The 230,686-nt window shown below is 34.1% G+C and carries 220 protein-coding genes, 9 pseudogenes and 4 other annotated features (1 of these 233 running past the window's edge); of the genes and pseudogenes, 60 read left to right on the top strand and 169 right to left on the bottom strand.

The window, feature by feature from the left end:
* The first annotated feature begins 21 nt into the window (after positions 1–21).
* Positions 22–501 (top strand): hypothetical protein, encoded by a 480-nt coding sequence (locus tag AC3EMB_RS10860; protein WP_088023232.1) that lies wholly within the window; start codon positions 22–24, stop codon positions 499–501.
* Between the two features lie 107 nt (positions 502–608).
* On the opposite strand, the gene AC3EMB_RS10855 is transcribed toward AC3EMB_RS10860, so the two are convergent.
* Positions 609–2,120 carry a M36 family metallopeptidase gene (locus AC3EMB_RS10855; protein ID WP_000482274.1) on the bottom strand — a complete coding sequence of 504 codons (1,512 nt, stop codon included), beginning with the start codon at positions 2,118–2,120 and terminating at the stop codon, positions 609–611.
* Positions 2,121–2,451: 331 nt separating this feature from the next.
* Here AC3EMB_RS10855 and AC3EMB_RS10850 point away from each other — a divergent pair, with 331 nt between their 5' ends.
* Entirely contained in the window at positions 2,452–3,036 is a 585-nt protein-coding gene (locus tag AC3EMB_RS10850) for a TetR/AcrR family transcriptional regulator (protein WP_023521810.1), read from the top strand.
* A 1-nt stretch (position 3,037) separates the two neighbouring features.
* The gene (locus AC3EMB_RS10845; RefSeq protein WP_488517677.1) at positions 3,038–4,123 is read left to right on the top strand and encodes a DUF418 domain-containing protein; all 1,086 of its coding nucleotides are present in this window, start codon (positions 3,038–3,040) and stop codon (positions 4,121–4,123) included.
* A gap of 52 nt (positions 4,124–4,175) precedes the next feature.
* On the opposite strand, the gene ileS is transcribed toward AC3EMB_RS10845, so the two are convergent.
* The 14 genes from ileS to AC3EMB_RS10775 all read right to left on the bottom strand — a co-directional run bounded on the left by ileS (position 4,176) and on the right by AC3EMB_RS10775 (position 23,360).
* Positions 4,176–7,277, bottom strand: coding sequence for an isoleucine--tRNA ligase (gene ileS, locus AC3EMB_RS10840; RefSeq protein WP_488517676.1), 3,102 nt, complete (start codon positions 7,275–7,277; stop codon positions 4,176–4,178).
* 54 nt (positions 7,278–7,331) lie between these two features.
* Positions 7,332–7,572, bottom strand: a binding site (T-box leader).
* Between the two features lie 73 nt (positions 7,573–7,645).
* The gene (locus tag AC3EMB_RS10835; RefSeq protein ID WP_488517675.1) at positions 7,646–11,848 is read right to left on the bottom strand and encodes a tetratricopeptide repeat protein; all 4,203 of its coding nucleotides are present in this window, start codon (positions 11,846–11,848) and stop codon (positions 7,646–7,648) included.
* 307 nt (positions 11,849–12,155) lie between these two features.
* Positions 12,156–13,034 carry a class I SAM-dependent methyltransferase gene (locus AC3EMB_RS10830; RefSeq protein ID WP_053564639.1) on the bottom strand — a complete coding sequence of 293 codons (879 nt, stop codon included), beginning with the start codon at positions 13,032–13,034 and terminating at the stop codon, positions 12,156–12,158.
* A 175-nt stretch (positions 13,035–13,209) separates the two neighbouring features.
* Entirely contained in the window at positions 13,210–14,898 is a 1,689-nt protein-coding gene (gene argS, locus AC3EMB_RS10825; protein WP_053564640.1) for an arginine--tRNA ligase, read from the bottom strand.
* Positions 14,899–14,943: 45 nt separating this feature from the next.
* Positions 14,944–15,158, bottom strand: a binding site (T-box leader).
* Between the two features lie 40 nt (positions 15,159–15,198).
* A complete protein-coding gene (locus tag AC3EMB_RS10820; protein ID WP_053564641.1) occupies positions 15,199–15,975 on the bottom strand; it encodes a class I SAM-dependent methyltransferase in 777 nt (258 codons plus the stop codon).
* A 49-nt stretch (positions 15,976–16,024) separates the two neighbouring features.
* Positions 16,025–16,459, bottom strand: coding sequence for a BrxA/BrxB family bacilliredoxin (locus AC3EMB_RS10815; protein ID WP_000063706.1), 435 nt, complete (start codon positions 16,457–16,459; stop codon positions 16,025–16,027).
* A gap of 83 nt (positions 16,460–16,542) precedes the next feature.
* A complete protein-coding gene (locus AC3EMB_RS10810; protein ID WP_000634891.1) occupies positions 16,543–16,926 on the bottom strand; it encodes a thiol-disulfide oxidoreductase DCC family protein in 384 nt (127 codons plus the stop codon).
* A gap of 3 nt (positions 16,927–16,929) precedes the next feature.
* The gene (locus AC3EMB_RS10805; protein ID WP_000692587.1) at positions 16,930–18,057 is read right to left on the bottom strand and encodes a conserved virulence factor C family protein; all 1,128 of its coding nucleotides are present in this window, start codon (positions 18,055–18,057) and stop codon (positions 16,930–16,932) included.
* Between the two features lie 294 nt (positions 18,058–18,351).
* Positions 18,352–18,825: an Imm26 family immunity protein gene (locus tag AC3EMB_RS10800; protein ID WP_000026686.1), complete on the bottom strand. Its 474-nt coding sequence runs from the start codon at positions 18,823–18,825 to the stop codon at positions 18,352–18,354.
* Between the two features lie 331 nt (positions 18,826–19,156).
* Positions 19,157–19,492, bottom strand: coding sequence for a single-stranded DNA-binding protein (locus tag AC3EMB_RS10795; RefSeq protein WP_000982013.1), 336 nt, complete (start codon positions 19,490–19,492; stop codon positions 19,157–19,159).
* Positions 19,493–19,653: 161 nt separating this feature from the next.
* Positions 19,654–19,908 carry a DUF4318 domain-containing protein gene (locus AC3EMB_RS10790; protein ID WP_053564643.1) on the bottom strand — a complete coding sequence of 85 codons (255 nt, stop codon included), beginning with the start codon at positions 19,906–19,908 and terminating at the stop codon, positions 19,654–19,656.
* Positions 19,909–20,013: 105 nt separating this feature from the next.
* Positions 20,014–20,745, bottom strand: coding sequence for a Bax inhibitor-1/YccA family protein (locus tag AC3EMB_RS10785; protein ID WP_001260655.1), 732 nt, complete (start codon positions 20,743–20,745; stop codon positions 20,014–20,016).
* Between the two features lie 75 nt (positions 20,746–20,820).
* Positions 20,821–22,716 (bottom strand): ABC-F family ATP-binding cassette domain-containing protein, encoded by a 1,896-nt coding sequence (locus AC3EMB_RS10780; protein ID WP_000783191.1) that lies wholly within the window; start codon positions 22,714–22,716, stop codon positions 20,821–20,823.
* On the bottom strand, positions 22,713–23,360 hold the full coding sequence (locus tag AC3EMB_RS10775; protein WP_000165961.1) for an HD domain-containing protein: 648 nt from the start codon (positions 23,358–23,360) through the stop codon (positions 22,713–22,715). Before AC3EMB_RS10775 ends, AC3EMB_RS10780 begins: the two co-directional genes overlap by 4 nt.
* Before the next feature lie 109 nt (positions 23,361–23,469).
* Between AC3EMB_RS10775 and AC3EMB_RS10770 the strand changes: the two genes are divergently transcribed.
* The 3 genes from AC3EMB_RS10770 (at position 23,470) to AC3EMB_RS10760 (ending at position 26,822) form a co-directional block, all read left to right on the top strand.
* On the top strand, positions 23,470–24,294 hold the full coding sequence (locus tag AC3EMB_RS10770; RefSeq protein WP_366988503.1) for a hypothetical protein: 825 nt from the start codon (positions 23,470–23,472) through the stop codon (positions 24,292–24,294).
* Between the two features lie 670 nt (positions 24,295–24,964).
* Complete coding sequence (locus AC3EMB_RS10765) at positions 24,965–26,455, top strand: WXG100 family type VII secretion target (protein WP_488517674.1); 1,491 nt, start codon at positions 24,965–24,967, stop codon at positions 26,453–26,455.
* Between the two features lie 25 nt (positions 26,456–26,480).
* Entirely contained in the window at positions 26,481–26,822 is a 342-nt protein-coding gene (locus AC3EMB_RS10760) for a hypothetical protein (RefSeq protein ID WP_053564647.1), read from the top strand.
* Positions 26,823–26,880: 58 nt separating this feature from the next.
* On the opposite strand, the pseudogene AC3EMB_RS10755 reads toward AC3EMB_RS10760, so the two are convergent.
* Positions 26,881–27,625: pseudogene (locus AC3EMB_RS10755) on the bottom strand (N-acetylmuramoyl-L-alanine amidase); the annotation flags it as partial.
* Here AC3EMB_RS10755 and AC3EMB_RS10750 point away from each other — a divergent pair.
* The 4 genes and pseudogenes from AC3EMB_RS10750 to AC3EMB_RS10735 form a co-directional block, all read left to right on the top strand.
* Positions 27,626–28,090 (top strand): annotated as a pseudogene (locus AC3EMB_RS10750) (site-specific integrase); the annotation flags it as partial.
* A 548-nt stretch (positions 28,091–28,638) separates the two neighbouring features.
* A pseudogene (locus tag AC3EMB_RS10745) lies at positions 28,639–28,946 on the top strand (WXG100 family type VII secretion target); the annotation flags it as partial.
* Positions 28,926–29,066, top strand: a complete 141-nt coding sequence (locus AC3EMB_RS10740; protein WP_234410008.1) for an RNase A-like domain-containing protein — start codon at positions 28,926–28,928, stop codon at positions 29,064–29,066. The pseudogene AC3EMB_RS10745 and the gene AC3EMB_RS10740, both read left to right, overlap by 21 nt.
* Before the next feature lie 17 nt (positions 29,067–29,083).
* Positions 29,084–29,368 carry a contact-dependent growth inhibition system immunity protein gene (locus AC3EMB_RS10735; RefSeq protein WP_423098829.1) on the top strand — a complete coding sequence of 95 codons (285 nt, stop codon included), beginning with the start codon at positions 29,084–29,086 and terminating at the stop codon, positions 29,366–29,368.
* Positions 29,369–29,634: 266 nt separating this feature from the next.
* On the opposite strand, the gene AC3EMB_RS10730 is transcribed toward AC3EMB_RS10735, so the two are convergent.
* Positions 29,635–29,910 (bottom strand): stage V sporulation protein S, encoded by a 276-nt coding sequence (locus AC3EMB_RS10730; protein WP_000427801.1) that lies wholly within the window; start codon positions 29,908–29,910, stop codon positions 29,635–29,637.
* Positions 29,911–30,525: 615 nt separating this feature from the next.
* Here AC3EMB_RS10730 and AC3EMB_RS10725 point away from each other — a divergent pair.
* The gene (locus tag AC3EMB_RS10725; RefSeq protein ID WP_053564648.1) at positions 30,526–31,074 is read left to right on the top strand and encodes a hypothetical protein; all 549 of its coding nucleotides are present in this window, start codon (positions 30,526–30,528) and stop codon (positions 31,072–31,074) included.
* A 154-nt stretch (positions 31,075–31,228) separates the two neighbouring features.
* Here AC3EMB_RS10725 and AC3EMB_RS10720 read toward each other — a convergent pair whose 3' ends face one another.
* Entirely contained in the window at positions 31,229–32,830 is a 1,602-nt protein-coding gene (locus tag AC3EMB_RS10720) for an esterase/lipase family protein (RefSeq protein ID WP_254488661.1), read from the bottom strand.
* Positions 32,831–33,383: 553 nt separating this feature from the next.
* On the opposite strand from AC3EMB_RS10720, the gene AC3EMB_RS10715 reads away from it, so the two are divergent.
* Positions 33,384–34,223 carry an arylamine N-acetyltransferase family protein gene (locus AC3EMB_RS10715; protein WP_053564650.1) on the top strand — a complete coding sequence of 280 codons (840 nt, stop codon included), beginning with the start codon at positions 33,384–33,386 and terminating at the stop codon, positions 34,221–34,223.
* Positions 34,224–34,319: 96 nt separating this feature from the next.
* Here AC3EMB_RS10715 and AC3EMB_RS10710 read toward each other — a convergent pair whose 3' ends face one another.
* Both AC3EMB_RS10710 and exsG read right to left on the bottom strand, forming a co-directional pair.
* Positions 34,320–34,529 (bottom strand): hypothetical protein, encoded by a 210-nt coding sequence (locus AC3EMB_RS10710; RefSeq protein WP_000824206.1) that lies wholly within the window; start codon positions 34,527–34,529, stop codon positions 34,320–34,322.
* 217 nt (positions 34,530–34,746) lie between these two features.
* Positions 34,747–34,899: an exosporium protein ExsG gene (gene exsG / locus AC3EMB_RS10705; protein WP_000395679.1), complete on the bottom strand. Its 153-nt coding sequence runs from the start codon at positions 34,897–34,899 to the stop codon at positions 34,747–34,749.
* A 208-nt stretch (positions 34,900–35,107) separates the two neighbouring features.
* On the opposite strand from exsG, the gene AC3EMB_RS10700 reads away from it, so the two are divergent.
* Positions 35,108–35,998 (top strand): excalibur calcium-binding domain-containing protein, encoded by an 891-nt coding sequence (locus AC3EMB_RS10700; protein ID WP_366986587.1) that lies wholly within the window; start codon positions 35,108–35,110, stop codon positions 35,996–35,998.
* A 217-nt stretch (positions 35,999–36,215) separates the two neighbouring features.
* On the opposite strand, the gene AC3EMB_RS10695 is transcribed toward AC3EMB_RS10700, so the two are convergent.
* Positions 36,216–36,638, bottom strand: coding sequence for a SpoIIAA family protein (locus AC3EMB_RS10695; protein ID WP_098126262.1), 423 nt, complete (start codon positions 36,636–36,638; stop codon positions 36,216–36,218).
* Between the two features lie 226 nt (positions 36,639–36,864).
* On the opposite strand from AC3EMB_RS10695, the gene AC3EMB_RS10690 reads away from it, so the two are divergent.
* From AC3EMB_RS10690 to AC3EMB_RS10680, 3 genes are read left to right on the top strand one after another with little or no spacing between them, the layout of a single operon-like run.
* Positions 36,865–37,827, top strand: coding sequence for an AAA family ATPase (locus AC3EMB_RS10690; RefSeq protein ID WP_001135799.1), 963 nt, complete (start codon positions 36,865–36,867; stop codon positions 37,825–37,827).
* A complete protein-coding gene (locus AC3EMB_RS10685; protein ID WP_098678267.1) occupies positions 37,827–39,041 on the top strand; it encodes a DUF58 domain-containing protein in 1,215 nt (404 codons plus the stop codon). Before AC3EMB_RS10690 ends, AC3EMB_RS10685 begins: the two co-directional genes overlap by 1 nt.
* Positions 39,038–41,266: a transglutaminase TgpA family protein gene (locus AC3EMB_RS10680; RefSeq protein ID WP_197241099.1), complete on the top strand. Its 2,229-nt coding sequence runs from the start codon at positions 39,038–39,040 to the stop codon at positions 41,264–41,266. Before AC3EMB_RS10685 ends, AC3EMB_RS10680 begins: the two co-directional genes overlap by 4 nt.
* Before the next feature lie 83 nt (positions 41,267–41,349).
* On the opposite strand, the gene bsaA is transcribed toward AC3EMB_RS10680, so the two are convergent.
* The gene (gene bsaA, locus AC3EMB_RS10675; protein WP_000219434.1) at positions 41,350–41,832 is read right to left on the bottom strand and encodes a glutathione peroxidase; all 483 of its coding nucleotides are present in this window, start codon (positions 41,830–41,832) and stop codon (positions 41,350–41,352) included.
* Between the two features lie 224 nt (positions 41,833–42,056).
* Here bsaA and AC3EMB_RS10670 point away from each other — a divergent pair, with 224 nt between their 5' ends.
* From AC3EMB_RS10670 to AC3EMB_RS10660, 3 genes are all read left to right on the top strand, one after another.
* The gene (locus AC3EMB_RS10670) at positions 42,057–42,266 is read left to right on the top strand and encodes a DUF3925 domain-containing protein (protein ID WP_043938462.1); all 210 of its coding nucleotides are present in this window, start codon (positions 42,057–42,059) and stop codon (positions 42,264–42,266) included.
* A 95-nt stretch (positions 42,267–42,361) separates the two neighbouring features.
* Complete coding sequence (locus AC3EMB_RS10665; RefSeq protein WP_053564662.1) at positions 42,362–43,333, top strand: MBL fold metallo-hydrolase; 972 nt, start codon at positions 42,362–42,364, stop codon at positions 43,331–43,333.
* 85 nt (positions 43,334–43,418) lie between these two features.
* Positions 43,419–43,853: a hypothetical protein gene (locus AC3EMB_RS10660; RefSeq protein ID WP_001174535.1), complete on the top strand. Its 435-nt coding sequence runs from the start codon at positions 43,419–43,421 to the stop codon at positions 43,851–43,853.
* A 57-nt stretch (positions 43,854–43,910) separates the two neighbouring features.
* Here AC3EMB_RS10660 and AC3EMB_RS10655 read toward each other — a convergent pair whose 3' ends face one another.
* Both AC3EMB_RS10655 and AC3EMB_RS10650 read right to left on the bottom strand, forming a co-directional pair.
* On the bottom strand, positions 43,911–44,591 hold the full coding sequence (locus AC3EMB_RS10655; RefSeq protein ID WP_000050703.1) for a DUF3600 domain-containing protein: 681 nt from the start codon (positions 44,589–44,591) through the stop codon (positions 43,911–43,913).
* Positions 44,588–45,165 (bottom strand): annotated as a pseudogene (locus tag AC3EMB_RS10650) (sigma-70 family RNA polymerase sigma factor). The gene AC3EMB_RS10655 and the pseudogene AC3EMB_RS10650 overlap by 4 nt, the downstream one beginning before the upstream one ends.
* Before the next feature lie 208 nt (positions 45,166–45,373).
* Between AC3EMB_RS10650 and AC3EMB_RS10645 the strand changes: the two are divergent.
* Both AC3EMB_RS10645 and AC3EMB_RS10640 read left to right on the top strand, forming a co-directional pair.
* The gene (locus tag AC3EMB_RS10645) at positions 45,374–46,360 is read left to right on the top strand and encodes a quinone oxidoreductase family protein (protein ID WP_000644636.1); all 987 of its coding nucleotides are present in this window, start codon (positions 45,374–45,376) and stop codon (positions 46,358–46,360) included.
* A gap of 29 nt (positions 46,361–46,389) precedes the next feature.
* Positions 46,390–47,028 (top strand): hypothetical protein, encoded by a 639-nt coding sequence (locus AC3EMB_RS10640; RefSeq protein WP_053564665.1) that lies wholly within the window; start codon positions 46,390–46,392, stop codon positions 47,026–47,028.
* A 44-nt stretch (positions 47,029–47,072) separates the two neighbouring features.
* Here the strand turns inward: AC3EMB_RS10640 and AC3EMB_RS10635 are convergent, their stop codons facing one another.
* From AC3EMB_RS10635 to AC3EMB_RS10610, 6 genes are all read right to left on the bottom strand, one after another.
* A complete protein-coding gene (locus AC3EMB_RS10635; protein ID WP_000581475.1) occupies positions 47,073–47,456 on the bottom strand; it encodes a VOC family protein in 384 nt (127 codons plus the stop codon).
* Positions 47,457–47,512: 56 nt separating this feature from the next.
* Positions 47,513–48,322, bottom strand: coding sequence for a sugar phosphate isomerase/epimerase family protein (locus AC3EMB_RS10630; protein WP_069355476.1), 810 nt, complete (start codon positions 48,320–48,322; stop codon positions 47,513–47,515).
* Between the two features lie 188 nt (positions 48,323–48,510).
* Entirely contained in the window at positions 48,511–49,680 is a 1,170-nt protein-coding gene (locus tag AC3EMB_RS10625) for a DEAD/DEAH box helicase (RefSeq protein ID WP_000588597.1), read from the bottom strand.
* Positions 49,681–49,699: 19 nt separating this feature from the next.
* Positions 49,700–50,227: a hypothetical protein gene (locus AC3EMB_RS10620; RefSeq protein ID WP_000460216.1), complete on the bottom strand. Its 528-nt coding sequence runs from the start codon at positions 50,225–50,227 to the stop codon at positions 49,700–49,702.
* A 90-nt stretch (positions 50,228–50,317) separates the two neighbouring features.
* Positions 50,318–52,006 (bottom strand): formate--tetrahydrofolate ligase, encoded by a 1,689-nt coding sequence (locus AC3EMB_RS10615; RefSeq protein WP_014482011.1) that lies wholly within the window; start codon positions 52,004–52,006, stop codon positions 50,318–50,320.
* A gap of 94 nt (positions 52,007–52,100) precedes the next feature.
* Positions 52,101–52,781, bottom strand: coding sequence for a class I SAM-dependent methyltransferase (locus AC3EMB_RS10610; protein ID WP_000206577.1), 681 nt, complete (start codon positions 52,779–52,781; stop codon positions 52,101–52,103).
* A gap of 335 nt (positions 52,782–53,116) precedes the next feature.
* On the opposite strand from AC3EMB_RS10610, the gene AC3EMB_RS10605 reads away from it, so the two are divergent.
* Positions 53,117–53,455, top strand: a complete 339-nt coding sequence (locus AC3EMB_RS10605) for a hypothetical protein (RefSeq protein WP_001253201.1) — start codon at positions 53,117–53,119, stop codon at positions 53,453–53,455.
* A gap of 29 nt (positions 53,456–53,484) precedes the next feature.
* On the opposite strand, the gene AC3EMB_RS10600 is transcribed toward AC3EMB_RS10605, so the two are convergent.
* From AC3EMB_RS10600 to ytfJ, 4 genes are all read right to left on the bottom strand, one after another.
* The gene (locus tag AC3EMB_RS10600) at positions 53,485–53,697 is read right to left on the bottom strand and encodes a hypothetical protein (RefSeq protein WP_000798747.1); all 213 of its coding nucleotides are present in this window, start codon (positions 53,695–53,697) and stop codon (positions 53,485–53,487) included.
* A 69-nt stretch (positions 53,698–53,766) separates the two neighbouring features.
* Positions 53,767–54,087 (bottom strand): hypothetical protein, encoded by a 321-nt coding sequence (locus tag AC3EMB_RS10595; protein ID WP_000761184.1) that lies wholly within the window; start codon positions 54,085–54,087, stop codon positions 53,767–53,769.
* Positions 54,088–54,138: 51 nt separating this feature from the next.
* The gene (locus AC3EMB_RS10590) at positions 54,139–54,915 is read right to left on the bottom strand and encodes an oxalate:formate antiporter (RefSeq protein ID WP_000014087.1); all 777 of its coding nucleotides are present in this window, start codon (positions 54,913–54,915) and stop codon (positions 54,139–54,141) included.
* A 160-nt stretch (positions 54,916–55,075) separates the two neighbouring features.
* Positions 55,076–55,501, bottom strand: coding sequence for a GerW family sporulation protein (gene ytfJ / locus AC3EMB_RS10585; RefSeq protein ID WP_000349991.1), 426 nt, complete (start codon positions 55,499–55,501; stop codon positions 55,076–55,078).
* A 132-nt stretch (positions 55,502–55,633) separates the two neighbouring features.
* On the opposite strand from ytfJ, the gene AC3EMB_RS10580 reads away from it, so the two are divergent.
* Complete coding sequence (locus AC3EMB_RS10580; protein ID WP_000984746.1) at positions 55,634–56,419, top strand: GNAT family N-acetyltransferase; 786 nt, start codon at positions 55,634–55,636, stop codon at positions 56,417–56,419.
* A 25-nt stretch (positions 56,420–56,444) separates the two neighbouring features.
* Here AC3EMB_RS10580 and AC3EMB_RS10575 read toward each other — a convergent pair whose 3' ends face one another.
* From AC3EMB_RS10575 to AC3EMB_RS10550, 6 genes and pseudogenes are all read right to left on the bottom strand, one after another.
* Positions 56,445–57,326 (bottom strand): phosphotransferase family protein, encoded by an 882-nt coding sequence (locus AC3EMB_RS10575; RefSeq protein WP_098127110.1) that lies wholly within the window; start codon positions 57,324–57,326, stop codon positions 56,445–56,447.
* A 33-nt stretch (positions 57,327–57,359) separates the two neighbouring features.
* Positions 57,360–57,788: a GNAT family N-acetyltransferase gene (locus AC3EMB_RS10570; RefSeq protein ID WP_098678262.1), complete on the bottom strand. Its 429-nt coding sequence runs from the start codon at positions 57,786–57,788 to the stop codon at positions 57,360–57,362.
* 3 nt (positions 57,789–57,791) lie between these two features.
* Positions 57,792–58,157, bottom strand: coding sequence for a cupin (locus AC3EMB_RS10565; RefSeq protein ID WP_053564670.1), 366 nt, complete (start codon positions 58,155–58,157; stop codon positions 57,792–57,794).
* Between the two features lie 12 nt (positions 58,158–58,169).
* Complete coding sequence (locus AC3EMB_RS10560) at positions 58,170–58,655, bottom strand: GNAT family N-acetyltransferase (RefSeq protein ID WP_000222825.1); 486 nt, start codon at positions 58,653–58,655, stop codon at positions 58,170–58,172.
* Positions 58,652–59,212, bottom strand: a pseudogene (locus AC3EMB_RS10555) (2'-5' RNA ligase family protein). The gene AC3EMB_RS10560 and the pseudogene AC3EMB_RS10555 overlap by 4 nt, the downstream one beginning before the upstream one ends.
* Positions 59,213–59,218: 6 nt before the next feature.
* Positions 59,219–59,785: a GNAT family N-acetyltransferase gene (locus AC3EMB_RS10550; RefSeq protein ID WP_001181849.1), complete on the bottom strand. Its 567-nt coding sequence runs from the start codon at positions 59,783–59,785 to the stop codon at positions 59,219–59,221.
* Positions 59,786–59,921: 136 nt separating this feature from the next.
* On the opposite strand from AC3EMB_RS10550, the pseudogene AC3EMB_RS10545 reads away from it, so the two are divergent.
* Positions 59,922–60,559 (top strand): annotated as a pseudogene (locus tag AC3EMB_RS10545) (DUF1648 domain-containing protein).
* Between the two features lie 53 nt (positions 60,560–60,612).
* On the opposite strand, the gene AC3EMB_RS10540 reads toward AC3EMB_RS10545, so the two are convergent.
* Both AC3EMB_RS10540 and AC3EMB_RS10535 read right to left on the bottom strand, forming a co-directional pair.
* Complete coding sequence (locus AC3EMB_RS10540; RefSeq protein WP_053564674.1) at positions 60,613–61,716, bottom strand: metallophosphoesterase; 1,104 nt, start codon at positions 61,714–61,716, stop codon at positions 60,613–60,615.
* A 173-nt stretch (positions 61,717–61,889) separates the two neighbouring features.
* Positions 61,890–62,312, bottom strand: coding sequence for a GNAT family N-acetyltransferase (locus tag AC3EMB_RS10535; RefSeq protein ID WP_001101119.1), 423 nt, complete (start codon positions 62,310–62,312; stop codon positions 61,890–61,892).
* Between the two features lie 129 nt (positions 62,313–62,441).
* Here AC3EMB_RS10535 and pdxR point away from each other — a divergent pair, with 129 nt between their 5' ends.
* Entirely contained in the window at positions 62,442–63,857 is a 1,416-nt protein-coding gene (gene pdxR / locus AC3EMB_RS10530) for a MocR-like pyridoxine biosynthesis transcription factor PdxR (RefSeq protein WP_078400799.1), read from the top strand.
* Positions 63,858–63,946: 89 nt separating this feature from the next.
* Here pdxR and AC3EMB_RS10525 read toward each other — a convergent pair whose 3' ends face one another.
* Together AC3EMB_RS10525 and AC3EMB_RS10520 are read right to left on the bottom strand one after the other, a co-directional pair.
* Positions 63,947–64,792 carry a YitT family protein gene (locus AC3EMB_RS10525; protein ID WP_000755126.1) on the bottom strand — a complete coding sequence of 282 codons (846 nt, stop codon included), beginning with the start codon at positions 64,790–64,792 and terminating at the stop codon, positions 63,947–63,949.
* Between the two features lie 171 nt (positions 64,793–64,963).
* On the bottom strand, positions 64,964–66,172 hold the full coding sequence (locus AC3EMB_RS10520) for a macrolide family glycosyltransferase (protein WP_098678260.1): 1,209 nt from the start codon (positions 66,170–66,172) through the stop codon (positions 64,964–64,966).
* Positions 66,173–66,572: 400 nt separating this feature from the next.
* Between AC3EMB_RS10520 and AC3EMB_RS10515 the strand changes: the two are divergent.
* The 3 genes and pseudogenes from AC3EMB_RS10515 to AC3EMB_RS10505 all read left to right on the top strand — a co-directional run bounded on the left by AC3EMB_RS10515 (position 66,573) and on the right by AC3EMB_RS10505 (position 69,067).
* Positions 66,573–67,450 (top strand): annotated as a pseudogene (locus AC3EMB_RS10515) (aminoglycoside phosphotransferase family protein).
* 23 nt (positions 67,451–67,473) lie between these two features.
* Positions 67,474–68,361: a GNAT family N-acetyltransferase gene (locus AC3EMB_RS10510; protein WP_043935483.1), complete on the top strand. Its 888-nt coding sequence runs from the start codon at positions 67,474–67,476 to the stop codon at positions 68,359–68,361.
* Complete coding sequence (locus tag AC3EMB_RS10505) at positions 68,354–69,067, top strand: class I SAM-dependent methyltransferase (protein ID WP_488517673.1); 714 nt, start codon at positions 68,354–68,356, stop codon at positions 69,065–69,067. The genes AC3EMB_RS10510 and AC3EMB_RS10505 overlap by 8 nt, the downstream gene beginning before the upstream one ends.
* Before the next feature lie 20 nt (positions 69,068–69,087).
* On the opposite strand, the gene alr is transcribed toward AC3EMB_RS10505, so the two are convergent.
* Positions 69,088–70,263, bottom strand: coding sequence for an alanine racemase (alr, locus tag AC3EMB_RS10500; protein WP_002093966.1), 1,176 nt, complete (start codon positions 70,261–70,263; stop codon positions 69,088–69,090).
* 171 nt (positions 70,264–70,434) lie between these two features.
* On the opposite strand from alr, the gene AC3EMB_RS10495 reads away from it, so the two are divergent.
* A complete protein-coding gene (locus AC3EMB_RS10495) occupies positions 70,435–70,896 on the top strand; it encodes a DinB family protein (RefSeq protein WP_000498006.1) in 462 nt (153 codons plus the stop codon).
* A gap of 8 nt (positions 70,897–70,904) precedes the next feature.
* Here AC3EMB_RS10495 and AC3EMB_RS10490 read toward each other — a convergent pair whose 3' ends face one another.
* From AC3EMB_RS10490 to AC3EMB_RS10460, 7 genes are all read right to left on the bottom strand, one after another.
* Positions 70,905–72,086, bottom strand: coding sequence for an MFS transporter (locus AC3EMB_RS10490; RefSeq protein WP_023521758.1), 1,182 nt, complete (start codon positions 72,084–72,086; stop codon positions 70,905–70,907).
* A gap of 196 nt (positions 72,087–72,282) precedes the next feature.
* Positions 72,283–72,828, bottom strand: a complete 546-nt coding sequence (locus AC3EMB_RS10485) for a MarR family winged helix-turn-helix transcriptional regulator (protein WP_000378333.1) — start codon at positions 72,826–72,828, stop codon at positions 72,283–72,285.
* Positions 72,829–72,976: 148 nt separating this feature from the next.
* Entirely contained in the window at positions 72,977–73,753 is a 777-nt protein-coding gene (locus tag AC3EMB_RS10480; RefSeq protein ID WP_454500443.1) for a Cof-type HAD-IIB family hydrolase, read from the bottom strand.
* A gap of 6 nt (positions 73,754–73,759) precedes the next feature.
* Complete coding sequence (locus AC3EMB_RS10475; RefSeq protein ID WP_001166442.1) at positions 73,760–74,350, bottom strand: histidine phosphatase family protein; 591 nt, start codon at positions 74,348–74,350, stop codon at positions 73,760–73,762.
* Between the two features lie 90 nt (positions 74,351–74,440).
* Positions 74,441–75,646 carry a stage II sporulation protein P gene (gene spoIIP / locus AC3EMB_RS10470; RefSeq protein WP_307838012.1) on the bottom strand — a complete coding sequence of 402 codons (1,206 nt, stop codon included), beginning with the start codon at positions 75,644–75,646 and terminating at the stop codon, positions 74,441–74,443.
* A gap of 20 nt (positions 75,647–75,666) precedes the next feature.
* Positions 75,667–76,635, bottom strand: a complete 969-nt coding sequence (locus tag AC3EMB_RS10465) for an SPFH domain-containing protein (protein WP_000226254.1) — start codon at positions 76,633–76,635, stop codon at positions 75,667–75,669.
* 2 nt (positions 76,636–76,637) lie between these two features.
* Positions 76,638–77,066 (bottom strand): NfeD family protein, encoded by a 429-nt coding sequence (locus AC3EMB_RS10460; RefSeq protein ID WP_000741974.1) that lies wholly within the window; start codon positions 77,064–77,066, stop codon positions 76,638–76,640.
* A gap of 273 nt (positions 77,067–77,339) precedes the next feature.
* On the opposite strand from AC3EMB_RS10460, the gene AC3EMB_RS10455 reads away from it, so the two are divergent.
* A complete protein-coding gene (locus tag AC3EMB_RS10455; RefSeq protein ID WP_423098799.1) occupies positions 77,340–78,557 on the top strand; it encodes an MFS transporter in 1,218 nt (405 codons plus the stop codon).
* 50 nt (positions 78,558–78,607) lie between these two features.
* Here AC3EMB_RS10455 and AC3EMB_RS10450 read toward each other — a convergent pair whose 3' ends face one another.
* From AC3EMB_RS10450 to spoIIP (AC3EMB_RS10430), 5 genes are all read right to left on the bottom strand, one after another.
* Positions 78,608–80,083 (bottom strand): amidase family protein, encoded by a 1,476-nt coding sequence (locus tag AC3EMB_RS10450; RefSeq protein ID WP_088023984.1) that lies wholly within the window; start codon positions 80,081–80,083, stop codon positions 78,608–78,610.
* Positions 80,084–80,263: 180 nt separating this feature from the next.
* Positions 80,264–80,710 (bottom strand): NUDIX hydrolase, encoded by a 447-nt coding sequence (locus AC3EMB_RS10445; RefSeq protein WP_016512975.1) that lies wholly within the window; start codon positions 80,708–80,710, stop codon positions 80,264–80,266.
* Positions 80,711–80,733: 23 nt separating this feature from the next.
* Positions 80,734–81,474 (bottom strand): M15 family metallopeptidase, encoded by a 741-nt coding sequence (locus AC3EMB_RS10440; RefSeq protein ID WP_000747650.1) that lies wholly within the window; start codon positions 81,472–81,474, stop codon positions 80,734–80,736.
* Positions 81,475–81,485: 11 nt separating this feature from the next.
* A complete protein-coding gene (locus AC3EMB_RS10435) occupies positions 81,486–81,983 on the bottom strand; it encodes a GNAT family N-acetyltransferase (RefSeq protein WP_002093964.1) in 498 nt (165 codons plus the stop codon).
* A 268-nt stretch (positions 81,984–82,251) separates the two neighbouring features.
* Positions 82,252–83,406 (bottom strand): stage II sporulation protein P, encoded by a 1,155-nt coding sequence (gene spoIIP, locus AC3EMB_RS10430; RefSeq protein WP_001079283.1) that lies wholly within the window; start codon positions 83,404–83,406, stop codon positions 82,252–82,254.
* Between the two features lie 88 nt (positions 83,407–83,494).
* Between spoIIP (AC3EMB_RS10430) and AC3EMB_RS10425 the strand changes: the two genes are divergently transcribed.
* Both AC3EMB_RS10425 and AC3EMB_RS10420 read left to right on the top strand, forming a co-directional pair.
* A complete protein-coding gene (locus AC3EMB_RS10425) occupies positions 83,495–83,791 on the top strand; it encodes a hypothetical protein (RefSeq protein WP_000770728.1) in 297 nt (98 codons plus the stop codon).
* Between the two features lie 4 nt (positions 83,792–83,795).
* A complete protein-coding gene (locus AC3EMB_RS10420) occupies positions 83,796–84,101 on the top strand; it encodes a permease (protein WP_071730037.1) in 306 nt (101 codons plus the stop codon).
* On the opposite strand, the gene AC3EMB_RS10415 is transcribed toward AC3EMB_RS10420, so the two are convergent.
* The 6 genes from AC3EMB_RS10415 to AC3EMB_RS10390 form a co-directional block, all read right to left on the bottom strand.
* Positions 84,074–84,640, bottom strand: coding sequence for a DUF1572 domain-containing protein (locus AC3EMB_RS10415; RefSeq protein WP_071730034.1), 567 nt, complete (start codon positions 84,638–84,640; stop codon positions 84,074–84,076). The two genes, AC3EMB_RS10420 and AC3EMB_RS10415, sit on opposite strands and share 28 nt — an antisense overlap.
* On the bottom strand, positions 84,621–84,950 hold the full coding sequence (csaA, locus tag AC3EMB_RS10410) for a chaperone CsaA (RefSeq protein ID WP_488517672.1): 330 nt from the start codon (positions 84,948–84,950) through the stop codon (positions 84,621–84,623). The genes AC3EMB_RS10415 and csaA overlap by 20 nt, the downstream gene beginning before the upstream one ends.
* A 65-nt stretch (positions 84,951–85,015) precedes the next feature.
* Entirely contained in the window at positions 85,016–86,353 is a 1,338-nt protein-coding gene (gene brnQ4 / locus AC3EMB_RS10405) for a branched-chain amino acid transport system II carrier protein BrnQ4 (protein ID WP_396530541.1), read from the bottom strand.
* 455 nt (positions 86,354–86,808) lie between these two features.
* Positions 86,809–87,456, bottom strand: a complete 648-nt coding sequence (cbpA, locus tag AC3EMB_RS10400; protein WP_001220528.1) for a cyclic di-AMP binding protein CbpA — start codon at positions 87,454–87,456, stop codon at positions 86,809–86,811.
* Positions 87,457–87,632: 176 nt separating this feature from the next.
* A complete protein-coding gene (locus AC3EMB_RS10395; protein ID WP_003270331.1) occupies positions 87,633–88,277 on the bottom strand; it encodes an HXXEE domain-containing protein in 645 nt (214 codons plus the stop codon).
* Positions 88,278–88,285: 8 nt separating this feature from the next.
* The gene (locus AC3EMB_RS10390) at positions 88,286–88,873 is read right to left on the bottom strand and encodes a TetR/AcrR family transcriptional regulator (protein WP_053564684.1); all 588 of its coding nucleotides are present in this window, start codon (positions 88,871–88,873) and stop codon (positions 88,286–88,288) included.
* A gap of 346 nt (positions 88,874–89,219) precedes the next feature.
* Here AC3EMB_RS10390 and AC3EMB_RS10385 point away from each other — a divergent pair, with 346 nt between their 5' ends.
* The 3 genes from AC3EMB_RS10385 (at position 89,220) to AC3EMB_RS10375 (ending at position 92,088) form a co-directional block, all read left to right on the top strand.
* Entirely contained in the window at positions 89,220–90,089 is an 870-nt protein-coding gene (locus AC3EMB_RS10385; RefSeq protein ID WP_000055272.1) for a hypothetical protein, read from the top strand.
* Positions 90,090–90,296: 207 nt separating this feature from the next.
* The gene (locus tag AC3EMB_RS10380) at positions 90,297–91,604 is read left to right on the top strand and encodes a hemolysin family protein (protein WP_488517671.1); all 1,308 of its coding nucleotides are present in this window, start codon (positions 90,297–90,299) and stop codon (positions 91,602–91,604) included.
* Position 91,605: 1 nt separating this feature from the next.
* Entirely contained in the window at positions 91,606–92,088 is a 483-nt protein-coding gene (locus AC3EMB_RS10375; RefSeq protein WP_053564685.1) for a DUF456 domain-containing protein, read from the top strand.
* 24 nt (positions 92,089–92,112) lie between these two features.
* Here the strand turns inward: AC3EMB_RS10375 and AC3EMB_RS10370 are convergent, their stop codons facing one another.
* The 4 genes from AC3EMB_RS10370 to cls form a co-directional block, all read right to left on the bottom strand.
* Complete coding sequence (locus tag AC3EMB_RS10370) at positions 92,113–92,736, bottom strand: NAD(P)-dependent oxidoreductase (protein ID WP_053564686.1); 624 nt, start codon at positions 92,734–92,736, stop codon at positions 92,113–92,115.
* A 101-nt stretch (positions 92,737–92,837) separates the two neighbouring features.
* Positions 92,838–93,017: a hypothetical protein gene (locus AC3EMB_RS10365; RefSeq protein WP_001045960.1), complete on the bottom strand. Its 180-nt coding sequence runs from the start codon at positions 93,015–93,017 to the stop codon at positions 92,838–92,840.
* Between the two features lie 225 nt (positions 93,018–93,242).
* Positions 93,243–93,701: a spore coat protein gene (locus tag AC3EMB_RS10360; protein WP_000340543.1), complete on the bottom strand. Its 459-nt coding sequence runs from the start codon at positions 93,699–93,701 to the stop codon at positions 93,243–93,245.
* A 31-nt stretch (positions 93,702–93,732) separates the two neighbouring features.
* Positions 93,733–94,917, bottom strand: a complete 1,185-nt coding sequence (gene cls, locus AC3EMB_RS10355) for a cardiolipin synthase (protein WP_142947183.1) — start codon at positions 94,915–94,917, stop codon at positions 93,733–93,735.
* 160 nt (positions 94,918–95,077) lie between these two features.
* Between cls and AC3EMB_RS10350 the strand changes: the two genes are divergently transcribed.
* A complete protein-coding gene (locus AC3EMB_RS10350) occupies positions 95,078–95,164 on the top strand; it encodes a YjcZ family sporulation protein (protein ID WP_000505094.1) in 87 nt (28 codons plus the stop codon).
* Positions 95,165–95,290: 126 nt separating this feature from the next.
* Here the strand turns inward: AC3EMB_RS10350 and AC3EMB_RS10345 are convergent, their stop codons facing one another.
* From AC3EMB_RS10345 to cotH, 8 genes are all read right to left on the bottom strand, one after another.
* Positions 95,291–95,797 carry an acyl-CoA thioesterase gene (locus AC3EMB_RS10345; RefSeq protein ID WP_053564687.1) on the bottom strand — a complete coding sequence of 169 codons (507 nt, stop codon included), beginning with the start codon at positions 95,795–95,797 and terminating at the stop codon, positions 95,291–95,293.
* Between the two features lie 119 nt (positions 95,798–95,916).
* Positions 95,917–96,786, bottom strand: coding sequence for a TIGR03943 family putative permease subunit (locus AC3EMB_RS10340; protein ID WP_000488059.1), 870 nt, complete (start codon positions 96,784–96,786; stop codon positions 95,917–95,919).
* A 3-nt stretch (positions 96,787–96,789) separates the two neighbouring features.
* Complete coding sequence (locus tag AC3EMB_RS10335) at positions 96,790–97,686, bottom strand: permease (RefSeq protein ID WP_000418716.1); 897 nt, start codon at positions 97,684–97,686, stop codon at positions 96,790–96,792.
* Positions 97,687–97,884: 198 nt separating this feature from the next.
* Complete coding sequence (locus AC3EMB_RS10330) at positions 97,885–98,826, bottom strand: magnesium transporter CorA family protein (protein WP_000932389.1); 942 nt, start codon at positions 98,824–98,826, stop codon at positions 97,885–97,887.
* A gap of 333 nt (positions 98,827–99,159) precedes the next feature.
* A complete protein-coding gene (locus AC3EMB_RS10325) occupies positions 99,160–100,539 on the bottom strand; it encodes a putative polysaccharide biosynthesis protein (protein WP_000678842.1) in 1,380 nt (459 codons plus the stop codon).
* 97 nt (positions 100,540–100,636) lie between these two features.
* A complete protein-coding gene (gene uptA, locus AC3EMB_RS10320) occupies positions 100,637–101,239 on the bottom strand; it encodes an undecaprenyl phosphate transporter UptA (protein WP_000880691.1) in 603 nt (200 codons plus the stop codon).
* A gap of 104 nt (positions 101,240–101,343) precedes the next feature.
* Complete coding sequence (locus tag AC3EMB_RS10315) at positions 101,344–101,961, bottom strand: NUDIX hydrolase N-terminal domain-containing protein (protein WP_000153584.1); 618 nt, start codon at positions 101,959–101,961, stop codon at positions 101,344–101,346.
* A gap of 104 nt (positions 101,962–102,065) precedes the next feature.
* The gene (cotH, locus tag AC3EMB_RS10310) at positions 102,066–103,142 is read right to left on the bottom strand and encodes a spore coat protein CotH (protein WP_000937999.1); all 1,077 of its coding nucleotides are present in this window, start codon (positions 103,140–103,142) and stop codon (positions 102,066–102,068) included.
* Positions 103,143–103,323: 181 nt separating this feature from the next.
* Between cotH and exsB the strand changes: the two genes are divergently transcribed.
* A complete protein-coding gene (gene exsB / locus AC3EMB_RS10305) occupies positions 103,324–103,902 on the top strand; it encodes an exosporium protein ExsB (protein ID WP_053564689.1) in 579 nt (192 codons plus the stop codon).
* Positions 103,903–103,945: 43 nt separating this feature from the next.
* Here the strand turns inward: exsB and AC3EMB_RS10300 are convergent, their stop codons facing one another.
* From AC3EMB_RS10300 to AC3EMB_RS10275, 6 genes are all read right to left on the bottom strand, one after another.
* A complete protein-coding gene (locus tag AC3EMB_RS10300; RefSeq protein ID WP_071730024.1) occupies positions 103,946–104,557 on the bottom strand; it encodes a phosphoserine phosphatase 1 in 612 nt (203 codons plus the stop codon).
* A gap of 13 nt (positions 104,558–104,570) precedes the next feature.
* Entirely contained in the window at positions 104,571–105,116 is a 546-nt protein-coding gene (locus tag AC3EMB_RS10295) for a short-chain dehydrogenase (protein WP_488517670.1), read from the bottom strand.
* Between the two features lie 13 nt (positions 105,117–105,129).
* Positions 105,130–105,546: a FosBx1 family fosfomycin resistance bacillithiol transferase gene (gene fosB / locus AC3EMB_RS10290; protein ID WP_088025242.1), complete on the bottom strand. Its 417-nt coding sequence runs from the start codon at positions 105,544–105,546 to the stop codon at positions 105,130–105,132.
* A 59-nt stretch (positions 105,547–105,605) separates the two neighbouring features.
* Complete coding sequence (locus AC3EMB_RS10285) at positions 105,606–107,267, bottom strand: peptide ABC transporter substrate-binding protein (protein WP_000824276.1); 1,662 nt, start codon at positions 107,265–107,267, stop codon at positions 105,606–105,608.
* Between the two features lie 138 nt (positions 107,268–107,405).
* Positions 107,406–108,356: a DUF2628 domain-containing protein gene (locus AC3EMB_RS10280; protein ID WP_488517669.1), complete on the bottom strand. Its 951-nt coding sequence runs from the start codon at positions 108,354–108,356 to the stop codon at positions 107,406–107,408.
* 7 nt (positions 108,357–108,363) lie between these two features.
* Entirely contained in the window at positions 108,364–108,816 is a 453-nt protein-coding gene (locus tag AC3EMB_RS10275; protein ID WP_000283912.1) for a methylated-DNA--[protein]-cysteine S-methyltransferase, read from the bottom strand.
* A gap of 133 nt (positions 108,817–108,949) precedes the next feature.
* Here AC3EMB_RS10275 and namA point away from each other — a divergent pair, with 133 nt between their 5' ends.
* Complete coding sequence (namA, locus tag AC3EMB_RS10270) at positions 108,950–109,987, top strand: NADPH dehydrogenase NamA (protein WP_095691043.1); 1,038 nt, start codon at positions 108,950–108,952, stop codon at positions 109,985–109,987.
* A 29-nt stretch (positions 109,988–110,016) separates the two neighbouring features.
* On the opposite strand, the gene AC3EMB_RS10265 is transcribed toward namA, so the two are convergent.
* Entirely contained in the window at positions 110,017–110,676 is a 660-nt protein-coding gene (locus AC3EMB_RS10265; RefSeq protein WP_001042736.1) for an oxidoreductase, read from the bottom strand.
* 115 nt (positions 110,677–110,791) lie between these two features.
* Complete coding sequence (locus AC3EMB_RS10260; RefSeq protein ID WP_000540932.1) at positions 110,792–110,941, bottom strand: hypothetical protein; 150 nt, start codon at positions 110,939–110,941, stop codon at positions 110,792–110,794.
* A 265-nt stretch (positions 110,942–111,206) separates the two neighbouring features.
* On the opposite strand from AC3EMB_RS10260, the gene AC3EMB_RS10255 reads away from it, so the two are divergent.
* Complete coding sequence (locus tag AC3EMB_RS10255) at positions 111,207–112,157, top strand: metal ABC transporter substrate-binding protein (protein WP_001126154.1); 951 nt, start codon at positions 111,207–111,209, stop codon at positions 112,155–112,157.
* 138 nt (positions 112,158–112,295) lie between these two features.
* A complete protein-coding gene (locus tag AC3EMB_RS10250) occupies positions 112,296–112,766 on the top strand; it encodes a GNAT family N-acetyltransferase (RefSeq protein ID WP_001048677.1) in 471 nt (156 codons plus the stop codon).
* Positions 112,767–112,878: 112 nt separating this feature from the next.
* On the opposite strand, the gene AC3EMB_RS10245 is transcribed toward AC3EMB_RS10250, so the two are convergent.
* Both AC3EMB_RS10245 and AC3EMB_RS10240 read right to left on the bottom strand, forming a co-directional pair.
* Positions 112,879–113,829, bottom strand: coding sequence for a CobW family GTP-binding protein (locus AC3EMB_RS10245; protein ID WP_053564697.1), 951 nt, complete (start codon positions 113,827–113,829; stop codon positions 112,879–112,881).
* A gap of 97 nt (positions 113,830–113,926) precedes the next feature.
* Complete coding sequence (locus tag AC3EMB_RS10240) at positions 113,927–115,393, bottom strand: RNA-guided endonuclease InsQ/TnpB family protein (protein WP_043935049.1); 1,467 nt, start codon at positions 115,391–115,393, stop codon at positions 113,927–113,929.
* 261 nt (positions 115,394–115,654) lie between these two features.
* Here AC3EMB_RS10240 and AC3EMB_RS10235 point away from each other — a divergent pair, with 261 nt between their 5' ends.
* On the top strand, positions 115,655–116,557 hold the full coding sequence (locus AC3EMB_RS10235) for an aldo/keto reductase (RefSeq protein WP_423098770.1): 903 nt from the start codon (positions 115,655–115,657) through the stop codon (positions 116,555–116,557).
* 24 nt (positions 116,558–116,581) lie between these two features.
* Here the strand turns inward: AC3EMB_RS10235 and AC3EMB_RS10230 are convergent, their stop codons facing one another.
* Together AC3EMB_RS10230 and AC3EMB_RS10225 are read right to left on the bottom strand one after the other, a co-directional pair.
* The gene (locus tag AC3EMB_RS10230; protein ID WP_088025267.1) at positions 116,582–117,166 is read right to left on the bottom strand and encodes a GNAT family N-acetyltransferase; all 585 of its coding nucleotides are present in this window, start codon (positions 117,164–117,166) and stop codon (positions 116,582–116,584) included.
* An 84-nt stretch (positions 117,167–117,250) separates the two neighbouring features.
* The gene (locus tag AC3EMB_RS10225; RefSeq protein WP_454500451.1) at positions 117,251–118,714 is read right to left on the bottom strand and encodes a flavin monoamine oxidase family protein; all 1,464 of its coding nucleotides are present in this window, start codon (positions 118,712–118,714) and stop codon (positions 117,251–117,253) included.
* 178 nt (positions 118,715–118,892) lie between these two features.
* On the opposite strand from AC3EMB_RS10225, the gene AC3EMB_RS10220 reads away from it, so the two are divergent.
* Positions 118,893–119,084, top strand: coding sequence for a DUF3896 family protein (locus tag AC3EMB_RS10220; protein ID WP_000683364.1), 192 nt, complete (start codon positions 118,893–118,895; stop codon positions 119,082–119,084).
* Between the two features lie 104 nt (positions 119,085–119,188).
* Positions 119,189–120,190, top strand: coding sequence for an LLM class flavin-dependent oxidoreductase (locus AC3EMB_RS10215; RefSeq protein WP_088025268.1), 1,002 nt, complete (start codon positions 119,189–119,191; stop codon positions 120,188–120,190).
* Positions 120,191–120,234: 44 nt separating this feature from the next.
* On the opposite strand, the gene AC3EMB_RS10210 is transcribed toward AC3EMB_RS10215, so the two are convergent.
* From AC3EMB_RS10210 to AC3EMB_RS10200, 3 genes are all read right to left on the bottom strand, one after another.
* Positions 120,235–121,179 carry an alpha/beta hydrolase gene (locus tag AC3EMB_RS10210; protein WP_366987587.1) on the bottom strand — a complete coding sequence of 315 codons (945 nt, stop codon included), beginning with the start codon at positions 121,177–121,179 and terminating at the stop codon, positions 120,235–120,237.
* A 226-nt stretch (positions 121,180–121,405) separates the two neighbouring features.
* Positions 121,406–121,861, bottom strand: a complete 456-nt coding sequence (locus tag AC3EMB_RS10205; RefSeq protein WP_000488209.1) for a DUF3939 domain-containing protein — start codon at positions 121,859–121,861, stop codon at positions 121,406–121,408.
* 105 nt (positions 121,862–121,966) lie between these two features.
* Positions 121,967–122,410: a Dps family protein gene (locus AC3EMB_RS10200; RefSeq protein WP_000105199.1), complete on the bottom strand. Its 444-nt coding sequence runs from the start codon at positions 122,408–122,410 to the stop codon at positions 121,967–121,969.
* A 241-nt stretch (positions 122,411–122,651) separates the two neighbouring features.
* On the opposite strand from AC3EMB_RS10200, the gene AC3EMB_RS10195 reads away from it, so the two are divergent.
* Positions 122,652–123,692: a YkvI family membrane protein gene (locus AC3EMB_RS10195; RefSeq protein ID WP_053564703.1), complete on the top strand. Its 1,041-nt coding sequence runs from the start codon at positions 122,652–122,654 to the stop codon at positions 123,690–123,692.
* A 34-nt stretch (positions 123,693–123,726) separates the two neighbouring features.
* On the opposite strand, the gene AC3EMB_RS10190 is transcribed toward AC3EMB_RS10195, so the two are convergent.
* From AC3EMB_RS10190 to AC3EMB_RS10170, 5 genes are all read right to left on the bottom strand, one after another.
* Positions 123,727–124,092: a DUF3979 family protein gene (locus tag AC3EMB_RS10190; protein ID WP_000965063.1), complete on the bottom strand. Its 366-nt coding sequence runs from the start codon at positions 124,090–124,092 to the stop codon at positions 123,727–123,729.
* A 322-nt stretch (positions 124,093–124,414) separates the two neighbouring features.
* On the bottom strand, positions 124,415–124,720 hold the full coding sequence (locus AC3EMB_RS10185) for a hypothetical protein (RefSeq protein WP_000539571.1): 306 nt from the start codon (positions 124,718–124,720) through the stop codon (positions 124,415–124,417).
* 197 nt (positions 124,721–124,917) lie between these two features.
* Positions 124,918–126,900, bottom strand: coding sequence for a HAMP domain-containing methyl-accepting chemotaxis protein (locus AC3EMB_RS10180; protein WP_023521739.1), 1,983 nt, complete (start codon positions 126,898–126,900; stop codon positions 124,918–124,920).
* Between the two features lie 201 nt (positions 126,901–127,101).
* Entirely contained in the window at positions 127,102–128,151 is a 1,050-nt protein-coding gene (gene rsgA / locus AC3EMB_RS10175; RefSeq protein WP_069355450.1) for a ribosome small subunit-dependent GTPase A, read from the bottom strand.
* Between the two features lie 182 nt (positions 128,152–128,333).
* Positions 128,334–128,861 (bottom strand): DinB family protein, encoded by a 528-nt coding sequence (locus AC3EMB_RS10170; RefSeq protein ID WP_069355449.1) that lies wholly within the window; start codon positions 128,859–128,861, stop codon positions 128,334–128,336.
* A 196-nt stretch (positions 128,862–129,057) separates the two neighbouring features.
* Between AC3EMB_RS10170 and AC3EMB_RS10165 the strand changes: the two genes are divergently transcribed.
* Positions 129,058–129,405: a DUF4257 domain-containing protein gene (locus AC3EMB_RS10165; protein ID WP_000426321.1), complete on the top strand. Its 348-nt coding sequence runs from the start codon at positions 129,058–129,060 to the stop codon at positions 129,403–129,405.
* 84 nt (positions 129,406–129,489) lie between these two features.
* Positions 129,490–129,714, top strand: a complete 225-nt coding sequence (locus tag AC3EMB_RS10160; protein WP_000162602.1) for a hypothetical protein — start codon at positions 129,490–129,492, stop codon at positions 129,712–129,714.
* Positions 129,715–130,008: 294 nt separating this feature from the next.
* Here AC3EMB_RS10160 and AC3EMB_RS10155 read toward each other — a convergent pair whose 3' ends face one another.
* Positions 130,009–131,184 (bottom strand): MFS transporter, encoded by a 1,176-nt coding sequence (locus AC3EMB_RS10155; protein WP_061661205.1) that lies wholly within the window; start codon positions 131,182–131,184, stop codon positions 130,009–130,011.
* Positions 131,185–131,231: 47 nt separating this feature from the next.
* Positions 131,232–132,167: an aldo/keto reductase gene (locus AC3EMB_RS10150; protein WP_053564707.1), complete on the bottom strand. Its 936-nt coding sequence runs from the start codon at positions 132,165–132,167 to the stop codon at positions 131,232–131,234.
* A gap of 106 nt (positions 132,168–132,273) precedes the next feature.
* Here AC3EMB_RS10150 and AC3EMB_RS10145 point away from each other — a divergent pair, with 106 nt between their 5' ends.
* Positions 132,274–132,582 carry an ArsR/SmtB family transcription factor gene (locus tag AC3EMB_RS10145; protein ID WP_053564708.1) on the top strand — a complete coding sequence of 103 codons (309 nt, stop codon included), beginning with the start codon at positions 132,274–132,276 and terminating at the stop codon, positions 132,580–132,582.
* Between the two features lie 39 nt (positions 132,583–132,621).
* Here AC3EMB_RS10145 and AC3EMB_RS10140 read toward each other — a convergent pair whose 3' ends face one another.
* The 3 genes from AC3EMB_RS10140 to AC3EMB_RS10130 all read right to left on the bottom strand — a co-directional run bounded on the left by AC3EMB_RS10140 (position 132,622) and on the right by AC3EMB_RS10130 (position 136,128).
* Positions 132,622–133,569, bottom strand: coding sequence for a serine protease (locus AC3EMB_RS10140; protein WP_053564709.1), 948 nt, complete (start codon positions 133,567–133,569; stop codon positions 132,622–132,624).
* A gap of 275 nt (positions 133,570–133,844) precedes the next feature.
* Positions 133,845–134,132 (bottom strand): AbrB/MazE/SpoVT family DNA-binding domain-containing protein, encoded by a 288-nt coding sequence (locus tag AC3EMB_RS10135; RefSeq protein WP_000648324.1) that lies wholly within the window; start codon positions 134,130–134,132, stop codon positions 133,845–133,847.
* Positions 134,133–134,247: 115 nt separating this feature from the next.
* Complete coding sequence (locus AC3EMB_RS10130; protein ID WP_075719450.1) at positions 134,248–136,128, bottom strand: FtsX-like permease family protein; 1,881 nt, start codon at positions 136,126–136,128, stop codon at positions 134,248–134,250.
* A gap of 274 nt (positions 136,129–136,402) precedes the next feature.
* Between AC3EMB_RS10130 and nadE the strand changes: the two genes are divergently transcribed.
* Complete coding sequence (gene nadE / locus AC3EMB_RS10125; protein ID WP_088025274.1) at positions 136,403–137,221, top strand: NAD(+) synthase; 819 nt, start codon at positions 136,403–136,405, stop codon at positions 137,219–137,221.
* Positions 137,222–137,265: 44 nt separating this feature from the next.
* On the opposite strand, the gene AC3EMB_RS10120 is transcribed toward nadE, so the two are convergent.
* The 4 genes from AC3EMB_RS10120 to AC3EMB_RS10105 all read right to left on the bottom strand — a co-directional run bounded on the left by AC3EMB_RS10120 (position 137,266) and on the right by AC3EMB_RS10105 (position 140,127).
* A complete protein-coding gene (locus tag AC3EMB_RS10120; protein ID WP_000024996.1) occupies positions 137,266–137,727 on the bottom strand; it encodes an NUDIX hydrolase in 462 nt (153 codons plus the stop codon).
* 31 nt (positions 137,728–137,758) lie between these two features.
* The gene (locus AC3EMB_RS10115; RefSeq protein WP_001048104.1) at positions 137,759–137,956 is read right to left on the bottom strand and encodes a DUF4083 domain-containing protein; all 198 of its coding nucleotides are present in this window, start codon (positions 137,954–137,956) and stop codon (positions 137,759–137,761) included.
* A 107-nt stretch (positions 137,957–138,063) separates the two neighbouring features.
* On the bottom strand, positions 138,064–139,224 hold the full coding sequence (locus AC3EMB_RS10110; protein ID WP_000520865.1) for a transglutaminase domain-containing protein: 1,161 nt from the start codon (positions 139,222–139,224) through the stop codon (positions 138,064–138,066).
* Between the two features lie 150 nt (positions 139,225–139,374).
* Positions 139,375–140,127: a YwqG family protein gene (locus AC3EMB_RS10105; RefSeq protein WP_001034838.1), complete on the bottom strand. Its 753-nt coding sequence runs from the start codon at positions 140,125–140,127 to the stop codon at positions 139,375–139,377.
* Between the two features lie 223 nt (positions 140,128–140,350).
* On the opposite strand from AC3EMB_RS10105, the gene AC3EMB_RS10100 reads away from it, so the two are divergent.
* A complete protein-coding gene (locus AC3EMB_RS10100; protein WP_000540425.1) occupies positions 140,351–140,497 on the top strand; it encodes a YjcZ family sporulation protein in 147 nt (48 codons plus the stop codon).
* A gap of 87 nt (positions 140,498–140,584) precedes the next feature.
* Positions 140,585–141,550: a patatin-like phospholipase family protein gene (locus AC3EMB_RS10095; RefSeq protein WP_000686789.1), complete on the top strand. Its 966-nt coding sequence runs from the start codon at positions 140,585–140,587 to the stop codon at positions 141,548–141,550.
* A 113-nt stretch (positions 141,551–141,663) separates the two neighbouring features.
* Here the strand turns inward: AC3EMB_RS10095 and AC3EMB_RS10090 are convergent, their stop codons facing one another.
* The gene (locus AC3EMB_RS10090; RefSeq protein ID WP_000816389.1) at positions 141,664–141,831 is read right to left on the bottom strand and encodes a DUF3933 family protein; all 168 of its coding nucleotides are present in this window, start codon (positions 141,829–141,831) and stop codon (positions 141,664–141,666) included.
* Between the two features lie 12 nt (positions 141,832–141,843).
* Positions 141,844–143,286: an aminotransferase-like domain-containing protein gene (locus AC3EMB_RS10085; protein WP_454500456.1), complete on the bottom strand. Its 1,443-nt coding sequence runs from the start codon at positions 143,284–143,286 to the stop codon at positions 141,844–141,846.
* Positions 143,287–143,404: 118 nt separating this feature from the next.
* On the opposite strand from AC3EMB_RS10085, the gene AC3EMB_RS10080 reads away from it, so the two are divergent.
* Positions 143,405–144,019 carry a LysE/ArgO family amino acid transporter gene (locus tag AC3EMB_RS10080; protein ID WP_001287303.1) on the top strand — a complete coding sequence of 205 codons (615 nt, stop codon included), beginning with the start codon at positions 143,405–143,407 and terminating at the stop codon, positions 144,017–144,019.
* A gap of 53 nt (positions 144,020–144,072) precedes the next feature.
* Here the strand turns inward: AC3EMB_RS10080 and bcbE are convergent, their stop codons facing one another.
* The 19 genes from bcbE to AC3EMB_RS09985 form a co-directional block, all read right to left on the bottom strand.
* Positions 144,073–145,302: a bacillibactin exporter BcbE gene (gene bcbE / locus AC3EMB_RS10075; RefSeq protein WP_488517777.1), complete on the bottom strand. Its 1,230-nt coding sequence runs from the start codon at positions 145,300–145,302 to the stop codon at positions 144,073–144,075.
* 236 nt (positions 145,303–145,538) lie between these two features.
* The gene (locus AC3EMB_RS10070) at positions 145,539–145,745 is read right to left on the bottom strand and encodes an alpha/beta-type small acid-soluble spore protein (RefSeq protein ID WP_000113545.1); all 207 of its coding nucleotides are present in this window, start codon (positions 145,743–145,745) and stop codon (positions 145,539–145,541) included.
* Between the two features lie 123 nt (positions 145,746–145,868).
* Positions 145,869–146,711, bottom strand: a complete 843-nt coding sequence (locus tag AC3EMB_RS10065) for a sugar phosphate isomerase/epimerase family protein (RefSeq protein WP_000877670.1) — start codon at positions 146,709–146,711, stop codon at positions 145,869–145,871.
* A 37-nt stretch (positions 146,712–146,748) separates the two neighbouring features.
* On the bottom strand, positions 146,749–147,732 hold the full coding sequence (locus AC3EMB_RS10060; RefSeq protein WP_141241087.1) for a DUF6005 family protein: 984 nt from the start codon (positions 147,730–147,732) through the stop codon (positions 146,749–146,751).
* A gap of 23 nt (positions 147,733–147,755) precedes the next feature.
* Positions 147,756–148,031, bottom strand: coding sequence for a petrobactin biosynthesis protein AsbD (gene asbD, locus AC3EMB_RS10055; protein ID WP_001250560.1), 276 nt, complete (start codon positions 148,029–148,031; stop codon positions 147,756–147,758).
* Positions 148,028–149,266, bottom strand: a complete 1,239-nt coding sequence (locus AC3EMB_RS10050) for an AMP-binding protein (protein WP_095691050.1) — start codon at positions 149,264–149,266, stop codon at positions 148,028–148,030. Before AC3EMB_RS10050 ends, asbD begins: the two co-directional genes overlap by 4 nt.
* The gene (locus AC3EMB_RS10045) at positions 149,253–151,091 is read right to left on the bottom strand and encodes an IucA/IucC family protein (protein WP_488517668.1); all 1,839 of its coding nucleotides are present in this window, start codon (positions 151,089–151,091) and stop codon (positions 149,253–149,255) included. Before AC3EMB_RS10045 ends, AC3EMB_RS10050 begins: the two co-directional genes overlap by 14 nt.
* 60 nt (positions 151,092–151,151) lie before the next feature.
* Positions 151,152–152,960, bottom strand: coding sequence for an IucA/IucC family protein (locus AC3EMB_RS10040; protein WP_488517667.1), 1,809 nt, complete (start codon positions 152,958–152,960; stop codon positions 151,152–151,154).
* Between the two features lie 315 nt (positions 152,961–153,275).
* Positions 153,276–153,818, bottom strand: a complete 543-nt coding sequence (locus AC3EMB_RS10035) for a GNAT family N-acetyltransferase (RefSeq protein WP_053564715.1) — start codon at positions 153,816–153,818, stop codon at positions 153,276–153,278.
* 92 nt (positions 153,819–153,910) lie between these two features.
* Positions 153,911–154,591 carry an MgtC/SapB family protein gene (locus AC3EMB_RS10030; RefSeq protein WP_000119510.1) on the bottom strand — a complete coding sequence of 227 codons (681 nt, stop codon included), beginning with the start codon at positions 154,589–154,591 and terminating at the stop codon, positions 153,911–153,913.
* 159 nt (positions 154,592–154,750) lie between these two features.
* Positions 154,751–155,407, bottom strand: a complete 657-nt coding sequence (locus AC3EMB_RS10025) for a YkyA family protein (RefSeq protein ID WP_423117782.1) — start codon at positions 155,405–155,407, stop codon at positions 154,751–154,753.
* Positions 155,408–155,421: 14 nt separating this feature from the next.
* Positions 155,422–156,243, bottom strand: a complete 822-nt coding sequence (locus AC3EMB_RS10020) for a peptidoglycan-N-acetylglucosamine deacetylase (protein WP_000409482.1) — start codon at positions 156,241–156,243, stop codon at positions 155,422–155,424.
* Between the two features lie 576 nt (positions 156,244–156,819).
* The gene (locus AC3EMB_RS10015) at positions 156,820–157,821 is read right to left on the bottom strand and encodes an LCP family protein (RefSeq protein WP_002093954.1); all 1,002 of its coding nucleotides are present in this window, start codon (positions 157,819–157,821) and stop codon (positions 156,820–156,822) included.
* A gap of 320 nt (positions 157,822–158,141) precedes the next feature.
* Positions 158,142–160,445, bottom strand: coding sequence for a glycoside hydrolase (locus AC3EMB_RS10010; RefSeq protein ID WP_161114599.1), 2,304 nt, complete (start codon positions 160,443–160,445; stop codon positions 158,142–158,144).
* Between the two features lie 207 nt (positions 160,446–160,652).
* On the bottom strand, positions 160,653–160,862 hold the full coding sequence (locus tag AC3EMB_RS10005) for a DUF6366 family protein (protein ID WP_088025281.1): 210 nt from the start codon (positions 160,860–160,862) through the stop codon (positions 160,653–160,655).
* A 133-nt stretch (positions 160,863–160,995) separates the two neighbouring features.
* Positions 160,996–161,889: a homoserine kinase gene (thrB, locus tag AC3EMB_RS10000; RefSeq protein ID WP_000612682.1), complete on the bottom strand. Its 894-nt coding sequence runs from the start codon at positions 161,887–161,889 to the stop codon at positions 160,996–160,998.
* On the bottom strand, positions 161,886–162,944 hold the full coding sequence (gene thrC, locus AC3EMB_RS09995) for a threonine synthase (protein ID WP_053564718.1): 1,059 nt from the start codon (positions 162,942–162,944) through the stop codon (positions 161,886–161,888). The genes thrB and thrC overlap by 4 nt, the downstream gene beginning before the upstream one ends.
* Positions 162,937–164,232, bottom strand: coding sequence for a homoserine dehydrogenase (locus AC3EMB_RS09990; protein ID WP_488517666.1), 1,296 nt, complete (start codon positions 164,230–164,232; stop codon positions 162,937–162,939). The genes thrC and AC3EMB_RS09990 overlap by 8 nt, the downstream gene beginning before the upstream one ends.
* Before the next feature lie 154 nt (positions 164,233–164,386).
* Positions 164,387–164,618 (bottom strand) — a binding site (T-box leader).
* Between the two features lie 117 nt (positions 164,619–164,735).
* Positions 164,736–164,967: a binding site (T-box leader), on the bottom strand.
* A 232-nt stretch (positions 164,968–165,199) separates the two neighbouring features.
* Positions 165,200–165,838, bottom strand: a complete 639-nt coding sequence (locus AC3EMB_RS09985; protein WP_053564719.1) for a pyridoxamine 5'-phosphate oxidase family protein — start codon at positions 165,836–165,838, stop codon at positions 165,200–165,202.
* 81 nt (positions 165,839–165,919) lie between these two features.
* Between AC3EMB_RS09985 and AC3EMB_RS09980 the strand changes: the two genes are divergently transcribed.
* Entirely contained in the window at positions 165,920–166,525 is a 606-nt protein-coding gene (locus AC3EMB_RS09980) for an NUDIX hydrolase (RefSeq protein WP_053564720.1), read from the top strand.
* Positions 166,526–166,576: 51 nt separating this feature from the next.
* Here AC3EMB_RS09980 and AC3EMB_RS09975 read toward each other — a convergent pair whose 3' ends face one another.
* The 5 genes from AC3EMB_RS09975 to AC3EMB_RS09955 form a co-directional block, all read right to left on the bottom strand.
* The gene (locus AC3EMB_RS09975; protein ID WP_140155565.1) at positions 166,577–166,915 is read right to left on the bottom strand and encodes an SdpI family protein; all 339 of its coding nucleotides are present in this window, start codon (positions 166,913–166,915) and stop codon (positions 166,577–166,579) included.
* A gap of 70 nt (positions 166,916–166,985) precedes the next feature.
* Positions 166,986–167,813, bottom strand: coding sequence for a peptidoglycan-N-acetylglucosamine deacetylase (locus tag AC3EMB_RS09970; protein WP_488517665.1), 828 nt, complete (start codon positions 167,811–167,813; stop codon positions 166,986–166,988).
* A 118-nt stretch (positions 167,814–167,931) separates the two neighbouring features.
* On the bottom strand, positions 167,932–168,804 hold the full coding sequence (locus AC3EMB_RS09965; RefSeq protein ID WP_001258527.1) for an aminoglycoside 6-adenylyltransferase: 873 nt from the start codon (positions 168,802–168,804) through the stop codon (positions 167,932–167,934).
* 133 nt (positions 168,805–168,937) lie between these two features.
* Positions 168,938–169,609 (bottom strand): O-methyltransferase, encoded by a 672-nt coding sequence (locus AC3EMB_RS09960; protein ID WP_488517664.1) that lies wholly within the window; start codon positions 169,607–169,609, stop codon positions 168,938–168,940.
* A gap of 147 nt (positions 169,610–169,756) precedes the next feature.
* Positions 169,757–170,476, bottom strand: coding sequence for a 3-ketoacyl-ACP reductase (locus AC3EMB_RS09955; RefSeq protein ID WP_000818985.1), 720 nt, complete (start codon positions 170,474–170,476; stop codon positions 169,757–169,759).
* Between the two features lie 196 nt (positions 170,477–170,672).
* Between AC3EMB_RS09955 and AC3EMB_RS09950 the strand changes: the two are divergent.
* Positions 170,673–170,741: pseudogene (locus AC3EMB_RS09950) on the top strand (DUF3139 domain-containing protein); the annotation flags it as partial.
* 24 nt (positions 170,742–170,765) lie between these two features.
* On the opposite strand, the gene hitS reads toward AC3EMB_RS09950, so the two are convergent.
* The 3 genes from hitS to AC3EMB_RS09935 are packed head-to-tail and all read right to left on the bottom strand — an operon-like array spanning position 170,766 to position 174,314.
* Positions 170,766–171,839, bottom strand: coding sequence for an envelope stress sensor histidine kinase HitS (gene hitS, locus AC3EMB_RS09945; RefSeq protein WP_053564724.1), 1,074 nt, complete (start codon positions 171,837–171,839; stop codon positions 170,766–170,768).
* The gene (gene hitR / locus AC3EMB_RS09940; protein WP_488517663.1) at positions 171,836–172,513 is read right to left on the bottom strand and encodes an envelope stress response regulator transcription factor HitR; all 678 of its coding nucleotides are present in this window, start codon (positions 172,511–172,513) and stop codon (positions 171,836–171,838) included. The genes hitS and hitR overlap by 4 nt, the downstream gene beginning before the upstream one ends.
* A 40-nt stretch (positions 172,514–172,553) precedes the next feature.
* A complete protein-coding gene (locus AC3EMB_RS09935; RefSeq protein WP_053564725.1) occupies positions 172,554–174,314 on the bottom strand; it encodes an ABC transporter ATP-binding protein in 1,761 nt (586 codons plus the stop codon).
* A gap of 240 nt (positions 174,315–174,554) precedes the next feature.
* Here AC3EMB_RS09935 and AC3EMB_RS09930 point away from each other — a divergent pair, with 240 nt between their 5' ends.
* Positions 174,555–175,319, top strand: a complete 765-nt coding sequence (locus AC3EMB_RS09930) for an alpha/beta fold hydrolase (protein ID WP_023521720.1) — start codon at positions 174,555–174,557, stop codon at positions 175,317–175,319.
* A 99-nt stretch (positions 175,320–175,418) separates the two neighbouring features.
* Here the strand turns inward: AC3EMB_RS09930 and entFM are convergent, their stop codons facing one another.
* A complete protein-coding gene (gene entFM / locus AC3EMB_RS09925) occupies positions 175,419–176,687 on the bottom strand; it encodes an enterotoxin EntFM (RefSeq protein ID WP_488517662.1) in 1,269 nt (422 codons plus the stop codon).
* Between the two features lie 686 nt (positions 176,688–177,373).
* On the opposite strand from entFM, the gene AC3EMB_RS09920 reads away from it, so the two are divergent.
* Positions 177,374–177,544, top strand: a complete 171-nt coding sequence (locus AC3EMB_RS09920) for a DNA mismatch repair protein MutT (protein ID WP_488517661.1) — start codon at positions 177,374–177,376, stop codon at positions 177,542–177,544.
* A gap of 46 nt (positions 177,545–177,590) precedes the next feature.
* Here the strand turns inward: AC3EMB_RS09920 and AC3EMB_RS09915 are convergent, their stop codons facing one another.
* Entirely contained in the window at positions 177,591–178,193 is a 603-nt protein-coding gene (locus tag AC3EMB_RS09915; RefSeq protein WP_002093949.1) for a nitroreductase family protein, read from the bottom strand.
* A 242-nt stretch (positions 178,194–178,435) separates the two neighbouring features.
* A complete protein-coding gene (locus AC3EMB_RS09910; RefSeq protein WP_001080881.1) occupies positions 178,436–179,389 on the bottom strand; it encodes a D-alanyl-D-alanine carboxypeptidase family protein in 954 nt (317 codons plus the stop codon).
* A gap of 206 nt (positions 179,390–179,595) precedes the next feature.
* Between AC3EMB_RS09910 and AC3EMB_RS09905 the strand changes: the two genes are divergently transcribed.
* Together AC3EMB_RS09905 and AC3EMB_RS09900 are read left to right on the top strand one after the other, a co-directional pair.
* Positions 179,596–180,597 carry a S66 family peptidase gene (locus AC3EMB_RS09905; protein ID WP_197233768.1) on the top strand — a complete coding sequence of 334 codons (1,002 nt, stop codon included), beginning with the start codon at positions 179,596–179,598 and terminating at the stop codon, positions 180,595–180,597.
* A pseudogene (locus AC3EMB_RS09900) lies at positions 180,594–180,824 on the top strand (hypothetical protein); the annotation flags it as partial. The gene AC3EMB_RS09905 and the pseudogene AC3EMB_RS09900, both read left to right, overlap by 4 nt.
* 101 nt (positions 180,825–180,925) lie before the next feature.
* Here AC3EMB_RS09900 and AC3EMB_RS09895 read toward each other — a convergent pair.
* The 15 genes from AC3EMB_RS09895 to AC3EMB_RS09825 all read right to left on the bottom strand — a co-directional run bounded on the left by AC3EMB_RS09895 (position 180,926) and on the right by AC3EMB_RS09825 (position 197,065).
* The gene (locus tag AC3EMB_RS09895; protein ID WP_000695203.1) at positions 180,926–181,372 is read right to left on the bottom strand and encodes a DUF6376 family protein; all 447 of its coding nucleotides are present in this window, start codon (positions 181,370–181,372) and stop codon (positions 180,926–180,928) included.
* 90 nt (positions 181,373–181,462) lie between these two features.
* On the bottom strand, positions 181,463–181,684 hold the full coding sequence (locus tag AC3EMB_RS09890; RefSeq protein ID WP_000459099.1) for a hypothetical protein: 222 nt from the start codon (positions 181,682–181,684) through the stop codon (positions 181,463–181,465).
* A gap of 184 nt (positions 181,685–181,868) precedes the next feature.
* A complete protein-coding gene (locus AC3EMB_RS09885) occupies positions 181,869–182,435 on the bottom strand; it encodes an acyltransferase (RefSeq protein ID WP_001084185.1) in 567 nt (188 codons plus the stop codon).
* Positions 182,428–183,558, bottom strand: coding sequence for a DegT/DnrJ/EryC1/StrS aminotransferase family protein (locus AC3EMB_RS09880; protein ID WP_488517660.1), 1,131 nt, complete (start codon positions 183,556–183,558; stop codon positions 182,428–182,430). The genes AC3EMB_RS09885 and AC3EMB_RS09880 overlap by 8 nt, the downstream gene beginning before the upstream one ends.
* A 19-nt stretch (positions 183,559–183,577) precedes the next feature.
* The gene (locus AC3EMB_RS09875) at positions 183,578–186,139 is read right to left on the bottom strand and encodes a glycosyltransferase (RefSeq protein WP_088025292.1); all 2,562 of its coding nucleotides are present in this window, start codon (positions 186,137–186,139) and stop codon (positions 183,578–183,580) included.
* A gap of 107 nt (positions 186,140–186,246) precedes the next feature.
* A complete protein-coding gene (locus AC3EMB_RS09870) occupies positions 186,247–187,395 on the bottom strand; it encodes a hypothetical protein (RefSeq protein WP_197233765.1) in 1,149 nt (382 codons plus the stop codon).
* Between the two features lie 132 nt (positions 187,396–187,527).
* Positions 187,528–189,252 (bottom strand): thiol reductant ABC exporter subunit CydC, encoded by a 1,725-nt coding sequence (cydC, locus tag AC3EMB_RS09865; RefSeq protein ID WP_488517659.1) that lies wholly within the window; start codon positions 189,250–189,252, stop codon positions 187,528–187,530.
* On the bottom strand, positions 189,249–190,970 hold the full coding sequence (cydD, locus tag AC3EMB_RS09860) for a thiol reductant ABC exporter subunit CydD (protein ID WP_053564736.1): 1,722 nt from the start codon (positions 190,968–190,970) through the stop codon (positions 189,249–189,251). Before cydD ends, cydC begins: the two co-directional genes overlap by 4 nt.
* Positions 190,970–191,986, bottom strand: a complete 1,017-nt coding sequence (cydB, locus tag AC3EMB_RS09855; protein WP_000950083.1) for a cytochrome d ubiquinol oxidase subunit II — start codon at positions 191,984–191,986, stop codon at positions 190,970–190,972. Before cydB ends, cydD begins: the two co-directional genes overlap by 1 nt.
* Positions 191,973–193,376 carry a cytochrome ubiquinol oxidase subunit I gene (gene cydA / locus AC3EMB_RS09850; protein ID WP_000448869.1) on the bottom strand — a complete coding sequence of 468 codons (1,404 nt, stop codon included), beginning with the start codon at positions 193,374–193,376 and terminating at the stop codon, positions 191,973–191,975. The genes cydB and cydA overlap by 14 nt, the downstream gene beginning before the upstream one ends.
* A gap of 592 nt (positions 193,377–193,968) precedes the next feature.
* Complete coding sequence (locus AC3EMB_RS09845) at positions 193,969–195,024, bottom strand: LLM class flavin-dependent oxidoreductase (RefSeq protein ID WP_000417549.1); 1,056 nt, start codon at positions 195,022–195,024, stop codon at positions 193,969–193,971.
* 120 nt (positions 195,025–195,144) lie between these two features.
* Complete coding sequence (locus AC3EMB_RS09840; protein WP_001205523.1) at positions 195,145–195,588, bottom strand: MarR family winged helix-turn-helix transcriptional regulator; 444 nt, start codon at positions 195,586–195,588, stop codon at positions 195,145–195,147.
* Positions 195,589–195,741: 153 nt separating this feature from the next.
* Positions 195,742–196,065 (bottom strand): carboxymuconolactone decarboxylase family protein, encoded by a 324-nt coding sequence (locus AC3EMB_RS09835; protein WP_075719618.1) that lies wholly within the window; start codon positions 196,063–196,065, stop codon positions 195,742–195,744.
* A complete protein-coding gene (locus AC3EMB_RS09830; protein WP_078400347.1) occupies positions 196,055–196,474 on the bottom strand; it encodes a tautomerase family protein in 420 nt (139 codons plus the stop codon). The genes AC3EMB_RS09835 and AC3EMB_RS09830 overlap by 11 nt, the downstream gene beginning before the upstream one ends.
* 42 nt (positions 196,475–196,516) lie before the next feature.
* Positions 196,517–197,065: a DUF4865 family protein gene (locus tag AC3EMB_RS09825; protein ID WP_075719614.1), complete on the bottom strand. Its 549-nt coding sequence runs from the start codon at positions 197,063–197,065 to the stop codon at positions 196,517–196,519.
* Between the two features lie 120 nt (positions 197,066–197,185).
* Between AC3EMB_RS09825 and AC3EMB_RS09820 the strand changes: the two genes are divergently transcribed.
* A complete protein-coding gene (locus AC3EMB_RS09820; protein WP_000404994.1) occupies positions 197,186–197,974 on the top strand; it encodes a LysR family transcriptional regulator in 789 nt (262 codons plus the stop codon).
* A 93-nt stretch (positions 197,975–198,067) separates the two neighbouring features.
* On the opposite strand, the gene AC3EMB_RS09815 is transcribed toward AC3EMB_RS09820, so the two are convergent.
* From AC3EMB_RS09815 to AC3EMB_RS09785, 7 genes are all read right to left on the bottom strand, one after another.
* Positions 198,068–199,021, bottom strand: a complete 954-nt coding sequence (locus AC3EMB_RS09815; RefSeq protein WP_002083259.1) for a branched-chain amino acid ABC transporter permease — start codon at positions 199,019–199,021, stop codon at positions 198,068–198,070.
* Positions 199,022–199,070: 49 nt separating this feature from the next.
* Entirely contained in the window at positions 199,071–199,931 is an 861-nt protein-coding gene (locus AC3EMB_RS09810; protein ID WP_000382788.1) for a branched-chain amino acid ABC transporter permease, read from the bottom strand.
* A 21-nt stretch (positions 199,932–199,952) separates the two neighbouring features.
* Positions 199,953–200,654 (bottom strand): ABC transporter ATP-binding protein, encoded by a 702-nt coding sequence (locus tag AC3EMB_RS09805; protein ID WP_001196696.1) that lies wholly within the window; start codon positions 200,652–200,654, stop codon positions 199,953–199,955.
* Entirely contained in the window at positions 200,632–201,405 is a 774-nt protein-coding gene (locus AC3EMB_RS09800; protein ID WP_061664145.1) for an ABC transporter ATP-binding protein, read from the bottom strand. The genes AC3EMB_RS09805 and AC3EMB_RS09800 overlap by 23 nt, the downstream gene beginning before the upstream one ends.
* An 88-nt stretch (positions 201,406–201,493) precedes the next feature.
* Positions 201,494–202,711: a substrate-binding domain-containing protein gene (locus AC3EMB_RS09795; protein ID WP_000062000.1), complete on the bottom strand. Its 1,218-nt coding sequence runs from the start codon at positions 202,709–202,711 to the stop codon at positions 201,494–201,496.
* A 262-nt stretch (positions 202,712–202,973) separates the two neighbouring features.
* On the bottom strand, positions 202,974–203,897 hold the full coding sequence (locus AC3EMB_RS09790) for a CobW family GTP-binding protein (RefSeq protein WP_001044939.1): 924 nt from the start codon (positions 203,895–203,897) through the stop codon (positions 202,974–202,976).
* Positions 203,898–204,003: 106 nt separating this feature from the next.
* Entirely contained in the window at positions 204,004–205,440 is a 1,437-nt protein-coding gene (locus AC3EMB_RS09785) for a flavin monoamine oxidase family protein (RefSeq protein WP_095691063.1), read from the bottom strand.
* A 200-nt stretch (positions 205,441–205,640) separates the two neighbouring features.
* Between AC3EMB_RS09785 and AC3EMB_RS09780 the strand changes: the two genes are divergently transcribed.
* A complete protein-coding gene (locus AC3EMB_RS09780) occupies positions 205,641–206,585 on the top strand; it encodes an L-lactate dehydrogenase (protein WP_000715322.1) in 945 nt (314 codons plus the stop codon).
* An 87-nt stretch (positions 206,586–206,672) separates the two neighbouring features.
* Here AC3EMB_RS09780 and AC3EMB_RS09775 read toward each other — a convergent pair whose 3' ends face one another.
* The 7 genes from AC3EMB_RS09775 to AC3EMB_RS09745 all read right to left on the bottom strand — a co-directional run bounded on the left by AC3EMB_RS09775 (position 206,673) and on the right by AC3EMB_RS09745 (position 212,651).
* A complete protein-coding gene (locus AC3EMB_RS09775) occupies positions 206,673–207,686 on the bottom strand; it encodes an AI-2E family transporter (protein WP_095691064.1) in 1,014 nt (337 codons plus the stop codon).
* 182 nt (positions 207,687–207,868) lie between these two features.
* Positions 207,869–209,479 (bottom strand): amidase family protein, encoded by a 1,611-nt coding sequence (locus AC3EMB_RS09770; protein WP_488517658.1) that lies wholly within the window; start codon positions 209,477–209,479, stop codon positions 207,869–207,871.
* Positions 209,480–209,590: 111 nt separating this feature from the next.
* Positions 209,591–209,722, bottom strand: coding sequence for a hypothetical protein (locus AC3EMB_RS09765; protein WP_000997344.1), 132 nt, complete (start codon positions 209,720–209,722; stop codon positions 209,591–209,593).
* A 126-nt stretch (positions 209,723–209,848) separates the two neighbouring features.
* Positions 209,849–210,451, bottom strand: coding sequence for a nitroreductase family protein (locus AC3EMB_RS09760; RefSeq protein WP_001277021.1), 603 nt, complete (start codon positions 210,449–210,451; stop codon positions 209,849–209,851).
* A gap of 57 nt (positions 210,452–210,508) precedes the next feature.
* Complete coding sequence (locus AC3EMB_RS09755; RefSeq protein WP_000216673.1) at positions 210,509–211,159, bottom strand: DsbA family oxidoreductase; 651 nt, start codon at positions 211,157–211,159, stop codon at positions 210,509–210,511.
* 70 nt (positions 211,160–211,229) lie between these two features.
* Positions 211,230–211,661 carry an Rrf2 family transcriptional regulator gene (locus tag AC3EMB_RS09750; RefSeq protein WP_000704073.1) on the bottom strand — a complete coding sequence of 144 codons (432 nt, stop codon included), beginning with the start codon at positions 211,659–211,661 and terminating at the stop codon, positions 211,230–211,232.
* Between the two features lie 120 nt (positions 211,662–211,781).
* Positions 211,782–212,651, bottom strand: a complete 870-nt coding sequence (locus tag AC3EMB_RS09745) for a LysR family transcriptional regulator (protein WP_488517657.1) — start codon at positions 212,649–212,651, stop codon at positions 211,782–211,784.
* 97 nt (positions 212,652–212,748) lie between these two features.
* Between AC3EMB_RS09745 and AC3EMB_RS09740 the strand changes: the two genes are divergently transcribed.
* The gene (locus AC3EMB_RS09740) at positions 212,749–213,654 is read left to right on the top strand and encodes a DMT family transporter (RefSeq protein WP_488517656.1); all 906 of its coding nucleotides are present in this window, start codon (positions 212,749–212,751) and stop codon (positions 213,652–213,654) included.
* Between the two features lie 42 nt (positions 213,655–213,696).
* Here AC3EMB_RS09740 and AC3EMB_RS09735 read toward each other — a convergent pair whose 3' ends face one another.
* The 4 genes from AC3EMB_RS09735 to AC3EMB_RS09720 form a co-directional block, all read right to left on the bottom strand.
* Complete coding sequence (locus tag AC3EMB_RS09735; protein WP_488517655.1) at positions 213,697–214,317, bottom strand: YcnI family copper-binding membrane protein; 621 nt, start codon at positions 214,315–214,317, stop codon at positions 213,697–213,699.
* A gap of 89 nt (positions 214,318–214,406) precedes the next feature.
* On the bottom strand, positions 214,407–216,056 hold the full coding sequence (locus AC3EMB_RS09730; protein ID WP_140155564.1) for a copper resistance CopC/CopD family protein: 1,650 nt from the start codon (positions 216,054–216,056) through the stop codon (positions 214,407–214,409).
* A gap of 801 nt (positions 216,057–216,857) precedes the next feature.
* Complete coding sequence (locus tag AC3EMB_RS09725; protein WP_488517776.1) at positions 216,858–229,097, bottom strand: amino acid adenylation domain-containing protein; 12,240 nt, start codon at positions 229,095–229,097, stop codon at positions 216,858–216,860.
* On the bottom strand, positions 229,081–230,686 hold the 3' portion of the coding sequence (locus AC3EMB_RS09720) for a cyclic peptide export ABC transporter (RefSeq protein ID WP_088025304.1). It continues 1,562 nt past the right edge of the window; only the last 1,606 of its 3,168 coding nucleotides appear in the window; the start codon falls outside the window, past its right edge; the stop codon is at positions 229,081–229,083. Before AC3EMB_RS09720 ends, AC3EMB_RS09725 begins: the two co-directional genes overlap by 17 nt.

Here is a 230,686-nt window from a genome sequence, read left to right as displayed (position 1 = left end):
ATTTTATAGCGAGGTGTGTATATGCAAAAAGCAATTAGTTTCTTTCTCCTATTGTTTTGCCTAATTGTAGTAAACGAAACATACGCCTATTCACCAAAATCTTTACCAATCTCCCAAAACTCTGATCAATGGCAAGTGAATATTGATAAACCGAAAAAAACAAACAAGAATATGCTTCAAGCTAAAAAAGCTGAATTTCAAACATATCATTTTTCAGTAAAGAATGTTGGGAATAGTGAGGTATATAACGTAAACGTCGAAGTATTCCGCAACGAACCAAATAAGAAAACGAAATATGAACTCTTTTCCCTAAAGGAAAGTCGTTTAGCAAGTGGAAAAACTGGATTTGAACACGCTAATTTACCTGTTGCTACAAAAGCAGATGAAGTTGATGTTATTATTACATGGCAAGAGCACCCATTCCGATCGATGCGAAATGGTCAAAAAGTTGAATCTAGAAAATTTAAAGAGCATTTTGTTTTTAAAGAAGCTAAAAAGTAAATGGGATACGGATATATTCACACTATCATTGATATAGCTTTATTTACTAGTACCAGTTCGTAAGCAAATTAAAAAGTCGTGGCTTATAAATGCCACGACTTTTTATATTAATTCGTACTAATGCCTCTCGCTGCCCAAATGCGATCGATATCAGCAGCATGTTGTCCGCCATATAAAAGAGCATCCGCTTGCTTAATCGCTTTCGCTCCATCACTGAATTTAGAGTTTGGTGTTAATGACCAGTGTGATTGTAAAATGATTTTTGTTGCTACATCACGGCCAAAAGCTTGTGCCATTTCGTATTGACCTTGAGCCCAAATTTCACCATCATCATGCACTTCATTCGTTATATCTTTCGGATATACTTTATTCGTATCTAATCGGCGTAAGCATGTTGGATCTGAACTAGAATAAGCTGTCGCATCCCATTCTCCAACACATGCTTTACCATATCCAGTAGTCGATACTGCATCTTCATATGTAGCACCTAAGAAGTCGCCAAATCCTTCTCCCATCGCTCCACCTTCTGCTGAACTACCAAAGCCAGGAACTTGGTTATCTTGAATCGAATGCCCATATTCATGTGCGATAATTCCAGCATCTTCTGCATCATCAACACCACCAGTACCGAAAGTTAAAGCTTTTGTTGATGGAGAATAGAATGAGTTATCATCAGTTGTACCATTAACATTCACTTTTATCGAACGGTTATTAATATTTTTAAAACCTAGACTTTGAATGTATCGTTGCAATGTGTCGATATGATAGTACGACATAACATCTTCAAAGCTATCATTTGCGCGTGTATAGTTAAATTGTAAATTCGTAGATTTTGTTTTCGCTTTTGAAGAAATCGTTACATATTCTCCAATTAAAAATCCTGTTCCATCTAAACCTTTTAACGTAACAGTTTTCAGTTGATTCGTTAGAGCTGTTGAATCTGCATCGTTATTATCTTTTAAGCCTACTTTACTACCGCTAGATACGACTGGGTTAGGTAAAAATACTTTTCCTGACCCTTCAGCTTTTCGGTTTATATCAACCTTTTTAATTAACTTTCCATTTTCTGCATCAATAAATGTTTCCCATGCACCAAATGGATTATTAGAATGGACTACAACTTTATATACTGGACGAGCAATTCCTTCTTCAACAATATATCCGAACTCTTTATCTGTAGGAGCCCATAAATTTTGCTCACTTGCTTCTCCAACATACGCCATTGATTTTTGTATTGCATCTTTTTCACTAATTTTTGTCGTTACTTCCTTCACACCTGTAACAGGCTGATAATCAGAAACAGCGAGTACTCCCTTTCCCTCTCCGTTAAGCGTAACTGTTATTTGTTTTGAAAATACAGGTGCACCATTAACAACTTGTTGGAACCTAACATATGAAGCTACTGACGTTTCTGTTGTAGAAATATATTGCAAGTCTGAAAGGTCTGTTTTCAATCCATACTGCGCAGCATTTTCTTTTAAATATTCAGTTGCTTTTTTCTGTGGCGAATAAGCTTCTAACTTTACTTGCTGTTGTTTTTCCAATGCCGAAACCGTAGAAATCGTCCCCATTACTAACGGTACAGTCATTGCCATTGCCACCATTTTTTTATTAAACATAGAACCACTCCCCCTAATAAAGTAGCTCAACCTTATCCCATTACCACTCGGCAATCATTCCCCACAAAATGGGGGGATAAAAATTGAATCTACGAGTAATTCTCTATGGACACTTCTATTACCTTTCCATTTAGGGTAAGTGAAATTTTCTCAATATTTATGTGTAAAGTGAACACAATATTTTAGAAATATATTTCTAAAGCAATTCCTTAACTCTTAAACTTTTTAAATGACTTTGTAAAAAACAGGCCACTTTTTTACCTAACGGTAGGTTGAAAAAAATATTAATGAATGATACGATTTATATAACCTTTTTTTAGGAGGCTTTATTATGGGCAAAAGTGAAGAAACACTCTCTTCAATTATGGAAGCAAGCTATCGACTGTTTGCCGGACATGGTATTACCAAAACGACTTATTCAATGATTGCTGAAGAAGTCGGAATTGCTAAACCGTCCATTTATTATTACTTTAAATCTAAAGATGCATTAATCGAATGTATTTTCACAGAATTATGTGCTGCGATGCAGTTTTCTTCCTTCTTCCATACAGAAGAGTTTACGAAAGGAAATTTTATTGACAAATGCATTGAAATTGGATTCAAAATAATTGATGAACAGCAGAACGATCCTTATTTTAATCGTGTGTTGCAAGAATATGTATTACTATCTTCAAGAAATGATATGTACAAAGATCGATTACTAACTGTGCAAACAGAATATTTACAAGGATTTGAATCCCTCCTTACAAAAGCAAATGAGCTTCAATTGATTGAAAATAAAAATCTAGTTTCAAAAGCTCATATGTTAGCATTAGTGCTTGATAATGTCGGGAATTTTATGATGTTACATGTGGATATAGATTATAGACAAATATGGATGGAAGCTGTAAACAGTATTTTTGAAAGAAGGGATTGAATTGAATACTAAAAAACGAATTATCGGCTTAGACTTTGCTAGAGCTTTGGCGATGTTTGGTATGCTGCTTGTTAATTTTATGGTGATAACAGGTGCAGAAGGAAATGGTCCCCCATTTTTAATAACTTTCATGTCACTTTTTGAAGGTAGAGCTTCTGCCTTGTTTGTTATACTTGCTGGAATTGGCATATCTTTAATGACTAGATCATCTGTTGCTAGCAATGAAAAAATAAAAATTTCTAATAGCCGAAAAATCACCTGGAAACGGGCACTATTCTTATTTATTTTAGGATTACTTTTATACGTAATGGAGTGGACTGGGGATATATTACACTACTACGGTGCTTACCTTTTCGTTGCTGCATTACTCATTACAGTCCGAAAAAAAGCATTACTCTTGTTATCTATTATTATCCTACTCTTGGCACAATCTCTTCAGCTTACTTTCAATACTTTCGAAGGTTGGGGAGGCCCTACTCCATTTATAAACTATGTAGACTTCTGGACAGTTAACGGTTTTCTTCGCAATTTATTCTTTAATGGTTATCACCCTTTTTTCCCTTGGTTTTCGTTCTTCTTAATCGGTATGATAATTGGCAGATTAGATCTTCATAATAAAAAGATTAGAGATAGGTTGCTCTTGCTCGGTATTACATTCACCATACTGATAGAACTTTTATCAAAGGGGCTCACGCATTACTTCATTCCACACATTGGCAAAGAAGCTGCTACATTTTTGTTTAATACAGGACCCATTTTACCAAATATATTATATATTTTATCTGCTACAGGATCCGCTATTGCTATATTAATACTTTGCCTCTATATCACTGAAAAATATGAAAATAATTGGTTTGTTACTTCCATTATACAAACAGGTCAATTAACATTAACTCATTATGTAAGTCATGTATTTATCGGTATTGGAGCATTAATTCTATTCAATAGAATGGAACATCAAACACTACTTTTCGTTTTATTATTTGCTACTATATTTTTCATTTTCAGTATTTTGTTTAGCGTATTATGGAGAAAGAAATTTTCTAAAGGACCTATCGAATGGATTATGAGGAAATTAACTAGTTAATTTACCTCCATACGAAAAAGGAAGTTGGAATCATTCCAACTTCCTTTTTTCTTTAATTAGCTGCACTTAATTTAATTCTAAGTTTTGTTTCACCTAAAGTAAGTTCATCGTCTTCGTTCGTTAAGTGACCAAATGTAAATTGTTTAACGAGTAAATTTTCTTCCAATAAATCTTTATTGTTCGTTAACGTTCGTTGTAGTTCTTCTTCTGTATCGAGAATAACATCGACTCGTAAATTAACTGGTAAATTCAACTGTTTACGATATTCTTGAACCGCACGAATGAATTCACGCGCTACTCCTTCTTGTAACAATTCTTCCGTTACATTCGTATCTAACATAACTGTATATTGTCCGTTAGTCGTATTAGAAAATCCTGATTTTGCAACTTTTTCAACTAACACATCTTCAGCAGTTACAACTACTTCTTCTCCTGGTGTTGCTTCGTAAACTGCTCTTTCTGTTGATACAAAGTTTTGTACTTCTTCTTGTGATAATTGTTTTAGCCAACCATTCACTGCATTCACATTTTTACCGAATTTCGGCCCCGCTGTTTTAAAATTGAGCTTCAATTGATATGATGTGTATTTTGTTTCATCAAGTTCAACATGGAACGCTTTTACATTTAACTCATCCATAACGATATCACGATAAGATTCCCAATCCATATCATTCTCGTTATGCTCAAGTAATACAAGTTCTGCTAGCGGCTGTTTTACTTTTAAAGAATGCTGATTACGGTTACTTCTTCCAAGTTCAACAACTTGTAAAACAGCATCCATTTCCGCTTCTAATTTCGGCTGAAGTAGTGATTCATTTACAACTGGATAATCAGCTAAATGAACGCTACTTCCTTCTAAATTAAGATGAATGTCTTCCGCGACAAACGGTGTGAATGGTGCAATTAATTTACTAATTGTTACAAGTACTTCATGAAGTGTCTCATACGCAGCAGCTTTTTCAGCGTTCATACCAGATTCCCAGAAACGATTACGTGAGCGTCTTACATACCAGTTACTCACTTCATCTACAAGTGCTGCAATTTCACGAGCTGCATTCGTAAATTGATAATCATCAAGTGCTGTTCTCACTTTTTTCGTTGTACTATGCAATCTTGATAATACCCATTCGTCTAATTTCGTACGCTTTACATCATACGTTTCTTTCGGGTTATACTCATCTAAATTCGCATATAAAACGTAGAAGCTATACACATTGACTAATGTATCTACAAATTTAGATTTCGCTTCCAGTACGGTTCTTTCAGAAAAACGCTTCGCATTCCACGGAGCACTATCAACAAGTAAAGCCCATCTTAGCGCATCTGCACCAAACTTATCTACTAAATCAACTGGATCTAGTGCATTCCCTTTACTTTTAGACATTTTCTGCCCTTCTTCATCTAAAACATGCCCTAGTGATAACACTCGTTTATACGGTACTTTTCCTGTATATAGTGCTGATACTGCTAATAAACTATAAAACCAGCCGCGTGTTTGATCAATTCCTTCTGCAATAACATCCGCTGGAAACTGCTCTTCAAATAACTCTTTATTTTCAAATGGGTAATGATATTGTGCAAATGGCATAGAACCACTATCAAACCAAACATCAATCACTTCTGGTGTACGATTCATTGTGCCTCCGCATTTTTCGCAGCGGACTTGCACTTCATCTACATAAGGCTTATGCAATTCTAAATCTTCCGGTGTTTCTTTCGTACTATGCTTTCTTAATTCGGCAATGCTTTTCGGCGCAAACTGATGATCACAACTTTCACATTCCCATACGTTTAATGGCGTTCCCCAATATCTATTTCGGCTAATATTCCAGTCCACCATATTTTCTAAAAACTTACCAAATCGTCCATGTTTCATATGATCCGGATACCAAGTAACTGAATCATTATTTTGTAAAAATGTATCTTTAATTGCAGTTGTTCGGATTAACCAACTTTCTCCTGCATAATAAAGTAGTGGTGAATCACAACGCCAGCAATGTGGGTAGCTATGTTCATATTTTTCTTTATGATATAGTAAACCTTCTTTCGCTAAATAACGAACGATATCCACATCACAATCTTTTACAAATTTACCTTTCAAAAATGGTACCGCTTCTGTATACTCACCTTTTTCATCTACAACGTGCAAGAATGACAATCCTTCACTTTGAACAACTCTATAATCGTCCTCTCCATATGCTGGAGCAATATGAACAAGTCCTGTACCACTATCTGCCGTTACAAACTCTGCTGCGATAACGCGGTAACCATTTGTGACTTCTTTCATCGGAAATGGCGCTGTATAAGATGTGTTTAATAATTCTTCGCCTTTATGAACAGATAATACTTCATAGTTTTCTTTTAATACTTCTTGTACACGTTCTTTCGCAACAATGTATACATGACCTTCTTGTTTTGCTTTAACATATTCCATATTTGGATGTACAGCAAGCGCAACATTTGCTGGAAGTGTCCAAGGCGTTGTTGTCCAGCCTAAGAAATACTCATTTTCACTATCTTTCACTTTAAACTTCACTGTTGCACTTAAATCTTTTACTGTTTTATACCCTTGTGCAACCTCATGTGAGCTCAATGAGGTTTGGCAGCTTGGGCAGTATGGTGAAACTCTATGTCCTTTATATAACAATCCTTTTTCATGGATCGTCCCCAAAATATGCCATACACTTTCGATATATGGATTCTCTAAAGTTACATATGGATCATCCATATCTACCCAATAACCAATACTTTCAGTGAATTCACGCCACTGCTTTTCATATGTGAAAACACTCTCTTTACACTTTTGAATAAATGGTTCAATACCATATTCTTCGATCTCATGTTTACCAGAAATACCAAGTTGCTTCTCAACACCTAGTTCTACAGGTAAACCGTGTGTATCCCATCCTGCTTTTCTTACTACTTTATAACCAGCCATCGTTTTATATCTTGCTACTAAATCTTTAATTGCCCGACCAAGTGCATGGCCGACGTGTGGTAAACCGTTCGCCGTTGGTGGTCCTTCATAAAACACAAACGATTGCGCGCCTTCTCGATTCTGAATTGATTGTTCAAAAATGCTTTGTTCGTTCCACTGCTTACGAATACGTGTTTCTCTCCCTACAGCTGACTCTTTTACATCTACTTTCTTCATCTACAATCACTCCTTTGAATGTTTTAAAAGCACACAAAAAACCCGCCCCTATGAAGTAGGGACGGGTTTACCCGCGTTACCACCCTAATTCTATTAGCTTTTTCACTAATAGCGCTTAGCAACGTACTATCATACGTGTTCTTTGTAACGGTAGACATCCGTCCGGGCTTACTCACTTTCAGCCTCGGCTCCTCGGAGATGATTTTCAAATAACGTCTGCCCACCGGCTTTCAGCAATATACCGGCTCTCTGGAGAACAGTTCACTATTTTACTCTTTCTCGTCTTCAGATTTGTATACTTTATTAAAAGTTATTTTATGCCATTTGACAACTAATTGTCAACTAATTCAAAATATATTCTTATACAATTACTTTTCAAATTCTCGCAATGCTGCTAAATTTTCATCATCCTCAATAAGTTCAGCAAAGAATCCCGATTCATCCTCACGAAGGACAATTTCAAGCTCTTCCTTCGCCTCTTCATTTCTATTTAACTGTGCTAAATAACAAGCACGATCATATCTTGCTAACAAATCATTTGCATCCATTGTTAATACTTCATTTGCTATTTTTTCTGCCTTTAGTGTTTGGCCGGCACCATGATATGAAGACGCTAAAGAAAGGAGAATTGCTGTTTCATTTGGATGATGTATAGAAGCATTTTCTAATACATGAATTGCCTCTTCAAACCTTTCTTGACTTTGATACATTTCTCCTAAAGCAAGAAATGCTCTACTTACGAACGGTGTTTGCTCCGTTAATTGTAAGGTAATCTTTTCTGCTTTTCTTTCTTCCCCTGCTTTAAAGAATACTTGTGCTTGCAGAAGAAGAGTATCATAATCATCTGGTAGTTCTCGAACCATTTGCTTCGTTAATTCCAAAGCATCTCTTAACATATCTTCTTCCTCGCACTCAACGAAAAGATTTACAAGTTGCTTCGCTACTTCATAATCCCATCTATTTTCTAGTGACGTGTGCAGAATCTCTATTGCTTCTTTATTCATCTCTACATTCTCATAAAATAGCGCAAATCGCTGTGCTGCCATACTATTTTTCGGATTTAGCTTTAAAGAGATTTCATATAAATCAATTATCATAGTAACCATTGAAATTTCTTTGGCACGATTTTTCATACGATAAAAAGCTCTCGTAATGATAGATCGTTTTGGTTGTTCATGCAGCTGGCGTTCAATCCATATTTCCGTAACCGCAGCTGCAGCATACATGAATGCTGCACTTCTTTCTGCTTTTTTCACCTTTAACGTATGAAGAAAATCTCGTATGTTAGACAATTTTTTATGCTGCTCTACTGCTTTTACATAAACATCAAATATACGTTCATTATCAAAATCTTTTTGTATTACTTTCATTGCAACTTCAATTGCTTTTACATTTCTTTTTTTCACTAATACTTTTGCATAATGATATAGAACTTCTATATGCTCACCATCTAATTGTAGCGCGTATTCAATCTGTGCTTGTTCTTTATCTATTTCATTCATCGCTCCGTACACATATGCAATCGCATCTAAACGCCATATTTCAGGTACTTCTTCCTCTAATTGTTCTAGTTCAGTCAGCAATTCTTCCTGAAGATTCATATCTACTGAAAGCTGTGCCAAATATTCCATATTAATATGCAACGGCTCTTCCTTCATCGCCTGAACCATATGACTTTGTTCTTTAGAACGGTTTTCTTCTTTTTCGTATATTTCCGCAAGCTGTAAATGTACACCTACGAAATTCCCATCAAGCTCTAAACATGTTTCATACGCTTGTTTTGCTTCCGTCAATTGCCCTAATGCCATAAGTGTTTCACCAATTCGGTAATACGGTAATGCCGTTTCCTTTTGTTCTATCGCCTTATTATATCTTTTCATCGCTTGGCCGTACTGTCCAATAGATTCATATAAAATACCTGCATAACAACCGTACTCACTTACTTCATTACTTTCTTTGTGTAACGTTCTTAAAAACGCTATACCTCGTTGTACAAATTCCGTTCCTTTAATTCGATTCACATATTCATCTAACGCACTTGCTACATTATAATCACTTTTCTTTATACCATTTTCTAACTTAGATAGCGCTACTTTAAACCCTTCTTCATTTCCACCAAGTTCAATTTCAGCATCCCATAAAACCATTCCTGCATTCATGAGGAAATCTTGGCTCTTTTCAATTTGCTTCTCAAGACCAAGAATGTATTCTTTTGCTTCCTTGTATTGTTCTCTTGCCATATACACTTGTGTAAGTCCGAAGTGAGAATAAACATCCTCATCGTTTTCTTCTAAAGCACGCTTATACAATACTTCTGCTTCTTCCAAGCTATCATTTTGAAAATGATAGTCACCTAATTTTACGTAAAGAGGTGCTTTATCATCACAATTCTCAATACCGTTTAATAAAATTTCTTTCGTACTTTCCTCATCCTTCAAATCAGATTCGTATATTTCCGAAAGTTTCGTATAAATGTAAGGTGCATTACTATCCAAATGAATCGCTACTTTAAGCCCTTTTATTGCTAAATATAATTTTCCTAGTTGATGTGCACATCTCGCTCGTTCATACCATACATGTGCTTCATATTTATACTCTTTTAACAAGTCATTAAAGATTTCATATGCTTCTTCATATCTTTCTAAATCTATTAATATTAAACCGTGATTCGTTAAAGTGAACCTTTCAGGACTGCGCTCTAACGCAACTTGAGAGTATTGCAATGCTTTTTCAGATTGATCAATATACATATAGGATAAAGCGAGAAAACTCCAAGCAATAGGCTGATCTGCGTCTAATTGTAACGATGAACGAAAGCTTGAAATCGCTTCTATATAACTTTCCTGCTCAAAAGCATATCTTCCATTTATCAAATGATATAATGCACGATTATTTTTCTTCTCAACGCTTGTCAGCATTTGCTCCGCTTTCTCTACTTCCTGAAGACGAATAAAACACTGTGCACCATGCAATTTAACAAAGTCCGAGTTCGGAAACTTTTCCATTAACTTATCGATACAATATAAAATAAATTCTTTATCTACTTCAACATCTAAGTGCTTTATCGTATATAGCCACGTATTTGGATTATCGCTCGTTTCTTTTAAAAATTGTACTAAGTTACTAATTCCCTCTTTGTCATGTTCATCTAAATGATCCGTAAGAGAAAAAATAGATTTAAAATAACGATTTTCTTCCTCACTTAGAAACGCTAGTTGCGCCTTCTTTTCTTTCGGAACAAACGTGATTGCTAAACAGCCTGTATAACGATATTTTTCTTGTAATTTACTATATTCTACAAGAACTGGTTCTATAAAGTTTGGATCTTGAACATAGAAAGCTTGCAATGTATCATCATATCCAGATAGAACTTGTACGTGTGAAGCATGCTCAATATCTATACTTAATAAAACAGGAATTCCTTCATCAATCAGTCTCTTATAATTCTCTTCATTCCCTTTAAAATAACGATATTCATAACCTAATTCTTCTAAATAAGAAACAGTATCTGAAAACTTCGATCCTGTCATATCAAAAATAAACTCTGCTATTTCATCTTGTGTACGTGTCTCTCCCCATATACGCAACATCATCTCTAAACTTGTCGGAACACAATAATTATCCTTTTGTACAATAGGAACTATCGGCAAGTGAACCTTTTTTCCATCCGGATTTTTTTCTAAATTATGATATAAAGATTCTTTTAAACTCTTTTCTTCTTTTAATAGCTTTTGTAAATCTGCAAATTTATTCATTTTGTACAGCGCTTCTGCACGTAAATGTACAAAGTAAGTGTTATAAGCATGATATGGCAGCTGAGTATTTATGTTATCTATTACCGCTAACATCTCTTCATATTGCTCTAAATCTAATAAATACTTTACCTTCTCAAAATGAAAATATGGTACTTGTGGGAACTTTACAATCGCATCATTAATTAACTGTATCGCACGTTTTTGTTCTCCTTTATTTGCATACAATTGTGATAATAAATAGGTAGATAACTCTTCACAATCTTCATGCTGCATGCCAGCAATAAATTGTTCTTCCGCTTTCTCCCATTCGCCTGTATGCATATAAACGTAGCCCCATTTATCAAACACTACGCGCGTACTATACTCCTCTGCTTTTTGCATATACATTAGCACTTCTTCATTTCTTTTCATTTCTAAAAGACATCGTACTAATGTAAAATATGTTTTCGCTAAAAAATCTGCATCCATTTCTTCTTTACTTAACTCTTCTAAAGAAGATTTTAACAACTGCTCTGCTTCAAGAATTTTCCGCTCATCAATTAACTCATCACAATATAAAGAGAGCGTTCTCATATTTGGGAATTTTTTATAAGCGTAGCGAATGAGGAATGAACTGTATTGGTGCATAAGCCCTTCATCAGTAAGGCGAATTAATATGTCAAACTCCTTATGCGAAGGAATATTAGCAAGCCAATTCTTCACATAGGATAAAGTATTCGTTTCTTTTATATATGCAATTTCATTATTTATTTCCTGTAATCCATCTACAAATCTCTTGTCTTTTAAACAAGTTTCTAACTGCTTAAAATCTAGCATGCATTCACCTCGAATTTATATTTATACTGCTACTTGCTTAGATTTTACACACCATATAGTATGTATTCAACTAAAATCTCTTATAATGGATGGTATTAATTAATATTATTCAAATTTATAACAAAATATAGTAAAAATGATTGTTTTTCTCCGTATTTTGTTTAATTATATGGAATAACGTAACATGCGGTTTTAATCTTGTAGAAGCTGAAATTAGTACATAAAATTATATCAGCGATAATTCAAATATATCGGCGATTTTCAAATTATATCGACATTAAACGACGATCCTTATATATCATGACTTTTAACATACTATGTCACCAAATGTAATTTTCATATTCGGAGCGTATACTAAAGAAGAATGCACATGAAATATTTTAAAAAATCGTAGTTCAGCTTCATATTGAGCTAGCGCATCATCATATGTTAATCCTCTAGCCATTAAACGTTCTACAAATTGTTGCTTATCACCCGGATCACCTGCAATCCCCTCTTCTTTTAATGATTGATACAAATCGTTTTTATCATTGTGATGCATATTTGAATCTAAAAAGTTCACTTTATCGCTTACTCTACATTCAATATTTTTCACACCTAATTCACTTAAATATATCGGTATTTTCATACCAATATTTCCATCTTTTCCACTCCTCTGCGTGTCACTTTCAAATAAATTCTGCAAAATGCCTAGCTGGATAATTTCCGATTGGTTCTCTCCATCCAAAGTGTATGAAGACATATTTGATATCCAATGTGGTTCAAAACAGATTATTTTCCCGCCACTTTTAACTGAATGAATCATTTTTTGTAGCATCGTTTTTGGTGAACTCATATGTAATAAGAAGGCATGACAAATTGCTATATCGTATGTATCGTTCAATTCAATTTCTATAGCATCTCCCTCCAGAAATTCTGACTCGTACGGAAGTGAACGAAACAACTCTCTCGCTTCAGCTAATAATGTTTCTCCACTATCAATGCCTGTATACTTTGATCCTTCTGGAAGTAAAGGCATTAATAATAAGCCTAAATAACCATATCCACAACCATAATCAACAACATGGACTGGCTCAGAAATCTTCCAAACTGAATTCACTAGAAAACTTACATAATCGCTATTGTAATATAAATCTCTCGTATTTTTTAAATACGCTAGTTTACTGTTCCAATCGTATGTTTCCAACCTCTAACGCCTCCTTTTATATACACCCCTTACAATTCTCCATTTAACAAAACATTCCTACATTTTTAACAATTACCCAAGAAATTGGTTTTAATAAGGTGAGATTACTGCTTACATGACTCCTATACCAAATAAAAAGGCATACATATCTGTAATGATACATACACCTTTTATGCTACATCTCCTCAGGAGCCTCCACCCCAAGTAAACGTAATCCTTCTTTTAATACAACCGTCACAGCATAAACCAATGCGAGTCTGCTGTCTTTTTCTTCACTCTCTTCTAATATACGAACATTACCGTAATATTTATTGAACGATTGTGCTACATCTAATACATATTTCGAAATAATCGATGGCTCATTTTTATTGAAAGCTGCTTCAATTACTTGTGGGAATTTGTTTAGTAATTTTACGACACTCCAGCTATGATCGTCTTTTAAAGCAAACGTACATGTTTCAAATTCTACACTTTCTTTTCTTAAAATAGAGCAAGCACGTGCATGTGTGTACTGTACGTACGGGCCTGTTTCTCCTTCAAATTTCAGCATGTTTTCTAATGAGAATTCAATATTGTGCATACGCTCATTTTTTAAATCGTGGAAAATAACTGCACCTACACCGACTTGCTTTGCTACTACTTCTTTTTGTTTTAAGTTTGGATTTTTCTCTTCAATATTTTGTTTTGCAAGGTCGATTGCTTCCTCAAGTACTTCTTCAAGTAAAATAACTCTTCCTTTACGTGTCGACATTTTCTTACCATCTTTTAAAATGAAGCCAAACGGTACGTGTTCCATACCATCAACCCAAGTATAGCCAAGTTTTTTTAATACAGTGAAAAATTGATTGAAATGTAAGCTTTGTTCTGGACCAACAACATATAGCGCTTTATCAAACCCATAAGTGTTTTGACGATATAAAGCTGCCGTTAAGTCACGCGTTGCATAAATCGTCGCACCATCTGATTTTCTAATTAAGCAAGGCGGCATTCCTTCTTCTTCTAAATTAACGACTAATGCGCCTTCTGATTCTTCCAGTAAGTCGTGCTCTTCTAAAATCCCAATAAAGTCTTCCATTTTATCATTATAGAAAGCTTCGCCTTGAAAATTAGTAAATTCCACACCGAGAAGTTCATAAATACGAGAAAATTCTTTTAATGATTCGTGACGGAACCAATTCCAAAGTTCAACTGCTTCTTCATCGCCTTCTTCTAGCTTTTTAAACCAAGCACGTCCTTCTTCTTCTAATTCATCATTCTCTTTTACTTCTACATGAAACTGAACATATAACTTAAATAGCTCACGTATTGGATCCTCTTTCACTACTTCTTCATTTCCCCATTTTTTATAAGCCGTAATTAACTTTCCAAACTGTGTTCCCCAATCTCCTATATAATTAATCCCTACAACTTCATAGCCACATTTTTCAGCGATATGTTTCAGCGAATTTCCTATCATTGTAGAACGTAAATGCCCCATCGAAAAAGGTTTCGCGATATTAGGAGAGGAATAATCAATTACTACTGTTTTTTCACAGCCAAAGTGGTTTTGACCGAACTCTTCTTTCTCCGCTAAAACTGTTTTTAATACTGCATCACTTACAGTTTCACGATTGAAAAATACATTTACATAAGGACCAACGGCTTCTACTTTCGTAAAAAACGGATCATTTAATTTCTCAGCAACTTCCTTTGCGATAAGAGCTGGTGCTTTTTTATATTGCTTCGCTAATGAAAAACATGGGAACGCTGCATCTCCAAATTCATCTTGTTTCGGTGTTTCAATTAAATCTAAAATTTGTTTTTGCGTTAATTCATTCGTGAAAATATTAGATAAACTTTCCGCAAACTGCATTTTATAATCCATGATACAACCTCCTTATTTTTTAAAACACAAAAAACTCGTCTCTAAAAAAGAGACGAGTTTGAACCCGTGGTACCACCCTTGTTGTTCGTTACGAACCACTTTCCCGTTTATAACGAGGACAGGGGGCCTCGGCTTTCTCTACTATTCGTTCAAGAAGCATCTCCGAAGTGCGCTTCATCTTTTTCTTCCGTACTAGGCTCACACCATCCCTAGCTCGCTTTCCTTCTAAAAAAGACTACTCTCTTCATCACAGACAGTATATTTAATTAATTATTGCTTATTATACATCTTTTCAAACAATTAGCAAGGGTCAATTACACCAAAGTGAAACTTAGCACTTTTTCTTTTGTATACGTGAAAATTGTGTTTTTCAAATCTAGAACTACGGAAATGATCTTTTAATACAACACGCTTTCTCGCCACTCGCTTCGCCTCCGCAATTGTTTCATCAGTAATATCATGATACAAAGCGAAGTGTTTTAATCCTTTAATTCCGTCAGATTCTATGACAGTTTCTTCAAACATCGGATCAAGGTAAACGACATCATAACTATTGTCTTCACATTGCGCTAAAAATGAAAAATGCTCCGTTTGCGTTACTTGGATTCTTTGCATTGCTTCATCGATTTCAGAAACAGATGAAGACCATGTTTTCAAACCATTTCTCATGATATAAGCCATATATTCATTGCCTTCAAGTCCTGTTACTGTTCCACTTTCACCAACAACATAACTAGCTACAATACTATCTGATGCCATACCGAGCGTACAATCTAACACTGTCATTCCGCTCTCTAATTTAGCAGCTTGTACAAACGGATCGTGTTCTCCACGCATTAACCTTTTCACACGAAACATCGCTGAGTTCGGATGAAAGAAAAATGATTCTTCCGTACCTTTCGGATAAATAGCTAATCGGTTCTTTCCTACGACAAGTATATCTTGTTCATACTGCTCATGTAATTTATGCACTGGTATATCATTACGTAAAATGAAAGAACGATTTAATTCTTCTGCTACCTTTTTTGCATATGCTGTCATTTCTTTGTTTGTTCTTCCTGCTGTTGTTACGATCATTGTTTCACCTCTATATAAAGAAAAGAGGGAGATTTACTCTCCCCCTTCTTTAACAATTCTTTTCGAAAGCTTGCTCTAAGTTCGTAATAATTTCGTCCATAGTTGCACCTTCAATTTCATGACGGTGAATGAAGTGAACAACTTCTTTTCCTTTTAATAATGCCATAGATGGTGAAGATGGAGGAATTTCTCCGAAGTATTCACGCATTTTTGCAGTAGCATCTTTATCTTGACCTGCGAATACAGTTACAAGATGATCAGGTTGTTTTTCAGCACGAACAACCGCTTGACCTGCTGATGGACGTGCTAAACCAGCTGCACAACCACAAACAGAGTTTACAACTACTAAAGTTGTACCTGATGTATTTTCCATAAATTCTGTTACAGCTTCTTCTGTAGTTAACTCTTCAAACCCAGAACGCACTAACTCTTGGCGCATTGGGATTACCATTTGGCGCATGTATTCTTCATAAGCATTTGACATCTTGTAATCTCTCCTTCAACTTTCATTCCAAATTCATCATATCACGCTCTATTAATAGGTGCAAAAGAAAGATAACGATGATTTCATTTTTTTGTAGGGATTTCACAAACCCCACCGCGGCAATGTCCCACTGGAACAAGTTTTCTATTATTAGCGATATAATCGTATACTTTACTTCCAAAACCAAGTACGATAGATAGCTTTATAAAAGGAACTGCAAACCAATAAGATGGAACGGCCTTTGCCAATACATCTATGCTCTGAATGCCGTCATACCACTTATTATTTTTAAAAATATACAATCTTTGTTCCATTTTACTTTGTAGTTCTTGAGAAAGCTTATATTTCTCAACTACATCTTCATTTCGAAATGAAACAAATTTCATCTTACCCTTTTTATCTAATTTTTTCGTACGTTCTGCAACGGCCGTACACATCGGACACCAACTATCATAGAAAACAATCATACATTATTCCCCTTTACGAGACTCCGTCATTTGTTTCCATACAGAACCTTTTGCTTCTTCTCCGCCTTCAATACGCTCTAATGCTAGACGTGCTTGCATCGCTACTTCAAACTCTGAATCATCTTGCGCTGCTTTTAATGCTGGAATCGCACTTTCATCTCCAAGTTCAAATAAGAACATCGCTGCACGCCAGCGTACTAATTTACTTGGATCTTTCAGAGATTTAATCATAACGAACATCGCTGCCGGATCACCTACATCTGATAAACAATCTCCTGCAGTACGACGAACACTTACAGAGCGATCTAACAACGCTTTATATAATAACGGTAATACTTCATCACCTTTTACCATACCTAAATACGCTGTTGCTAAACGGCGTATTGAAACTTTTTCATCATCTAACGCCATCTTCAACACTGGAATATCTTCTTCAGTAGGATCCATTTGTTCTAATGCTGCAAAACGGTTTTTCCAGTCAGAATCTTTCATCATCTCTTCTGTTACTTTATATGGTTCACGCTTTTGAATCGTTACTTCAACAGCACCTGCTTGATTTAATAATTCTTTAACCGTTTCATTTACACGTTCTTCTGAATAAGCAGCAACAATCTCTTCTACTACTTCTTTCCCGATTTCTTCAAAATTACCGTAACGTGTACTTTGTTCTACCCATTTACGCTCTTTTACAACGTTTGGTGCAGACATTTGTACTTTCATAATTGATTCTTTGAAACGATCTGGTAAGCCAACGCGTTCTTCCGATGTTCCATCTGTTAACTTTACTTGCATTGGAATTGTAAAGAACATTTGAACAAACACTTTCACTTCTCCAAAATGAGACAGTTGTTGTTCTTCACTTTCTTCCACTACTTCTTCGCCAAAAACAGCACGAACTTGTTGTAATAATACTTTCCAGTCATACTTTGCATTTCGCTCGACTGCTAAAAAGTCAGCTACATGATACACACCTTTAATGCCTTCAATTTTCAAAATTTCTTGCACTTGCATTGGTGCTTGTTCTTTATTTTCATTTGTATAATTATTACGCGCTCCTGATGGTAATACTTCATTCAAAATAACTTTCATTGTATTTGGACTTGGCGTCGGTTCAATTGCTTTAATCTTCACGTAAAAAACTCTCCTTTATTGCGTGTTCTTAGCTGTATTGTAACATGTTATCACTCTATACTCCTACTCAGGTGCTTAATTTTACTACTTTCTTCCCGCTACCATACTATTTCATTCTTTTTACATTTCAAATTAGGGATGGGATTTTAAAAGCTTTCGTTTCCGATGATTTTTATTTTTTATCCATTTCTTGAGGCATCGCCATTATTTTTGAAAAAAACACGCTAAACAAAAAAATATGTAAATAAGCTATCCATATGGATAGCTTATTTACATATTTTTCGTTATTGGAAGTTATTTATTTGCTAATAAATCTTCTGCGTAACATTTAATCATCATGTAGCCTGCGTAACCGAACTGATCATACGTATCTGCTTCTTCTTTGGTCGCCTGTCTAAGTACTGAATATCCTTTCATTAACATACAATTCTCATCATGAACCATTTGTGAAGTGAAATACTCTGTTTCAATTCCATCTAATTCTAATGAACGATAGCCACTTATAAAACCATCCAATGCTGTTTCATGAATGGTTTTAATATGAACATCTATTTGTATTAACGTTTTACAACCTTTTAAATTTTCAGCCATAGGTGGGCTATCTCCGATCCAATCCATCAAACCTGCTAAAAATCCCCTTCTACTATTTGGATCTGTTTCAATTACTCTACCACATGCAAATTTACTGTTATCTAAAGGAATAGTCCAAAATTGCCCTGGTACTAAATAACGATTTGATTTTGGTTTAAATGGATAGTTTATACTCATTGTTCTCCCCATCTCTTTTTTATCTATTGTATAACATATTCATGTAAAGTTAACATAACGTCCTATTATCGGTAGCAACAAAAAGGAGGATTCCTTACTCTCAGAAGGATCCCCTTTTTTATTTTCTATCACTCGATTCTTCTTTTTATACATTCCTATCCTGGCATGGGTTTTACGGTTCTCGATTGTTACTGGATTAGCCGAAAAACGTAATAAAATTTTGTATACTCTTTACTTGTTTTCCAAAAAAATCTGGCGGTACTCCTTCTTTAAGTTTATTAAAATACTTTCCACAATTTTTTCCGTAGCTATTACTTAAAATCACCTTTTATTACGATGCCCCCTCCCGCCTTCTCTCCAAAAAGGTAATACTCTCAATCACAACTTCAGTTCTATATATTCTCTTGCCTTGTTCATCATCGTAATTACTCGTCTGAATACGCCCTGTAATCCCAACAAGTGATCCCTTCTTACAATATTCAGTTACATTCTCAGCCGATTTTCGCCAAACGACACAATTAATAAAATCGACTTGTTGTTCACCTAAACTATTTCGAAATCCTCTATTCACCGCAATACATATTCTTGCATAAGCAACGCCTTGTTTTGTGTAGTATAATTCTGGCTCCTTTGTCAATCTACCGATTAATACAACTCTATTCATCATAAGTTATACCACCTCACATATTTTTCTCCATTGTAAGGAGAAATGGATGAATGGTAAAAAGCACAAAATGATGTATCCGTAAGTAAAAAGTATTAATTTAGACCTTACAAAACAAAAAAAGAAACCATACATAGTTCAAACATGTATGGTTTCAAAATTTATTACACTTCAGTACAAGATATGTAATATCCTCCGCGAGCCATCTTTATTTCAGCACGGTACATTACATTTTCTAAGTAAAAAGTAATCGGTTTAACTTTACTCTCAAATTTTAGTCTTTCATTGCATTCAGTTGCATATCCTTCAATCGCTGAAGTAATAACTTCAGATGATGGATACGTTAAAGCTTCATCTAGTTCTATGAAAAAACTTTTAGAAAATAGTTTTTTCATAATCCCCTTCTTCCCTTTCATCATATTCCATCTCCTTCAATTCAAGTTGATAACATCCATATTATACCATACGTTCAATATATCTTTGAAAATAAAAAAAACCTGCATTTTTCATGCAGGTTTTTTTTATTAGTCATTTTTCGTAAAGTAAGAAACGAAACGAAGAATTTCTAAGTATAACCAAACTAATGTAAGCATTAGTCCCATTGCAGTGTACCACTCCATATATTTCGGAGCTTGACTACGTACACCATTTTCGATTAAATCGAAATCTAGTAATAAGTTTAATGCAGCAACTACAATAACAACTGCACTAATAATAATACCGATTGTACCACCTTGGTGAATGTATGGAACAGTTACACCAAACATATTTAGTAGGAATACGACTAAATACATAACCATAATTCCAAGTGTTGCTGCCATAACGCCTGTACGGAATTTATCCGTTACTTTTACTACGCGTGTTGCATATAACACTAACATTGCAAATAGAATTGAGATTGTTAGTAATACAGCATTTAAAACGATAGAATCGCCAAATTTCATTGTATAAACTGCTGAAATACTTCCTAACACAACCCCTTCTACCGCCGCATAGATTGGTGCACCAAAAGGTGAAATACGCGGGAAGAACATAGACGCAAATGCGATGATTGCTGCAACGATTAAAGCACCAATTAATACTGGCATCTTCATCGTCCCCTGCATCATCTGTATGTATGAATAGACAGACGTTGCAAGTAGCAAGATAAGCATAATGAACGTTTTGCCTACTGTTCCGCCAATTGTCATCGCAGAAGCGCTTGCTCCCTCTTTACGGAATGCCTCTTTTTTCAACATTGGATTAGATGTTCTCATTTTTTCCCTCCTAAAATAGGTTCTACCAATAGTGTAAAGTTTTTCTCTTTACTTTTCAATATATGCAGCTTGTTTTTATTTTAATCCTTCAACGATGTCTGATAGTTCACTCCATCTTTCCATCTTTTTTTCTAGCTCTTCTTCTGTTTTCTGCTGTGCTTCAGATAATTCTTGTGCCTTTGTGAAGTCAGATCCAACTTTCGCAAGTTCTTCTCCAATTGACTCAATTTTTTCTTCAAGTTCGGCAATTGTATCTTCAATCGTTTCCCATTCACGCTGCTCATTGTATGAAAGTTTACGTTTACGTTGTTGTTTTGGAGCTTCTTCTACTACTTTTTTCTCTTTTTGAACTTCCGCTTTCTCCATAAGTTCTCTCGTTTTTTCCATTTCTAAATAATCTGTATAACTACCTAGGAACTCACGCACTTCGCCTCCGCCAGTAAAGATGAACAGTTCATCTACTACTTTATCTAAGAAGTAACGGTCATGCGATACAGTTAAAACGACACCTGGGAAATCTTCTAAATAATCTTCTAGTACTGTTAATGTTTGTGTATCTAGATCATTCGTAGGTTCATCAAGTAAAAGTACGTTTGGTTCTCCCATTAAAATACGTAATAAATATAAACGTCTTCTTTCACCACCAGATAGTTTACCAAGCGGTGTACCATGTGAATGAGTCGGGAATAAGAAACGTTCTAACATTTGAGATGCACCAATTACTTTTCCATCTGTTGTATGAATAACTTCTGCAATCTCTTTAATGTATTCAATCATACGCTGATTTAAATTCATCTCTTCATTTTCTTGCGTATAATAAGCAACTTTTACAGTTTGCCCAACTTCAATTTCACCACTATCAGGAGATAACTTACCTGCAAGCATATTTAATAGCGAAGATTTCCCGCTTCCATTCGCTCCAATAATTCCGATGCGATCGCCTGGTTTCACGATATGATTAAAGTTGTTTAATACCGTTTTATCACCAAATTTTTTCGTCACATCTTTTAACTCAAGTACTTTTTTCCCAAGACGGCTACCGCTAAGTGCAATATCAACTGACTGTTTTGCAGCTGGCCCTTCTTGGCCCTTTAGCTCATCAAATCGTTGAATACGTGCCTTTTGCTTTGTTGAACGGGCTTTTGCACCGCGGCGGATCCATGCTAGTTCGCGGCGATATAAGTTTTGACGTTTTGATTCTTGCGCAATTTCTTGTTCTTCACGAAGCGCTTTCGCTTCTAAAAACGTACTGTAATTCCCTTCATAACTATACAGTTTTCCATTATCTAATTCGAAAATACGATTCGTCACACGATCTAAGAAATAACGATCATGGGTTACAAGTAATACTGCACCATTATATCGAGCTAAATATTCCTCTAACCATTCCACTGTCTCATGATCAAGATGGTTCGTAGGCTCATCTAAAATTAATAGATCCGGTGTTTCAATAAAACATTGCGCCATCGCAATACGTTTTTTCTGTCCACCAGATAAATTTCCAACAGTTGCAGTGAAGTCCGTAATTCCTAATTTCGTTAAAAGAGATTTCGCATTTGCATTTGCTTCCCATGCACTCATTGCATCCATACGTTGCTGCACTGCAAATAATTGTTCCTGTACTTTTTCATTACTTGGATCTTTTTCGATATGTAATAGCGCCTTTTCATACTCACGAAGAAGACGAATTAAAGGAGTATCACCATGGAAGACTTGCTCTAGCACTGTTAGTTGTTCATCAAACTCTGGTTGCTGTGATAAATAACTAATTGTATACCCACGAGAATGAGTCATATCACCTGTATCAGGAATTTCTGCCCCTGCAATAATTTTTAATAACGTCGATTTACCAGTTCCGTTTACACCGATAATTCCGGCACGGTGTCCTTCTGCAATACTAAATGATAATCCATCAAATAACGGTTTTTCTCCATATGATTTTGATAAGTTTTCCACAGTTAACATTTTCATATTTGTGCATTCCACTCTTTCATAAATTGTTCAATAAACTGTTCCATATAACGATGACGAACTTCCGCCTCTTGTTTTGCTGCGTTCGTGTTCATTAAGTCTTTTAATTTCAAAAGTTTTTCATAAAAATGATTTAAAGATGGATCGTTATTTTTTCTATATTCATCTTTCGTCATCACTTCACGCGGAGGAATAGTTGGATCATACATTAATCTCCCTTTCGCTCCACCATACGCAAATGTGCGAGCTATTCCAATTGCTCCAAGGGCGTCTAAGCGATCCGCATCTTGAACAAGCTTCCCTTCAAGTGAATCCACTTTACCGCCATGACCACCTTTATAAGACATATTGGCGATAATATGAAGAACATGTTTACTTTCCTCTTCTTCCACATGTAACTCTTCTAACCAATCAGAAACTTTTTTCATTCCTTCTTCTTCACTTTCATTTAACTTCTCATCTGCCACATCGTGAAGTAATGCTGCCATTTCAATTATAAAACGATTTCCCCCTTCTTGCTCGGATAAAGAAATCGCCAGTTTATGTACGCGTTCAATATGATACCAATCATGCCCACTCGCATCTTTTTCTAAAATATGTTTTACAAAAGTAATTGTTTTTTGAATCTTTTCTTGTTTTGTCATTTTATCTTCACCCAGTTACTTATTGTAACACGCCCACATTTTTTCATCACATATTTTCTTGTCCGCCCATACACTGAGTGGTAAGCATCATCATGAAGGAGGAATAAATATGTTCTATAATAATCAACCGCCTTATCCAAGGCAACCATTTTACCCTCAACAAGAACAAAGATACACAGAACAATACGAAGAACAAGAGTTACAACAGCAAGAACAACAATATGACGAAAACCCATATGCAACAACGCAAAATCAAGAAACTGAATTTCAACAAAATCCATATGAAACACGTCCAAATTATGAATATCCTCAAAATCCATATGCGGTACCACAAAACCAAGAACAACCATATCAGCAAAATCCATATGCAGCACCACAAAACCAAGAACAACCATATCAACAAAATCCATATGCAGCACCACAAAACCAAGAACAACCATATCAACAAAATCCATATGTAGCACCACAAAACCAAGAACAACCATATCAACAAAATCCATATGCAGCACCACAAAATCCATACACAACTCAACCACAACAACCGCAATACCAACAACAAATGTATCAACCAAACTACGACGCACGTGTCTCACCACCTAAACCACCAACAATAGATCCAACGCAGCCACAAATTTTACCGCCAGGACCAACATTAGACATTACACAACCACAAATCTTACCACCTGGACCAATTACTGAACCAACACAACAACAAATTCAACAAGTTGTCGGTACACAGTTTTTACCTTTCAAGAAACCCGTACTAGATTTCGTAAAACCATGGGTAGATTACGGTTTAAATGAAGCAAAACATACATCACACGAACACGCATTAACAGAAGTTGCTGCGATTATGTTTTTAGTTGGTAAAGGCTTCAATCCGACGATTGCTCATTATATCGTAGAATCTTGGGAGAAGAATGAACAGTTTTAGGGTTGTTCGTTTTATTTTTAATAAAACAAACAAGCGTCACAAATGCCTGTTATACAAGCATTTGTGACGCCTTTTATTTGTTATATTATATTCTACTTCAAAAGGGTATTTCATATTTTTTTACATGTTTTTATATTATTTGTGAGCAAAATGTGAGCAAATAATAACCTTTTAATTAAACTGTATTAGCTTGAATTTTAATTTAATATAATTCTTTTAACATAAATTTTTACGATAAATCTTGAATTATAATCATTTTGATAAACAGGTATTACCGTTCCCATTGGTGAACTTGCGTGCGGAAAATATACCTTCATATTATATGGTTTCATTTCACACGTCACATAAAATGCCCTTTTATCTGATAACATTTTTCTATGATATCACTACTTGTTATTAATTCTTGGCTGTTTTTATTCTTGATATTAAGACTGTTTTTATGAGCATTTCGTATAAGTATGATGTAACTGATTAAAGCTATTTTCAAAGACGACATATCGGCGATAATTTATGTCTATTTCTTATAGGTGTTAGCAAGTTCGTTTGCAAACTTGTTAGCACTTTTTTATATTTCTTCTATAAATAAATCCCCCTTAATATAATCTAAATTTTATATATTTACTTTTCTTCTATTTATCTTATAATTTTAATTGGGAGAGGGAGGAAAAAAATGGTTCAAATCAAAGTGACACCTGAAATGCTAGAAGATGTTGCAAATCGTGCAAGTAATACCAGGATCGCATTAGAATCTATACATAATAATTTATGTAATGAAATAGATCATTTGTGTTTTCAATGGATTGGTGCCTCTAACCAACAGTTCATTCAAATGTTCAATGATGCAAGACCAAAAGCTTTTACATCTATCAATTCGATTATAAAAGTGGAAGAGGATTTGAAACGAATTGCCGAAAAATTCCGTACCGCAGATGCTTCATATGATGGAAATCTTGAAGAAGGAGCAATGTGTGGTAAGTTAAATAGTGAGAAAAATGATGGATCTTTACGTGACAAGGTTTTGCATGGTCTCAAGGAAACTTATGAGGATTTTAGTAAAGTAAAAAATTCCGATGAGTCTTTATATGATAAATTTAAACATGGTATCGATGCAGCGTATAAAGATGTGAATAAAATAAAAGACACTATAGATGATGAAATCGCATCTGCTTTTGAAAAATCTGGATTAGGTGTCCCCTATCACTTAAAAAAGGGAATGAGCGAAGCTATAGGTGATGAATTATTAGGACTTGCAGATGCAGTTATCCATCCAATTGACACATTTAATAACACGATTGAAGCCGTTTCTCACCCAGTCGAGACGTTCAATACGATAAAACAAACAATTTCTGATTCTTGGAATCGTGATGTTACCAATGGTGACTCGTATAGTGGTGCAGAATGGTATGGAAGCGCAGCTGGTCATACTATATTGGCTGTTGGACAACTATTCGTAGGAACAAAAGGCGTGGATAAAATTGCAATGTTGAACCCTGGCACAAAATTAGCTGAGATTTCACGAACTGCTAATCAAAGCTTGCAAGACGCTGCATCCGTATTCAATCGTAATCGCAATGAGTTTGCTTTAGCTGGCGGAAATAATATACGCTCTGCATTTGATACACCTGATTTTAGAAAAGCTGAAGAAAAACTATCGACTCATCAGTTTGCTAAAGACGAGGCTGGTTCTAGCGGAAATAATCCTGTTAATGAAAGTCATACTTCATCACTCTCTACTAGCGAAATTATATCTAGTTTACAAGAAACTGAGAATTTCCGGTCAAACTCACTCAAACATATCCTTGAAGGAGAGATAAACCGGAGAGGCGAAGCAACCGGATACCACTCAGAGTTTTTAGAGAATACTCACGGAAGAATAATTCCTGGCACAGATCGTAGCATTAATGATTATGGGGCATACAAAGCCCAAGTGGAAGTGGATGGGATTCCTAAGGCGGCGAATGGTGGCTATTCTACTTTTTTCCCTAAAGATTGGCATCCACAACAAATCGTAGACAATATAAACGAGGCATACAGCAATAAAATTCACATGGGTGGTAATACTAATATCTATGATGGAGTAGGGATAGACGGCCTACCTATTCGTTTGTTTTTAGATGGTAATGGTAAAATTATTTCTGCATTTCCAAGACAAGGTCGATAATTTAATTTTTAAGGGAGAAAATAATATGGATTACAAATTTGAGTTACTTAGTACAGGAAGTTTAGTTATTAGACTACCAAAGGAATTCGATATTTTAGAAGCTTTTTTAAATGTAGAGGTATCTGAATTCGGTGATTGGATAGCAGAAACTGTAGATAAAGTTTTAAATGAAAAAAGTGATTATGAAAAAATAAGTGCGAATATTTTTGGGGCAGATGTTCGAAGAGATAAAACTGTTATATTTAATAAGTATGATGAAGATGAAATCGAAATCCCTCTTGAAATAGAAACTATTACATTAAGAAATTTAATAGATATTTGGTTAAATGAATACTCAAAATTGAAAACCGAAAAAAATAACAATTAAATGATGTTACATACAGCACGAAAAAGGCCGCCTATAATAAGGGGCCCTTTTCGTTAAATTAACGCACATTCACATACGTATCAATAGCCGTAATATAGAAAACTTGCCCATGACTATTATGCACTTTATATTGATACGAATCATTTACACTTATCTTCGCATCAATTATAAATCCTAATCCTGCATCTACAGAACCAGCCACATCTTTATCCTGCCAAGATGGAGCATCATAGAAACGTAGATTGTTAACTTTTGAGACAACACGCTTTCCAACAATAGAAGAATCTACTGTACTTTTCTTATTAAACTTCACATAAGATGGATCGTTCTTAATCCACTGATTTCTACCAAGATTTAACCACCCGTCTTTTTCAGCCCACACAATATAAGATTCTGGTTTGTTCAACTGACGAATCTTAGAATAGCTTGTGCCAGGTCCTTTACGTAAATTAACGTTATAACCCTCAATATAAGCAATCCCATCTGTTACGGATGTTGGTACTTCCGCTGGTTTAGATGGCTTATCAGGACCAGAAACATCCACACTAGAATTATTGTATACTCGTTGTACATCTGCTCTAAATTGAGCTTCTGAAACGCCATGAGACTTTAAGTAATCAATTATCTTCATGATCTGTACCGCCAAGGTAATGAGTTACATCGCTATGTGTCCATAATCCTTTTTCTACAGATAACCCACGGTCACGTAAGATTTTAGCTAGTAACTTAACTTATTTGTCATAGCTGCGTTTGAATTTTGTATAGTCCGCTGTTTCGCATAACTCTACATGTACAAATCGTTTAAATCACTTGTAAAAACTGAAGAAGGACTATTTAAAGCTGCTACTAAAACTAAAACTTCTAATAGAAGCATTAGTATCTCTTCCTTTGTTATAACTGAGTTACAAACATACTACTTTTATAAAAAGAAAGAGTTTTTTCGCTGGGGTATCTCCTTGAATGAGGAGTCCTATATTTTCGCTGGCAATACGATTCATTCTCCCTTACATATAGATGCTCCTCATCGTTTTTTGAAAGACCATTATAAAAAAGCTGGTGTTCCACGAATTCGTATTCACGACTTAAGGCACACACATGCAACACTTATGTTTCAAGCTGGTGAGCATCCTTAAATTGTTCAGAATCGCATAGGACACTCCTCTATTCAAATGACTTTAGATAAATATAGCCACATTTCACAAAACATGCAGCAACAGGCCGCAGAAAAGTTTGAGAATGTAATAAAACCTTATGAAAACATCAAATAAAAACCAAAAAATTCTAATGTGAGCATTAATAAAAGGCAGAGCCTATAAACCTTGATATGACAAGGTTTATAGGCCTATATCGTTGAATCTTAGGAGAAGAATGAACAGTCTTAGGGTTGTTTATTTTATGTTCAGAAAAACTATAAAAGCGTCGCAAATGCCTGTTATACAAGCATTTGCGACGCTTTTTATTTATTATATTATATTCTACTTCAAAAGGGTATTTCATATTTTTTCACATGTTTTTATATTATTTGTGAGCAAATAATAACCTTTTAATTAAACTGTATTAGATCCCCTTGATAAATAAACATTCCCCTTCCATTTGTTGAACTTTTGTTCTAAATATATCCTCTTAATTCATCAAGTTTTAAAGTGCGCTAAAAACGTTGATTTATCAAGCTTTTATAAAAATGATATTTCATAGTGATTCATCACTTTTTATATTTTGTGGGTAAATTGCGGGTGGGGTTGTGGGTGCCCCCACAAAATATAAAACTAAATGAATTAGGCCTGTTTTATTTTTCCATCTGTTCTTTCCTATATCAAAGGCATTAGGTAACTGGGAAACTTGGAAAGGTATGGGCTACACTGTTACCCATTTAGATAAAGCTTTACCTGCTATGTGGGATGCGTTATCAGATTCTTTTAAGAAAGATGTGATAAATGGAGATGCAGAAACCCGCGGAAGATGGGGATCGTATGCTTTAACACAAATTGGATTAGGTCTTATTGGGGGGATAAAGGAGTCAGTAAAGCTGCAAAGCTAGCGCAAGGTGCTAAATTCTCTCAAGGTATCTCAAAAGCTGGACAAATATTGAGCAAAGGCGATAATTTGGCTTTCTCAGGTGGTAATGAAATAATTGGTAGAGGAATTCAAAGAGGTTCTACGACAATTGAGGAAATGACCAATGCTAAAATTATTTTAAAGAAAGATGCAAACGGAAAATTTATTTTAACTGGCTATCCAAATTAATAAATAGGAGGATAAATATGTTATTAAAACACAATCCAGAAGATGAAATTTATCAATTCCTAGCAGGAAACTTTCATCAAGATTCTTTCTATGAAGAGGTAATTCAAGAACTAATAGAAGAGGAAAATAAAGAATATATACAAGATGCTATTATTTTCTTAACTAAATTTATTCAAAGTGATTACAGTAAGGAAGAAAAAAATAGATATATAAAAGAAGCTGCAGATGGAATATATTTTGAGGGATTAAAAGTAACACCTTTAGAATGGTTAGAACACACCGTTGATTTATTAAAAAAATGATAAAAAATACAATTTATGAAAATGTTAACAAATCAGAATATGAAATGTCTGTAAACTTAAAAAATGTTAAGTTAATTGAAGAAAAAAAACTATATAGGGATTTACACTAGATAGCGATAATTAATTACAACAAATAAAAGCAGAACCTTATGAGAGTTCTGCTTTTATAATTTTCATTTTGCATACACATAAGCAGGATTAGCAGTTACATAGTATGCTTTTACTGTTGTGAAATTTGTATTGATACGAACCATTCACAATTACTTTTAAGACCTTTTCTTTCTAGGGCCTACAATTAATTTAATCGCTGTTCTTTCTTCATTATTGATAGAGATCTCTTGAAACGCTGGAACAAAAGCTAAGTCAATACCACTTGGAGCGACGAACCCTCTTGCAATCGCAATTGCTTTAATCGCTTGATTTATAGCTCCAGCCCCAATCGCTTGAATTTCCACATTACCACTTGTTCTTAGTACACCCGCTATTGCACCCGCGACTGAATTTGGGCTTGATTTTGAAGATACCTTTAATATATTTTCCATGTAAGTTGCTCCCTCTATTATTTAATCTCTCTTTCGTTACAATTTTAAATATTTTAGCGTATCTTTAATTACTATTCACACCAAAAACAAACGATGCTTCATATGTACATTTATTCTATATTTTCTGACTTCTTCCTGCCCAGCTACACAAATAAAATAAAAAAATAAACTAAATAATCTAATATACATACGATTAAATATCATAACTTCACCAAACGATAACATCCATACAGCAAAAGATAATATTGCTGTTTGTCAGACGAAATTAATATAGTAAAATGAAACTTTACTCAGTGGGGGTTTTGTTCATCCCCAAACTAACTTCTTTGCTTTCACTGAATTTTGAGGTGGGGTCTTACCGCTCGGAAAATAGCGGGATAAACGTTTCCTCGTTACTTTAATCCATTTAGAAATCCCATTCATTTTTCTATCAAATTATGAACCTTATCATCTTCAAAAAGTGTTACAGGTAATACCCCAATACTATATTTCATCATTTGAGCACTTTATATTCCAAATCTATCTCCTTTTATAGTACAAGCATACACGCCAATTGTGATTCATTTTCATAAACTATTATGTGTTTTACATTTATTAAGAATAGGAGGTAATATATTGGGTTCATACTATCATTCTTCAAACTCGTATAAAAAATGCTCATGTAAATCTTCTTCCAGTTCAAATAAAAAATGTTCATGTGACCATTCACATAAACGAAGCTGTCCTGCATACGGAACTTTTTGGCAAACTGAATTTATAACTGTTCCTTTTGGCAACCCTTTTCCATTTAATCACGTTGGACCTTTAGCAGGAGGCGTTTCCTTACTAAACTCTACTACTATACAATTTAGACAAGCTGGTGATTATAGAGTTTCGTTCATTTCCAGTATTAATACTACTTTAAATCCTGTATTTCCACATATCCCAGTCATAACTATATTTTTAAATAACAATCCACTTGCTAATAGTCAAGGTGACTTCGCTATTCAAATGAATACTTCATCAAATAACGAATGTCTTCAACTCGTTGGCGAAACGATTGTTACAGTGCCAGCTAATTCAACTCTTCAACTTAGAAATAATAGTGGCTTTAATCGTCAAAGTATTGTAACTTGTGACAATGGTATAAATTCAGTCGAATTAACAGTTACAAAACTAAGTTAATATTATTTCTTCACATTCAGATGCTATTTCAGCATCTTTTTTTATTGAATAACAGTTTTCTTCGACTTTTATTATCTCTCATCACGCAAAAAAGTGCAGAATTCTTTCTAACACAAGATTTCTGCACTTTTATATTATGCTTATTTATTCTTCCTTATTTCTCTACATAAACCGACTTAACAATCGTACGATTATATGGTTTTCCTTCTTTATTCATCCCTTTTATATCCATCGTAACGTTATATACTCCCGGTTGTTTTATATCTTTCAAAGCACCTGTAAATGTATTCGTATTAACATTTTGTAATTCATTAAATTCAGAGACTAACTTACCTTCTTTATTAACGACTCTTACTGTTATGGAAAGATCCCCTTTCATTTCAGGTGCCACTGGTGATTTTTTCAGTTTATACTCAGGTTTATTTACTTTAACCTTTGTAGGCATTTGAAGAACAAATGGCGCGTCATTCTTGTAATCGCTTACAAATAAATATGCATCTTTCGACTGCTTCGCCATCATTTTGATTTTCCATTCGCCTACTTCCAATTTATCAAACTTGAATGTTCTAATTGTCGCCCCATTAAAGAAAGATTCGCCTTCACCAGTAGTTATAGCGCTATCTTTGTTTGCATAGATTTTTCCTTTTGGAGATACCATTTGTACTTCTACATCAGAAGAAGCAGTTAGTACAGAAACTATTCCTTCAGCCTTTTTATCAACAGAAATACTTTGCTCTATCCACTGATTTTGTGGTAATTCGCCTCCTAAAATATTTTGATTTGAAGTTGTATTTAATTGTTCTAGATTTTCATTTGAACTAGTGCTGGATGCTACTAAAGCTGGTAACCCCACATTTGTCGTACGTAAATATGGTTCAATTCGTGCAAAAACAGCTGATCCTTTTCTTATATTGTCATGATCAAATCTTGAATCTGTAAATAAATGTGTACCGTACGATAGCTTCGCACTCCATTCATTTACTAGTCCATCATTTGAACCGTACGACGATAAATATAACCCGCCCATAGATAATGCAGAAAATGTTGGCCCCCAGCTAGTCCCAGTAGCCGTATAGTAACGGTTTAATTTAGCTGCTGGGTTGTTATCTATTGTTGAACGAAACTTTGCCATTTCACCTATTTGTAACGAATACGTACCATCATCTTTTTGACCTAATATAGAAGCAAGCCACCCTGCCCACCAACTATATGATAAATCTGCTAAATTTGAGCCGTGATGCGGTGTAGCAAGTGTAATAACATTTCCAACAAATCGATTCGCACCATATTCAACTAATGCAGCTTGTGTATCAATACCACCTTTACTATGTGCTACAATATTAACTTTTTTACCGAAATGATTATATATTTCTTCAAGTTTTTGTGCTAACAATTTTCCGTTATCCCACTGACTAGCCGAACCTTTCCCAGCAGCATCATATAATTGTATAAACACTGTTTGATAGCCTGCTTTCAAAGCATAATCATACATATCATTTATATCATGATATACTGTCTTTCCATACCAACTATCTGCATTACCATTTCTTCCTTGTACAAAGAGAATTGGTGGTTTATTCTCATCATAATTAGCAGGTTTTTGGCCTAAAAACCATTCTCCAGGTGTGAATACTTCTGTATCAGGAAACCCCTTTCCAAGCTCTTTTACAACTTCTGCCTGTACATTTGTGCTAAACGTTGGAGCCATGATAAAAAATACAATTAGTAAGACCACAAATCTTCTCATCAGTCGCATATTACTCCCCCTATTTTTTTGAAAGAAGGTGTTCTTTATAATATTTTATATTTTCCCTTCCTTAATAATAGCTAATCTTTTATTTTAAAAAGATGTTAGCCCTATTTTTAGAAGGTTACTAGTTGTGTACCCTCTTCCTTAACTCTCGTTATTCTCTTTGTTTCTACCTCTTCCTTTTGATAGAATACGACAAAAAAGTTTCTCAATAATTGTTAACTTCGCTACATCCAGATATTTTTTAAATTATTATTGTTTATATAAAGCATACAAATCTTGAAAAAATTTTAGTGAAAAAACATTTTATTACTAGTTAGTTATTTAAAAATATAATAAAGATATGTACTTTCTTTTCATTAAATACAAACTAATTTCAAAGGAGCTTATATTATAAGACTTTCCTACGATTAAAATTTAAACTGAAATTTCCGAATAGATAGTTATATTTCCAGAAACATATATTATGATAATTTTCGTGCACTTGAATTAACTTTTTAGAAGTACTAACCTATCGGTGAGCAGAAGAAAATTCTGTAAAAAGAAAGGAGAATACTTTATGATGACCAAATTACAAAAAGAGTTTTTTAAACGCTTAAAAATTCCTGCAAAAGAAATAACATTTGATGATTTAGATGAAATTCTCTTAAAAATGGGAATGATTCTCCCCTATGAAAATCTTGATATTATGGCTGGTACTATTAAAAATATCTCAAAAGATAACTTAATAGAAAAGTTACTTATTCAAAAACGAGGTGGACTTTGTTATGAATTAAACTCCTTATTGTATTATTTCTTAATTGATTGTGGGTTTCAAGTATACAAAGTAGCCGGTACTGTTTATGATCTGTACGATAATAAATGGAAACCCGATGATGGTCATGTCATTATCATATTAAGTCATGAGGATAAAGATTATGTTGTGGATGCAGGTTTTGCATCTCATCTCCCTTTACATCCAGTACCTTTTAACGGAGAAGCCATCTCCTCTCAAACAGGAGAATATCGAATTCGTAAGCGAAATACTCGAAAAGGTACGCATATTTTAGAAATGAGAAAAGGAGCTAACGGAGAATCTACAAGTTTCTTACAATCTGAACCTTCAAACGAATGGAAAATAGGCTATGCTTTCACTGTAGATCCAATAGATGAGAAAAAAGTGAATAATATTCAAAAAGTGATTGTAGAGCATAAAGAATCTCCTTTTAATAAAGGAGCTATCACTTGTAAATTAACTACTTATGGTCACATATCATTAACAAATAAAAATTATACAGAAACCTTTAAAGGCACCAAAAATAAACAACCAATAGAATCTAAAGATTATGCTCGCATTCTTCGTGACTCTTTTGGAATAACGCAAGAGAAATATGTAGGAAAAACACTAGAAAGAGGCTAGTTGACTACAAGTATTTCATAATAAAGCAGATTCTATATTTAGAATCTGCTTTATTTTATATTTTGCTATAAATTAATTTAATTTTGTTGTTACCCTTTAATTTTCAATTATATACTCATCATCATATTTATCGTATTGTAGCCCTTCCCCTATCTTTGACTCCGTAACTTGATCTCTTAAAAACGGTGCAGCATCCATTTTGCTAGTTGCAATTTCAATTCCATATTTTTTCGTTAAATGAGCTAACTCTATTAAAAACCACTCTCTTCGCAATGTAACTGGAATATCCAATGTTTTTCTTTTCATATATAATAGCACCTCTTTTATTTTCATAACTTAAAACATCACTGGATGCACTTATTAAGACTACCTTTCACCGCTAACATCCAATGAAACATTATAGTATATGCATGTCCATTTCAAACGTGCTATCACAAATATGATATTTAAGTTTACATAATTACATTATGTAATAGTAGAAAAGAAAGGCATGTCCCTTCCTCTTCTACTATAGAGATTTAAATTAAGAACATCTTGGTACACCTAAAGCTAAAAATAAACCTGCTACTCCCGCAGTAATCGGTACTTTTAACGTAATAACATCGTCTACCTTCGTTACTAAAAAGTAAGCATTACCTTCTTGTAATATACAAGTTACCAACAATTGAAATTCCATTCAAATCTCCTCCTTTCAATCGATATACTATAATTTATGAAATCTCTTTCAAAAAGTAATAGGAAATATATCTATTTTTCCTTATATACAAAATAAATGTTTATAGGTCTAGTAAAAATATTAATTTTCTAAATTTATATAATACGTGTAATATCCAATAAGTTCCTATATAATCAATAAAGAAAATCTTACAAATGGAGGTATGAAAATGGAGGTTTTGAGTAATATTGGTGCAGCTTTATTTTTTATTGCTTTTATTCTTTTAATCTTATGTATCATTTCATTCTTTAAGAAAAATGGAAAAGCAAAACAATATGGTCGTCCTACCGTTATTCTTTTTATGATTTCAATTATATTAATAGTGACCGGTACAACAACATCTGAACATCCAGTCATCGAATTTTTTGCTATTTTAAGTTTCATTCTATTTATATTCTTCCTTGTACTTGCAATATTATCTGTTATTAAGAAGACAGGTGTAGCGAAAAAACAATTTATTATTACAGCCGTATTATTTGTCATTTTTGTTGCGCTATTAGGTATTTCAGCTCCTTCTTCTGAAAAAACGACAGCAACTAGTACAAAAGTTGCCTCTAACAATGAAGAACAAAAAAAAGAACTAGAAAAGAAAGAGGCGGATGAAAAAACTCAAAAGCAAGAAGATGAGAAGCGTCTAGCCGAGGAACAAGCTCGTAAACAAGAAGATGAGAAACGTCTAGCCGAGGAACAAGCTCGTAAGCAAGAAGATGAAAAACGTCAGGCTGATGAACAAGCTCGTAAACAACAAGAAGAACAGAAACGTCTAGCTGATGAACAGGCTCGTAAGCAACAAGAAGAACAAAAACGACAAGCTGATGAACAAGCTCGTAAACAACAAGAAGAACAAAAACGTCAGGCTGACGAACAGACTCGTAAACAACAAGAAGAGCAAAAAGCACAGCAAGCTCAAACCCAACCCGCTTCAGGAAATACTAGTAGTGCATACTACAAAAATTGTGCTACAGTTAGAGCGGCTGGGAAAGCCCCTTTACATAAAGGGCAACCAGGTTATAGCTCTCATCTTGATCGTGATGGCGATGGAATTGCATGTGAAAAATAGCAATAAAAAAGAAGCTTCTACTAAGCTTCTTTTTTATTATCTTAAAGTATTTCGACTAATTATTCTTCACTTTTTAGAATCGTACAAGCAATTAGACAAGAATCTGCGAAGAAAACAATTGTGTTGGAAACTGATAAGCTAATGAATTTTACAATAACCTCAACATTATGGACATTTAAAAACCAGTTGATTGAGAGAAACTAGTTTAACAAAGTTTCTATATGGGATATTCATTCAACCAACTTAGCGCTTGTTCATAATCATCAAAAAACTTCACAGATTCTTTTATATTGGCTTGCTGTAAATAATTCATTATCTCCCCCTCTTCAAGGAGAAACGCAATCGCCTTACTGTGATTCAAAATAGTTTCATTGAAGAACTTATCTTTCCATGCTTTTTGAACAGAAAAATGATTTGGCGTGTATCCTTTTCTATCCACTAACAATTTGTATTTTCGTCCCTCGGAAATGAATTGCTGACAAACTTGCTCAAAACCATCAAACCATTCATACACATCATCTGTTCTTATCTTTCCAATTAAATGGGTAATAATTAAATCTCCTGAAACTATTGTGCTGATATTCTGTTTATTCAATTTGGAATCATCTCCCTTAGTTACAATTATGCGTAAAAATCTCATAAAGTAAAACTTTAATCAGTGGGGATTTTACTAGCTAGGAATAAAACTACAAATCATTATTTACTGTATTGCCCTTAGTTACGGAAACAATTATACTAGATGTAATTGAAATAAATAATCTGAATATTCTCAGAATTTAAGGTAAAAGTTTTACTATCTACAAATAGAATTAGAAATATGTCCACTAAATAGATTAGAAAACGATAATAACATTAGGAGGATTACGATGCCCCAGCTTGATTCATTACATCCCACTGTAGAAAAAATAATCAATAATATTGAAAAAATAATGGTCGGAAAACGAAAAGAAACGATCTTAGCTTTGACAGCTCTCTTAGCTGACGGTCATGTGCTATTAGAAGATGTTCCTGGTGTCGGGAAAACAATGCTAGTACGTGCTCTTTCTAAATCCATTGATGCTGATTATAAGCGAATTCAATTTACACCTGATTTATTGCCGTCAGATGTAACAGGAGTTTCTATTTATAATCCGAAAGAGCTCCAATTTGAATTCAAGCCTGGACCAATTATGGGGAATTTTGTACTTGCTGATGAAATTAATCGTACATCTCCAAAGACACAATCTGCTTTACTTGAATGTATGGAAGAAGGCAATATTACAATCGATGGCATTACAAGGCCTTTACCAAAGCCGTTCTTTGTCATGGCTACACAAAATCCGGTCGAATATGAAGGAACATATTCTCTACCAGAAGCTCAGCTCGATCGTTTCTTATTGAAACTAAAAATGGGATATCCTACACCAGAAGAAGAATTTGAAATTTTAAACCGGATGGAAAAAACAAATCCACTCTCTCAATTACAGACCATTACTACAATAGAAGAATTAATTTATTTACAACAAAGCGTACGGGTAGTAAGTATGGACAAAGCAATTAAGCATTACATTGTAAAACTTGTTAATCAGACTCGTACGTACAGTTCTATACAGCTAGGTGCAAGTCCACGTGGCTCAATTGCTTTAATGAAAGCTTCACAAGCTTATGCATTTATCCATGGCAGAAATTATGTTATTCCAGACGATGTTAAATTTTTAGCTCCTTACGTTTTAGCACATAGACTCATTTTAAAAATGGAAGCAAAATTTGAAGGAATAACTGGAGAACAAGTTATCGCAAAAATCGTTGCACGAACTACTGTGCCGACTCAAAGGACGATGAACCCTTGATGAAACGAATACTGCGAGCGCTATATCACGTTACGAAGTTATTGCTACTCCCTTTATGTCTAGTCTTAACATTTGTGTACGCTATGTTTCAAGGAGGGTTTGTAAGTTGGTTTTTGTTTTACAGCACAATTCCCATTGCTCTTTATTCACTACTACTCCCCTTTTACGCTTTACGGGACGCTGAAGTAAGACGAATAACAAACCAAAATGGATATATAGTAGGAGAACAATTTATAAGCACGATTACAATAAAAAGAAAATTTCCTTTTCCCTTACTTTATTTAGTTATAGAAGATGAACTGCCACCACAATTTATAAGTTGTAAACAAACAAAGATGAATAAGGTAGTACTCTTCCCAGGATTGAAACGAAATATTTCGTTTCAATACGTTATTGACACAATCTCTAGAGGCGAGCACACTTTTTCAAGCGTTCGTGTAAAAACTGGCGATTTATTCGGCATGATAGAGAAAGAAGTAACTTTTTCAGTTCCAGATACATTTTTAGTCTATCCCCAGTATGTAGATATAGCATATCGACAATTGGAAAATCATTTCGAACAAGGAGCGCTTTCAGCAAATATAAATTCAGCAAAAGACTCTACAATCTCTGTCGGTGTCAGAGACTATAAACCTGGTGATCGCTTTTCATGGATTGATTGGAAAGCAACTGCACGAACAAACACTATTATGACAAAAGAGTTTGAACAACAGCGCAGCCATAATGTCATGATATTCATAGACAGAACCGAGTCTCCTCTATTCGAATCAGTCGTCACATTTACTGCCTCTATCGTAAGGACTGTCTTGAAACAAAATTCACCAGCATCATTCGTGTCTATCGGAAAAGAACAAACTATTTTCCCTTTAGACAATGGAGATACGCAGTTACAACAAATCCTTTGTCATTTAGCAAAAGTGCAAGCAGACAGTGTATTCCCGCTCTCCCAGAGTGTAGACATGGAACTAAGAAAAATTTATGAGCCCGTCACGGTTATACTCGTGACCAGTAATCTTTCTCCCGATATTCAAAAGGCGGCTGATTGTGCTGCTATAAGAAATAGAAAATGTATGGTTTTTGTCGTGAAAGAAAAAGCGAATCAACTTTCACACCGAGAAATCAGTATAATAGAAACTCTAAAAAAACGACAAATATTTGTAAACACGGTTTATGAAAACCGGTATACAAACGTGTTTTTTGAGGTGAGCAAATGATAACATTACAAACAAAATACAAGTGGGATACGAACAGATTCTTTATGCATGCATGTGTATTTCTTCTTTTACTAGAATGGCTAAGACCTCTTATAGGTATTACAAATGTAGGTAGATTAGATATTTTCGTAACATTTATAGGAATTTGCTTCGCTCTCTCTTTTTTTCAAACGAGGTGGCAGATTCCAATAAAAATTGTCACAGTCCTATTTATCATTCATTCCCTATATTATAAAAATGCTTTTATAAATCCATCTTGGCTAACAGCATTCTTTTCTGATATGTTTCGAAATTCCTCCCTGTTTTTCCAAGGGAATTTACTAGATATTTCTCCAGTTTTTCCGACGGTTTTATTTTTTCTCTCATTTTGGTTTTTGAGTTCTTTTACTTCATTTTGGATTATTCATAAAAAACGTGGGTTTCTATTTCTTGTATTGACTATTATTTATATCGCAACTTTTCATAACTTACATTTATACAATGCAAACTACGCTATTATTCGTACTGTTGTCATCGGCTTTTTTATGCTTAGTCTTCTTCAAGTAGAACGAATAAAAGAACGTGAACACTTACAAAATTATGCTAGGGAAATCTCAAAATTACTTAGACCACTTACAATATTTATTGTATTATTAGCAACCATCGCATACTTTGCTCCAAAATTTGGCCCTCAATGGCCAAACCCAATGGATTTTTTAAAATTCAACACATCTGAAGCAAGTAAAGAAAAAAAAGTTTCTACAATTGGGTATGGTTTAGATGACTCACGATTAGGTGGTCCTTTTAAGGCGGATCCTACAATTGTTTTCACAGCACGAACGCAAAACAAACAATATTGGAGAGTCGAAACGAAAGATTTTTATACCGGAAAAGGCTGGGAGGTTTCTGAAAATCCGAAAAAGGTTTCTTTTAAAAATAAAAACGACGTCGTAAGCTGGTACGAACAAAATACAAAAACAGAAACTACTGAGGCAACAATTACCATGCAAAAAAGTTACCCTCACCTTACCTATCCAGCAGGATTAGTAACAGTTGAAGCTTCTTCTGATGTATCATACAGTGTTGACCCGTTTTCAGAAAAAATTTATACAATGAATGGAGACTCTTCTACTACTTTACATTCGTATAAATTAACATATGAGATCCCTGAGTTTTCCATAAAAAACTTGAAAGCTGTAAAAACAAATGAAGGTCAAGAAACAAATCCTTATTTTATGACAAAGTACACACAACTTCCCGAGTCATTACCACAGCGCGTAAAAGACTTGGCTATCAATCTTACAAATGATAAAGACAACCGATATGATAAAGTATTAGCTATTGAAAATTACTTCACAGACAACTCTTTTACATACGAATCAACGAATGTCTCATTCCCTGCCAAAAGCCAAGATTATGTAGATCAATTCCTTTTCGATACAAAAAGCGGCTACTGTAATAATTTTTCGACGTCTATGATTGTACTACTTCGTTCTGCCGGGATTCCAGCTCGCTGGGTGAAAGGCTATACAGAAGGAACTCTTGACAATACACTTGCCTCTGCAGAAGGTGAGGATGTTTATACAATCACGAACGATAACGCACACTCTTGGGTCGAAGTATATTTCCCAGAATACGGATGGATTCCATTCGAACCGACAAAAGGATTTACTAATCCCTATAATTTTATAAATAATACGCCTGCTCCTATTTCACAAAATAGCGAAGCAAATAATTCTAATAACGAGCAAATACAACAACGAAATAATGAAGCAAAACTTAAAAGTTTAATTGAAAATACAGAAGAAGCTTCTACTAAAAAGGTCACAAATTCTAAAACTAGTTTTTCTTGGTGGTACGTATTCCTCTCTACGATACTAATTAGTATTATAGGATACATTCTCTTCACCACTAGAATGAAATGGATGACATTTCTTATTATTCATTTCTATAAATACCGAAAAGATGATGCTGTTTATCAAAAAGCTTACGGTGCACTTTTAAAACAATTTGCGAGAATTGGCATACCACGGGGTGAAAGTCAAACATTCCGAGAATACGCTCTCCATATCGATACACTTTACAACTCGACCGATATGCAACAACTTACTGCCAGTTATGAGAACGCTATGTATCAACAGGGGCAGGCTACGGTAGAATGGAAGAAATCCGTACACTTATGGGAAGTACTTATGAAAAAAGCAGCTTCTCCACCTAAATCAGATGGCTTTGATACAGTTATTTAATCTTGAAAATTTGAGTTTAAAGAAAACGTCTCAAAGAACTACATTGTTCTTTGAGACGTTTTTTAATAAAGTGAAACTCCTACTTATTCCCCAAGCACCTTCTCAATCTCAACCTCTAAATCTACCGGCTTCGTCTGCGGAGCAAAACGCCCTACTACTTTCCCGTCTTTTCCGATTAAAAACTTCGTAAAATTCCATTTCACTGCTTTCATACCAAGTAAACCTGGTGCTTGTTCTGTCATGTATGTATATAGAGGGTGAGCCTTATCACCTTTCACATCAACCTTTGCAAACATCGGGAAGTTTACACCGTAGTTTAATTCACAAAAACTAGTAATGTCCGCTTCTGTACCTGGTTCTTGTCCCCCGAATTGGTTACAAGGAAATCCGAGTATTTCGAGTCCTTGGTCTTTATATTTATCATATACCTCTTGTAATCCTTTATATTGTGGTGTGAAACCACATTTGCTAGCTACATTGACAATAAGAAGTGCTTTTCCTTCGTAATCTTTTAACGATTTTTCTTCACCTGTAATTGTTTTAGCTGAAAAATCATAAACTGTCATTGTCTTTGCCCCTCTCTTCACTATCATTCTATGTTTATACTATACTACATTCGTGAATATACAGCTCTTATTACGTACTTATAAGTTGTAATGATAGCGCTTTATTTCTGTTCGAAAATTCGACACAAACTACTAGACTTTTATGATGGAAAGTTTTACAATTGAAATGTGAACAAAATGTGACAGTTTATATTCCATTATAAAAGAAAAGGATGGTGTTCATTATGAAAACTGCACAACATGAAACGATTTCAAATCGCGAGTTTTATTTCGTACTATATATGATGTTATTGTTTGTTACTGGCTGGGTAATCGATGTAAATGGTTTATTCTTAAGCTCCTACTTTAATTTAGCAGGAGAGATTATGCTTCCATTAGTAGGCGGGATTGTTGGACTGTTCATTATGTCTATTAATAAACAACAAACGAAATAATAATATTACAAAAAGGCAGAAGACAAGCTTCGTTTTCTGCCTTTTTTCTATTTTAGCGTATAATAAAAACATGCAGTATATAAGGAGTGGTAACTATGAAAAAAGTAGAGCAATTATCTTCTCACCTATATCTTATTGATGATTTCGATTTACAGCATAATGAACGAACAGGTACGTACGTTTTATTAGGTGACGATATTACTTTAATTGAAACTTGTGCAGCCCCTTCTCTTCCGTATATTTTAGACGGCTTACAACAATTACATATTGATTTAAACGATGTTAAAAACATTATCGTTACACATGTGCATTTAGATCACGCTGGCGCAGCTGGTTTAATGATGGAAAAGTGCCCAAATGCTACGTTATATGTGCATTCTCGTGGTGCTCGTCATATGATTGATCCAACAAAACTTATTTTAGGTGCAAAAGCTGTCTACAAAGAAGATTTCGATAAACTCTTTGATCCAATTCTTCCAATTGAAGAAGAACGTGTTCATATTGTACAACATGGTGATACGTTAAAAATTGCAAAAGATCGCACCCTTACATTTTATGATACACCAGGACATGCGAAGCACCATATTAGCATTCACGATTCATTAACAAACGGGATTTTTACTGGCGATACAATTGGAATTTATTATAGAGAACTCGCAGACGTTGATGTAGAGTTATATCTACCATCAACGTCCCCTTCACAATTCCAACCAGATGCGATGATTACTTCTAAAAATCACATTCAAAGTATAAATGTAGATACTATTTATTTCGGTCATTACGGCGCATCCTCTCATGTTACAGAAGTATATAATCAACTGGAATATTGGCTACCTATTTTCGTTCATACTGGTAAGGAAGTCTTTGAAAAGTATAATGATTTCGATGAAGCAACTAAAGCTTTACAAACTTTGTTAATGGATAAAATCTCTTCTCATCTTACAAAGTTAAACGTTCCATCAGATCATTCCGTTTATAATATTTTACATTTAGATATAGAAATTAGCGCAATGGGCATTATTGATTATTTCACGAAGCAAGATAAAGCAAACTCCACTATTAACTAACAGTAAAAGAAGAGATATACAACAGTAGTTATTGTATATCTCTTCTTTTTTTGAATATATTTTGAGTAAAGGATGGTGGAATATAATGCAAAAAGTGATGCTATACCTCTGCTTCACATTATTTATCGTCTTATTATTATTTGTAGGAGTAAAAATTCAATTTTATTTAGATACAGATGCACAAGTGAACTTTAACGTTTATCCAAGATTATTCTACTTTACACTCTTCCCTCTTATAGTTGGCATTTTATTACGATTCCTTCAATCTATTAATCGCGAAACGAGTAAACAAAACTGGAGCTTTCAACCGGATAAATTTATTGCTATTACAGTGCCTACACTATTCATTTCCTTTTCCCCAGCACTACTCTTTTCACCACTTGCCGAATACCTACCTTATTTAGTTAATATTATTCTAATAAATACAACTTTTGTTACGATTATTAGTTTAATAGCTGGTTATTCCCTTTTAGATTGTTTTATACAAAAGGACAATGCAACGATGAAAAAATATAATTGAATGCTCTATTTTCTTTTAATAAAGAAAGCTCAAAGCTAAAGCTTTGAGCTTTTTTACTTATCTCACCTTTTCATCTACATACTCCATAAACTGCTCCGCTTTAATAAATCTTTCTTTGTACGCCTCAGGCACTTCTTCTACTGTTATCCCGCCACTCGATTTCGTTTTTACTAACACAGTTTGATGTGACATTAATGCCTCCATATATTGTTCATACTCTTCAGGAGTTAGTACTTCTTTACTAGATTTATGGCCATTTAATTTATCAAAATACGGATGAAGCTCCATTACTACCTTTTTCAATTCCTCTTTTTTAGCTGGTGATAATTGATCATAATCTATATTACCATTCGAATCCCCGTACGCAAGCTTTGCATTAGTTAATTTTTTCAGTTCTTTTGTAAACTCTTCATATTCCTTCGAACTCATTTCATCTTTCGCTTCTGATAATTTTGCATTAAAACGCATATACGTTTCTAATGTCATCGCTCCGGCGTGTTTTTTTAAATTCTCAAAAGATCCGTATATACCATCCGCCATAATAGATTGATATGCAAAACCGGTCGTAGGGATTAAAAATGCTGCTGCAAGCACTCCGGCGATAAGACGTTTCTTCACCTTACTTCCCCCGCGATTCATTTTGATTTGAACAATTACTTTTTCTTTTAACTCCGGCGGGGCAACAATCCCCTTCGCTTCTTCTCGTATAGATTCTCTAACTCTACAATCTAAACTCATTTCACATTCCCTACCTCTCCTAAAAAGATTTCTTCTACTTGCTCTTTTTGACGTAGTTTCTTTAATGCCGCATGAATTCTAGACTTCACTGTACCAATTGGAATATGTAATATTTGTGCTACTTCTTCTTGTGAATATTCGTATAAGTATCTTAAGATAATAACTTGTTTCAATTTATACGGTAATTTATGAATGAGTTCGATTAGTTTTTGGTTTGATATTTTACTTACAACATCGTTAGAAAAATCAATTTGCACTGGCTTTCTTTGCTCTTCTGCTTTTTTCATAATTCGTAGTCGCATCCACCTCTTTCTTCTATAAGAATGAATTTGTTTAATCGCAATCCCAATTAGCCAAGGGCGAAATGGCTTCTCGCTATCATATTTACGAAGCGATTCATATAGCTGTATGTATACTTCTTGAACGACATCATCTACATCCGTTTTATCTTCAATTAAAAAATGTGCTGTTTTATATACTTCTTGAATCGTTACATCATACAATTCGCTATACGCTTCTTTATTTCCTGATAAAGTTAATGAATTAAATGTGCGTAATCTATTTCAGCCTTCATATTCCAGCCCTCCTTTGTCTTACACTATATATTGGCAAGTAATTCATATTTCGTTCGATTTTTCCGAAAAATTTTTTTATATAAATTAATATTATGATCCAATGAGTTCATAAGCTTCACTTATAACCACACATAACTATTATATAATTTTCCAATTTCTGATAAAGATTTAAAATGATTTATATAGTCAAATTTAGGAGGATATATGATGAAAGCTATCGTTGTAACGTCGTTCGGTGGTCCTGAAGTGATGAAATATACAGATTTGGATATACCGGCTATTTCAGAAGATCAAGTTTTAATTCGCGTTGTTGCTACTAGTGTAAATTTCGCTGATATTAAATCACGTTATGGCAAAAAAGGAAATAAAGCACTACCTTTTATTCCAGGTATAGATGCCACTGGTATTGTAGAACGCGTCGGTTCTCATGTGAAAAATATTCAACCTGGACAGCGTGTCATTGCTTTTCCTCAAAATGGATCTTACGCAGAGTACGTTGTTTCAAATGAAAATCTCACTTTCGTTTTACCCCATGAAGTCGACTTTCAAACCGCAGCTGCTTGTCCGATCGTATCTTTCACAAGCTATAATTTACTCGTGAATGTTGCAAGGCTTCAACAAAATGAATCCGTGCTGATTCATGCAGCTGCTGGCGGAATTGGTACTACCGCGATTCAACTTGCAAAACGATTAGGGGCTGGAACAGTTATCGGTACTGTCGGAAGTGAAACGAAAAAAGAAATCGCTTTAGATGCTGGAGCTGATTATGTTATTTGTCATCAAGATGAAGATTTTGTAGAGAAAGTCAATGAGCTGACAAACGGAGAAGGAGTGAATATAATTTTGGACTCTATTTCTGGAACTGTCTCTGAAAGAAGTTTAAACTGCCTAGCTTATTACGGTCGCCTCGTTCATTTCGGTAATGCAAGCGGTAAAATTGGCAATTTCAAAACGAAAGATTTACACGCAAGTTGCCGCTCTATACTAGGCTTTAGCTTTGGCACTACACGGAAAAAACGTCCTGAACTACTCCAAGAAACGGCAAATGAAGTTTTCCGTTATTTGCGTGACGGAAGTTTGCAAATGAAAGCTACAAAATCTTTTCCCCTTCAAGATGCAGGGAAAGCACATGAATGGGTCGAAAGTAGAAAAAGTACAGGGAAAGTAATACTAACTGTTCAGTCTTCTTCCTGAAATGAATACTTGAAACAGAGGTGGCATTCATGGGATCACGAATTATGCATGTTATTATCGCTAACGGTATTGCTGAGAAACTATGTATTCAAGATAAAACTTCTTTCTTACTTGGAGGGGTAGCCCCTGATGCGGTTCATTCAGCAGAAGAAAAAGGAACTTCACACTTTTACGCTGGTACAACGAAGAACTATACGAGAAGAATAGATTATGATTCATTCTTTCATAAATACGAAGCACATATAGATTCCCCCTTTATTTTAGGCTATTATACCCACCTCATTGCCGATGATAATTGGCTAAGTGGCTTTTTTCTACCATGGCTAAAAAATAGAATAGAGAATGACGAAACCATCGCACCCCTGTACTATAACGATTTTAAACTGTTAAATGCAAAGTTGCTTCATCATTACGATCAAGAACAACAGCTCTTCTCTCTTCTCAATCAAGAGGCTCACATTGTGGATATTGAAGAGGTTTCTAAAGAAAACGTTTTAGCTTTTCGAAAGTATCTTTTTGAAGATATGTTGTATCCTGAGCAACATTTGCATGAAGACTTACAGGTGTTTACGTTTAATCAAATTGTCGGTTACATTGAAACCGCTATTGAAAAAGGTGTATTTTTTATTACACAACTCTCTCATGAAAAATCCACTTCAAAGATTTAATCCCCCTCAATATATTTGAGGGGGATTTTCACATAGCAATATTATTATTGATTCTTCTCCATAACCGCAAAATAATTCCCTTCACTATCAGCAAAGTTAAACACTTTACCAGAAGGCATAGTTACCATTTCTCCAACAGTAACATTTTTATTTTTTAAACCTGCATATAATTGATCCAGATTTTCTGAGAAGAACATTAAGGACGGTGTACCAAGATTTAATTCTGGGCTCATTTTCGAAATAACTTCTTTATTATGTAATATAATGCTCGTTTCAGCACCGTTAGTTGGAGCAATTTCAATCCATCTCATTCCTTGCTTGTTATCTTCCTCCGCAACTACATGAAACCCTACCTTTTCCGTCCAAAAATTTACTGCCTCATCTTGATTATTTACATATAACATAATTTGTCCTACTTTATGAATCATTTCTATTCCTCCTATTGTTTTTTTACATTCTATGTAGCTTTCTACAGCTGGTATCGTTATTCCTTTTGAGTTGGTATGTACTTCTTTGCAAAATTTATCGACTGACTCATCCCATCCAGTTCGTCAAAATAATTGTTTCTTTCAATCATGTTATATCCGTCGAATCCAATTTCATCTAATACTTTGAAGAATATATCGAAATCCACTTCACCATTTCCTACTGCTACTTCTATATACTTACTTGAACTATTACTTTTCACTTCTTTACAATCTTTAATATGAGTTTGTACTATATAATCTTTTAATAGTAATAAACCTTCTAACGGATTTTCATTTACATCACTTATTAAATTTGCTGGGTCAAAGTTAACAGCTAGTCCTTTCGAGTTTGCATTTTCTAAAAATCGTTTTAATACTATTGCTTTTTCAGATCCTGTCTCAATAGCAAAGACTCCCCCAAATTTGAATGCTAATTCTCCTATCTCATAACAAACCCGTATCATTTTATCATAGCACTCACTTTTTTCATCATCTGGAACTTTCCCAATATGAGCTGTTATGATCTTTGCTCCCAGCTCCAAACCTCTGTCAGTAATATATTTAATCTGATTTATTGTACTGTCAACTTCTGTTCCTGTAATTCCATTTTCTCCAAAACTAATTGCTAATGACGGAATCTTTATTCCATTAAAAGATAAGCTTTTCTTTAAAGCAGTCCATTCTACCACTGGAATATTAGCTAAGTTGAAGTTTTTATTCATAGCATATAATTGAATATATTCTAAATCCCATTCCCTTGCTTTTTGTATTCCTTCGTTTACTTCAATATGTTTCGTATTCAAAAACATTCCTAATTTCCTATCCATATATGAACCTTCTTTTTATCATTTCGCATCAGTTTAATATTCGACTTTTTTTATATTACTTCCTTGTACATATGTTGATTAAAAAAGTGATAATAGATACATTTCAATAATCATTAATCAAACTCCTTGTATTATTCAATTGCAAATAAAAAAGACGTAACTACAAATAGTTACGCCTTCCCCATTATTTATCTAGGCTTTTTCTTCCCAGTAAATGCTGGTTTCTTTTTCTTAGGTGCTGGTGGCTTCGATTCTACAAATGTTCCTTTGAACATTTCTTGCTTCGTAAATACGATGCCTAGTTTTTTCGCAAATTGTAGTAATTTGCGCTCTTCTTGTGGAGTTACAAGAGATACGACAGTTCCTTCTTTACCCATACGTCCAGTACGTCCTGAGCGGTGAATGTATTGGTCTACTGTGTCTGGTAATTCTAAGTGAATTACATGTGTTAAATCATCAATATCAATACCGCGTGCTGCAATATCAGTAGCAAGTAGGATTTCTAATTTTCCACCGCGGAAAGCACGCATCGTTGCTTCACGCTCTTGTTTACTTGCTTCTGCATGAAGAGCCGCTGCTTTCATTTTACGGAATTTCAATTTCTGAGTAATTTCATCTAAACGGAATGGATCGTTTAAGAAAGCAACTGCTTTTACATCGCCCATATGCATAATTCTTCTTACGTAATCATTTTTTTCGCGTCGCTCACAAATGATATACGTATGCTCAACTAAGCTTTTTGATTCTGCACGTGTTACACGTACTAATTGTGGTTCAACTGCTAAATCACGTGCCGCATCTTCTGCCGCTTTTGTCATTGTCGCCGAGAAGAATACTAATTGACGATCGCGCATCGTTGATTTAATTACATCTTGCACTGCACCCATCATTTTTTGCTTTACAATTTGATCAAACTCATCAAATACAATTGTTTTTACTTCATGCATTTTTAGCTTTTTCATACGAATTAATTCTAAGATACGGCCTGGTGAACCGACAATTACTCTTGGGTGTTTCTTTAATTTTTCAACTTGGCGCTTAATATCTGCACCACCAATTAAAGATGCACCTGAAATTTCAGTTCCTGCTGTAAATTTTTGAACCTCTTCATGAATTTGCATTACAAGTTCACGCGTTGGAGCTAAAATAACAACTTGTGGCTGTTTTACTTCAGGATTAATTTTATGTAAAAGGGGTAATAAGTACGCTAATGTTTTTCCTGTTCCAGTTGGAGATTCAGCTATAACGTCTTGTCCTTCTAAAATAGTTGGAATCGCTTGTTTTTGAATTTCAGTTAATTCTTTAAAACCAGCCTTCTCCCAAGCTTCTTGTAAAAATGGTTGCATATCTTTTATCATTTGTTTTTCTCCTTTATCTCTATTTTTGAAGAAAATGCTGTATTGTTCGCACCGTTTCTATCATGTGTGAAATAACAGCTATTAAATCATCAACATGGTCTTCTGTAATCGCTTTTTGAAATAGAACCTCTACCTTATTATGATATGAAATCGCTTGCTTATTATATTCGTATGAAACTTTCTGCATAATCATTCTTTCTTTTCCCCATATAGAACGCATTAAAGTTTCAATTTCTTCGCATCCTACTTCTGGTTGTTCTAACGGGAATGAAAATGCTAGCTTCATTTCACAACCTGGTGTAAACTGAGGCACTTCTAGTATTTCACCAGACAAGTTCTTTGCATCCACAGATAATGAAAATGTTGCTTCTACTAATGGTTCGAACGGTTCTGTTAATTGAAATGAGATATGATATATACGACTTAATGAGGCAAGGTCCATCATATCTTTTCGATCTGTTACAAGAATATCTCCATGTAGATCAAAATCATACACAGCACCTTCTACGATTACTTTTAAATTGTCAAAAGCAGTTGGATCAAACATAATTTCCTCCAAAAAACAGGCGCCTTTCGATGGAAAGGCGCCACTTGATGTATATATAGTTTACAGATAAACGAGATGAATTACAACCTTTTAGAATAAACCTACTGCTTTTCCATCTTCATTTACATCCATTTGAAGTGCTGCTGGTTGTTTTGGAAGACCTGGCATTGTTAACATTGTACCTGTTAACGCAACGATAAAGCCTGCACCGATAGATGGTTTTAACTCACGAATTGTAACGATAAAGTCAGATGGACGACCTAATTTTGTTGCATCGTCAGAAAGAGAGTATTGTGTTTTCGCCATACAAACTGGTAGGTTACTCCAACCTTCTCCTTCATATTGAGCTAATTGCTTACGTGCTTTCGGAGCAAATTCAATATCTTTTGCGCCATACACTTTTTGAGCAATTGTACGAATTTTTTCTTCTAATGGTAATTCTAATTCATAAAGTGGTGCGTAGTTGTTTTCACCTTTTTCGATTTCTTTTAGTACTTTTTCAGCAAGGTCAACTCCGCCTTGGCCACCCTTCTCCCAAACTTCTGTTAAGGATACTGCATAGCCACGCTCATTACACCACTCTTGTAAGTATGTAACTTCTGCATCTGTATCTGTAATGAATTTATTAATTGCAATTACGAAAGGCACACCAAAGCTTTGAATTGTTTCAACATGCTTCTGTAAGTTTTCCATACCTTTTGCTAATGCATCTACATTTTCTTCTTTTAATTGATCTTTTGCTACGCCACCATGCATTTTAAGCGCACGAATCGTCGCAACAATAACAACTGCTTCTGGTTTAATGCCAGCTGCACGAGCTTTAATATCTAAAAACTTCTCAGCGCCTAAATCAGCACCAAATCCAGCTTCTGTAATAACATAATCACCTAATTTTGCTGCCATTGTCGTAGCGATAACACTGTTACAACCGTGAGCAATATTCGCAAATGGTCCGCCATGAATAATAGCTGGTGTATTTTCTAATGTTTGTACTAAGTTTGGTTTTAATGCGTCTTTTAATAATAGCGTTAACGCACCTTCTACACCTAAATCTTTAACCGTTACAGGTTGATTTGCAAAGTTATAAGCAACTACGATGCGAGATAGACGCGCTTTTAAGTCTTGAATATCTGTTGCAAGGCAGAATACGGCCATAATTTCAGATGCGACTGTAATGTCAAAACCGTCTTCACGTGGTACACCTTGTACAGGTCCACCAAGACCAATTACTACGTTACGAAGGGCACGATCATTTAAGTCAACACAGCGTTTCCAAACAATTTTACGCGTATCAATTCCAAGTGTGTTTCCTTGTTGGATATGATTATCAATAAACGCTGCTAATGCGTTATTGGCAGTTGTGATCGCATGGATATCTCCAGTAAAGTGAAGGTTAATGTCTTCCATTGGTACGACTTGTGAAAAACCGCCACCTGCTGCTCCACCTTTTAATCCCATCGTCGGTCCAAGAGATGGTTCACGAAGTGCAATTACTGTTTTCTTACCAATTTTGTTAAAAGCTTGACCTAAACCAACTGTTACTGTTGATTTACCTTCTCCAGCTGGAGTTGGGTTAATTGCTGTTACTAAAACAACTTTACCGTCTTTCTCATCTTGTAAGCGCTTAAAAATATCAAGAGATAACTTACCTTTATAATGCCCGTATGGCTCTAATTCATCTTCTAAAATATTTAAATCAGCTGCAATTTCTTGAATCTTCTTCATACTCGCTTCTTGTGCGATTTCAATATCGGATTTCACTGTTGTAGTAGTTGTCATATACCCTAGTCCCCCTTTAATTGGTTCTGATGATATTGTATCAGTTTTTTGTATTTTCTGCACTTATTTACCTCCTAAAAATTCTTTCATTTCTTTATACGTTTTTTAACATAAATACCCATAAGAATGTTAACGATTGTTGTAACTCTGTAGGTAGTTGACCTAACATCTTCTCATTTACTCCGCGCTTATATACGCCGATGCCATCTATAACTTTAAAACCTTGTTCTTTCGCTAACTGTTCAAATTCCCAAGGCATCATCGTATTACAAACAACGTCTTTTCCATACAAGCGAGGATAACTGTTCTCTCGTGGCTTTGCTGTCGGTCCTAAAATTGCAATACATGCATATCCATCTTTCTTTAACACACGCTTTATTTCATTTAACGCTCGTAATGGCTCTTCCGTCCATTCTAAAGAATTAATTGCCATAATTGATTCAAATTGCTCATTTTCAAATGGTAATGCAGAAAGATCTCCTTTTATAAAAGATAAATTTGGTCCTTCTCCGCGCTCCTTACCTTTTTGAATCATCACTTCCGATAAATCTACTCCCACTGCTTTATAGCCTGCGCTACTTAATTTATATGTACCGTACCCATCACCACAACCAACATCGAGCACTTGTGCTTCTTTCTTTACGTATTGTTCAAAAAACGGAATAATTGTGCTCCTACTCCCGCTATCCCACATTTCCTGACTATTTTTATTCCAAAACTCCGCACTACTATCCCATTTCTTCTCTGCTGATTCATGCCAATTAAATGTTGTCATACATTCCCCTACCTTCACGTATTATCATTCATTTCATTCTACATCATTTTCCAAAATTCCTGTTTTATCCTGCTTGCAGTAAGACACCTACCTCAAAATTCAATGGATGCGGACCAGTTAATGGGAGAGAACTGCTCATAAAAATCCAATTGTTGCTGGCTGATAATCAGTCGTGATGGAAAAAATCCCGCACTTTATCTTCAATAGGAAATGGATATGTTAACGATGGAATACGTATTCTCCATTTTTTGCTTTACTTGGGTTTAACTCATACTCATGCTCTTCTCATTTTGAAAGATACTATAGATACACCCAATTGAAAGAGAGGGATGTACATGCGAAGAAAGAGAAATCATCATTTTAAAAGTGGTGAAAAAAACGAAGAGTATGCTGCTGAAATATCACCAGCTGGCATTCCAATTAGACATAAGCGTAAAGAAATTGCAAATGAGATAGAAGGTACAAATACCGGCGCAATGGTAGGCTATGTCGCTTTATTTCTTTCGTTATTCTCCATTGCTTTTTATCCAGTTACGCTCGGCTCCCTAGCAATTTTAGTTGGCCTATTAGCTGTCAATTTCGGAGCAAGAACACTTGGATATACAGCAATTGGTTTTGGTAGTTTTTCTGTTTTATTTACTTTACTTTATCCGCTTGCTTTGTCAGCGTTTTAAAAAAACACACCAAGTTATACTTGGTGTGTTCATTCATGATACAACATAATATGACCGCATCCACAACAATGTTTCGCTGTAATTTCTTGAAACACTGGATAATTTTCTTCATCTCGATGCTCAATAAATACTTTTTCAAACCGATACATGTTTGGTGCATATGCCCAATCTTGTTTCGTACGTGCATATAATGTTGAGGAAAAAAACTCCTCACCACCGCAAACGATACATGTGTTCTTCATCGCTATCCCTCCTATGCTTGTCTTACTTCATCTATATGAACATAAGCATAAAAAAAAGACCTTCTATTACTAGAAAGTCTTCTCTGAAACAAAAAGAAATGTACCAAACATTCCTACTCCGCTATATTCTTTTGAAACACCAGCTTCTGTTTTAAATGTTTGCTTTACAGTCATAAAGAATACACCATTTCGTGCATCTGTACTTTCAAATTGTAGTTTTTCTTTTTTACCATCTACATTTTGCGTGCATTCAAAACTACTCTCATTACAATTCAACGCATACTTATCCTCTACATACACTTTAAAATCTGATTCTTTCGGACAAGTTATAAGTAATATTGCCACGAGAATAATACTTACAATACCCACAATTGTATAATATTTCTTCATTTGTACTCCTTTCAAATGACAAGAAAACTTGACTTCATGCGCCAAGTTTTCTTAGTCAACAACCCATTGCCACTCTTGTTCTTTCTTATCAAAAATGAGCCAACCTGTTTCTGTTGCTTCCTCTTTCAATTCATCGATATTATCTAGCACCTCATCCGTACTTTCATACGAACCAACTACATATACCGGAATTTCAAGACCTCTTCTTGACTCAATCTTCCCTGCTAGATCTATGTAAAGACCATCTTCCATTAGTGGAATAAGTCCCATAATCAATTCTTTTGAAATTGCTGGGAAAATTTTTGATTTTTGGAAGAAAGAAAAACGTTTCTTACCGAAAGCACCGAGTTTATACGGAATGACTTTACTTAACATTCCTACAAAATCGGCAATTCTACGATAATACACTTTGTTGTACCATCCGTCATCATGTGAAAAATAAACAAATCTATTTTTCAGTAACGGAAAGAATGTTCTTGCAAGTGGTTCTTTTTTGTGAGCCAAATATAATAATTCTGCAATTTCTTTCGGCTCTAATTCATCTAAATCGCTTGCATCATCAAAATCTACCCAACAAAATTCATCAAATTCATCAATCTCTGCTTGAATTAACTTATGTATATTTTCTTCCTCAACATATTCAAATAAAGTATGATAATGAAAATCCGTCCATTCAAAGTTGTGCTTCAAAAGCAACACTTGATGAAGCGGTGAAGGGATGTTACTCGCAAACTCTTTAAACGTAATTCCTGATGTAATAAAACAATGACCTCGACGATTACCATTAATATATATCATATTCTTTACTTGGTCAGATCCTCCAGACAAAGCACCTAGCCACCTTCGTTTTATATGTTTCAATTCTATAGCATATTTTAACATGAAAAATTTTAGAAACATAGAAAAAACTTCAAAAACTATTTACAATTTCATGTGTTTTATTACATAGTGATTACAAGAAAAAACGCCTGCTCATAAGCAGGCGTTTTTAAAGGATTTCATCAGGGTTTTGAGGATGATGATTTCCCTCTTTCTTTTCTTCTTTTTGGAACATCGATTGAATTTTATCAATTGTTTGTGGAGCTAATTCAATCATTTTTTCTGCTAAATGTGTCGCATTTTGTAAATGAAGAATATTTACTCCATCTTTATTCACCACAAGAAATGCTACTGGTGTAATCGAAACACCACCCGCGCTACCGCCACCAAATGCAGGGTTACCGTTCGCTCTTTGTCCATCATTCGTTTGGAAATCAGAACCTCCTGCTCCAAAACCGAACGCTACTTTAGAAACCGTTAACACCACACCACCGTCAGCCGTTTGAACAGGCTCTCCAACAATCGTATTTACATCAACCATTTCTTTTAAATTTTCCATTGCTGCTTTCATTAACCCTTGAATTGGATGATCCACCGTTCATAACCTCCTTTGTCATATCTTTCCTAGTTTTTCCGAAAGTTTGTGAACTAAACATAAAATTTTATATTGATTTCAAAAAACTTAAGTTGCAATATTTAGAAAAATAAAAAAAGAGGTCGATTCTTTATGATGCGAAAATTAACAAAGAAAGATCATGAACAAGTATTCGCTTACCTAAAAGAAGAAGCAGCCATTAACTTGTTTATTATTGGAGATATTGAAGCTTTCGGTTATGACACAGATTTCCAAGAATTATGGGGAGTATTTAAAGAGAATGGGACATTAAAATCAATTCTACTCCGATTCCACGATTCATTTATACCATATAGTAAAGAAGACTTTGTTACCCTTGATTATGAGGCACTTCTTTCCGCATATAAACCGCTTAAACTCTCTGGCAAGTCAACTATTGTAGAAAGGTTTGAAACTTCTCCAAGTCTACAATTAGGCGCCAAAAATGAAATGTATTTTTGCGAATGTCTAAATGACAACAACTTACCTAGCACGCCTATCCAAGAAACAATTAAACTTGCCACACTAGATGATGTAGAGCGAATTATGCAATTGCGAGGTAACATTGCTGAATTTCCAGTTGCTAATGAATCAGAGAAAATATTAAGACAAGCTCTCAAAACAAATACAGGACGCACATATTATATTGAAAAAGACGGTGCTATTATTGCATCCGCCTCTACTTCCGCTGAAAATTCATTATCCGCTATGGTAGTTGGCGTATGTACACATCCGAATTATCGCGGAAGCGGATACGCTTCGCTCATATTACAAAAAATGATTCAAGACTTTACGAATGAAGGCCGAACGCTTTGTTTGTTTTATAACAATCCAGCTGCTGGACGTATTTACAAACGATTAGGGTTTAAAGATATTGGGATGTGGACGATGTATCGATAATTAAAAGCCGATTTAAAATCGGCTTTTATACATACTGTGCTATTCCAGCTTCAAAGGCTTTCTTATCATTATTTAGTACACCAAATAATGCTTCTTGAAGAGCAAATGTACTTTTGTAAAAATACATTCGTTCCCTTACTGCTTCTAAATTAGGATAATGTGCTGCAAATAGTTGTAAAAACTCTCCTCCATAACTAGCTAATATACCTGCAAAATCATAAGCAGGATCTCCAATGCTCGCACCACCAAAATCTATGACCCCTGAAATATCCTTTTTTGTTGCACTATATAAGATGTTTGTCATGCCAAAATCCCCATGAACAAGACTCGGTGTAAAATTAAAATGGCTCTCTTCATTTAAATACGTTTCAAAAGATAATGAAACTTCTCTTTTTGCCTCTTCTCTCATGTATGGATAAACATAATCTTTTAATTGACTATATAAACTATTTGTTTCTGCATATATATCAGCACTATCATTTTGCATAATACCTTCAAATGTGGATAACGGAATTTCATGCAATTCTTTTAAAAATCCCGCCAATGTGCACGCAAGTTTCTGTAATTGCTTTTCATCATTTATTCCCGTAAAAGTATTTTTCCAAAACGGTTCCCCTTCAATCATTTCATATCCTGCAAATACTTTTCCTAGCACTTCATCTTGCAATCTTTGATAACTTGGATCAGGAATTTGGATCGTAATAAATGGTCGTATTTTCTCCAGTAACTTTGTTTCTACTCGAAGTTTTTGAATACCTTTTTCATATTTCGGAAAACGAAATACTATATTATCATTTATAATTAAAACATCATTATTTTGGCCAATTTCATTTACATGTGCCGATTTTATTTGTAGTTCAGGATACACACTTTGTAAATACGCTACATACTCATTTTCTTTTCTCATGCTTTCTCGCTTCCCTCATTCAGACTATTATACTCACTTCAAAGTCATAATTACCTGCCTTTCAACAAACCCAAACTCTTCGTACATCTCTTTTGCAAAATTCCCAGTAAATACATTCAGCCTAATTTCTGAATATTCCTCCTTTAATTCCTTAATACCAGCTTCCATCAGTTCTCGCGATAATCCTCTCCCGCGATATTCTGGGAAAACGTACAATTCATATATAAATCCAAGTTTTTCACGAGAAAAATAGTCTGTATTTTCCCCTATTAATATCCATCCCATTACTTTATTTGCTTCTTTAACGATTAAATAATATGCTCCTTTTTCTACAATCGGCTTTGTAATTTCAATCGCTTTCTCGGTACTTAATTGACAATTCCCTCTCGTCCCTTCAAAAAGCGATTGCGCCGCATATTTTAATATTTCATTGGTATCTTCTTGATTCGCCTTAATTATCATTTTTCACAACTCCCCTTGAATAATAGGCATTACTATCCCTTGTTCAAGATTCTCCGCTTCCATAACAATTGCCGTTAATCCTTGTTCTGTACTTGTTTCATGGAGCTCTCCCTTCTCCCAAAACACAGCTTGTCCCGCCTCTACCTTTATCTTTTTTTTATTTGCCCCACATACATATCCTGCTCCGTCCACAATAAGAAGCAGTTGAGATACAACTGCTTCATGATTACCGATGATTCCATTCTCGTGTAAATGCATAGCACCGATATGTACATTTCCTTGATGGTTTACTATTTTCGACATTATGAAATTAGATTGAAATACTGATATGTGCTTTCCTACTTTTTCACTAAAATCAAAAATTTTCATTGCTAGTCCTCCTTATACGTATAAAACCATCCTTACTGTCTGCATCATATGTCCTTCAAAGTCTTCTTCAAATTGCTCTAATTCAGCAAAACCTTTCGCTTCATAAAAGCGTTTTCCTTTTTCATTTGCTGCTTCTACATGTATGTACAATTTACGTATTCCATTTAATTCCTTAATCCCTCTTTGTAATAAAGCACTTCCGATCCCTTTTCCTTGCTGATCTGGTAACAAATAAATCGCACCTAATTCCGCTTCATTTTGTAGTCTAACAGGTGAAAAGTTAGCAAATCCTATTACTTCTCCCTCTTCTTCCGCAACGAATAAATGTGTATTTTTAAGACGATATTTCATTTTTTCATCAGAATATGCCTCGTCTAAAAAACTGTCTTGAATTTCTCTTGGAATAATGCCTTCATATGTATCATGCCAAGCTATTTTTGCTACTGATTGTACAGCGTGAATGTCTTCTTGCTTCATTTCTCTAATTACATATGTCATCTCGATGTCTCCATTCTCTTTAAATTATATTCTGCTAATATACTAGAAGAAATGGCAGAACCATTTTTATAATTCACCTTAATTAATTTTAATTTCTCAATTGAAGCTGTTGCAAAATCAAATTTTTCATAAATATATTCCATTACACTTAAAAACTGCTTTGTATGTAATCTATTTGCAATGGTACAATGCGGAACCCATTTTCCCGGTACGTAATATGAATTTGGATTGTCATGAAAATTTTAAAAATAATCATGATAAGAATGATGAAGTTTTAACAATTCATCGGTAACAATCGGTGCTAGAAAGACCGTTCCATTAGTAGGAAAAATTCCAACAGAAGGAAAAGTTACTGCGTCCATATTTTCTTGAATAGCTACAAACTCCCCTAGTTTCTCCGTATACAAATGAACATCTAACTCATTATAATCCGCAATCGTAATATGAGGTTCTACTCCAGCTAATTGATTTGTTCCCATCATATTCGTTAATTCATTTTGCAGTTCTGTAATTTTATTAGTAAATACACGATCAAATGTAGCAATAATAGCGTACAATCTTTCTCACCCCTTCGTTACACATAGTGCTTCCCATTCTTCACGAATCATTCCCATTCGAATAGAATCATAGTATGTTCCTTTATAATAACGACACTTTCGCATTCTACCTTCTAAGCTCATTCCTATTTTCTCCGCTACTTTCATCATTCGTTCATTGCCAGACCAAGTCGTGATTCCTACTCTACCAATCTCCATTTTTTCAAATAGCAAATCTCTATATAATGTCAATGTTTCTGTACCGTATCCACCATTCCAGTATGTTGGATCATAAATCACAAGCCCCATCTCTAACCAACGCGTCGGTTTATATTCCCAATAAAACCCGACTGTCCCAATGATTTGACCGTTATTTTCTATAATTAAATTTGACAGTGGTTCTTCTTTCAAACGAGTTTGCATCTTCTCTTTATAGGAAGAGTATTCTTGCATTGAGAACGGGAAATATGGCGCATCCCATTTCTTCCATTCTGGGCTTTCTTCTTTAAATATGATATTCCATAATGTTTCTATATCCGATTCTTCTATTGTACGAATTGTAACTTTCTTCCCCTTTAATACAACGTTTTGCATAATTCCCTCCTGCATTCACCTTTATTTCATATATAATTATAATGTTTTTTCAGAAAAATCAAAACCAATATCATATATTATATTGTATAATTTTGTTATAAGATACCAATTATTGATTTAGAAAGCTGGTGATTCAATGAATAATCAATTTAGTATTGCTTTATTTCTCACTATTATTACGACAAATATTATTCTATATTTCTTCTTACCATCAAATATTGTTACGAAATGGGACTTCAATGGAACTTCAATGGAACGCCTACATCAACAATGGATAAAAGCACTTTTATAATCGTAAATATAATTATATGTTCCTTCTTATTCTTTGTATTTTTAGCTTTATCTAAAGCAGCGAGTAACCAGAAATTTCTCCATTGGATCGGCAACACAATGTTACTATTCTTATTTTTTGTCGATATTGTCATTGCCCTCATCGCTCTTGGCTTTTCACTTCCTCTTGATCATTTCATATTTTTAGCATTAGGGCTTTTATTTATATTAATAGGTTATTTCAGTTCCAAAATTGATACGACTAAATCAACCGTTTCATTAGAATGGAATGATAAGCACCTCGAAAAAAGAGCTTCAAATATTAGTAGTATTTCAATGATGATAGCAGGGATTTTTTTAGCGATACTTCCTTTTAGCGTTTCTGCTCCCTATAGAGGTTATGGCATACTAGCAATTCTTTTAGGAATGACGCTTATCATTCTACCGAGTACGATTTATTTACTTATTAAAGACAGCAGGCAGTCCACTAATTTAAAAGGTTAATTGAAGTACGAAGGCGCAAAATAGGCAATAAAAAATAGGAGGTTACATCCCTCCTATTTCAGCTCAAGCAAAATGCCTTTCTCTATCCACCCCTCTACACCATCTTTTTTAATTAAATCATATCCTGAACAACTACCATCAATGAGAGAAACGATCTCTCCTTTTCTAACGCTTATTTGCGCACAAGAAATATCAGTTTTCACTGTATATTCACCTGACTCAAGTTGTTTCATGTATTCATTTTTTACAGTGAGTAATTTATTTGTTTCCTTTTGCTTACATATTGTGTAATCTTGCATCTTCTCGATAGGCTCTATGTAATAATACGGATATGTCACTCCGCCCTGCATTTCTGAATTCGCATTAAAATCCGCTATTACTTCGTACCCTGGAAAATAGTCTACATATGTATAAGAAAACGTATCGCCGGTTTGTTTCCTCTGAATGATAAATGCATTTAATTGTCCTGCTTCTTTAATTGCATTTCCTCCATCTATTGCAATAATTTTTTTCTCCTCATCAATAACTGGATTGTTAGACGGTGCTTCTTCAGAATAGTTCACGACAGGCCAATGACCAACTATTACATACTTATTTGCTTTATGTGATTTATTAAAAAACTCTGGCATTGCTATCGCATTTTTGCGCTCTGTTTCTTTCCAATCTACTCTATCTTCTAGCCCGGCATGCACAAAAATATAATCTTCTGTTTCAATCGCTGTCGGTAACTCCGTTAGCCAATGTATTTCTTGTGAAAATTCACTTTGCAATGCTTCTCTCACTTCACGAATTGAAGTGCCTTCATGAACTGAAAAATCCAATTGCTCTAGCCATTCATTAAAAATCGAATGCTTTCTCGTACATAAATAATTAATAAGACGAGGATTTTCATTTAGAAGAGCATCAACTAAAACTTCACAATTTCCTTCAACAACGTGAACCTTTGAATTGTTCTTTACAAGATTCATAACATAGTTTACTACGCCTACGCTATCTCGTCCTTTCTCGCAAAGATCTCCATTAATAATTAAATAATCTTCATCTTTAAAGTTAACTTTATGTAGTGCTTCTTTTAAAAGATTTAATTCTCCATGAATATCAGATATGACGATAACTCTAGCATCATTAGGGATTGATAGTTTCTTTATTTTCTTCAAGTATAAGCGCTCCAATCATTCTCTTTATTAAATTAAAATAATTCGACAAAATACACTATATAACCTTTTCAAATACATATACCATAACTTACAACCTATTTACGGTTTAATAATAACTTAAAAAATAAGAAGAAGCTGTTCCCAACTTTTGCGGGACAACTTCTTCTTATTTTTTATAATTCTTTATGAAAAGAATAACTCACTTTATCATACCCTTCTCTTTCATAAAAACGATGCGCATCAATTCTTGCAAATGCTGATGTGAGGACGATAGATTCACATCCGTTTTCCTTTCCCCAGTTCTCTATATACGAAAGTAATACATTTCCATGTCCTTTTGAACGATGTGCGTCTGCCGTTACAAGGTCATATACGAAAACGTGCTTCTTATTATAAAAGTTCGTACAAATCGCTACACCTGCAAGGCTAACAACTTCATCCTCCTCATTACGCAGCGAAAATAGTTTATAATTTTCTTCTTTCATATTTCGAAATAAAGAGCTTGTTTCCTCTTTTGAAAGTTTCGTTCTTAATTGCTGTAAAACAGGTAATACTTCATGTAATTGCTCTTCTGTTACTACTTCTTTAACATTCATTTTTAACTCTCCTCTAACTATTTATTTAATTTTCTAAATGTTATATCATTATTATAGAAAGTAACTGCCCTTTACTTAAGTGACAGTTTAAGTATTTTTTATAAGGCCAGTTTTAAAGGAGAGTTTTATATGGATTTTACTATCCCATTGCAATTACAAAGTAACACACCTATTTACTTGCAAATTTACGACTATATAAAAGCTGAAATTATACAAGGGAGTATTTCTGTTGGCACACGTCTACCCTCACACAGAAATTTAGCATCACAACTTAATATTAGCCGCATCACTGTTGAATCAGCTTATCAACAATTATTAGCTGAAGGTTATGTAGAAAGTAAACCGAAACGTGGTATTTTTGTAGCAAATTTCGATATTGACGTTATCCCAAATAAAAAACGAAATGCAGCAAAGAAGACGAACAATTTGATAGACGAACAATTTGAATATGATTGTAGCCAAGGGCTTATTGATCAAAATGCATTTCCGATTACAAATTGGAAACGAGCATTACAAGAATCCATACTTACATACGAAAATGCACTATTTGCCAAAGAAGATCCTCAAGGTGAATTCGCTCTTCGAGAGCATATATCAACATATTTATATCATTCTCGCGGTGTACATTCTTCACCTGATCAAATTGTGATCGGCGCCGGAACACAGCCACTTCTCTGGCTACTACTTCAACTGCTTGGCCCTACAAAAGAATACGGCATTGAAAACCCTGGATTTCACCGTATACACGCAATTATTAAAAGCTGTGATAGACAAATTCATCCCATACCATTGGATGAAAAAGGGATTGATATTTCTAGTTTATACAATACAAATGCCAATGTCGCATACGTTACACCATCACACCAATTTCCACTCGGGATTATTATGCCTTTATCTAGAAGAACAGAATTGTTAAAGTGGGCTAATGATTGCAATGGATACATTATTGAAGATGACTATGACGGAGAGTTTCGCTACGCTGGTAAGCCAATTCCTTCTTTACAAAGTCTTGATTCAAATGAACGCGTTATTTATATGGGAACTTTCTCAAAATCTTTTTTACCTTCTTTACGAATGGGATATGTTGTTTTACCACCACATCTTTTTAAAACATATCAAGAACTGCATGGAATTTTCAAACAAACAGTCGCTACAATACAACAACTTGCTTTTGCTAACTTTATACAAAGCGGGAATTGGGAACGTCATCTTAACCGGAGTCGTACACTATATAAAAGAAAACATCATGCGTTAGTAAAATCCATTATGAAAGAAATGGGGGCTAATGTTCAAATTCTTGGCGAACAGTCCGGACTTCATATTGTTTTATGTGTCCATAACAGTATGAATGAAAACGAACTGATTGAATCCGCTAAAAAACAAAGCGTTAAATTATACCCGCTTTCTCCATATGATTTCGTGAATGATTTACGTAAGGAATCATACGTATTACTCGGTTTTGGTAGCATTCCAGAAAATAAAATTGAAACGTTGGCTATATTATTGAAAAACGCTTGGTTCCCTAGTTGCAAGGAAACTTGTTAACAGTGGGTTTAACTTGTAACATACTAACAATTCAACAAAATAAAAAAGAAGGCTGTTCCAAAATAACTTTTTGGACAGCCTTCTGCTAGTTATTCACCTGACCTAGCTTTCCTTCCCGGACGTTTCACACCAGTCGTTTCTGTTGAATAAGAAGCTTCAATTATAGCGGTTGGATCTACAGAGAGAACGAGATCTTTCATTTTCGGATAAATGAATCGGTTTGTAATACAATAAATGATTCTCTTATGCTCCCCTAAAAAACCACCTTCTCCATGTAGATACGTAACAGATAGTTGCAATTCTTTCATAAGTAAATCGCCTATTTCTTTATTCTTACCAGAAATAATCATAACGCTCTTACCTTGATTTATACCATCTAATATAAAATCAATCATTTTCGTAACAATATAGAAAATGGCTAATGAGAACATCGCTTGTTCGATTGAAAATAAAATGGCAACAAAGATGAAAATAACTGCATTTACTGCAAGTAAAAATGTACTAATCGGTACATTAAAGTGTTTATTCATCCAAACTGCTAACATTTCCGAACCGTCAATTGCTCCACCCATTTTAACAACAATCCCAACACCAATTCCGAACAGCACTCCACCATAAAGTACAATTAATAACTCAGAAGTCGTAATTGCTGGAAATGGTTTTAAATAAATTAATCCGAGTGTTGTAACTACATTCGCATAAGATGTACGGATAAAAAATTTCTTTCCCATTACTTTTGCAGTAAATAATAAAATTGGGATATTAATTCCTAAGAACACACCATAAAGCGGCAATCCTGCGACTTTATTTGCCATAATAGCAATAGCCGTTACCCCGCCATCTACTAATCCATTAGGTGCTAAAATAAGCTCTAATGAACCTGCTACTATAATTGAGCCAATTGTTAATAATACGTATTCAAATACTTTCTTCATTCATTACCCCCAAAACTTATATATTTTCTTAGTATTATTTTAACGTAATTTTACTACTAATTCAAAGGTATCGATTTATATACAAAAAAGTTTCACCTTTATCGCTATTTTTATGTAACACGTAATACTAGAAACACACTTACAAATTAAAAGTAAGTGTGTTTCTAACATCTATTTAATCTTTACGTACGGCTTCATTTTTAATTCAAATATTTCCTCAACTGCCCTTTGATATCCACCAGCATTTCTAAGCGACTCTCCCACTTTACGACTATTTTCCTTAAACGTCACATCATCCATTACTTTCTTTACAGTCTCACGTAACAATTCAGAAGTTAACTCGTTACGATTAAGTGTTATGCCTGCCCCTACTTCAATCAATCGTTTTGCAACGAATGGCTGATCTCCTGTTACCGGAATTACAACTAATGGAACACCGTAATATAACGCTTCACTCGAACTATTCATACCACCATGTGTCACGAATACATCAGCATGCTGTAAAACTTCTAATTGCGGGACATAATTATACAACTTAAAGTTTTTCGGGATATTTTCAAATTGACTTATATTTATCTTCTTACCAACGACTAATACGACTGTCGCATCTACATCTTTAAACGCTTCAAAACATTTTTCATACAAAGCAGGTTGTTCATTAAAAACTGTTCCCATAGAAATGAAAATCACTTTTTTATTTTTTAAATCTTCGGTAGGAAAACTCCCCACTTCTTTTCGAGTAGCAACTGATGGACCTACAAATTTATACGATTCATCAAATAAATCTGAACGCGGCTGATATTCTTTTGAAGTATATACAATCGTAATATCACCAGGATGGTTCATAATATCATACATACTATTACATTTCATTCCATACTGCTTATTCCATCTTTCCATTCCCGCTAAACAAGATTGATATAATGGATTCATTTCGTCTACTTGTCTCGATTCTTGCCCATCATGAAAATTAATGTACTGATTAACAGCAAACGTTGTACAAGATGAAACGCTTGGTAATTGTAAAATATTCGCTATAATACGTCCTACTGGAAAATGATTATCATATATTAAATAATCATATTTTTCCTCTTTTGTTTCTTCTACAATTTGAGTAACAATACGCTCTGATGCTTCAATCATATGAGATAGCATCGTCAAAGGGCTCCCACCTTCATTTACTCGTTCCATAATATTAATTTGAGAGAGAAAATTCTCAAACACTCGGAATTCTGCACCTGTTGCTTCAATCTTCTTTCTATAATCTTCAATACAATACGAAACAACTGTTTCTCCTCGTTGGATTAACTCACTTACAATAGCTAAAGTCGGATTAATATGACCTTCCCCAGGGAAATTTATTACGAGTACATTTGCCATAATATTCTCTCCTATCCAGTCAATCTTATAAAGTTAACAATTAATTATATTAATTAATTTAAGTCTATTATAAATGAATGCATTCTACTTCTTCATGCTTTTCTCTTCATTTTATTATTGAGAAATATTTTCTATAGTCTACATTATTGTGATTCACAATCTTATAAATGAATGCTTAATTTTACTTTTACTCTTCATAGATTTAAAGATATGAGTCTTACATTCAAGTCTTACTACTATATTTTTTTAGACAATTCACACAAAAATGTAGAAATATAATGTTTTTAATGAATTTTCGCTATAAATGTAACTATGCTTTCAATCTTTTTATCTTTATCCTCATAACACATCATCTGTTATATAATAAATTTATAGAATTTACAGAAAAGGGAGTCTTTTCATGCTACAACAACTATTCAATTCAACTATTCTATCCGTTCAGGCCTTGCACCCAGGTTATGAAGATCATGCAAGTGATGTTTTTCTCGTTCAAACAGAAGATACAGAAGTTATCGTTCGTACTTCTAAAATGAATGAAGAACCAAATAATGATTTTTGGTGGGGATGTAAAAATCTATTTGGAATTGATCCAAGGAACGTCCATCATTTAGAAACTGTACATACATTGCTACAAGAACATACGAATCTTCCTATCCCAACAATATTAGAAAAACATGTTTTAAATGGCCGTGAATTTGTGGTGGTCGAAAAGTTAGTAGGTAACACAGTTCAATCTTTTATCGAGCAACCAGATTCTATTTTATTTAGCCTAGGAAAAGGACTTGCAGAAATACATAAGTTTAAAGCTGATTTTATAGGAAATCCGTCAGGCACGTTCCAAGTTCCACTAGATGAATTCCAATCACATATTTTAAACGTGAGTAAAGAGCTTGTGAATATGTTTTATTCCGATGATGAAAGCATACAAAATGCTTTTCCTACCTTTGAATCACAGCTTTCTTCCCTGTCCGTACCAAAAGAAGCTACACTCGTCTTACTTGATATGGACCCTACCAAATTTTTATATGACGGTACAACTATTACGGGTTTAGTAGATACTGAAGCTTACGCGGTTGCCCCGCGAGAGTTTGATTTTATCGGACTAGAATATGTACTTACCGAAAAAGAAGCACATGCCTTTAAAGTGGTTACGAAACAATTATGCCTATTCCTCATCTTGAAGAATGTAGACGACCATATCGTTATTTATACCGACTGTTATCTGTGCAAGGTAGTGTGGAATTAAAGGAATGGTTAAGTCACCCATCCTATTTTTAAATACAATTGAGAGGGAGTATACAATGGATATTCAGAAAAAGCGTTCTGTAACAGAAAGTGAAATACAGCAAATGAAGGATTTGGCTTATATTTGCGGGCAACAAGACAATCTTGATTACTCTTCAGATTTACATATCAACTTTTTAAAAAATCGAAATGAAGATCATATAAACGATTTTCTTCTTTATAACGGTACTCAATTAATTGGCACTTTAAATATGTATGATTTCGAAAGACCAACAAAGCTTGAACTAATAGGCTTTGTACATCCTCATTTTAGAAAACAACGTTTCGGAACTACCCTTTTACAAACTGCAATGAAAGAAATACAAAATAGAGAGGCAGATGAAGCTCTTCTTATTATCAATGGGGATTCTATTTCTGGGAATGAATTTGTAAAACATATGAAGTTACCGTATTTATATAGTGAATATAGTATGGAGTTCAAAATAAACGAAATTCAAAAAACAACAGAAAGTAATATACAGCTTACTCTTGCAGCTTCAGAATCACTTCTTGACCTTATTGAAATTTCTAGTAAAGCTTTTGGTGATTCAGTAGACAATACGGCTACATGGTTACAAAAAATGATGACTTCACCTTCTCATAAAGTTTACAGTGCTCTTATTAACGAAAAAGCTATTGGAACAATTACAGTTACTGAGCAAGAACAATCTACTACACTATCAGGATTCGCCGTTCATCCTTCTTATCAAGGTAAAGGATATGGAAAAGATATTCTTAGTTATATGGTACATACCCTTATTACAGAAGGAACTTCAACAATTGAATTAGACGTCGAAACGAAAAACAACCATGCTTTAAAACTATATACACAATGTGGTTTTAAAATTAAAACGAAGCATGACTATTATAATTTAATGAATAGCACGGAGAATATTTATGTCTAAAAAACTTATTTATTCTGATTACGATATTTTCGCATCTATTTATAATAAACATTGGGGACATTTTGCCGAACACTCCTATCTTGCTTTTGAAAAACTCGTTTTACAATATGCACAACCACATTCTCATATTTTAGATCTTTGTTGCGGGACTGGTCATCTTACTAGGAAACTACTTGATAACAATTTTGTAGTAACTGGTATAGATGGTTCTACTCAAATGATTGAATATGCACGTGAAAATGCGCCAGATGCAACCTTTTTCGTCGATGACGCTCGCTATTTCAATATAAATGAGCAATTCCACTACGTCATCTCTGCCGGTGATAGTTTAAACCATATTATGAATTTAGATGAACTAAAAAGTGTGTTTCACAACGTTTACTCCGTATTACATAACGAGGGTATATTCGCATTTGATATGAATATGGAAAAAGGATTTCTTGAAAACTGGATTGCTTCGTTTCATATTTCAGAGAAAGAATATGTTTGTACGATTGACTCTACATTTGATAATAAAAACAAAAAAGCAGAAATGAATTTCATATTATTTACACGTGATACAAATGATATTTGGAAAAGAAGTAACTTTTCTTTTAAAGAAACATGTTACACTAAAGACGAAATTACTCATGCATTACAATCTGTAGGTTTTAAAAATATTCAATCGTACGGTACAAATAGAGCATTTTTCACTTGCCAAAAATAAAAAAACTGAATCTAAATGATTCAGTTTTTTCTTAATATATTTACAACTGCAGTTGTTTCGTCATTTTCTTTATAAACACGCGGAATTCTTCTATCTAGCATACATGTAACTTCATAGTTTATTGTACTTAACATATCCGCTATTTCTTCTACTGTGATATTTTCTTCACCTTGTTTACCGTAGAATACTACTTCGTCTCCTACTTGTACTGGCATCGCTTTTGAAACATCCAACATTAACTGATCCATACAAACACGGCCAATTACAGGTACTCGAACCCCGTTAATTAACGCATAGCCTTTATTAGATAATTGACGATTATAACCATCAGCATAACCAATTGGTACAGTCGCAATCCATTCTTCACCAGTTGTTACATACGTATTCCCATAACTTACACCACGATTTTTCTTCGCATGTTTAATATGAGCCACTTTTGATTTTAACGACAACGCAGGCTGTAAAGAAACGACTGAATGATCCACCTCTTTTGATGGATACATACCGTACACTCCTATTCCAACGCGCACCATATTTTGAAATGTGTTACTTAATTCCATTGATCCTGCACTATTTGAACTATGAATATATGGTATTTGAATTCCTAATTCTTTCGCTGTATTAACAGCTTTTTCAAATAAACTTGTTTGCATATTCGTATATGATTTATCGATTTCATCTGCCGTAGAGTAATGCGTAAATATCCCTACTACTTCTATATACTCCATACGGTTTAATTCTTCTAAAAATGGTTTAACTTCTTCTTCTTGTAAACCGATACGACTCATTCCCGTATCAATTTTCACTTGAATTTGTACTTTCTTTTGAAGACGGTTTGCAATTTCATTTATACCATGTAAATCTTCTACTCTATAAACAGTCATCATAACGTCATATTGAATTACATCTTCTACAGCCGCTACTGGTGTGTATCCTAAAATTAAAATCGGCACAGTAATTCCTGCTTCTCTTAATTCTATTGCTTCATCTACAAATGCAACTGCAAGTTGATTTATTCCAGCTTCAATTGCAGCTTTGGCAACTTCAACTGCCCCATGGCCATACCCATTCGCTTTTACAGCAGCCATCATCTTAATTTCTTCATCATTTACATGTTTTTTAAATTCTTTTACATTATGTTTTACAGCATTTAAGTCAATTTCTACAATTGTATCTCTTCCATATTTCAAACTCATTGGTCTAACTCCTAACTCAATAATTGCATTCCATTCTATTTCACGTTTCATATGACCTTTTACAATATAATACTTTTCATTATGCTAGTCAAACTACTAGAATTTTCGGAATTTTGAGTATGATATAATATCCTCAAGAAACTATTATATACGGAGACGAGGAGAATTACAATGTTTGTTCAATCTGCATTACATCAACTAAAAGTTGCTATTGATACTTCTATTTATATGCTTAACCAATATAGTGAAAACGATTTAAAAATACAACCGATTCACTCAAAACGATCATTATTTGAAATGTGTACACATCTTTCTCTTATTTGTCATGCTGATTTGCTCATTTTAAATGGTATTCCAGAAAAAGAATTACATACCTTTTATATAGAACATACGCCCGTAACAGTTGCTCAAATGCAACAAACGATGATTGAAGGATACAACCTTCTCTCCAAAACATTTCTTTCCTACTCCCAAATAGAATTAGCAGAAGTTATGACTGCCTATTGGGGTATTTCTTATTCGCGCTTTGAATGGTTACTTGAAATCGTTGCACACTTTTATCATCATCGTGGACAAATTCATCTTTTATTATGTGAGCATATGAAAGATCCTCGCATTCCTTTATTTGAGTGATTTTCCACTTATTCATTAATTATAAATAGAGAAGCTACAAAACCAATAAAAAGTAGCATTCCTAATAAAATAAATGTTTGAGCATACCCTCCTATTTTCATTAGATAAATAGAAATGATAGGTCCTATACTAGTACCTAAAAATAAAATAAAAGTATAAATAGATACTGCTATTCCCCTCGCTTTCCCTCCTAATTGACCTACAAGAGAAACTAAAGACGGAACGGATATAGCAATACCTATTACAAAACAGACACTCATCATTACAAGTAGAGATAGATACGAAACAAAGCCCATTGAACTTAGACTAAAAATAGCGATCAACAATCCTCCCTGAAGAACTTTTCTTACTTCAAACCTCTTCGTTAAACGACCTGCAAGCGGTGATAGCAACATACCAAATAGCCCCGCTAAGCGAAAATAAAGAATTTGTTCTGCAGTTAAATTGTAAGTAGGAGAGCTCAAATAATTCCCTAAAACAGTATACATATTAACAAAAGCCATTAATAAAACAAATGCAATTATATAGCTTAATACTAAGCTTTTATTTGTAAAAACTTTACCCATCTGTTTAATTGGCCCCAAAATATCAGTATAGGATTGAGACGTCTCTCCTTTCGGAAGAGAATAATAAACCCATATAGCAGTACTTATATAGACAATGCTAAGAAGAAAGAAAACCATATGCCATCCAAAATGCTGACTAACAGCAGTACTTATTACCTGCCCTACAATTCCAGCTACTAAAAAACCAGTACTAACAAATCCTATTGTTGTAACCCTTCTTTCTACTGGGAACATTTCTACAACGTAGGCTAGCGCTACTGGAGAAAATGTAGCTGCTGCTATCCCTTGTATACCTCTAAAAATAACAAGCCAAAATAAACTATCTACAAACCCTAAGCAAAAAGAAACAATCGACAGTGCAAGCAATCCAATAAAAATCACTTTTTTTCGTCCATATTTATCAGAAATTGCCCCAAATAACAAACACCCTATAGCAAAGCCAACAGAAAATATACTTCCTGTAGCTGCCGATTGTGCTAATGACGTATTAAAAATGTTTGAAAATAGAGAGATTAAAGGTATTGTTACATATAGGCTAGACATAACTACCATACCCGACCAACATAATACTGCTGTCATTATTGTATAATTCTTTTCACTATTTACTTCCTTTCCTATTTCCATCATAAACTCTCTCCCTTATTACGATTTGTTTTTAATAGTTTAAACTCTCTAAATTACTAAAATAGCATTCCTTTAACTCTTATTTATTTTAATTACATAGCAAAAATTATCACCGTCCATAAAGTTAGTTAAGCATATAATAAGGTAAGCTAATTATATGTCCAAATAAATAAGTTGATCTTCATAATCAACTTATTTACCTACCTTCTCCTAATTTCACCTGCATAGTTGTTTGCATTTTATTTAATAGCTTTTCTAAAACTTGACGCTCTTCTTGATTAAAGCCATCAACTAACGAAGCGCAAGATAACCAAAAAGTTGGTAAAGAATGTGTAACTAGTTCTTTTCCTTTCGGAGTAATTTTCACCTTTAATCTTCTTCGATCTTCAGAATGGTGGAATCTTACGATTAACTCTCGTTTCTCCATCCAATCTAATAAGCCAGTGACAGAAGCACGTGTAATCCCTAATCGACTCGCAATATCCGAAGGACTCATGTTCACCTCTTCCCCATTCGCTTCCATTTCACGCAAAATAAACAATAGTAAAAAATCTAATTTACTCTCTGAAATACCAAGCGGAGCTAAATCTACGTCAACCGCATCAAGAACATTATCAGACGTCCATAACATTAACAAACCAAGTTTTGCTGCGATTGGATCCGTTTCCGCTGATGCTGTCTTTTTGATTAACTCTGCGTACGGCTCAATCCCTAAAGGAAGGGAATCTTTTCTTGAATCCATTCATCTTCACTCTCCTTTCTCATTAAATAATTAGCTTACCTAATTACTTTCTCATTATACTCATATTTTTCCTTTTATTGCAAGCACATTGTTAAACAAAAAAATCCTATTATAAAACAGGATTTTTCACACTGACTAGCTATCAGTTTTAAATAATGTGCAACTTCTTTAAGGCATAAGAAATTCCGCCTTCACTCGCCTTCGTTGTAACGAAATCAGCCCTTCTCTTCAACTCCTCTCCACCATTTCTCATCGCAACTCCTAATCCTACATACTGCAACATCTCAATATCATTTCCACCATCACCAAAAGCAATGGCTTCTGATTTACTAATATTTAAATGTTCCAATACTTTTTGAATTGCAGTTAGCTTCGATACTTTACTATCTTCCAATACATTCATAACGTAACCATGAAAACGGTCAAACGTAAGTGCTGGATATCTTTCAATGAATTTTTGAGCTTCTGCTTCATCAGCATACAGACATATGCAATACATCTCATCTGACAAGTTTTTAACTTTGTCAGGATACCGCTCTAAATTTAAAGTTTCATTTAACGCTCGTATGACACGTTCATCTTTGGAGGCAATATCATTCATTGCAAATTCTTCTGTAAAGTAAGAAACACTGTGACCATGTAATTCAGCAAAATTTGAAATATCATGAACGATTTCGCTTGAAAGTACTGATTTATGTATAACTTCTTCCCCACATTTTATATGTGCACCATTTGCAGAAATATACGTTTTTATGCCTAGCCCCTTAAATTGTGAGCATAAACTATATGGTCTCCCTGTTGTAACAACTACGTGAATCCCCTTATCTATTAATCTTTGTACCGCTTCTTTTGTACTTTCGTGCATACTTCTATCAATCTCGCTTAAAAGCGTACCGTCAACATCAAAAAATGCAACTTTGTACATAAGTCTTTACATCCCGTCCAAATGATTCGTATCATTAATGAAATGCACCGTTTTTTGTTCACCCTCAATTTCAATTAAACTTATTCCCGTATCTCCCATTTTGAAATAGTAGTCCATTGAAATTGGCATATTGAAAAATGCACGTAATAGACTATTAATTACACCTCCATGGGCAACAATCGCAATTCGATCATATGTATTCTCTGTCACAATTTTAGAAAAAATCCCTTCTATTCTCATTCGAAACTCAATAAATGACTCTCCGTTTTCAAAACGGTCATGAAGAAATTTTGGCTCTGGATATTTCTTTGCTTCTTCAAATGATAAGCCAGCTTGTATTCCATTATTAAACTCCATTAATTCCTCTTCTAATTGAATTGGACAACCAATTGCTTCTGCTAATGTTTCACCCGTTTCGCGAGCGCGTTTTAATGTGCTTGCCCAAATGAAATCTGGTGCAAAATCTTTTTTCACTTTCTGTACAAGTCTTTGTACTTGTCGTCTCCCTTTGTCAGTCAACTCAAAATCAGCTCGTCCTTCATGCACATGTAAAATATCAGCTTCTGATTCTCCGTGGCGTATTAGTAGTATTTGCATGTTTCTCTCTCCCCCTTTATTTAACATTCACAAAATTCTATTATATCACATTTTAAGATTTCAAAATAAAAAGGAACGGTCTCCCGTCCCTCATCCATTCACTTTTTCCGCATCATTCCAATAATATTTACTAAACGCTTCTGTTAACACATCAATTGTGTTATATAATTCATCTAACGTATTATCAACACCACCAACTTCAATTAACATCGCATTTTTCGATAGATCTTGGTTATAAACGCCATTTCCATCTTTTTTATACTTCGGAAAAATCCCTCTACTTAATCCGTAATAGTTTTCATCTAAATAACTATTGATCGCTCTTGCAATTTTTTCATTTTCAGCACGGCCTTCATTTTCCATCCCAATAATAAAATATAATCTTGCATACGATTTTCCATTAATTACTTTTGTTGTTACTTTCTTACGCTGATCATCACGATGTATATCAATGGGAAACGCAATTTTATTATTTTGTGCTAATGCTCCTTTTACATATTCATGAGATGCTTTATATGACTGATACCATACCCACTTTTTACTCGCTAATAAATCACCCATATTCGTTTTATCGTGAATTACTGGAATTCCTTGCCCCTCAAGTTGTTCCTTCATACGTTTTCCTAGTAAGGACACATTTACATCTGGGCTAGATGGATCAGTTGCCCCTGGTAATAATGGAAAGAAGGATTCCCAGCTATGTGTATGATAAATATATACTGCACTTTCACCTTTTTTCGCTCCGTTCTTTTTCTGAACCGGATTATTCTTTTCCGCTTCTGTAACTTTATCTTTTGCTACTTCCCGTTCTTTCGTTACTTCTTCAATCGGTACACTAGATTCATTTGGGATATTCGTCAAGTTTGTCCCTTCCCCAGCTACGATAATATTAGAATAATACTTTGACATACCAGGTACTTCTTTACCGACGAATGTTCTTAAATCTTTAATTTTCAAATCTGTCGCAATAGAGAACATTAAATTCCCAACTGACTCTCTTTTATTCTGCTTAAAATAATCAAATCCGTAATAGTGATTCTCACTTTCTATCATTTGAACAAAACCTTGCATCGATACTTTTCCAAACCATTGATTTGCATAATTCGATTTCATTGTATGTAAAAGTGACGTCAAAATCGACGCTATTATAATTACTATTAGCGCATATAAAAGGAGTAACGAAATTAATTTCTTCCCATGTATTCGAGTTGCATACTTTTTCACTGCATCACCTTCTTTATACATGGATATGTACAAGCTTTTCGGAATATACGCACAAAAAAAGAGAAATGGCATCCCATTTCTCTTCCTCACTTTTATTGTTCTTTTCCTGTATCATTTGAAGGTAGTTTCTTCGCTTGTTTTTCTTTAAATATTTCTCCAATTGCCCCAAGAGTACCAAGTGTTTCAATTGCATTAGACGGAATAAAGACTTTATTTGCTGGTCCTTTTGCAACTTCAGCTAATGATTCGAATGATTTGTAAGCAAGTATGCGCTCATCCAAATTCGCTTCACGAAGCAATTCAATACGGTTTTGTTCTGCTTTTGCGATTTCTTCAATTGCTCGCGCTTCCCCTTGTGCCTCTAATTCTTTTGCTTCTCTTATACCTTCAGCTTCGCGAATACGCGCTTCTTTATCCCCTTCAGCCATCAAGATTTTACTTTGCTTTTCCCCTTCAGCACGAAGAACTTTATCTTGTTTTGCTGCTTCAGCTTCTAAAATAATTGCACGTTTATTACGCTCAGCCTTCATTTGTTTTTCCATTGATGCTTGCACATCTTTTGGCGGGTTAATATCAACAACTTCGACACGTTCAATACGTACGCCCCATTTTTCTGTTGCTTCATCAAGCGCTAAGCGGATTTCTGTTGAAATTTTTTCACGACCAGATAACGTTTCATCCAGTTCCATTTTACCGATAATTTGACGCATCGTTGCTGAAGTAATATTACGAACACCATATTCATAGTTTGAAATACCATATGTCGCAAGTTCTGGTTCAACAATTTGATAGAAAATAATTGTATCTATTTCTACTTGAACATTATCTTTCGTAATTACTTTTTGCGGTGGTACATTCGTTTGTTGAATACGTAAGTCGTGATATACACGAACACGATCTACAATTGGGATTAAAATATTTAATCCTGGGTGCATGATACGTTGAAACTTACCAAATCTTTCAACAACCCCAACTTTTTGCTGAGGAATAATTTTAATTGTTAATGCGATAAATGTAACTACAATTAGTGCGAATATAATCGTTAACGTTAATGCTACCATATTTATTCACTCTCCTTTTTTACTTGTAATATAGTACTATGCCTCTTTATAACAACGACTTTTTCTCCAGCATCAATTGAAGAATCTGCAATAGCTGTCCAAGTATCTCCATCCACCTTTACAATACCATTCGCTTCATTTGTAATCGCTTGCATAACAATCCCTTTTTTACCAACAAGCATATCTACTGTATCCGTAAAACCTTTTGCTTCTCGAAAGTTTTTTGAAATTCTTTTCGTAAAGAATGTCAAAGTTAAACTTACAATTGCGCCAACAGTAACTTGTAACAGTAGTGCATCAGGAGCAAACAAAGCAATAAGACCTCCGACAACAGCTCCAATTCCAAGCCAAAGCATGTAAAATGTAATCGACAACATTTCTGCAATAAATAAAATACCAGCTATTATAAACCAAATTACCCAAGCAGCCATATGCAACCCTCACTTTCTTTCTCATTTTCTATATGTATATGAAGAAAAGAATGGTTTATCCGCCCTTTCTTACACTTGGGCGTTTGCTACAAGCTATTGTACATACTCACTGTTACAATGATTATTAATATAATACTATATCAATATATTCTTCATTATACATGAAAATTCCTTTCAAAAAGTGACAAAAAATTAAATTCTTTAAAAATTTCATTTTTTAAATTACAATTATTCTAATTACTAAATACTATTTTTATAGAGGTGTTATTCTTATTGAGAAACCTGTCACTAACCTACTACTTAGGTTCCAAAACATGCATTACTCTCGCTGACATCGTATATGTAATGATTATTACAACTCATATTTATATAGCAACTAAATCAGCTACTATTACTGCTCTTTTTCCATTATTACAAGTTATCACAAATCTAATTGCTAACATCTCTGCACCACTAATAATAAATCGTTTTCCGTCTTATACGTTGTTATATACGCTACAATGGCTAAAAACAGTCTTTTTACTATTATTAATGATTTTGTTTCCGGTCTTATCCACAAACATTATAGCTCTATTAACTTTTATTTTTTTCATTTCATTATGTAGTGGATGGAGCGCTCCATTACTATACAGCATTCTTCCGCGCCTTACACCGAAAGAAAAATTAGTAAAAGTAAATAGTATCTTTTCCTTTTCAACACAAATTGCGCAAGCCGCCGCTTATTCATTTACGAGTGTTATCGTTCTTCTCATTGGCGCTACATCTACACTCATGATTAATAACATGTTAATGATTTTTGGATGTATTGCATTACACTTTTCATTACGTACCATACATACTGAACGAATAGCAGATCCTCCCTCTTCAAAAAGTACTGCTTTATCGGAAGGTTGGAAACTCTTATTTCAAAATCCTTCTCTCCGTACCGTTACATATATGGACTTAATTGAAACTTTCGCCGGGACAATATGGATTGGTGCTATTACGATGGCATATGTTACGACTATCCTTCATAAAGGCGAGGAATGGTGGGGATATATTAATACAAGTTATTATGTTGGCACGTTAATCGGTGGTCTATTGGCATGGAAAATGAGTTCCTATATTCAAAACAATTTAATACGCTCCATGTCGATAGGCTCTCTTATGTTTAGCATTCTTACATTTTTATATGGTATGACAAGCAGCGGATTTATTGCGCTTTTTCTATGTGTTCTAATGGGACCATGTTATCAAATTAGAGATATTTCTCAAACGACTGTTTTACAATCAAGTGTCACCCCTTCTTTATTATCAAAAATGTATACAGCACATGGCGCCCTTCTTTCAACAGCTTCTGGTCTTTCTATGCTTAGCGTTGGCATTATTACCGATATGTTCGGTGTTCGTACAATTTATATCATCGCATCTATTCTTATTTTATGTTCCGCTTGTTTATCTTTTAGTTTATTAAAATATCATAAAACAGAGCAGAACGATATTTCACTTTAATCACTAAAACAAAAAGGACAGGCATTCTCTGTCCTTTTTATTTATTCTATTCATGACAAGTTTGGGATTTTTCTATGTTTTGTCGCCTGTTCAAAAGCGTAAGCTAGCTTAATTAACATCCCTTCACTAAAGGCAGTACTTGCAATCGTAATTCCAAAAGGTCTCCCGCTTTCCATATACCCTGCAGGTATTGCTATAGACGGATAACCCGCTTTCGCACATATAGTAGAAGCTATATAGGAAGGAAACAGTATCGCATCAAGATTATATTTTTCCAATGCAAAATCAATGCCTTGTTCTTGTGAAAAATATATATCTTCTAATCTTGCATTTAAATATTCTGGATTTCGTAACGTATTAGGAAAATCTTTTCTTCCCTCTAACTTAGTTTGTCCATATTTTAAAGCTCTTTCTGCTATGTTTTTATTAAACTCCATTAACTCCGAAATAGAATGTACCGGAATAGTAGAAGGTAATTTAGAAAGATAGTTATCTAAACTATGCTTCAGTTCATAAAGCGGCACTCCCCAACTCCATTCTCTATGAAAAGAAGGAATATTAATATTTTCTACTACTGTCGCTCCTTCATTACGTAATACTTGGATCGTTTCCTTAAACAAGATTTCATCATACTCACCATTTTCGTAATAATCTTTTGGTGCATCGTTAAACACACCAATCTTCGCTCCATTTAAGCCATTAACATTAAGATATTTTGTATAATCCTGCTCTGCCCTACCTTCACTTCTATGAGTAGCAACATCTTTCTCATCTACTCCAATTAAACTCCCTAGCAAAATAGCAGCATCTGTTACCGTTCTAGCAAATGGTCCAGCTGTATCTTGCGAATAAGTAAATGGAATAATTCCTCTACGACTAATTAAACCGACAGTCGGTTTAATACCTACTACAGAATTTTGAACAGCGGGGCTCAAAATAGAAGCATCGGTTTCTGTCCCAATAGATACTACTGTAAAGTTAGCGGCAACTGCTATCGCAGATCCTGTACTAGATCCGCCAACAAACATATGGTCCTTGCCCGTTCCGTATGGATTGATTGTTTGACCACCTCTTGCACTATATCCAGCCCACATTTCAAAAGACATTGCATTTGCTAATTCTGTCATATTTGTTTTTCCTATTATTACTGCTCCGGCTTCTCGTAATTTTGTAACGAGAAATGCATCTTCACTGCTTATATTTTGTTCTAGAGCAATCGTACCTGCACTTGTATGCATGGAGTCATTCGTTTCAATATTGTCTTTAAGCAAAACAGGTATACCATGTAATGGACCCCTTATACCTTTTGTCTTTCTTTCATAATCTAACGCTTCTGCAATAAAAATAGCATCTGGATTGATTTCTAAAATAGAATTAATTTCCGGTCCGTCTTGGTCATACTTTGCGATTCTATGAAGATAATACATCACTAATTCCTTTGAAGTTAACTGCCCAGATTCCATTTCGGTTTGTATATCATGAATTGTTAATTCTTTTTTTAATACTGGATTAAACTGAATCTCCATTTATATTCTCCCTTATAGCAACTTTTTTGCGTATAACTCTTACTTTTTCATCTTTTCACCCCAACTATTCCAAACTAATATTCCTTTAAAGAAATTCAATTTATCTATTCAAAAAGCCTTTAATTTCCCGAAAAATAAAAAGAGTCTGAAACGAATGAACTTTCGCTTCAGACTCTTTTATTACTTTACATATATCTCATCCAATAAGTGTAAAAACTCTCCTTGTTTCCCTGCTAATTCAGGGCATTTTGCAATATTAACCCATTCGTAGCTAAACGCTAAACCTTGATCTTTCTCACCAGCACTTACTATATGTTCCCATGTATCTTTTACATCAGTTAGTAAAGTTACATGAAAAAAGTGACGTTTTTCATATTCCTGTTTTTCCTTCACATGTATAATGTAATCTGCTAAAAAACGCTCTATACATAAATGACGTAATCCGGATTCTTCCTGTACTTCACGCAATATAGCCGCTTCTAACGTTTCACCTTCATCAACCGTTCCCCCTGGCACTTGAATACCAGCTTCATGTATATCACGATGTTTAAAAACCAGTAATTGCATAACCCCCTCTTTTTCTCTTGTAATATATGCATGTACTTTTTTCTTATATAACATCGTCATTATACGTCTCTCCCCTCAATCATTTACTCTGTTACTTCTTCAAGCGTCAGTTGATTATCATACAAATATGTAGCTTGTGGATTTCCCACATACCTTACGTGCCATGGTTCATACCGATAGCCCGTAATCGTTTCTTTCGCTTTTGTGTATCGAATCACAAAACCAAATTTATGGGCATTTTCAGAAAGCCACTGACCTTCTTTCGTTTCCCCAAAAACCGTCTCTAACTGAAATTTAGCAGATTGAGACGTAATATCCATAGCTAATCCAGTTTGATGCTCACTTGTGCCAGGAACCGCGCTAGACATTGCTGTTTTTGCTTCCCCATCTTGTTTTTTATACATCGTATTTAATGCTTTTTGTCGATCAAAGGATCTAAATCCAGAAACTGCAAAAAGGAAAATACGCTCGTTGTTAGCTTGCTGGAACATTTCCTCAAGCGCCCTCGCTGCCTCTTTTCTCATCTTTTTCTTTTCTTGATCACCTTCACTAGAGTAGCGCACTTTCGGAATAACTAAATCTGGCGGTCTATAACCATCTGGTAAACGCCTACTTTTATTCACAAGTACAAGCATTGAATTCGGATTATTAATTACCGCAATATCCCCATCCATATTAGCAATCGTTTCTTTCGCTTTTGGAAATATACTATTTACACTTACTTCCCGCGCCTGCTTATCCTTATACATTTTATAATTGATTCCTGCTACTCCAACAATAATTATTGCAGCTACGATACCGAGTAGTGCCCATCTTTTTTTCATATAACGACCTCTTATTTTAATAATTTGGCCATTTCATACTCATCGATGTCCTTTCCATCGATAATAAGAGCAGCTTTTTTGACACCTTCTTTCTCAAATCCAGCTTTTTTATATAGTGCCTGAGCTCTTGTATTGTGGGCCATTACTGTTAATTCTAAACGCCATACATCATGTAATTTTGCCCACTTCTCAACCTCTTTAAACAATCTCGTCCCAATACCTCGCCCGTTATACTCTTGCAAAATACCAATTACAATGCTTGCCACATGCCTCTTTCTTTGAATGTTATTTCCATTCACTAATATAAAACCTATTATTCTCTCATCTTCAACTGCTACAAATATTGTTGCATATTCATTTTCTATAAATCGCTGGATCATTTTTTCTTGTTGCTCAGCTGTAGTTTTCCTTTCTCCTGGTTCATATAACATAAACTTCGTTTCTTCATCTAATTGCTTACTTAATTGCAAAAATGATGCTGCATCTTCTACTTTGATCTCCCTAATCACCTAAATCACCCTATCAATTTCATAATATAAAAATTTTCCTTGTAAAAAGATTTTCTCTGCCATTTCAAAAATCCCTTTCTAATTCTCCTATTATAATTAGACAAATTTCGATATCGCTATAATAATTATTAATCATGTCCATTTTGTGACATCTTGCTATCCACATTTCAAACCAACACAAAAAACGTAAGCATTACACTTACGCTTTTCCAAGATTGAAGTGAGCTAATAATTATCGATAGATACCCTGGCTAATTCAAGTTTCACTTTATCCATTCACTTTTTCTGCCTGCCAAAAATATTCACCAAATGCTTTAGCAAGTGCATCAATTGATCGATTCAATTCTTCCTCCGTATTATCTACACCGCCAACTTCTATTAATATCGCTTGTCCTGATAAATCTTGATTATAGATTCCATTTCCTGTTTGGAAACCTTTTTGAATGACCCCACGACTCACTCCTGGATATTTCTTATTAATCGCCTCATGTAAAGCTGTCGCTAATTGTAAGTTTTTTTCATAATTTTTATTTCCTTTCCCTACTACAAATGCAAGCTTCGCATATGATTTATCTCCAATTGTTTTTGTCGTTACATTCTTTCGAGCACTATCACGATGCAAATCAAAAAAGTATTGAAGATCTTTATTTCCAGCCATAGCTTGCTGCACAATTTCTCGTGACATTTTATACGAACTATTACTGTTTAAACCCTTACTTATTAACTTTTGACCAACATCACTCTTATCGTTAGTAGCTCCAATCCCTTCACCTTCTAGTTGTTCACGGAAACGATCTCCTAATATAGAAATATTCGATACAGAACTCGTTGCTTTATTCGGATTCGGATCATTCGTTAAGTTAAGTAAAGGTAAATAAGATTCCCAGCTATGTGTATGATAAATAAACGCAACTTGTCTTTTCCCGGTCGTTTGGGACGGCTGTTTCTTCTCTTTATTCGTATCTTGTTTAGGTGCTTGTCCAGTTCCACTAGTCCGTTCTTTCACTACTTCTTCAAGAGGTACACTCGACTCTATCGGTAAGTTAGAATAGTTTGTGCCCTCACCCGCAATAACAATTTCTGTATCGTACTTACCAAACCCGGGTAGCTCTTTCCCGACAAAACTGCGTACATCATTAAAGCGAATATTTGTAGCCATAGAAAAGAGAAAAGAAGAAATTGAAAAATCTTGATTCAAATTTCGATACTCCTGTGTAAAATAATGATTCTCTTTTCCAAGTACATACATGTAACCATTCATCGATAACTCATTTAACCAATTATATAAATACGTTGACTTCGTCTCTTTCATAGAGGTTACCATCATACTAATAAGAAAAAAAGTCGCTAGCACTGTAGTAATAACAAATAAAACTAACTTACGCATACTTGTAAACTTCATAAAAAAAAAGCCCCGATTCATACTATCACCTCTCTATTTCAAGTTATGTACAAGCCCTAGAGAATAGACCGTTAAAATTTCGGCTATATTGTTAATGAGGTGAAATGAATTGAAGCTATTAATAGGAATATTACCAATCGCTCTATCATTCATTTTTTATTTGTCCGCTAAGCATCCAAAAATCTCTATTGTACTACATATTTCTGCGTACTTGGCACTTTATGTACTCGGTACAATTATTTCCATTAATATATACGATGTTTTAATACAAGATTTAGTTTTCATGACGAGCATTCATGGGATTTTACTGAATCCATTTTTCCTTATTGCAGGAGCGTATATAGGAACATACACGTTGTACCTACTTATGTCTCACATTATTATAAAAATAAAAAATGGAGCGTAATGAAATGCAACCAACATTTATCTGTCATACATGCAAAAAAAGAATTGTGAGAAAGAAAGATCTTATTACCGCCACATGGTACTTCCGCTTTTATTTATTTCACAGTGATTGTTTTAAACGACAGCAAGTGTTCCTCTCACGATTTATCCCAGTGAATACACTTTTCAATTTCTTTCTTATTATGTATGGACTTATTTTTGGCAGCATTCTTATGATTACAGAACCATCTATTATTTGGCTGATTTTCTTATTTCCCATTTTTTATCGGTTTCTTTCTTATTATTATGTGGAACGTTTTTTCTCTACATAACGTGCAGACTGACCTCTCGGAATACTTAAACATTCCCACTCATTTTCTTTTAACATCTTCCCAATATAAATAATCTGACCAATATGCAATGCATAATGAGAAATTTGCCTTTCAATTGCTTGCATGACAGTATGTGCTTCACCGCGAATGTATACCGTCTTCAATAAGTGCTCCGGCGCTAAAGTATTCATCGTATTAAAAACATATTTCCATCCTTCTTGCCAAGCTATAAGGGCTTCTTCTTTTGAATGATAGCATCCCTCAAATTCACCATCTCGATTACGATCTGTTTTTTCACCATCAGACGTTAAAAAATCCGTCCATCTAGAACGCATATTACCGTGCAGATGCTTAATAATAATCGCTATACTATTTGTTTCTTCATGAGAAGACCATTGTATTTGTTCATATGATAATTGAGAAAGTGCCCGTTCCCCTTGTTTCTTTGTTGCTTCAAAGTTCGAAATCGCACATTGCAAATATTCTCGTCCGATATCCATATTAGCCCCTACCTTCACCCTAGCTAATTTTTGTTCCATTTGGCAATTCCATATTAGGCTGAAGTAACACGACATCATCAGCTTCAGGAACACCACCAAGCACAAGCACTTCTGATTTGAATCCAGCTACACGCTTCGGTGGAAAGTTTACAACCCCAACGATTTGTTGACCGACTAACTCTTCTGGACTGTACCTTTTCGTAATTTGGGCACTTGACTGCTTTATCCCGATTTCTCCAAAATCTATTGCTAGTTTAATCGCTGGTACTCTCGCTTCTTTAAATTCCTCTGCATGTATTACAGTTCCAATTCTCAAATCCAAATTTAAAAAATCTTCAAAATTAGCCATTTATCATTCCCCCCAATTATTACTTAGACAAAATTCAAAAATCCCCTTCAAAAAAAGAAAGGTGCCTAAGCACCTTTCTTTTGTAATTCACTTGATTCATTTGATTTATAGAAGAAGAAACCGAGAATCCCGCCAATACATGATGGAATTAACCATCCGATTCCTTCGTTATATAACGGTAACATTTGTAGTACATTAGAAATCGCGTCAATTTTAATTTTCGCACTTTCTAAACCGTTAAAGAAACTAATTAACAATGCACCTAAAATAGCTCCAATATAAATTGTATTACGCTTCCCAATCCACTTATGGAAATACGAAAGTACGATTAATACAATTGCAACTGGATAAATGATCATTAACACAGGTAATGTTACTGCGATTAATTGTGTTAAACCTAGGTTAGATACAATTAAACTAAATACACATACCATTGTTACAATCGTTTTATGCGAAAGTTTTGGGAATAAGTTTGTAAAGAAACCCGCACACGCCGATGTTAACCCAACAGAAGTTGTTAAACAAGCGAGTATAATAACAAGTCCTAATAAAACTTTACCACTCGTCCCATATAGCTCATTTACAACATTCGTTAAAATAAGACCACCGTTTTCTGAGACACCAAGTGATGTACTTGTTGAACCAAGATAAGCAAGTGATAAATAGATTAACGTTAAACCAAGTACAGCAATAATACCTGATACGACTGTTATTTTTGCAATTTGGCTACTCTCTTTTATCCCTTTAGAGCGAATAACTTGTACAACGACAATTCCAAATACGAGAGCACTAATTGCATCCATCGTTAAATACCCTTGAATAAATCCACCAAAGAAAGCATTCTCTTGGTAAGCAGCTAACGGCGCAGCCGGCTCTCCAATTGGATCAATAATTGCCTTTCCGACAATAACAGCAACAATTAATACTAATAATGGAGTAAGAAACTTCCCAAACCAATCCACTAATTTAGATGGATTTAATGATAAATACCACGTTATTCCGAAGAAAACTATCGTGAAAAGAAATAGCATGTACCACTCTGAAACCATTGCCTCTGATAAAAACGGCTTCATACCCATTTCAAACGAAACAGCTCCAGTACGAGGAATCGCGAAAAATGGTCCAATTGCTAAATAACTAATCAATGGGAAAATAAACGCAAATATAGGGTGGACTCTAGAAGATAGCGCTTTCAAGTCCCCCTCTACAAACGCGACAGCTGTTACAGCTAGTAGGGGTAATCCGACTCCCGTTACAAGGAATCCTATTGTAGCAATCCAAACATTCTCTCCTGCTTGTTGACCTAAAACTGGCGGGAAAATTAAATTTCCTGCTCCTAAAAATAATGCAAATAGCATCAAACCAATTGCTACCGTATCACCTGGCCTTAAACGTCCCTTCATGCTCTTCATTTGCATAGCATTTTTTCATTGTTTATCTCTATATTTTACAATATGCTATGCATCCTCCTCTCTGCTCAAGATGATAAAATATGCCCCTTACAAAGCAGTGTCTTTCTCCATAATTTCTCCATTCCCCTTATTTTTACTCTAATCATTAATACAATTGTTATTTTTGAATTTTGAGTTTTTTGAATTTTTAAATCATTAGAGTGTTATTACGTGGAGTATAGTTGTCAGACCTCTTTGTTTTTATCACACATATAGTAACATATTTAGTTGCAAAATAAAAACATATTTTCAAATTGATTTTTTTGAAAATCGAAATTATCTACATTTTTTATTCTCTTACACAAATATTGTTATAATCTCACCTATTATCTTGTCGTTATTTTAAAATAACTTTACACACGTAACATAACAAAAGCCATCCAAGATAATTAGATGGCTTTTGTATGTTACTCTATCGTTTCAACTTCACGTGGATTTTTCATCTCTTCCACATATACAACTCTAAATCCGTGATCTTCTAAATCTTTCAATAATGTCTCTAATTCACCGTCGTTAAACTCTTCTCCTAATGTAAACATAATTCTACGAACTAATAAGGCATCATTATCAAAAGTCATCAAACTTTGAATACCAGTGTATTTCTTTAAAACTGTCGATAACTTTTGGATTGCTCCATTATAGTCTTGCGTTCCAATCATGACAGAGTATTTACTAGAGTGAACGCCCCATGCATCCTCTAATAACTCAAAAACTTTTTTATGCGTTAAAATTCCAAGGAAAACCCCTTTTTCGTCAACTACTGATAAATAAGGCAATTTTTTTATTGTAAAAAATACTTTAAAGAAAGAAGAATCTTCTCTCACAAATCCCTCTTTATCGTTTAATAATTGCATTACACTCTCGTCAAGTGATCCTTTATATTCTAAAATATCTACTTTATATATATTCCCTAAAAATTTCTCTTTTTTTTCATCTAAAACTGGTACACAACGATACCCCGTTTTATTTAAATGCTCTAACGCTTCCCCTATCGTAATCGAACTTGAGCACAGTAAAACTTCCCTTTTTGGCACGTAATTCCCTTTAATCCTCATAAAAAGCCTCCTTATGTTAAAATACTTTCTGTGCCATAACTATATTATATTTTCAGAAAAAAATAAATAATTTATTTTATTTTTCTGAAAATTATTCATTTTCTTGTCATAATTTATTCATGAATCCTTCACTTGCACTTTCTTCCGCATCCAAAACCCTCCCTCTGAATTCTGAATCACTTCAATGTATCATTGTACGGACCTAATTGTTTTTTAGAAAAGTAATAATTTGTCTCCTTACTTTTCATTAACATATTTCCTTTTATAATTAAAAAATAGGTAGCTATTAGAAAGTAGATCACCCCAAATAACCAATCCAAATTTGTAGCCAGATTGTGTAAAAGAATATACCTCATATATACATAACCAATTGGAACATGTAGTAATACAACCGCACCTAATCCCGGATTATATATTGTTTTAGCTTTTATATTCGCAAAAATACCATGCCATATGAATTGAAAAAATCCCATTAAAATAGGTGCCAACCCAAGCCATATTATATTTTGAAAGAAAACCGGGAGTAAATAAAAAACATACGCAATCAAAATATTTATTACCATAGCAGATTGCGTATTTAATGGATAGCGGTCTGGTATATCACTTTTAAATATAACTACATTAAACAGACCAGCAAAATAACCTGGCCAACGATACTCTTCAAATTGATGCACTAAAATGGCCACAAAACTTAACCCTAACAGTACTTTTATTTCACTCATTTCTCCCAAATTCGCGACTAAAGAAACAACGACAATAATAGCGACAACTAACCCTATATCACACCAATGCTTTCTAAAGAAACTAGCCACCTCTATCACCCACTATCTCAATTTTTATAAAAATAGCGTTCAAATAGGAAATCAATCTGTTTTTCTACAGATGGTACTTTTATATCTGCCCCTGATTCGAGAATTGGCATCATTAATGTGGGAAGAAAAATGGATCCAAATATTTGCACCGTCATCATCATTAAAATTTCCCGATCCGTTTCATTTGTTATCTCGCTCAAAATATTCTTCACTTTACTGAAACCTAGCCTCTTCAAAAAATCCCCATATTCGTATTGAGATGTAAATACCGTAGTTCCCATTGCAATAATCTTCCTAACTAACTCCGGATATTGCCGAATTACTAGTACATAATCCAATAAAAATATTTTTAATCTTTCTTTTGCTGGCACTGTAATATTATCTAAAATAGAATAAGTGCCTTGAAAGCTAATTAATAAAACTCTAATCGTCTCACTAATTAACTTTTCTTTTGAACCAAAATGGTAATTTACTAGCGCTATATTTACATCTGACAATGCTGCAATTTTTCTTATCGTTACCTTTTCAAAACCTTCTTTTTTAATTAATTCCAATGTTGTATTTAAAATCTTTTCTTTCGTTGATACGTTTTCATTCCCCCCCAATTCATCTCCCCCTCTAGAATGTATCAGTTAAACAACGATTTAAACATCGTTTAATTTTATGGTATCACTTTCCAATTTTAAAAATCTATTTAATCCTTTCGACATTTCCCTACATTCTCTTCATTCCACACAAAAAGCGTGAAAATGCAAAACTGTTCACGCTTTTTGTATTTGTACTGTTACATACCAGTTTCTGCTTTATATTCCACACATAAAATAGATTTCTAAATACAATTTAAAATTATCCATATGCCCATACATGAAGAAAAATATATTGTAACTTGCTCCAAAAACGGCTAAAATAAGAATAAGAATTTTCTGAATATTCAAAGAGTAGGTGGTTTATATGTCCTTATTACGCTCACATATATGTAAATTTATAATTGGTGTTATTGTTATTTTTGCCATAAGTCCTATTCCAGCTCTTTTTATTACACACAATTACTCTTATCAAAATGGATTTATTAGCATTTTTCAAAACTTCGCACAGCTTTCTTCTATATCAATTCCAAAGGTTGATTGGATGCATGAATCTATCTTTTTCTCAGCAAATCAAATGATACATACTTCTAATCATTCAACACCATTATTCCCTTACATATGGGAAATATATTTTATATCGATTGTTCGTTTTACTTTTACCCTTGCGATCGGATTTTTCATAAGTTTGGGTATCGGCCATTTATTTTTCAAAGTACCTAACTCGTTTAAAAAGTTTACTACTGTATTGAATTGGATACCTTACTCTTTTTGCACTGTAGTATTACAATGTTCAGTCTTATTACTACTTCTATACGTCGCACAATTTATAAACCTTCCTTACTACTCATCTTTTATCATCGTATGTAGTACTTCCATGATTATCGTTATGCAAGCAGTAAAAAAATGGATTCCTTTCTTGAAAAACACAAATGAATATGAAATAAAACATGATTCTTTTCTTGTGGATACATTGTTTTTGGCGCTTACTTCGAACCATAAATCAATTTTAGGTTCCATCATTCTTTCATTCGTTTTTATGGAATGCGTTTTTCATGCAAGTGGACTGTTACAATTTATCGTTCAATTTGGCGGAAATTCACCCATAATTGTTACAATCGGCTTATTACTACTCTATATCCCATATAGCATACTTTCTTTCCTTCAAACACTATGGACCACAAACTACTCCAAGCAACAGTCATACACTTTAACGAGAAGTGTTCCAAAACCTTAATTGAAATAACCCTCTATAATCTAAAAGTAGGGGGTTATTCCTTTTGTATAGCGGACAAAATAACAGCAAATTCAAAAACTATTACAGAAACATACCAATATTTGCCCTTTTCCTTTGACTATTCTTTTCATTTGGATTTATTATAAAAGTATAACATAATTGCAGGAGGTGACATCTTTATTCCAAACATTGGAATGGAGAACACACTTGGACATATTAAATATTTTTCTCATCTTTGTACTTATTCTTATTTCTGGCTTTTTCGTTGCATCAGAATTCGCTGTTGTAAAAGTACGAAAAAGTCGAATTGACCAACTTGCAAATGAAGGTAATAAACAAGCTTTAGCTGCAAGAAGCGTCCTATCTAATTTAGATGTTTATTTATCAGCTTGTCAGCTCGGGATTACGATCACTTCTTTAGGGCTTGGTTGGCTTGGTGAACCGACTGTGGAACATATACTACGACCGCTCTTTGAAAAAATTAATATTACTGGAACAATGGCTAACACTTTATCTTTTGTTATTACTTTTAGTGTTATTACATTTTTCCACGTTGTATTAGGTGAGTTAGTTCCAAAGTCTTTCGCAATTCAAAAAGCAGAAGCAATCACACTCAAATTTGCAAGACCTCTTATTTTATTTGATAAAATTATGTATCCATTTATTTGGTTACTCAATAGTGCAGCTATATTTTTCACAAAACTACTCGGATTAGAACCTGCCAAAGAAAATGAACTTGCTCATTCTGAAGAGGAATTGCGACTCATTTTAGGTGAAAGTTTTAAAAGCGGTGAAATAAACCAAACCGAATATAAATATGTAAATAACATTTTTGAATTTGATGATCGAGTTGCGAAAGAAATAATGGTTCCTCGTACCGAAATGATTTGCTTATCTACTGAAAATACGTTAGAAGAAAATATGGATATCGTCGCAACTGAAAAATATACACGCTATCCAATCATTGAAAAAGATAAAGATGATATCATCGGGATGATTAATACGAAAGAAGTATTCCATGATCAAACGAAAGGTATTTATAAACCACTTGAATCTTATATACATCCTGTTTTAACAGTATTTGAAACAGTTCCAATTCGTAAAACGTTAGTCCATCTTCAAAAAAATCGCGTTCAGATGGCAATCGTTATGGATGAATATGGTGGCACTGCCGGACTTTTAACGATGGAAGATATTCTTGAAGAAATCATTGGAGAAATTCAAGATGAATTCGATGCGGATGAATCACCTATGATTGAAAAGCGTACACCTAAGCTTACTGTTTTAGATGGAAAGGTGCTCATTTCTGAAGTAAATGATATGTTTGGCCTACATATTGATGATAGTGATTTAGATACAATTGGAGGATGGCTTCTCTCTCAAGCAGTTGACTTAAATATTGAAGCTGGTTATTCCATTGAATATGCTGGTTTTCAATTTAAAGTATTAGAACTTGATGGACATCAAGTCAAAAAAGTTGCTGTACATAAACTAGATATTAAAAAGGAGCTATAAAGTGACTGTTTTATTAACAATTTGTATCATTGCCTGTTTCCTTGTTTCATTTCTCGCCTTTATTTATCCCATTATCCCTGGCATATTTGCTGTCTGGGCTGGATATTTAATTTACCATTTCGGTATAAATGGAGGAGAATTAACAACTTCTTTTTGGATTATTCAAGTCATTTTCACTCTTTTCATTTTCGTTGCTGATTTTATTGCAAATGGATATTTCTTAAAAAAATACGGTAGTTCTAAATGGGGCGAACGTGTCGGAATGATTTCTATCATTGTCGGATCGTTCTTCTTCCCACCATTCGGACTTATTATCATACCGTTTTTATCAGTATTTATAACAGAACTAGTGCATAAAAAAGCGCCAAAAGATGCCTTTCTAGTTGGAGTCGCTACTGTAGTTGGTTTTTTAAGCAGTACAGTAGCGAAAGCAATTCTCCAAATCATTATGATTGTCATCTTCTTGTGTTATATCATATTTTAACCATCCCGACTTCGGGATGGTTTTTTAATATGCAATACCTACTCGACTATTTTCATATATGTTTTTCTTACATAGATCCCATGCAAAGTGTGCTGTATCACCCACTGTAATTTTTGATCCACCTTCTGGCAATATATCTTTTTCAGTTCGATATACCTCTGTCGCCTCACCGTCTATTAAATGTGTCGGACAAACAACTGTCCAACATAAATTATTACTATTACTTAGTACCTTATATGCAGCCAAATGATCTTCTGCTGCTGTTGTCGTTTTCCTTTTTGATTCCGTTGATTGAAAACGATATAAATTTAGATCCGTTCTTGCTTGTAAAATACCAGCCGTTCCTATTGTTATGATCTTATGAACCCCTTCTTCTTCCATTTGCTTAATAATTTGCGGCATACTCTTCGCTAATGTTCCATTTTGATCCGTTCCAAGTGCACTAATTACTATATCGCTTCCTTCTATCGCTTTTTTTATATCATTTTCGTTCAATACATTACCTTCTATCACTCGTAACCTTTCATGTTGTATTTCTATTCTATTAAAATCACGCGCTAATGCAGTCACTTCAGCTGAATCCTTTAATGCTAAATTAATTATGTTTGAACCTACTCGTCCTGTTGCTCCCAATATACATACTTTCATTTGTTTTCCCCCTCTTTCATTCTCTTTCTATTTTTCAATAATATCAATCAATTTACAACAAAAAAGCTTCCTCATATATGAGAGGAAGCTTTATTATTACTTTATTTTTTCTCTTTAGAATCAGTAGACTTCTCGGTTCCGCTTGTTTCTTTATCCTTTTTATCCTCTTGTTGTGTTGTTGTGTCGTCTTCTTTCTTCTTGTCTTCACCTTTACTACAACCTACCATTAATAAAGAACTTGCAAGTGCCATAGCAGTTAATGATTTAACCCATTTGTTCATTTGCGTTTCCTCCCTGTGATAGAATATGTACAACCTCATATTACTCTCTATTTTTAAAGGAGAGATTGAAAAACAGTAAATATACGGTAAATTTTTGTAAATCTTCTGATAACAAAAACTAATTTAAATTTACATATTTCATTTCCAATCGATACACAATAAAACTAATTTTTTCTCTAAATGGACATAAAAAAACTAAGGCGCATACCATTCCGCCTTAGTTTCTCATGCAAACTTTTCATTTTCATATAGATGTGTAATCTTATATTCCTTCTTCATAACATATTGCCACACACTATAAGCGTAACGGTTCATTTTCAGGAAACAATTTTCCAAAAATGAGCGGAACTCCGGATTAGCAACTTCCACTGCAACTTGAGCAAACTTTAGAGCTAATCGTTTTAAGTGCGCAATATAACATGTTGCAATATGAATATCCCCTGTATATTTACTAACTGTTTCCTTTTCCATTTCATGCAAACCAAACTCCGTTGTTTCACAGGTTATATGTTGCACATTCTCTCCTTCTTGAAAATTTACTTGTTCATTATATGCTTGTAACATATATGGTAAATGGTGCTGTAATAGATTTTTTAATTCTTCGTCTCTGACCTTTCCAGCATACTCTCCAACCTTGTATATTAGCATATAACTATATCTCATTAACTCTTTCATACAATCCATGAAAGTGCCTCCCTTCTCTAGGGTCTATATGTTATAAATATGATGCTAAAACATTTGCTATTCTTGCTAAAAACCAATCCCATCTACTAATTTTCTCAAAATCTTCTTCAGAAAATCGTTTTGATTTATGAAAGTCTACCTTTAATCGACTCCATACTTCATCAACAACTGTTTTATCATATATGATACAGTTAGACTCACAATTTAAATAAAAACTTCTATTATCAAAATTCGCTGTCCCAATATCAACAATTTCTCCATCAATGATTGTTACTTTCCCATGAAAAAATCCATTTCGATATTGATAAATCTCCGCTCCAGCATGTAACATATCTTTCAAATATGGATAGGCAGCTTGTTTTAACAATATGGCATCACTTTTAAATGGCACGAGAATTTTCACATTAACACCACGATTTAATGCAGCTTTTAACTCTTTCACCATTTCTTTACTTGGTACAAAATATGGTGTAGCGATAATTAAAGACTTTTTAGCCTTTTTTAAAAGTGCCCCATACTTTTCCCATAAGCCTTTTCCATTTGAAAATAAATATTGATATTTTACATTCCCTAATGTCGGTATACTTTCATGTATAGGCATTTTTTCTCCTGTATCTTCTTTCCAATCTTCGGCGAACTTTCTTTCCATATCCGCTGCACCCTCACCATGGATGCGCATGTGATAATCACGCCATGGCCCAAACTTCGGATCTTGTCCAAGGTACTCCTTTCCGATATTAAAACCACCGACGTATGATACCTTTCCATCTATCGTAACAATACGTCTATGATTTCGTTGATGCAAAGAATAGAAAACATTTTTCAGTTTCGGTTTTTTACTAAATGTAAACTTCACACCGTTTTCCTTTAATCGGCTAATTACCTTTTTCTTCAGCTTATATCCACCTATCCGATCGACTGACAATTTCACTTCTACTCCACTAGATGCTTTTTTCTCTAATAACTGTAAAAACTCTTCGCTTATTTCATCTTTTCCTACAATATAAAAATGGATATATATATACTTTTCTGCTTCGTTTATATCCTCAAATAATTTTCTATATAACTCTTCACCGTTCGTATATAGTTGAAATTCACCTAATCGAACTTGTCCTAATTCATATTCACTAGCCATTTCCTTCCCCATTTCCACATCGATGTTCATCCAAATGAATACACCTATTAAACAAAGGATTATAGCGAAAAAGTGCTTCATGGATAAATTCCTTTCTCCACTTACTGTTATTTCTATATCTTCCCTTTTTTATTACATTATCATTCAAGAAAATATGTCATTGCATGATATATGTCCATATCAAACAATAGCTCATTTGCATATTGTATGTTGTATCTTAAAATAAAAGGAGGAAATAACAATGGGCTTCGCACATGGTAATGGATTTGCGCTATTAGTCGTATTATTTATCCTCTTAATCATCGTCGGTGCTGCTTGCTTCTGCTAAGTAGCTACTGTCATATGATATGTGGATGAAAAAACTATAAAAGCGGACACCTATTTTTAGGTGTCCGCTTTTCATTTTAAAACCATTTCCGCCTGCTATTGTAACTTAAATGGCTAAACATTTATCTCAAAAGGTTAACAATGTAGCTACTTTCTTACTCTCTGCCTTACGTATATGACGCTGCTCTGCACGTAACACTGCAATACGATGTAATTCTTTCTCTTCTTCTGTTTCAGGGATAACACGCGGTACTGGAACTGGATTATTTCCCTTACTAAGTGCAACAAAAGTAACGAATGACGTTGCCGCTATACGCTTCTCACCTGAAATTAAATCTTCAGCCACTACCTTCACAAACACTTCCATCGAAGTTCTTCCCGTCCAAATTACGAAAGATTCATAACTAACACAATCTGAAGAACGAACAGGATGTAAGAAATCAACCCAGTCCATAGATGCTGTGACACATTCCTTTCTCGAATGTCTGGATGCTGAAATAGAAGCAACCATATCCATCTCCGCTAATATCTTCCCACCAAATAGCGTGTTATGATCATTTAAATCTGTTGGGAATACCCGGCTCGTTTTGAACACCCTTGACTCATTGGCTGTTTTCCCCTTTACTTCTGTCATTGTTATCACCCCTTTAATGATCTATCCCTAATATTTCAATAATCCCTATACCAAATGAACTACACGTTTAATATTAGCAACATTCAGAACTTTTAGTCCACAAAAAAGAACCGATTTTATCAATCGGCTCCTCTAAATACATATTGTTCTTTCGGCTGTTCAACTTTATTCCATTTTGTTACTTCTAATACAGGAATATTCGCATGAAACGGCTGATAAAACTCAGTAGTTATCTCTCCTTCTACTTGAATCCAGTCATCATTATTCCACTCTACGCCTTCTGGTTTTTTCACTAACATACCATATACACCAGAATCCGCTACACAGTGTATAATACCGAAACGGAATAAGAAATATTGTTCTTTTTTAGAAGAATCATCTCTAAAAACAAACCCTTTAAAAGATAATTTTTTCCCAGTAAACTCGCCAGGATAATTATAAATTGTTTCCATACCCTTTAGGAAGTCTTCATCTTTCAAATTAATATTGTCTTTCGTAACAAACTCTTTCTTCCCTTTTTCCATTACACCGCGGTATCCTTCTTTCCCGTAATAAATGCTCGTATCAGGTCTTAGAAATTGTCTTGTCATAAATGGATCCTTACTTTCTGCTTGTGCAACAGGAAAATGAAATCCTTTCGCCTTAACAATATCTGAATCTAACGTTGCAATCGGGAAAAATAAGCCTGAGATAATTGGAAAACAAAACAAGGAGTACGAAAATGCTTTTTTCCACCATGTATTCTCATCTTTTGAATGATCATGTCCGCAATGGCTATGGTCACAACTGCAATCATTTTTCTCTTTTTCCTTTTGGTGCTCTTTTTGGAAAACGACGATAATTTGTACAATCGTTAAGAAACCTAAAATAATTGCTGCTGTTGTTGATAAATAGGCATACTTCATATTGATATACTTCGTAATGTTACCGGAAATATGAAGCTGCGCAATTAATATTGTAAAACCTAATAATATATATGCTCGAAACATAACCTACCACCCCATCGCATAAATGAGTAGTGAGCTTGCATAAACAACAAGAGTAACTGTAACTATAACAACAATTACAAATTTAGTTTTAAATGTCGCAAGCATCATAAACATATTTTTAATATCCACCATCGGTCCGTAAACGAGGAACGCGACAAGTGAAGCTGTTGAAAACGTACTTTGGAACGAAGAAGCGATAAATGCATCTGCCTCTGAACAAAGTGATAATATATAAGCAAGTCCCATCATAACAGCTGATGAAGAAAACGGACCTTGTCCAATAGCAAGAAGTGTTGAAGTTTGTACAAACGTTTGTACCGCTGCTGCAATTAACGCACCTAGTACTAAATATTTTCCCATTGAGAAGAATTCCTCAACAGCGTGTGTACATACATCCCACATTTTTTTACGCAGTGGACGCTTATTATTCACTTCTGGGAAGTGATCATCTCTTAATTGATGTTCTTTAAACATAAAGGATAATATAATTCCAACGATAATGGCTACGATAATCGCTACAATAGAACGATACCATACCATGTGCATACTACTCCCAAAGGCAACGTATGTTGCAAATAAAACAACTGGATTAATAATTGGACCAGTTAACATAAATGCAATCCCTGCGTATGGTGGAACGCCTTTTCCGATTAATCGTCTTACAATCGGAACAATTCCACATTCACAACCTGGAAACAACATGCCTAAAAAAGTAGCTAATAAAACAGACAGAAATCGGTTCTTCGGCATCCATTTAGCCACCATATCTTCTGTCACGAACATTTGAATGAATCCTGAAATAAATACACCAATTAGCACAAACGGAAGTGCTTCGATCAATATGGAGATAAAAATTGTATTCATTTGCAGGAATGCTTTCGGTAATTGAAACAATTCCATGATGTATTTCCTCCAACTTTTCATTAACAATATGTAATTTTAACCCCATTTCGTTAATTGGACAAGGTTTATATGGCATACATACCCTTTATATACATTACATTGTACAAGTTATATTCTATTCAAAATTTGAGATTTCATAGCAAAAAAGCTGCTCTAGCGTAGTTATATAACTATGCTAGAGCAGCTTTCTTATCGTTAAAAGTAACGTTTCTTCCAAAAAACAAAAGCTAACGTGAAAGATAGTGTTACACATATGATGAGTACAATTACAAAACCGTGGGCTTCCCCTTCAAACGGAACCTTTACGTTCATTCCAAAGAAACTAGAAACCATCGTCGGTAAAGATAAAATGATCGTAATTGACGTTAACAGTTTCATAACACTATTTAAATTATTTGATATAACGGAGCTAAAAGTATTCATCATTCCACTTAAAATGTGACTATATATTTCCGCCATTTCAATAGCCTGTTTATTTTCAATTAATACATCTTCTAATAAATCTTGATCATCTTCATACATTTTTAAAAATGTACTATTACGCATTAACTTTTGAATTACAATTTTATTAGCCTTTAATGACGTTGTAAAGTATACTAAACTTTTCTCAAGGCCTAATAATGTGAAAATCTCTTTATTTTTCATTGACTGATTTAATTGATGCTCTAAATCAATTGTTTTTCGATTTATTTGCTTTAAGTATCTTAAATAATAAGTAGAAATCGTATATAAGAGCTGAAGTGCAAAGCGCGTCTTTTTAAACGTATAAAATTCTTTAATACGTTGATTAATAAAACGTTCAAAAATTGGATTCTCTTCTAAGCAGATTGTAACAAAACAATCCGGCATCACAATCATACCTATTGGAATCGTGTCATAAATCGAATTTCCTTCTTCGTCATGTCTAACTGTCGGAATATCCACGATAATTAAAGTATTATTGTCTTCCTTTTCAATACGAGAGCGTTCTTCATCATCCAAAGGGTCTTTAATGAAATCTAAGTCTACATTTAAAGTTTGTACTAGATATTGAATTTCTTCTTCTGTTGGATGAAGTACATTAATCCAGCACCCCTTTTGCATTTCCTCAATCTCTTGTAGTTTTCCGTTTCGGTCTGTTAAATATATATTTAACATACTATCACCCCGATTCTTTTTACATGTAGGAATCTACCTCTCTTAAATCACAGTTTTTAAACCGCCATTCTCAGCATATGAAACATACGTTTAAATTTCAATAGAAAAATTATTTTGAAAACGTTTTTATAGGAAAAATATTATAAAGTGAAACTTTAATCAGTGGGTGGCTTCATCCCCCACTGATTATTAGCCCTCACAAATCGGGCTTTTACGGGCTACCCGCCCCCAACCAAACTTCTTTTCTTTCACTGAATTTTGAGGTGAGGGTCTCACTGCCCGTTAAAGCGGGATAAACATAGAAAAAGACAGAGTGCTCTCTGCCTTAAAAGCTTATGTTGCCTTTATAACATATTTAGAAAGCATCCACAAGTTAAACCCGACTGAAATCGTATAGCCAGCGTATGTTGAAATGATAAAACTTACATAATCGAAATACGGAAGCAATACAATATTTAAAACTATCTTCACAATAATGCCAATCACTAGTCCTAGCACCGTCTTCTGCTGTTGATTGATTCCTTGTAGCATAGCAGCCGTTACTGTAAAAAGAGAAAATAATATGCAAGCAGGAGCATAATACTGTAAAATGATTCTCCCCATCTCTGGATCATTTCCAGCACCGAATAAAAGAGTATATACAGGCTTGGCTAACACCATCATTCCAATTGCCGCCGGTACCGTAATCGCTACTACTAATACATTTGTTCTCGTAAAATGTTTGTACAATAGCTTCGTATTTCCTGCTGTGTAAGCTTTCGTCATCTCTGGTACAAGAGACATACTAAAAGCTGTCGCAACGGATACCGGGATGAGCACAACCATTTGAACAAGACCAATTATCGCATTAATTTTTTCCGCTTCTCCTTGCATATACCCTATTTGTATAAGTAGTTTATTAATTGTAAATGTATCAATCGTCTGATACAACGGAATTGCTAAGCCCACCACAACAAAAGGAATAGAATATGTAAAGAGCTCCTTATAAAGCGAGAAAAAAGATTTCGTTGTTTGTGGTATACTTGCCATTTCTTTTTTCTTTAAGTGCCTTCTCCTTCTCATATAATACGCACTTAAAACAGTTAATCCACCTACCGCTCCCATAAAGGCACCAAATGTTGAAATACCAACTGCTAGCGAGACAGATGCTTTTAAAATATATAAAACGACAAAGCTTCCTATTAAAATGGTTAAAACCCGAAAAAATTGCTCTACAACGACACTTAATGCAGAAGGCCCCATCGATTGGAATCCTTGAAAGAAGCCCCTTAATAAACTCATTACTGGCACAAGTATTAACGCAAAACTTACAATTCGAATATTAGTAGTAACCGCTCCTACACTATTCCCCGTTTGATCATTCCCATCGATGACAAGCTTAGCTAAATGCGGAGCTAGCATATATAACGTAAAACACGAAATGACTCCCATTATAAACATAAACACGATTCCACTTTTCAACACTCTCTTAACCGTATGATAATCATTCAGTTGATCATATTTTGATACCATTTTTGAAACTGCAAGTGGTAATCCCATTGTCGCAATGCTGAGCATAATGGTATAGGGACGATATGCATATGTGTATAAAACATACCCACTCGTACCGACCATTGCTGTAAATGGTATAACATATATAAATCCTAACATTTTTGATATCATCGTTGCCATCGTTAAAAATATCGTTCCACGTATAAACGGTGACCCTTTCATCACATTCCTCCGCTACGCTTTATTATTACACATTATGGACAACTCCTTTTTTTTAGAACCGGAAACAAATAAAAAAGCCAATGAAAAATCATTGACTTTAACGCGCAGCTTTTTTCTTTTTGAAATACTTTAAACCAAAGTATAGAGCAATAAAAAGAACAGCTCCTATAATTATGTAATGTGTGTAATCAGATGCATACTCTTTAATTTGTCGCCAATTCCCACCAAGTTTTTCACCTAAGTATATAAATAGAATTGACCACGGAATGATCGCTACAACCGTATAAAGTGTAAATAGTTTTAATGGCATCTTAGCTAGTCCTGCTGGAATAGAGATCGCATGACGTACTACTGGTATAAAGCGCGCAGAAAATATTACGCCTGCTCCATAACGTTTAAACCAACCTTCTGCTATGTCTAAATGATGTTTATTAATAAGTAGATATTTCCCGTATTTCTCTACAACCGGACGCCCTCCGTAGTATCCAAGCCAGTATAAAAAGATTTGTGCTAAAGTACCACCAATCGTTCCGGCGATAACTGCACCAACAAAACTAATTTTACCATTCGCTACTAAAAAGCCAGCATACGAAAGTACAATTTCACTTGGGATTACTTCAATCATTAAAGCAAGAGCTACTCCAAAGTAACCTAAGCTTGCAAAAAATTGCAATAACTGATCTATTATGTTTGCTAACATGTTCTTTTTTATCTCCTTTTTTCTTCACATACCATCCCATTATTACATAAAGGCTGCAATCTGCCAATATCTTCATTTTAACAATATGGACAATTCAAGCAGGATTAATCTATTAATTTCTCTTTCTGCGGGTCTTTCATGTAGGCAAACATCTCTTTAATTTGGTCTTCTGTATTTCTAGCAATTGATAAATTAGGCAATTCATTTTCACCAAAAAACTCCACCTCTTCTGTTTCAATACTAGTTTTCTTTTCTCCACCAATAATCTCGCATCCAATGAAAATCTTATATACATGCGTCGCCGATGGAGATGGTTGATGTTTTTCTTTATCAAATATAGCTAGTAACTTAAAATGATCTACCTCATAACCAGTCTCTTCGAAAACTTCTTTTGCTGCAACTTCGGTTGGCGTATAACCGACATCAGCCCATCCACCTGGCAATGCCCATTTCCCATCGCTTTTTTCTTTCACAAATAATAACTTTTCATTTTGAAAAACAACCGCTCTTATATCAACTTTAGGTGTTTGATAGCCTGTCTCACTTGCAAATAATTTCTCTACGACTTCCCAATCTGTTTTCGTGTAATGTGACATCATTGAAATAGAAATATCTCGTAATTGCTGGAAACGCTCAATATCATATACATCCTTAGAATACGTTAAACCCGCTTGAGCTATAGATTGTATTTGTTTTACCCAATCAATCCATTTAATCGTCATATATCCGCATCCCCATTCTCTATCAAATATATTACTTCATTTTTATTGATACATCTTTATTATACAAAAAAAAGAGATTGATAACGTTTCAATCTCTTTCAAAATTAATCCAATTCATGTAAGTGGTCTTGTATATACTTTCTTCTCTTATTTATATATTCATAAATCATATCAGCCTCTTGATCAAATGTTTCTAATTTTTCTTTCATGTATGGATCTTGTAGTAAATATGGACGAATCAATTCACACAACCCTTCTACTTTCGGCCTCATAAACGAAACTGTAAATTGATCTTCTAATATTTCTTCTAAAATACTTCGATACTGCTTTCTAAATACAGGTATGTCTAGCAATCTTGCACTTAACGTATTATACCCTTGAATGCGAATATATTCATGATTAAGTGGTCTTCCTTGTACATCTCGCCCCCAAGTCGCATCATAATCCCACGGTATAACTTCAAATAAATTTGTTTCATCGTTATGATATAGTGCGTAGTTATGAACGAAACCATCAAAGTTTTGTGTAAAAATAACTCCTGCTAACCATCTTAAATATTTATCGACATGTAGAAACTTCCCAATCTCTTTTTCATAGGCTTCCCTCGTCAAAGTATTCGCTTGAAATACAAATTCACTCAGTTGTTCTTCACTATTTTTATTCGAATATTTAAATTCATAACCCGCAAAGAGCTCTGTCTTAACATCTTTATCTCGTTCACTCATTAATGAAAAATTCGCATCATCATCTATCGCATAATAAATAGAACCACTCGGTAATCCTCTATTTTTCAAAAAATTTTCATCAACCGATTCTAACTGTAAATACACACCTTGAATTTGACCATTAATTTTTATAAATACATGTTGTGATTTTGGCGAAAGTACACCAATATCATGAAAAAAATCTAAAGATAATTTATTTCGTATGAGAGACGGATCCATAAACTCCGAATTTAAATGAAACTCTTTCGCACCTTGAAATTTTTTAGGCTTATAAAACATAACATGATAAGACTTTTTCTCAAATTCGCGAATATGAGCCCCACGGTATACGATATCAATGTCATACTTCTTTTTTCCATAAGTTAATTTTGCTGGCACTGGACTATCTGACCAAATGTCCTTTTTCAATTCCACTAAGTACATTGGATGAACAAAAAAATCATATGAAGGCAGCATGTTTTCTCATCCCTTCTCAGTTCTCTTCATTCAATGTATGCGCCTTGTCTTGTCCATACATCCGCAATCATCTATTTATATAAAATTACACTCTTGTCCTGTTCAGAAAGATGCCTACATACATATCATGTTAAGGAAAAAGAATACCTTTTCACTTTAATACATGATAAGGAGGATTTCTATGAAACGTGATATTAGAAAAGCTGTCGAAGAAATCAAAAGTGCTGGGATGGAGGATTTCTTACACCAAGATCCAAGTACTTTTGAATGCGATGATGATAAATTCACTCATCATCATTGTACAACTGGATGTAAATGTACAACTGGGGGTAAATGTCCAAGAACAAGATGTACTCGCGTGAAACATTGTACGTTCGTTACAAAATGTACACATGTAAAAAAATGGACATTCGTTACGAAATGTACTCGTGTACGTGTTCAAAAATGGACGTTCGTTACGAAAGTAACGCGTAGAAAAGAATGCGTTTTAGTTACAAAACGTACTCGCAGAAAACATTGCACTTTCGTTACAAAATGCATACGCTTTGAAAAGAAATTTTTCTGGACAAAACGAAGTTTCTGTAAAAAATGCGAATTCTTCCCTAACAGACACGGTCACTCTTGCGATGATTCATGTGATCATGGTAAAGACTGTCACGATAGCGGACACAAATGGAATGATTGCAAAGGCGGACATAAATTCCCATCTTGCAAAAATAAGAAATTCGATCACTTCTGGTATAAAAAACGTAATTGCTAGGTTTTATACCACCAAAAAGGGCCGCTTTGCGGCCTTTTTTCATTCATTGAAAGTGACTTATATCTGCAAATTGTTTCACTTTACCAATACCCTCTTCAAATTCTATTATGCTCAAACTGGCACTATGCATAAATGGATCATCCCACACATTTTCTATTTCAATTCCCGCGAAATGCCCTACAAGTAATTTTGCTGCTGCCGCATGAGAAACAATCAATATGTTTTGTCCTTTATGCTTCTCTAAAAGAAGCTGCATCCCTTCAATTACTCTTTCATAAACGGCCTCGAAATTTTCGCCTGATGTTGACTGAAAAAGATGTGGCTCATTCCAAAATAGATGTACTTCTTCTGGAAATTGCTTTTCTATATCCGCGATTGTTTGTCCTTCCCATATACCCATGTTGATTTCATAGAAATGCTCATCCGCTATAATGGGTATATCACGTTCCCCTTTTATTAACTCTGCCGTATCAAGTGTTCTTTCGCTCGGACTACTATAGATCGCATGAATTGGTAAATCTTTCATTCGATTCCCTAATTGTTTTGCCTGAACTATACCATTTTCAGTTAAAGCAGAATTTTTCCGTCCCTGCATTCGCTTCGCTACATTCCACTCTGTTTCACCATGCCTTGTTACATATATAGTTGTTTTCATTTCTTACTCCCCCTTACCATGTTGGTTGTAATTCCCACGGTTCAACTCTCCCTACAATCCACTCCGCTCGTTTACTTTCAATCCCTTTTATAACTCCATCAGCTATCTCTTCATGCGTAAGCCATCTCCCATATGTATCTTCTAAAATAAAACCTAAAATAATTCTATAATAAATACATCGCGTACTTCCTATTTTTTGTGCAGGCATACGTGATGCTTTACTACCTAAAATATGAAATAAACTATATGTTTTAGACGACAAATCTAGTTCTTTACAAATATTTGATAGTGCATGCTTTGCACTTGTGTGTACCCATGCAACAACTAATGTGATCGGGCCATTTTTCTTAATTGTACTTTTAATAGCTAGCTTTACATCTTCATCCTTATGATAATCTAACGAAAGGCATGTAATATTTTCTGGTGCAGAACTCATTCTCTTAACATTTTCTAAATTCACTTCATCTCGCCCGATAATAGAAACATAAAATCCTTTCTCACAAAGCCACATAGAAACTTTCTTTAGCATTCCTGTTCCACCAATTACAAGTGCATGCAAATGCTATCCCTCCCTAATAAAATGTCATATGAGGTTTCTCATCCCTATAATAATTTAAACGGTCTTGCAGTGTCCCTGAGTGAAACTCAAATTTATGACCGTCAGGATCAACAAAGTATATAGATTCACAATCTCTGATATCACGTTCTCTTCCTTGTAAAATATGAACATCATTTTCTTCTAATCGCTGTATTAAACCTTTAAAGTCTTCTCGTTCAACAGAAAATGCAATGTGCGTATAGGATTGATGAATCTCATTTCTCGGAATATGCGTCTCTTCATTAAGCGCTATCCATACTCCACATATATTAAAATAAGCCAATTTTCTTCCTTTAACTAATAATTCTCCTTCTAATACTTTTTCATAAAACATAATAGAGTTTTCTAAATTAGATACCGAAAAACAAATATGATTGATTCCCCTTAACAACTATAATTCCTCCTTATACAAACAAAAGATGAGCGAAAATTCACTCATCTTTTGTTATACTATTTTTTTGTAATATATGCCCATTTATAACTGAAGTCCCCACCAAACGTATGATTAGCAATACCTTTTACAAATGGCTTCTCTAAATAAGCTGTACTTTGTTGGTACGTAGGAGAAATTGCTGCGTCTTGACCAATTAAGATTTTTTCAGCTTCCGCAAGTGCATTCCAGCGTGCTTTATCATCTTTTAATAGCTCTCCTTTTGATTTCGCTACTAAATCATCATACTTCGGATTAGAATAATCCATTTCATTAAATGAGCTTCCAGTAACAAACATATCAATATAAGTCATTGGATCCGGATAATCAGGGCTCCATGCAGATAATGAGAATTCATATTGGAATTTCTTTTCTAAATCTAGCTTCTGCTTGTATGGTTGCTGTTTCAAATTCACTTTAATACCAGGCAAGTTTTTCTCTAGTTCTTCCTTAATAAAGTCGCCCACTTTTTTACGGCTACCGTTATCATCGTTTAGTAATTCAACCGTAATTGTATCTTGACCAAGCTCTTTCTTCGCTTCTTCCCATAATTTTTTTGCTTTCTCTGCATTATCTTTACTATCACGGAAGTTTTTATTTACAGAGCGGAAATCTTTTCCATCCGGACCTGTCGTAAATTTTTCAGGTACTAAGAAATATGCTGGCAATGAACCGTCATTTAAAATGACATCAGCAATTCCTTTTTTATCGTATGCTAAATCAATCGCTTCACGTACTTTTTGGTTTTTAAATGTTGCATTTTTTTGGTTAAAACGCAAGAAATATATGCGTGGATCTAACTTCGTTTTAAATTCATCTGGCTTATTCTTTTTATATTTATCAACAAATTCAGAAGTTAAAATAACTCGATCTGCTTGATCACTATCATATAAATTGACTCCTGTGCTTGTTTCCTTCACAATACTTACATTAATTTCGTCTAATTTTACAGTATCTTTATCCCAATAATTAGGATTTTTCTTCAACTGATAATTTTGTTCATGTTTCCATTGACTCATTGTAAATGGTCCATTATATAATAATTTATCTGCTTCTAATCCGTATTTATCTCCTTGCTCTTTCACATATTTTTCATTTAATGGGAAAAATGTAGGGAACGACGTAAGCTCAAGAAAATAAGGTGCTGGTTGCTCTAATTCTACTACCAACGTTTTATCATCCTTCGCTTTAACACCCAATTGATCTGCTGGTAATTCACCTTTATTTACTTTCTGTGCATTTTTCACATCAAATAAAATGAATGCATATTCTGCCGCTAATGCTTTATCTAATGTACGTTGCCATGCATATACAAAATCTTGTGCTCGAACTGGATCACCATTTGACCATTTCGCATCACGTAATTCAAATGTATATGTCTTTTTATCTTCACTAATCTTCACATCTTTTGCCATACCTGGTGTTGGTTTATTATCTTTATCTAGACGATATAAACCTTCCATTGCATTTACAAATACACGGAAAGATACAGAATCCGTTGATTTAGATGTATCCATTGAAGGAATTTCAGCTGTTTCTAGTAAATTTAAAACTTGTTTATCTGCCATTCCCTTATTCGATTCTTTCTTCGTTGTCGAAGCCTTCTCACCATTCCCACATCCCGCAACCAATACACTCGTCGTTAATGCAAGTGCAGCAATTGTTGTTGTCTTTCTCTTCATTCTTCCTTCCCCCAATCTATATGTATAAGTTAAATCCTATTTAATATATTTTATTATACAAAAGATTCTGATTATTTTAAATATTTATTTTTACAAACATAGAAAAAAGCGGTTAGAAATTTCTTTCCAACCGCTTTTTTAAATAGCATTTACTTGTAATCCATCCTCTATATCAAATGGATTTTGAACTTTAAATATTTCTTCCATCAGCTTCAAAAACTCTTCTTCAGTTTTAGATTCACCATTAACCATAAGTGAGTATGGTTCCACTTCACCTAATTTATAATCGACAACAAATTGAATCTTCACCTTTTGTCTTGGCGTTCCGGTGTTATATCCTTGGAATTCTACTAATTCTAACCCTTCCGTTCCACGATAATATATCCAACCTGAATTTTGAAAATAATTTTCGAAAGATTCACCTATTGAAAAGAAAGGATATTCATAAAGCGAGCTGGTACGAACCTTTTGAATAACGTCTCGATCAGTCGGAAAAAAGAAATGACTAAAAAATATGCTAGCAACTGCTAAAATAGTAACAATTGTCGCTCCCATTTTGCTCGTTCCGCCACTATCATTGATTAGATAGTTTTCAACTGATTTATCTTTTATTTCTCTTGCTTTTATTCGGTATATACGTCTTTCCGCAAATTGATAGTATAATCCATTTGCAAAAATCCCCATTCCAAACAGAATAAAAATGAGTAATAAAAACGTCAGAGGCACCATATTAATGATTGGCAACGCTACATTAAATCCCATATAGTACGAAAATGCATCACAAGCTACTAATAACAGCATAAATAAAGCAGCTGGTATATAATATTTACGATATCCTAGCCAGCCTATATTGAAAATAGCAGCCCAACCATTCCAGCTCCATCTAGCAATCCGCTTATTCTCAAGCTCCCATTTCCTTTGATAATACGGATATTGTCTCCCTACATATACTTCCAGTTCTTTATCTATTAACGAGCTACCTTCCTCTTGTTCATTATCCAAGTTTCGCTGACAACTTGCACAATTTAACTGTTCCTCCTCGCAAGGTTGCCCACAATTTATACATTTCAAAACAATCCCTCTTCCCATCCATACGTCATTTCAAAATACCTTCGTGTTTTAATAACCACTCTTTCCTCCATAAACCACCAGCATATCCAACAAGCTTTCCACTCTTTCCTATTACACGGTGACATGGAACAATTATTGAAATTGGATTCCGACTATTCGCCCCTCCTATTGCCCGTACAGCTTTTATATTTCCAACTTTCTCTGCAATATCTAAATATGAAGCACTTACGCCGTATGGAATAGTATAAAGTGCATCCCATACATTTTTTTGAAATGCTGTTCCCTCTGCAGACAGCGGGACCGTAAACTCTTTTCTTTTCCCTTTAAAATATTCATCTAACTCATTTATACATTGTTCTATCATTTCATTTTTATTTTCTTCTTGTCGTTCATCAACAAATATAACAGACGTAATTCCTTCTTGATTCGCTGTAATTTCAAGCAAACCTACTTCGCTTTCATAATAAGCCTGGTACATATGCCATCCTCCAATTCAGTTCATATTAGTCATTGTAACACGAATATACAAAATTTTTCGTATAAGCGTTTTATTAGAGAAACAAAAAAGAGAATGGTAAAATATAAGAAAATTCAATCAAGGAGGCTATTTGATGAATTCCAAGCTTTTTTCACCTTATACAATTAAGAACGTTACACTAAAAAATCGTATCGTTATGTCGCCTATGTGTATGTATTCGTCAGGGAGTGAGGATGGCAGCGTTACGAATTTTCATCTCATTCATTATGGAACTCGCGCTGCTGGCCAAGTAGGTTTAGTTATGGTTGAAGCAACTGCGGTGTTAGCTGAAGGACGAATTTCTAACAAAGACTTGGGCATTTGGGATGACAACCTAATTGAAGGCTTACATAAAACGACTACTTTTATACATGATAACGGCGCAAAAGCTGCCATTCAACTCGCTCACGCCGGAAGAAAAGCTGAATTAGATACGAATGCTTTCGCTCCTTCTGCAATTCCTTTTAATGATAAGATGAAAATACCAGTAGAAATGAATATACAGCAAATCAAAGAGACTATATTAGCTTTTCAGAGGGCCGCGTTACGTTCAAAACAAGCCGGATTTGATGTTATCGAATTACATGGCGCTCACGGTTACCTTATCAATGAATTCCTATCACCACTTACTAATAAACGAACGGATGAATACGGCGGCTCACCTGAAAACCGTTATCGTTTCTTACGCGAAATCATCGACTCTGTAAATGAAGTTTGGGACGGACCAATATTCGTTCGTATTTCAGCAAATGATTATCATCCTGACGGGCTAACAGTTCAAGATTATGTTCAGTATACAAAGTGGATGAAAGAACAGGGAATAGATTTAATCGATTGTAGTTCTGGTGCAGTTGTACCAGCACATATTGATGTGTATCCTGGTTACCAAGTACAATACGCCAAACATATTAAAGAGCATACTAAGATTGCAACTGGTGCAGTTGGATTGATTACGACTGGGTCACAAGCAGAGCAAATTTTAAATAATAACGAAGCAGATTTAATTTTCATCGGACGTGAATTACTTCGCAATCCGTACTTCCCAAGAATAGCGGCCAATGAACTTGGCTTTGAATTGCAAGAACCTCACCAATATAAGCGAGCACCAGGAAAAATTCATACGAATAAATAAAACCGAGAAGTCATTCTTCTCGGTTTTATTTATTCTATCGTTGTAATTTCATTTGAATTATAAGTATGGATACCCGATTCTTCTCGCAGCGCGGTTATATACATACCTTTCGCCACATCTTTAGCTGAAATTGGTTTATACTTTTTGAAAGCCCCTTTAAAAATAAAAGGAATAATACGAGATAACTTTTCAGCCATTCGTTCGCCGAAACGAAATTCTTGTCGGTTTCCTACTAATAATGATGGTCTAAAAATGTGAATACCACCAATCACTAACTTTTGCAATTCTTCTTCCATTTTTCCTTTCACTTGTGAATAAAAGAAAAATGATTTAGGATTCGCTCCCATAGAAGACACAACAAGGAAATTTTGCACCCCTTGTTTTTCAGCTAAACAAGCAGCTCGTAACGTATATTCATAATCTACTTTTTTAAAATTTGCTTTTGTTTTTGCTTTTTTTATTGTTGTTCCTAAGCAACTAAAAACATCATCCACAGCAAAGAACTCTTTATATTCCTCTAATACCGAAAAATCAACTTGTTTCTGCTGTAACTTCTCATGTTGCAATTGCATTGGCTCTCTTACAAAAATAGTAACCGAATCGTAGTAATCTGATTCAAGTAATAGACGCGTTATCTCTTGTCCAACTAAACCACTTGCACCAAGTATTAACGCTGTTCGCTTATTCATATATGCATATACCTCTTATTTTACTTTTCTCTCCTTCAGTAAAATACAACCTTTAGGAGTTTCCTGCTCTTATTTTACCACAAGTAAAACACTATGCGTACGCATAGTGCTTTACTCACTCTTTTTTCTCATCTCTCTCTTGTAATTTCGTTATTGTTGTAGCGTCCCCTAAATTACTTATTAATCTTCTTAAAAAAATTAATACGAAAGATAATGGCAATACTACCGCTAATATTAATAAAATAGCTTCCATTAAGTAACCCAAGCGCTCATCCCCCTCTTTACCTCCTTTTCAATATATGAAAACAGCGTTGTCACATATGCATGCATTTGCAAAAATAATACACCTATATTTGACAACTTTATAACAAAAACAAATCGGAATGATTATTATTTATTGCAACTTTATTAAAGATGTATTATACTAAGTTCGCAAACTAAAACGTAATTATTCCGTTTTGTATTAAAATGATATTTTTCTTCTATAATTGGGGAAAATATATCCGTAAAAAAGAAAAGAGGAGAACTTCATGCCTAAAAGATTGACTATATTTTCATTCTTACTTATTTTTACCTTAATTTTCGCTGGATGCTCAAATAAAAAAGAAAGTAATGCCAAGAAAGATGGAAAGCTAACAGTTTATACAACGATTTTCCCACTTGCTGATTTCGCAAAGAAAATCGGTGGCGACTATGTAAATGTTGAAGCAATTTACCCACCTGGTGCAGATTCACATACATTTGAACCAAGTCAAAAACAAACAGTACAAGTTGCAAAAGCCAATTTATTCGTTTATAACGGCGCTGAATTAGAACCATTTGCTGAAAAAATGGAAAAAACATTACAAAAAGAAAATGTTAAAATTGTAAATGCATCTAAAGGTATTGAGCTTCGTGCTTCTACTGAAGAAGAGCATCATGATCATGGAGATGGCCATAAAGAAGATGAACATCATCACGATAAAGACCCACATGTTTGGTTAGATCCTACTCTAGCAATGAAACAGGCAGAAAAAATTAAAAATGCACTTGTAGAATTACAACCTGAACATAAAAAAGAATTCGAAAAAAACTTTGCAGCACTTCAAACTAAATTTACTGATTTAGACGATCAATTTAAGGCAGCTGTAGCGAACGCAAAAACGAAAGAAATTTTAGTTTCTCATGCTGCCTATGGTTACTGGGAACAACGATACGGCCTAAAACAAATTCCTATCGCTGGAATTTCAGCTTCTGATGAACCATCTCAAAAACAGCTTGCTGACATTACAAAAACAGTAAAAGAACATAATCTAAAATATATTTTATTCGAAACTTTCTCTACTCCAAAAGTAGCATCTGTTATTCAAAAAGAAACTGGTACAAAAGTTTTACGCTTAAATCACTTAGCTACTGTTTCTGAAGATGATGCAAAAAATAATAAAGATTACTTCACTTTAATGGAAGAAAACGTAAACACATTGAAAGAAGCAACAAACTAATCCATTATATTTTCTAGGCAGCTGAATCTAGTATTCAGCTGCCTTTTTATGTATTTATCCTTGACTTGACCAAAATAACAAGTAAAATTATCCATATTAGCTTTAAAGCTATATTAATTTAGAAGGTGAGTTGGAATTATGAATCTTCACATTTGTGAAGTAACAGCAAAAAATTGGCGTTCAGTAGTTGCTTTAGACGTCGCAAAAGATCAGCAACAATTTATTGAAAGTAACGCGTTTTCTTTAGCAGAATCATTATATGAAGGAAACGGAACGTCAGTAGGTTTATATGATGGAGAAACACTTGTAGGTTATGCAATGTATGGATGGTATTCAGTAAAACATAAAAGTGTATGGCTCGATCGCTTTATGATTGACCAACAATATCAAGGAAAAGGATACGCAAAACGTTTCCTTCGCTTACTCATTCAATTCTTACAAGAAAAATTTGAATGCAAAATAATTTACTTAAGTTTACATCCAGACAACAAACTTGCAATGGGACTGTATGAATCATTTGGTTTCCGCTTAAATGGTGATATTGATGATGAAGGTCCAGTTGTGGGTGTTGTAATGGAGTTACTAATAGACGAAAATACAAGCCTGTGAAAACAGGCTTTTTATTATACATGTATCAATTTTTAGTTTCTTTCCCTTATTTAATTCTGTTTTGCAATCTAATAGAATGCTTATAAAAAATAAGCCTGCGATTTACACAGACTTATTTCACACACTCCTCGAAATGTTCTTGGAACCACTCTTTATTAATATCTCTTCCAATAAAAACTACTTCACTTACTCGCTCTTCGCCCTCTTGCCACTCTCTATCGTACGAAGCAGCAAATAACGTATGTACACCTTGGAAAACGATACGTTTATCTACTCCATCTATCGATAAAATTCCTTTGTAACGATATAAATATTCCCCTAGCTCTTGAACGACAGCTGACATCCACTCATTAAGCTTTTGTAAATCCAGCGGACGTTCTTCACGTAATACAAATGATTTCACACCTTCTAAGTGGTTATGTTCTTTATGAGGGTAAATTTGCAACGTATCTTTCGTTTTAAACGTTTGGATTTGTAATAAAGATGGTATATCTACCTCACAGTTAGTCGCCTCAATTAACTTTGCAGTCGGGTTAATTCCTTGAAGTTCATGCAAAAGATTTTCTTTCTCACTCTCTTCAATTAAGTCTAATTTATTTACTAAAACGACATCAGCAAACGCAATTTGCTCTTTTGCTTCTAATCCTTTTTCAAAATGTTTATGTATATGATAACTATCTACCACCGTTACAACACCATTAATTTGGTATGCAGATTGAATGACTGGATCTAAAAAGAATGTTTGAATAATCGGCCCTGGATTTGCAAGGCCAGTCGTTTCAATTACTAAACCATCAAAATCCATTTTCCCTTCCGCTTTTACGTCCAGTAACTGTTTTAAAGCAACGAGTAAATCTTCACGTACAGTACAGCATAAACAGCCATTTGTCATTTCCATAATTTCTTCTTCCACATTCATAATCAACTGATTATCAATGCCAATTTGCCCTATTTCATTTACAATCACCGCTAATTTCTTACCGTGATTTTCTGATAAAATACGATTTAATAATGTCGTTTTCCCAGATCCAAGAAAACCAGTTAATATTGTTACTGGAATCATTTCGTACATCTCCTTCTAGCTATATGTTTCTACATTATAGCATATGAACACTCCCCCACTTAGCAAATCTTGAAGTGGGGGTTTCTAACGTTTCGACCTAACGGACGATTAACGTCAGGGGAGTTAACACATTAGCGAGCTGTTTCACGCCTAACCCCTCTATCCCATTTGTCCATGCATTTGGGATTACCTTTCGTAAAATGTTAGCCGCAGCATTTACATCTGCATTAATTAAAGTTTTATTTGCTGAACGATATATGCCGCGCTCTATTCGTTTTCCTGAAAAAGTTGTATTTTGGTCATTTTCTCCATACGTTGGAATGAAGTCGTTATCCAGAAAACTTGCTTTCGATGTATATGATTCTTCAGTTACAACAACTTGAATGCCTACAGCATTTGCTTTGTATGTAATCATTTGAATCAATAAACTATGTGGGATATGACAAAACGTTTGGTTATTTCTTTTTCCCATATTCGTTTCTTGTTTCCAACTTTTGTTTTGACCAATAACAATTTTACAAACTTCTTCTTGAGCTAGTTTTACGATATGGTGACTAACTTTATGGAAGACGTCTTTTATTTTCAAGTAACGTTTTTGATGAAGTTTTTCTATCCTTTTAGAAGTAAAAGGCCCTTCATTCGTTTGTTTTCCATTTCTAAGAACGCTTGTAAAATGACTCTTCATTTTGTTGTAATATTGATTTATGCTTTTGACATGTTTGCCCTTAACAAGGACAGGTTTCATACCTGTGTTTGTTACGATGGTTGCAAGGTTATCAATCCCTAAATCAATACTCATATAACGAGCATTCTCTTCAATCATTTGTTGTTCAGAAGGAACATCAATTACCAATTCCACTACATATTCATTGTATTTTGGAATCACACGAACTTGTTTCAGTTTACCCTCAGTGAAACCTAGTTTCCCAATATTTAATTGCAATTTCGTCTTTGGAAACTTTAAAAATCTATCGTTTTTAATGATGCAATCTTGGTTTGTATACAGAATCTCTTTTTCAGAAGAACGAATATACTTTGGAATTCTAGGCGGTCCAGCATATTTGTTTGGATTCTTTTTATAGTCTTTTAAACTAGCAAAAAAAGATTTCCAATTTTGGAACAAACCTTTCATGATTGACTGGCTACATTGCGTAGGCAAAGCTCGATAATCATTTTGAATCATAGCCTTAAATAGTGCATCTAGAAAGTTGTAATCTACATAAGGTTTTTCAAAATTAGGTTCTGAAAACAAATTACATGTAATCTCTTTCTGTTCTTCTTTAGGCTTTAATTTCTCTTTTTCCAATTTCTTCTGATAGGCAAGACGTTGTGTGTCATTCATCTTACCAATATTTTTATGAATATGATCCAGAACTTCTTTTTGCAAAGGCTGCAACTCTTTTTCTTGCGTTAATCCAGTGTACACCTGGCGTATATAAAAGTTTGTGGTGTTGTACATGTTCTTAGCGTTATGACAACATTCTTGAAAATAAGAATACATACGATGCCCTTTTTTAATCCAGATTTGAAGAGTTTTATAGTTTGATGGATTTTCCTTTGTCATTTTATTCACCTCCTGTTAAGGATATTATAGCAAAAACAGAACATACGTTTCTGTTTTTTGCTTGAAAATAAAATATTTCTTTCGATTCACCTCACCACCTTCATTTACGTTTAGAGGTGGGAGTCCTCTCGAAAGGCATGATAGAAAAAATCGTTTTTATAGCAAAACATATTTATTGTTTGTACACCTAATTAACTATATAATAATATGTAGTAAGAAAGCCTTTTCAAAACATTATTATTCATCAAGGGGGTACTTATAATGGAGCGAGTTCAAATGGCTGAAACGCTAGAATTTTCTCGTATTATTCAAGGATTTTGGCGTTTAGCAGAATGGAATATGACAAAACAAGAATTACTTTCTTTCATTGAAGATTGTATGGATATGGGAATTACTACTTTTGATCACGCTGATATTTACGGCGGATATACGTGTGAAGGGTTATTTGGCGAAGCTTTACAATTAAAGCCTTCCTTACGAGAAAACATGCAAATTATTACAAAGTGTGGAATCGCTCCCCCATCACCGAAATTTCCAGAGCGATATGTTGCTCACTACAATACTAGTGCAGAGCATATTATGCAAAGTGTAGAAGCATCACTTAAAAATTTACATACAAATTATATTGACGTATTACTTATTCATCGTCCCGATCCTTTTATGGATCCAAATGAAGTGGCAAAAGCATTTACACAATTAAAACAAGAAGGAAAAGTTCGTCACTTCGGTGTATCTAACTTCTTACCTTCACAATTTAATATGTTAAGTTCGTACTTAGATTTTCCACTTATTACGAACCAAATTGAAGTTTCTGCATTGCAGCTTGAGCATTTTGAAAAAGGAACAATTGACTTATGCCAAGAAAAACGAATCAATCCAATGATTTGGTCACCTCTTGCTGGTGGTGAGATCTTTACTGGTCAATCAGAACGTGCTGTACGTGTACGCGAAACTGTGCAAAAAGTTGCTACTGAGCTAGGTGTTTCTAGTATCGATACGGTTATGTATGCTTGGTTACTTGCTCATCCAACTAATATGATGCCAATCGTTGGCTCTGGTAAATTAGATCGCGTAAAAACTGCCGCTCTTGCTACAAACGTTAACTTAGATCGTCAACAATGGTTTACAATTTTCGAAAGCTCTAACGGACATCCTGTACCATAATGCATAAAAAGAAGAGCTGTTTTCTTACAGCTCTTCTTTTTCATATGTATTTCTAGTCATGGCAAATACACACATATCCCTTAATCCGTTTCCATCTACCGCAACACTCGCACTTTCTAACGTACCTTCTAACTTAAAGCCTAATTTCTCAGGTATCGCTCTACTCTTTTTATTTAAAGAATCACAACGAATTTCTACACGGTTTGCTTTCAATTCAGAAAAAGCGTAATCCGTTATACCTTTCGCAGCCTCTACCATATAGCCTTTTCCGCTAAACCTTGTATCAATCCAATATCCGATTTCAAATTGAGGTATATCCCAATTAATACGATGTAATCCGGCTGAAGCAATAAATTCACCTGTTTCTTTCGAAAACACTAGTAATCTTAAATCCTCACGTTGCAAAAATTGAATATGTGATTTTCTAATACTTTCTTCTATTTCTTGCTCTGTTTGCTCTTTTTGTGCAAACACCATCCAAGGTTTTAGTTCTTCTATTGAAGCCTGAATTGCATCATATACAACTTTACCATCTCCTGGTTTCGGCATTCGAATAAAAAGCCTGTCAGTATAAAATTCAGAAGGAAAATCGAATAATAACGGATTCACTGTAAACACTCCCTATATTTCTTTTATATATAATAATATCCATCTCAAATTATATAGTAAAGAATTTTCTGAATTGAAAACCTTTTACTCATTCACTTCCACCGCTACACGAATTCCAGATTCAATCGCACCTTGAATCCATCCGTGATATAGCGTTGTATGATCTCCAGCGAAGAATATTCTCCCTTCTGGTTTGACAATCGCTGGTTGCAGCTCAGATTCTTGACCTGCTTGAAAAAGTGCAAATCCTCCAAGCGCATACGGATCCAATGTCCAGCTTTTTGATATTCCAGATATGAACTCATCATACACTTGACCACCTAATATTGTTGCTAAGTTGTGTAATGCGTAATAAATACGATCACCTTTTGATAAACCATCCCATAACAATGCGTCATAAGACCATGTATAGCTACCTAACATCATAGCCGGTCCTTTCTCCCCAATTCCATAGCTTGGATAATAGGCATAACGAATTGGCAAATCTGTTATAATTCTGCCGCCTAATTGTCCTTGTTCTTCCCAAAATCGGCTTTTAAATTGAATTCCTATTTTCGTCGCAGGCATATAATGTAATTCACGAATTGCTTTCCATTTTTCATGAGATATAGAATCAAACGGATCTACTTCTACAAAACGCATTGTCGAAAACGGAATGGTAACAATAACTAAATCTCCTGTAATACTACTATATTCAAAAGTTTCCTCGTTCCGATAGAAAGCTGTCACACCATTATCGTGTTGATGTAGCTTCATTAATTTTTGATTATATATAATATTCTCTTCTAATTGCGGTAAAAATGACTTTGGCAATCTATCGTTCCCGCCCACAATTTCACAAAATCCGCTCTCCTCTTGCATAATGTATAGAAAGCGTAAAGTCTCTACAAACGATCGTTCCAAAAAACCTTCTAAATCTAATAGAACACCGATCATCTCAATTGTTACTGGCGAAAAGTAAGTATTATACTGATAAGGATGATACTTTAAAAATTGCCCAGTAGAGTATCTTCCAAAATCCTTTACTACAACGTCCCAATTTTTTTCTGGGTTCTTTTTTATAAAATTTATAATGGGCTGTACCGCTAACAATAATAATTCCTCTGACGTTTTTCCAACTTCATTCATTTCCACAGGATATCTTAGAATACTTGGATCTTTTTCATATTGTTTTAACGTCGTTTTCCGTCCATTTACGTATATAATATCCGTCTCATTTCTATTAATAAAAGGTCTCACCTGTAGCCCAAATTTTCTTATATATGTCATCGTTAATGTATGCGAATATGGAATCCTCATTGCTCCAACATCTAAATATAATCCGGTATCTTCCATTCTAACCGTTTCTATACGGCCACCTACCCGGTTGTTTGCTTCAAAAATTTTCACATCATGTCCTGCAGCCTTTAATAAAGATGCTGAAACTAATCCAGCCATACCAGCTCCCACTACAATAATTTGTTTTGGATTTATCGTCTTCTTCAATCCTTTATCTATAACTTTTAACGCTTCATCCATTTCAGTGTTATACATTATATCTTTCTGCACAATTCCACCCCTTACTTCATCAAATGGACGTTAGTGGTTTAGTGCATTTTATTCATAAATCTCCATAAACATAACACCATTGCAATTTGAATATTCACTAAAAGTACATAAGAGACAGATTTCATATTTCTTTATGCTTCGTATAATATAGCAACCGCAACGAAGGAGTGACTAAAAAATGAAACATACTTATGATTACCACGCTACAAAAAAGCATTTAGAATTAAAGAAACAAAACTTATGTAAAAAACTTAGCAATATGACACTATCTGAAAAAGAACGTGAACAGCTAAAATGTGAAATTGACAACTATGAATATATTTTAAATCTGGTTGAAATGAATCATTATGAACGCGGATTTTCTCATTAAAAGCGGAAATAGGATTATCCACTTTTCATTTTGAGCATTTCACTACGCATTTTTCATAAGTAAATATATAATAGGATGTACATTAAGATTGAGAGGTATATTCTATGATCAAGTTAAGTGTATTAGACCAATCACCTATTTCAGATGGTAGCACAGCAGCCCAAGCTTTTTCACATACAGTTACGCTTGCACAAGAAGTTGAAAAACTCGGATTCACACGTTTTTGGGTATCCGAACATCATAATTCCGTAAGCTTAGCTGGTTCAAGTCCAGAAATACTTATTTCTCATATTGCCGCGAAAACGGACCGTATTAGAGTCGGTTCAGGTGGTGTTATGTTACCGCATTATAGCCCATATAAAGTTGCTGAGAATTTCCGCGTTTTAGAAGCACTGTATCCAAATCGTATCGATCTCGGTGTTGGTAGAGCTCCTGGTGGTATGCCAATAGCAACTCGCGCACTTCAAGAAGGGAAAATGGTCTCACTTGATCAATATCCAGAACAAATTGCAGACGTTGCAATGTACATACATGATCAAGTACCAGAAAACCATCACTATGCAAACTTAAAAGCCACTCCAGTTATCCCAACATCTCCTGAAATGTGGATGCTCGGTTCTAGCGGAGAGAGCGCTAAAATTGCCGCAAACAACGGAGCTTCTTTCGCATTTGCGCAATTTATTAATGGATTCGGAGGTCCTGAAGTTATGAAGGCTTACCAAGAACAATATCAGCCTTCATTTTTAGGAGATAAACCAAAGTCAATCGTTTCTATTTTTGTTATATGCGGAGAAACAAATGAAGAAGCGGAAAAAATTGCTTCTAGTTTGGATTTATCAATCTTATTATTAGAGCAAGGAAAACGAACTACTGGTACACCTTCTATCGAAACTGCTCAAAATTATTCATACAGTGCTTATGATTTATTCCGTATAAAAGAAAATCGTCAACGTATGATTGTTGGTGATCCGTCTTCTGTAAAAGAAAAAATAATAAATTTAAGCAAAGCATACAATACTGACGAATTTATGATTGTCACGATTACCCATCAATTTGAACATAAATTAAAGTCTTATCGCCTACTAGCAAATGCTTTTAATTTATAACTCTAAAAAGAGATGCATCACATACGATGCATCTCTTTTTCTTACTACTTATTGTTTTTATTTCCTATATATTCAATAGCTTCTTTTAATAGTTCATCAAAGTTAATAGGATAATCATGATCTAAGTTAGGCACAACTTTATACTTATGCTCTATATTTTTATCTCTTAATAATCGTACAAATTGCTGCGTGGATTCGAAACAATCTTCATCTTGATCCCCGCATACTATATATCCTTTTATATGTTTATCCTCCAGCACTCTTAGCAACTCATCCCATTCTTCAATCTCAGGAAGCCATGGTGCCATAAAAATAAAACCATCTACATCTATATCTTTTTGTAAAATCGTATATAAAGCTACTCTTGCCCCAGCAGAAAAACCACCAATTATTACATTTTCTACTGTATGATTTTCTATAAACTTATTGTAATGCTCTTTTAATTCTTCTTTCCCTCTCTCTATATCATCCCAAACAAATCCATCTGAAAACTGAATTTGTGAAGACTGTGGTAAAGCTAACGTGTAATCTTGTGTCAAAACTGATTTCCAATATGGCTCTACTATTTGAATATTTTCTTGGTCACCATGTAATGTAAGTAGTAGATTCCCCTCTTTCTTGCTGTATATATATTTCACATCTGGTCTTTCCTTTTTATGTGCTAATTCTGCTCTTTCTTTACATAATTGCACCATTGTATGAAATTCTTTATATTTATGTAGTGATTTTAAATCTTCGTCGGAAATTAAATATTCATTTCCATACCAGAATCCCTTTTCTATAATGGCCTCCCTCATTAAATGTAATGCTTCTTTTTCAAGTCCTGATGCACTTGCGAGCGCATACTTAAAATTATATATTTGCGCCTCATTCCCTATTACACCTGTAGCGTTTTCCATTATAAAATTGTACGCTTCAAAACTTCCTTTATTTGCATAACAACGTAACGTTTCATTCAATAATTGAATGTAAGTCATACTATTTTTCATGTACCAAATCCCCCGAAACTTTTTATAATATTTATTTTGCGAATCTTTATACCACTTTGTGAAGATTTTATATAACTCGCCCTAGCAATATCTTATTCTCCGAATGATACTTAATAGTTATCCTTCCCTGTCCAATACATTTAATATAAATATCAATAAACTGAAAAATCAATATTTTAACAAACAAAAAAAGACAACAATATATGTATTGTTGTTTTCATTACGTCTACCCGCTCTTTTGTTTTTTTCTATCTGGTTTACTTGAAACTAAATAATGTTTTTCTGAAATATATAAGTCTCTTTTTAAGCTACGATTTAAGTAAGGTCCTAGTTTCATTCCGCATATGAGGCGATCTTCGCTACCTTCAACAATTGGGAACATTTCTTTTTCTGTTACGTATTGATCTACTGCCTTTTGTACGACATCAATTTCTTTCACTAGGTTTAAATTTTCTGCTGTATGTTCAAATACCTCAAGCGTTTCCTTCGTTATGAGAAAATCATTTGTTGGAAATGCAGGTAAATACGGTTTTAACAAATCATAATTTACTGTATAATCTTCATTTACTAATACTGTATAAACGATATTAGCATTCGTTTCTAAAAACTGAGCCATCGCTTGTTCTAATTCATCTTTCGTAATTTCCCGCTCTTCTTTTCCAGTTCTGAAAAAGCGAAACATCGCATCGCCTCCTTTTTACTATATTATAGCATAAAAGAAAACTGAAAAATCATAAAAAAACCCATTGAAATAATTTTTCAATGGGTTTCTTTATATTTTTTATCGTTATTTTAAGAATGCACTTAGCATCCATACATGTTGTTCTAATGTTGTATGAATTGCTAACAGCATGTCAGCTGATGTTTCATCGCCAGCTTCGCCCGCAACTTCCATACCTTCTTTTAATTCTTGAATAAGTGCAGAATAATCATTCACTAATGTTTGCACCATTTCTTCTGCAGATTCTTTGCTTGTCCCTTCGCTGACACTAGATGTTGCAAGATATTCTTTCATTGTCGCTAATGGTTTACCTTCTAAAGCTAAAATACGTTCTGCTAACTCATCAATATACGTTCCAGCTTCATTATAAAACTCTTCAAATTTCTCATGTAATGTAAAGAAGTGTGGCCCTGTCACATACCAGTGATAATTATGTAGTTTCACATATAACACATTCCAGTTTGCTACCTGCTTGTTTAATACTTCAACAACATTTGTTTTCGTACTCATACAATCCACTCCTCTTATCATTTTGTAATGTTTATCTTTTAATAACCTAATTACATTTTACCATACATTCCCTTTCCTTTCGAACAATCGGCTTATATGTAACAAAGTTTTAACACCTTTAATACTTCCCTAATATCATTTAATTCATGTATTTTTTCAAACACTTCATACGTCTAATTGTCCAAGCTCATACATATGCATAATAGTACATCAAGCTCATCATAGTAGAAAGAGGGATAACATGGACAATCAACAATGGCAAGTAGCAAAGAAAGTAGCCGCTACTTATATCGGAACTGTCGTTGGAGCTGGATTTGCTACTGGACGAGAAATTGTTGAATTTTTCACAGTGAATGGATTATACGGGACAATTGGCATATGTGTAAGTGGATTTTTTTTTATTTGGCTCGGCACAAAGATGATGTTACTTTCATCACAAATCGGGGCATTTTCAGCGCAAGAATTTAACAAGTATTTATTTGGGGATGTATTTGGGAATGTTGTAAACACATTATTATTACTCGTTTTATTCGGCGTAACGAGCGTTATGTTATCAGGGGCTGGTGCAGTATTTGAAGAGCAACTTCGCTTACCAAGACAACTCGGTATTCTCATTACAGTTATCGCTTGTCTCATTATAAGTAGCCGCGGATTACAAGGTGTTTTTGAAGTAAATACACTTGTCGTACCTATTATGATGATTTTTATTATCGGACTTGCTATTACAACCTTTTTTCACGGTACACCTTCCATTAATAACACTATTCCTGCAGAGAGTTGGAATATGAAATGGATTACTAGCCCTATTACATATGTCGCCTTAAATCTTTCTCTTGCCCAAAGTGTTCTCGTCCCATTAGCCAGTGAAGTAAAGGATCGAAAAGCCATTTTTTTGGGTGGGATTTTAGGTGGTGCTGGACTTTCTTTAATTTTATTATGCAGCCATTTAGCAATCTTATCAGTCGATCAATTTTATCAATATAACATCCCAATGGCTGAAGTCATAAGAAGATTTAATGCAACTTTTCACTTCTTCTTCGTTCTCATTATTTTCGGTGAAGTTTTCACAACTTTAGTTGGTAATGTGTTCGGGATGACAAAACAGATGCAATCTATTACCGGGTGGAAAAATAACAATATTATTTTCTTCATTTTACTAATTAGTTATTGCTTTAGTTACATCGGTTACAGTGACTTACTTCACATTCTATATCCTATCATCGGATGGGTAAGTATTGTTATACTTCCAATCATTGCGTTTAAACAACTTCAAAAAACATAAAAAAGCATCCATGTTATTGGATGCTTTTTTATGTTCATTCACAATCATCACATACTTCCCAGTACGGCCCCATTTCTAATGCTAAATATGGCTTTAATTGCAACCGAATCATTCGACTAGGCATGCGCTCTAAAACAAATTGAATACCCTCTTCATCTTCGTCTAATTCAACTTTTGAAATCACAATTCTTTGTATAGTCGTAATGGGAATTCCATCTTTATATAAAGTGATTTTCACCTCATCGTATTCATTAAAATACAATTCGACACTCATTTGATTTTTCAGTATTTCATCAACAATTTTATATGTATCATTTTGTTCTTGGATTATATATTTCCATCCGCCTCTATCTTCTTTCGGAGCTGTTTGAAATAATGTCTCCAAATCCTCGTATAGCATAAGATAACCCCTCTCTTACTAAAAAACGATGAGTATTTTATATACCCTTTATCTCTATCACTATCCATAGCTATTGTACCATATATCACCGTTCTTACCGTATTCATTTGCTTCATAGATACTTATAAAATAACTAATTCTATCTCCATTATTATGTATATTACCTCATTACTCCATACACTCTTACAAGTTTAAATAGCGTCAGACTTTAATCCATGCAAATATTGTCTACTCTCCGCTTTTATTAGCTCACAGCATTCATACTTTTACATATAATAAGACTACCACAAATAAAAAAGAAGAGTGACTTATACCACTCCCCTTAAAAGAACTTCCCTATAGCTGCTAAAACTAATACGATTATTAAAATTGCAAATAATAATGAGACAATGAAACTAAAAATAGGTAACGCTTTCTTTTCATTCTTCTTAAATAGTAACTTTAAACTAAGAAAAATATTTACTGGTACAAGTATAAAATAAAAATATTTAACAATTTGTACCGAGCTATTCGAAAGTGTTTTTAATATAAACACTTCAATTAGAAAAACAATAAAAAATGAAATACTTAGCCAAAATGAGACGTAACTAAGCCAAGAATGTCTTTTTGTCCCCCAATACACTCCCATAATACTCTCCTTTTATTTGTATTCTATACGTTAATAATTATACACAAAGCTAACAAATACCTCTATTTTTCGACAAACATTATGTAAAATGCCATTTTAAACGTCATAAAGAAAGTCTACATCCCTATTTGATTTTACACAATAAAACAGACTACCCTCTAGTGGCATAATGCTACTAGGGGATAGTCTGTTCTCTATTAAACTTTAAATCTGTCAATTAGTCCTTGTAACTCTTCAGCCATTTGAGATAGCGTGCCCGCTGCGGATCCAATTTCCTCCATCGAAGCTAGCTGTTCTTCAGCTGAAGCCGCAACGTTTTGTGTGCTTGTCGCATTATTTTGCGCTGTCATTGCAATTTGTCCTACCGAAATAGATACTTCATTTGCCCCTTTTGACATTCCATTAGCCGTTTCAACCATCGTCTTAATTTGATTAGCTATTTCATTTGTAGATTGTAAAATTTCAGCAAAGTTTTGCTTCGTTTCATTTGCGATAACAAGTCCAGATTGAACTTCCTCATTTACATGATTCATAGATTTGACTGTCTTACCCATATCATCTTGTATTTCACATATTAATTTACTAATTTCACTAGAAGATACGCTAGACTGCTCTGCCAATTTACGCACTTCATCTGCAACAATTGCGAAACCTCTTCCATGCTCACCGGCTCTTGCGGCTTCAATCGCCGCATTTAAAGCTAGAAGGTTTGTTTGATCTGCAATATTTTGAATTACTTCTAAAATATCACCAATTTGTTTTGATTTATTATTTAGTAATTGTATAACTGCATCTGATTGTGACACAGATTCTGCAATAGACTGCATCTGGTTTACTGTTCTTCCTACTAGTTTCCCACCATCTTCTGCTTTTTCACGAGTATGTGCAGAAGCCGTATTAATAGATGATGAACTATTTGCTACATGCTGAATTCCTTCCGTTACATCAAACAGTAACATAGCGCCATTTTCTACGCTTGTTGTTTGCGTCGTTGCCCCACTTGATATTTCATCCATTGCGATTGTGATTTGCTCAGTCGCTTCACTTGCTTGCCTTACACTTGCAGTTAGCTCTTCTGATGCCGCTGCAACATGCCCAGCTGAATCGTTAATTCTTCCGATTAACGTCCGTAACGAATTCGTCATCTCATTAAATCCTTTAGCAAGTTGGCCGATTTCATCATTAGAATGAATTTCAATTGTTTGCGTTAAATCCCCTTCACTTATTTCTTTAGAGGTAACAACTAATCTCTTTAAAGGCTTCGTAATTGAAAGTGTTACAAAATAAATAAGTGCTCCACCTATTACTAATGAGATAAGCATAACAATTAACATATTATAAAATACAGGTTGAGCAGCTTCAATTACTTCACTTGAGTACATAGTCCCACCAATTTTCCAACCTGTTTTTACATTTGTAGCAAATACCATATTCTTTTCACTACCGCCATAAGAATATGAAAAAGCACCGTGATTATCTTCATAAATTTTCTTTGCCCAAGAATCAGCCGCTTTTTCCCCTGATTTTTCTTGTGGATGAGCAATTATTTTTTGCTTTCCATCTAAAATGAAGGCATATCCTTTTTTACCAATATTAATTAACTTTGATGTTTTTAATAAATTATCTAAACTTAAATCTAGCGCAACAACCCCATTTTTATCTTCTGTTTGTTTTGCGATTGTTACAACAATATGTCCATTTCCTTTTGCCTTATATGGCTCAGTAACAACAATACCACCTTGTTTTGCAACTGCATCTTTATACCAAGAACGCTCTGTTGGATCATAGTCTGCTGCCATTTGTATATTTGGTTCTTGTACAAATTTTTTATCATTTCCGGCAACATATACTTGTTCAACATCTTTATTTAAATTTATATATTGAGATAACATTTTTCTTAATTCATCCTGATTATCTCCTTGATACATATTCCCCTGAATCACCCGTGCAAAATTATTTACATCATTAAATTTTGCATCAATCATTTGATTGATTAAATTATCCAGTATTTTTATATTGTCGTTGGCACTACTCTTAATTTGCGATTCAAAATTCTTTTTGGCTGTTTGATAAGACATGCCTCCGATAATAGACACAGCCGCAATTAAAATTACAAAGAATGAAATTAATAGCTTTTTTGCTACTTTCATATCACGAAACAAATTTAATAGTTTATCCATTATGAACCTCCTAATTTTCAAATTTAAAAGTTAAATTGAGTTAATTATGAATATTTCCCAATCCCTAATTATTATTTTCATAACCTATTATGATGAATACTTTGTAAAGTTTAAACAATTAAGTTCCCTTTGTCTATATATATGAATAATATTATTATAAAATTTACAAATAGAAAAAACCAAAGGGGCACCCTTTGGTTTTTACATTTTTTTATGTTGTTTAGAAAGCTTTTTCCACTTATCACGCTCTGCTCTGGCAAGGATTACATCTTGTTTTCTCATAAAATACGCCAGTTCTCTTTGTAATTTTTTATAGCTTTTCAAACGATCTATCGTAATAAGTCCGTTATCAATTGCACTATGCACCGCGCATCCTGGTTCATCCTCATGCTTACAATCACGAAAACGGCATGTTGTCGCAAGTTTTTCAATATCAGAGAATGTTGTTTGAATCGCTTCGCTTCCTTCCCAAAGTTGCAATTCTCTCATGCCGGGAGTATCAATTACGAGAGCGCCACTTGGCAATTGAAATAACTCTCGATGCGTTGTCGTATGCCTCCCCCTACTATCCTCTTCACGTATATCTCCCGTTTTTGCTACCTCAATTCCTATTAGCGCATTTAACAAAGTTGACTTTCCTACCCCTGATGACCCAACTAAAGCAATTGTTTTCCCTGAAGAAACGAATTGTTTCAACGAATCAATACCTGTATGCTCTAAACTATCAACAACGAAAATAGGAACACCAATTGCTATAGCTTCCGTTTCTACAATTTTCTGTTCTACATCATTACATATACTACTCTTTGTTAAAACAATAACTGGCATAGCGCCACTTTCATACGCTAATAATAAATAACGTTCCATCCTTCTAACATTAAAATCATGATTAAGTGCATTCACTAAAAATAAATAATCTACATTTGCTGCTATTACTTGTTCTTCCGTTCGAGTACCAGCTTCTTGCCTAGAAAAAGAGCTTCTTCTCGGAAAAATACGATGAATGATAGCTTTCTTTTCATTCTCTATTTTCTTTATATACACCCAATCACCAACAGCTGGATAATCTCCCTTCGTTACTGCTTCATGCCGAAACTTTCCAGACAGTTCTGCCATATATTCACCATCATTACAAATAATTCGATATATATGCTTATGCTCAAGTAAAATACGCCCTACTTCAAAGTTCTCTACAGCTTGTTCCTCAAAAAAAGAATCCCAGCCATACGATTCTAAAATATTTTGATTCAAATTGATATCCTCCCTAGTTTAAGCTAAGTGGAAGGATAGTGCGCTCACTTATATCGTTTCGCCCTTTCCATCCACCTTTGTATTTGGTTTATTATTCATATAAGTTATTTTCGCCATAATACATCACCCCGTTCTTATTTTAATTACTCTCATTATATGGAATTCTCCTATAAAAAGCTACATCATTTAACGTAATTTTCAAATAACTCGTTTTTGAGCATTCTAATTTGTCCTCGGTGACTAATTTCATCTTCTAGCACATGAAACCAAAGATAGTGCTGGTTATATACTACACCGTTAGGCCACTTTCTTTCTGACATGAGCCACTCATTACCTTGTTCACTTAAATACTTCAGAGATTCTTCTCGAACACTTTGTAGAAGTTGTACATAATACTGTATTTCATGACCACAGATCGCTCTACCTGCTTCCCCTAAATACAATGCATCTTCCCATATTTCTAATTCTTCTTTTGTAAATTCACGATCTTGAAATGAAATAAGCTGATGAACTTTTTCAATAGCTGCTATATGCTTTAATAAGGCGCCAATTGAATTTCCGCTGCTCTGCATAATTAAATCTAATTGCTCAACTGATAAATTTTTTACTTCGCCTAATGTTACAGCTCTCGTATGCTCAAGCATGCTTACTAATTCCCCTATTTTTTTTGTATAACCATCTACACTTCTTATTCGATAATCTATATTCATATGACGCACCCCTTTCTGCATTCATATTATTGTAAAAATGATTCATATAATAGACTGAAATCTATCGAAATTTTCTGTTATAATTAAATTGAATACAAAATATACCCAAACAAACTTTCTCAATATGCTTATATGAAATATTAAAAGGAATCAATATAAAATAATCGAATCTTATTCACTAAAAGGAGTGGATTCGATGGAAATGTATCAATGGCTAACCGCTGTTCTCGTTGGTGGCATTACTGGCTTCGTTTCCCATCTAATCAATAACCAAGGTAAGTTATTGCTTCCACGCCGTTTGAAAACTTTTTTTCACTTTGGATTTTTAACTGATGTTTTTACCGGTAGCCTAGCTGCACTTCTTGGACTCGTTTTATTCGATGTCACCGCAATAAAAGAAATTATAAAAGTATCCATTGTAACTGCTATTTCCGGTCAAACTTTCTTACTACATCAAGCTCTTGGTGGCGAACAGGCTAAAAATACGCAAATTGGGAAAGCTGATGAGAAGATTCAAGAAATTGACAAATTATTGCGACGTTAGTGTATACTTTCTTTTAAAATTATTGTTATAATGAGAAATAAATATTTTCTATTGCGTCGTTTGTCAGGAGAAAGGGTGTTTCGTATGACAAAAAAGAAAATAGAAGATTTCTTAACAAACTCCGAAAAAGAGGAACTGCTAGAAAACTATAAATGTTTACGAGAAGCCCGCACAAAAAGCGAAGCTAACTATTTTGGTGAAGCAGTAAACCATCTATTAAATAAAGCAAAACAACGAATTATTAAAGATGCAGGTATACATGATGAAAATGCTGCAACTGTTCAATCAAAGAGAAAAGCACTGTTTTAGCTACATTAGCTAAAACAGTGCTTTTTATTACAACATTTTTCACATTACTTTCACATCTATTTCACAATTATAAGTACTCCTATATGTTAAACTAGGTATATCCTTTTCCGAGGAGCTATATGCCGATATATAAACCCCTATCTATATAGGGGTTTTTTATTTTCCCATAATTTTATTACAAATCCTTTTCAATCATACAGCTCAACGACGAATTATTAAAAATACAGCAACTATGCAATCAAAAAGCACCTTTTTAACTTATCCTGAAAAATTGTTTTTTGATTTACTAAAACTTTATGATGCAATTCCTTTTTCATTATCTTTACTAATGTTTTCACCTTTTCTAAACAGAAATAAAGCTACAACATATAATAACGCTGTAAAGCTACCTACTAGTATAAAATTGTGAGATGTTGCAAATAACATTCCTGCTATTACCGCACCAATCATTTGGCCAATGTACATCGAGGCGTTAGCAAGGGCAGCACCTGTTCCCCGTGCTATAGTAGACATGTTTTGTAAATGTCCCATCATTAATACAAACAAAATTCCTGTCACAAAAAATAAAACAAAGAAAAAGAATTCAACAAAAATAAGATTCTTTAAATAGGGAAGTATTACATATAACACTGCCGTAAATACAATTCCACCATAGAAAGAAAGATTGTATCCAATTTTATTTACAAGTCTAGGGCCAAAAATATTACCAGCTAAATTTCCTAATCCTAGTACAAGCATAGCCGTACCTACTTCATGAACCTGTAAGCCAAATTGAATGGAAAGCCATACACCAAAAAATGAAAATGCAGCAAAATTTCCGGTTTGAAAAACAAAGTATGCAAAATAAGAAAGTGAAACCTTTGAATCTGTAAGTAATTGTTTATAACGCTGTAAAATCACTTTTTTATTTCCACCTATATGAACCGACTGTATTTCTGGTAATACAACATAAATAAGAATAACAAGTAGTGCTGATAATATACCAATGAAATAGAATGGGATTGTATAATGTATCGTTGCTAAATAAGCTCCCAGTGGCAGCCCTAAAATTTGAGAGATTGATAACCCTGCTGTTGCAACCCCAATTGCTTTCACAATTTGCTTTTTCTCTATAAGGAGCGGAATGGATGCCCACACTTGTGGAGATACAAAAGCTGCACTTACACCTGCTAAAAATCTAAATGTTAGCATCCATAAAAAACTCGGTGCAATTCCACACAAAAACGTACTTATTGCAAAAAAACTCATACCTAGTACCATCACTTTTTTTCTGTTTAATCCATCTGATATAGGACCAGCAATAAGCGCAAATCCAGCATACCCTAAAGCATACGAACTCACCATCCATCCTGACAACTCGGTTGAAACATGATACACCTGTTGTAATGTCGGCAACAGTGGTGAAATTAAGAAAGTGTCTGTACCGATCATAAACATTATCGTGAAAAATACAGCTAGTACTCTATTCATTTAGACCTTCTCCTTATATAAACAGAGGGTACTATCCCTCTGTTTCACTAATCTTCTAAAATAGATTGGATTTCTTTCATGACTCTTTCATTCAATGAAACGTCTACCGCTTTCACACTTTCTCTTATTTGCTCTGCCCGCTTTCCACCAGGTATAACTGTATCAATTCCTTCTTTATTTAATAACCATGCTAACGCTAAATGAGACACTTCAATATCATTTTCTTTCGCTAACCCTTTTAACTTTTCCACTTTCTTAAAATTACTCTTATATGTATTTTCTTCAAATAGATTTACATTTTGGCGCCAATCAACTTCGTTCAATTTAAAATCTTCTGTATATTTTCCGCCTAATATTCCAAAAGCAAGAGGCCCATATGGAATAAATGAAATACCCGCTTCTATACAATACGGCAACAGTTCTTCCTCAGCCGTACGTTCTAACACATTGTACGGAGATTGTACAACATCTATATGACCATGTTGGTTCGCTTCTTTTAATTGTTCTATGTTTACGTTCGATATTCCAATTGAACGAATTTTCCCTTCTTCTTTTAAACGAGTAAGCTCTCCGATTGAATCTATGTAACTTGTTTCAGGATTTGTAAAATGTAAATAATATAAATCAATATAATCAGTCTGTAATCTTCTTAAGCTATTCTCCACAGCATTTCTTAAATAACTTGGTTCATTGTTAATATAAGTTTCTCCATTTAACAACGGTTGAATTCCACCTTTTGTAGCAAGTATAAACTCATGACGTTTTCCCTTTAATACTTCTCCTACTAATTCCTCTGATCTACCGAAACCATATGAATCTGCTGTATCAAAAAATGTAATCCTTTGCTGAATAGCTTCTTCTACTAATCGCTTTCCTTCTTCTTCATTCACATCAGCATATAAATTATGTCCCCCTACTGCATTTGTACCTAAACCCAACTTTGAAATATTTAATCCTGCCTTTTGCAATTTTGTATACTTCATTTTTTCTCCCCCTATATTTCTATTGTTCGAATATTTTCGAACAATAGAAATATACCACTCTATATGTTATAGTGCAAATATCTTAACTTATACAAGTAGGTGAAATATGCGTACACTCTATCATCCAAATCGAGAAGAAATTCAATTTTCTTCTGTCTTATATGCACTTAGCGATCAAATTCGTTTACAAATTGTAAATATGTTACTAGAGAAAAGTGAACAATCTTGTGGTGCTTTAAACATCCCTATTGCGAAATCAACTTTATCTCACCATTTCAAAGTTTTACGTGAGTCAGGTGTTATGTACACGCGCCTTGAAGGAACACAACGTTTCATTTCAATTCGTGAAGAAGATTTAAATGCTAGATTCCCAGGTTTGTTACAAGTTGTATTACATGCGACAAAGCCATATTAAAAAACATCTCATATTCATATGAGATGTTTTTTAATATGGCTATTCTTTTAATAAATCTATTAATCCATTCCCTTCAGATGTACGTTCGTACCCTAAAGGTACAGTTCTTTTAATAAGTTGTGCATATATTTCCGGCTCTGATAACTTTCGACCGTATTCTTTCTCACACTGTTTAATGAGCAAGGCGAGCGCCCCAGCAATATGCGGCGTCGCCATGGAAGTTCCACTTAACACAGCATATTTCCCATCTGGATACGTAGATAATATTTCATCACCTGGCGCTACTAGATCAATTTCTTGATTTGAATTACTAAAACATGCAATCTTCCGCTCTAAATTAACAGCACCAACTTCAATTACCTCAGAGTAAGCACCTGGGAAATCTAATTCCTCTGTTTCATCATCGCAATCTCCATTATTTCCAGCAGCACATACAACGAGAACATCCTGCTTTACCGCATTTTGAATTGCTTCATGTAATTCTGGAACATCTTGCGGACCACCAAGTGACATTGAAATAATTCTCACTTTCTCTTGATTCGGCCCTCTCCAATTTACAGCATAATGAATTGCCTCAATAATTTGCTCATAACTTCCAGAACCATCTCCCGCTAAAACTTTTAATACTAACATTTTAGCAAGTGGTGCAACTCCTAATACACCGACACCATTTTCAGTCGCGGCAATCGTCCCCGCTACATGAGTACCATGTCCGTTATTATCAAGATACACATTTGGATCAGCTTCATAATCTTTTGTGAAATTTCTTCCGTCGATAATACGATCTTTTAAATCTATATGATTAGTATCACACCCTGTATCTAATACGGCAACGACTACATCTTGCCCCTTCACACTCTTTTCCCATACTTGCGGAGCGTGAATCATTTGTACACCTGGTGGAATTTCATTTACTTGTTCTACCACCTTATTTACGGTAAACGGAATCAATTGTATACCTTTTTGTTTATTCACTGTACTACTCATCGTAATCCCTCCTGAAAATGTATTATTTTCATTTCAGACCACTTTTGAATACGTGTAAATGTAACATTCGTTTTATTCTTTTTGTTTTCCTTCTTTTCAAATATTTCTCAACATCATTTACTAACTCTATACTACTTTTTTATTTTCCCTATGATTTGTAGGAAGTAACCCCCCATGTCGTTCAACTACTAACCAAAATAAGAGAACCAATTAATGGTCCTCTTACAGTCTTTTAAAAGAATGATATGTAATTGGAAAAATAATATAAATTAAGACTAAACCTCACTCTTGTTTAAAAACTTTTCTATTTCTTTTACTAAATATTCCGCTCCCTCTATCCCAACAGTAATATTTCCATTTGCTAATGATATGTTCTGTTCTGAAACATCACCTGTGATTTGGCAAGCATTGTAAGGTTGATATTTTTGTAGAATGATTTTATCTGCTTCTACAAAAATTTCAAGCGGTGATTTGATTTGTATTCCCAATACATCGCGTAATTCTTTAGGGATAACAATTCGTCCTAATTCGTCTACTTTTCGAATAACTCCTGTTGCTTTCATATTTCTCCCCCCTTACTCTATATTAATTTTTTCACCTCGCTTTTTCCATTTTATCACTTTTTGGCAATACTTGCCTCTTTTTAGAAAATTTTGTACTCGAGTTAAAAAAACACATTTAATGCATACGTAATCTCTCTTTCAATTGTTTTACATAACGGGATCTTATAAGTAAGAAGTATACAATTTGAATACCTATGAAAATACTTAATACAACTGTATTTTCTTTAAACAATGAGTACTCAAACATTTGCCCTAACGCAGTTAAGGCTACTGCCCCATGTAATGTTGCAACACCAATTGGAACGAAGAATAAAAGCGCCAATCGAATTGTAACTACCTTCGATAATTCCCCACTCGTCAATCCAACTTTTCGAATCATTTCGAACAAGCGAACATCATCCTCCAAATCGGAGAATAAACGGAAGTAAAGGAAACTTCCTGCGCAAACGAAAAATACTATACCAATAAAGAAACCTACAAATAAAATCGGTCCTGCAATTTGTAAACTTTGGTTTTGTTCGTACTCTTCCGCACTAAACGTTGACTGTTCTTGATACGGTTTAATTTGATGAGTAAGCTCTTTACCAATTTCAATCTCATCTTTCGTTCTTTCAGTTTTATACATATAATCTTTTGTCTCTATAAATCCATCTTGTAATGAATCATATTGATTATTAGAGATTACATAAACATTTCCTCTTAATATTTTCCCCAATGAAGATGAAGTAACTTTTTTCACCTTTAAACTTTCATTCATATTGGGTAAAGTAATTTCTTTTCTTTCTTTCATCGCTGGCCCTGGTATATCAGCTGACAAAAATACAATCTCTTTATTGGCTACAGTATTAAATGGTTCTCCTGTTAACTTTGCATATTCCTTATAATCTGATTCTTTTATAAAAGTGGCGCTTCTTAACGACTGTTCCTCCGTTTTCTTTGTCGAAATATTAGTTTTTGAAGCTGCTATATTATGTTTCTTTAATCCTTTGTCAATCATTTGTATATGTTGTGATTCGTTACTATTCCCTTGCTTAGAATGGTAATGAAACGCAATTGGTCTCTCCATTATCCCTTTCGTCATGGATGCGAAGCCGACTAATGTCCCTATTGCGGAAAATGCTACAGTAGAAATAATGGTTACAATAAAGAACATTCTTGCGTTATCTCTCATGCGATACGCTAAATCTGATAACGTAATAATATTAGTCTGTGTCCAATAGAAACGTTTACTTTTTTTACATAATCGAATAATAAAGACACTCAGCTGCTTGTACAACAAATACGTCCCAATAATAACTACCGTTGTAACAGGAATCATCATAATAAATACCATTGCACCATGCGATAGAAGAGCTCCTATATAGCCAGCACTAAGCAATACTACTGCTAATATTGAAGAAATGATTGATGCTTTCGGTTCTGGTTTTGCCTCTGCTGACCCTCTAAACAACTTCATAATTTTATTTTTACGAATCATTCCTGCACTAAACAATGATATGATCATAAATAATATGAAAAACATAATACTTGTTACAACAATTGCTTTCATCGGTATGTAATAGGATAAGGAGATATCTAGTTTTAATATCATCGGGGCGACAAATAGTAATACCCCTGAAAATAACATACCTGAAAGAATACCAAAAATAATTGCCCCTATTCCAATCATAATATTTTCAAAAAAGATAAGACGCTTTAATTGATATTTCGTCATACCTAGCATCATTAAAATTCCTAGCTCACGCTTTCTCGTTTTTAAAAACATTCCCATCGAATATAAAATAAAGAAGAATGTAAATAAGTAAATAATAGACTGTGCAAAAGACATACTTACGAATACGTACTGACCCAATTCTCCTGCACTTAATGCCGGATGAAACGCAAAAAATGAATACACAAAAAAGGCCATAATAGCAAATGCACTACTCAAAAAATAGGCTGAGTATGTCCGTCTATTTCGCGTTACATTCCGATATGCGAGTTCTCTAATGTTCATATTACTTCTCCGCCCTTCTTTCTACTAACTATGTTTTTATATTAGTAAAGTACGGAAATACCTTCCATCGATTCAAATGACAAAAACCTTACAGTTTTGAAAGGTTTAAAAAAATTGCTTATACGTAGTACTTTATTTATAATGACTACATTCGTATTCATACACACATCCTATTGTATATTCGTTAGTTTTGCGAAATAATAAAGGATAGAAGTATGTACCATTATACATATAAACTTATTTACCGCTTTAATATGAATAGGAGGAAAACATAATGACATTACAAGAACAGATTATGAAAGCATTACATGTTCAACCTGTAATTGATCCAAAAGTTGAAATTCGTAAACGAGTTGATTTCTTAAAAGATTATGTAAAAAAAACAGGTGCAAAAGGATTTGTACTTGGTATTAGCGGCGGCCAAGACTCTACATTAGCAGGACGCTTAGCACAACTTGCAGTTGAAGAAATTCGTAACGAAGGTGGTAATGTAACGTTTATCGCCGTACGTCTTCCTTATAAAGTACAAAAAGATGAAAATGATGCACAATTAGCATTACAATTCATTCAAGCAGATCAATCTGTTGCATTTGATATTGCTTCAACTGTTGATGCTTTTTCAAATCAATATGAAAACTTATTGGGTGAATCATTAACAGATTTCAATAAAGGTAACGTGAAAGCACGTATCCGTATGGTTACTCAATATGCAATTGGTGGACAAAAAGGGCTTCTTGTTATCGGAACAGATCACGCTGCAGAAGCTGTAACAGGGTTCTTTACAAAATTCGGAGATGGTGGTGCAGATTTATTACCATTAACGGGATTAACGAAGCGCCAAGGACGTGCATTATTACAAGAGTTAGGTGCAGACGAGCGACTTTACTTAAAAATGCCAACAGCTGATTTATTAGATGAAAAACCAGGTCAAGCTGACGAAACAGAGTTAGGTATTACTTATGATCAATTAGATGATTATTTAGAAGGTAAAGCAGTTCCAGCTGACGTTGCAGAGAAAATTGAAAAACGTTACACAGTGAGTGAGCATAAAAGACAAGTACCAGCGTCAATGTTTGATGATTGGTGGAAATAAAACATAAAAAAGAAGCTAATCTCATTTAGCTTCTTTTTTATATGTTAACGATATACCCCTACTCTTTTCTCCAATAAATCTTGCAGGCAATCTTCATGCTGTTTACAAAATAACGGTGGCATGTCGTCTAACGGGAAAAACTTCAAATCCAACGTTTCATCACCATCTACTTTTTTGTCGCCCCCAACTATTGAGCATGAAAAACACATCACAATTGACTGTGCCTTGTCTCCATTTGGATATGATTGAAAATATTTTGTATACACTCCAATAAGCTCATTTATTTCTACATCATACCCGGTTTCTTCTTTTATTTCTCGGATTGCAGTTTCCGCAGCCGATTCTCCTATCTCCATTGCGCCACCTGGAAAGCCCCAAGCGTTAAAGTCTCCTCTTTTTTGCAGTAATACTTCTCCTTCTTTATTAAATACACAACCACCGGCAAAGTTTAAGAAAACATAATCATGTCCTACTTTTTCACGTAATTCTTTTATATAATTCGCCATTCTCTTTCCCCTTTTCATACTTCTTCTATCGCTATTTCTTATCTTTTTCAAGCAATTCAATAATTCGATCTAGCTTCTGGTTCATATTAATCACGTGGTGTTTCTTTGCAACGCTGCTTTGTAATACTCTTCTAATAAACAAAGTAAATGATATGAAAAACAAAACGATAAGTCCGATTACTAAACAAGTATATATCAATGTGAAAATATTACTTTCGAACAAGTTCATTCAGCATTCACATCCTCTCCTTTTTATTTTATCACATAATTTCCAATATTTTAAAGTGATCAACAAATATAAAAAGAGCATCTTTTACAGATGCTCTTTCTCATTGCTTAATACGTAAATGTAATTGTCGCCAATGAATAACCAGCCAATGCACTATAAGGTGCTACTTGATAAGACACACGCTTTGCACCTTTTGGCCAATTTATTTCATTTAATACTTTCTTTATATCTTGCATCGTTCCATCCATGGACTGCTTATATCGTACTTCTACTTTTTCTGGTTTGGCTGCAAACTGTTGCTGCAACTTTTGCTTAAATTCATTATAATTTTCTGCTCCGTATTCTGCAGATAAGTATTGTAAATTTGTTTCTTTTAACATCTGCTCATATACAACAGTTTTTGAGCTACCAGCTTTTATTTTATTTGTTAATTCACCAAAATAACTTGTAGTTGCCGCTGGATATTTGCTACGATCCCATTCATGATCTTTACTTAACTGTTCGTCAGACATATTAAAATATGAGTAAGTTACACGCCCTGCTTTATCTGGTACTGGATCATCAAATGTAGTATCTAGGTGATACCATTTGTTTTCAATGTTCACTAAATTCCACGCGTGAGCTTGTCCATTTCCTGTGCCTGTTACAATATGATTTTGAATACCTGCCTCTTTTAACAACTCATACGTTAATAATGTATATCCTTGGCAAACGGCAGAACGATTCGCTAATGCTTCATATGCTGTATACGCTTGATAAGACGTATCATAAGACACATGCTTCACAACGTAATCGTGAATAGCTTTTACTTTCTCATGCTCATCCATCCCTGGTTTTACAATTGATCCAACAATTGATTTCGCCTGAGCTTTTACATATTGAGTTTGTTCTTTTGATTCACGGTATTTTACTTGCAGTGTAAACGTATAGTCCCCTGGCATTCCTTTAATAGAATATCTAGTAGACGCTACATTATATTTTACATACTCATCAGCATCTACAATTTTATTAAACTCACCATACAATTGATCCATAATATTTCTAGCATTTCTATCTTTTGTTTTATATGTGATTGTAATATTTTCTTCTCGATTATCAATCTGTTTTTTTAATTCTTTTCTGAAATCATCTAATAACTTTACATCTGATTGTGCTGTCACCGTAGTCGGATTTGTAGCTGCATAAGATACAGATGACGCTTGTAAGCCTCCCATTACTATAGTTGAACAAAGTGCGGCAGCTGTCACATACTTACTTGTCTTTCCCATCTTGTCACTCCTTATATTCTATAACTATACGAAAAAGTATCGTATAGTTTCAGAGTATACAATACTTTTTCGTATAGGTCATATGAGATTATGCATATTAACTAATTCACATAAAAAGGTTGTTCTTTTTAAAAGAACAACCTTTTTTCATTAGCATGTTTGTAATACACAGCATGTATTTTCAAAACGTTGATTTTTCAAATCTTCATTACTAATACAGAAATATAGCATCCCTAGTTCTCCCCAAACCATATTACAATTTTTATGATCTGAATCAATTTGGAATAAAAGAGTCATTTGCTGCGGGTCTACTCCCATATATTCTCCTGTCTCATATAACACTTCTTCTTGTACAGAGAATGGCTCACCAAACATTTGATGGTTATCGTAGTTATCTGGAATTAGCTCTTCAAGTAATTGCAAGAAACGATCTGAATCAGCCTCATCTTCAATGAAAAGTTCTGGTAATTTGTATGTCAGTTCAAAAGTAATTGCACACTGGTTATATTTCGCTTGTATTTCATTTTCTCTTCGTAATTGCTCTACAGGAACATCATAATAAAGTACACGCCCAGCTTCTGTTAGATTCACATTTTCTTCAAAATAATTTTCAATGCAAAAGAAATACAGCATCCCCGTCTTAGGAAGATTGTGATCCATACCAACGTTTTGTAAATCACTTAAGTTAAATTGCGCGATAAATTGTAGTGGATTTCCTTTATGCTTTGGATATTCAAATAAAGCTGGTAAATCAGGAACTCCTCCCATTTTCGAACTACCTATCGCAACAGTTTCCTGCTGCTTTGGCACAACTTTTATACAAGGAAATACAGTATTAATAAGTTCCTCTTTCAAGTGTGTTAGTTCATATTTATCAATTAATACTTCAATTTTTTTATTCATAAATTCTCCTTACATTTACATACTTATTTATATCATAGTACAAAGATTATACTTCATTCTTTACAAAATCAACAAGCCTCCAAAAAACGGGCTTATCCTTCGTACGCGAACAAGTTTAAAAAAGCATACTATACATTGTTCCTACAAACACGATAGTTCTTTAGTTCTTCCAGTACATTTTCCCCTCGTTCATTTTTATTTTTAATATAAGGAGGAATTCCACATGGGTTACGGATATAGTTGCGGCGGTTACGGTTACGGCGGTAGCTGTGGTGGTTGTGGTTACGGAGGTTTCGCTTTATTAATCGTTTTATTCATCCTTCTAATCATCATCGGAGCTAGCTGTTGGGGCGGCTTTGTAGGCTGCTAGTAAACTTAAAAACCATTGTAAAAAAGCACGTACAATACGTGCTTTTTTGCCATTTCCAAATCTTTTATTTGAAAGGAAGTATGTTTAATGAAGATTGATGGTGTTTTTGAAGGAGGCGGTGTGCGCGGTATTGCGCATGTTGGGGCAATTTGCGCGTTAGCCGAAAAAGGTTATGAATGGGAACGTGTAGCTGGAACATCAGCTGGTGCAATTATCGCGGCACTTTTAGCTGCAGGATATTCTTGTTCAGAGCTAAAAACCATTATAACTGATATCGATTATAACAAATTTACGAAGAAAACCTTTATTGACAAAATCCCCTTTATCGGAAAAGGACTAAGTGCATGGACTACTCTAGGTATATACTCTAATGTATTTATAGAAGAATGGATTGAAGAATTACTTCGAAAAAAAGGTGTTCATTTATTTACTGATTTACCGGATCTAAACAAACTCAAAATCATCGCTTCTGATATTAGTAATGGTAAAATGGTTGTCTTTCCTGACGACTTACCAAACTATGGATTTTTAAATTATCGCTTCTCTATCGCTAAAGCGGTAAGAATGAGTAGTACAATCCCCTTCTTCTTTGAACCCGTAAAATGGAGAACTCCAAAATGGAAGCAGCCTTGTTATATGGTTGACGGAGGAATTCTAAGTAATTATCCAATTTGGATCTTCGATTCACCTACCGCTCCTCGCTGGCCGACTTTCGGATTTCATTTTGTAAAAGATGAGATTCAAGCTGACCCTGCTCACTATAACGAGCCTATTTCTATGTTCAAAGGACTATTTAAAACAATGATGCAAGCTCATGATTTACGTCATTTAGATAAGGAATCAAAAGCAAGAACGATTACAATTCCAACAGGAACGATTACAAGTACTAATTTTGAACTGACGAAGGAAGAAAAAGACTGGCTTTACAATTCTGGTTATAACTCTGCTAATAAATTTTTACAAGCTTGGAACTTTAGGCAATATATTGATGAGTATAGAAAAGGAAATCAAGACCGAAAGACAAATCGATTTTTTCGTCAACTTGACTCATAATATTATTACTTTGCGTATAAATACGAGAACGTTTAACAACTTAATAGTAAATAAGCCTAGTAAATTCTTATATTACTAGACTTATTTACTTCCTATATAATCTCATACATTGTTTAAGGATACGTTAAGCCTTCGGCTTCTTCTGCAGTTATAACTATGTAACGATTTCCCGTTCTTAATCCTAACAGTTCTGCTTTTTCAATCGCCTCTTGCTTCGTCTCCGCATAAGCAGCTAAATATTTTTCTCCATTGATCATTTGGCAAATTACATATTGTTTCATTACTTTCTCCTCTTACTTTTTCATTAGTTGTGCAAGTTTTTTTATACCTATTTCAATTTCTTCTAACGTTGCGTATGAATACGATAGGCGCAAAAATTGATTTGCACTTCTATCATATAAAGTACCTGGGTTTAATAAAACCTTTTCTTGCAGAGCTTTATCAAATAAACTGCGATATGAAATGGGTATTTTTATATGTACCCATATATAAAACCCGCCTGTTGGTTCATGCCAAGTTGCTATTTCACGAAGATATTTATCTAACATTAGTAACATAAAATCTCTTCGTTTTTTCAATTCACTTCTTACAAATCGCAAATGCTCATCATATAGACCATTTGTAAACCACTCTGCTGCAATTTGCTGAGATATAGTGCTTGAACCATAATCTGTTTGCATTTTTATGTCTGACAATCTTTGAATTACTGGCTCGGGTCCAACAATCCATCCAATTCTTAAACCTGGACTAATTACTTTGGACATGCTTCCAATATGTAGTACAATTCCATTTTTATCATAGGCTTTTAAAGGTTTCGAACTAGGTACATCAAACCATAAGTCTTGATACACTGCGTCCTCTATAATAGGTAATCCAATTTCATTACATACTTCCATTATTTCTTTTCGCTTCTTAGTATTCATACTAAAATTCGTCGGATTATGAAAAGACGGGATTGTATATAAAATAGAGGCATTGAACTGCTTCTTATATTTCTTAATATATGATGTATGTAACCCGCTCTCATCCATGGGGATTCCAATTAAACGTACTCCTGCTGATTGAAAAACATTAAGCGAATATAAATAGGATGGTTTCTCTAATAAGATTGATGCCCCTTTCGAAAGCAGCCCCATAGAAATAAGTTGCAACGCTTGAATTGCTCCTGAAACAATTAATATAGAGGCAGGAGATACATATACGCCATGCTCCTTTAAGTATTCGGAAATCTTTTCCCTTAAATACAGATTTCCTTTCGGCTCTTCATACCCAAGCGTCACATTTGACTTTAAAAGCTTATTCATAATTTCTTTCATCTTTTTCTCAGGTAAGAGACTCGGCGCGAGCTCACCTGTTCCTAACCGAATTACATGTGGATAAAATTCAGCTTGATTAATCTCTTGAATAGCTGGGAGATTCGGATAATGAACTCCTGTTTCTACATAAGACTGCCAATTAGGCGGGGGTGCGTAAGTTGAAGCATTCTCATTATTATTTACAACAATTGTTCCTTTCCTGCCATTCCCTTCAATATATCCCTTCGCAACTAGTTCATCGAAAGCCATTACAATTGTGCTTCGATTCACACCAAATGTATGGGCCAAATCTCTTTGTGAAGGTAATTTTGTTCCAACGGTCCATTCTCCATTAACAATCCTTTCTTTTATATACGTTTCTATTTGTTTATACAGCGGCGTCGCTAGAGACATATTCGGTTTCCAAACGAATCTTTCCATCATATCACCTTATATTCTTTTTGGTTGGTAACCTCCCCAACCATATGGATGGATACAAATTTTCATTTCTTCTATACAATATACACTATCATAATGAATTAAAATAGGAGGTAATATGATGAGTGAAGCAATTATTCATGGTATCATTCTTGCATTTGGACTTATCATTCCATTAGGTGTACAAAATGTTTTTGTCTTTAACCAAGGCGCTAGCCAACCAAACATTTGGAGGGCAGCCCCTGTAGTATTAACTGCCTCTATATGTGATACGTTACTCATATTGATTGCGGTGCAAGGTGTCTCCCTTGTACTCCTTACTTTTTCTTGGCTAACTAACTCGTTATATATAATTGGATTTTTCTTTCTCCTATATATGGGCTTTGTTATTTGGAGAAGTAACCCTTCCAACGATGTAAAACAAGAAAAAAGTATGCCCTTAAAAAAGCAAATCCTTTTCGCAGCATCAGTTTCGTTATTAAATCCACATGCAATTTTAGACACAATCGGTGTAATTGGAACAAATTCTATTCAATACATAGGAAGTGAAAAATGGGCTTTTACACTTGCAACTATTATCGTTTCTTGGATTTGGTTTATAAGCTTAGCTTTAGCGGGGAAATTTCTAAAAAGACTAGACTCAACCGGAAAGACAATCTTATTATTAAATAAATTTTCTGGTCTCATCATATGGGGTGTCGCGCTTTATATGTTAAAACAAGTTATTTATTCTTAATGAACGAAAGAGAATTGCATGTTACTGAAAACATCATGCAATTCTCTTTCAAATTATGAAGTAGGTTCCGGTTTCTGTTTTACCGTCTTTGCATCTTTTGCTGGTTTAATCCAAATGATTGCTATAACAGCACCAATGGCAGCGAAAATACTTGTCAAATAAAACACTTCATGGTCCGCCCCTTTCATAAAAAAAGAATATAAAGGTGGTCCAGCTGCTACACCGATAAATCGCATTGAACTATAAAAGGACGTAACCGTTCCCCTTTGCTCCTTTTCAATCCCTTGTGTAATGAGAGCATCTAAACATGGGAGTGCCATACCAATTCCTATCCCCATAATAACGAGACAAAGAAGTAGTAAGTAAATCCCTTTTATAAATAAAGGAATGATGACTGATGCAGCTGCCATTAAAAAACCAATATAAATACACTTCTTCATAACATTTTGATTATCTCCAATTTTTTTACCGGCCATATAGGAACTAAGTGACAGTACAAGTAACGGGATAGCAAGCACACACCCTTTCCATATACCATGAATGTCATACTTTGATTCCAGTATAGTCGACAAATAAAAGAGAATTCCGAATAAAATAAGCATAATAATTGCACCTAATGCAAAAATGGCAATTAACCATCTTCCCTTTTCTCGAAACGTAGAGATAATAGATCGAATAAACTCTTTTAGTGGCGGTACTTCCCCTTCTTGTTTTTTTGCCTTTACTAATACCAGCAATAAAACAATTGCTACGACACATAAAACTGGAATCGCCCAAAATGGTAAGAACCATACAATGGCAGCAAGAGCAGACCCTAAAATAGGGCTCAGCACTTTCCCAAATGTATTAGATGTTTCTATGATTCCTAAACCTGTACTAACTTGTTTTTCGTCTTTGTATAAATCACCAACACACGGTATAACAACTGGCATTGCACCAGCAGCACCAATACCTTGAATCGCTCTACCAATCAATATCCAATTGTAGGGATTATCAACTTTCCAAGATACCCAACCAGTTATCGCTCCTCCTATAGCTGCAATCAGCAAACTCGGAACCATTACCATCTTTCGTCCCCATCTATCTGATAAATAACCAGCAATCGGTATAAGTAGAATGGCTACGATAGAGTAAATTGTAATAATCATGGATACTTGAAACGATGAAATATGTAATTTCTTTTCAATAGTCGGCAGAATTGGGATGAGCATTGAATTCCCTAATGTCATAACAAGTGGAACTGATGCAAGCGCAATTAAACAACAGTTTTCTTTTTTTAACATGTTGGCTTCGAAACCTTTCATCATATATTTCTTACCATATAATAGCCCCGCTGGAACGTAACTTTTCATTCCACCAGGGCTATTACATCTTTACTACTTCCCATTCACAACAAAAGAAATTGGGGAAATTATAGTATTATTCCTATTCTTTGAATCCAGTTCACAATATATCCATACCAATTAATTGAAAAAAAAAGAAAGGAAGAATCCTTCCTTTCTCCTATAACCTTCTACAATTAGCGAGTATATCCGCCACCAAGTTGTTGTTCTGCCATCGCTACAAGGCGTTTTGTAATTTCACCGCCTACAGAACCGTTTGCACGTGAAGAAGTATCAGCGCCAAGTTGTACACCAAACTCTTGTGCAATTTCATATTTCATTTGATCTAAAGCTGCTTGTGCTCCATGTGATGCTAATTGATTAGAATTACGATTTCTAGCCATTACCAATCACCTCCTTATTTATATATAAATTGTGTTAAATTCAAATTAAAATACATGGAAATTTTTGGTTATTTTTTACCATAAAAAAGAGCCTCTAAAACGAGACTCTCACATCATTTCACATTACGAAGTTACTACTTCTAATTTTCTATTTATTAATACTTTCATTTCTTCTTTTAATATCTCTTTTGCATTATGTCCAAACCATTCTAAGGAAGCAAAAAGATCCGTACCTCTCACTTCCTGAATAATCTCATCATAATTTACAATACCTTCAAATAACGGAACCATACCAATACGACTTCCTGCTGCAGCATATACATTATTAGGTTCAAACACATGCAAATAATCCGCTGAAGATATATTCTTAAAATGGTAATGTAGTGTCCACGGCTTTAATCGATGGAAACTGTCTATTGGATCTGCGCCAGACTCCCATATATGAAGAAAATCAAGATTTATTTTTAAATTCGGATGATTTACTTCTTCTAATAGTTCTATAGTAGAAGGCAATGTGTCTGTTAGTGTATTGGGATGTGTTTCTAACAGCACATACATATTGTGCTGAGCAAACACATCACAAATCTTACGTATTCGCTTTACATACTCTTTTCTCTCTTGTTCCGAGAAGTCCTTGCTCCCTTTTTGCCCAGCAAACGTGCGAATTTTATTCGTATTAAACCAATTAGCTAGTACTACAAGTTGTTCACTTTTCTCTATCGTTTTTTCAAAATCTGCTGATAATGATATATCTAAGTAATCACTTATCATCGTAATTTCTAAATTTTTATCCTTTAGAAAAGTCAATTCTCGTTCTGTCGTTTCGCGTTCTTGTATATACAAATTTTGTGCATGAGTCCCCCACAATTCAATTCCTTCAAAACCGTTTTCATATGCAAATTGAACAATATCAGTAAATGAAATTAATTGATGACGAAATGAAATGGTACATAGCGAATATTTCATAGCATTAAACTCCCCTATCTTAAATTCAGTTAGCTTATTAAAAAGTTGCGACAGACTGATTTGTTTTCATACCTTTCCATGATAGAAACTGTCTCTCTAATTCCTTCTTAATTTGCAGTTCAATTGCATTCATTTCATCCAGTTTTTCAATAATCGATACTAGCATACCTTTATTATTCGTCATTGCCATTTTAATTGCACGATACTGTACATTTGTAAATCCTTGTACAATATCCTCTACCCGATCACACCAATAATCAAATTCTTGCTCCGAATATTGCAACGTTTCACGGAAGTATGCAAAGGCATGCTCATAACTATATTTACGAATTGCAAGTACTGGTATTTGTTTTACTGCTGCTACAAGACCAGAAAGCGCATATCCTTCTTCCTCATTTGCCATTTTTACAATTAAATTTTTCAGTTCCATAGTCAGTTCATTGTCGTTCTTTTTGAATGTTTCTGTGAAATAACTAGCTACTGTTTCTTGCGTTGGCTCCCCAATTCCTTCTATATCAATGAAATAACCTCCACCAAATGGGTTATCTTGAATAGAGTGAAGTACTTTTTCTCTTTCCATATTTCCTTCCCAACGAAAATCAGGATCTAGCATGAACCACTCTTCTTCTTTCTCTGTTTTTGATATCATTAAATAATGTGGAAACGGTTTTTGATGAAATTTATTTTCCCTCTCTGGTAATAGAGACATATCAACCATTACAATGACATAACGATTTTCCGGCTTGTTTTCTACTAATTCTAAAAACGTTTCTACATTGCTATCTTTATCTTTTGCATGATCATACCATTCGTTTACTTTAATACCGTACAATTTTTCAAACCAAATTAAATAATGATCATGGTTAATGTTTTCAGAGTGATATGAAATAATTCCGCCTTGTGTTATATCAAAATCTCCATCCCATAGTCCAAAATAAAATGGACGAAAATCAATGTCGCTACGCCTTTTTATAATTTCACAAAAACAACTCACTAAACAGTGCACTTTAATTGAAGTCATACTCTCATCCACTTTCCTAAAGGTTAGTTATTCACATTTACTTCCTGTAACGGCTCTAACTCTTCCATAAAATCAAGCAAAGATCCTACAGTAAGAAATGCCTTTGGGTCTACCTCATCCTCTGGAACGCATAGCTTTACATCCATTTCTATGTATACAATAAGCTGTAACATCATTACCGAATCTATATATAAATCTTGATTTAAGCGCATCGTTTCTTCTAAATGCGTTACATTTTTCAGTTCCATTTTTTCTATCATAATTTTTAACACGGCATTCTTTAACGCTTCCCGTCTCATGTTGTAACCTCTCCCATCTCTAGTAACTTTCTACTTACTTTTCCAGTTTTATTTTTAGGAATTTCATTTACACTTTCAATTTCATGGGGAACTTTATAAGAAGGTAAGTGCTGAATACACCATTCTCTTATTTGTACTGGATCAACATGAGAGATCACTTTCGCTTTAACTATTTCGCCCATGACAGGATGTTTCCCTCGATATACAATTGCCTCTTGAACACCTTCCAATCGAAGCATCGTTTCTTCTACCTCTATAGGAAAGACTTTTAATCCCGAAACATTAATTACATCGTCCATACGCCCCATAAAATGAATGCCACGCTCAGATTTATACCCTAAATCTTTCGTGAAGATTTCCTTATCATTCATTTTCACGACGATTTCTTCCGGTGCATTTTCATCTGAACCTATGCTTATACTCGCATGAGGTAGAGGGTTTCCTAAATCTAAATGGCTCTTCATATCATGACATATACTAATACAACCTGCTTCAGAACAACCGTATTGCTGCATCATATATGTTGTCATTTCTTTTAGTTTATAAAATAGTGCTTCTGGCAAAGGCGATCCTGATGTCATAATTTTATGAAACTGGAACGTTCCTAATGGAAAACTCCCCATAATGTGTAACATAAGTGGTACTGCATATATGATATGTTTTTCTGTATTGCGAACTATATTTAATGCGAATTTAGGATTTTTGTTCGTAATAATTATAGGTTTGCTCCCCCTCGTAATTGCGGATAACGTACCACATATTAGTCCGTATGAATGTGAAACAGGAGCCATAACGATTGGCACTTCATCTACTTCACAGTTTAAAGCTTCATTATAGGCAGTAATTTCTGTATCAACTTCCATCCATGCTCTACGAATCAGTTTCGGTTCTCCCGTAGTTCCCGAACTATATTGCAATAAAGAAGGCTCTTCTAGTAAAAAGTTCCCTACTTCTAATTTTGTAAAATCGCCATATTCTCCATATAAAATCCCTACACAATTTGCACGCTTTGCCATTTCAATAGCCGTTTCTTTTGGCGTATCTTCATGTATAAGTAATACTGATGATTTCTTTTCTTTTAAGAAAAACACAAGCGTAATAATATCGAATGGATCTTTCAGACAAAGTGCAAATCTATTTCCTTCTGCTTCTTGAAATTGTTCCATTTCCTCATAAACTTGTAATCTCAAATTAAAATCACTTTTGCTATACTCTTGTTTATTAACAATTAACATAATTTCCTCCTGTAACAACTGATTTTTGTTTCATAAGTTGTCTTACTCTATACAATGGATTTGGAACTTCATGAACAAGCGATTCCACATCCATATATAATCGACGTTTCGTTAATTGTTCAGCATAGAATGTAGGTGCATATAATTGAATATTTTCAAATCTACCTTTCAAATGTGGATATATTCTTAAATGATCTTCAATTTCTTCAACAACCATCATCCAAAAATGTTCTTCTTTCAATCCATATTCATCCGCAAGTACGAATGCTAATTCTCCTAAATTAAACAGGAAAAGTGCATCTAACACCATCTCTTGCAAACATTCGATGCGATCCATTTCAAAGAAATCATTCATTTTTCCATTCGCATATGTTTTATGCATTTTAGTAAAGTCGGGACATTTGTCAACTTCTTTCAAATATGGACGATAAAACTCAAGCCCTTCATGAAAATCCTTTAACGCAATACGAACAGGCACCCCTTCTTTATGGACTAGAATCATATTTTGTCCATGTGATTCCAGTGCGATACCATGCTCTACAACAAGATGTATAACTGGTATTATCGCTTTTTGAATAAGTAATTGTAGCCAATCCTTCATTCCATATTTGTTCAACCACGCATCAATAATTGGTGTACCATCTTTCTCTTTAGCGTATAAACCATTAAAAGGAATTGCATCCTCTTGTGCATCTAAATACTTATGAATGCTTTCGCGCCAAATACATCCTAATGAACCATATATAGCTTTCTTATTCGTGTCATAAGTTACACTTGAAAACTCGCTTAACAAGATTAAACGTGCTTCATCCATTAAATAAGCGTCATTACTTACAACATCATTTAACCAATTTGATATTGCTGGTGCACTCACAACAGAGTATGGTTTCAGTGTACGGAGTGTTGAAGTGTTGAGTAAATTCATCGATAATTTAACGTACGGTTTCTTTGGACTCGTAATATTTCTTAACGTTCTCATTGACTGTTGCGCGCAATAATCGTCCTCTGATGTTCCTAAATAAATAATAAAATTACCCTGTATATGATCCCCATAATTTGAAATGATGAAATTCTCCCACTGCCATGGGTGAACAGGTATAAACACGTACTGTTTTGGATAACATCCCCTATTACGAATTCGTTCCATAAACTCTTCTAATTTACGATCGCCAATCTCCTCTTTTAAAAGGTCGTTATACATCACTTCATTCTCATAACCTACAGTCGCATAATTCTTATGCGCTGCAATCCATATGAGTTTTATTGGCTGCATAAATTCATATCCATATTGAAAATTGTCACGATATTGAAATCCAACACGTGCTTTATAACTAGGGTGATATGGATGGCCGTCTATTAAATGGCTTTCAAACTCATCGTAAGATTTTTGAGTATATTCTTTCTTATTATTTCTTTCATATTGTGCAATCGTGTCTTTAAATATTGTTTGTTCTAATTCGTGCATAAAAGAATCTAATTTAGCTTGTTCTATACTAGCAACCCGAAAAACTTCTTCTAGAAATTGCGAGACAGATTGTATTTCTTGCTGTTCATCTTGGACTCTTACTATTAATGAGTCTAAAGAAATACGTCCAAATGTCATCCGTTCCCTGCCATAGCATTTGTACGTGACACTTTTGTCTTCTTCATCAAGTCCTTGTATTATAAAAAGAATTTGTTCTTCTTTTTCTATGCGAACCGGTGTAATAATCCCCTCATAAATTAACGATTCTACTAATTGACGTAGCACTCTTCTTCGTACTGAAATGTAATCTTCTGATTCGAGCGCCTTTAATACTTTCGTATGATACATGTCCACTCTCATAAAACCCTCCACCTTATGACAAAATACCATTATTTGTATTACGTGAAATTTTAACGCTATTTATGAACGAACAGCCACTTCTCTAACGAGCGGATTATGTACTTGCACATAAATTGCTTGCTCTAATGGATTACTTAACTCATCGACATCGAAAAATCTCGTTAGTAAATTTGCTTTACACGCTAACTTATCTTCGTCCAATAATTCTCTTAAAAATGTTGAAGGTTCCCGGTTATACGGAAGGAATGATTCAAGTACAGACCTTAATTCCGAGAGAAGAATTTCCTCCTTAATTAATCCTGCTGTGCCAAAACCATTAATGAGACCAAACATATGATTGAAAATTAAGTAGTAACGAAATCTCTCATCCACAATATAGTCGTCATATAAATTTCCAGTACGTTCTCCAATACCAACTAATTCATTATTAAGCATCTCTTTCATTGAATTACAGAAATAAAATCCTTGATTATCACGGAAATAATATTTGACCGGATAACCATCTTTTAGCTGAACAACGCTATTTTGCTGATGAGCTTCTAATGCAACACCATACTGTAAATACGTCCATACCATTGGCTTTAAAGAAATATTCATATATCGTCTAAACCACTCTAAGCTTACTTCTTCACAGCTTTTACTTTCTAAATCTGCTAGGCGATGAATAATATTCGATAACCGCGTACGTTCCCCAGGTATAGCGTCTTGAACTAGCCCAGCAATTAATGTTGCGTCGTTTGCATGTTCACTATAAAAAGGGTTCTCGCGAATAATCACTTCAAATCCAGATTCTTGTGTTCCATAATTTAATGTAATATAGGCTGGATCACAAATAAAATCAAAGCCTGGAAATCTTTCTCGTACTTCACCAATAGCCGTCTTTAACATTTCCTTCCCTTCAAGACCACTCTCAAGTTCTTTCAGTTTATTAATACGCATTGAATTCGTTACTTTCACCGGAAATGAAAACTTAAGCATATACTTCGAATCGGGATGATACAGTGTCCTTAGTGATGATGTTGCCATATAATACTTACCTACAGGTCCAATATACTCAAGCAATTCTTGAACTATCCAATCTTGTACGTAAGCTTGATGCAAGAGCCATTCTGCCTGAAGCGGATGAATTGGAATTAATGCATATTGATCTTCCTTACAGTACTTCTCTATAAATTCCTTACTAACCATCTCATCATTACTTAATTCTTCTTTTATAATCGTTGTTGTAGAATCTGATAATAATGATTTTTCATTTACTATACTTTTATGGGCCCGAAAATAATGAAGCTGACATTCTCCTTTTAATTCTGGAGAATACATTGCATTTTTCCAATCCAATATCCCCTGTCTACTCTTTGGTGTAGGATGAGTTAAATGCCCAAATAATAAAGACTGCTCCGCTTCTATAAAAGTTGTATGGAAACCGTATAATGCGGACGTATCTTCTATTCTCTCTTTTGTAAATTCCTCAATATTTTGACAACTACGGATAACTCGAAGCATAAGTTCCGCAGGATTCGTCCCTTCTCCGTAGTTGATAGACATCTCTTTTATTAAAAATGTAATAACTGTAACGTAATCTGCTTTAATAACAGAATTACTATCTCCAATTTGATAATAAAATTGTTCTCCAAACAAATGACGATCTGTTGATGATTTATATATAACTTCTCCATACAAAGTAACGTTCTGTGCCGATAGCCGACAACATAAATATGTGGGGACTGTATCTCTATTCAACGTATTACTGAAGATAATCTTCATTCTTTCATCCTCTGTAATCCATTCTCCACTCCCTGTTTCTCTTAAATAACAGTTTAAAAAGCTTTGTAATGTTGCATGTTCTGCGATTTGTTTCGCATGCTGCATGTTGGTCCTCCTCTTTATATTAAAGCTATCGAAATTTTATATAATAAACGATAATTGAATGTCGTTATCAATTATGATTCTAATTGATAATGATATTCAATTCAAGAGTATATTTCAGAATTTTTTTATCTGATTTAATTTTTCTTGTTTTCTCTCTTTTCTTTAATCTAGTTAAAAATACACGAAAAAAATACTCAGTTTCAAACTACATACTTACTATTTTTCATTAGTAATCTATCCAAAATGATTAAACAAAAGAGGTATACCTTAATTGGTATACCTCTTTCAAACATAAAGTTTACATAATAATATTATTTAAGCAAATCTATATAACTTTTTGTATAACAAATTCAAATCTCTCCAACAATACGCTGTTTCTTCTACCCTTACTCTCTCTAAAAATTTCGTATCAATTTTTTCAGGGTTAAATTTTTCATAAAACTTTTTAGAAGGATTATTCGTAACAACCCAAACTAAAAGTGATTGCATATCATTGTTTATACAATCCGATAATAAAGCTTGAAATAACTTTTGTCCTATTTTCATTCCTTGATACTCTTGTAAAAGGTAGATTGCATATAATTCTCCATCACAATTATATGTACCAGTTCTTTCTACTCCCCCATCGACGAATCCAACTATGTCTCCATTTAAACTCTCTGCTACAAATCTAAATTGATGATTACCTTCTTTTTGAAAAATATCTTCCCATTGTTTTTCTCGTTTCTCATATGCTACATTATCTAGAATTTCGTCAGCAAATATCCCTTTATACGTTGTTTTCCAACTATCAACATGCACCTTTGCTATACCTGGTATATCATCCTTTATTGCTCTTCTAATATGTATTCCCATCATTTCTCCCCCTTGTTACTCATCATTATATCAATTTCATTCCTTAAAAATCCAAATAAAAAAGAGTGAATTCACTTCACTCTTTTTTATCACAATTATCTACTTTCCACTTCAACTGAAACTACTCGATCAATCTCTTTCAGGGAACTATATAACTCTGTTGTATATAAATCTTCTGGAGCTAAAATAACCATCTCCAGTTGCTGAAATGCTCCACTATCTATATCTTTAATTTTCACGCGTTTCACATGCATGCCTAAATTTTTAATTTGCTTAAATATACCATCTAACTCATGATGCTCTTTAACAGTAATTTTTATAGATAAATCCTTTTGTCTTAATGAATACGGTCCTGCAATTTTCACAAGTTGCGGAAGTACATTAATCGCTAAAATAATTAAAACCATAGCAACTGTCGCTTGTAAATAGAATCCCGCACCAATTGCGATCCCTAAAGCTGAAGCAGCCCACACCATAGAAGCTGTTGTTAATCCAGAAATAACATCATTACTTCTTCGTAAAATGACACCTGCGCCAAGAAAACCAATTCCACTAACAATTTGAGCGGCCAGTCGCATCGGATCCATATTTGTATGTCCTGGAACAGAATATACATGCACAGATTCAATTGAAACCATCGTAATTAAACAACTTGCTACAGAAATAACCATACTTGTTTTCACACCAAGTGGTTTATTCTTTAGCTGCCTATCTATCCCGATGAATAATCCTAAAAAGAGTGCTAAACCTAATTTGAGTAAAAATTCATATGACATATTTCCATTCTCCTTACTTTACAATGTTTCCCTTAGAATAACTCACTATAACTCTTTTATGATATCAATTCCAGTCTTTTCTATTCATTTAACGTAAAAAACCGAAAAAACATTTATAACGATGTTTCTCCGGCTTTTTATTACACTTTAGATTCTTCTTTATTTCTGATCTTTAATCTTAATTTCTGCATCTTTGTAGAATGCTAATTTACTGTCATTATACTCTTTTGTAAATTTGTTAAACTGCTCTTTGGACTTTTGTGCTTCCACATTTAATTCATTAACAGTTTTAACTATTTCACCGATTTCTTTTAATTTCGTTTCTTTTACTTTTAATTTTTCATACAGTTCTTTTTCAGTCGCTAACACTTTCGTGTAATTTTCATTCATCTTTTTGAATACATCATAACGATTTTTATACGACTCTTCTACTGCTTTTGCTTGTTTTTGTAACTTCTTATCTTCAATCTTCTCTATATTACTTTGAACAGATTTCGTTTCCTTCTGTGCTTTTTCTAGCATTTCTTTTTCACTTTTCAATACTTTTTCACGATCATCTACATTTGTAGTAGCTTGCTCTATTTTCTTCACAACTGCTTCATTATGATCTTTACCTTCTTGCAAAATTTGAGCATATAATTCTTGCCCTTGTTTCTCTAACTGCTCTAATTTTTTTGCTTCATCCACTAAAGATTTTTCTTGTGTTGCTGCTGTTTCAAAAGCTGTATATAGATTTTCTTCTGGCTTTTCACCGAAACAACCTGTTAAAAGTCCTACTGATAATGCTCCAACTACTGCTACTTTTCCATACTTCAACGTTCATTCCTCCATTACATACGGTTATCATGCCAGAAGTTCACTGGGAAGTGACTCTCTTCATGATAAGCTTCAAACTCATAACCCTTTTCTTTTAGCCCCTTTAAAATTGCTGGCACAGCAGCAACTGATTGCGGGTGAATATCATGCATTAAAATTACTTCCTGCGGTTTTGTTGCATTTGTTAATACGTTTTGAGCAATTTGTGCTGCAGCTGCATCAACTGGCATTTTATTGTATTTCCAATCTAATGAATCAATTGTCCAATCCCATACTTTAAATCCGCCTTCTACCACTTTATTTCGAAGACCTTCATTCAATCCAGGCATCGAACCATATGGAGGACGTGTTAATTTAGGTGATTTCCCAATAATATTAGCGATTAAACCTTGATCTTCTTTCATCTCATTTACATACTCGCCATTTTTATATAACTTTGCGAAATTATGTGTCATACTATGCATGCCTACATAATGACCCTCAGCATTTTCACGTTTCACTAAATCAGGAAATTCTTTGACATTCGCTCCAATTAAAAAGAACGTCGCCTTCGCATCATGTTGTTTTAGCGTATTTAATAATTCAGCCGTATATTTCCCTGGCCCATCGTCAAATGTAAGATAAGCAACTTTTCTTTCTTTTCCATTAAAACGACTTGGTGCCGTTTTATTCATTTCAACTTTCGGCTGTTCACTTGCAAGCTGCACTACATTTTCTTGTTTCGCAACAGCTTTTGCTGGTGAAGTAATTGATTGAAACATGTAATACCCAATAGCTACTGCGGCAATCGCTATTAAAACGACTACTATTTGTTTAATTTTTAAAGCTTTTTCCATTCTATCGAATTCCTCTCCCTATTAATCTTATATATAAATCGCCCAATATAATTATACATCTATTTATTTTTATTTCACCATGTAAACAGATTTTTTTGTATTATAATGGGAGTTTTATCAAAAGTATTGTTCCATGTGTTTATACGACTAAACATATCTCCATGAAGGTCCACCATTTTTTTGACGATAGCTAAGCACCTATTGTATGATTATTTATCTGCTAAAATAGCTGGTTAATATATGATACATGATCTTTCGCAATTACTATCTCTTCGTCTTTCACCTTAATCGCTTCATTGTGTATGAATATGTAATTGCATTTTGAACAGTCTTTCTTTAACCTGTTTCAATTTCCACCAATTCAATTGTTCTATAAATAGTGATAAATTGAATTTCCTTCCCTTCAACTTTAGGAGCTAATTTCCAAATAGTCCCCTCTAGTATATCGTATAATTACACCTTTTGTTTATATAAATTAAAATGATTTTAGTATAATTTTTCCGCAACAAAAATACGTTATTAAAAAGTTGCTAATCCACTTCAAAAAAAAGATTGGCAAAAGCCAATCTTTTTTTATTATTCGTTTCGAACTGGTTTTGGCGTTACACCTAAATGATCATTTAATTTTTTTGAAATATCTTTTACATTTTTTTCATTTGGAATGTAATAATAAATACCACCGATACGTTTATCTGTACCTTCTATTTGCATTTTTTCCATTTCCAAATTAGATCCTGCCATATTTTTTGTAATGGCAAGCATATCGTCAAATGTTAAGTTCGTTTTCATGTTTTTATCAACCGCATCTAGTAAAGAGCCCATTTTGCTAATTGATTGAACAGACATCGCTTTTTTGGCAATTGCTTCTATTACAAGTTGCTGTCTCTGTCCACGCATTGCGTCACTATCAATTTTACGCGTTCTTGCAAGTGCAAGTGCTTGTTCTCCATTTAAATGTTGGTAACCTTTTTCTAAATGGATCATACCAGCTTGGTCTTTACTATCTTGTTCAGTGAAAGTAACTGGTACATCAATATCAATACCACCAATTGAATCGACAATTTGTACGAATGATTCAAAGTTAAACTTCACATAATAATCAACAGGGACATTTAAAAATCTTTCCACCGTATCGCGTGTGCTTTCTACTCCACCAAATACGTGAGCATGAGTAATTTTATCTAATTTTTTTCTAGTTGGAATATAAACACGTGAATCACGTGGAATACTTACTAGCTTAACAGACTTATCATCTTTATTAATTGTTGCTAATAAAAGTGCATCTGTTCGAACTGCTTCGCCATATTGGCTTTTTCTCATTTCACTTCCATCTACACCCATGATTAATATTGAAATATTATCCTTTAAAGGTTCAACTTCTTTATCACGCTTTGATGACTTTTCAATTTTCGCATACGCATCATTTACAACAGCTTTTGCTTTATTATATATAAACGAACCATATCCTACTCCTCCAAAAATAAGTAGGAAAAATGGAATTAATATGAACCATTTTATTGACTTTCTTTTAGAACGCTTTTTATTACTTCTCGTATTTTGTTCTAATTCAGAGCTCATACCCATTCGCCTCTCTTTCTCTTTACCAAGTATAATGTAAGTCTATTTATCTTCATATTGAATTTCCTTTCATTAACCTTACAATTTTGTAAGGTTACTACTAAAACCCAATATGTATTCCATTTCACATTATACTCTCGTACTTATTTTTGGCAAGTCACTATTTACCAATTTCAAAAATTTAGCACTTCGCAACATGCAAATTTATAAATTCATTAACTCTTTCATTTTAAATTAGGATATCTTTTTCCAGATAAACGATATGAATAAAGAGTCCAGCTAATGATAAAACCTCTATGAGTACAGTATATTTCACGTTATTATTTCTCAAACGGCGTATACATGCTTTTCTTCCCCTGATTATCAATAAAAGCCGACTTTGCTTTTATTTTCGTTTTTTCTACTTCCATGTCTTCATTTGAGAAGTTCACAATGATTTTAATATTTTTTCCATAAGAAACAGATTGTACTAGCTTATCTTCTGACAAATACGCAAAATTCGTCATCTCTTCTTTTACTGCTTTTTCATGAACTTCATTCCAAACTTTTAGATGCTCTGTAATTTCTTTTTTATGTTTATTCCACTCTACTTCATCTAAATGGTACAACGGAGGAACATTATACAATAATTCAGACAGCATTCGATTTCCAACTTCATCTTTTACCTTTAAACTTCCCCATTCCCAATGATGCGTTGTAATAACGGAATCATTGTATACTAATTTATATAATGGTACCGAATATACTGGGTTTAAATACACTTGTTTATATTCTTCTTTCAATGGTACTTGTTTTGCATATTTTTCGGGAACATTTTGATTTGGTGACCAATATCCACCGACATAATACGGACTTGTTTTATTTTTCCGCATATCTTCATCGTCCCATTTAATAACAGGTGTTTCAATTCCGTGTGCAAATGCAATCGTACTACTAGCAAAATCATTTCCACCTTCAGAACCAACGACCATACCCTTTTCTTGTGCAATGTAGTCCATTCGTTTTAAACGTGCTTTTAAATCTTGCTCTTGTGTCGTTATATGTTTCGCTGAATAGTCATCGTAAATTTCACCTGTCGCATCACAATCAATAAACCATGAATTATATTTAGGACCATTTTGTAATATATCATTCATGCGTTCCTTTACACTAGGCAGCGATAAAGTCGGGTTTAACTTGCGACCTCTGCCTAAAAAGCCTTGCACCTTTTCTCCGTTTTTCTTCGTTACAGTAGCCTCTTCATATAATGATGGGTCATTAAAGGATGCTGTGTTCCAATTTTTATCACTTTTTTCGTGAATGGAATGATATGAATCATACGGACCAACTAAATACCCCATTTCCTTCGCTTTTGTCACGAAATTAGGTTGCATAAATCCTTGTTCCCAGTTCGGCAGACCAATCCACGCTTTTTCTATTCCTACCTCTTTCATTTCCTTTAGTATGTCCGTTCCATCTGCATTACCCCATTTACTTACCTCTTCAACCGCATCACCAAGTAGCGACTTTAATAAATGCTTATTTAAGCTATACAATTCTGTGTTCGTTAAGTGACCTACACCTTTCTTTAATAGCACACTAGCTTCCTGATCAACGTTTTGAAAAATATCCTCTTTATAAAATTCCTTCATGGATAATACTTCGTTTATATAACGTAAAATAACATTTTTTTGATACTTATCAATGAAATCTTGTTTACTTACTTGATCTAATACATTCAGTTCCCCAGGCTCTGAACTATTCTTTTGAATAAGTTCTCTTATATGACTAAACAGCGGGCTATTTATTTGCTCCCTTAGTTTTGGCCAATTTATATTATTTTCTGATAAACCATTTTGATTCCAAAAATAAAAATGCGCCGCTCCATATAACTTTTCGATTTCTTTATTTTTTCTAGCCTTTTCTTGTAATGTTTTAAATTCACCTTTTCGAACAATATCATCCTTATACAGTTTAGCAATGCTTACCGCATCATTATTTGTCACATATAATTGAAATCCATATGTTTTATTTTTATTTATGCTCGGAAATTCATGTGTAAAATCAAATCCTATTTTCGGATCCGAATGAAATTTCAATTCATTATTAAACATATTGTTTGCAATATATACAATTGAATATTTCGAACCATTTAAAGCGAAAAACTTCATAGAAAATGATTCAGCAAATGAATATGCATCATCCTTTAAAAACTTCTTCCAATTCTCATCATTGCTCGGAATTTGCTTACCCTCCCATAACGGAAGTGTATAATTTTCAGCTTCTACTTTCGGCCATGTAAAGCTTTCTGCACCAGTCGATTCCACTTCAATGTTTAAGTGGTCTTTTTTCTTTTCTAATTTTATTTTTACTTTTTGATCTGGATATTCCCATGATGTACGATCCTTTTCTTTTTTTACATTCGATACCTTCATTTTCGGTAGGGGTTGTGATGCCTGTTCCTTTACCCCCTCATGTTCTACAGTTAATGTGAATGTTTCTGGATTTACATCATAAGTAAAATCTTTATACGTCGATTTCTTTATTTTAGACTCTTGTACAGCATTACTACCTTTTACGTCACAACCGACTAAAGTCGAAAATGGCATAGTTGTTAGAAGACATATCGCTATCATTTTTTTCATCCTCTGCACCTCCACCAATGAATATACAGGTGGTTTGTTACAGGAATGTGGCAAAAAATAATAGAGCTAGCATTTTGCTAGCTCTATTTGGAGTATTAAAAGTTGATATGAACAACTATAATTCGCTTAGAAGATATGTAATACAGTAACTGCATTTTTTCTCAACAATTATGAAACTAAACAAATCAAAATTTTAACAAGCATTCTTTAACTGAAAAAATAAGTGTATACAATGTATCCTAAAAGTAGTACTAAAATGATTATCCCTGTAGCTTTCCAATTCATACCGCCTGCTATATCAACTGGACTACCTGTTTCCGCTCTATTGAGTCCGTCATGTAAAGAACCCGTAGGATTACTTTTTAATTCACTTTGTCTCATACGCTCTCTTTTTTCTTCTGGTGACTCTTTATTCATTTAATCACCTCCAAAATGAATACACTCTTTACTTACATTATTCAAAATCAACATTTGTTTTATATTTTTTTCCGAAAAAACCTAATTTAAAATAGGTTTGCAACGTAAAGAAAGCTAGCCATGCCAGCTTTCTTTACGATCCAATATGCTCTTCCTTATTTACAATAATACCTTTATGGTCGATTTCAAGCTCACATACTTTCATATCTGTAAATACTCTCGCTAATTGCTCAGCGATTTCTTGACGTTTCTCATATGGCGTTAATATAAAAATAGATGGTCCCGCACCGCTAAGTGCTGTGCCGTACGCACCAAATTCTTTTGCGCATTTACGAATAGATGGTAATAACGGTACGAGTTCTAAACGATATGGCTCGTGAAAATGGTCTCTCTCCATCATTTCACCTACAACTTCCCACCGCTTTTGACATAATGCAGCTACTAATACGTTACTTATCGCACTAGCTTTAACTGCCTCATGAAACGGAAACATCTTTGGTAATACAGAGCGACTTTCATCTGTATTTAATTCTTCATTCGGAATAAGAGAAATTACCCCTAATTCCTTGCTCTCAATTCTTACGACGGAAATATCCTTTCCATCAAGTGCTCCGATTACAGTTCCACCTAATATAGAAGCAGCAACATTATCAGGATGTCCTTCAAAATTTGTAGCAATTTGAACTTTTTGATCAGCAGTTAAGTTCAAATTGCCTAGTTGATTCGCAAGCTCTATCCCAGCTACAATCGCTGATGCACTACTTCCTAGCCCTCTTGTTAATGGGATATTACTAGTAACTTCTATTATATGGGGTGATATAGAAGGACATACTTTACATGCCGTGCTAACGATTAAATTTTTATCGTCTGTCGGAATTGATTCTTCAAAGGAATGGATTACTTGCCATTTATCAGCTTTTTCTTTAACCACCACATCTAAATACAATGACAAAGCTATTCCAACTGAATCAAATCCAGGACCAACATTCGCCGTACTAGCAGGGACACGAACACTTAATGGTATCACGACATAATCACCCCTTTAATATGATCTTTAATTTGTTCTATATCATTTGACACACTTGCGATGTCTAGTTGATTTGAAGAAATAGCGATATCAGGATCCTTCAAACCATTTCCAGTTAATACTGCAACAACTGTTTCTCCCTTTTTGATTTTTCCAGATTTAACATGTTTAATTACGCCGGCTAATGAAGCATTTGATCCTGGTTCAGCGAAAACTCCTTCAGTTTTTGCCAATAACCTATACGCATGTAAAATTTCTTCATCTGATACCATATCTATTTCACCACAAGACTGCTCGGCAGCCTCTACTGCATACGACCAACTTGCTGGGTTACCAATGCGAATTGCTGTTGCAATTGTTTCAGGCTCTTCAATTACATGCCCTTTTACAATTGCCGCTGCTCCTTCTGCTTCAAAGCCATGAATTCTTGGCTTCTTATAACCTTTTTCTTTCTCATATTCACAGAAGCCTTTCCAATATGCTGTAATATTCCCTGCGTTCCCAACAGGGATAGCTAGAACATCTGGTGCATTTTGCAATTGGTCACAAATTTCAAATGCTGCTGTTTTTTGTCCTTCAATTCGATAAGGATTCACTGAATTTACTAATGTAATCGGCTCTTCTGCAGCAATATTTCTTACAGCCTTAAGTGCATCATCGAAATTCCCTTCTATTGAAATAATTTCAGCTCCATAAGCGACCGCTTGCGCTAATTTTCCATGCGCAATCTTTCCTTCAGGGATTACGATTATACATTTCATCCCAAGACGTGCCGCATATGCTGCAGCTGATGCTGATGTATTACCTGTTGATGCACAAATGATTGCTTCTGAACCTTCTTCTTTCGCCTTAGCAACTGCCATCACCATACCACGATCTTTAAAAGAACCTGTCGGATTCGCTCCTTCGTACTTACCATATAGCTGAATCCCTAATTGCTTTGATATATTTAATAACGGAATAAGAGGTGTGTTTCCTTCCATTAAACTGACATCAGGTGTGTTTTCATTCACCGGTAAATAAGAAGCATATTGTTTTAATAGTCCTTTATACATATTGTTTTTCCTCCTCAATAATGTAGTAACTGTTTATTTCACTTGCAACAGCTTCTATCGCTCCTAAAACTCGTTCGAATTGATACTTGGAAGTTCGATGTGTCACAACAACAACTTCTGCCAGTTCACGGTTTAAAGGTAATTGAATAACTTCTTTTAAACTTACAGAGTAATTAACGAAACATTCTGTTATTTTTTGTAACATCCCAGGCTCATCTCGTAATGAAATACGCAAGAAATATTTCGAAACTACTTCTTCATCACCTTGTAATTCATAAGGAACTGGTTCTTTTAACGCACTTTTATTTTTCGGCACTTGATTCATATTTTTAACGATGGAAATAATATCACTTACTACAGCAGAACCAGTTGGCAACTTTCCAGCTCCAGGTCCGTAAAACATTACTTCTCCTACCGCTTGACCGTGAACATATACTGCATTAAATTCATTATTTACATTCGATAATGGATGACGACTTGGTAAAAGTGTCGGTTCTACACTTAAATGAATGGCTGATCCTTGTTTTTCTGCTTTCCCAATTAACTTCATAGTAAATCCTAACTTTTCAGCCATTTGTAAATCTTCTTTTTCAACCTTTCGAATCCCTCTTACTTGCACATCATCTAATGAAACATTCATCGAAAAACCTAAGTTTGCAAGAATTACTACCTTTCGCGCCGCATCTAGTCCATCTACATCTGCTGTCGGATCCGATTCTGCAAAACCTAATTTTTGTGCTTCCTGTAAAGCCTCTTCATAAGACCACCCATTTTGACTCATTTTTGTTAACATATAATTTGTTGTACCATTTACAATTCCCATTATTTTTTCAATTTGATCTGATGCTAGCCCGTCAGTTAGTCCTCTTAACACTGGAATACCGCCTGCTACGCTCGCTTCATAACATAAATCACAATCATTATCGTTTGCCAGTTGAAGAAGCTCTGCACCATATACAGCCATTAAATCTTTATTTGCTGTTACGACATGTTTTTTATTTTCTAAAGCCTTAACAATATGCTGTTTTGCTTCTTCAATTCCGCCCATTACCTCTACTACAATATCAATATTTGAATCATTTAGAACTTCATCTGCATGACTTGTGACTGCAATTCCGTCAATACAAACATCGCGTTCTTTTTCCAAATCACGTACAACGACTGTTTTCACTTTCACTTCGTATCCTGTATCAAGAGCGATTTTTTTATAATGTTCTTTCAAAATATGAACAACACCACTTCCGACCGTGCCTAAACCTAATACCCCAACATTTATAACGTTATTCATCTTCTAATCTCCTCCTAAAAGTTTAATTGTTACACCTATAAATCACCTTACTCTGCTTTTTTGTCATGCAGGTGGTGGTTATTTCCGTACTTATAAATAGTTTCATGTTACCGCACCTCCCTTCAAAGTAATAAAAAAACACACCCATCCCTAGGAAAGGGACGAATGTGTTTTCGTGGTTCCACCCTTGTTCCAATCTAGACGTATTTCTCCCTAGATTGCTCAAGTTCAGATAACGGCTGATACCGTCAATAATTACTAGATTACTCGTTCACTATTGAAGTTCAAAGGTGGTAAAATCATTTCTCGTGTTAGGAAGCTCACACCCTTGGCTTCCCTCTCTGTAAACCGTAAAAATGATTTCTTGTCCTTATCGTTACTTTTTCGTTCATGTTTATTTGTTAACTCATTATACTCGCATAAAAAACAAAATCAACACTATTTTTTAATTATTTTAAATTTTCAATCTCTAAAACCGTAAAAAAAAACACACTCATCCCTAGGAAAGGGACGAATGTGTTTTCGTGGTTCCACCCTTGTTCCAACCTAGACGTATTTCTTCCTAGATTGCTCAAGTTCAGATAACGGCTGATACCGTCAATAATTACTAGATTACTCGTTCACTATTGAAGTTCAAAGGTGGTAAAACCATTTCTCGTGTTAGGAAGCTCACACCCTAGACTTCCCTCTCTGTAAACCGTAAAAATGATTTCTTGTCCTTATCGTTACTTTTTCGTTCATGTCTATTTGTTAACTTATTATAGTTATCAACTTTTTAAAAAGCAAGCCTATTTTTACTAACTATTTTCAAGAATTTTTTTATAATATTTTACAATAGCATTATGCAACCGCCACTCAATTTACCTATTTTGTTATTTCTCCATTTTATAAATCAACGGTTCATATATAAATTCCCCATTCTAAAACCCGTACATATCCGCTCTACAAAACTATATTAATAAAATTTCTAATACAATCTTTTTGTATAACTTTCTTCTAAAGAACGTGCAACATCTTCTTCTGAAGTATTCACTTTCGCATGCTCCAGCAACATTTTTGCTGCTGAAGGTAACTCTTTTTTATTTAACCAAGATTCTGGATCCCACATCTTAGAACGAATAAAAGCTTTTGCACAATGAATATAACACTCTTCTATTTCAACAACAATTCCAAGCAACGGATTGCGTCCATTCGCCTGCATTTCTTTCAAAATTTCTTCGTCGTTTATAATATACGCTCGGCCATTTATTCTGAGTGTCTCCCCAAGACCTGGAATAAAAAAGATTAGTCCTACACGTGGATTTGAAATAATATTCAAAATGGAGTCTATACGACGATTTCCTGGTCTTTCTGGAATGATAATTTTATTATTATTGAGTACGTATACAAATCCAGGTGCGTCTCCTCGCGGCGAGGCATCACACTCCCCCAACTTATTTGCAGTAGATAATACTAGAAAAGGAGATTTAGAAAGAAAATCTACACAATGGTGGTCTAATGATGAAATAACTTTTTTCAATGCTCGCTCACTTGGTTGCCCCAATATTTTCCGTAACTCTTCCTCTGTTGAAATAATCGATTTTATTTCCGTACGCTCTATCCCCACTTATAACCACTCCTTTTTCTTTATTTTCCCAAAATTCAATACAAATATTGTATAATAAAATTTGAGGAAAGGGGAATTAAAATGACAGAGTGGTTAACAATATTTGATCCTGAAAGAAATACACTTGGGAAGAAATTACGTGATGAAGTGCATCGTGACGGCGATTGGCACGAAACATTTCATTGCTGGTTTGTAGAAAAAGATAATGAAGATATGTTTTTATATTTCCAATTACGCTCTAAAAATAAAAAAGAAGCTCCATGTATATGGGATATTACTTCAGCTGGACATATTATGCATGATGAAGATGTACAAATTGGTGGCCTTCGTGAAATTGAGGAAGAATTAGGGCTTTCCTTTCAAACTAATGATTTAACATACAAGGGAATCTTTAAAATAGATTATGAAATTTCAAATCTTACTGATCGCGAGTTTTGTCATATGTATTTTCACAACGTCATCAATCCACTTCCATTCGCACCAGGTGAAGAAGTAGACGATGTGATGAAAGTACATGCAACTTCTTTTCTACAACTATTAAAAGGAGAGATTTCATCTTTAACGACTATTTCAGTCTTAAACAATACACCGATTACGATAACATTTGAAGATATTTATCCGTATGATCTTGCATACTATGAATTTGTTATAGAGCAAGGAAAAGAATTATTAAAAAATAATAGTTAATAAATAAAATAGGACTCCTAGCAAAATATTGCGTAGAGTCCTATTTTTTTATTATTGTTCAAGTATTTTTAATCTACTCTCTACTTGTATAAATAAACGAATGATTAATAACAGCATAACCACTATAATCGCTATTATTGTATGTGGATATCTAAACAGTATACTAATAACACTTCCAATTAACAGCATGATAAATCCGTTTTGCTTCATCACTTCTGCACTATACCTGTTACCCGCATCCCATAATTCCTTATTTTTCATAGATCGTTTCGTACGATAACCATATGCCGCATTAATATCGGTCGGTGGATTTTTTTGAAGAATAATTGCCGCAAGTATAAAAATAATACCAATCAATATGCTTATTCCTATGTTTACTAGTGCATCAATCAATTATATCCCCCCTAACTTACACTTTCATTATACGACACAACCCTTATTTTTCCAATTTATAACACATTCACTTTCTTTCTTTCGATGTCTGGAACATACTTGGAAGTGTTACAAAACGTGCCCCTTTCGTTTTTAACTGCGGAATGATTTTGTCTAGTGCATCAACAGATCCTTGTAAATGCCCACCTGGAGTAGAATGCTGCAGTATGACACTACCTGGAAATGAATTCCCTAACACATTATTTGTAATCGTATCGGCACTTACACCTTTCCAATCAACTGTATCAACACTCCACTGTACAATCATAAAATTTTGCTCAGTTGCCCAATTCAATTGATTTTCAAGTATTTCACCATACGGTGGACGTATAAATTTAGGAGCATAGCCGGCTAAACGTTTTAATATTTCTTCCGTTTTTATAATTTGATTACGGTACTCAGCGTCATTTACTTTCGCTAAATTCGGATGACTGTACGTATGATTACCAATTACATGCCCTTCATTTGCAATACGCCTTACTACATTCGGAAATTTTTCTGCGTTTTCACCAAGTAAGAAAAAAGTAGCTTTTACATTATGTTGTTTTAACTTATCTAATATTTTTGGCGTGAATTCTGAATCTGGTCCATCATCAAATGTAAGAGCTACTTCCGCTTTATTATACGGTCCTGAAAATGCGTACGCATATTTTTCAACCCATGTAAATGGTGTCCACGATCCACGATCATCTACTTTCATTTGTACTTCATAGCTTTGAGGGATATATGCGTATGGCAATGCGCTTATATAGTCTCCATAATAAAATGAGTTATATGGCATATAAGCATACGAAACATCTCGTTCTAGTCCCCATTGATATGGAGCAAACATTTCTGGCGAATAAAAATAATACATGATAAAAAACCTCCCTAAATTTTCATATGTGATTCATCTGCACTTTGTTAGAGAAATTGTTATTCATAAACAAAAATAAGACTGTCCTTAATTAGGACAGTCTTACTGCTTACTATTATTAATAAATCGATGTACTATCTTTTGGCAAAGCTTTCACATGTTTTAAATAGTTCGTCACTTTATCATCATCATCTTGCGGATATTGATATTCATATTTGTTAGCGATTTCGTTCGCCACTTCCCTAAATAAATCACCCATGACAAAGAATGACTCCCATATGTTTTCATATTCTGCATTAGAAAATGTTCTTTTAAATTGCACCCACATATCTTTTTCAATATATTGCTCGAAATGCTTTCCAAACTTCCCTGCATTAACTGTAAAATCTGTTTTCATACCAATATACCATTCTAGCATTACGATGAACATATCTCGCACTGGTCCCTCAAGCATTCCTTTTGCATAAGAAAGCTCTTCTCTCCATAGCCCTTTTGCCACATTCGTACTACACCACCAAAATTCATTACAACAATCCAAAAACTCTTTTTCTGTAGGCTTTTTTATTAAGTAATCTTTATCGCTTGCTGGCGGGAATCCTTCCATACAATTATCTTTATCGAGAAGTAATTTACTTAAACTATCTTGTCCAACGAACTTTTTTATTAACTCAACTGGAACTAGCGTTAAATCAATCCGATTCCCATCCATGAACTGCATTAAATACGGAAACTTCCCATCTTCATCTGGTTGAACTAACGACATTTCTTCTGGCATTTGTACTATCATTATTTCTCCAAATCTATGAACCCAATTATGATTAGACGTAAAAGATTGTATATCATTTACAACATACATAATATCATAGTCTTGAAAACAATCTCTTTTCACATTTGGATTTACACGCGATCCATTCATGATAACTGCTCGAATTCTTCCATCCTCTTTTGCTGTATTAATAATTAAGTCTAGCATTTCTTTTTCAGTTCTCATCTACTTATAGCCTCCAATTTTTTGATATATAATATAGCGTTATGTATGTCGGAGGCCCACGAGCTAATCTCGTTATACAAGATACATGTTATAATTTTTCAAACATCTTTTTCATTCTATCTATCTCCTTACCTCATTCTTTTACGATTGCCATTACAAATCCATCGTATCCCTTACTTCCGACAGTTTGAAGCGCTGTAGCACTAACACGTGGCTCAGCAGCTATTAATTCATAGAAACGACGTATCCCTTGTACACGAGGATCGGTACTAGTATTGTCAATAACTTCTCCTTCACGTACTACGTTATCCCCAATAATTACAGTACCCGGTCGTGATAGTTTTAGTGCCCATTCAAAATAAGCAGGGTTATTTTGTTTATCAGCATCTATAAAAATAAAATCAAACGTTTCATACTTCTCGTTTTCTATTTGTTGTAAAGAATCTAACGCTAATCCTGTTCGTATTTCAATTTTATCAGTCAAATTAGCACGCTCAATATTGCTACGTGCAATTTCAGCATGTTTTTCACTTGCTTCCAATGTAACAACTCGGCCTCCAGATGGCAATGCTCTAGCAAGCCATATCGTGCTATACCCGCCTAGCGTGCCAATTTCTAAAACATTACGAGCCCCTTGAATTTGTACTAACAGTTGTAAAAACTTCCCTTGCATTGGTGATACATCATGTGCTGGCAAATTAGCTGCAACATTAGTTTGAAGAACCCCTTCTAATGTAGAATCTTTCGGTATTAATACATCACTCATATATTGATCAACAGCCGTCCATTTCTCAATTGTACTCATGTAAATACCATCCCTTTCAATTTCCCAATGCTTTCTACCATTCGCTTTTAATTATACCGAAAATTCTGTCTCCAATACAAAAAATAAAGAAGGTACATCTACCCCTTACAGAATAGATATCCCTTCTTTTAAAGTTAAATTTACTTCCTATGGATTAGTAGACCAAAGCCCAGCAGATTTAATAAATGTACGTTTATTTAATTTCAGCTGCGCTACGATAAATTCTGCAATATCTTCTGCTTGCATTACTTTATCAGGGTTTCCATCAGTTAATCCTAAATCTACAGCCATATCAGTCGCTACTGTACTTGGAGTTAAAGCTGTTACACGAATGTTATGTTTGCGAACTTCCATCGCTAACGATTCTGTTAGGCCAAGGACACCAAATTTAGAAGCACTATATGCACTTGTTACAGGTGCACCTTTTTGTCCTGCTGTAGATGAAATGTTAATGATATCACCAGATTGTTGTTCAATCATGCTCGGTAAAGCAGCACGAGTTGCATAATATACACCCATTAAGTTTACTTGAATGATTTTTTCCCAATCAGCAACATCTAATTCTAAAAACTTACCGAACTTAGAAATACCAGCGTTATTAATTAAAATATCGATAGATCCTAAACCATTTTTTAACGTTTCAATCGCAGTAGTCACTTCTTCGTATGAAGAAACATCAGCAGTTGCAATAACAGCTTTTACACCTTCTGCTTCTACTTCTTTCGCTACAGCTTTTAAGTTTTCTTCTGAACGAGCTAATAGTCCTACATTTACGCCTTCTTTCGCTAATGCGATTGCGACAGCGCGACCAATCCCTCTACCTGCTCCTGTAATTAAAGCATTTTTGCCTTGTAATAATTCTGCCAAGTATAACACTCCTTAATCATCTCAGTTATGTATTATATTAAAATTGTATCTATGTTTATGTAAAAAGGCAATGATGCACTTTCATGTGCGTAGGTTACTTGTAGGTAACTATAGAAAGTTTTTATTTATAAGTTTCATTTTTTTACCATTATTCATGTAAAATAAAAACAAATCCAGCATAGGGGAGTGTATGAGTATGAAAAGCGAAGGAAAAGCTTTTCAATATAATTGCAGTAACGGTAAATGCATTTTTAAAGAGAAATAGTGTTAGAAGGTTCTCCTTCTAACACTATTTTTCTTCATAATTAGGAATACACACAATAAATTCTGTTCCATTTCCTTCTTCACTCTCTACTTTTATCTCTCCTTGATGAAGGTCGAGTACTTTTTTTACAATAGCTAAACCTAAGCCACTTCCTCCATAGGCACGATTTCGTGAAGAATCCGCTTTATAAAAACGCTCAAAAATATGTTGTTTCTGTTCTTCTGATATACCGATTCCCGAATCACGGATGCGCACTTCCACTACTGTTTCATGTTCCTTTAACTGAATAGTAATCGTGCCACCGCTTGGAGTAAATTTAATACTATTATGAATTAAATTAATCCACACTTGACTCATACTTTCTTGGTCAGCAATAACATGTACTTTTTCTAAATCTAGTTCTAACTCGATTTCTTTTTCAGCCCAGAGTGGTTCACTATTTAACACAATTTGCTTTAACTGCTGATCTAATCGATAACTCACTCTTTCTGGTATATACTCTTCTGATTCTAAAAGAGTTAGCTTCAATAAGTTTTGACTTAGTTTAGATAATCTCGTTGTTTCAGTTTCAATAATGGTAAGATAATGTTTTCTTTTTTCCTCAGAAAGATTATCGTCTTGTAGTGCTCTAGCAAACCCTTTTATAGAAGTTAATGGTGACTGTATTTCATGAGAAACATTCGATACAAATTCTTGTCTCATTTTCTCCATCGTATTCAGTTCATCTGTCATATCATTTATACTTTTTACGAGCACTCCAATTTCTCCATCATACTTTTCTTCATTTCGTATTTTTACGGAGAAGTCTCCTTTTGCAATTTTTTGTATCGGTTCAATAATAGTCCAAATCATTGCCTCTCGTTTTGGCCTCATTAATATTCCAATTAATGTCCAAATAAGAATAATAAATACAAAACCGACCATATCACTAATTAGAAAGGCAACAAATGGCGATACGTTTACGTCAAAAGCATTCAATATACTAGTTGCTACATAAAATGCGATAGACCAAATGATAGTAAGAAAAGAAAAGAGCGCTAATACCGCTCCAAATACTTTCAGCATCTTCAACTTACTCATTCGTTTTCTTTTTCTCATTTACTTACCTCTAAGCGATACCCTAATCCTCTTATTGTTTTAATACTAAATTTCGACTGCTCTTCTTGAAACTTCTCACGTAACCGATTAATATGAACGTCTAGTGTACGTTCATTCCCTTCAAAATCATATCCCCATATTTCTTCAATTAATTGCTCTCTCGAACAAGTTCTTCCCGATTTAGACCCTAAAGTAAAAAGCAGCTCAAATTCTTTTAACCGTAACATAACCGTTTGTTCTCCAGATGTAACTTCGAATGTTTTACGATTTAATAATACATTTCCAACTTGAATCGATTGTGAAACTGTAATTTGGTAACGTTTCAATAATGCCTTTACTCTCACTACTAGTTCTATAGGGTCAAATGGCTTTACAAGATAATCATCTGTCCCAAGGTGAAATCCTTTTACTTTTTGTGATGTTTCCCCTTTGGCAGTTAGTATCAGAACCGGGATATCATAGTATTTTCTTAATTCAAAACATACATCAAATCCATCCATATTTGGCATCATGATATCAAGAATAACCATATCGACTTTTACGTCATCCATTTTCCGAAGTGCATCTACTCCATCAATTGCCTCATATGTTTGAAAACCTTCTCGTTCTAAAAATACAGAAACGAGTTCCCTAATGTGTGGATCGTCGTCTACTATTAAAATTTTAGGTATCAAAGGAACCATTTCCTTTCTACTTAGCATCTAATATATTTTTTTAAAATGCACCCTCTTTAATTTTCAATTGTTGCGTTGCAAACTCACGATACATATCATGCGTCTGTAATAATTCATCATGCGTACCACTACCTGTAAGATTTCCTTTTTCAATAAAGATAATTTTATCTGCATCTACAACAGTAGAAAGTCTATGCGCAATCACTAACGTTGTTCTGCCTTTCATTAAGTTATTTAACGCTTTTTGAACGACAGACTCAGATTTACTATCTAAGCTTGAAGTTGCCTCATCGAGCATAAGAATTTGCGGATTTCGAAGTAACGCTCGGGCAATGGCAATTCGCTGTCTTTGTCCACCAGAAAGCTTCACACCGCGTTCTCCAACTTCTGTTGCATAACCGTTTGGTAAGTCATGAATAAATGCATCAACATATGCCATTGCTGCTACTTTTTCAATTTCTTCATCCGTTACTTCACCTTCAACGCCGTAACAAATATTATCACGAATCGTTCCATCGATTAACGGACTATCTTGTGATACGTAACCGATTTGACGTCGCCATGACTGTAATGAATAACTCGTAATTGATTCTTTTCCTAATTTAATGGCACCACTAGTTGGCTCATAAAAACGTTCCAGTAATGAGAATAACGTTGTTTTCCCACTACCACTTGGTCCTACAATCGCTGTCACTTTTCCAGATTCAATTGTGAAATCAATATTTTTCAAAACTTGCTCTTCTTCGTTATACTCAAAATGTACATTTTCAAGAACGATCGGTTGCTTAGCATTTGTCACTTTCACACCAGTTTCATGATCTTCTACTTTATATTCTAAAATCGTACTAATTCTTTCCGTTGCACCAATTGCCTTTTGGAATTGTGTAAAGAACATAGATAATTGACTCATCGGCATTACAATTTGAACTAAATACAAAATAAACGCTACAAGTTCACCAGTTGTTAATGCACCGCTAGAAACTCTCATCCCGCCATATCCTACGATAATAACAAGTAGTGCCATTAAAACAAACGACATAACTGGCGAAATTAATGCTTGCACTTTTCCTTCTTTCAAACCAAATTGTAATAACTTTTGTATGCCTGTATTACCCGTTTCATATTCTCTTTTTTCTGTATTTGAAGATTTCACTAAACGAATTTCTGATAACACTTGCGTTAACACACTTGTAAAAGATGCCGTTTCATCTTGAAGCGCTTTTGAAATCTTATACATTTTTCGTCCAAGTGGAACTAAAATTAATACAGACAACGGAATAACCGTTAAAAGTAAAGCAGTCATTTTCCAATCTAACACAAATAATACAATTAACGATCCAACAATTGAAATACCACCTGTTAATAAGTTTGACAAATGCTCAGAAATTAACGTTTTCACAACACCTGTATCATTCGTCATACGGCTAATGGTATCACCTGTTCTATTTTGATCGTAATAAGATACCGGCAAGATAAGTACCTTTTTCCACAAACGTTCTCTTAGTCCCGCTACAATCTTCTGCCCAATATAATTTAGTAAATATATAGACAACCCTGCCGCAATAGTTTGCATTACAAAGAAAGCAACTAACCCAACAATTTGTCCTGCACTAATTGAAGAAAGCGAAAAATTATCTACTAATCCTTTTGTTAGCATAGGAATAAATAAACTCGCTCCCGTAGAAAGCAAACTCATTAATAACGCAAAAATTAAAATTCCTTTCGGAGGATTTGTATCTTGAATAAGGCGTAAAAACTGCCTCCAGCTCCCTTTTTTCTTCATTTCATTTCTAACTTCCATTCCTGTTCATCTCCTCATGTTAAACCAAACTATTCTTTCTAAAATTAGAATACGATACAAATGTAAACTGAATGTAAACACACTTTTTCTATTTTTACAAAATATACATAAAAACTCATCTTTACAACAGATATAAACATCTGATATTATTACCTGGTACTTAATATTATTCTATGTTAATTATAGATAAATAATTTAAAACACGATATAAATCTCCAGTTAGTGAAAGGAGTATCCTTTTTGCAAACAAATATACATTCTGAAAAGGAAACAATTATTTTTATTCATGGATTAGTTGGCAATCGTCGCGCCTTCAAAAAGGAGCAAAAACGATTTTCTGCCTCCTACAACATTATAACTTATGACTTATTAGGTCACGGTGATGATAAAGGAGAAGCAATCGACTTTTCATTACAGCGTCTCGTAGATCAATTATTAAACTTATATGAACAAGAAGGTATTAAAAAAGCTCATATTTGTGCGCTAAGTTACGGCTGTTACATCTCTACAATTTTTGCACAAATGCATCCAGAAAAAGTATTAAGTATTTGTCATATTGGAGGACATTACAATAACCCTTCTCGCTTATATAGCGTATTCCAAAATTTTTGGGAGAAGCGAGGGGATGAATACTCTAAATGGCTCTCTCAATACGCAAATACTATTTTTCCAAGTGGTATACTAAAAGCAAATCCGTTTGCAGTCATTTCAAGAAATATTTACTACCGTTTCGGATTACAATTACATTCATCCATTATTGCCCAGTCATTACGACATCGGTTAGAATTCGATTTAAAGTCTAAATTAAAATCACTTCCTCACCCTATACTATGGGTAATGGGAGAGCATGATCATCTCTATAAATCTTGTCTATTTGATTTGAAATCTATTTTACCTAACGTTCTATATAAGGAAATACCTTTAGCAGGACATGCAGCGAACTTATTTCGTCCTAACTATTTCCATGACTTATATGATCGATTTTTAAATGGAAATTTAAAATAAAAACTATTAAACTTCCAATTTATACAACTATAAAAAGGCTTCCCAAGTTTCCTTGGAAAGCCTTTTCTCTATACGAAAAGTATATAAAACTACTTTTTCTTAGTATGCTTTTGTGTAACCTAATAGGTGCTTGCTCCAGTAAGAGTTACTTACAGAACTAATACGTACACCAGTTGCATCTGTTTCTGCACTAATGAACTGACCGTTTCCTAAGTAAACACCCATGTGAGAAGGACCTGATTTATAAGTATTTTGGAAGTATACTAAATCACCTGGTTGTGGATTGCTAGTTTTTGTTTTAGAGCTCCAGTATCCAGCAACTGTTTGACGAGCGCCTTTATGACCAGTTTGATTTAATACGTAGTGAATGAATCCACTGCAGTCAAAACCAGCAGGTGTTGTACCAGCAGTTCTGTATGGTGAACCATTTAAAGATCTAGCGAATCCAGCGATTGAAGATGTATCTCCACCTGTTGTTGGTTTTTGTACGTCTTTACCTGGTTGTTGAACGTTATTTGTAACGTTGTTTACTCCGCCTTTTACAAACTTAACGAAGTCTGCACTTACGTAACCCGTGCGGCCGTTATGGTTAATTTTGTACCAGCCATTTTCAGCGCCAGTAACGTTTAGTACTTTACCATTTGTTACTCCACCGATTACAGCGTTGTATGTAGCTGGGCCTGTACGTACTTTTAAAGCACCAGTGTTAACAACATAAGAACCACCAGTTTGAACTGTTGTAGTATTGTTGTTTGTAGTTGGTTGTTGTGTTTGGTTAGATACAGCAGAACCACCTTTTGTTACGAAGTCTTTGCTTACGTATCCAGTTCCACCATTGAAGTTGATTTTAAACCAATCTTGTACTTCACCTACAACTTGTACTGTTTTACCTTTGTTTACAGAACCTAATACTGTATGAGATGTACTTGGGCCTGTACGTACGTTAAGTGAAGAAACGTTTACTGTGTAAGTACCTGTTCCTTGTTGAACAGTCGTTCCTGTTTTGCCACCAGTCGTTACGAAGTCACCACTTACATAACCTGTTTGACCATTTACGTTTACTTTGAACCAACCGTTTTCTTGTCCAACTACTTGTAGCACTTGACCTGATTTCACTTTAGAAATAACGTTATGTCCTGTACCAGCACCTGAACGAACATTTAATACATCAGCAGTTACTGTGTATTTTAATTCAGAAGTTGTTTCTACAGTTTTTGTTTCAGTTACAGTCGTTTGAGTTTGAGTTTGAGTTTGTCCATTAATTTCTTTTAGCGCTTCATTTGAAACTTGTGCATGAGCAGAATCCATTCCTGGAACTGCAACGCCAGCTACAGAAGCTGCTGCTAAACCTGCAATTACTTTTTTCATAAGTTGTCTTTACTTCCTTTCCCTACTATCCTCTTAAAAAAAACTTAAAACTTTAATACTTTACAATATTATCAAAGTAAAATATTCATCCAGTTCCATTTTTTAGCAAGAGTTTTATTTTTCACACAGAGTTCATTTTAAATGAACAAAGTGAAATCCGTGTGAACTTCATGTGAACTTTATCATTAATTATAGTGTTTTTGCAATGATTTTTTCAAATTTCTTATATATCGCATGAAAATTCGACATTTCATTTAATATCTCAATATAAAACATCCCTTTTCTATCTTCTATAAAAAATTCTATTAACCTAATACAAACCACATTATGTATTTCCTTATAAAGCTCCTTACATGAAGTATACTTTCATCATGACAAAAATCACTCTATTTATCAATAGCATAATATTTTTAGAAAACTAAATTTCTATACTATCTACAATTTTGAAATAATTTGACGAATTGTAAGATTTATTTCACAAAAACCATTTCTCCTTTAAAGAAAACACACACTATACCAACTGTTTTCTTTTCCGATAATGGAATTTATAGGATAATCATAGTATTATATATCATAATAAAACTTTAATTAGTAAAGGTTTTATCCCCCCGCTAATTATTAACCCTCACTACTCGGGCTACCCATTAATGCGGAATTTTATTGGAATAAAAAGAGGAGGCATATTTGTGAGAAATATAATAGATGATCCAATACAAAAAAATATAGAGCCATACTATGCTTTTATTCAATTCGTTTCAATGATAACATTACAAAAAGTATCAGCTATTGAAATACGTAAAAATGAATTAAAAAATCAGATGAAAAATGCTGGACAAAAAAACCCTTATTACATATAAAAAAGGTGAACAGGTTATATTCCTGTTCACCTTTTATCAAATTATTTTATTTATAAATTTTCACACGGTTTTCTAACGGTTGGAATTCTTTTTCACCAGCATGTACTACCGGTTTACCAAATGGCATTTGCGCAGTGAGCTTCCAATTTGCTGGAACATCCCACTCTTTTCTCACTTCTTCATCAATTAGCGGATTGTAATGCTGCAACGTAGCACCAAACCCTTCAATTTCTAAAGCTGTCCAAATTGCAAATTGTAACATTCCTGATGATTGCTGAGACCAAGTTGGGAAATTATCTTTATATAATGCAAAGTTTGCTTGAAGACCTTCCACAACTTCACTGTCTTCAAAATATAAAACCGTTCCATAACCACTTTTAAATGCATTCATTTTTTCTTCAGTAGGTGCAAAGTTATTTTCAGGTACAATTTTTCTTAATGTTTCTTTCGTAATATCCCATAATTTATCATGTTGTTCTCCTAATAAAACAACAACGCGAGCACTTTGAGAATTAAAAGCTGAAGGTGTATGTTTTACAGCATGATAAATCACTTCTTGAATTTTTTCATCAGAAACTACTTGCTCTTTACTAATTGCATAAATAGATCTTCTGTCTTCAATTGCTGAGTAAAAATCTTTTGCCATCATAATTCCCTCCAATTTTCAATTGAGGCTATTTCATATGTATATGTCATATTACGCCCCTCAAACTTATTATTAATAAGCTTATAACTTTATAATATCACAGCAACAAATAAACTCAAATGATAACACTTGTATTTAGAATCTTTTTCCTTTTTAAAGTTAAAATAAAAAGACCGTTTGTTGTTATCTAAAATTAGTAACAACAAACAGTCTTACTTATGTAGCGATCTAGATTCGTATTTTACTTAATTAACTAATCCAAATGCATACGACATTAACTTATTTGTCTCTGTAAAACGTTTTGTTTTACTTGATGTCCCCATGACCACTGTAATAATTCGATTATCACCTTGCTTTGCAGTCCCCGTAAAACAGTATCCTGCGCTATCTGTAAATCCAGTCTTTAGTCCATCCATTCCTTCTATATATAAACTTTTATTATTTTTATTTAACATGTCGTTTGTGCTTATAACATTAATATTATTAAATGCTAGCTGACTTTGACGTAAATGAGTCACTTCTAATATTTCCGGATAATCTTTTATAAGATGATACGCCAATTGTGCTACATCACCAGCCGTCATTTTTGTTTCACTTCCATCTGGCTCTTGTAATCCAGAAGCATTTGCAAATTTAGCATGTTCCGACATTTTTAACTGTTTCGCTTTTGCATCCATAAGCTGAACGAAATCTTTCTCCGATTTTGCCATATGTTCTGCTAAAGCCACAGCTGAATTATTAGCTGACTCAATCATTAATGCATGATATAAGTCTTTAACAGTTAATGTGTCATTAACTTGTACTGGGATTCTCGCTCCCTCTGTTTGTGCCGCCTTCGCACTCATTTTAACTGGATCTTCCCAGCGAACTTTCCCGTTATGTATACTCTCTAGTAGGAGATACGCTGTCATCATCTTAGACATACTAGCCGGTGCAAAAGCTTCATTTTCATTATATTGATAAATAATATCTCCATCACTCGCATCGATAATCATAGCCGCTTTTGCGTTAATTTCTGGTGGGATGTACTTTGGCGGGACTACTTTTTCAGTAAATCCTGCTTTAGGTAGTTCTGCCACTTGCAAAGGTTGTCCTTCTACATTCGCTACGCTCTTTTGATTTCCTTGGAATAAGAACCAACATATCCCTAAAATAATGACTAATAGGACTGTCATCCTTCCCCATTTTAACCGATTCATTTCAAAACTCCTTTAGCAAACCTTTTATACACTCACATTTAACCTTAACAACAATTCCTTTATACAGTCAAGGTAAAAAGTATATTTATTCATATACAGTAATTATTATTTTAATTTGTTTATGTTACACTAATAATACTGAAATATAAGAATATTCAACAATAAAATCTTGTAAATAAACTATTTAATAGAAGGGATTCATACAAATGCTACTTCCAAAATCATTAAAATATGGAGACACAATTGGGATCTACTCTCCTTCTTCACCAGTAACCTACACTTCCCCAAGTAGATTCGGACGAGCAAAATCTTACTTACAACAGAAAGGGTTTCATATATTAGAAGGTTCATTAACAGGTCGATATGATTTTTATCGTTCTGGTAGTATACAAGAGCGTGCTGATGAACTAAATGCCTTGATAAGAAACCCTAATATTTCTTGTATTATGTCAACAATTGGTGGGATGAATTCAAATTCAATATTACCTTATATTGATTATGATGCTTTTCTAAATAACCCTAAAATAATGATTGGATATTCAGATGCAACTGCTTTATTACTAGGAATTTATGCTAAAACAGGAATCCCTACATTTTATGGGCCAGCTCTCGTCCCTTCCTTTGGCGAATTTGAACCTTTTGTTAATTGTACATACAAATATTTTGCAGAAACTTTACTACATCATCAATCTCTTCCTTATCATATAAAACAACCATTATTTTGGTCAGATGAATTTATTAATTGGGAAGAAAAGACTAAGGAGAAAGAACTTCGACCAAACAATTGGATTTCAGTAATTGACGGAAAAGCTACTGGTCGTATTATTGGCGGGAATTTAAACACGATACAAGGAATTTGGGCTAGCCCCTATATGCCACATATTCAAGAAGGCGATATTCTCTTTATTGAGGACAGTTCAAAAGATGCAGCTACTATCGAAAGAAGCTTTTCATTCCTTAAAATTAACGGTGTATTCGATAAAATTTCAGCTATCATTCTTGGAAAACATGAGCAATTTGATGATTGTGGTACAAATCGAAAACCTTTTGAAATACTGTTAGAAGTACTTCAAAATCAAAAAATTCCTTTTCTAGCTGACTTCGATTGTTGTCATACACATCCAATGATTACTATACCTATCGGTGTTCAAGTAGAGTTGGATGCAACAAATAAAACGATACATATTGTAGAACCTTGGAAAAAATGAATGCATGGCTTCTATTGTTTTACAATAAAATCCATGCAGCTAAGTTTCCCATTGCTTCCATCTCATTTTTTGTTGCTTATTTCGGACTAGTTGTACTTTTATTCGGATATGCAATTTTATGGAAACAAGTAATTAAACATTTCGAAATTTCAAAAGCATATTCACATCGCGGGATTATTATACTATGGTCAATGCTTTGGTCAGTATTTCTATTTGAAGATACGATTTAGTGGAATCATTTACTTGGTGCAGCTATTATTATCGTTGGTGTAATCGTTTATTGTATCCAATAATAAAAAGCTCCGTTTATCACAAACGGAGCTTTTTACTATTGACCTAAATTTTGCACCTTATCTTTCAAATCTCGAACTTGATCTACCGTCTGCATAAGCTCTGAGTTTTTAAATTGCTCTACATCCACTTTTCCTTCTTCTATCTTTGTCATCGCCGTATCAATTAACGTATTTAACTTTTCGTTATATCCGACGATTTGTTGATGAAGATCCTTTGCTACATCAGGTGGCGTTAATTCATTGAATGCGGGTATATCTTGTTTAATTTCACTAAGCTTCGTTTCTAATTCTTTTCGAGCCTCGCTATCATTAACGGCCTTTTCTGCTAATGCTGGTGCATCGTTTGCAAATGCACTTATTTCATTTACATAGTCTGTCGCCTTTTGAGCATAATCTATGGAGTTCTTTCCTTCTTCCACTATTGAACATCCCATTAAACCAATTGAAACTATAAATACTAATAAAATTGATTTTATTTTCATTTTAGACTCCCTTCGTCTTTATCATTGTCTGTAATTTTCTCTATACATAACTTCTAGCTAAATTGTTTATAACCTTTTTCAAATAGCTATTTATCCTCTTACATGCCCTATTATCGTTACAACATCTATTTCTATATGTACGCTTATAATATCTTCAATTATATCCATATATCCTTGTCCTATAGCTGTTCCATAGTGTAATGTAAGCCCCTTCTTTTCATACACTGACTTTGGCACTGAAAAAATAAATCTCCTCAAGTTTCTTTCATCAGCTGGTTCCATAATTAAAACAATCCCATCCTCATCAAACATATACGCTCGCCCTCCAACTTTACATTCACTATGGCTCAGTATTGCCTTGGTCAGCAAAATTTAAAACATAATAAGTTAAGATACACTCCGCTCTATCATAAAGTGAAACTTTAATTAGCCCTCACCAGTCGAATCTTTACCAGCAAATAGCGGGATAAAAATAAAAAGCATTCATTCTTTTTTGTTAAGAATGAATGCTTTTTAAAAAATCAATTTCTAACTCTAGCATCTTTTTTTGACGAGGTTTTACTTTCCTTACGGGAACTCCAGCGTAAATATACCAATCATCTAAACTCTCTTTTACCATACTCATCGCGCCGACTGCCGTTCCTTCTCCTACCGTTACATTTGGAAAAATAATAGAATTAGCACCAATAATCACATGTTTTTTTAAAATAACTTTTTCTGCTTTCACATTCCTATATTGATTCGGGACGGTTGGCCCCATTAATGTATTTCCACTGAAATCATCAAGTACTGCATATACGATTGTTTTAGCTGAGATGTTTGCAAAATCATGCATTTCAATCCCAACTTCCCCTCCATATAACGCTGTATACGCTGATATGTGCGAATAACTTCCAATTGTGATTTTACCACTTAAAATGCAAAAATCATCAATTCTTACATGATTGCCAACTGATATAGCACTCGGATTATATATACTTGCTTTTTTACTAACCAATACATTTTTCCCAACAGATAAAAATCCAATTTTCTTTAGTTCTTCTTGACTATAAAAACTATTCATCTACCGACACCACCTTCTGCTCTAAACAGATTACAATTTGCTCTACTAGTTCTTTCGTCATTCCTTCCCATAAAGGTAAACTTACGATTCGTTTTGCTATTTTATTCGTTTTTGTTAAATCTGTAGACTTATAGTTTTTAAAAAGAACTTGTTGGTGGCAAGATGGTGAAAAGTATAATCTAGCTTCTATTTTCTGTTTTTTCAGTTCTTCTATTACTTGTATGTTGCGAACTTCTTCTGGACAAATGATAGGCATAAATTGGTGAATAACTGCTTCTGTCTTTTGGACATTCCACCCTTTTTTCATTAGCCCAGTATTTTGTAACAACTGTTTATACCATTCAGAAATACGGGTGCGTTCTTTTAATTTTTGATCCCACTTTTTTATAGTCGCAATCCCAATAGCTGCTGCGTATTCAGACATTTTACAATTAAACCCCATCATCGTGCATTCACGATTTTTATCAAATCCGAAATTCCCCATTCTTTTAATACTTTGTATATCTTCTTCGTTTTTACTATATATGAGCCCTCCTTCACCAATTCCGAACGGCTTTGTTGCATGAAAGCTATATACGATCATTCCACTAAAATCTTGACCGTAATGCATCCCTCCATTCATTAATCCAAATCCCGGCGCCGCATCTACGACAACCGGAATCCCCTTCTTCTCTAATTCTTCATATTCTTCTAAGTTCATCCATGATCCAAAGGTGGCGTACGGGACAACAATCGCAACCTCTTCTTTTAATTCTTCTATCTTATCCAAAAGTACCGTTTTATCCATATACCAATCATCTATTGAAATATCAATAAAGTAAGGTTCCAATCCACACCAAATAGCGGCTAAGGCAGTCGCAGGGAATGTAAAGCTAGGCATGAGAGCATACTTTCCCTTTCTTCTTTTCTTTAGTTGAATAGCCGCCATTAACCCTAACGTTGCGTTTGCTACTGTTGTAACAGCTCCCCTGTTTTGAAAAAATGACGACATAATTGTTTCCTCAAAACGTTGATTTATAGGTCCATAATTCGTATATATGTGAGATGTATCAATTTCCTTCAATTCGTCCAAATACTCACTTACAGGTACAGTTGAAGCACGTAAAAAAGGAATATTCTCCATATCTATCTATTCCTTCCTATCATTTTCGGACAATATAGAGCATATCTGTTTCAGATAATCCAAATTTCCTAGCAATTTTCATTCCTTGTTTTTCTGCTATGTTATATAATTCTACCTTAAATCCTGCATTCATTAATCGTTGAATAAATCCCGATTGATTATAAATTCTCACATGATCTTCTTGACCAAAAGCTAGTTTCCTCAATTGTGGTGTTACAATTAATTCATTCTCTACAATAAAATCTACATTCATTACGATTGGTACTTGAATAATTCCCCATCCATTTGGCTTTAACACTCTATATAACTCTCGCATTGCTTTGTCATCATCAGGAACGTGTTCTAACACATGACTACATAATATTACATCAAAAGTATTACTATCATATGTAATCCTTGTAACATCAATTTCCTTCATTAATGGATCCTTTGGTTCTAAGTCACCACATACATACGTAATATTTTTATACTCGTTAAACCAATCTCTTAACTTCGCTTCAGGTGCAATATGAAGCATTGTATAGTTTCTATTTAACAAGTCCGTTTCCGTTTCAATGTACGCACGATACAATCTTTCACGATCCATCGAATTACAAACTGGACATATCCCTGTATCTTTATTCCACATCTCAAATTTATATTTCGGAAAATCATAATGTGCTGGCCAAGGTGAAAATTTTTCAAATTGTTTATTGCAATATTGACAATAACAAGATTCTTTCTCGAACATATGAGCAACTAACTTGTTTAACCCTTTTTTTATCTTTTCATTATAAATTTGATCTAGTTCGCCATTTCTTACTGCATCCTTAACTATAAATCCCGCATTTTCTAAACAATAAGATAAACTCTCTTTATACTCACTTTCGGAGCTTAAAAATCCACTATTATATGCATCTATAATTAATTCAATCCACTCTTCAATTGTCATTAAAATAAAATGCATTTGTTTTTGATTTTGGCCACTATGTTGTCTAAAATAACTAAGAGGTTCTTGTATATAAACTACTTTTCCTTTCCTCATCATATCTAGCCAAGTTGCAATGTCATTAATAGCAGAATAAGCCTTTCCTTTAAAATACCCAAACTTCCCGTCAAACAAATCACGATTAAATAAAACAGTTGTCGGCTCACCAACTACATTTTTTAAGTTTTTTAACATATAATTCCCTAATTCTTTTCCTTCAAAAAGTGTAGTTTCTTTCGCGATTTTCATATTCAATGTTGAAGGTGGTAATATCTCTCCATTCTCATCAATCAGTTCACGATATGACGTCACAAATGAAATATTTTCTAACGTCAAAAAGTATTGCATCATTCTCTCGATCTTTTCATGATGAAATAAATCATCATCTAATAAAAAGTTTATATAGTCCCCATCCGCAAGTTCTACACACTTATTAAAGTTTTCGGCAACTAACGGCGTTTCATTTTTAACATATGTAATACACTCATATTCACGTAAGTACGGTTGAATCATAGCATTGACTTCATTATTTGTACTGTCGTCAGAAATAATAATTTCTATATTTTCATATGTTTGATTCAGAGCACTGTTGAGTGCTAATTCCAAGTAATAAGGTCTATTGTACGCAGGAATAAGTATACTTACTTTCGGTAAAGAAGAATTATTATTTATATGTTGTTTTTTCTTTTCTATGTTTATTTTCTTCTCTCTAATTTTTTGGTAATAGTCTAATGTATATAATATGGATGATGGAACTATCCTTCTTGCATAATCTAGAAAATTAGTTATCGCTTTGTCTAACTCTTTTTCGGTGGATAAGAAACCATATTGTTCTCCTGCTATAATACTGTGTGAAAAATCTTCTAACCCATCCATCATTTTATTAGATTCATTTAACTGTTGATCTGGATGTAATCGAAAGTAACTAAGTGTTTCTGCTATATATACTGCTTTTCCTTTACTTAATAAAGCTAACCATGAAGCTATATCTACGTTACATAAATACCGCCTCTTATCAAAAATCCCATATGGTTCTTGTAAATCATTTTTACGAAATAAAACTGTTGTCGGTTCTCCAATATAATTTTTTTGATCCACTATTACCTTATTTCCTAATTCTGTTCCCTCTATAATCGTATCTTCATCAAATAAACGGACAGTTGAATAAATATGTCGCAGTTCTTTCCCTTTATCATCAATTACTTGACGATGAGATGTTACAAGCTTAATTTCATTATCTAAATCATGGAAAAAATACTTCATCATTTTTTCAATTTTATTTACATGAAATACATCATCATCCATTAAAAAATTTATATACTCACCGTTCGCTTCATGAAATAACATTAACGCATTTTCAAATTGTCCGAGAGTTGATCTATTTTTTATATAAATAATATTTGAATGATCACATAAGTATTTTTGTAACACTTTTTCTGTTTCATCATTCGTGCTGTCATCTCCAACTATAATTTCTATATTAGGGTATGTTTGTTCTAATACACTACATAACGCCTTTTCAAAGTAACGAGGACGATTATACGTAGGAATTAATACACTTACCAACGGAAGTTGCTCTACCACCTCTTCAGTTCTTTCAATACGAGTTCTCATTTTAACTCTCTCACCTCTTCGCATATTATTTATATACGCGACACAAAAATCACATTACTTTAACTGTATGGAGCCTATATACATTTATGCAAACATGAAACAAAATATCATACTTTTCGTTCCTGAATAAACATATTTAATAACGCGGACATTTTATTTGCACCTTTTTTATTCATATGATCACTATCATAAAAATCATCCTCACAAAATAATGGCGAATCAAATAGATCTATAATTTGAAAAGAATATTGAGTTTGAAACTCATTTATAACTTTATAAAAATCTTCTTTTAATTTCTTACTACTACAATTGAAATAATGTGAAGTAACAGGGAATACAACAATTAATGGCTTTATATCGTTTTTTAACAGTAATTCTAAATATTTCTTAAAAATTATTTTATTTTCAACTAAAGTATGAGGATACGCCAATTTAGCATGTGAAGCTGCTCTTATTTTCCCGTGTTCTTCAAAAGGAATGTGAAGTGGAATGATATTCCATTCAGCATTTATCCAAGGCAGTATCAATGATTCATCTTTTAGTTCATCTAATAAAATATATTCAAAATGCAAATTAAAAATAGAAAGAAGTGGTTTCGGAGTATTTAGATGTGAGAATCCATCAGTGGGTAGAGGAGAGTGAACTACAGTATGATGACCATCTTGAAACAATGGATAATATACTTTGTGAATTCTATATGATTCAGATGATAACGACATATCAAAGTAAAACGAGAAATAGGCTATTCCTATTAAACAATATTGAAATGAATGATTGTTTGATAAAAGTTGTGACGCTATTAAATAATCATAGTATAGATCTTGCGATGGAAGTGTTAATTTTATTGACTTTTTTGAGAGAAGCTCTGTACTTATGCCACAATGTGGATAAGACAAACCGGTAGCAAACAATTCATACGTCGGATCACTCTTTGCTTTTTTCATAGAAATGTATAAAGACATAAGATCCGGATTTATTTGATAGATAGAAATTAATTTATCCTTCCATTCATACATGTATTTTGTTAAATTAATAATTTTTGAACTTTGCACGCCCCTATTTATCAAGTCATTTGTAAGTTTTTCTGCGTCCACTCTCCAAATGACTATATATTGAAAAGAACTTTCTATACGAACAACATCTGAAACGTCTACAACATGAACTATTGTTTTACATTTATTTTTGTCTAACGTATTTCGAATCCTATCCCCTGATAATTCATCACTTAAAACAATGATTTTATATTGCTCCTTCATGTACATCCCCTCCATTATATGTATAATATGAAATTCATTTTTAATTCGTAACAATCATATACACCTTCAATCTAACAAAAAAATAGCTCCACCATTAGGCGTAGCTATTTTTACAATTATTGCTTATTCAAATCATATTCCTTTATCTAACTCATAAAGTTTACGATACTTTTCATTTTCTTTCAGAAGTTGTTTATGACTACCTTGCATGACAATTTGGCCACGATCAAGGAATATAACTTCGTCTACATGTTCTATTCCTACAAGATGATGCGTAATCCAAATAACCGTCTTTTCTTCCGTTGCAGAAAACATTGTTTCAATTAAAGACAATTCTGTTTTTGGATCTAAACCGATAGTCGGTTCATCAAGTACAATAATTGGTGTTTCTTGCATAAGAGTTCTAGCAAAAGCAACTCTTTGTCTTTCCCCACCAGAAAACCGCTTTCCCATTTCATGCATTTTTGTTTGTAATCCGTCTGGAAGAGAAGTAACATGTGAAGCTAGTTGTGCTTTCTCTAAAGCTTTCCATATCTCTTCATCCGTCACCTCTGGTTTGCCAATTCGTACATTATTTCCAATTGTCGTATCAAACAAATGCGGCTTTTGATTTAATACAGAAATATATTTAGATAAAAGATTCGTATGAGCTCGTTCACCATTCAATACAACTTGGCCATTTACTGGGCTTAACGCCCCTGTTAACAATTTTAGTAAAGTAGATTTCCCTGTCCCACTTCTCCCTAAAATAGCAATTTTCTTCCCTGCTTTTATTTGTAATGATACATCTTTTAATACAATCTCATTACTATCTGGATAACTATACGATACGTGATTCAGTTCAATATCTACATGTTTTGGTTCAATATAATCTTTCTCTCCATGCAAATCCGTTTCATCATGTAAAACACTATCACTTTCTACGCCATTAAGACGATGGGTAGATTCTACGTACGATGGTATTCGATCGATGGCATCTGCAATAGGAATAAGCGCGTTCGTTACAGATAAAGTCATTAATACGAAAGCTGCGATAACTGTAGGAGCAATTTGTTCACTTGCCGCTCCATTCCCAGTCCATATGATCATCGAAATAACTACAATACCTACTACTAATTGAATGATACTGTCCCGAATATGATACCAGCGTTTCACTCTCTTTTCGATTTTTAACAACTGATCATTTTGTTTTACATACTCATTAATAAATTCATCTTTACGACCACTTGCTTGCCAATCAGATAATCCAAAAACAGCATCTGTCAGTTGTTGATACAAACGGCTTCTGCCTTGCTTTAAAGTAACATGATGTTTCTTCATCAAAAGTAATGATACAAATGGAAGAAGAAACACGATAATAGCTAACATACAACCTACAATAAGTGCAAACACAAGGTCAAATGCACCGATAACAAGTACGAAGATACTATAAACAACTAGCGCTAATATACTAGGAAATATTGTACGTAAATATAGGTTTTGCAAATGCTCTATATCTTCGGATAACACTCCTAACATATCACCCGTTTGAAATCGAGAACGGAAAAATAACGCCTGTGGTTCTACTATTCTATATAGCTTCGTTCTCATTTTTTCTAATATACGTAGTACGACATCATGTCCGACTAAGCGCTCTATATAATGAAACACAGCTTGCCCTATACTAAACGCTCTTGTTGCAACAATAGGAACATATACAGCCATTACATTTTCTGGTCTAAGGGCAGATTTTGAGATTAAATAACCTGAAATAAAAAGTAACATCGCTCCTGAACTAACTCCAAGAAGACCAAGGAAAATAGTTAAAGTCATTCTACCTTTATTTTGTTTTATATAAGGTTTAACCCAGTTACTCATTTCTCTCCCCTCTCTTCCCTATGAAAATGTAATGTCTCATTCTCTAAAAGTTCTTCATACGTCCCACTTTCTTTCATTTCCCCTTTATTTAAAATAAGGATATGATCCATTTGTTTCATCCAATGTAGACGGTGAGTTGCTAAAAATACTAACTTTCCATTAAATAGACGTAACATCGCTTGCTTTATTTCAAATTCGGTTTCAATATCAAGATGTGCCGTAGGCTCATCTAATAAAATGATTGGTTTTTTACTTAAAAGCGCACGCGCCATAGCAACACGCTGTTCTTGTCCGCCACTTAGCATACGTCCACCTTCTCCAATTCTTTCGTGTATCCCATTTGGAAGTGATGTAACGAGTGAACGAAGGCCGACTTCATTAATAACTCTTTCAACTTCTTCATCTGTTGCATTTGTTTCATAAAAACGAATATTATCCTTTAATGAAAGCGGAAATATATAGGGTTGCTGCGGAATATAAGCAATATTTTTTTGCCAATCTTCACGAGTAGATCCATCAACTTCTACACCATTTACTAACATCTTTCCACTCGAAGGAGATAAAAAACCTGCTAATACGTCGATTAACGTCGATTTCCCTGCACCACTTTCACCAATAACACCAATAGCACCGTTACCTTCCCAAGTAAAATTAATTCCTTCTAATATAGCCTTTTCAGATTCAGCATTATTAACTTTGATATCTTGTAATTTCAAGCTACTAGAGGCATTCCATACTATATCTTCATTTAAATCTTTCTTTTGTATTCCTTTTTGTTGTTGCAAAATCTCTTCTATTTGCTCCATCGCAATTTGTCCATCTAATGTCGCATGATAATTTGCTCCCACTTGTTTAATCGGCAGAAAATATTCCGGAGCTAAAATCAAAATTGTAAGGGCTGGTAATAGTATAATCGTTCCATCTATTAAACGTATCCCTAATCCAACTGCCACAAACGCGATTGATAAACTCGTAAAGAAATCTAATGCAAAAGAAGAAAGAAAAGCAACTCGCAAAGTACGCATCGTTGCTTTTCTATATCTTTTACTTACTTTTTCAATCTTTCCTTCGTGCTGTTCACTTTTCCCTAAATACTTTAATGTTTCTAAACCTTTTAACGTATCTACAAAATGGTTCGAAAGTACACGATATATCTCATACTGACTATCTGCCATTTTTTGCGCTGCTAATCCGAGAAGAATCATAAATATAATCACGATAGGAATCGTTACAACTAAAATGATTCCAGACTCAATATCTAGCGTAAAAACATATAGTACAATTAGACCTGGAACGATACTACTTCTAATCATTTTAGGAATCGTTAATTCAATATATGTTTTAAATTTCTCAATCCCCTCAATTGATAAGGTAACCAGATGACCTGTTCCAACAGTTTGAACATACCTTGGACCTAATGTGAAATATGCCTCTATCAATTGTTTTCTTAGTAACGACCCTGTTTTTTCGGCAAAACGTTCCACTAATATTTGTGATGTTCGAACTACTATGTTACGCGCTGCAAACGCGATACCAAAATAAACAATTTCACTTAATATTGTTTGTACTGTCTCTCCATGAAATAAAAACGTAATAGCTCGTGCTAAAAAGATTGTTTGCGCAATAATACTAAAAGCTTCTAAAATACTAATAATAGTTAACGCTACATATAAAATACGGCTACCGGGATAAGACGGAAGTCCTCTTTTTCTTTTCATTAGTACTCCAAATCGTTGTCTGACTTAACAGGTTGTCTAAATACATAATAACTCCATATTTGACTTCCGATAACGAAAGGCAAAATAGCAATCGCAAAGTAAGTCATAAGTTTTAATGCATAAGCTCCTGATGCTGCGTTGTAAATTGTCAAATCATTCATTGCTCCTAAAGAGCTAATCATAACACGTGGGAACATACCGATAAATACACTCGCACTTAGTAAAATGATTGTTAAACTCGTCATAAAGAAAGCCCAACCATCTCTTCTTCTTTTATTTAATAACGTGGACACTAATAGTGCTACAAAAGCTCCGATTGGTACCATAATCCATTCTGTTCCATGAGCAGTGAAAATGTCGGTTTTCCATAACCCCACACCAGCAAAAACAAGAAGTGTAATTAATGAAAATGGTGCAATTTTTATTGCAGCAATTCGTGCACGTTCTCTCAATTTACCAGTTGTACGTATCGTAAGAAATTGTAATCCGTGAACAATACATAGTAGGAGAAACATTACTCCCCCAAGTAACGCAAATGGATGAAGTAATTGCAGGAATCCACCTACAACATTTTTACTCTCATCAATAGGTACACCTACCATAAAGTTTGCAATCGCAACTCCCCAAAGGATAGGAGGTAACATACTTCCAATAAACATCCCCCAATCCCACGCACTCTTCCATTTATGATTATCTATTTTCGCACGAAATTTAAAGGAAACACCTCTTAAAATTAAAGCAAGAAGCATAAATACAAACGGAATATAAAAACCACTAAATAAAGTTGCATACCAGTGCGGAAATGCCGCAAACATGGCTCCACCAGCACAAACAAGCCATACTTCATTCGCGTGCCAGAACGGTCCTATTGTATTTAAGTAAACTCGTTTTTCAAAATCATTCTTTCCTAAAAACCTCGAAACCATTCCTACCCCAAAGTCGAAACCTTCCAGTACAAAGAATCCAACAAATAAGATTGCAATAACTAAAAACCATAACTCATTAAGAGATAACATACTCTTCCTCCTTATCAAATGGATCATGGCTTTGATAATCCTTTTTCGTTTTCTTATTCTTGTGGCCCTTAATGGTACGAACAAATAAGTACACACAAATTCCACCCATAATTAAATACATTGATGTGAATGAAATAAGTGAGAATAATACTTCACCGAATGTTACATTTGGTGATACAGCATCTTCTGTTTTCATTACACCAAATACAACCCAAGGTTGACGACCCATTTCAGTCATAATCCACCCTACTGTATTACCGATGAATGGAAGAGAAATTGCATACACCATTAATTTTAAATACCACGTTTTTTCAGCTAAACGATCTTTTCTTGATAAGAACCATCCGTAAGCTCCTAGAAGAAGCATGAATGTTCCACTCATTACCATCGCTCTAAAACTCCAAAACATTGTATGCACTGGAGGAATATAATCTCCAGGTCCATATTTTTCTTCATATTGTTTTTGAATTTGATTCATCCCTTCAACTTGACCGCTAAACTTATCATACGATAATAGACTTAGCATATAAGGGATTTGAATTTCAAACGAATTTTCTTTCTTCTCTGTATCAATTTTCGAAAATACTGTAAATGGCGCTGGATCCTCACTTGTATTCCATAGCGCTTCAGCTGCCGCCATCTTCATTGGATGTGTCTTAATTAATTGTTGCGCTTGTGCATGACCGAAGAATAATACAAGCGCCGTTGTAATTGTTCCAACAATGATAGAAATGCGGAAAGATTTTTTAAATACTACAGTTTCTTGTCCTTTTGTAATTTTCCATGCACTTACACCCGCAATAAAGAATGCACCTGTTGCAATTGCTGCTGTAATTGTATGCGGGAATTGTACCCATAGTTGTGGGTTTTGAATAATGGCTAAGAAATCATTCATTTGTGCACGACCATCAGCTGCCATTTCATACCCGACAGGTGACTGCATAAATGCACTTGCAGTTAAAATCCAGAATGCTGATAACATCGTTCCAATTGAAAGGAGCCAAATACACATTAAGTGAATTCGCTTCGGTAATTTATCCTCACCGAATACCCATAAACCTAGGAATGTAGACTCAATGAAAAATGCCAGTAATCCTTCAATTGCAAGCGAGGGACCAAATACATCACCTACAAAACGTGAATACGTTGACCAGTTCATACCAAACTGAAATTCTTGTAAAATACCTGTTACTACACCTACTGCAAAGTTAATAAGGAATAATTGCGTCCAAAACTTTGCCATCTTCTTATATACTTCTTGCCCTTTTACCACATACAACGTTTGCATGATCGCAATAATAAAAGCTAAACCAATTGACAGCGGAACAAAAAAGTAATGGAAAATCGTTGTTGATGCGAACTGTATTCGTGCCAATTCGAGCGTTTCCATACTAAAATCACTTCCTTCATAGTTTTTATAATAAAAGTTAATTGAGCAATCTTATCAAACTCAATTATTAAGAAATACGAAAAGACAAAAACATTTTGTATGTATTGTCGAAAAATATGAAGTTTCAGTTTTTCAAACTATTGTAATGCTATTTTTTACCTTTTCACTATTTCTGTAGTGTTTTATTCGTTAATCGAATTGTATAATATACCTGCATAGTAAATTCAGGTTATTTTTGACGTATTATTGACATCATTTTGTCTGAAATATGTCTTTTGTCATTTTTTTGAATCAGATTTTTTTCATTAGCAAAATGTGTTTTTTCAATATACGGCTTACTTTTATATCTATAAAACAATCGTTTTTTCTTCATACACTTGACTTTCAACCGAAAAAATGTCCTCGAAACTACCCTCGATAAATGCTTATTTTTTGTCAAGAGAAAAATGTATTTTCAAAATTCAAACTCGAAATAATGTTATTCAAAAATAGAAAATAACTTCCCTCTCCCTCGACTAAAAGTTCATTTTTTTGTCATTTTTTCCATAACAAATAAAAAACTGAGAGTCAATTAGACTCCCAGTTTTTTTATTTATTTTGCTGTATGTTTTCTAACGGCTGGTAATATTTCAGTAGCAATTAATTCAATATTTTTCTCAATTTTATCAAATGGTACACCGCCAAAATCAATTTGTGCCATAAAGCGTTGTTGGCCAAACAATTCATATTGGTAAAGCATTTTCTCAATGATTTGTTGTGGGCTACCAATCATTAAAGCATCGCGGTAATCTATTGCATTTGTAAATTGCTGTTTCGGATACCCACCACCGCGCAGTGTAAGCATACCAGCATTAATGTGAGGGTAATATTCACTAAGTGCATCTTGTGAATTTTTTGCCGTATAAAATAAACTCGTTGTCGCAACTGGTAAACTAGCTGGATCAAATCCACTTTGCTGAGCAGCCTCGCGGTAAGCATCTACTGACACTTTAAAGTTAATTGCTGGACCACCAAGTGTTGTTATCATCATTGGCACACCTGCACGTCCTGCTTTAATTGCACTAGCTGGCGGTCCACCAACCGCACGCCAAATTGGCAGGTTATTATTTTTAGCTCTAGGGATAACTGAAGCATGCTCAAGTGGTGCTCTGAACTGCCCATTCCATGTTACATGTTCCTCTTTATTAATTTTTAATAAAAGATCCATCTTCTCTTCAAATAACTCTTCATAATCATTCACATCATAACCAAGTAAACTATATCCTCCAATACGAGATCCACGACCAGCTACGATTTCAGCACGACCATTAGAAATCAAGTCAATGGTAGCGAAATCCTCATATACTCGAACTGGGTCAGATGTACTTAATATCGTTGCGGAACTTGCAATTTTTATATTTTTCGTAGCTTGCGCGACCGCACCTAAAATAACTGTATGAGCTTGCGTTGTAAAATGCGTTTGATGACTTTCGCCTACAGCAAACACATCAAGCCCTGCCTCATCTGCTAACTTAGCTGTTTCAATTAGTTCGTGAATTCTTTTTTCTGGCGTAATTTTCTCCCCATTATGTGGATTTAAAACATGATCGCCAATTGAATATAACCCAAACTCAATTCCTTTTCTTGTATCTATACGGTATTTTTCCATAGTTACTCTCCCCTTTAATAATGTAGTATTAGTTTTTCTTCTAAAAACGTTGGTAAGTCAAGTATATCTCCGTATTACCTATCTCATCACTTGATTAGTCAATTGATAAGGTAAAAAAAATTACTCTTGCGGTAATTCTTTTTTTTCGCTATGCTTATGAACTTTCGTCATCAGCTCGTATAATATTTTCTGCTCTTCTTCATTTAATACATCATCAAAAAACGAAGATTGAAATGCAAGTTGCTCTGGCAATGCTCTCTCTAAAGCAGCTTCTCCTTGCTCTGTAAGACTAATTGTTTTCGTTTTCCAATCTTGTTTTCGTACAATATATCCTTCTTTTTCAAGACGAGTTAACATTCGAGAAATGCCACCTTGTGTAACAGTTACCTTTTCAGCTAACTCCATTTGTGTGAGTGGTTGATACGTACGTATTTGCAAAAGCACATCAAATTGAGCTGTCGTTAAATCAAAACGTTTTAAAAACTCATTTGACATTTGATTACTTTGGTTCGTAAATCGTATTAAACGTAACCATATTAATGATCCTATCGTATTATCACGCATGTTTCATCACTTCCTAGCGTTCATCTTACTATCACTTTACTACGCAAGTGATAAAAAAGCAAGATAAAATGTAATAAATATAGCGATAGAGTATTGCATAAATAATGATAAGTAAGAATTCATATAAACATGAATTCTTACTTATCATTATTCTTAACTTTTCATTTCATTCATTACTATATTTAAAGCTGCCATAGCTTTTGGCCAACCAACGTAAAAAGCCATATGTGTTATTAATGCAACCAATTCATTCTCCATAACCCCATTTTGTTTAGCTAGCTTCAGATGAAATTGTAATTGTTCTGTATTACCGAGACTGATTAGTGCTGACACAGTACACAAACTTCTTTCTCTTAATGTTAAAGTGGCATCCCGCCACACTTCCTCAAATAATATCTTTTCACTATAATGAGCAAATGCAGGTGCCATTTCTCTCATTTTCTTTTTAATCTGTACTTCAATAAGTTCATTCTTCATTTTTTTCTCCCTTTATTTTCACCATTTGTGCTATTCCTTGACCAAATGACCAGTTTTCAGCAGCTGTCTCATTTAGTGTAATAAAAATATCCGAAACTTTAACGTCGGAATATTGCGGGATTTTTAAGGATACAGATTGATACAAATCTTTTTTCTGTTGCACCGTTCTTCCCGGTCCACATGTAATAGAAACATAAATCATATTCTCTGTTCTCTTTTCTCCTCTTTCCAACAAATAATATGGATTATATAAAAATTTGTTTTGTTGGTAAGGTAAGAACATTTGAAAATAATCATTTTCAGGGATGTTAAAATGTTCAATTAATGAAAGATGGATACATTCACCCATTTTTTCCAACTCTTCTTCATTTAATATGTTTTCAGAATAATAAATCTTCACAAAAGGCATAGACTTTCATTCCTTTTCTTATTTTTAATATACAACAAAATTTCATCGTGAAATGTGTAAAATCTCATATACTGTAACACCCTTATTCACTACAATATCAGGCTTCTCTTCATAAAACTCAAACCTACTATATCCCCATTTATCCGGATTATAAACGATTACATTCCCTAAACACTTTTCGTTGTTTTGTACCTCTTCATTCATAGTGCTTAATTGAGTCCCAATCAGTGTTTTACTTTGAGAAATACTTCCTGCATATTCAACAACATATCTACTTTTCTTAAATCCATCACTTAGATTAACCACTAATGGAACACCTATATGTATTTGTTGCCATCCAAAAGATTGTAAAATGTTATCGTAATACCCTTCAAAGATAAATTTATTCATCCCTTCATTACCATTCCAAATATATAAAGGTGCATAGCAGTTATAAAAATTCCCGTCTTTCTCCGTTTCCGTAATTAAATAAGCTTTAAAATTTAGTTCTTGGAAACCATCAGTTTTATAGCCATTATCCTTTACCCTTTTCTTAATAATTTCCATGTCATAATCCTTTGGAAGAATGACCTTATATTGCATTCCAATCATGTTTATCACTCGCTTTCAATCTTATATACATTATGATAACTCGATAAGCGGCTAACGTAAAATAGGTATAAATTATGTTTGGTATCATTTATAATGATAGTGCATAAGGGGCTGAGATACATGGAAATAAATGATCTTATTATATTCAAAACTGTGGCCAGTGAGGGTTCTATTAGTAAAGCTGCTAAAGAGTTAGGATATGTTCAACCGAACGTAACTGAGCGAATCAAAAAATTAGAACAAGAATTAGAAACGCCTTTACTACATAGAGATAACAAAGGTGTTTCCTTGTTACCTGCTGGTGACATTTTATTAGATTACACGAATAAAATATTAACTCTATTAGAAGAAGTAAAAGATGAAATTAAAACGAGTGGTTCTTCTTATATAATAGCGACGTCACAATCTATTTTGACAAATTATTTAAGTAAGCGTATTAAAGTAAATTTCAGAAATTATCAAATATATGTAGAAAGTAGTAGTCATTTGCAAAAATTACTGCAGCAACAAAAAGTTGATATGGTCATAACTTATGAGGATTATCCTGACGCATCGTTTAAAAAAGTGTTCACAACCTCAATTTCTGTAGGCTTATTAAAAGCGAAAGAAAAATGTACCATTGATTATTCAAAAGAAATTTTCTTCGTTAGCAATGACAAAAAGTGCCCTTTTAGGAATAAGACAATACAATTTCTAAAAGAAAACAATCTATCTCAGCGACAACTTCAACAGTTGGATTCTTATTCGCTTATGGAAGAGTTTATTGCTGATGGAAAAGGAATAGCTTTTTTACCGATTAAAAATGATACATTAGTAATAATTGAAGATGTTCCCCTTGAGAATTTAGCTGTTCATTTTTTTACGAATCAAACCTTTATAAAGCATATCCCTGATGAACTATTTGATTAATAAAATGACTTTGATTACAAACTTTTTTCAAAATAAAAATCCCTCTTTAACGAATATAAAAGAGGGATTTTTATTTTGTATACAATTGATTTTTCACACGTTTTGCTCCACTTCTGTACTTTTCTCCTTTTTATTCCTTTTAAAACTCTTCAATTTCTTAACCGTCCCAACCAATCCTTTCGGAAAAACGAGTAGCACGATAATATACAATAAACCTAGAATAATCGTCCATCTTTCAAAAATCGGATATTCCGTCGCTAGTTCTGATAAATAATATTTTAGTGATTCAATAATCCCAGACCCAGCAATAGCTCCAATTAATGTTCCCACTCCTCCAATCATTGTCATTAAGAGTGCATTTAGTGTCATTTCAATTGAAAATACAGTCGTATTGACAAAGCGCAATGTAATAACAAATAAACCACCGCTAATTGCAGCTACTATTCCTGCGACTACACTTGCGATTATTTTATAATGGAGGACTTTATATCCAAGTGCTTCAACACGTTGTTCATTTTGTGAAATTGCCTTTAATACTTTCCCAATAGAAGACTTTGTAAAAAGACGTAATAGAATAAAAATGAAGCATAAACATACAAGTGATACATAATAAAAAGTAAAACGATCACGGAATATTTCTGGTACCCCAAATGTAAAACCATCTCCTCCGTGAGTAAGCCCACGCCATTTTTCAGCAAGTACGAAAAACAACTGTGAAATAGCAAGTGTTAACATTGCATAAAAATGACTTTTCAATCGTAAAGAAAGCAAACCAATTATATAACTAACGATTGCTGAAACGATAATTGCAGCTACTATTCCAATTAAAAAGTTCGTTATTGATACGCCTTGTCGATCAAATAAAAGCGCTACCCCATATGCTCCTATCCCAAAGAACATACAATGACCGAACGATACAATTCCTGTATACCCAAGCAATACATCAAAACTCATTGCAAAAATAGCAAAGATGAAGATTTGAGTGAACAAAATTAACAGGCTCCGTGAATCATTTACGAACGGAAATACACTTAAACAAATGAGCATACATACTCCGAAGTATACTTTAATTCGGTCCGATGTGTTGTTCACCATTTCACCCCTTTTCACCAACAAGTCCAGTTGGCTTCACTATTAAGAAAAATAGTAACATTAACATATTAATTGCAAGTGATAAATCTGGTATAAAATACGCTGTAAAAGCACCAGCTAATCCGACAATTAAAGAAGCAATAGCTGAACCTTGTACGCTTCCTAATCCACCGATAATTACTACTATAAATGCTAAAATTGCATACTGCATGCCCATCTCGGCGAAAATAACGCCCGAATACGGTGCTAATAAGAATCCTCCCAAAGCTGCCATCCCTGCTCCTAATAAAAAGACGAAAGAAAATATCGCTTTTACATTAATACCAAGCGCTTGAACCATTTCTTTATCCATTACACCTGCACGAATCATAAGACCTATCTTCGTCTTTTTGAGTAATAGTAGTAGTGCAATGTAAATAATTATCCCAATCAAAATAACAAATAGACGATATTTAATTAATATAATACCTCCGGATGTAAAACTTCCTTGTAACCATAACGGTAATTTTGCACTAATAGGGTTTGGCCCCCAAAATATTTTAATACACTCACTAAGAACGAGCATTCCCCCAAGCGTAACGAGCAGCTGTCGAACATGATTTCCATATACTGGTCTAATAAGAAACCTTTCTAAAATAAATCCTAGGAACATTCCCATAGCTACTGCTCCAACTAAAGCTAATATATAACTTCCTGTCATATTAAATAACCAAACACCTGTAAATGCTCCCCATGCAAATAAACCACCGTGTGCAAAGTTTAAAACGCTCATTAGACCGAAAATAAGTGAAAGACCTGATGCTAACAAAAAAATGAGCATCCCTGTTGAAATCCCATTTACAAATAAATTGATTAACACATCCATCCTTTTCACCTCGGATTCATGTTAAGAGATTCCTAAATATTTATGACACATTTCCTTATCCTTTTTTAATTCATTCATAAAACCGTTATGAACAATTCGTCCGTTATCCATAATGTAAAAATAATCGCCAATTTGACTAGCCATCATAAAATTTTGCTCAACAAGCAAAACTGTTGTTTTCTCTTTCATCTTCAAAATAGCTACCATTAATTTCTCCACCATTATCGGGGATAGCCCTTTGCTCGGTTCATCAATAAGTAATAATCCATCACTATTAATAAACGCTCTTGAAATAGCCAACATTTGCTTTTGCCCTCCGCTCAAGAGCCCACTTTTCTTATTCCAAAACTGCTTTAAATCCGGAAACAGTTCCAGCATCCACTCTATTTTCCCTTCTACTTCTTCACCTTTCCCCCTAGCAAGAGCGAATGTTTCTTCTACTGTCAAATCATGAAAAATACCTTGATTTTCTGGTACATACCCTATTCCTTTCCTTGAAATTAAATGTGTAGGTAATCCACTTACTTTTGCACTATCATAATAAATTTCACCATCTGCAATGCGGTGAAACCCCATCACTGAACGTAATGTCGTTGTTTTCCCTGCCCCATTTCTACCAAACAGTACAGTAATCGTCCCTTTCTCAACAGCAAGAGATACTCCTTGCAAAATATGAAACTGATCTAAATACGTTTCTATATTATTCACTTGTAATAGTGCCACTATATAATCCCCCTAAATAAGCACTTTGTACACGCTCATCTTTCATAATTTCTTCTGGCAATCCTTCAGCCAATAACTCTCCATGAAATAAAACGATAAGATGATCTGACAAACCTAGTATCATATCCATTTTGTGTTCGATAAGTACAATTGTGCTCTCTGGATGTTTCTTAATATTTTCAATCACTTGTAATATAGCAGGGACTTCCTCAACCGAAATACCTGCCGTCGGCTCATCAAGTAATAACACATCCGTTTTTAAAGCTAATAACATCGCAAGTTCTAGCTTTCTTTTCTCTCCATGTGCCAAATCTTTCGCTAATACGTTCTCTTTCTCATGAAGTAATACTGTTTTTAAGAAACGTCTCGCCTCTCCAACTTGTTGCTTTAATTTTGCTGGGCTCGGGAAAAAACTATAGTAATCTTGTACGAATGATTGAACACTTAAACGGACATTTTCAAGTACCGTTAATTCTGGGAATATGTTTGTAAGCTGAAAAGAGCGACCGATTCCTAAGCGTGTTCGATCTGAAATCGATAGTTTTGTAATATCTTGCCCTTTAAAATACACTTCACCTGTTGTGGGTGAAATCTGTCCACTTAGTAAATTAAATAACGTTGTCTTCCCCGCACCATTTGGCCCGATAATAGAAATGAGCTTTCCTTTTTGGACAGTTAAATTTACATCTTTAATAACTTGATGTTCACCAAAAGATACGCTAAGATTTTTCGTCTCTAGCAAATGTGTCACGAAATCCCTCCCTTTAAAGCCGTGAGTATGAAAGAAATATGTATAAAGAGGGTCCCCCTCTTTATACAAAAACAACAGAAAATTCAGTCTATTTATTTTGAACTGGTGGTTCTGTTTCTTTCATCGTTAATTCTCGCTCTAACACTGGCACCGGATAATCAACACCGTCTTGCTTTTTCAATGTGATAGAATACAGTGTCTGCATCGCTTGGTGGTCCTTCTCTCTAAACTTCATCTTTCCTTTCGGTGTATCGAATTCCATTCCTTCCATTTTCTTAATCAATGTATCTACATCTGTATCACCTTTTGTTTTCTTTAAAGCTTCTACGATAGAAATTGCTGCTGACATTCCTCCTGCTGTAAACAAATCTGGCACTGCACCATTAAAACGTTTTTTATGCTCTTCAACTAGCCAATCATTCACTTTATTTTTGGGAAGTGTGTGATAATATACAGAAAAACCTTGCATACCTACTAATGCATCCATTGTTTTTAATGCTGGTATATCTGGCGCACCTGTAGAAATTTTAATACCTTGCGCTTCCACATTCATATCTTTCAACTGTTTCCAAGGTGAATTTGCCCCTGCCCAAACGATAAATAAATAATCTGGTTTTGAACTAATGATATTTTGAATATTCGCTGTAAAATCTGTTGAATTTGTATCCGCGTATTGCTCATTCACAATGTTCGCACCTAATTTTTTCGCACCCGCTTTAAATGCAGCAATCCCTTCACGACCAAAAGCGTTATCTGGGGCAAATGTTGCAATCTTTACATCTTTTTTCGCAATTGCTGCTGCTCCTGCAATCGCATCTTGTGAGGAACTTCTTCCAGTTCTAAAAATATATTTATTCCAGTTCTTCCCGGTAATACTATCCGCAACTGCCGGTTCTACAACCATAATCTTTTCATATTCCCCGGCCAGTGGTAAAACCGCTAACGTATCACTTGAACTAGACGATCCAACTAAAAAATCAACTTTCTCTTCTTCTAATAACTTCGTAGCTTTTTTAACTGCTACATCCGCTTTCGTTTCTGTATCTTCTACAACAAACTTAATCTTTTTCCCATCTACTTTCCCAGTTCCACCAGTGGCATAGTCTAACCCTAATTCAAATCCGTTCACTGTTTGTTTTCCATACGATTCTAATGGACCTGTTAATGAGGCAAGAACCCCTACTTTAATCGTTTTTTCATCCTCTGTACTTGTTTTCTTTCCTGAACAAGCTGCCGTTATTAATAATGAACCTAGAACACAACCAGTAAACATCGTCTTTAGCCACTTACGTTTTTTCATCGACATTGTGATCCTCCCCATACTTTACTTTCTGATAGAATCAAACACGCCAAAATCCCCTGTCCGTAATCATGACTAACTAATTCGATAGATAATGGAAAACTCTTGTAGTACCCTCTACATTCGGCACAAATATATAATCACCTTCCTATGTAATGGAAACGGACATACAATCAATATATATTCTGCAATCCAATTGAAAATACTGTTTCATTTCAGTAATGACCATACAAAAAGACTAACTTATTTTTAAGTTAGTCTTTTCCCCTTAATTAGAGTTAAGTTCTACTTTCTCTAACCCTTCAGCCAATTGTTTCTTATCTAGTCCTTCTCCTATTACTACTAAGTTTGTCGGGAAACCGAAGTCTTGTTCTAATAAAGTTGGTACTCCGAACGAATATTGGAATAGGTGAGGGTATTTATCTCCATGGAATTTCACAAAACCTTTTACTCGATAAATACTATCTGGTAAATTCGAAAGCCATTCATATAATTTGTCTTGATCAATCGGTTTCGTAAATTGATACGTCATCGTTTGTATATGTAAATGCTGTTTGACATGTAGTGTCTCGTGTTCCTCATCATTTGGAAATTCTGCTTCTTCTATATCTTTTAAAGATATATTACAATACTTTGTCTCATACATTTTCGCATGATCATTTATTGCCTTTACTTCTTCAAATACTGTATTCTTATCTTCATCTGTTAGTAAATCTGCTTTATTAACAAGAATGTGACTACCAAATTTCAGTTGCTCATGCAATAGCTGTTGTACATTTGCACTTAATATACTTCGGTTTAACCACCTTACTGCATCTAAAACGACTACAATTGATTTCACTTCCAGGAAAGGAGCTAAAATTGGTGAGACACACGCGTCTAACACTTCAATTGGATGCGCAACACCTGTCGTTTCTATATAAATTACATCTGGTCTTTCTTGTTGGTATAACGAATGTAATTGTATTTCAAGCTCTTCTTTTAACGTACAACAAATACATCCTTTAAGAAGTTCTCTTAAAACATTCTCTTTTCCAATAATATCTGTATCTACTGAGTATTCACCAATTTCATTCATTAATACTGCAACTTTTCTATTCTTCTTTTTCTCTGCTAACAATAAATTTTGTAATAATGTTGATTTTCCACTACCTAAAAAACCACCTAATATATGAATCTCCACTTTATTCATTCAACCGACCATCCATTTCTTTACTTCAATTGTATTCAAAGCGTAATAATTACGATTTATATTTATCATTTTATTAAAAGAATGACCATTTGTAAATATAAGAGATTCACTGTTCATTTACTTCATATGCAACTCTAACTCCAGACTCAATTGCCCCTTGCATCCATCCATGTGTTAATGTCGTATGCTCTCCTGCAAAATGTACTTTTCCAGATGGTGGTGTAATATACGGAAATAACTCGAGCTCTTGGCCTGGTTCGAAAGCTGTAAATGCACCGCAAGAATACGGATTTTTACTCCAGCTAAAAGATGTTCCAGTGACAAACTCACTATAGATGATGTCACCGTATATTTCCGCTAAATTTTTTAATGCGTAACGAATACGATCTCTTTGCGGGAGACTATCCCATGTTAACGCCTCATCTGCCCACGTATAACTTGCTATTACGATAGCTGGTCCTGGAGTATGAATGCCATAACTCGGATAGTATGTAAACCGTATCGGTAAATCAGTAATAGATTTACCGCCACACTGTCCCGCTTTCTCCCAAAATCTACTTTTAAACTCTATTGCAATTTTAGTTGCAGCAATATAATTTAATTCACGAATTGCTCTTTTTTTAAAATAAGAGAATAAATAGTATGGCTGAACTTCTACAAATCTTAACGCTGAAAATGGAATTGTAATAATAGCAAAATCACTTGTTATTGTAAATTGCTCTAACGTTTGTTCATGATTTCCTTGTAACATTACTTTATTATCTTCTTGTATGATTTTATCAACCTTATACGGCATTAAAATATGTTCTCTTAATTGTGGTAAGAATGCATTCGATAACTTATCCATTCCACCAGTTATTTCATAATATTTCGTTGTTGAAGTAAAGAAAATCATTTCACGTAATACTTCAATTAAGGACATTCCCATATAAGCTTCCATATCAAGAAGTACCCCAATCATATCTATTGCACCATCTGAATAATACTCCATTAATAATGAACCAAGCGAATACGTTTTATACTTTTTTTCAACAATAAGCCAGTTTTTATCAGGATCCTTCTTAATATAATTTAGTATTGGTTCTAATACCTCAATCATTAGCTCTTCTGCCGTTTTTCCTTTTTCTTTATCCAAAACCGGATATTCAAGTACACTTGGATCATTTTCAAACACATTCAATCTCGTTTGAATGTTATTCGTATAAATGATATCTGCAAAAGTTTTATTTATAAAAAGGTTTAAAGGTAGTTTAAATTTATGAATATACGCTAAGGTTAACTTATGGGTGTCAGGGATTCTCATCGGTCCCGCATTAAAATATAAACCCACACTAAATGGTTCCCGAATCGTATACACCCTGCCACCTATTCTGTTATTTGCTTCTATAATCGTTACTTCGTGCCCAGCCTCTTTTAATAAAGAACCTGCAACTAATCCAGAAATCCCTGCACCTGCAATCGTAATCCGTTTTGGGTTATTCTTTTTAACAAGCCCTGCATGAATAATATGAAGCATTTCTTCCATTGCTAATGGGTTCCCCATGCCATTTCCCCTTTTACAAAGGATTTTACTGAATTATATTCGGTTCACTGAATTCCTATGTTTTGTTCGCGGATTTGCACGGATACATTTTCAAATACTTGAATATCTTTTATAAAATGTAATAAACTAGATATGACTCTATAGAAGTAAGACGTATTATCTTACATAATAAAATCAATGAAATTGCGAGGAATTTTGAAATGAAAAAAGGTATTAACCGTGTTGTATTAGTAGGAACAGGAGCAGTTGGATGTAGTTATGCTTACTGCATGATTAACCAAGCCGTAGCTGAAGAATTTGTTTTAGTCGATGTAAATGAGGCAAAAGCTGAAGGGGAAGCAATGGATTTAAGTCATGCTGTTCCATTCGCACCAGCTCCAACTAGAGTATGGAAAGGCAGCTACGAAGATTGTAAAGATGCTGACCTTGTAGTTATTACAGCTGGATTACCACAAAAGCCAGGCGAAACACGTTTAGATTTAGTTGAGAAAAACGCTAAAATCTTTAAACAAATCGTTCGCAGTATTATGGATAGCGGATTTGATGGCATCTTCTTAATCGCAACAAACCCTGTAGATATTTTAACTTACGTAACTTGGAAAGAATCTGGTTTACCGAAAGAACGTGTAATCGGTTCTGGTACAACGCTTGATTCTGCTCGTTTCCGCTATATGTTAGGTGAGTACTTCGATATTGGTCCACACAACATTCACGCTTATATTATCGGCGAACACGGCGATACTGAACTTCCTGTTTGGAGTCATGTTTCCGTTGGTATCCAAAAACTACAAACACTGCTTGAAAAAGACAACACGTATAATCAAGAAGATTTAGACAAAATTTTCATAAACGTCCGTGATGCAGCTTACCATATTATTGAACGTAAAGGCGCAACTTATTATGGTATCGGTATGTCACTTCTACGTGTTACAAAAGCAATTTTAAACGACGAAAATAGTGTATTAACTGTATCAGCTTACTTAGAAGGTCAATATGGTCAAAAAGATGTTTATATCGGGGTGCCTGCTGTTTTAAATCGCGGCGGTGTTCGTGAAATTTTAGAGGTTGAATTAAGTGAAGAAGAAGAATTAAAATTCGATCATTCTGTTCAAGTATTAAAAGAAACAATGGCTCCGGTTCTTTAATTAAGATAAAAAGCAATCCAATTTATTTTGGATTGCTTTTTTATTTTCTTTATCCCCTATGACCTTTTAATGATTTTCTATCATTTCTTATTTTTTAGTCGCATCCTCATTATTTATATCAAGTACATCTAATAAAAAGATAAAGATTGGTATCCCGATAATAAGCCCCCATATTCCGAGAAAATGCTCTGAGAAGATGAGAATCATAAATGTATAAAAGATTGGTAAATTTGTTTTTGCAGACATAAACTTCGGATTTAAAAAATAACTTTCAAGAGCGTGGATTACTGTTATGAACACGATTATGTATACTACGTACATAACCCCGCCTACGTTGTAAGCAATGATACAAAGTGGAAACAAAGAAATAATCACACCTGCAACAGGAATCAACCCTAGTAAGAAAATCATAACAGCTAATACGAGTAGCTGTGGAAATCCTAAAACGATTAATGCAATGACAGTAAGAATACAATTTACAACGGCAATTAAAAACTGAGCTTCAATTACTTTACCGAACGATCTTGCAAATCTTTCACCAAAATATGCAATTTCCTCATAAAAGATCTTTAGCTTACTGTCTTTAAACTTAGATGTAAATGTAATAATACGCTCTTTTTCTAATAAGAAAAATAAGCTTAAAATTAGAGATAATAATATTTGTAAACTTACCTTCCCTATATTTGCTATTGATTGATATATGACATCTACACCTTGTTCTATATATTTTGATACTTCCATCCCATTAATTGTCGAAAGTACATATTTAACGATTTCATTATCAGGTGGATTTTGAAAAAATAGTTTAAATTGATAAATTAATTGTGAAATTTGTATCGTCAGCACAGGTAAATATTTATATAACGTTGTGCCTATAAAGGAAACTAGTATTATATACAAACATGCAATAACAATTTTCCGGTTTACTTTCAATTTCCTTGAAATAAAACGTTGAAATCGATCCATTAAAAACGTCAGTATAAACGTAATTAATATTAAATTGATCATACTTTTTAATGCATATAATACAAGCGCTACTATTATTAAAACGAGAAACCGTTGAAACCCTCTACTTCGAAAAAAACTCTTTACTTCATTCATTAAGAATTAACCTCCCCCTTCAATGGATGGAAATTGAATATATTACATTTTATGAACTCCTATAGACAATCTTTCTTACTAATTGAGAAGAATCCTTTTTTTCTTTTCATATTGTTAGATTCGTTTAACTGGAATCCACCAACATAATTTCGGTGGATTCCAGTTATTTTTCATATAATCTTTTATAAACTAGGTGATTTTCTATTTTTAGACTGCTGTTCATACGCATATCCCATATTGAAAAGCTCTCTTTCACCAAACTGTTTCCCTACAAACACTACACCGATTGGTTCTCCATTTTTATCATATCCAGCAGGAACCGCTAATTCCGGATAACCAGCTACAGCTGATAGAAGAACTTCATCGTTATTAATCATAACTAGAGCATCCAAACCTTTTTCTACTAAATACCTATCTAGCTCTTTTTTTGCATTTGCTTGACTCGTTTGTACTACGTTTTCGAACTCTTCTTTCGTTATAGCAGATTTTTCAGACCCCTCAATTAATGTTTGTCCGTATTTTATTCGTCTTTTACTATCCTTTTTATTAAACGCTATAATCTCTTCTAACGATTTTACCGGTATATTTTTTTGCTGTGAAAAATAGTCGTTTACATTATGCTTGAACTCATATTCTAATGTTTGCAAATTATCTACACCCTCAGCACTTAACTGGATATTATCAGTTAATATCGCACCTGCATCTTGAAGGTCTTTTCTAATTTTTTCTGCTACTGCTTTTCTAGTTTCATCTTGTTGGTCTACAGAAAAAAGCAGCCCTATCTTTTTCCCTTTTAATCCATCTATTGATAAATCCTTTGTATAATCAATTCTTTCTTTATCTTTCATTTTTTCTGTCATAACATCTTTTTCGTCATAACCTATCATTGCATTAAATAACGTTGCTGCATCTTTTACTGTTCTTGCCATAGGTCCTGCTGTATCAAGAGTTTCAGCTAATGGAATAATTCCTGTTCTACTTACCATACCTAAAGATGGACGTAACCCAACTACTGATTGCTGCGCCGCTGGTGCAACAATCGATCCCGTCGTTTCTGTTCCAATTGCAAGCGGCGCAAAATCTGCCGCAACTACTGTAGCAGATCCTGAACTTGATCCTGAAGTATCGAATGTAATCGGACCGTACGGGTTTAAATTTTGTCCTTTCTTCCCGCTATACCCGCTTGGCATTGTAAAAGATAAATAGTTCGCCCACTCAGACATATTCGCTTTTCCTAAAACAAATGCTCCTTCTTCTTTCAACTGCTTCACAATTGTTGCGTCTTGATCTGCAATCCAATCTTTTAATACATAAGTTCCTGCACTAGTCGGCATCACTTTTTCCGTCTGTACATTATCTTTTACAACGACAGGAATACCATATAAATTCGAATTTTTGTTTCTCCCCCGCTCTTGATCTAACTTTCTTGCTTCTTCCATCGCATTAGGATTTATCTCTGTAATAGAATTTAATGTTATTCCATTTTGATCATGTTCTTGTATTCTAAAGAGATAAATGCTCGTTAATTCTTCATATGACAACTTTCCATCATCAATCATTTTTTGAAGCTCATCTACAGTCCCATTTACGACTTCTTTTTCTTTTATCTTTACATTTTCTATATTGATTCCTTTAAGCTGATTATGTATCGGTTGTAGCACTCTTTCTTTATCATATACAATACGCTCAGGTTCCTTTGGAAAATAATTTTTATACACGTAATATCCGCCGGCACACGCTAATAAGACAATGCCTCCAGTGATAGACAGCGTTACCTTTACCCATTTCTTCATGTTGCTTCCTCCACTCTATAAGATGCTTAGCTATACAAAAAAGAGAGTTACCTTTTACTTAACTCTCTCCAATCAAAATGCTAAATAAAAAAATGAAAGATTTCAATCTAATTACTTCTTTTTTTGCATTTGCTTTGCTAACATTTCTTTCACTTGATTATACGTTAATCCTGAATTTTTATTTAAACGCTTTACTTCCTCAACATCAGTACCTACCACTGTATATTTTTTCTCATCATTCATTTTTCTAATTCCCTTCTCACCGTATTATTTCTTATATTTCTTCCCTAAATGCGCATAAATTAACACCACTACAAAAAAGGAAGCTGTTTTTAAACACAGCTTCCTTCTCGTTACATATTGTATTTCTTAATAAAATTTCACTACATCTTCAGTAGGCAAGAACGTTCTTTCTGCTGGTTGTTCGTTTGGTTCACCAAATGGCATTTGACCTACTAAGCTCCACTCTGCCGGAATGTTCCAAGTTTCTTTCACTTCAGCATCTACGATTGGGTTGTAATGTTGTAATGACGCCCCAATTCCTTCAGCAGATAATAGCATCCACACAGTATGTTGTAACATCGCATTTCCTTGATGAGACCAGAATGGGAACTGATCTTTGTATAATGGGGCATTTTCTTGCATTTTTTCTACAGTTGCTTGATCTTCAAAGAATAGAACTGTTCCTACACCTGCATGGAAGCCTTTTAGTCTTTCTACAGTCGCTTCAAAGTTTTCTGCTGGTACGCGTGCTCTTAGTGTTTCTTTAACGATATCCCAAAACTTTTCATGCTCTCCATCCATTAATACAACCATACGACCACTTTGCATATTGAAAGATGTTGGTGCGTGTAAAGCTGTTTTTAACACTTCTTCAATTCTTTCTTTCGTAATTGCATCGTTTTTTGTTACTTTACGAATTGAACGGCGGTTCACGATTGCTTCTTTTAAGTTTGTTGTAGTTGCTGACATTTTAATTCCTCCAAATGTTTGTTTTATAATTTATTTTGTTATTTCATAACAAGCGAATTAGCAATATCCATCGGTATTACATTGCATACCTTCAAATGAATTTGTTTTATCCTTTTCAATTTCTTTATCAATGACCCTTTCTAGTGTTTCTTTACTAGCAAGCCCTTGAATGACTTCATCTCCAATCATGACAGTTGGAACAGCCATAATATTCGCTTCATCATATGCGTGTTGAATTGCTTCTTGATGCTTTTCTTTATATTTACGAGTTACTAAAGCATCTTTAAATTCCGCCTCAGGAAGTCCTACTTCTACCGCTAATTTTGTTAACACATCAATATCTTCAATGTTTTGCTCTTCTTGGAAAAATGCTGTGAATACGCGATGATGATACTCATTACCTAGTCCACGTTCTTTCGCAAATTGACATCCTTCGAAAGCTAAATGTGTATATGGATGTGGTGAAACACGTGGCAAGCGCATATCAATTCCTAACTTCTTCGCTGTCGGAAGAATGAAAGCATCCCATGAACCTAATTTTTCTGGTTCATTCCATGGATCTATTTTTGAATATGGACTTGGACGTAATTCAAATGGCATCCATTCAATCTCTACATCTTTCTCTTTCGCTACCTCATCTAATGGACCTTTTGCTAAAAAACAAAACGGACATATAAAATCTGAGTATACTTTCATTTTTACAGTCATAACTTTTACACCTTACCTTATCGTTGTAATCAAATTAGTTACATTAATGATAAAAAAATATAAATATTATTTAAGCATTCATTTTTTCTTGCAAAGTTTCAAACAACTGCCCCATCGTAATATTTCTCAAAACTTCTTCCATCGCGGATTGTGCTTGAATTAAAATAATTTCTAACACCGCTTGAATATTCGCCCCAATTGGACAATCTGGATTCGGTTGCTCGTGAATATGAAATAGCTTGTCTTCTTCGACTACGTTCACTGCATGATACACATCTAACAATGTGATTTCATGTAAATCCTTTAGTAATCCCGCGCCACCCGGTCCACGATTTACGTAAACAAAGCCAGCTTGTTTCAAGTACGACATGATTTTACGAATGACTACTGGATTTGTATTGACACTCTCAGCCATATAGTCTGAAGTACAAAGTGAAGATGGATTGTTTTTCAAAATAGATAAAATATGAACAGCTATGGAAAAGCGGCTACTAATTTTCATCGTAATCACCACCTCGATGTAATCATTATAGTTACAACTAAAAAATAAGTCAATCCTTTTCATAGATTTTTTATAAGCAAATTAAAAAGTGCCCCATTATGATATATGAGACACCCCTTTTTATTCTGCAAATAGCGCTTGAAATTCTTCAATAAATAGCTGTACAGCGATTGAAGAATCCTTTAATGAAGGAACAGCTAAAGCAATTTCTCTCCATACTTGCGGTTCCAACTCTCTCGTTTGCACATTCTGTGGTAAATTCGTTAAAGATAATTCAGCTAATATTGCAATACCTAGCCCTTCTTGAATCATATTTAAAGCGGTAGTAACGGTAGAAATTACATACTCAGCCCGAAGTGGTACGTTGGCTTGTTTAAACATATCAATGATGGGTGGTTCGTATCCGCCCTTACATAATATGATCGGTTCATTCTCCAAATCACGAATTGTAATAGAGTCCTTCTTACAAAGAGGATGATCCTCTCTTAAGATAGCAACCATTTTTCCCTTCGTTAACGGGACAATCTCCATCTCTTTATTAGGCAAAATAACAATTCCTATATCAACAACCCTCGATATTAACCAATCTTCAACTTCTTTAATTGTTCCTTCGCAAAGAACGACCTCTAAGCTCGGATACTTCTCCTTAAAATGGTTTATCATTTTCGGTAAGAAATGTGCAGAAGCACTCGGAAAACTCCCAATTCGAATCGTCCCCACTTCGTGTCCTTTCTCCATCGCAACTTCTTGTTCAATCTTCTCTACACCGTTCAAAATCTCTCTAATATGTACAAGAATTCTGTTTCCTACATCCGTAACGAGTAATCCTTGTCGTTTATCACGTATAAGAATCGTAACTCCTAACTCTGACTCAATACTTGAAATGGCATGACTTACAGCTGACTGCGTCATATTTAACACCCTGGCAGCCTTCGTAAAACTACCTAACTCAATAGTTTTTATTAATACTTGCAGTTGTGTAATGGTCATAACTAATCACTTATACTCCTTATAAAAAAGATTCATTTTATTTATTACATTCGATATCATATCATAGTGAAATGAATAACAACAAGGAGGTCTTACCGTGACACAGCTTTCTCGAACTAAGACGGCCATAATCCTTACCTTCCTCGTTTTTATGTGGGGAATCAATTGGCCTTTATCTAAGTTTGCCCTGCATTATACACCACCCGTTTTATTTGCAGGCGTTCGAACTTTAATTGGAGGATTCATTTTACTCCTTTTCGCTCTACCCAAATATAAAGAATTACATTTAAAAGAAACGTGGCATTTATACGTTATTTCTTCTTTACTTAACATCATTATATTTTACGGGTTACAAACTGTTGGTCTTCAATATATGCCTGCTGGTCTATTTTCCGCTATCGTATTTTTACAACCTGTTTTACTTGGTATTTTCTCATGGATATGGCTTGAAGAAACAATGTACGGTTTAAAAATTTTCGGGCTTGTACTCGGATTTATTGGTGTAGGTGTTATTAGCTCTAGTAGTTTAACTGGACATATTTCTGTCATTGGCATTCTTCTTGCATTAGGATGTGCGATTGGCTGGGCACTTGGAACAGTATTTATTAAGAAAACTGGTCACCGTGTGAATGCCATTTGGATGGTAACAATTCAGCTTCTTATCGGTGGTCTTTGTTTAATCGGATTTGGCTCAGAATTTGAAAGTTGGTCTAGTATTGCTTGGAGTATGCCATTTGTTAGTGTACTACTCTTTATTTCATTCTTTGTTATTGCAATGGGGTGGCTTGCATACTTCACACTTGTTGGAGCTGGTGAAGCAAGTAAAGTTGGGGCTTATACATTCCTCATTCCACTAATAGCTATTATTGTAAGTTCAATTTTCTTACATGAGGCTATTACCATTAGCTTATTCATCGGACTATTATTTATTGTTGTGAGTATTTGTTTTGTAAATATGAAACCGAAAACACTTGCTGTAAGGCAGCAAGTTGAAATGAAATAAACGTAAGAAAGAGCCTACTGTTTGTAGGCTCTTTCTTACGTCTTACTTTTTACGACGTACTACAAGAACACACGCACTTACCGACGATACTATCGCCAAAATAGATAAGACAATTGCTATCAATTGCATATTACTAGTACCTTCATTCTTTTCTACACTAGACACTTCACCATGTTCTCCTGTTAATGACGTACCTTTTGCAATTGTTGTAAGTGAATGTGGTTTTTCAGCTTTTTCATCGCCCGTCCATTCAACAATTTCTCCGTCTTTATATTGTTGATATGCATCCCAAGCTATTTTTTGCTCTTTATCCGGATTTTTAGCGACGAAAGTAAATCGCTGGAACTGACCAGGTGAAATCCCTTCTCCTGTTGCTTCCCATACTACAGTTTTTACTTTTCCAACATTATCTTTTTGTTCTTCCACTTTCCATCCTGGCACTGGTTCATACTGTTGGAACTCTACTCCAGAAGGTATTTTCAATGTAACTTTTGTCGTTGCTACATTCTTTTCAACTGGTACTTTTATCGTGTAAGTCTCCCAAGAGCCGATGTCAGAAGTTGCTGGCTTCACAGTGACGTGCGCACTAACAGGTAACGAAAAAATTCCCATTGCAATTACTGTTGCGATCATTGTTGTTCCTAATTTTTTTATGCGTTTCATTTTCAATTAGCTCCTTTTTATCTATACCTACTCTTTATCCCGCTATTCGCCGGGCAGCCCAATTGATGAGGGCTGCTTAAAGTTTCACTTTATCTGCCACCTACAATAAATTTATAATCCGTATCGAAGCTATCAAGCGATTTCGTTAATCCATGTACTTGTATATTCCAGTTGCCTGTCATGTTAATATACATACCTTCTGCTTCATATTCTCCCGGTGAAACTGCCGAAACTTTAAATGATCCTTTTCCCATATTCATATCTAACGATTGAGTCGTTAATATGATTTGTTCCATATCAGTAACAGGTTGTCCGTTCTCATCCTTTAAAGTAATATGGAATATATTTTGTCCTACTCTATTAGGACTTACATTTAGCGTCATTTCATATCCATTATCCAATTGTTTACTCTCTGTAAAAGGTCCAGTAGGAGGCATGGGTGGGGTTTGTACGTTTGTCATAAAAGCTACGATTACAAAAATGATAATTCCAATGATAAACTCTACTTTCACCGTAGCACCTAATCCTTGCTCCGCTCTCATTTTCCCTTTCACATAATGAATAATTCCTAATATCCCCATGAAAATGAATAAAAGTATCTTTGCTAATAAAGCTAATCCATACTTTGTATCAAATAACGAGTGGATTGTTGGAATAAAAAATGTACTGTTAAAAAGACCTGTTATTAAAATCACAATGACAGCACATATTGCCCACGGTGAAAAACGCTTAATCATATCCCAATACATACTCCACTTATCATCCTCTTTACGTAAAAGAAGAATAATAGATGATAGACCACCAATCCATAATGAAGCTGCGAATAAATGTAAAAAATCCATAACAACAGCAATTTCTTTAAACTTTGAACCATATGCGTGACTATTACATGCTTTCATAACAAGTAGCCCAATAAACAATACTATTGGAACGCTCCATACTTGAAACGACGACAGCTTCTCACGCCTCATCGCAAAATACGTAACGATTATAAGCGAACTAATAAGAGTCATTTGAGTAATCCATATATAACCAAAGACAGAAAGCTGTAATGTTTCTTTTAATAGTAAAGGATTGAATGCTTCTAGCCATGAAACATCCGCATTTATTTTCGCTTGTAGTGGTAGATTGAATAACAAACTAATCAATATCCCAAATAAGGAGATCCATATTATGTTCTTACTCCTTGATCGTACCGAGGTTGCATTACCCTTATACATAATAAGATTAAAGAAGAGAACTCCTATAAATAGTGAGAAACTTGTATATAAAATTCCACGTTCCATAATCATATCAATTTGCGGGACATACCCCATCTCTTCTACCTTTACATCGTCTACTCCCGCTTCTGCTAATCCAATACGGAATGGAATAACTCCTTGAATTGGATGGCCATCAGCTGAAATCACTTTCCACTGAATAGAGTAGAGACCGTTTTTGAGATTCTCTTTTAATCCGGCTTCTAATAGCTTTTTATTATTTTTATCAATATGAGCATCTTTTAAATCGACCCTTTTACCTGATGTATCTCTCACGTACAATGTATTAAAACTTGAAACTTGTATATCCTCATCGAATTCAATTTTCACAACAGATGGTGCTTTCTTCAATGTTTCATTTTCAGCAGGGTTTGATTTCACAACGTACGCATGAGCAGATGCACTTTTCGGTATCAATATAATAAGCACACACGCAAGTAATAGCCATGTCCCTAATCGTCTCATTACTTTCACACTCATTTCACTTCTTTCTTCTTTATACACTTTCATTACTTTTAACTACCTAATCTTAATCATCTGGCGAAATATTAACCTTATTAAGTATAAATTTCTGCACAGTATGACTCTTAACTTCTCCCCACCTCTAAACTTCTAATACAATAGTAACTACCTTCATATATACAACTTATATTTTTAAAGCTGATTGTTATTATATCATAAAATATATTTATGTAAGTTTTCGAAATAGAAAAGTTATCGTGAATCATTTGTGAAGAAAATGTGAAATATATACAGCAAAAACTTTAATCCTCCCTCCACATTCAACCAGTTTTAAGATTGGAGTCTTACTGTACACATATAGCAGAATAAATAAAAAAGGTATTACGTTGTTACGTAATACTCTTCCAGATAATCATAATACTCAATAATCGTTCACATTGAAAAATACATAAAATGAATCTTTAATAAGTATTTTTTGTTCATCTCCACAAATAGCAGGATAAATAAAAAAGTGTCACATTATAAAGGGTACAGATTATTATAATGTAACACCTTTTCGTAAAAACATATAGTACTACTTGAATTGCAATACCGCTATCCCCAACAAAATGAAACACTTCTTTAAATCCCTCCATGATAGAGGACTCCCTTTATATCGCCACTTCTATATCATCGTTTTAATTATAATTAAAAGCTAACCTTTTCTATACAATATATCCTTTTATTTTTCATATATGTTTAAGGAATGCATTTACATGAAACAGCTATTCCTAACGTATCATATTAGGAATAGCCTCAATAACAAATATCTTATCTAACTTAAAAATTAAATTTAACATTTTCAATTTCTGTATTCTCGATTACTAACCCTTCAATCTTAATATTTTCTAATTTTATTTCCTTATTTGAGCTAATCGTGTCTAAGATACCTAAAAAATTCTCCGCTAATTTTTTAATGGTTTCCATTCTATACAAACTACTTGCATATTCAAATTCAAAAAATAACTCTTTTTTTCCTTTTTCTACAAATAGGGTTAAATCAAATTTCGAAATTTTATTTCTGTATTTAACAGGCGTCATTTTCAAATTCCCCATTATATTTTCATTGATTTGAGATTCTTGAAAAGCTAACATTGTAGAAAATATAGGGTTTCTCCCTAAGTCTCTCTTAATTTTCAACTTATCAATAATCATATCAAACTGATAATCTTGATTATCATACGCTTTAATTAACTGTTCTTTAATCTCTGACAAAAACTCCGTAAAGTTTTTTTTCTCAATGGGAAAACTTCTAATTGCAATAGTATTTGCAAACATACCAATGATATTTTTCAAATCAGAATGTGTCCGCCCTAAAATAGGCATTCCTACAATTATATCGTGCTGCGAGGAACATTTTGATAACAAAATACTATAAGCTGCAGACAAAATCATGTACAATGTCGTATCTGTTTCTAAACATAAATTGTCTAAACGTTGCTTTAATTCATTTCCTCCTTCAAAAATAAAACTATTTCCTTCAAAGCTTTGTATAATTGGTCTAGGAAAATCCGTAGGCATATCTAATACTGGAAGATCCCCTGAAAGTACATCTAACCAATATTTTTCTTGTATACTTGCAGCACTAGTCTTTAAAAACTCATTCTGCCAATAAACGAATTCTTTATATTGAATAGGGTTTTCCTGTAACAGTTTTCCTTGATATAATTCTGATAACTCCTGCAGTAAAATATTGACTGAATATCCATCTGAAATCAAATGGTGCATATCTGTTAAGAGCACATGTTTATGACTACTTAAGCGAATGATCTTAACTCTTACTAAAGGAGCTTTACTTAAGTCAAAAGGTTCAATAAATTCATCAATTATTTTTTCCAGTTCGACATTCAGCTTACTTGATGGATTAGAACATAAATGTTCACCTAAAACAGAATAACTAATTTCTATATCTACTTCTCCCTGAATTCGTTGTTTGGGCACACCATCTACTACTTCAATAGATGTTTGAAATGCCTCATGTCTCTTTACAATCTCACAAAAAGCTTTTTCCAATTTATCCAGATTGATTTCACCTTCAAGTAAAGTTGCTCTTGGCATATTGTAACTAGTTCCAATCCCTTCCATCTGTTGTAGTGTATATATCCTTTTCTGAGCGGAAGAAAGGTCGTAATATTCACACTTTTCTATAGGTTGTAATGACACATACTTACTTTCATAGCTTTTCTTTATATGCTTACTTATACCTCTTACTGTTGGTGCTTTAAACGCTTCTCTTAACGATATATCTACACTAAACTTTTTATGAATTTCTGCCATTAAAAGCATTAACGACAATGAGTTTCCACCCATTTCAAAAAACGAGTCATTCATACTAATTTGCTTAACATTAAGAGTTTCTCCCCACATTTGTGCAACAGTTTTTTCAATTGGATCCTCAGGCAGTTCATAATTAGTTTTTATCAATAATTCATCCTTAATTTCTGGGAGCGCTTTAACATTTAGCTTACCATTTGGAGTCAAAGGAATTCTATCTAACTTAATAAAGATAGAGGGTATCATGTAGTAAGGAATCTTACTTGAAAGGTATTCCCTTATTCCCGACCCATTCTCGTTCTCTTTCAACACAATATAAGCACATAGTATATTATTATTTTCTTTATCTTTTTTTGGAACAACAATTGCATCAAGTACCATATCATGTTGCAACAGTACTGAATTTATTTCTTCTAACTCAACTCTATATCCTCGAATTTTTAATTGATTATCCATTCTTCCGAGAAATTCTACTTCTTGATGGCATGTGAGCCTCCCTATGTCTCCCGTTCTATAGAGTTTGATTTTCTCTTGTCCTAAAGGTGAAACCGTAATAAACTTTTCGCTATTCAAATCAATTTGATTCAAATAACCTTCTGCCACTCCTACTCCACCAATACAAATTTCACCAGCCACTCCAATCGGAACAAGTTTTTGATCCCTATCCAAAATGAATATTTTCGCGTTATCTACTGGTTTTCCAATAATCGTTCTCTTGGATACAAGGTCAAAATCAGTAGCATTAAATTTGTGAAATAGAGCGCCAATAGTGGTTTCTGTAGGTCCATAGTGATTCATAATTGCAGTTTGCGGATACACCCTATTAAACTTACTAATATCAGCTGACTTCACTTCTTCACCACCCAATACGATTAACCTTAGTGCCATGCAATTCTCATAATCTTCAATCGCGCGATGGTTAACTAAATAATTGAATAGTGAAGGAGTCAATTTTATATAACTTATCTTTTTCTCTTTCAAATATGTTATAAGGGTTTCTGGGAGCATATAATGTTCTTTTGGAACCAAATGTAACTCACATCCATTTAATAAAGCTGTATACAAACTTGTATATCCTAAATCAAATGCAAAGGAAGATAACAATAGTGTTTTATCACTATACGTTATACTTGCTTCTCGTGTGAACCATGAAATATAATTTACCAAGCTTTGATTCTTAATTGGTACCCCTTTTGGGAGCCCAGTAGTACCAGATGTATAAATAATATATATTGGATTATCAACTGTACTTCTTTCTTCTATGTTTGAAGGACATTCAAACAATAAGCTCTTATCTTCCAATTCCATAACCTCACAAGTAAAATTATTAGAAGTTAATAAGTGAGACTGGGTCAAAAGAAGAATTGTATCACTGTCTTCAATCATGCTATTTATTCGTTCTAATGGAAACTCCGGATCAAGTGGTAGATAAATTGCCCCACTTTTAATAATACTCCATAGTCCAATGATCATTTCAATAGAAGGCTCAGCTAATAAAGCGATTACTGTATCACTTCCTGCCCCCTTCTTAATCAAGTGTTTAGCTAATTGATTTGCTTTATCATTTAATTCCTTATAAGTTATTGTCCTCTGTCCAAACACTACAGCAGTACGATTCGGATGTTTTTCCACCAGTTCTTCAAATATACGTTTAATCGTTTTTTCTTCTGGATACAAAGTATCAGTATTATTAAAATCACATATTCTATTTTTTTCTTTCATGGTTACTATATCAATTTCCTCAATTGGAATAGTAATGTCCTCTATGATAGTATCAATAATTTTAACGAAATGTTCCGCCATTCGTTCCATGGTCTCTTTACGGAACAAACCTGTACTATATTCAAATATAAAACGAAGTTGTCCATCCTGCTCAGTTACTTTCAGCTCTAAATCAAATTTAGATGTACGATTCGTATACTCGTACGGTTTAATTTCAAAATCACCTATTTCCGCCCTTACTGCATCAACATTTTCAAAAGCAAACATCACATCAAACAGAGGATGACGATTCACATTTTTTCGCAATTGTAGCTTATCAACAAGCATCTCAAATGAATATTCCTGATGTTCCAAAGCTTGAAGTGTGTGGCTTGCAACTTCTTTCAAAAAATCCTCAAACCGTTTCTCTGAAGTAGGATAATTTCTGAGCGCAAGTGTATTAACAAACATACCTACTACATTTTCTAATTCAGAATTCAGTCTTCCTGCTACTGGGCTTCCGATTATAATGTCTTCTTGTCCGCTATATTTAAACAATAATATATTGAATGTCGAAAGTAATAATGAGTACAGAGTAGCTCCTTTTCGGCTTGAGATTTCATTTAATTTAGATGTATAATTTTCATCCAAATTAAATTGAACTACATCACCTTCAAACATTGGCTCATCTAATCTTGGATAATCAGTTGGTAAATTGAGTAATGGTATTTCTTTTGAAAATATTTCAAGCCAGTAAAGTTCTTTTAGTTTCCAGTTCCCGGATTCTATCATTTTGTTTTGCCAGTTTGAAAAATCTTTGTATTGAATTCTTACATCTGGCAAATTATATTTTTGATAAAGAGATGCAAACTCTCTAATTAAAATTCCCATTGATAAACCATCGGATATAATATGGTGCATATCATAAACAAGCAAATATTTCGATAATGATTGCACCTCCACAATTGCCGCTCTGAACAAAGGCCCTTTCTCTAAATCAAATGGTTTAATAAATGTTTCAACAACACTCTCAAAATTTTGTTCATCTGCATACAAGTGTTGCATATTCCATTCAGGATTCTGATGGATTTTTTGAACTATTTTCCCTTTTACTTGTTTAAATGTTGTTCGCAAGCTTTCATGACGATTAATTAAAGCTTGCAATGCCTTTTCTATCTGTACTATATTAACTTTCCCTTCAAGAAATACTGCTCCGGTAATATTATAGTTGGTAGATGCACCATTCAATTGACTAACAATATACATACTTTTTTGTGCTGGAGAGACTTCATAATACTCCTGTGGTGCTACTAGACGAATCGCTTCATATGTTTCTTTTTTTCCCATCATTTCTTCAATGATTACAGCCAATTCCTTAATAGTAGGAGATGCAAATATATTTCCAAGTGGAAGTTCAACTTCAAATTCCCTATGAATTTCAGAAACAAGTGTTATTGCTTTTAATGATTGCCCCCCAATTTCAAAGAAATGATGGTTAATGCCTACACCATCAGTTCCCAGTATCTTTTCCCAAATGCTTACAAGTTTTTGTTGTATCGTATTATAAGGTTTTTGATACTCTTCATCAAACTCTACTTTAATCTCCATATTTTCTAGGGACTTCCGATCAATTTTCCCATTCGGACTGAGTGGGAGGCTTCCTAGTTGAATAAAATAAGAAGGAATCATATATTCAGGAAGTTTCTTCCGCAAAAAATCCCTTATACTGCATTGATTATTTGTATCATGTGAGGGGGAGTCATAGAATGCAACAAGATACTTATCATTTGCTACTCCATTCTTCACGACAACTATAGAGTTTTTTATACTATCACATTTGTTTAAAACAACTTCAATCTCTCCTATATCAATTCGATGCCCTCGTATTTTTGTTTGGTCATCCTTCCGTCCCAGAACCTCAATGTTACCATCGCAAAGTAATTTCCCCATATCTCCTGTTTTATAAAGCATTTTTCCATAATTATGATAATATGGATCTCGAATAAACTTATCCTTCGTCAACTTAGAATTGTTAATATAACCTCTAGCTAAAGGTATGCCACCTATGAATATTTCCCCCTTCACTCCAATTGGCAAAGGATGCATATTCTCATCAAGGATATAAATGCGCCTGTTAGCAAGTGGTTTTCCCACGGGAATAAATTTTAAATCAGCGCTTTTAGTTCCTTTTCCAGACACTTCATATAAAGTACTTGTCATCGCCGTTTCAGCAGGTCCATATGCATTTAATAAAATAATATCTTCTAAAGGTAACTGTTCCCACATCCCTACTTTTTCCGCTGGCATTTGTTCCCCACCAACTATAACGAGTCTGAGCTTACTATCTGGAATTATTTCTGGTCTTGTATACCATTCTTGTACAATTTCGCCCCAATAATTTGTAGGTAGATTAACAACTGAGAGTCCAAGTTCAACACATTTCTGAGAAAACTGATACGGAGTCCATATATTCTTATCACGCAAAACAAGAGAACTTCCTGCAGCTAGTGTTGTAAAAATCTGTTCAAGTGAAATATCAAAACTTATCGAAGAAAACTGAAGAACACGATCCTCTGGTGTCAGCTCATAACGTTTGCGAATATCAATGGAGTGGCTTACAACTGCTTCATGAGACATCATTACACCTTTTGGTCGACCAGAAGAACCCGAAGTATAGATGATATACGCCAAATTCTGGGGTTCAATTCTAACACTCGGTTGTTTTTTTGGTTCTTCGAGCACTGAATCCCATTCTATATCAAGACAAACGGTATGCCCCTGATAATCTCTAATCTTCGGTTGTAAATTATTTTGGGTGAGTAATATAGGTACTTGGGCATCTTTCAACATCAAATTTATTCTTTCTCCAGGATAATCCATATCAATAGGTAGAAAAGCTCCACCAGCTTTTAAAACAGCTAAAATTCCTACAATCATTTTAGGTGAACGTTCAACATACACTCCCACAGGTATTTCAGGCCCGACCCCTAACTTAATGAGCTTATGTGCTAACTGGTTTGAAAGTATATCTAATTCTGTGTAAGATAAACTTTCATTCCCCTGTATAACAGCAGGTTTGTTTAAATTTAATTTTACTTGATCAGTAAATAAATCCTGAAAACATTGATTCTTAGGATAATCCAACCAAGTAGAATTATTATCACTTAAAATATGTGTAAGTTCTTTTTCAGAAATCATTGAGATATCCTCTAACTTATCATCTTCGCTAACAAGCATTTCCCACAAAATATTGATTAAATGCGAAAGTATCTGATTTGCTTCCGTTTCATTTAAAAAGGAACTATTGAATAGTAGCTTCAATTGAAGCTTTGGTTGTAGATTACAATAAACAACCAAAGGGTAATCCATTTGTTCATCTATACGTACTGATTTCACTTGTAATGAACCAATTCCATCTTTCAATTTCACATCGAATGGATAGTTTTCAACAATTACAATACTCTCATACAAATCATATAAGGCAGAGCTTCTTGGCATATCAATCCAACTTCTTATATCAACGAGTGAGGTATATTCATATTGACGCATTTCAGCCTGCTTCAGTTGTACATCTTTAAGCCACTTAATCAAATTTACATTTTTATTTATCTTTACCCTAAAAGGAAGAGTATTCATAAAGCAACCAATTATTGAATCCGAACCTTCTAACTCAGCTGGACGCCCTGATGAAGTTACCCCAAAAATAATATCTGTTTCTTGGGAATAGCGATTTAAAAGAATTGCCCAAGCCCCCTGAATCATAGTATTTAGTGTAATCCGATTCTTTCTAGTAAAGTCTTGAATTATCTGCTGTTTATCTTCAGACACTTCGTATACTACATCTCCAAAAGCGGATAACTGATTTGAATTTTTTGCAGGAAAAATATTATTGAATCGTATAGGTGTTTTAAATCCATCTAACGCGGTTTTCCAAAATTGTTCCGCTTTCTTCTTGTCTTGCCTACGTAACCAGTCGATATAATCTTTAAATGAATATACGTGTCCAAATGTTATCTTTTCACCAACACATAAGGCTTCATAACACTGACCCAGTTCTTTAAAGAGGATGCTATTACACCAACCATCTAACTGAAGGTGATGATGCGTCCATACTACATCATAGGCATACTCGTCTTGCTTAATGACCAAAATTCTCATAAGTGGTGGTTTTGAAAGATCGAATCCTTTTTTACGATCTTCCTCAATAAGTTGTTCTAAATTTTGCAATCCTTCAGATTTTGAAAAATTTGTCCAATCTAAAACTTGGAAAGGAATTTTTATATTTTTATGAACAATCTGTACAGGTTCTTCTAGTCCTTCCCAATGATATGATGTTCTTAAACTTTCATGTCTATCTAAAAGTTTTTGCCAAACCTTTTCAAATATCTCCATATCTAGTTTTGATTTTATTGAAAATATTGTTTGCTCCACAGTTACTGACGATTTCGGTGAGTAGATATGATGAAAAACCATACTTTGTTGTACAGGTGAAAGCATGTATATATCTTCTATATTTTTATATACCTCAAGCCATTCATCAATTTTCTTTTGATCTATGGAGGCAAGAGGGAAATCTGAAGGCGTCAAATATGTACCTTCTTTTGTTTGACAGTGGTCAATTATATCCTTCAAATTGTTGACAAAGTCCTTTGCCAAGCCTTGAATTGTTTCAACCAAATGACTATTCGCACTGTATTTCCATTCTACACATAATTTTTTATCAACGATCATACATTCAATTTCAAGCAAGTGACTTCTAATTCCATTCAAATCACGGGTTGGTCCTGTATTCACATCCGATATATTAAATAACTGCTGTTTTTTAGTTGCTTGTTCGAACTTTCCTAAATAATTAAAGCTTATTTGTGCCCTTTTCCTAGACGAAATTTGCTCTCGCATCTCTTTCTCTGCTAAGTAATATAAAATTTCATAACCAATTCCACCATTTGGTATAGCACGATACCGCTCTTTTACTTCCTTCAATATTTCTGCTATACCTTTCTCTTTTTCAATGTCGCCTATAACAATAGGATAGACACAAGTAAACCATCCTATAGTTCTTGAAGTATCGTACTCTTTTAACAAAGGACTCCTACCATGGCCCTCCAAATCAACTAGTGTTTCACCACTCCAATTTGCTAATGTACTAGAAAGTGCGGAAAGCAGAATATCATCAATTCTCATTTTAAATAATTGATACATGTCATGCAGTAAATACTTTGTTTCTTTCTCCGTCAACATAAAAGAAAGTGTACGAGCAGATTTTTCATCATTTCTCCCCCCTCCCATGTCAATAGGTATAGTATTTATAGAAGAAGGGACATTCTTCTTCCAAAAAGCAAGTTCATCTTTTAGCTGATTAGAAGAAGCATATTCATAGAGATGCTCAGACCATTTTTTAAAAGAGAGACCTTTCACGGGAAGTTGAACAGAGCCACTATTTGTAAGCTGTTCATATATCATCTGTAGATTGTCCAGCATAAGTCGCCATGAATATCCGTCTATTACAAGATGATGTACTGTTATAAACAACCTTCCTTTTTCCTGATCCCCAGAATCAAAATATGCAACTTTAATTAATGGTCCATCTGTGATGTTTAATTCATACTGCAATTTTGATAAAATTTCATGCATATGACTATTATTAAAATCATGTAATTCAAATAATACATTCTCATCAGACTCTGAATAAACTTGAATCCATTCTCCAGCTCTTTGATAATAACGGAGCCTAAAACTATCATGATAATTTGTAAGTATACGAAAACTTTCATGCAACAAATCCGGATCTATACCTGCTTGTGTTTCCAATAGCACAGATTGATTCCAATGATGATAATTTTCCAAATCTTGCTCAAAAAACCACTTTTGAATCGGTGTAAGAAGCACTTCACCAGTCTCAGGTTCTTCTATTTGATCTTCACTATAGCTTTCTTTAATATCTGCAATACAATCCGCCAGTTCTGCTATCGTTTGGTTCTCAAACATCTGACTCACGGTAATCTCTATACCCTTTTGAAGCGCTTTACCTACTATTTGAATACTTAGAATCGAGTCTCCTCCCAACTCGAAGAAGTTATCATGTATACCAATTTCCCTCTGATGTAGACCCAATACTGCAGACCATACCTCTACTAGTTCTTCTTGAACTTTATTTTTTGGAGCAACGTAACCTTTATAGGTATGAATTTGAGGAACTGGTAAGTTCCTTCGATCAAGCTTTCCTATCGAAGTTAAGGGCAGACTCTCTAGCTGAATATAGTATGACGGAAGCATATAATCTGGTAACTCTTTGGCTAAAGATTCCTTAAGTTCCTCCATGTTAATCTGAACATGGGAAACGATATATGCACAGATAACTTTTTTCCCATTATTAATTTCCCAATCAATTACAGCAGCATCTTCAATGTAGTTCCTTTTTAATATTAAATTATGAATTTCTGAAAGTTCAATCCGATACCCCCTGATTTTTACCTGATGATCCTCTCGTCCAAGAAACTCAATTTCTCCGTTTGGAAGCCATCTTCCTAAGTCCCCTGTTTTATACATACGATCATTTGGATTAAAGGGATCATTCATAAACTTATCATTTGTAAATCCTGGAAGATTCAAATAACCTCTTCCTACACCGTCTCCAGCAATATACAACTCACCCGGAACACCTATTGGGCTAATATTTTTATCTTTATCCAATATATAACATCTAACATTTGAAATCGGTCGCCCTAAAGAGACGGTATTTTCCGAACATTCAATACTTAAAGCGTCCACTGTTGTTTCTGCTGGACCATAATTATTATATAATTTATATCCTCTATCAATCAGTGCATCTTTTAATGATTCTTCTAGTCTTTCTCCACCTGAAATAACTGTGTGTAAACTCTGTAATTTGCGATCATGACATAATAATTCTTTTAATACAGTCGGTATGAAATTAATAATATGAATTTCATGTTGATCAACATAATCACAAAAGTGCTTCCTATTTAAAATCAAATTCTTTTCGGCTATATGTAATGTCGCTCCATAAAGTAATGTACCGAAAAAATCCTCAATACTCGGATCAAACACATAATTTGTTAGTTGTAATAGATTCGTTTTTTCCGTTATATTAAATGTTTTTCCAAACCACTGAACAAGATTAACAACATTTCGATTTTCTAACATTACACCTTTAGGTTTTCCTGTAGTACCTGAAGTATACAAAACCGTAAATAAATCATTCGGACTAAGGTTTACTTTTGGTAGAAGAATCTCACCTGAAAAATCCCCACTATTATCCAATGCAAAAACACAATCATTGCTGAATTTTTCAATCACATATTCGTTTTTATTAATTAAATCCTTACTGGTCAATATGAACTTTGTTTGACTATCCTGTATCATATACATTTTCCTTGATTCTGGATATTCTGGATCAATTGGCAAGTATGCAGCTCCGACTTTTAAAATAGCAATTATCCCTATTAGCATTTCAATTGATGGATCCGTCATGATTCCAATAATCTCACCCTTTTTCACTCCTTTTCTAAGCAGTTCATTTGATAAGTTATTGGACATGTCATTTAATTCTTCATAAGTCATAGTCTTATTTTTATATACAATCGCAACATTATCCGGGGTTTTCATCGCTTGTTGCTCAAACAACTGACTAATCGTCAACTGATTTGAATATGTTTTACGAGTATTATTAAATTCTAAAAGGATTTGTTTTTTCTCTTCAATAGATACGATATCAATCTCTTCTATTTTTTTCTGAGGGTTTTTTATGACTGCTTCTGCAATTATAGTAAAATGTTGAGCTAAACGCTCAATTTTAGATGATTCATATAATTGTTCGTTGTAACTGAAACATATCTCAATATCTTTGTGCAAACTTATACTAATAGATAAGCCATAATTAGTCATTTCAAAGGTGGAATATGAATTCAAAGCGATTCTATTTTTGTTTTTCAGTATCGTCTGATCTAAAGGATAGTTTTCAAAAACAACAATAGTATCAAAAAGATCGTTTTCTATTTCCAATTCACTATATTTTTTTATATCTACCAAAGATGATGTTCCATACAATTCCCAATCCTGCAATGTCTTATTTAATTTTTTGATAAGTTCTATAGATGTTTCGCCAGAACTCTTTTTGACTCTTAATGGAACTGTATTTATAAACAGGCCTACCATTTCTTCAATTCCATTAAATGTTCCTGCTCTACCGGAAATAGTTGAGCCAAAAATAATGTCATCACAATTATGATTCTTTTGTAGCACAATTCCCCATAAACTATAAACAAGGGCGGCAAGAGTAACTTCATTTTCCTTCGCAAATCCTTCCAACTTATCCCTTGAAATTTGAATACGATACTGATGATCTTTTCGAATTGATTTATGTTTCTTTTTTGTTACTTCCAATCTATTTTGCGAGTTAAATCCTTTTAAATACTCTTGCCAAAATACTTTCTGCCTTTCTTTATCCTGTTTTTGAATATATTTAATAAAATCTTTATATTTTTTTTTAGTAGGCAGATTGTAAGTTTCTGATTCACTAAGGCATCGGTATGCATTTAGGAATTCTTTTAAAATAATTCCATTACTCCAACCATCATATATAATATGATGATTACTTATAATCATTTCATGTCTTTCTTCTGCTAATATGCACAAAGTAACCCTGAATGGTATTTCTCGAAGATCGAACTTTTTTTCACGATCTTTAACTTTTATCTCTTCTAGTAAAATATTTTTTTCACTTTCACTCTTGTGTGTAAGATCAATTATTTTAATATGAGGGGTATATTCTTTCAACACTATTTGAACAGGGGTTTTCACTTTTTCCCAACGAAATAGTGTACGTAACTGCTCATTTGTTTGGACAACCGCCTCCCAAGCTTTCGTAAACAATCCTGCATCAACTCTACCTGAAATCCCCAAACATATCTGTTCAAAATACTCATCACTTTCAGGATTTTTTAAGTAGTGAAATAACAACCCTTCCTGTATTGGCGCTAAACCAAGAATATCTTCCACATTTTGTTTATCCAATTTTATCATCATTGAGCTCCTCCTTGAGACAATCAAATGAATCTAAATAATTATGCTTCTGCATATTTTCTATAATTTCCCCTCTTTCCATCTTGATAACTTTATCCGCGATATGAAAGTACCTATCATCATGAGTAATAGCAATGATAGCTTTTCCTTTTCCCTTTAATTCAGCCAATAGTTCTGTATAGAAAAAATGTCTAAATTCAGGGTCTTGATCTGCGGCCCATTCATCAAATAGATAAATAGATTTATCCTCTAAATAGCTAATTAATAGCGCGAGTCTTTTGCGTTGTCCTGTTGAAAGTTTAGTTGTACTAAATTCTCCATTTTGAATTTGTACTTTTTCATCGATACGTAATATTTTCAAATATTTTTTTATTTCTTCTTCTTTTGAACCATAGTCAATACCATAGACTTTTGTAAACAAATAAAAATCACTAAATATTGCGGAATATAGCTCTCTTAACTGTTCCTGATTTATTTCTTGATTGTTAACAAATATGTTTCCGCTATTTGCAGAATACAAACCTGTAATTAGTTTAGCAAGAGTTGATTTACCACTACCATTGCCACCAGTTATAAATACAACCTCTCCTGATTTAAGTTCAAAATTAATTGGCCCTACTTGAAAAGCTTCTCCATGTTCACTTTCGTATTGATATACTACCTCTTTAATCTCCATGTTTATTTTACTTTGAGGCATCAAAATACTGTTTACGTCTGTCTTATTAGTTTCGGTTTTTAAATACCTTGAAAAATCGTTTATTCTCTTCCAACTAATTTTCATTTGAATCGCATTAGGGATAGTATTGAGTATACTATGTAGCGGCCCTGTCATATAAAGAAAAACAAAAACATAGCTTCTTAAAAAATCACTCTGTACCCCTTTAAATAAAAGCGGAAATAAAAATGTAACAGCCCCAATTACCATAACAAACAGCAATTCACCAATAATAAAGACATTAGCAAACTTAAGACCACCTTGAATCCGCTTATCCTTATAATCCCCACAGCTCTCTTGCATCCCTTGTCCAAACTCTTCTCGTTTTGACTTTCCTATGCTTAACTCTTTATAACCGCCAATGAGATCGTTTATATATCTAAAAAAAGTGTTTTGGATGTCTCTTGTTTGTTCCCAAAGATTATTAGCTGATTTTCCAGCTACATAATACATACCTGCTGCAACCAAAATAACTGCAATAGAAACAAGCAGCCCATAAACATTAATTACTCCCAAATAAACCAAACAACATAAAAGTGTAATTGAATCAGTCAAACCAGTAATTATAGTGGCAGCATAATTACTGATAGCTTCTGTATCATTATTTAAGGTGGTTTGAATTCTTTCTGACTCTATTTTTTCAATTTTTTCATAAGGATTTTTTAATATATCGTTAATTAACTGGATCCTTTTTTCATAAATTAGATTATTTGTAATGGTAATCAACTGCGTCCGTACCAATTTTTGCGCTAATACATAAGTAATAATTCCTAGCAAAAAATATAAAAATAGACTATTGTTGCTTGAATAATTACTTCTAGTTAAAGCTTCATTAATAATAAAAATAATCATCGCATTTCCAAAACCACTTGTT

This window comes from Bacillus sp. LQ16 (assembly GCF_057784645.1).
Note: the sequence above shows the minus strand (reverse complement) of the source record. Positions and strands in the feature narration are given on the sequence as shown.

Coding starts and splice junctions, on each gene's coding strand:
- AC3EMB_RS09770 (WP_488517658.1), bottom strand. CDS start 209,479: ATGAAGAAATGGGTAAAGGTAACGCTGTCTATCACTGGAGGCATTGTC.
- AC3EMB_RS09960 (WP_488517664.1), bottom strand. CDS start 169,609: ATGAGTACAATTGAGAAATGGACGGCTGTTGATCAATATATGAGTGAT.
- AC3EMB_RS09780 (WP_000715322.1), top strand. CDS start 205,641: ATGAAAAAAGGTATTAACCGTGTTGTATTAGTAGGAACAGGAGCAGTT.
- AC3EMB_RS10090 (WP_000816389.1), bottom strand. CDS start 141,831: ATGAAACAATATGTAATTTGCCAAATGATCAATGGAGAAAAATATTTA.
- AC3EMB_RS10815 (WP_000063706.1), bottom strand. CDS start 16,459: ATGTCAAATGCTTATGAAGAATACATGCGCCAAATGGTAATCCCAATG.
- AC3EMB_RS10185 (WP_000539571.1), bottom strand. CDS start 124,720: ATGGGAGTGTATTGGGGGACAAAAAGACATTCTTGGCTTAGTTACGTC.
- ileS (WP_488517676.1), bottom strand. CDS start 7,277: ATGAAGAAAGTAGATGTAAAAGAGTCAGCTGTAGGGAGAGAAACACGT.
- AC3EMB_RS10030 (WP_000119510.1), bottom strand. CDS start 154,591: ATGTCATATGAATTTTTACTCAAATTAGGTTTAGCACTCTTTTTAGGA.
- AC3EMB_RS10610 (WP_000206577.1), bottom strand. CDS start 52,781: ATGACAACATTTAATTGGCATGAATCAGCAGAGAAGAAATGGGATAGT.
- AC3EMB_RS09870 (WP_197233765.1), bottom strand. CDS start 187,395: ATGAAGGAGCAATATAAAATCATTGTTTTAAGTGATGAATTATCAGGG.
- AC3EMB_RS10680 (WP_197241099.1), top strand. CDS start 39,038: ATGATAACATTACAAACAAAATACAAGTGGGATACGAACAGATTCTTT.
- AC3EMB_RS10215 (WP_088025268.1), top strand. CDS start 119,189: ATGATCAAGTTAAGTGTATTAGACCAATCACCTATTTCAGATGGTAGC.
- exsB (WP_053564689.1), top strand. CDS start 103,324: ATGAAACGTGATATTAGAAAAGCTGTCGAAGAAATCAAAAGTGCTGGG.
- entFM (WP_488517662.1), bottom strand. CDS start 176,687: ATGAAAAAAGTAATTGCAGGTTTAGCAGCAGCTTCTGTAGCTGGCGTT.
- AC3EMB_RS10765 (WP_488517674.1), top strand. CDS start 24,965: ATGGTTCAAATCAAAGTGACACCTGAAATGCTAGAAGATGTTGCAAAT.
- AC3EMB_RS10720 (WP_254488661.1), bottom strand. CDS start 32,830: ATGCGACTGATGAGAAGATTTGTGGTCTTACTAATTGTATTTTTTATC.
- AC3EMB_RS10110 (WP_000520865.1), bottom strand. CDS start 139,224: ATGGGAAAGACAAGTAAGTATGTGACAGCTGCCGCACTTTGTTCAACT.
- AC3EMB_RS10800 (WP_000026686.1), bottom strand. CDS start 18,825: ATGAGTATAAACTATCCATTTAAACCAAAATCAAATCGTTATTTAGTA.
- nadE (WP_088025274.1), top strand. CDS start 136,403: ATGACATTACAAGAACAGATTATGAAAGCATTACATGTTCAACCTGTA.
- AC3EMB_RS10155 (WP_061661205.1), bottom strand. CDS start 131,184: ATGAATAGAGTACTAGCTGTATTTTTCACGATAATGTTTATGATCGGT.
- AC3EMB_RS10445 (WP_016512975.1), bottom strand. CDS start 80,710: ATGACGATGTTATATAAGAAAAAAGTACATGCATATATTACAAGAGAA.
- thrC (WP_053564718.1), bottom strand. CDS start 162,944: ATGTATAAAGGACTATTAAAACAATATGCTTCTTATTTACCGGTGAAT.
- AC3EMB_RS10385 (WP_000055272.1), top strand. CDS start 89,220: ATGTCCTTATTACGCTCACATATATGTAAATTTATAATTGGTGTTATT.
- AC3EMB_RS10790 (WP_053564643.1), bottom strand. CDS start 19,908: ATGATGAAAGGGAAGAAGGGGATTATGAAAAAACTATTTTCTAAAAGT.
- AC3EMB_RS09915 (WP_002093949.1), bottom strand. CDS start 178,193: ATGATGGCAAAAGATTTTTACTCAGCAATTGAAGACAGAAGATCTATT.
- AC3EMB_RS10135 (WP_000648324.1), bottom strand. CDS start 134,132: ATGAAAGCAACAGGAGTTATTCGAAAAGTAGACGAATTAGGACGAATT.
- AC3EMB_RS10085 (WP_454500456.1), bottom strand. CDS start 143,286: ATGGAAAGATTCGTTTGGAAACCGAATATGTCTCTAGCGACGCCGCTG.
- AC3EMB_RS10300 (WP_071730024.1), bottom strand. CDS start 104,557: ATGAAAACAACTATATATGTAACAAGGCATGGTGAAACAGAGTGGAAT.
- AC3EMB_RS09845 (WP_000417549.1), bottom strand. CDS start 195,024: ATGGAAAAATACCGTATAGATACAAGAAAAGGAATTGAGTTTGGGTTA.
- AC3EMB_RS10510 (WP_043935483.1), top strand. CDS start 67,474: ATGGATATTCAGAAAAAGCGTTCTGTAACAGAAAGTGAAATACAGCAA.
- AC3EMB_RS10860 (WP_088023232.1), top strand. CDS start 22: ATGCAAAAAGCAATTAGTTTCTTTCTCCTATTGTTTTGCCTAATTGTA.
- AC3EMB_RS09745 (WP_488517657.1), bottom strand. CDS start 212,651: ATGACCATTACACAACTGCAAGTATTAATAAAAACTATTGAGTTAGGT.
- AC3EMB_RS09785 (WP_095691063.1), bottom strand. CDS start 205,440: ATGGGGAACCCATTAGCAATGGAAGAAATGCTTCATATTATTCATGCA.
- cotH (WP_000937999.1), bottom strand. CDS start 103,142: ATGCTGCCTTCATATGATTTTTTTGTTCATCCAATGTACTTAGTGGAA.
- cydA (WP_000448869.1), bottom strand. CDS start 193,376: ATGGAAACGCTCGAATTGGCACGAATACAGTTCGCATCAACAACGATT.
- AC3EMB_RS10760 (WP_053564647.1), top strand. CDS start 26,481: ATGGATTACAAATTTGAGTTACTTAGTACAGGAAGTTTAGTTATTAGA.
- cbpA (WP_001220528.1), bottom strand. CDS start 87,456: ATGAGGATTAAAGGGAATTACGTGCCAAAAAGGGAAGTTTTACTGTGC.
- AC3EMB_RS10420 (WP_071730037.1), top strand. CDS start 83,796: ATGCAACCAACATTTATCTGTCATACATGCAAAAAAAGAATTGTGAGA.
- AC3EMB_RS09820 (WP_000404994.1), top strand. CDS start 197,186: ATGGAAATAAATGATCTTATTATATTCAAAACTGTGGCCAGTGAGGGT.
- AC3EMB_RS10495 (WP_000498006.1), top strand. CDS start 70,435: ATGTTTGTTCAATCTGCATTACATCAACTAAAAGTTGCTATTGATACT.
- AC3EMB_RS10625 (WP_000588597.1), bottom strand. CDS start 49,680: ATGATAAAAGATATGCAACCATTTTTACAAGAAGCTTGGGAGAAGGCT.
- AC3EMB_RS09790 (WP_001044939.1), bottom strand. CDS start 203,897: ATGAATAAAGTGGAGATTCATATATTAGGTGGTTTTTTAGGTAGTGGA.
- AC3EMB_RS10050 (WP_095691050.1), bottom strand. CDS start 149,266: ATGTTAATTGTTAATAAACAAGAGTATAGCAAAAGTGATTTTAATTTG.
- uptA (WP_000880691.1), bottom strand. CDS start 101,239: ATGTTAGCAAACATAATAGATCAGTTATTGCAATTTTTTGCAAGCTTA.
- AC3EMB_RS10020 (WP_000409482.1), bottom strand. CDS start 156,243: ATGGAAAAAGCTTTAAAAATTAAACAAATAGTAGTCGTTTTAATAGCG.
- AC3EMB_RS10535 (WP_001101119.1), bottom strand. CDS start 62,312: ATGAATGTTAAAGAAGTAGTAACAGAAGAGCAATTACATGAAGTATTA.
- AC3EMB_RS10220 (WP_000683364.1), top strand. CDS start 118,893: ATGAAACATACTTATGATTACCACGCTACAAAAAAGCATTTAGAATTA.
- AC3EMB_RS10520 (WP_098678260.1), bottom strand. CDS start 66,172: ATGGCAAATGTACTCGTAATAAATTTCCCTGGGGAAGGTCATATTAAT.
- AC3EMB_RS10595 (WP_000761184.1), bottom strand. CDS start 54,087: ATGAAGAAATATTATACAATTGTGGGTATTGTAAGTATTATTCTCGTG.
- AC3EMB_RS10575 (WP_098127110.1), bottom strand. CDS start 57,326: ATGAGAAAAGAAAATGAGTATGTAGCGTATTTACAAAGTGTGTATCCT.
- AC3EMB_RS10275 (WP_000283912.1), bottom strand. CDS start 108,816: ATGTACCAGGCTTATTATGAAAGCGAAGTAGGTTTGCTTGAAATTACA.
- AC3EMB_RS10060 (WP_141241087.1), bottom strand. CDS start 147,732: ATGACTTCAATTAAAGTGCACTGTTTAGTGAGTTGTTTTTGTGAAATT.
- AC3EMB_RS09880 (WP_488517660.1), bottom strand. CDS start 183,558: ATGGAGAATATTCCTTTTTTACGTGCTTCAACTGTACCTGTAAGTGAG.
- AC3EMB_RS09835 (WP_075719618.1), bottom strand. CDS start 196,065: ATGAAGAATGAACTTATTGAAGTACAGATTAAAAAGAAAATGAGAGAA.
- AC3EMB_RS10645 (WP_000644636.1), top strand. CDS start 45,374: ATGAAAGCTATCGTTGTAACGTCGTTCGGTGGTCCTGAAGTGATGAAA.
- AC3EMB_RS09910 (WP_001080881.1), bottom strand. CDS start 179,389: ATGAATCGGTTAAAATGGGGAAGGATGACAGTCCTATTAGTCATTATT.
- AC3EMB_RS10505 (WP_488517673.1), top strand. CDS start 68,354: ATGTCTAAAAAACTTATTTATTCTGATTACGATATTTTCGCATCTATT.
- AC3EMB_RS10100 (WP_000540425.1), top strand. CDS start 140,351: ATGGGTTACGGATATAGTTGCGGCGGTTACGGTTACGGCGGTAGCTGT.
- AC3EMB_RS10140 (WP_053564709.1), bottom strand. CDS start 133,569: ATGAGTAGTACAGTGAATAAACAAAAAGGTATACAATTGATTCCGTTT.
- AC3EMB_RS10700 (WP_366986587.1), top strand. CDS start 35,108: ATGGAGGTTTTGAGTAATATTGGTGCAGCTTTATTTTTTATTGCTTTT.
- cls (WP_142947183.1), bottom strand. CDS start 94,917: ATGAAGCACTTTTTCGCTATAATCCTTTGTTTAATAGGTGTATTCATT.
- AC3EMB_RS09885 (WP_001084185.1), bottom strand. CDS start 182,435: ATGAATAGTTTTTATAGTCAAGAAGAACTAAAGAAAATTGGATTTTTA.
- AC3EMB_RS10165 (WP_000426321.1), top strand. CDS start 129,058: ATGGAAATGTATCAATGGCTAACCGCTGTTCTCGTTGGTGGCATTACT.
- AC3EMB_RS10330 (WP_000932389.1), bottom strand. CDS start 98,826: ATGTTAAATATATATTTAACAGACCGAAACGGAAAACTACAAGAGATT.
- AC3EMB_RS09830 (WP_078400347.1), bottom strand. CDS start 196,474: ATGCCTTTTGTGAAGATTTATTATTCTGAAAACATATTAAATGAAGAA.
- spoIIP (WP_307838012.1), bottom strand. CDS start 75,646: ATGCCATTTCTCTTTTTTTGTGCGTATATTCCGAAAAGCTTGTACATA.
- AC3EMB_RS10820 (WP_053564641.1), bottom strand. CDS start 15,975: ATGATCGTAACAACAGCAGGAAGAACAAACAAAGAAATGACAGCATAT.
- AC3EMB_RS10265 (WP_001042736.1), bottom strand. CDS start 110,676: ATGAATAAGCGAACAGCGTTAATACTTGGTGCAAGTGGTTTAGTTGGA.
- AC3EMB_RS09970 (WP_488517665.1), bottom strand. CDS start 167,813: ATGTATTATTTTTATTCGCCAGAAATGTTTGCTCCATATCAATGGGGA.
- AC3EMB_RS10095 (WP_000686789.1), top strand. CDS start 140,585: ATGAAGATTGATGGTGTTTTTGAAGGAGGCGGTGTGCGCGGTATTGCG.
- AC3EMB_RS09760 (WP_001277021.1), bottom strand. CDS start 210,451: ATGTCAGCAACTACAACAAACTTAAAAGAAGCAATCGTGAACCGCCGT.
- AC3EMB_RS10665 (WP_053564662.1), top strand. CDS start 42,362: ATGAAAAAAGTAGAGCAATTATCTTCTCACCTATATCTTATTGATGAT.
- AC3EMB_RS10730 (WP_000427801.1), bottom strand. CDS start 29,910: ATGGAAAATATATTAAAGGTATCTTCAAAATCAAGCCCAAATTCAGTC.
- AC3EMB_RS10245 (WP_053564697.1), bottom strand. CDS start 113,829: ATGATTCCAGTAACAATATTAACTGGTTTTCTTGGATCTGGGAAAACG.
- AC3EMB_RS09725 (WP_488517776.1), bottom strand. CDS start 229,097: ATGATAAAATTGGATAAACAAAATGTGGAAGATATTCTTGGTTTAGCG.
- alr (WP_002093966.1), bottom strand. CDS start 70,263: ATGAGTTTGAAATATGGAAGAGATACAATTGTAGAAATTGACTTAAAT.
- AC3EMB_RS09875 (WP_088025292.1), bottom strand. CDS start 186,139: ATGAGAACTCGTATTGAAAGAACTGAAGAGGTGGTAGAGCAACTTCCG.
- AC3EMB_RS10210 (WP_366987587.1), bottom strand. CDS start 121,179: ATGAAAAATAGTATGACTTACATTCAATTATTGAATGAAACGTTACGT.
- AC3EMB_RS10415 (WP_071730034.1), bottom strand. CDS start 84,640: ATGGAACAAAAATTAGCTAGGGTGAAGGTAGGGGCTAATATGGATATC.
- AC3EMB_RS10190 (WP_000965063.1), bottom strand. CDS start 124,092: ATGCTATACGAGGATTTGGAGACATTATTTCAAACAGCTCCGAAAGAA.
- AC3EMB_RS10065 (WP_000877670.1), bottom strand. CDS start 146,711: ATGAAATATTCGCTATGTACCATTTCATTTCGTCATCAATTAATTTCA.
- AC3EMB_RS10005 (WP_088025281.1), bottom strand. CDS start 160,862: ATGAATAAAGAGTCACCAGAAGAAAAAAGAGAGCGTATGAGACAAAGT.
- AC3EMB_RS09765 (WP_000997344.1), bottom strand. CDS start 209,722: ATGAATGATGAGAAAAAATATACAGTGGTAGGTACTGATGTTGAGGAA.
- AC3EMB_RS10130 (WP_075719450.1), bottom strand. CDS start 136,128: ATGAACATTAGAGAACTCGCATATCGGAATGTAACGCGAAATAGACGG.
- AC3EMB_RS09775 (WP_095691064.1), bottom strand. CDS start 207,686: ATGAATGAAGTAAAGAGTTTTTTTCGAAGTAGAGGGTTTCAACGGTTT.
- cydB (WP_000950083.1), bottom strand. CDS start 191,986: ATGTTATCTCTTAATGAGTTATGGTTTTTAGTTATTGCAATCTTATTT.
- AC3EMB_RS10685 (WP_098678267.1), top strand. CDS start 37,827: ATGAAACGAATACTGCGAGCGCTATATCACGTTACGAAGTTATTGCTA.
- AC3EMB_RS10490 (WP_023521758.1), bottom strand. CDS start 72,086: ATGGAAATAGGAAAGGAAGTAAATAGTGAAAAGAATTATACAATAATG.
- AC3EMB_RS10235 (WP_423098770.1), top strand. CDS start 115,655: ATGGAGCGAGTTCAAATGGCTGAAACGCTAGAATTTTCTCGTATTATT.
- AC3EMB_RS10170 (WP_069355449.1), bottom strand. CDS start 128,861: ATGAATATAGATTATCGAATAAGAAGTGTAGATGGTTATACAAAAAAA.
- AC3EMB_RS10550 (WP_001181849.1), bottom strand. CDS start 59,785: ATGCAAAACGTTGTATTAAAGGGGAAGAAAGTTACAATTCGTACAATA.
- AC3EMB_RS10160 (WP_000162602.1), top strand. CDS start 129,490: ATGACAAAAAAGAAAATAGAAGATTTCTTAACAAACTCCGAAAAAGAG.
- AC3EMB_RS10340 (WP_000488059.1), bottom strand. CDS start 96,786: ATGTTTCGAGCATATATATTATTAGGTTTTACAATATTAATTGCGCAG.
- AC3EMB_RS10660 (WP_001174535.1), top strand. CDS start 43,419: ATGCAAAAAGTGATGCTATACCTCTGCTTCACATTATTTATCGTCTTA.
- AC3EMB_RS10810 (WP_000634891.1), bottom strand. CDS start 16,926: ATGATTGTTTTCTATGATAGTTGGTGTCCGATGTGTACGGCCGTTGCA.
- cydC (WP_488517659.1), bottom strand. CDS start 189,252: ATGAGTAACTGGGTTAAACCTTATATAAAACAAAATAAAGGTAGAATG.
- AC3EMB_RS10350 (WP_000505094.1), top strand. CDS start 95,078: ATGGGCTTCGCACATGGTAATGGATTTGCGCTATTAGTCGTATTATTT.
- AC3EMB_RS10690 (WP_001135799.1), top strand. CDS start 36,865: ATGCCCCAGCTTGATTCATTACATCCCACTGTAGAAAAAATAATCAAT.
- AC3EMB_RS10015 (WP_002093954.1), bottom strand. CDS start 157,821: ATGAGCTCTGAATTAGAACAAAATACGAGAAGTAATAAAAAGCGTTCT.
- namA (WP_095691043.1), top strand. CDS start 108,950: ATGAATTCCAAGCTTTTTTCACCTTATACAATTAAGAACGTTACACTA.
- AC3EMB_RS10010 (WP_161114599.1), bottom strand. CDS start 160,445: ATGAAAAAAATGATAGCGATATGTCTTCTAACAACTATGCCATTTTCG.
- AC3EMB_RS09750 (WP_000704073.1), bottom strand. CDS start 211,661: ATGAAAATTAGTAGCCGCTTTTCCATAGCTGTTCATATTTTATCTATT.
- AC3EMB_RS10280 (WP_488517669.1), bottom strand. CDS start 108,356: ATGGGAAGAGGGATTGTTTTGAAATGTATAAATTGTGGGCAACCTTGC.
- AC3EMB_RS10345 (WP_053564687.1), bottom strand. CDS start 95,797: ATGACAGAAGTAAAGGGGAAAACAGCCAATGAGTCAAGGGTGTTCAAA.
- AC3EMB_RS10365 (WP_001045960.1), bottom strand. CDS start 93,017: ATGAACAAATGGGTTAAATCATTAACTGCTATGGCACTTGCAAGTTCT.
- AC3EMB_RS10735 (WP_423098829.1), top strand. CDS start 29,084: ATGTTATTAAAACACAATCCAGAAGATGAAATTTATCAATTCCTAGCA.
- AC3EMB_RS10570 (WP_098678262.1), bottom strand. CDS start 57,788: ATGATAATTAAGGCGAATCAAGAAGATACCAATGAAATATTAAAATAT.
- AC3EMB_RS10145 (WP_053564708.1), top strand. CDS start 132,274: ATGCGTACACTCTATCATCCAAATCGAGAAGAAATTCAATTTTCTTCT.
- AC3EMB_RS10325 (WP_000678842.1), bottom strand. CDS start 100,539: ATGAAAGGGTCACCGTTTATACGTGGAACGATATTTTTAACGATGGCA.
- AC3EMB_RS09980 (WP_053564720.1), top strand. CDS start 165,920: ATGACAGAGTGGTTAACAATATTTGATCCTGAAAGAAATACACTTGGG.
- AC3EMB_RS10150 (WP_053564707.1), bottom strand. CDS start 132,167: ATGAAGTATACAAAATTGCAAAAGGCAGGATTAAATATTTCAAAGTTG.
- spoIIP (WP_001079283.1), bottom strand. CDS start 83,406: ATGAATCGGGGCTTTTTTTTTATGAAGTTTACAAGTATGCGTAAGTTA.
- AC3EMB_RS09735 (WP_488517655.1), bottom strand. CDS start 214,317: ATGAAACGCATAAAAAAATTAGGAACAACAATGATCGCAACAGTAATT.
- AC3EMB_RS10040 (WP_488517667.1), bottom strand. CDS start 152,960: ATGCAGCATGCGAAACAAATCGCAGAACATGCAACATTACAAAGCTTT.
- AC3EMB_RS10835 (WP_488517675.1), bottom strand. CDS start 11,848: ATGCTAGATTTTAAGCAGTTAGAAACTTGTTTAAAAGACAAGAGATTT.
- AC3EMB_RS10770 (WP_366988503.1), top strand. CDS start 23,470: ATGTTCTATAATAATCAACCGCCTTATCCAAGGCAACCATTTTACCCT.
- AC3EMB_RS10785 (WP_001260655.1), bottom strand. CDS start 20,745: ATGAGAACATCTAATCCAATGTTGAAAAAAGAGGCATTCCGTAAAGAG.
- AC3EMB_RS10525 (WP_000755126.1), bottom strand. CDS start 64,792: ATGAAGAAAGTATTTGAATACGTATTATTAACAATTGGCTCAATTATA.
- AC3EMB_RS10620 (WP_000460216.1), bottom strand. CDS start 50,227: ATGTTTGATCCAACTGCTTTTGACAATTTAAAAGTAATCGTAGAAGGT.
- AC3EMB_RS09935 (WP_053564725.1), bottom strand. CDS start 174,314: ATGGAAGTTAGAAATGAAATGAAGAAAAAAGGGAGCTGGAGGCAGTTT.
- AC3EMB_RS10285 (WP_000824276.1), bottom strand. CDS start 107,267: ATGAAGAGAAAGACAACAACAATTGCTGCACTTGCATTAACGACGAGT.
- AC3EMB_RS10615 (WP_014482011.1), bottom strand. CDS start 52,006: ATGACAACTACTACAACAGTGAAATCCGATATTGAAATCGCACAAGAA.
- AC3EMB_RS10080 (WP_001287303.1), top strand. CDS start 143,405: ATGAGTGAAGCAATTATTCATGGTATCATTCTTGCATTTGGACTTATC.
- cydD (WP_053564736.1), bottom strand. CDS start 190,970: ATGAAAAGAAAAAGAGGACTTCCGTCTTATCCCGGTAGCCGTATTTTA.
- AC3EMB_RS10715 (WP_053564650.1), top strand. CDS start 33,384: ATGATGACCAAATTACAAAAAGAGTTTTTTAAACGCTTAAAAATTCCT.
- asbD (WP_001250560.1), bottom strand. CDS start 148,031: ATGAGACGGGAAGCGTTAAAGAATGCCGTGTTAAAAATTATGATAGAA.
- AC3EMB_RS10670 (WP_043938462.1), top strand. CDS start 42,057: ATGAAAACTGCACAACATGAAACGATTTCAAATCGCGAGTTTTATTTC.
- AC3EMB_RS10695 (WP_098126262.1), bottom strand. CDS start 36,638: ATGAGATTTTTACGCATAATTGTAACTAAGGGAGATGATTCCAAATTG.
- AC3EMB_RS10115 (WP_001048104.1), bottom strand. CDS start 137,956: ATGAACTTGTTCGAAAGTAATATTTTCACATTGATATATACTTGTTTA.
- AC3EMB_RS10120 (WP_000024996.1), bottom strand. CDS start 137,727: ATGGCGAATTATATAAAAGAATTACGTGAAAAAGTAGGACATGATTAT.
- AC3EMB_RS10850 (WP_023521810.1), top strand. CDS start 2,452: ATGGGCAAAAGTGAAGAAACACTCTCTTCAATTATGGAAGCAAGCTAT.
- AC3EMB_RS09730 (WP_140155564.1), bottom strand. CDS start 216,056: ATGAGTGTGAAAGTAATGAGACGATTAGGGACATGGCTATTACTTGCG.
- AC3EMB_RS10035 (WP_053564715.1), bottom strand. CDS start 153,818: ATGATGGGAATACATATTAGAAGAGCAATAAAGGATGATATACCAGGT.
- AC3EMB_RS10240 (WP_043935049.1), bottom strand. CDS start 115,393: ATGACAAAGGAAAATCCATCAAACTATAAAACTCTTCAAATCTGGATT.
- AC3EMB_RS10775 (WP_000165961.1), bottom strand. CDS start 23,360: ATGACAAAACAAGAAAAGATTCAAAAAACAATTACTTTTGTAAAACAT.
- AC3EMB_RS10460 (WP_000741974.1), bottom strand. CDS start 77,066: ATGGCTGCTTGGGTAATTTGGTTTATAATAGCTGGTATTTTATTTATT.
- AC3EMB_RS10440 (WP_000747650.1), bottom strand. CDS start 81,474: ATGAAAAAAAGATGGGCACTACTCGGTATCGTAGCTGCAATAATTATT.
- AC3EMB_RS09815 (WP_002083259.1), bottom strand. CDS start 199,021: ATGCTCATTTGTTTAAGTGTATTTCCGTTCGTAAATGATTCACGGAGC.
- AC3EMB_RS09895 (WP_000695203.1), bottom strand. CDS start 181,372: ATGAAAATAAAATCAATTTTATTAGTATTTATAGTTTCAATTGGTTTA.
- AC3EMB_RS10795 (WP_000982013.1), bottom strand. CDS start 19,492: ATGATGAATAGAGTTGTATTAATCGGTAGATTGACAAAGGAGCCAGAA.
- AC3EMB_RS10855 (WP_000482274.1), bottom strand. CDS start 2,120: ATGTTTAATAAAAAAATGGTGGCAATGGCAATGACTGTACCGTTAGTA.
- bcbE (WP_488517777.1), bottom strand. CDS start 145,302: ATGTTAAAAAAAGAAAACTGTTGTTTAATTGCGCTTGCATCAGTTCCA.
- AC3EMB_RS10600 (WP_000798747.1), bottom strand. CDS start 53,697: ATGAAGAACACATGTATCGTTTGCGGTGGTGAGGAGTTTTTTTCCTCA.
- AC3EMB_RS10200 (WP_000105199.1), bottom strand. CDS start 122,410: ATGAGTACGAAAACAAATGTTGTTGAAGTATTAAACAAGCAGGTAGCA.
- AC3EMB_RS10655 (WP_000050703.1), bottom strand. CDS start 44,591: ATGAGTTTAGATTGTAGAGTTAGAGAATCTATACGAGAAGAAGCGAAG.
- AC3EMB_RS09990 (WP_488517666.1), bottom strand. CDS start 164,232: ATGAATAACGTTATAAATGTTGGGGTATTAGGTTTAGGCACGGTCGGA.
- AC3EMB_RS10485 (WP_000378333.1), bottom strand. CDS start 72,828: ATGGATTCAAGAAAAGATTCCCTTCCTTTAGGGATTGAGCCGTACGCA.
- AC3EMB_RS10205 (WP_000488209.1), bottom strand. CDS start 121,861: ATGTTTCGCTTTTTCAGAACTGGAAAAGAAGAGCGGGAAATTACGAAA.
- AC3EMB_RS10565 (WP_053564670.1), bottom strand. CDS start 58,157: ATGAAAATTTTTGATTTTAGTGAAAAAGTAGGAAAGCACATATCAGTA.
- AC3EMB_RS10255 (WP_001126154.1), top strand. CDS start 111,207: ATGCCTAAAAGATTGACTATATTTTCATTCTTACTTATTTTTACCTTA.
- AC3EMB_RS09795 (WP_000062000.1), bottom strand. CDS start 202,711: ATGTCGATGAAAAAACGTAAGTGGCTAAAGACGATGTTTACTGGTTGT.
- AC3EMB_RS10480 (WP_454500443.1), bottom strand. CDS start 73,753: ATGTACAAAGTTGCATTTTTTGATGTTGACGGTACGCTTTTAAGCGAG.
- AC3EMB_RS10360 (WP_000340543.1), bottom strand. CDS start 93,701: ATGGATTGTATGAAAGAGTTAATGAGATATAGTTATATGCTAATATAC.
- AC3EMB_RS10605 (WP_001253201.1), top strand. CDS start 53,117: ATGCGAAGAAAGAGAAATCATCATTTTAAAAGTGGTGAAAAAAACGAA.
- AC3EMB_RS10710 (WP_000824206.1), bottom strand. CDS start 34,529: ATGAAAAGAAAAACATTGGATATTCCAGTTACATTGCGAAGAGAGTGG.
- AC3EMB_RS10450 (WP_088023984.1), bottom strand. CDS start 80,083: ATGGAGATTCAGTTTAATCCAGTATTAAAAAAAGAATTAACAATTCAT.
- csaA (WP_488517672.1), bottom strand. CDS start 84,950: ATGGCTAATTTTGAAGATTTTTTAAATTTGGATTTGAGAATTGGAACT.
- AC3EMB_RS10780 (WP_000783191.1), bottom strand. CDS start 22,716: ATGAAAATGTTAACTGTGGAAAACTTATCAAAATCATATGGAGAAAAA.
- AC3EMB_RS10045 (WP_488517668.1), bottom strand. CDS start 151,091: ATGAGAGTGGACATGTATCATACGAAAGTATTAAAGGCGCTCGAATCA.
- AC3EMB_RS10105 (WP_001034838.1), bottom strand. CDS start 140,127: ATGAATAAAAAAATTGAAGTATTAATTGATAAATATGAACTAACACAC.
- hitS (WP_053564724.1), bottom strand. CDS start 171,839: ATGAGAAAAAGAAAACGAATGAGTAAGTTGAAGATGCTGAAAGTATTT.
- AC3EMB_RS09890 (WP_000459099.1), bottom strand. CDS start 181,684: ATGTTTGATGAGGATGGGATTGTTTTAATTATGGAACCAGCTGATGAA.
- pdxR (WP_078400799.1), top strand. CDS start 62,442: ATGGATTTTACTATCCCATTGCAATTACAAAGTAACACACCTATTTAC.
- AC3EMB_RS10630 (WP_069355476.1), bottom strand. CDS start 48,322: ATGGATAGGAAATTAGGAATGTTTTTGAATACGAAACATATTGAAGTA.
- AC3EMB_RS10465 (WP_000226254.1), bottom strand. CDS start 76,635: ATGGTAGCATTAACGTTAACGATTATATTCGCACTAATTGTAGTTACA.
- AC3EMB_RS10180 (WP_023521739.1), bottom strand. CDS start 126,900: ATGGATAAACTATTAAATTTGTTTCGTGATATGAAAGTAGCAAAAAAG.
- AC3EMB_RS09755 (WP_000216673.1), bottom strand. CDS start 211,159: ATGACTGTAAAAATGAAAGTATACTCAGATTTTATATGTCCGTTTTGT.
- AC3EMB_RS10640 (WP_053564665.1), top strand. CDS start 46,390: ATGGGATCACGAATTATGCATGTTATTATCGCTAACGGTATTGCTGAG.
- AC3EMB_RS10580 (WP_000984746.1), top strand. CDS start 55,634: ATGATGCGAAAATTAACAAAGAAAGATCATGAACAAGTATTCGCTTAC.
- AC3EMB_RS10335 (WP_000418716.1), bottom strand. CDS start 97,686: ATGGAATTGTTTCAATTACCGAAAGCATTCCTGCAAATGAATACAATT.
- AC3EMB_RS10635 (WP_000581475.1), bottom strand. CDS start 47,456: ATGATTCATAAAGTAGGACAAATTATGTTATATGTAAATAATCAAGAT.
- AC3EMB_RS09810 (WP_000382788.1), bottom strand. CDS start 199,931: ATGGATGTGTTAATCAATTTATTTGTAAATGGGATTTCAACAGGGATG.
- AC3EMB_RS09840 (WP_001205523.1), bottom strand. CDS start 195,588: ATGCGTGATAATACGATAGGATCATTAATATGGTTACGTTTAATACGA.
- AC3EMB_RS09825 (WP_075719614.1), bottom strand. CDS start 197,065: ATGATTGGAATGCAATATAAGGTCATTCTTCCAAAGGATTATGACATG.
- AC3EMB_RS10370 (WP_053564686.1), bottom strand. CDS start 92,736: ATGAAAGTATGTATATTGGGAGCAACAGGACGAGTAGGTTCAAACATA.
- AC3EMB_RS10195 (WP_053564703.1), top strand. CDS start 122,652: ATGGACAATCAACAATGGCAAGTAGCAAAGAAAGTAGCCGCTACTTAT.
- exsG (WP_000395679.1), bottom strand. CDS start 34,899: ATGGAATTTCAATTGTTGGTAACTTGTATATTACAAGAAGGTAATGCT.
- AC3EMB_RS10250 (WP_001048677.1), top strand. CDS start 112,296: ATGAATCTTCACATTTGTGAAGTAACAGCAAAAAATTGGCGTTCAGTA.
- AC3EMB_RS10475 (WP_001166442.1), bottom strand. CDS start 74,350: ATGCAAATACTACTAATACGCCACGGAGAATCAGAAGCTGATATTTTA.
- AC3EMB_RS10560 (WP_000222825.1), bottom strand. CDS start 58,655: ATGACATATGTAATTAGAGAAATGAAGCAAGAAGACATTCACGCTGTA.
- AC3EMB_RS09905 (WP_197233768.1), top strand. CDS start 179,596: ATGCTACTTCCAAAATCATTAAAATATGGAGACACAATTGGGATCTAC.
- AC3EMB_RS10315 (WP_000153584.1), bottom strand. CDS start 101,961: ATGACGATTAAATGGATTGATTGGGTAAAACAAATACAATCTATAGCT.
- AC3EMB_RS10070 (WP_000113545.1), bottom strand. CDS start 145,745: ATGGCTAGAAATCGTAATTCTAATCAATTAGCATCACATGGAGCACAA.
- argS (WP_053564640.1), bottom strand. CDS start 14,898: ATGGATTATAAAATGCAGTTTGCGGAAAGTTTATCTAATATTTTCACG.
- AC3EMB_RS09965 (WP_001258527.1), bottom strand. CDS start 168,804: ATGAGAACTGAAAAAGAAATGCTAGACTTAATTATTAATACAGCAAAA.
- brnQ4 (WP_396530541.1), bottom strand. CDS start 86,353: ATGAAGGGACGTTTAAGGCCAGGTGATACGGTAGCAATTGGTTTGATG.
- bsaA (WP_000219434.1), bottom strand. CDS start 41,832: ATGACAGTTTATGATTTTTCAGCTAAAACAATTACAGGTGAAGAAAAA.